180 protein-coding genes and 12 pseudogenes are annotated in these 211,620 nt (G+C 59.3%); 112 read left to right on the top strand and 80 right to left on the bottom strand.

Annotated elements, in window-relative coordinates:
• Window positions 1-504 precede the first annotated feature (504 nt).
• From TU75_RS15335 to TU75_RS15320, 4 genes are all read left to right on the top strand, one after another.
• Window positions 505-891 carry a hypothetical protein gene (locus TU75_RS15335; protein WP_060549406.1) on the top strand — a complete coding sequence of 129 codons (387 nt, stop codon included), beginning with the start codon at window positions 505-507 and terminating at the stop codon, window positions 889-891.
• A gap of 198 nt (window positions 892-1,089) precedes the next feature.
• The gene (locus TU75_RS15330; RefSeq protein WP_060549405.1) at window positions 1,090-1,458 is read left to right on the top strand and encodes a hypothetical protein; all 369 of its coding nucleotides are present in this window, start codon (window positions 1,090-1,092) and stop codon (window positions 1,456-1,458) included.
• 323 nt (window positions 1,459-1,781) lie between these two features.
• Window positions 1,782-2,081: a hypothetical protein gene (locus tag TU75_RS15325; protein ID WP_060549404.1), complete on the top strand. Its 300-nt coding sequence runs from the start codon at window positions 1,782-1,784 to the stop codon at window positions 2,079-2,081.
• Between the two features lie 435 nt (window positions 2,082-2,516).
• Window positions 2,517-2,816, top strand: coding sequence for a hypothetical protein (locus TU75_RS15320; protein WP_060549403.1), 300 nt, complete (start codon window positions 2,517-2,519; stop codon window positions 2,814-2,816).
• A 102-nt stretch (window positions 2,817-2,918) separates the two neighbouring features.
• Here the strand turns inward: TU75_RS15320 and TU75_RS15315 are convergent, their stop codons facing one another.
• Window positions 2,919-3,323, bottom strand: coding sequence for a hypothetical protein (locus TU75_RS15315; protein ID WP_060549402.1), 405 nt, complete (start codon window positions 3,321-3,323; stop codon window positions 2,919-2,921).
• Between the two features lie 142 nt (window positions 3,324-3,465).
• A pseudogene (locus TU75_RS15310) lies at window positions 3,466-3,701 on the bottom strand (hypothetical protein).
• Between the two features lie 213 nt (window positions 3,702-3,914).
• Between TU75_RS15310 and TU75_RS15305 the strand changes: the two are divergent.
• From TU75_RS15305 to TU75_RS15295, 4 genes are all read left to right on the top strand, one after another.
• On the top strand, window positions 3,915-4,697 hold the full coding sequence (locus TU75_RS15305) for a DUF4253 domain-containing protein (RefSeq protein WP_060549400.1): 783 nt from the start codon (window positions 3,915-3,917) through the stop codon (window positions 4,695-4,697).
• Between the two features lie 138 nt (window positions 4,698-4,835).
• On the top strand, window positions 4,836-5,345 hold the full coding sequence (locus TU75_RS15300) for an SLATT domain-containing protein (RefSeq protein WP_060549399.1): 510 nt from the start codon (window positions 4,836-4,838) through the stop codon (window positions 5,343-5,345).
• Window positions 5,346-5,430: 85 nt separating this feature from the next.
• Complete coding sequence (locus TU75_RS28615; protein WP_371914204.1) at window positions 5,431-5,724, top strand: hypothetical protein; 294 nt, start codon at window positions 5,431-5,433, stop codon at window positions 5,722-5,724.
• A 153-nt stretch (window positions 5,725-5,877) separates the two neighbouring features.
• Window positions 5,878-7,167: a DUF4200 domain-containing protein gene (locus TU75_RS15295; protein ID WP_060549398.1), complete on the top strand. Its 1,290-nt coding sequence runs from the start codon at window positions 5,878-5,880 to the stop codon at window positions 7,165-7,167.
• Window positions 7,168-7,449: 282 nt separating this feature from the next.
• Here the strand turns inward: TU75_RS15295 and TU75_RS15290 are convergent, their stop codons facing one another.
• Window positions 7,450-8,271 carry a DUF6602 domain-containing protein gene (locus TU75_RS15290; protein WP_060549397.1) on the bottom strand — a complete coding sequence of 274 codons (822 nt, stop codon included), beginning with the start codon at window positions 8,269-8,271 and terminating at the stop codon, window positions 7,450-7,452.
• A gap of 230 nt (window positions 8,272-8,501) precedes the next feature.
• Between TU75_RS15290 and TU75_RS15285 the strand changes: the two genes are divergently transcribed.
• On the top strand, window positions 8,502-11,048 hold the full coding sequence (locus tag TU75_RS15285) for a UvrD-helicase domain-containing protein (RefSeq protein ID WP_141719223.1): 2,547 nt from the start codon (window positions 8,502-8,504) through the stop codon (window positions 11,046-11,048).
• A 202-nt stretch (window positions 11,049-11,250) separates the two neighbouring features.
• The gene (locus tag TU75_RS15280) at window positions 11,251-11,694 is read left to right on the top strand and encodes a DUF4365 domain-containing protein (RefSeq protein WP_060549395.1); all 444 of its coding nucleotides are present in this window, start codon (window positions 11,251-11,253) and stop codon (window positions 11,692-11,694) included.
• A gap of 583 nt (window positions 11,695-12,277) precedes the next feature.
• Here TU75_RS15280 and TU75_RS28095 read toward each other — a convergent pair.
• Complete coding sequence (locus tag TU75_RS28095; protein WP_141719224.1) at window positions 12,278-14,251, bottom strand: hypothetical protein; 1,974 nt, start codon at window positions 14,249-14,251, stop codon at window positions 12,278-12,280.
• 383 nt (window positions 14,252-14,634) lie between these two features.
• Here TU75_RS28095 and TU75_RS15265 point away from each other — a divergent pair, with 383 nt between their 5' ends.
• Window positions 14,635-15,000: a histone-like nucleoid-structuring protein, MvaT/MvaU family gene (locus TU75_RS15265; RefSeq protein ID WP_060549392.1), complete on the top strand. Its 366-nt coding sequence runs from the start codon at window positions 14,635-14,637 to the stop codon at window positions 14,998-15,000.
• Here TU75_RS15265 and TU75_RS28610 read toward each other — a convergent pair.
• A complete protein-coding gene (locus TU75_RS28610; RefSeq protein WP_414860456.1) occupies window positions 14,931-15,185 on the bottom strand; it encodes a DUF2256 domain-containing protein in 255 nt (84 codons plus the stop codon). The two genes, TU75_RS15265 and TU75_RS28610, sit on opposite strands and share 70 nt — an antisense overlap.
• Window positions 15,186-15,470: 285 nt before the next feature.
• On the opposite strand from TU75_RS28610, the gene TU75_RS15260 reads away from it, so the two are divergent.
• Both TU75_RS15260 and TU75_RS27355 read left to right on the top strand, forming a co-directional pair.
• On the top strand, window positions 15,471-16,925 hold the full coding sequence (locus TU75_RS15260; RefSeq protein ID WP_060549391.1) for a toxin-antitoxin system YwqK family antitoxin: 1,455 nt from the start codon (window positions 15,471-15,473) through the stop codon (window positions 16,923-16,925).
• A 31-nt stretch (window positions 16,926-16,956) separates the two neighbouring features.
• Window positions 16,957-17,775, top strand: coding sequence for a hypothetical protein (locus TU75_RS27355; protein WP_141719225.1), 819 nt, complete (start codon window positions 16,957-16,959; stop codon window positions 17,773-17,775).
• An 11-nt stretch (window positions 17,776-17,786) separates the two neighbouring features.
• Here the strand turns inward: TU75_RS27355 and TU75_RS28090 are convergent.
• The 6 genes and pseudogenes from TU75_RS28090 to TU75_RS15240 form a co-directional block, all read right to left on the bottom strand.
• A pseudogene (locus tag TU75_RS28090) lies at window positions 17,787-17,974 on the bottom strand (hypothetical protein); the annotation flags it as partial.
• Window positions 17,971-18,180, bottom strand: a complete 210-nt coding sequence (locus TU75_RS15255; protein WP_060549390.1) for a hypothetical protein — start codon at window positions 18,178-18,180, stop codon at window positions 17,971-17,973. The pseudogene TU75_RS28090 and the gene TU75_RS15255, both read right to left, overlap by 4 nt.
• A 168-nt stretch (window positions 18,181-18,348) precedes the next feature.
• Window positions 18,349-19,044 (bottom strand): hypothetical protein, encoded by a 696-nt coding sequence (locus TU75_RS15250; RefSeq protein ID WP_197676834.1) that lies wholly within the window; start codon window positions 19,042-19,044, stop codon window positions 18,349-18,351.
• 342 nt (window positions 19,045-19,386) lie between these two features.
• Window positions 19,387-19,686 (bottom strand): annotated as a pseudogene (locus TU75_RS28605) (DUF7693 family protein); the annotation flags it as partial.
• 234 nt (window positions 19,687-19,920) lie between these two features.
• Window positions 19,921-20,529, bottom strand: a pseudogene (locus TU75_RS28080) (histidine phosphatase family protein); the annotation flags it as partial.
• Window positions 20,530-20,717: 188 nt separating this feature from the next.
• Window positions 20,718-21,188, bottom strand: a complete 471-nt coding sequence (locus tag TU75_RS15240) for a helix-turn-helix domain-containing protein (RefSeq protein WP_060549388.1) — start codon at window positions 21,186-21,188, stop codon at window positions 20,718-20,720.
• 244 nt (window positions 21,189-21,432) lie between these two features.
• Here TU75_RS15240 and TU75_RS15235 point away from each other — a divergent pair, with 244 nt between their 5' ends.
• Together TU75_RS15235 and TU75_RS28070 are read left to right on the top strand one after the other, a co-directional pair.
• Window positions 21,433-21,990 (top strand): hypothetical protein, encoded by a 558-nt coding sequence (locus TU75_RS15235; protein ID WP_060549387.1) that lies wholly within the window; start codon window positions 21,433-21,435, stop codon window positions 21,988-21,990.
• Window positions 21,991-22,635: 645 nt separating this feature from the next.
• The gene (locus TU75_RS28070) at window positions 22,636-22,848 is read left to right on the top strand and encodes a hypothetical protein (RefSeq protein ID WP_060549386.1); all 213 of its coding nucleotides are present in this window, start codon (window positions 22,636-22,638) and stop codon (window positions 22,846-22,848) included.
• Between the two features lie 33 nt (window positions 22,849-22,881).
• Here TU75_RS28070 and TU75_RS15220 read toward each other — a convergent pair whose 3' ends face one another.
• From TU75_RS15220 to TU75_RS15205, 4 genes are all read right to left on the bottom strand, one after another.
• Window positions 22,882-23,574: an ImmA/IrrE family metallo-endopeptidase gene (locus tag TU75_RS15220; protein WP_060549418.1), complete on the bottom strand. Its 693-nt coding sequence runs from the start codon at window positions 23,572-23,574 to the stop codon at window positions 22,882-22,884.
• A 189-nt stretch (window positions 23,575-23,763) separates the two neighbouring features.
• Window positions 23,764-24,249 carry a hypothetical protein gene (locus tag TU75_RS15215; RefSeq protein ID WP_060549385.1) on the bottom strand — a complete coding sequence of 162 codons (486 nt, stop codon included), beginning with the start codon at window positions 24,247-24,249 and terminating at the stop codon, window positions 23,764-23,766.
• Window positions 24,250-24,308: 59 nt separating this feature from the next.
• On the bottom strand, window positions 24,309-24,917 hold the full coding sequence (locus TU75_RS15210; RefSeq protein ID WP_060549384.1) for a hypothetical protein: 609 nt from the start codon (window positions 24,915-24,917) through the stop codon (window positions 24,309-24,311).
• Entirely contained in the window at window positions 24,907-26,037 is a 1,131-nt protein-coding gene (locus TU75_RS15205) for an XRE family transcriptional regulator (RefSeq protein ID WP_060549383.1), read from the bottom strand. The genes TU75_RS15210 and TU75_RS15205 overlap by 11 nt, the downstream gene beginning before the upstream one ends.
• A 299-nt stretch (window positions 26,038-26,336) precedes the next feature.
• Between TU75_RS15205 and TU75_RS26660 the strand changes: the two genes are divergently transcribed.
• Window positions 26,337-27,164 carry a pentapeptide repeat-containing protein gene (locus TU75_RS26660; RefSeq protein WP_082630424.1) on the top strand — a complete coding sequence of 276 codons (828 nt, stop codon included), beginning with the start codon at window positions 26,337-26,339 and terminating at the stop codon, window positions 27,162-27,164.
• 77 nt (window positions 27,165-27,241) lie between these two features.
• On the opposite strand, the gene TU75_RS15195 is transcribed toward TU75_RS26660, so the two are convergent.
• The 6 genes from TU75_RS15195 to TU75_RS15170 all read right to left on the bottom strand — a co-directional run bounded on the left by TU75_RS15195 (window position 27,242) and on the right by TU75_RS15170 (window position 32,933).
• Window positions 27,242-29,020 (bottom strand): coiled-coil domain-containing protein, encoded by a 1,779-nt coding sequence (locus TU75_RS15195; RefSeq protein WP_231981943.1) that lies wholly within the window; start codon window positions 29,018-29,020, stop codon window positions 27,242-27,244.
• Window positions 29,021-29,144: 124 nt separating this feature from the next.
• Complete coding sequence (locus tag TU75_RS15190; RefSeq protein WP_060549380.1) at window positions 29,145-29,651, bottom strand: ABC-three component system middle component 5; 507 nt, start codon at window positions 29,649-29,651, stop codon at window positions 29,145-29,147.
• A complete protein-coding gene (locus TU75_RS15185; RefSeq protein ID WP_060549379.1) occupies window positions 29,645-30,217 on the bottom strand; it encodes an ABC-three component system protein in 573 nt (190 codons plus the stop codon). Before TU75_RS15185 ends, TU75_RS15190 begins: the two co-directional genes overlap by 7 nt.
• Entirely contained in the window at window positions 30,214-30,507 is a 294-nt protein-coding gene (locus TU75_RS15180; protein WP_060549378.1) for a hypothetical protein, read from the bottom strand. The genes TU75_RS15185 and TU75_RS15180 overlap by 4 nt, the downstream gene beginning before the upstream one ends.
• A gap of 335 nt (window positions 30,508-30,842) precedes the next feature.
• The gene (gene mauJ, locus TU75_RS15175; RefSeq protein ID WP_060549377.1) at window positions 30,843-32,168 is read right to left on the bottom strand and encodes a methylamine utilization protein MauJ; all 1,326 of its coding nucleotides are present in this window, start codon (window positions 32,166-32,168) and stop codon (window positions 30,843-30,845) included.
• 174 nt (window positions 32,169-32,342) lie between these two features.
• Window positions 32,343-32,933: a hypothetical protein gene (locus tag TU75_RS15170; RefSeq protein ID WP_069665467.1), complete on the bottom strand. Its 591-nt coding sequence runs from the start codon at window positions 32,931-32,933 to the stop codon at window positions 32,343-32,345.
• Between the two features lie 117 nt (window positions 32,934-33,050).
• Here TU75_RS15170 and TU75_RS15165 point away from each other — a divergent pair, with 117 nt between their 5' ends.
• Entirely contained in the window at window positions 33,051-33,788 is a 738-nt protein-coding gene (locus TU75_RS15165) for a hypothetical protein (RefSeq protein ID WP_060549376.1), read from the top strand.
• A 528-nt stretch (window positions 33,789-34,316) separates the two neighbouring features.
• On the opposite strand, the gene TU75_RS27350 is transcribed toward TU75_RS15165, so the two are convergent.
• The 3 genes from TU75_RS27350 to TU75_RS15150 form a co-directional block, all read right to left on the bottom strand.
• Complete coding sequence (locus TU75_RS27350) at window positions 34,317-34,997, bottom strand: HNH endonuclease family protein (protein ID WP_141719227.1); 681 nt, start codon at window positions 34,995-34,997, stop codon at window positions 34,317-34,319.
• A complete protein-coding gene (locus TU75_RS26655; RefSeq protein ID WP_082630423.1) occupies window positions 34,994-36,523 on the bottom strand; it encodes an AAA family ATPase in 1,530 nt (509 codons plus the stop codon). The genes TU75_RS27350 and TU75_RS26655 overlap by 4 nt, the downstream gene beginning before the upstream one ends.
• 249 nt (window positions 36,524-36,772) lie before the next feature.
• Window positions 36,773-37,267 (bottom strand): hypothetical protein, encoded by a 495-nt coding sequence (locus TU75_RS15150; protein ID WP_060549373.1) that lies wholly within the window; start codon window positions 37,265-37,267, stop codon window positions 36,773-36,775.
• 101 nt (window positions 37,268-37,368) lie between these two features.
• On the opposite strand from TU75_RS15150, the gene TU75_RS15145 reads away from it, so the two are divergent.
• The 3 genes from TU75_RS15145 to TU75_RS26650 all read left to right on the top strand — a co-directional run bounded on the left by TU75_RS15145 (window position 37,369) and on the right by TU75_RS26650 (window position 40,018).
• Window positions 37,369-38,472, top strand: a complete 1,104-nt coding sequence (locus TU75_RS15145) for a CHAT domain-containing protein (protein WP_060549416.1) — start codon at window positions 37,369-37,371, stop codon at window positions 38,470-38,472.
• A 612-nt stretch (window positions 38,473-39,084) separates the two neighbouring features.
• Window positions 39,085-39,618 carry a 3'-5' exoribonuclease gene (locus tag TU75_RS15140; protein ID WP_060549372.1) on the top strand — a complete coding sequence of 178 codons (534 nt, stop codon included), beginning with the start codon at window positions 39,085-39,087 and terminating at the stop codon, window positions 39,616-39,618.
• Window positions 39,611-40,018, top strand: a complete 408-nt coding sequence (locus TU75_RS26650) for a hypothetical protein (protein WP_082630422.1) — start codon at window positions 39,611-39,613, stop codon at window positions 40,016-40,018. The genes TU75_RS15140 and TU75_RS26650 overlap by 8 nt, the downstream gene beginning before the upstream one ends.
• Here the strand turns inward: TU75_RS26650 and TU75_RS15130 are convergent.
• The 10 genes and pseudogenes from TU75_RS15130 to TU75_RS28595 form a co-directional block, all read right to left on the bottom strand.
• Window positions 39,990-40,916: a DUF6685 family protein gene (locus tag TU75_RS15130; RefSeq protein ID WP_231981945.1), complete on the bottom strand. Its 927-nt coding sequence runs from the start codon at window positions 40,914-40,916 to the stop codon at window positions 39,990-39,992. The two genes, TU75_RS26650 and TU75_RS15130, sit on opposite strands and share 29 nt — an antisense overlap.
• A 307-nt stretch (window positions 40,917-41,223) precedes the next feature.
• A complete protein-coding gene (locus tag TU75_RS15125; RefSeq protein WP_060549370.1) occupies window positions 41,224-41,415 on the bottom strand; it encodes a hypothetical protein in 192 nt (63 codons plus the stop codon).
• A gap of 221 nt (window positions 41,416-41,636) precedes the next feature.
• Window positions 41,637-42,239 (bottom strand): DUF262 domain-containing protein, encoded by a 603-nt coding sequence (locus TU75_RS15120; protein ID WP_060549369.1) that lies wholly within the window; start codon window positions 42,237-42,239, stop codon window positions 41,637-41,639.
• A 513-nt stretch (window positions 42,240-42,752) separates the two neighbouring features.
• Window positions 42,753-43,211: a thiol-disulfide oxidoreductase DCC family protein gene (locus TU75_RS15115; protein ID WP_060549368.1), complete on the bottom strand. Its 459-nt coding sequence runs from the start codon at window positions 43,209-43,211 to the stop codon at window positions 42,753-42,755.
• Between the two features lie 13 nt (window positions 43,212-43,224).
• A pseudogene (locus TU75_RS26640) lies at window positions 43,225-43,700 on the bottom strand (endonuclease); the annotation flags it as partial.
• Window positions 43,687-44,142 carry a hypothetical protein gene (locus TU75_RS15110; RefSeq protein WP_231981947.1) on the bottom strand — a complete coding sequence of 152 codons (456 nt, stop codon included), beginning with the start codon at window positions 44,140-44,142 and terminating at the stop codon, window positions 43,687-43,689. The gene TU75_RS15110 and the pseudogene TU75_RS26640, both read right to left, overlap by 14 nt.
• A gap of 461 nt (window positions 44,143-44,603) precedes the next feature.
• Window positions 44,604-45,074: a hypothetical protein gene (locus TU75_RS27345; protein ID WP_141719228.1), complete on the bottom strand. Its 471-nt coding sequence runs from the start codon at window positions 45,072-45,074 to the stop codon at window positions 44,604-44,606.
• Between the two features lie 189 nt (window positions 45,075-45,263).
• A complete protein-coding gene (locus tag TU75_RS15105; RefSeq protein ID WP_046485307.1) occupies window positions 45,264-45,809 on the bottom strand; it encodes a tyrosine-type recombinase/integrase in 546 nt (181 codons plus the stop codon).
• Between the two features lie 961 nt (window positions 45,810-46,770).
• Window positions 46,771-47,475 (bottom strand): methyl-accepting chemotaxis protein, encoded by a 705-nt coding sequence (locus tag TU75_RS28600; RefSeq protein ID WP_420875634.1) that lies wholly within the window; start codon window positions 47,473-47,475, stop codon window positions 46,771-46,773.
• 201 nt (window positions 47,476-47,676) lie between these two features.
• Window positions 47,677-48,699, bottom strand: a pseudogene (locus tag TU75_RS28595) (methyl-accepting chemotaxis protein); the annotation flags it as partial.
• 355 nt (window positions 48,700-49,054) lie between these two features.
• On the opposite strand from TU75_RS28595, the gene TU75_RS15095 reads away from it, so the two are divergent.
• On the top strand, window positions 49,055-49,513 hold the full coding sequence (locus TU75_RS15095; RefSeq protein WP_003232172.1) for an Hsp20 family protein: 459 nt from the start codon (window positions 49,055-49,057) through the stop codon (window positions 49,511-49,513).
• A 117-nt stretch (window positions 49,514-49,630) separates the two neighbouring features.
• On the opposite strand, the gene TU75_RS28320 is transcribed toward TU75_RS15095, so the two are convergent.
• Complete coding sequence (locus TU75_RS28320; RefSeq protein WP_256094241.1) at window positions 49,631-49,765, bottom strand: hypothetical protein; 135 nt, start codon at window positions 49,763-49,765, stop codon at window positions 49,631-49,633.
• A 191-nt stretch (window positions 49,766-49,956) separates the two neighbouring features.
• On the opposite strand from TU75_RS28320, the gene TU75_RS15090 reads away from it, so the two are divergent.
• The gene (locus TU75_RS15090; RefSeq protein WP_003232173.1) at window positions 49,957-50,286 is read left to right on the top strand and encodes a helix-turn-helix domain-containing protein; all 330 of its coding nucleotides are present in this window, start codon (window positions 49,957-49,959) and stop codon (window positions 50,284-50,286) included.
• Window positions 50,287-50,382: 96 nt separating this feature from the next.
• Window positions 50,383-50,568: a hypothetical protein gene (locus TU75_RS15085; RefSeq protein ID WP_003232175.1), complete on the top strand. Its 186-nt coding sequence runs from the start codon at window positions 50,383-50,385 to the stop codon at window positions 50,566-50,568.
• 180 nt (window positions 50,569-50,748) lie between these two features.
• Here the strand turns inward: TU75_RS15085 and TU75_RS15080 are convergent, their stop codons facing one another.
• Entirely contained in the window at window positions 50,749-51,720 is a 972-nt protein-coding gene (locus TU75_RS15080) for a LysR family transcriptional regulator (protein WP_060549367.1), read from the bottom strand.
• Window positions 51,721-51,830: 110 nt separating this feature from the next.
• Here TU75_RS15080 and TU75_RS15075 point away from each other — a divergent pair, with 110 nt between their 5' ends.
• The 5 genes and pseudogenes from TU75_RS15075 (at window position 51,831) to TU75_RS15060 (ending at window position 57,972) form a co-directional block, all read left to right on the top strand.
• A complete protein-coding gene (locus tag TU75_RS15075) occupies window positions 51,831-53,330 on the top strand; it encodes a CoA-acylating methylmalonate-semialdehyde dehydrogenase (protein WP_003232179.1) in 1,500 nt (499 codons plus the stop codon).
• Window positions 53,331-53,598: 268 nt separating this feature from the next.
• Window positions 53,599-54,849 carry a glycoside hydrolase family 68 protein gene (locus TU75_RS15070; RefSeq protein ID WP_060549366.1) on the top strand — a complete coding sequence of 417 codons (1,251 nt, stop codon included), beginning with the start codon at window positions 53,599-53,601 and terminating at the stop codon, window positions 54,847-54,849.
• A gap of 199 nt (window positions 54,850-55,048) precedes the next feature.
• A pseudogene (locus tag TU75_RS28590) lies at window positions 55,049-56,176 on the top strand (HAMP domain-containing protein); the annotation flags it as partial.
• A gap of 144 nt (window positions 56,177-56,320) precedes the next feature.
• On the top strand, window positions 56,321-57,034 hold the full coding sequence (locus tag TU75_RS28585) for a methyl-accepting chemotaxis protein (RefSeq protein ID WP_413469481.1): 714 nt from the start codon (window positions 56,321-56,323) through the stop codon (window positions 57,032-57,034).
• A gap of 17 nt (window positions 57,035-57,051) precedes the next feature.
• Window positions 57,052-57,972 (top strand): substrate-binding domain-containing protein, encoded by a 921-nt coding sequence (locus TU75_RS15060; protein WP_060549365.1) that lies wholly within the window; start codon window positions 57,052-57,054, stop codon window positions 57,970-57,972.
• A 93-nt stretch (window positions 57,973-58,065) separates the two neighbouring features.
• On the opposite strand, the gene TU75_RS15055 is transcribed toward TU75_RS15060, so the two are convergent.
• From TU75_RS15055 to xylA, 4 genes are all read right to left on the bottom strand, one after another.
• Window positions 58,066-59,202: a sugar ABC transporter permease gene (locus tag TU75_RS15055; protein WP_003232185.1), complete on the bottom strand. Its 1,137-nt coding sequence runs from the start codon at window positions 59,200-59,202 to the stop codon at window positions 58,066-58,068.
• Entirely contained in the window at window positions 59,203-60,756 is a 1,554-nt protein-coding gene (xylG, locus tag TU75_RS15050; RefSeq protein ID WP_060549364.1) for a D-xylose ABC transporter ATP-binding protein, read from the bottom strand.
• Complete coding sequence (gene xylF, locus TU75_RS15045) at window positions 60,753-61,754, bottom strand: D-xylose ABC transporter substrate-binding protein (RefSeq protein WP_003232188.1); 1,002 nt, start codon at window positions 61,752-61,754, stop codon at window positions 60,753-60,755. Before xylF ends, xylG begins: the two co-directional genes overlap by 4 nt.
• Window positions 61,755-62,056: 302 nt before the next feature.
• A complete protein-coding gene (xylA, locus tag TU75_RS15040; protein ID WP_060549363.1) occupies window positions 62,057-63,373 on the bottom strand; it encodes a xylose isomerase in 1,317 nt (438 codons plus the stop codon).
• Window positions 63,374-63,512: 139 nt separating this feature from the next.
• On the opposite strand from xylA, the gene TU75_RS15035 reads away from it, so the two are divergent.
• From TU75_RS15035 to TU75_RS15025, 3 genes are all read left to right on the top strand, one after another.
• The gene (locus TU75_RS15035; protein WP_060549362.1) at window positions 63,513-64,733 is read left to right on the top strand and encodes a XylR family transcriptional regulator; all 1,221 of its coding nucleotides are present in this window, start codon (window positions 63,513-63,515) and stop codon (window positions 64,731-64,733) included.
• Window positions 64,734-64,861: 128 nt separating this feature from the next.
• Window positions 64,862-65,989: a type III secretion protein gene (locus TU75_RS15030; RefSeq protein WP_231981948.1), complete on the top strand. Its 1,128-nt coding sequence runs from the start codon at window positions 64,862-64,864 to the stop codon at window positions 65,987-65,989.
• Window positions 65,990-66,018: 29 nt separating this feature from the next.
• Entirely contained in the window at window positions 66,019-66,861 is an 843-nt protein-coding gene (locus TU75_RS15025) for a hypothetical protein (protein ID WP_082630418.1), read from the top strand.
• Here TU75_RS15025 and adeC read toward each other — a convergent pair.
• Together adeC and TU75_RS15015 are read right to left on the bottom strand one after the other, a co-directional pair.
• Window positions 66,858-68,294 (bottom strand): AdeC/AdeK/OprM family multidrug efflux complex outer membrane factor, encoded by a 1,437-nt coding sequence (adeC, locus tag TU75_RS15020; protein WP_060549361.1) that lies wholly within the window; start codon window positions 68,292-68,294, stop codon window positions 66,858-66,860. The two genes, TU75_RS15025 and adeC, sit on opposite strands and share 4 nt — an antisense overlap.
• Complete coding sequence (locus TU75_RS15015) at window positions 68,294-69,088, bottom strand: helix-turn-helix transcriptional regulator (protein ID WP_060549412.1); 795 nt, start codon at window positions 69,086-69,088, stop codon at window positions 68,294-68,296. Before TU75_RS15015 ends, adeC begins: the two co-directional genes overlap by 1 nt.
• Window positions 69,089-69,566: 478 nt before the next feature.
• On the opposite strand from TU75_RS15015, the gene TU75_RS15010 reads away from it, so the two are divergent.
• Window positions 69,567-75,836 carry a non-ribosomal peptide synthetase gene (locus TU75_RS15010; RefSeq protein WP_060549360.1) on the top strand — a complete coding sequence of 2,090 codons (6,270 nt, stop codon included), beginning with the start codon at window positions 69,567-69,569 and terminating at the stop codon, window positions 75,834-75,836.
• 140 nt (window positions 75,837-75,976) lie between these two features.
• On the opposite strand, the gene TU75_RS15005 is transcribed toward TU75_RS15010, so the two are convergent.
• A complete protein-coding gene (locus TU75_RS15005; RefSeq protein ID WP_060549359.1) occupies window positions 75,977-76,273 on the bottom strand; it encodes a DUF6124 family protein in 297 nt (98 codons plus the stop codon).
• 397 nt (window positions 76,274-76,670) lie between these two features.
• Between TU75_RS15005 and TU75_RS28315 the strand changes: the two genes are divergently transcribed.
• From TU75_RS28315 to TU75_RS14995, 3 genes are all read left to right on the top strand, one after another.
• Window positions 76,671-76,799 (top strand): hypothetical protein, encoded by a 129-nt coding sequence (locus TU75_RS28315; protein ID WP_256097826.1) that lies wholly within the window; start codon window positions 76,671-76,673, stop codon window positions 76,797-76,799.
• A gap of 378 nt (window positions 76,800-77,177) precedes the next feature.
• Window positions 77,178-77,918: a hypothetical protein gene (locus TU75_RS15000; RefSeq protein WP_060549358.1), complete on the top strand. Its 741-nt coding sequence runs from the start codon at window positions 77,178-77,180 to the stop codon at window positions 77,916-77,918.
• Entirely contained in the window at window positions 77,918-78,637 is a 720-nt protein-coding gene (locus tag TU75_RS14995) for an AAA family ATPase (protein ID WP_060549357.1), read from the top strand. Before TU75_RS15000 ends, TU75_RS14995 begins: the two co-directional genes overlap by 1 nt.
• 15 nt (window positions 78,638-78,652) lie before the next feature.
• Here TU75_RS14995 and TU75_RS14990 read toward each other — a convergent pair whose 3' ends face one another.
• From TU75_RS14990 to pmrG, 3 genes are all read right to left on the bottom strand, one after another.
• On the bottom strand, window positions 78,653-80,170 hold the full coding sequence (locus tag TU75_RS14990; protein ID WP_060549356.1) for an ArnT family glycosyltransferase: 1,518 nt from the start codon (window positions 80,168-80,170) through the stop codon (window positions 78,653-78,655).
• 8 nt (window positions 80,171-80,178) lie between these two features.
• On the bottom strand, window positions 80,179-81,834 hold the full coding sequence (gene arnT / locus TU75_RS14985; RefSeq protein ID WP_003232205.1) for a lipid IV(A) 4-amino-4-deoxy-L-arabinosyltransferase: 1,656 nt from the start codon (window positions 81,832-81,834) through the stop codon (window positions 80,179-80,181).
• Between the two features lie 186 nt (window positions 81,835-82,020).
• Complete coding sequence (gene pmrG, locus TU75_RS14980) at window positions 82,021-82,695, bottom strand: lipopolysaccharide core heptose(II)-phosphate phosphatase PmrG (protein ID WP_003232207.1); 675 nt, start codon at window positions 82,693-82,695, stop codon at window positions 82,021-82,023.
• A 273-nt stretch (window positions 82,696-82,968) separates the two neighbouring features.
• Between pmrG and TU75_RS14975 the strand changes: the two genes are divergently transcribed.
• From TU75_RS14975 to uvrA, 13 genes are all read left to right on the top strand, one after another.
• Window positions 82,969-83,637, top strand: coding sequence for an ABC transporter ATP-binding protein (locus TU75_RS14975; RefSeq protein ID WP_015372374.1), 669 nt, complete (start codon window positions 82,969-82,971; stop codon window positions 83,635-83,637).
• A 1-nt stretch (window position 83,638) separates the two neighbouring features.
• Window positions 83,639-86,101, top strand: a complete 2,463-nt coding sequence (locus tag TU75_RS14970) for an ABC transporter permease (RefSeq protein ID WP_060549355.1) — start codon at window positions 83,639-83,641, stop codon at window positions 86,099-86,101.
• The gene (locus tag TU75_RS14965; RefSeq protein WP_060549354.1) at window positions 86,091-87,155 is read left to right on the top strand and encodes a lipocalin-like domain-containing protein; all 1,065 of its coding nucleotides are present in this window, start codon (window positions 86,091-86,093) and stop codon (window positions 87,153-87,155) included. The genes TU75_RS14970 and TU75_RS14965 overlap by 11 nt, the downstream gene beginning before the upstream one ends.
• 362 nt (window positions 87,156-87,517) lie before the next feature.
• Window positions 87,518-88,513 carry a hypothetical protein gene (locus TU75_RS14960; RefSeq protein ID WP_060549353.1) on the top strand — a complete coding sequence of 332 codons (996 nt, stop codon included), beginning with the start codon at window positions 87,518-87,520 and terminating at the stop codon, window positions 88,511-88,513.
• Window positions 88,514-88,516: 3 nt separating this feature from the next.
• On the top strand, window positions 88,517-88,894 hold the full coding sequence (locus TU75_RS14955; protein WP_003232218.1) for a hypothetical protein: 378 nt from the start codon (window positions 88,517-88,519) through the stop codon (window positions 88,892-88,894).
• Window positions 88,895-89,230: 336 nt separating this feature from the next.
• Window positions 89,231-90,226, top strand: coding sequence for a hypothetical protein (locus TU75_RS14950; RefSeq protein WP_060549352.1), 996 nt, complete (start codon window positions 89,231-89,233; stop codon window positions 90,224-90,226).
• 2 nt (window positions 90,227-90,228) lie between these two features.
• The gene (locus TU75_RS14945) at window positions 90,229-90,606 is read left to right on the top strand and encodes a hypothetical protein (RefSeq protein ID WP_003232222.1); all 378 of its coding nucleotides are present in this window, start codon (window positions 90,229-90,231) and stop codon (window positions 90,604-90,606) included.
• A 259-nt stretch (window positions 90,607-90,865) separates the two neighbouring features.
• Window positions 90,866-91,483, top strand: coding sequence for a transcriptional repressor LexA (gene lexA, locus TU75_RS14940; protein ID WP_032870096.1), 618 nt, complete (start codon window positions 90,866-90,868; stop codon window positions 91,481-91,483).
• Window positions 91,483-92,097: a translesion DNA synthesis-associated protein ImuA gene (gene imuA, locus TU75_RS14935; protein ID WP_060549351.1), complete on the top strand. Its 615-nt coding sequence runs from the start codon at window positions 91,483-91,485 to the stop codon at window positions 92,095-92,097. Before lexA ends, imuA begins: the two co-directional genes overlap by 1 nt.
• Window positions 92,098-92,104: 7 nt before the next feature.
• Complete coding sequence (locus TU75_RS14930; RefSeq protein WP_060549350.1) at window positions 92,105-93,520, top strand: Y-family DNA polymerase; 1,416 nt, start codon at window positions 92,105-92,107, stop codon at window positions 93,518-93,520.
• Window positions 93,496-96,588, top strand: coding sequence for an error-prone DNA polymerase (locus TU75_RS14925; RefSeq protein WP_197676835.1), 3,093 nt, complete (start codon window positions 93,496-93,498; stop codon window positions 96,586-96,588). The genes TU75_RS14930 and TU75_RS14925 overlap by 25 nt, the downstream gene beginning before the upstream one ends.
• Before the next feature lie 106 nt (window positions 96,589-96,694).
• Complete coding sequence (locus tag TU75_RS14920; protein WP_060549348.1) at window positions 96,695-98,407, top strand: ATP-binding protein; 1,713 nt, start codon at window positions 96,695-96,697, stop codon at window positions 98,405-98,407.
• Entirely contained in the window at window positions 98,404-100,923 is a 2,520-nt protein-coding gene (uvrA, locus tag TU75_RS14915; protein ID WP_060549347.1) for an excinuclease ABC subunit UvrA, read from the top strand. The genes TU75_RS14920 and uvrA overlap by 4 nt, the downstream gene beginning before the upstream one ends.
• Window positions 100,924-101,197: 274 nt before the next feature.
• Here uvrA and tkt read toward each other — a convergent pair whose 3' ends face one another.
• Window positions 101,198-103,252 carry a transketolase gene (gene tkt / locus TU75_RS14910; protein WP_060549346.1) on the bottom strand — a complete coding sequence of 685 codons (2,055 nt, stop codon included), beginning with the start codon at window positions 103,250-103,252 and terminating at the stop codon, window positions 101,198-101,200.
• A gap of 175 nt (window positions 103,253-103,427) precedes the next feature.
• Between tkt and TU75_RS14905 the strand changes: the two genes are divergently transcribed.
• Window positions 103,428-103,652 (top strand): HP1242/YdcH family protein, encoded by a 225-nt coding sequence (locus TU75_RS14905; protein ID WP_015372361.1) that lies wholly within the window; start codon window positions 103,428-103,430, stop codon window positions 103,650-103,652.
• A 30-nt stretch (window positions 103,653-103,682) separates the two neighbouring features.
• Here TU75_RS14905 and hglS read toward each other — a convergent pair whose 3' ends face one another.
• Window positions 103,683-105,056: a 2-oxoadipate dioxygenase/decarboxylase HglS gene (hglS, locus tag TU75_RS14900; RefSeq protein WP_060549345.1), complete on the bottom strand. Its 1,374-nt coding sequence runs from the start codon at window positions 105,054-105,056 to the stop codon at window positions 103,683-103,685.
• 195 nt (window positions 105,057-105,251) lie between these two features.
• Here hglS and TU75_RS14895 point away from each other — a divergent pair, with 195 nt between their 5' ends.
• Window positions 105,252-107,888, top strand: a complete 2,637-nt coding sequence (locus TU75_RS14895) for an MGH1-like glycoside hydrolase domain-containing protein (protein ID WP_060549344.1) — start codon at window positions 105,252-105,254, stop codon at window positions 107,886-107,888.
• 31 nt (window positions 107,889-107,919) lie between these two features.
• Here the strand turns inward: TU75_RS14895 and TU75_RS14890 are convergent, their stop codons facing one another.
• Both TU75_RS14890 and TU75_RS14885 read right to left on the bottom strand, forming a co-directional pair.
• The gene (locus TU75_RS14890; RefSeq protein ID WP_003232246.1) at window positions 107,920-108,234 is read right to left on the bottom strand and encodes an SCP2 sterol-binding domain-containing protein; all 315 of its coding nucleotides are present in this window, start codon (window positions 108,232-108,234) and stop codon (window positions 107,920-107,922) included.
• Between the two features lie 55 nt (window positions 108,235-108,289).
• On the bottom strand, window positions 108,290-109,000 hold the full coding sequence (locus TU75_RS14885; RefSeq protein ID WP_003232247.1) for a histidine phosphatase family protein: 711 nt from the start codon (window positions 108,998-109,000) through the stop codon (window positions 108,290-108,292).
• Window positions 109,001-109,195: 195 nt separating this feature from the next.
• Here TU75_RS14885 and sohB point away from each other — a divergent pair, with 195 nt between their 5' ends.
• Window positions 109,196-110,224: a protease SohB gene (sohB, locus tag TU75_RS14880; protein ID WP_003232249.1), complete on the top strand. Its 1,029-nt coding sequence runs from the start codon at window positions 109,196-109,198 to the stop codon at window positions 110,222-110,224.
• A gap of 503 nt (window positions 110,225-110,727) precedes the next feature.
• On the opposite strand, the gene TU75_RS14875 is transcribed toward sohB, so the two are convergent.
• Window positions 110,728-112,899, bottom strand: coding sequence for a TonB-dependent siderophore receptor (locus tag TU75_RS14875; RefSeq protein WP_060549411.1), 2,172 nt, complete (start codon window positions 112,897-112,899; stop codon window positions 110,728-110,730).
• 144 nt (window positions 112,900-113,043) lie between these two features.
• Here TU75_RS14875 and TU75_RS14870 point away from each other — a divergent pair, with 144 nt between their 5' ends.
• Window positions 113,044-113,460 carry an SRPBCC family protein gene (locus TU75_RS14870; RefSeq protein ID WP_003232253.1) on the top strand — a complete coding sequence of 139 codons (417 nt, stop codon included), beginning with the start codon at window positions 113,044-113,046 and terminating at the stop codon, window positions 113,458-113,460.
• 265 nt (window positions 113,461-113,725) lie between these two features.
• On the opposite strand, the gene TU75_RS14865 is transcribed toward TU75_RS14870, so the two are convergent.
• Both TU75_RS14865 and TU75_RS14860 read right to left on the bottom strand, forming a co-directional pair.
• Complete coding sequence (locus TU75_RS14865) at window positions 113,726-115,117, bottom strand: sensor histidine kinase (RefSeq protein WP_060549343.1); 1,392 nt, start codon at window positions 115,115-115,117, stop codon at window positions 113,726-113,728.
• Entirely contained in the window at window positions 115,095-115,778 is a 684-nt protein-coding gene (locus TU75_RS14860) for a response regulator transcription factor (RefSeq protein WP_003232258.1), read from the bottom strand. Before TU75_RS14860 ends, TU75_RS14865 begins: the two co-directional genes overlap by 23 nt.
• A gap of 352 nt (window positions 115,779-116,130) precedes the next feature.
• Here TU75_RS14860 and TU75_RS14855 point away from each other — a divergent pair, with 352 nt between their 5' ends.
• Entirely contained in the window at window positions 116,131-117,036 is a 906-nt protein-coding gene (locus TU75_RS14855; RefSeq protein WP_060549342.1) for a hypothetical protein, read from the top strand.
• A gap of 185 nt (window positions 117,037-117,221) precedes the next feature.
• Here the strand turns inward: TU75_RS14855 and TU75_RS14850 are convergent, their stop codons facing one another.
• On the bottom strand, window positions 117,222-118,118 hold the full coding sequence (locus tag TU75_RS14850; RefSeq protein ID WP_003232262.1) for a MurR/RpiR family transcriptional regulator: 897 nt from the start codon (window positions 118,116-118,118) through the stop codon (window positions 117,222-117,224).
• On the opposite strand from TU75_RS14850, the gene TU75_RS27340 reads away from it, so the two are divergent.
• The 13 genes from TU75_RS27340 to TU75_RS14795 all read left to right on the top strand — a co-directional run bounded on the left by TU75_RS27340 (window position 118,117) and on the right by TU75_RS14795 (window position 132,416).
• Window positions 118,117-118,326 (top strand): hypothetical protein, encoded by a 210-nt coding sequence (locus tag TU75_RS27340; protein WP_141719195.1) that lies wholly within the window; start codon window positions 118,117-118,119, stop codon window positions 118,324-118,326. The two genes, TU75_RS14850 and TU75_RS27340, sit on opposite strands and share 2 nt — an antisense overlap.
• 74 nt (window positions 118,327-118,400) lie before the next feature.
• Window positions 118,401-120,338 carry a bifunctional 5-dehydro-2-deoxygluconokinase/5-dehydro-2-deoxyphosphogluconate aldolase gene (locus tag TU75_RS14845; protein ID WP_060549341.1) on the top strand — a complete coding sequence of 646 codons (1,938 nt, stop codon included), beginning with the start codon at window positions 118,401-118,403 and terminating at the stop codon, window positions 120,336-120,338.
• A 55-nt stretch (window positions 120,339-120,393) separates the two neighbouring features.
• Window positions 120,394-121,287 carry a myo-inosose-2 dehydratase gene (gene iolE, locus TU75_RS14840; protein WP_003232267.1) on the top strand — a complete coding sequence of 298 codons (894 nt, stop codon included), beginning with the start codon at window positions 120,394-120,396 and terminating at the stop codon, window positions 121,285-121,287.
• Window positions 121,284-122,072 (top strand): 5-deoxy-glucuronate isomerase, encoded by a 789-nt coding sequence (iolB, locus tag TU75_RS14835; RefSeq protein WP_003232268.1) that lies wholly within the window; start codon window positions 121,284-121,286, stop codon window positions 122,070-122,072. Before iolE ends, iolB begins: the two co-directional genes overlap by 4 nt.
• A 26-nt stretch (window positions 122,073-122,098) precedes the next feature.
• Window positions 122,099-122,920, top strand: coding sequence for a TIM barrel protein (locus TU75_RS14830; RefSeq protein ID WP_060549340.1), 822 nt, complete (start codon window positions 122,099-122,101; stop codon window positions 122,918-122,920).
• Between the two features lie 40 nt (window positions 122,921-122,960).
• Complete coding sequence (gene iolD / locus TU75_RS14825) at window positions 122,961-124,892, top strand: 3D-(3,5/4)-trihydroxycyclohexane-1,2-dione acylhydrolase (decyclizing) (protein ID WP_060549339.1); 1,932 nt, start codon at window positions 122,961-122,963, stop codon at window positions 124,890-124,892.
• A 19-nt stretch (window positions 124,893-124,911) separates the two neighbouring features.
• The gene (iolG, locus tag TU75_RS14820; protein ID WP_015372353.1) at window positions 124,912-125,922 is read left to right on the top strand and encodes a bifunctional inositol 2-dehydrogenase/D-chiro-inositol 1-dehydrogenase; all 1,011 of its coding nucleotides are present in this window, start codon (window positions 124,912-124,914) and stop codon (window positions 125,920-125,922) included.
• A gap of 165 nt (window positions 125,923-126,087) precedes the next feature.
• On the top strand, window positions 126,088-126,264 hold the full coding sequence (locus tag TU75_RS27655) for a hypothetical protein (RefSeq protein WP_003232275.1): 177 nt from the start codon (window positions 126,088-126,090) through the stop codon (window positions 126,262-126,264).
• Window positions 126,265-126,312: 48 nt separating this feature from the next.
• Window positions 126,313-127,248, top strand: coding sequence for a sugar ABC transporter substrate-binding protein (locus TU75_RS14815; protein WP_003232276.1), 936 nt, complete (start codon window positions 126,313-126,315; stop codon window positions 127,246-127,248).
• A 66-nt stretch (window positions 127,249-127,314) separates the two neighbouring features.
• The gene (locus tag TU75_RS14810; RefSeq protein ID WP_060549338.1) at window positions 127,315-128,868 is read left to right on the top strand and encodes a sugar ABC transporter ATP-binding protein; all 1,554 of its coding nucleotides are present in this window, start codon (window positions 127,315-127,317) and stop codon (window positions 128,866-128,868) included.
• Window positions 128,869-128,893: 25 nt separating this feature from the next.
• The gene (locus TU75_RS14805; RefSeq protein ID WP_003232279.1) at window positions 128,894-129,916 is read left to right on the top strand and encodes an ABC transporter permease; all 1,023 of its coding nucleotides are present in this window, start codon (window positions 128,894-128,896) and stop codon (window positions 129,914-129,916) included.
• 327 nt (window positions 129,917-130,243) lie between these two features.
• Window positions 130,244-130,648, top strand: coding sequence for a TraR/DksA family transcriptional regulator (locus TU75_RS14800; protein ID WP_003191666.1), 405 nt, complete (start codon window positions 130,244-130,246; stop codon window positions 130,646-130,648).
• A gap of 94 nt (window positions 130,649-130,742) precedes the next feature.
• Window positions 130,743-132,416, top strand: a complete 1,674-nt coding sequence (locus TU75_RS14795) for a methyl-accepting chemotaxis protein (RefSeq protein ID WP_428838907.1) — start codon at window positions 130,743-130,745, stop codon at window positions 132,414-132,416.
• A gap of 32 nt (window positions 132,417-132,448) precedes the next feature.
• On the opposite strand, the gene TU75_RS14790 is transcribed toward TU75_RS14795, so the two are convergent.
• From TU75_RS14790 to TU75_RS26615, 3 genes are all read right to left on the bottom strand, one after another.
• Complete coding sequence (locus TU75_RS14790; protein ID WP_060549336.1) at window positions 132,449-132,691, bottom strand: DUF2789 domain-containing protein; 243 nt, start codon at window positions 132,689-132,691, stop codon at window positions 132,449-132,451.
• A 71-nt stretch (window positions 132,692-132,762) separates the two neighbouring features.
• Window positions 132,763-132,993, bottom strand: coding sequence for a hypothetical protein (locus TU75_RS14785; RefSeq protein WP_003232286.1), 231 nt, complete (start codon window positions 132,991-132,993; stop codon window positions 132,763-132,765).
• A gap of 109 nt (window positions 132,994-133,102) precedes the next feature.
• Entirely contained in the window at window positions 133,103-133,378 is a 276-nt protein-coding gene (locus tag TU75_RS26615) for a hypothetical protein (RefSeq protein ID WP_080627511.1), read from the bottom strand.
• A gap of 404 nt (window positions 133,379-133,782) precedes the next feature.
• On the opposite strand from TU75_RS26615, the gene TU75_RS14780 reads away from it, so the two are divergent.
• The 5 genes from TU75_RS14780 (at window position 133,783) to TU75_RS14760 (ending at window position 139,644) form a co-directional block, all read left to right on the top strand.
• Complete coding sequence (locus TU75_RS14780) at window positions 133,783-134,232, top strand: hypothetical protein (RefSeq protein WP_003232289.1); 450 nt, start codon at window positions 133,783-133,785, stop codon at window positions 134,230-134,232.
• Window positions 134,233-134,366: 134 nt separating this feature from the next.
• A complete protein-coding gene (locus TU75_RS14775; RefSeq protein ID WP_060549335.1) occupies window positions 134,367-135,374 on the top strand; it encodes an ABC transporter substrate-binding protein in 1,008 nt (335 codons plus the stop codon).
• A 981-nt stretch (window positions 135,375-136,355) separates the two neighbouring features.
• Window positions 136,356-138,848 carry a TonB-dependent siderophore receptor gene (locus TU75_RS14770; RefSeq protein ID WP_060549334.1) on the top strand — a complete coding sequence of 831 codons (2,493 nt, stop codon included), beginning with the start codon at window positions 136,356-136,358 and terminating at the stop codon, window positions 138,846-138,848.
• Window positions 138,849-138,929: 81 nt separating this feature from the next.
• Window positions 138,930-139,259, top strand: a complete 330-nt coding sequence (locus TU75_RS14765) for a hypothetical protein (protein WP_060549333.1) — start codon at window positions 138,930-138,932, stop codon at window positions 139,257-139,259.
• Window positions 139,260-139,362: 103 nt separating this feature from the next.
• Window positions 139,363-139,644, top strand: a complete 282-nt coding sequence (locus TU75_RS14760; protein ID WP_169794352.1) for a hypothetical protein — start codon at window positions 139,363-139,365, stop codon at window positions 139,642-139,644.
• Window positions 139,645-139,669: 25 nt separating this feature from the next.
• Here the strand turns inward: TU75_RS14760 and TU75_RS14755 are convergent, their stop codons facing one another.
• On the bottom strand, window positions 139,670-140,032 hold the full coding sequence (locus TU75_RS14755; protein ID WP_003232302.1) for an NUDIX hydrolase: 363 nt from the start codon (window positions 140,030-140,032) through the stop codon (window positions 139,670-139,672).
• 126 nt (window positions 140,033-140,158) lie between these two features.
• Here TU75_RS14755 and TU75_RS14750 point away from each other — a divergent pair, with 126 nt between their 5' ends.
• From TU75_RS14750 to TU75_RS26600, 4 genes and pseudogenes are all read left to right on the top strand, one after another.
• Window positions 140,159-141,139: a Gfo/Idh/MocA family protein gene (locus TU75_RS14750; protein ID WP_060549332.1), complete on the top strand. Its 981-nt coding sequence runs from the start codon at window positions 140,159-140,161 to the stop codon at window positions 141,137-141,139.
• 35 nt (window positions 141,140-141,174) lie between these two features.
• Window positions 141,175-141,804 carry a ribonuclease T2 family protein gene (locus tag TU75_RS14745; RefSeq protein ID WP_060549331.1) on the top strand — a complete coding sequence of 210 codons (630 nt, stop codon included), beginning with the start codon at window positions 141,175-141,177 and terminating at the stop codon, window positions 141,802-141,804.
• A 90-nt stretch (window positions 141,805-141,894) separates the two neighbouring features.
• Window positions 141,895-142,803 carry a glutaminase B gene (glsB, locus tag TU75_RS14740; protein WP_003232308.1) on the top strand — a complete coding sequence of 303 codons (909 nt, stop codon included), beginning with the start codon at window positions 141,895-141,897 and terminating at the stop codon, window positions 142,801-142,803.
• A 195-nt stretch (window positions 142,804-142,998) separates the two neighbouring features.
• Window positions 142,999-143,169 (top strand): annotated as a pseudogene (locus TU75_RS26600) (IclR family transcriptional regulator domain-containing protein); the annotation flags it as partial.
• Window positions 143,170-143,370: 201 nt separating this feature from the next.
• Here the strand turns inward: TU75_RS26600 and TU75_RS14735 are convergent.
• Window positions 143,371-144,615 (bottom strand): saccharopine dehydrogenase family protein, encoded by a 1,245-nt coding sequence (locus TU75_RS14735; protein WP_060549330.1) that lies wholly within the window; start codon window positions 144,613-144,615, stop codon window positions 143,371-143,373.
• A gap of 28 nt (window positions 144,616-144,643) precedes the next feature.
• On the bottom strand, window positions 144,644-145,741 hold the full coding sequence (locus TU75_RS14730; protein ID WP_003232314.1) for a carboxynorspermidine decarboxylase: 1,098 nt from the start codon (window positions 145,739-145,741) through the stop codon (window positions 144,644-144,646).
• 354 nt (window positions 145,742-146,095) lie between these two features.
• Between TU75_RS14730 and TU75_RS14725 the strand changes: the two genes are divergently transcribed.
• Genes TU75_RS14725 through TU75_RS14700 form a run of 6 tightly spaced genes read left to right on the top strand, consistent with a single transcriptional unit; the run spans window position 146,096 to window position 151,582 of the window.
• Window positions 146,096-147,115 (top strand): LacI family DNA-binding transcriptional regulator, encoded by a 1,020-nt coding sequence (locus TU75_RS14725; RefSeq protein WP_003232316.1) that lies wholly within the window; start codon window positions 146,096-146,098, stop codon window positions 147,113-147,115.
• Window positions 147,099-148,103 (top strand): ABC transporter substrate-binding protein, encoded by a 1,005-nt coding sequence (locus TU75_RS14720; protein WP_060549329.1) that lies wholly within the window; start codon window positions 147,099-147,101, stop codon window positions 148,101-148,103. Before TU75_RS14725 ends, TU75_RS14720 begins: the two co-directional genes overlap by 17 nt.
• Complete coding sequence (locus tag TU75_RS14715) at window positions 148,104-148,919, top strand: ABC transporter permease (RefSeq protein WP_060549328.1); 816 nt, start codon at window positions 148,104-148,106, stop codon at window positions 148,917-148,919.
• Complete coding sequence (locus TU75_RS14710) at window positions 148,916-149,710, top strand: ABC transporter permease (RefSeq protein WP_060549327.1); 795 nt, start codon at window positions 148,916-148,918, stop codon at window positions 149,708-149,710. Before TU75_RS14715 ends, TU75_RS14710 begins: the two co-directional genes overlap by 4 nt.
• A complete protein-coding gene (locus TU75_RS14705; RefSeq protein ID WP_060549326.1) occupies window positions 149,707-150,738 on the top strand; it encodes an ABC transporter ATP-binding protein in 1,032 nt (343 codons plus the stop codon). The genes TU75_RS14710 and TU75_RS14705 overlap by 4 nt, the downstream gene beginning before the upstream one ends.
• A gap of 10 nt (window positions 150,739-150,748) precedes the next feature.
• The gene (locus TU75_RS14700) at window positions 150,749-151,582 is read left to right on the top strand and encodes a phosphodiesterase (protein WP_015372342.1); all 834 of its coding nucleotides are present in this window, start codon (window positions 150,749-150,751) and stop codon (window positions 151,580-151,582) included.
• 562 nt (window positions 151,583-152,144) lie between these two features.
• Here TU75_RS14700 and TU75_RS14695 read toward each other — a convergent pair.
• Window positions 152,145-153,797, bottom strand: coding sequence for a sensor domain-containing diguanylate cyclase (locus TU75_RS14695; RefSeq protein ID WP_003232327.1), 1,653 nt, complete (start codon window positions 153,795-153,797; stop codon window positions 152,145-152,147).
• Window positions 153,798-153,928: 131 nt separating this feature from the next.
• On the opposite strand from TU75_RS14695, the gene TU75_RS14690 reads away from it, so the two are divergent.
• Window positions 153,929-154,534, top strand: a complete 606-nt coding sequence (locus TU75_RS14690; RefSeq protein ID WP_060549325.1) for a LysE family translocator — start codon at window positions 153,929-153,931, stop codon at window positions 154,532-154,534.
• A gap of 97 nt (window positions 154,535-154,631) precedes the next feature.
• A pseudogene (locus tag TU75_RS14685) lies at window positions 154,632-155,681 on the top strand (5-methyltetrahydropteroyltriglutamate--homocysteine S-methyltransferase); the annotation flags it as partial.
• 45 nt (window positions 155,682-155,726) lie between these two features.
• Here TU75_RS14685 and TU75_RS14680 read toward each other — a convergent pair.
• A complete protein-coding gene (locus tag TU75_RS14680; protein ID WP_060549409.1) occupies window positions 155,727-156,881 on the bottom strand; it encodes an acetyltransferase domain-containing protein in 1,155 nt (384 codons plus the stop codon).
• A 160-nt stretch (window positions 156,882-157,041) separates the two neighbouring features.
• On the opposite strand from TU75_RS14680, the gene yfcF reads away from it, so the two are divergent.
• Entirely contained in the window at window positions 157,042-157,686 is a 645-nt protein-coding gene (gene yfcF, locus TU75_RS14675; protein WP_060549324.1) for a glutathione transferase, read from the top strand.
• Here yfcF and TU75_RS14670 read toward each other — a convergent pair.
• A complete protein-coding gene (locus tag TU75_RS14670) occupies window positions 157,649-157,921 on the bottom strand; it encodes a hypothetical protein (protein ID WP_060549323.1) in 273 nt (90 codons plus the stop codon). The genes yfcF and TU75_RS14670 overlap by 38 nt on opposite strands.
• A gap of 222 nt (window positions 157,922-158,143) precedes the next feature.
• Between TU75_RS14670 and TU75_RS14665 the strand changes: the two genes are divergently transcribed.
• Complete coding sequence (locus TU75_RS14665) at window positions 158,144-158,476, top strand: hypothetical protein (protein WP_003232338.1); 333 nt, start codon at window positions 158,144-158,146, stop codon at window positions 158,474-158,476.
• Between the two features lie 234 nt (window positions 158,477-158,710).
• Here the strand turns inward: TU75_RS14665 and TU75_RS14660 are convergent, their stop codons facing one another.
• Both TU75_RS14660 and TU75_RS14655 read right to left on the bottom strand, forming a co-directional pair.
• A complete protein-coding gene (locus tag TU75_RS14660) occupies window positions 158,711-159,457 on the bottom strand; it encodes a creatininase family protein (RefSeq protein ID WP_003232340.1) in 747 nt (248 codons plus the stop codon).
• Between the two features lie 30 nt (window positions 159,458-159,487).
• Complete coding sequence (locus TU75_RS14655; protein ID WP_003232343.1) at window positions 159,488-160,201, bottom strand: murein L,D-transpeptidase catalytic domain family protein; 714 nt, start codon at window positions 160,199-160,201, stop codon at window positions 159,488-159,490.
• Window positions 160,202-160,242: 41 nt separating this feature from the next.
• On the opposite strand from TU75_RS14655, the gene TU75_RS14650 reads away from it, so the two are divergent.
• The 3 genes from TU75_RS14650 (at window position 160,243) to TU75_RS14640 (ending at window position 163,570) form a co-directional block, all read left to right on the top strand.
• Window positions 160,243-161,844 (top strand): L,D-transpeptidase family protein, encoded by a 1,602-nt coding sequence (locus TU75_RS14650; RefSeq protein ID WP_060549322.1) that lies wholly within the window; start codon window positions 160,243-160,245, stop codon window positions 161,842-161,844.
• Between the two features lie 254 nt (window positions 161,845-162,098).
• On the top strand, window positions 162,099-162,641 hold the full coding sequence (locus TU75_RS14645) for a sigma-70 family RNA polymerase sigma factor (protein ID WP_003232347.1): 543 nt from the start codon (window positions 162,099-162,101) through the stop codon (window positions 162,639-162,641).
• A complete protein-coding gene (locus tag TU75_RS14640; RefSeq protein ID WP_003232349.1) occupies window positions 162,638-163,570 on the top strand; it encodes a FecR family protein in 933 nt (310 codons plus the stop codon). The genes TU75_RS14645 and TU75_RS14640 overlap by 4 nt, the downstream gene beginning before the upstream one ends.
• A gap of 1 nt (window position 163,571) precedes the next feature.
• Here TU75_RS14640 and TU75_RS14635 read toward each other — a convergent pair whose 3' ends face one another.
• Window positions 163,572-165,389 (bottom strand): sigma-54-dependent Fis family transcriptional regulator, encoded by a 1,818-nt coding sequence (locus tag TU75_RS14635; RefSeq protein ID WP_060549321.1) that lies wholly within the window; start codon window positions 165,387-165,389, stop codon window positions 163,572-163,574.
• Between the two features lie 349 nt (window positions 165,390-165,738).
• On the opposite strand from TU75_RS14635, the gene TU75_RS14630 reads away from it, so the two are divergent.
• The 9 genes from TU75_RS14630 to TU75_RS14590 all read left to right on the top strand — a co-directional run bounded on the left by TU75_RS14630 (window position 165,739) and on the right by TU75_RS14590 (window position 175,560).
• A complete protein-coding gene (locus TU75_RS14630) occupies window positions 165,739-166,833 on the top strand; it encodes an ABC transporter ATP-binding protein (protein WP_003232355.1) in 1,095 nt (364 codons plus the stop codon).
• Window positions 166,833-167,930: an ABC transporter ATP-binding protein gene (locus tag TU75_RS14625; protein ID WP_015372334.1), complete on the top strand. Its 1,098-nt coding sequence runs from the start codon at window positions 166,833-166,835 to the stop codon at window positions 167,928-167,930. The genes TU75_RS14630 and TU75_RS14625 overlap by 1 nt, the downstream gene beginning before the upstream one ends.
• Window positions 167,927-168,793: a carbohydrate ABC transporter permease gene (locus TU75_RS14620; protein WP_003232359.1), complete on the top strand. Its 867-nt coding sequence runs from the start codon at window positions 167,927-167,929 to the stop codon at window positions 168,791-168,793. Before TU75_RS14625 ends, TU75_RS14620 begins: the two co-directional genes overlap by 4 nt.
• 10 nt (window positions 168,794-168,803) lie before the next feature.
• Window positions 168,804-169,604, top strand: a complete 801-nt coding sequence (locus TU75_RS14615) for a carbohydrate ABC transporter permease (protein ID WP_060549320.1) — start codon at window positions 168,804-168,806, stop codon at window positions 169,602-169,604.
• A gap of 11 nt (window positions 169,605-169,615) precedes the next feature.
• Window positions 169,616-169,888, top strand: a complete 273-nt coding sequence (locus tag TU75_RS14610; protein ID WP_003232363.1) for a DUF2160 domain-containing protein — start codon at window positions 169,616-169,618, stop codon at window positions 169,886-169,888.
• 32 nt (window positions 169,889-169,920) lie between these two features.
• Entirely contained in the window at window positions 169,921-171,663 is a 1,743-nt protein-coding gene (locus TU75_RS14605) for an ABC transporter substrate-binding protein (protein WP_003232365.1), read from the top strand.
• A 254-nt stretch (window positions 171,664-171,917) separates the two neighbouring features.
• The gene (locus tag TU75_RS14600) at window positions 171,918-173,297 is read left to right on the top strand and encodes an iron-containing redox enzyme family protein (protein ID WP_060549408.1); all 1,380 of its coding nucleotides are present in this window, start codon (window positions 171,918-171,920) and stop codon (window positions 173,295-173,297) included.
• Between the two features lie 12 nt (window positions 173,298-173,309).
• A complete protein-coding gene (locus TU75_RS14595; RefSeq protein ID WP_060549319.1) occupies window positions 173,310-174,254 on the top strand; it encodes a methyltransferase in 945 nt (314 codons plus the stop codon).
• Between the two features lie 58 nt (window positions 174,255-174,312).
• Window positions 174,313-175,560 carry a zinc-dependent alcohol dehydrogenase gene (locus TU75_RS14590; protein ID WP_003232371.1) on the top strand — a complete coding sequence of 416 codons (1,248 nt, stop codon included), beginning with the start codon at window positions 174,313-174,315 and terminating at the stop codon, window positions 175,558-175,560.
• A 55-nt stretch (window positions 175,561-175,615) separates the two neighbouring features.
• On the opposite strand, the gene TU75_RS14585 is transcribed toward TU75_RS14590, so the two are convergent.
• Window positions 175,616-176,044, bottom strand: coding sequence for a hypothetical protein (locus tag TU75_RS14585; protein ID WP_060549318.1), 429 nt, complete (start codon window positions 176,042-176,044; stop codon window positions 175,616-175,618).
• 166 nt (window positions 176,045-176,210) lie between these two features.
• On the opposite strand from TU75_RS14585, the gene TU75_RS14580 reads away from it, so the two are divergent.
• Window positions 176,211-177,212 carry an ABC transporter substrate-binding protein gene (locus TU75_RS14580; protein WP_003232374.1) on the top strand — a complete coding sequence of 334 codons (1,002 nt, stop codon included), beginning with the start codon at window positions 176,211-176,213 and terminating at the stop codon, window positions 177,210-177,212.
• A gap of 817 nt (window positions 177,213-178,029) precedes the next feature.
• Here TU75_RS14580 and TU75_RS14575 read toward each other — a convergent pair.
• On the bottom strand, window positions 178,030-178,818 hold the full coding sequence (locus tag TU75_RS14575; protein ID WP_060549317.1) for an AraC family transcriptional regulator: 789 nt from the start codon (window positions 178,816-178,818) through the stop codon (window positions 178,030-178,032).
• An 85-nt stretch (window positions 178,819-178,903) separates the two neighbouring features.
• Between TU75_RS14575 and TU75_RS14570 the strand changes: the two genes are divergently transcribed.
• The gene (locus TU75_RS14570; protein ID WP_003237570.1) at window positions 178,904-179,902 is read left to right on the top strand and encodes a bile acid:sodium symporter family protein; all 999 of its coding nucleotides are present in this window, start codon (window positions 178,904-178,906) and stop codon (window positions 179,900-179,902) included.
• Between the two features lie 135 nt (window positions 179,903-180,037).
• Window positions 180,038-181,213: a sugar transporter gene (locus tag TU75_RS14565; protein WP_003237572.1), complete on the top strand. Its 1,176-nt coding sequence runs from the start codon at window positions 180,038-180,040 to the stop codon at window positions 181,211-181,213.
• A 181-nt stretch (window positions 181,214-181,394) separates the two neighbouring features.
• Here TU75_RS14565 and TU75_RS14560 read toward each other — a convergent pair whose 3' ends face one another.
• Window positions 181,395-182,117 carry a pirin family protein gene (locus TU75_RS14560; protein ID WP_060549316.1) on the bottom strand — a complete coding sequence of 241 codons (723 nt, stop codon included), beginning with the start codon at window positions 182,115-182,117 and terminating at the stop codon, window positions 181,395-181,397.
• 179 nt (window positions 182,118-182,296) lie between these two features.
• Here TU75_RS14560 and TU75_RS14555 point away from each other — a divergent pair, with 179 nt between their 5' ends.
• A complete protein-coding gene (locus TU75_RS14555; RefSeq protein ID WP_060549315.1) occupies window positions 182,297-183,247 on the top strand; it encodes a GlxA family transcriptional regulator in 951 nt (316 codons plus the stop codon).
• 148 nt (window positions 183,248-183,395) lie between these two features.
• The gene (locus TU75_RS14550; RefSeq protein ID WP_060549407.1) at window positions 183,396-184,841 is read left to right on the top strand and encodes an ATP-binding protein; all 1,446 of its coding nucleotides are present in this window, start codon (window positions 183,396-183,398) and stop codon (window positions 184,839-184,841) included.
• Here the strand turns inward: TU75_RS14550 and TU75_RS14545 are convergent.
• Window positions 184,788-187,544: an ATP-binding protein gene (locus TU75_RS14545; protein WP_060549314.1), complete on the bottom strand. Its 2,757-nt coding sequence runs from the start codon at window positions 187,542-187,544 to the stop codon at window positions 184,788-184,790. The two genes, TU75_RS14550 and TU75_RS14545, sit on opposite strands and share 54 nt — an antisense overlap.
• A 58-nt stretch (window positions 187,545-187,602) precedes the next feature.
• Complete coding sequence (locus TU75_RS14540; RefSeq protein WP_003239297.1) at window positions 187,603-187,992, bottom strand: helix-turn-helix domain-containing protein; 390 nt, start codon at window positions 187,990-187,992, stop codon at window positions 187,603-187,605.
• 205 nt (window positions 187,993-188,197) lie between these two features.
• Between TU75_RS14540 and TU75_RS14535 the strand changes: the two genes are divergently transcribed.
• Entirely contained in the window at window positions 188,198-189,106 is a 909-nt protein-coding gene (locus TU75_RS14535; protein WP_060549313.1) for a LysR substrate-binding domain-containing protein, read from the top strand.
• A gap of 67 nt (window positions 189,107-189,173) precedes the next feature.
• Here TU75_RS14535 and TU75_RS14530 read toward each other — a convergent pair whose 3' ends face one another.
• The 6 genes and pseudogenes from TU75_RS14530 to TU75_RS14510 form a co-directional block, all read right to left on the bottom strand.
• The gene (locus tag TU75_RS14530; RefSeq protein ID WP_231981952.1) at window positions 189,174-190,313 is read right to left on the bottom strand and encodes a hypothetical protein; all 1,140 of its coding nucleotides are present in this window, start codon (window positions 190,311-190,313) and stop codon (window positions 189,174-189,176) included.
• Between the two features lie 177 nt (window positions 190,314-190,490).
• Complete coding sequence (locus TU75_RS14525; RefSeq protein WP_060549311.1) at window positions 190,491-191,567, bottom strand: aldo/keto reductase; 1,077 nt, start codon at window positions 191,565-191,567, stop codon at window positions 190,491-190,493.
• A gap of 109 nt (window positions 191,568-191,676) precedes the next feature.
• On the bottom strand, window positions 191,677-194,085 hold the full coding sequence (locus tag TU75_RS14520; protein WP_015372320.1) for a glucose/quinate/shikimate family membrane-bound PQQ-dependent dehydrogenase: 2,409 nt from the start codon (window positions 194,083-194,085) through the stop codon (window positions 191,677-191,679).
• Between the two features lie 480 nt (window positions 194,086-194,565).
• A pseudogene (locus TU75_RS28580) lies at window positions 194,566-195,081 on the bottom strand (methyl-accepting chemotaxis protein); the annotation flags it as partial.
• Between the two features lie 345 nt (window positions 195,082-195,426).
• Window positions 195,427-196,509, bottom strand: a pseudogene (locus tag TU75_RS28575) (cache domain-containing protein); the annotation flags it as partial.
• Between the two features lie 141 nt (window positions 196,510-196,650).
• Window positions 196,651-197,541, bottom strand: a complete 891-nt coding sequence (locus TU75_RS14510; RefSeq protein WP_060549309.1) for a bestrophin family protein — start codon at window positions 197,539-197,541, stop codon at window positions 196,651-196,653.
• A gap of 261 nt (window positions 197,542-197,802) precedes the next feature.
• On the opposite strand from TU75_RS14510, the gene TU75_RS14505 reads away from it, so the two are divergent.
• Together TU75_RS14505 and TU75_RS14500 are read left to right on the top strand one after the other, a co-directional pair.
• On the top strand, window positions 197,803-198,639 hold the full coding sequence (locus TU75_RS14505; protein WP_060549308.1) for a hypothetical protein: 837 nt from the start codon (window positions 197,803-197,805) through the stop codon (window positions 198,637-198,639).
• Window positions 198,640-198,664: 25 nt separating this feature from the next.
• Entirely contained in the window at window positions 198,665-199,723 is a 1,059-nt protein-coding gene (locus TU75_RS14500; RefSeq protein ID WP_060549307.1) for a GGDEF domain-containing protein, read from the top strand.
• Between the two features lies 1 nt (window position 199,724).
• On the opposite strand, the gene TU75_RS14495 is transcribed toward TU75_RS14500, so the two are convergent.
• Entirely contained in the window at window positions 199,725-200,024 is a 300-nt protein-coding gene (locus TU75_RS14495) for an ArsR/SmtB family transcription factor (RefSeq protein WP_015372315.1), read from the bottom strand.
• A 93-nt stretch (window positions 200,025-200,117) separates the two neighbouring features.
• Here TU75_RS14495 and TU75_RS14490 point away from each other — a divergent pair, with 93 nt between their 5' ends.
• Entirely contained in the window at window positions 200,118-201,209 is a 1,092-nt protein-coding gene (locus tag TU75_RS14490) for an NADH:flavin oxidoreductase/NADH oxidase (RefSeq protein WP_060549306.1), read from the top strand.
• A 203-nt stretch (window positions 201,210-201,412) separates the two neighbouring features.
• Window positions 201,413-203,545 (top strand): TonB-dependent siderophore receptor, encoded by a 2,133-nt coding sequence (locus TU75_RS14485; RefSeq protein ID WP_060549305.1) that lies wholly within the window; start codon window positions 201,413-201,415, stop codon window positions 203,543-203,545.
• A gap of 213 nt (window positions 203,546-203,758) precedes the next feature.
• Here the strand turns inward: TU75_RS14485 and TU75_RS14480 are convergent, their stop codons facing one another.
• Both TU75_RS14480 and TU75_RS14475 read right to left on the bottom strand, forming a co-directional pair.
• Window positions 203,759-204,481 (bottom strand): FadR/GntR family transcriptional regulator, encoded by a 723-nt coding sequence (locus TU75_RS14480; RefSeq protein WP_060549304.1) that lies wholly within the window; start codon window positions 204,479-204,481, stop codon window positions 203,759-203,761.
• A 48-nt stretch (window positions 204,482-204,529) separates the two neighbouring features.
• Window positions 204,530-206,266 (bottom strand): IlvD/Edd family dehydratase, encoded by a 1,737-nt coding sequence (locus TU75_RS14475; protein WP_060549303.1) that lies wholly within the window; start codon window positions 206,264-206,266, stop codon window positions 204,530-204,532.
• Window positions 206,267-206,458: 192 nt separating this feature from the next.
• On the opposite strand from TU75_RS14475, the gene TU75_RS14470 reads away from it, so the two are divergent.
• The 5 genes and pseudogenes from TU75_RS14470 to TU75_RS14450 form a co-directional block, all read left to right on the top strand.
• Window positions 206,459-207,781, top strand: coding sequence for an MFS transporter (locus tag TU75_RS14470; RefSeq protein WP_060549302.1), 1,323 nt, complete (start codon window positions 206,459-206,461; stop codon window positions 207,779-207,781).
• Between the two features lie 15 nt (window positions 207,782-207,796).
• On the top strand, window positions 207,797-208,789 hold the full coding sequence (gene araD1, locus TU75_RS14465; protein ID WP_060549301.1) for an AraD1 family protein: 993 nt from the start codon (window positions 207,797-207,799) through the stop codon (window positions 208,787-208,789).
• A gap of 13 nt (window positions 208,790-208,802) precedes the next feature.
• The gene (locus TU75_RS14460; RefSeq protein WP_060549300.1) at window positions 208,803-210,383 is read left to right on the top strand and encodes an aldehyde dehydrogenase (NADP(+)); all 1,581 of its coding nucleotides are present in this window, start codon (window positions 208,803-208,805) and stop codon (window positions 210,381-210,383) included.
• Between the two features lie 22 nt (window positions 210,384-210,405).
• A complete protein-coding gene (locus tag TU75_RS14455; RefSeq protein ID WP_060549299.1) occupies window positions 210,406-211,269 on the top strand; it encodes an SMP-30/gluconolactonase/LRE family protein in 864 nt (287 codons plus the stop codon).
• 44 nt (window positions 211,270-211,313) lie between these two features.
• A pseudogene (locus TU75_RS14450) lies at window positions 211,314-211,620 on the top strand (arabinose ABC transporter substrate-binding protein); the annotation flags it as partial.

Below are 211,620 nucleotides of genomic sequence, written 5' to 3'. Positions count from 1 at the left end.
CGCGAACCATGGCCAGTTTTTGCTCCGGGCTCCAGCGGCGCCGCCGCTCCTGGCCCAAAAGCTCCCCACTCTTGTCGTTGCTATTAGTCATAAACATAACCGTTTGCCTATCCCTTATCGTAAGGGGGAAACGGTGTCCTGTCTTTCATGGGGCTCGTTCAGAATCGTTGCTCGGGCTCACGCCGATGGTTGGTTCCTAGAAGGGATGTATTACTTAGATAGCAATGACCAGATTTCTTGCCTTCGATAGGTGAAAGGTAAGGGCAATAGCTACGCTAATCTGGCTTACACCAGAGCCAGAATGCGGCAAAAAAGCCAGCGCATGTCGACCGGCTCTGGCCGTTTCAGCCAATCACCTCAGGCAGAAAACGGCCAAAAGCTGACATTGCGTGTTGCTGAAGTTGACCGACGATGAACCCGTATTGCAGCATGGAATTGACCTGTGGCAGCGCTGTGCGGCCAATCTGTAAGCGCTACCTTCGCACTTAACCGGGGAAGAGGCTCATGATCATGGTCTTGCCGAAGATCGAACTCAAGGAACTGTCGGTGAAAGCGGAATCAGACGGTTTGACGCTGAGTGATCTTGTTCCCATTTGCGAAAGGTTCGACGTTGCACTGCATGATGTGCTGAACGAACTGTCCGTCGCGGTTGCGGAAGGCTATCTACAAGGATCTCTGCTCTATGACTATTGCGACGGCGTTATGAACGGGATCATAAATGCCGTGGTTGAATTAGGCATGACTAACGACATGCCTCAGCCCGCTTTCTCGCTTTACCAAGCATTCGATCAAGGTGAATGGTTCCGCAGTAACGACCCACCGGAGACTGACACCAGTGAGAAATACACGAAGCCGGTGGTCGAGGAAATAATGCGTACCCTTGCAGGCTAGCTTTCACAGAACGAGAGGTTTTCGCTTTTGTGCTGGACGGTAGTGGATCGAATTCCGCTTTTGGCCGATTGCAGCCAGTAGCGAGACGTTGCTTTCGACCTGAAGAGATTTCAACGAAGTTTCACCGACGTACTACGGCGTTCTTTTAGGTGGCAATTCAGGTGTCATCGGCAAGCTCGCTCTGAGGATTTAAGCCCCATGACTGACCGCTTGGTGTCAAGCTATCCTGACGTACACCGTGCTTTCGATGCTCTAGAACCAGACGAGAAAACGCGGGTGGCTAATTGTATAGTTCTCTGGGCGGTTGATGAAGTAGGGGGTGACTCTAACGAGGTCGCTGAACTGTTGTCGTGTGGAGGTCGGGCCCGACTTGAGACTATATGCGCTCAAATGGAGGAACAATACTTCTATCTGCTGGAGCGCGACGACGACGGATCTTTTGCTTGGTTTTGCAAGGCCCGCGCATATAGTGCTAGCGTGTTCCTTGCCCGTAATGAACTTGACGACGCGGTCTATGAATCGATTTTCGCGATTGATAAACCGTTCCAGGTTAGTGATTTCTTGTGAAAGCGTTGTGCGGTGTGAGCAACGAAAAGCTGTCGACGACCACTTTCGACCCATTGCAGCGCTTCGCATCCGGCAGAGGTCGGCCAAAAGTAATTGCCGGTCAGCAACGATGAAATAGAGTCTACCGTATGACGAAAGTGTTGGAGACGAGCCTTCAACCCTCTCCCATCGACACGTTTCGTGCGAATCGAGTAATGTAGCTGCGAATTTTTTTGCGCATTTGTTCGAGTCAGCGAGGCTACCTATACAGTGGCTTAAAGTTATTCGATTAGCTCATCCAGGTCGGCCAAAACTGTCCCCTGAATAGACCATTAGGAACGTTTATGAATAATCTCGCGGACATAGCTTTGAACTATCTTTGGACGCTGAATTTTTCAAGCGATGATTTAGGGTTTGACGAAGATTGGGTAGTAAAAGAAATTGAGTCTATGTCTCATGAGATGGAACATAATTTCACTGACGCAGAGCGTCAAGCTGTCAAGGAGTCTGCGAGCCGAGCTTTGACGAGGTGGCTAAGGGAGCCTGATGAGCACGGCTATACGCCACGCAAACTTCTTAAACCAGAACAAAGAATTTTTCTAGAGTGTATTGCATCAGGAAAATTCAGCGGCCCAGAACTCTGATTACTTCAAGCGGGCAACTCGGCCGTTTGAAAAAAGAAATAGTGTTATTCAGCCTCACCGTTCGACATCGTGATGTCGGGTCGCAAAGTCAGTCAACAGCCGGTTCTTGCCAACTGCCGCTGATCGCGATGTGCTGCAATGGGACGATAGCTGGGGGTCGTCCCGTAGTCTGCACGCCGTCTGTTGAGCAGGCAGTATCGGCCGGAGGAGGGGAGATCAAGGTTGATCTAGGCGCGGCCATTTGCGTGTGAAACAGCAGGATCGGCAATGTGATTGCCCTTGTCGGCTCGTATTGTCCGCCTTCAATCGTCAATTGTCCCAGTTCTGACCGGGACGTGCTTAACCACCATTAGCCCGGTTGAACTGCCAACGCGTGGAACGACCCGCTATGCCGGTAAGTCTACCTGTATCTACTCATGGTTAAGGTGCAGCGCAATGGATAAGACAATCACCGTCGATCAACTGGCTACCACCGACCTTAGATCAATCAATGAGATATGGTTGGGCGGGACGCATATCCAGCTATGCCTATGGCGTGGCGAACACGTCTTCACACACGAAATGATGAGCGAGGGCACCCACGATCAGAATGTCCGACGCCTTTGCGTGAAAGTGGTTAATCCTGACGATCAAGCTGCAGTGGCCAACGTTGAGTTGATGGTACGCGAACGGCTGATAAAGATGGGGAAGGAGGGTGAGTTTTATCCGGCTGAGGAGGCGGACACTCATCGATAGCACCTATCAGCTCTGGTAAAAAACAGGGTATAGGCTAGTCGTGAGTACCTCAGTACGCCAGGTGAGGATGTGTTGCGATTTCGTCTTTATGGGATAATTGTCCTAGTTCTGTGCTTTGGCGCTCCTGTACTGTTCGTTCCACCAGATCACAAGCTCAGCATGTTGCTCGTGAGTGATCCATGCGAGATTTGTTTTGTCCGCTGGGTCGCCGCCAAAGACTAAGGGCTTCCTATACCACTTGATCTTGCCAGCGAAACGCTCGTCCGGCTCAAGGGAAATCTGCTGGGGAAGGGCAAACGGCGCGGCATAGGACGCATCGAGTGGCAGCGTCGGAATGGTAAACATTACTCCGGAAGAGTTGATGACGATAAAGTCGTCCCATCCTCTTAGACCCAATAGCGTGTACCCCGGAAGATGACGATCAAATCCGTAGGCCTTCATGGCAGCTAAGCTCTCATCCTCCGTGAAGATGATGAAATAGTCGTCGTTTTGCCAACCTTCGTTCATAAGGGGATGACTCACTTTTGGCAGATAGGGAGGTACACTCGGTGTGCTACCAGCATCTCGTGGCCGAAAGAGAGCAACGGTTGCTTACAGTCGGATGATTGTCTGATCACAGAAGACTGCGTTGTTTTGGTACAGGCGCAAATCACTGAGAGCGTAGACGTTGCCATTCATTCCAGCAGTCCTCAGCGATGAGGTCTGGATAACCACGATCTTCTTCCATAGCCAGCGCCGCGCTGAATGGTAAAGCGACGCAGGTGGATCTGTCTCGGATTTCACAAACCTCAGCCTCAGTAAGCGGCGTGCCCTTTTATCCTCGGCGGCTTGCAGCACTGCCGCCAGAGCCGGCACAAAGACTAGACATAACGAATCTGTAGTCATCAGTTTCTTCCCTGAGACGATTAGAAATTGCATGGTAGGCCAGTTTCGGACATCAACATTACCTCGAAGTGCGAACGTCAAAGTTAGCGTAGCGCGCTACTATGTGGTGGCAGGAAGACTTATTGTCGCTTGGCGGCAGACCTTCAATGATGATCCTGGAATGCTTAGGATTACTCACTCAATTCAGTACCAACATGGAGCGGGCCACGGTTTATGGATATCGAATTTCGCGGTAATGGCATGCGTGATAATCCGTCTGTAGGTACATGCGATGAGTACGGCGTGAGCGGGATTACCAGCTTTGACGATCTGACCGAAGCTCGTCGTAACATTGCTGAGGCGCACCCAGGCTTTAAACCCCTGTTCTCGCTCGATGATCTGCACCAAGCCCGCTACACCTCGGGACATGTGCGCAATAATTTAGGGATGGACGATGCATCGGAGCAGGACATAGCGGGCTTGCCTCCAGAGTGCTTTGAGAATGGTGAATACATAGGCTATCCGACTACGAAAGCGGAGTTCGCAATCTGTCTTCGCAATTTCATGACCCTGGTTGCAGCCACGTCTTTCGAGGATGCTTGCACTCATGGTTTGACGCTAGATCAGCAGGCCCTCCAGGAGTGGATCGGTTACCAGAACAACCCTATCTCTCTTCTAGAGCAGCCTCTTTCAGCGCTCCTGGTACCCGTTCAGCAGTCCTGCCAGGCACTCGCGGCTTTTCCGAATGGCTATTTCACTTCGGATCTGGATCCCGCGAAAAACTTTGCCGTTGCGCGTCATTTTTCAGAAGCGCATGGCTATGAGTTGATGGGCGTAGGTGCTTCTTACATCGGCTTCATTCGTGCTGAACCGCCTGATACATCACTTGCTAACGTCGTAGCCAAAGATTTCTGTGCGCTCTATAACACTAGCGATGAAGACCTACAGACACGTATTTCTGCAGTCGCACAGGCGATCTCTGGTCGGACTTATCTGTGGCTTCGTTACGTGGAATGAGCTCCGTGAATAGCCAAGTCTCGCCAGTCGATTTATACATCAAAGTCAACCTATAGCCGGGTTAGGGGGGGCACTAATTTTAATTGGCTAGATTAATGATGAAGAAATTCTAATGCGTTATTATCTCTTGGGGTGTGTATGAGTTTTGAGTCTGAGTCCGAAGTTGGAAAACTGGCATATAAGTGGTATACGCGGTTGGCGTCGATTGGAATGGGTCATTATCGTGCCGCTATGCGATATTCATTTATCCATAAAATGATCTCAATCCCGGCAATTGTTTTTTCAGCAGCTGTTGGAACTACGGTGTTCGCCAGTATGCAGCAACAAATAGATATTTTTTGGCAGGTGGTGGTTGGGTTTATGAGTGTATTGGCTGCAGTAATGACTGCCCTCCAGAGTACACTGGGCTATCAAGAACTTGCTGAAAAACATCGCGCTGCCGGTGCCAATTACAATGCGTTGGGAAGAGAGATGGAGTTTATGTTTGAAGCGGGTAGGGAAAATAATTTTGAAGGCTTGGATAATATGCGTCAGCGTATAGATTCGCTCGCTAAAGAGTCGCCTCATATTCCGAAGTCGGTACATAGTTATATGCATAAGCACGGCGTGTCAGATGAGTGGGTTCTACAGGACAAATCTGAAGTGTGATGATAAGTAGAGTAATGGCTTGTAGATTTAGCGCCCGCCAGTAATGGCTAAAGCCTTAAGGAGGTAATTAACCCGCTAGATTCCCATGCATGGTCACCATGCTTCGTTGCGTACGCCTAAAGCAGGCTCACGGAAAGCTCGTCAGCTGAAGGTTTACACCAAACCCCACAGCGGCGAGGTTATTGTGACAGAAGGTGGCAATCACGCAGGCTTGAAGAGGAAGGCAGAGCACGCAGTGAAACTGTTGAGTCTTGGTTGGCCAAGTGATTTTGATTTGACTACCCAAGGGGCCCTTTTTGAGGGCCTTCTTTATTTTTTAGTCCGATCAGGAGTCCTGTTTGCACCGCTTGTTTTTTCGTCAATCAAAATCGCCTCATGACGGTGCAATTCGCCCTCAAACGCCTGGATTCGCGAAGCAAAGTAGGGAAGAAAATGCTTCTTGGCTGGTGAGCGAGCCATTGCCCTGAATCGTCATAATGCATGGGCTATGATCATCCAGTCGACACCCATCAAATGACTAAAGCTCCCGCCCATGGAAGACACATCTGAGGTTCTCACTCCAGCCGATGACTTGTCGGAAGATGTCGTGACAAGAGAGTCGCTTTATGAACAGGTTTGGTCGGCTCCTATGACCAAAATCGGCGAACGATATGGGGTGTCTTCAAGCTATTTGGCTCGAGTTTTCACCAGCTTAAATATTCCTCGTCCACCGGTGGGGTATTGGGCTCAAGTCGCAGTGGGCAAAGCTAAAGCGCGTCCATTGTTGCCCGAATCTCGGCCTGGCGATTTGACTGCGTGGAGTCGAAATGGATCGCCTCTCCAGGTTTCGAGATCTTTGCCAAAAGAACGTCAAAAAACGAGCCGGAAAATATCTCCAGTCCCTGCTGCACTGCCTCGCAGGCACCCAATTTTACTAGATATTGAAGAGCACTTTAAGAAGGTTCTGGAAAGCGATAACGGTTATTTACGGCCCACAAAACGTTCCATGGCGGATTTAATTGTGAGTCGTACCGGGATAGCCGATGCGGTAGGTTTTGCCAACCAGTTTTACTTGGCTCTGATGAAAGAAGGTCTTGCAGTAGCGCTCAGCGATCCTGCTAAGCATATGAATCGTGAGTCAGTTGATCATAGGGAAAAGGCCTCAACGAGGTACATACATCCTTCGCTGTGGCAGCCGCAACGTCCTACCGTGGTTTACATCGGAGCCATAGTTTTTGGTTTGACCATCTACGAAATCAGTGAGTACGTCGAGGTCAAGTACGTAGACAAGGAGTATGTTCGATTGAGTTCACTTCCAGCCAATCAACGTCGCTCTCCTTATCGCAATGATTGGGTAATGAGTACCGACATGCCTACCGGTCGCCTCTGCCTCCAGGTTTATTCCCCTTACTACCGAGTAGATTGGATTCATCGCTGGATCGAGGACAGACCTGGTGATTTGGTCAGCAAAATCCCAAGCATCGTCAAATTCTTGATTGCTGAAGCCCCAGGGCTTGCCAAAAAAGTAGAGGTTGAGCGAGAAAGGGCTGAGCTCGAACGGCAGAAGCACCAATTGCAGATGGCTGAGTGGCAAAGAAAAGAAGAGGAAAAACGCCGACTCGAGGCGATCCAGGATAGCCTTGAGCAGCTAGAAGCTGTGATTCAGACTTGGGCAAAGGTAAACAGCATTCAGGCATTCTTTGACGATATTGAGAGATCTGCGCATAGGCTCGAAGATGATGAGCGGAAAGTGGTTATCGAGCGGCTGGCTAAAGCGAAAGAACTGATCGGGAATTTGGACGCGTTGAAACACTTCAATGGATGGGAGCCTCCAGCGTTTTGAGTCTATTCGGGCGTCTTGTCGTTCTGTAAGCCCTGCGGAGATGTTGTGCCTGCTAAGACTCGCAAGTCTAGGCTTTCAAAAAGGCCTACTGCTTTCACTGTCTGTAGCATAACAATGGTGTTTGCAGTATTAGCGCTGGTCTTCGTCCAGCTCGTTATCTTTCAGCATTGGTTGTTGGCCTGCAACTCAGGCTTACATGGACAGATGGTAGATTTCGCAGAGAAGCGCTCATTGTCGTGCCAGACGAAGATCCCGGCGGTAGGGGAGGTATAAGGGCTTAGGTTAGGTTTTGCGGTTGAGCAGGTTGTCGAAGAACGTGGTGCTCAGCGCCTCAGTCCAATCAATCGGCAGCAGTTCAACCCAGCTCAACGCCTGAAGAAGGATCACCAGACCCAAGCCGTAGGCGTTGCCAGGGGCAGCTTCCACGTACAGCGGCGCCCCGAACTTGGTGTCGTAAAAGAGCGACGATTTGACACCGTCCGGCCCCATGTACACCGTATGTGTCGCGATGTGGTCATTTCCAAGAATCATGAGGTCGGGGGCGTGGTCTCCCTGGACATTGCGAACAGAAACGTCCGGTGAGTATTTGCGTGCAAAGACTGCACAGAAGGGCTGGTTCTTGAGTGGAGGGTAAGTACGGGGCCAGTCCCTGGCCCTGCCGTTGTAGATAGGCCCATCTACTTGATACTCAGGGTTGGTGCGACCTCGGCGTGTGAGCAGCAATTTCTTTACCGCTTCGGCTTGGCTGACCGCCTTTGCCAATACCGCTGAATCCGAGATCGAGTGCTTGCATTCGATGTAGGCGTACACCGCGTCAACCGGGATTTGTTCTTTTACCGGAAACTGGCGGCTCAAGCCGGAGCGCAGGGTAGGGCTGGACATCTTGTCGTAGATAATGAGGTCATCCCCGGCCTTTTCGCCATTTTCAGCGATGATAAAACCCCGGCACACTCCGTACTTGGCTGGCAGAATATCCTCCAGCAAAGCGCATATGGCGACCTCGAATTCATCCCCAAGGTCAAAGTTGTAGATCGCCTCGATGTCCTGCAACCTCGCTTCGACTTTCCTGGCCAACCTTTCGATGTATCCACCGTATAAGCTCATTGATCCTCCTCCAGTTGCTCGATGTCTGTCTGCATCCATGACGCCAATCCTGCTGACTAACACAGGGTCTGGCAAGTCAGGACATGCTGCGGGATTAGGCGGCTCGGGCTGCCGTGACCTCTGCTTTAGAAGCTTCACGTTGCAATTGTGGTGGTAATCTACGCCCTTATATCGAAGAGGCGGCGCCCGGATTCCTGGCACGCTCTAAGCCTGCAGGGAGCTCTTAGCTAGTGGATTCGCGACCAACCAACCCTCATTCTCAACCACCACAGATTGATTCATCAGATGAAAACGATACCTTGGCGTGTGGCCATAGCCCACAGTCCGCCAAGCGTGGCTTTTTCAACTGGCTCACCAATGCAATCCTCGACGTCGTCGGATTTCAACAAACATCTGCTTGGAATGCGGGTCGGCTTGTCGGTACCAAAGAGGGGAAAAGCAAAGGCTTGGAGGAGGGTTTCTCTCAGGGGCATACCCAAGGACTGGACGACGGAAAGCTAATTGTTGAGTTACGTCCTGGTGCACCTACGACTCCAGCTTCACCGGGCATCAAGGAAACTGCACTGTTCAAGGACTGGAGATTTGCGATCACTCCAGAAATGGCTGCTGAGATCCGGCAGGATGTGAAGCACTATCTTCCTGATCAACCTCCTTCTGAAGATCAGTGGAAGATGATCTTGTCCACCACTCCGACCACCTCTGTAGTGGCGGGTGCTGGTAGCGGTAAATCGACCACCATGGTGTTGCGGCTGATTGTTCTATACCACTACCTCAAAATTGATTTGGCGGGTCTGACGGTTGTCACTTTCACAAAAGAATCCAAGCTGGATTTCGCGAAGAAAGTCCGCGAGGTGTTTGACCTTTGGGGTTATGAAGTCAGCGAGAAGAAGTCCCTTGAGATTGTCCGCACGTTCCATTCCCGCATTCTGTCCTTCGCAAAAAGCATCGATGGTCTAAGTGATGTAAAGGCTTTTGAGTTTCTAGACAACAAGCCAGGTGAGGACGAAAAGGACGGTTCGATGCTGAACGTCAAGCTGGGTGAAACCCAGCTTGACCTGATGAACGCGACATACCAAGAGCTCTATGAAACCAACACGGAGTTTCGCTCACTGATCGGAGAACTCTATCAACGCTCACTATTGCTAGCTGAGATGAATAAAGACCATCCAGACGTTCTGGAGCGCCAGGATAAGGCCTGGCAAATGGCGAATATCGATGATGCGTTGTGCGCTCAACTTGAAGGTCTTTGGGAAGCTGCCGGTTATTGGCCAATTGATGGGATAGAGCCTGCACATAAGACTGTCCGACTGCTTGGGAAAAACTTCCGGGTGAACGGATATATTCCCGAGTTCGATACCTACGTGATTCTAGGGGTCGACGATACCGAACCAAATGAAATTAAGCTTGATCACCAATATGGATGGTTCATGCGCAAGCACGTGCGCGACAAGCGGACGCTGTTTCAGGCGTTTTGCAGCCCACGGGTTGTCTATCTGAACAGTTATGTCGATGCATCGCGGTCGGTTGACGCGCTCAAAGGTCGGATAAATGGATGCCCGAAATTCCAGTACAAGGTCAGGGGAGAGATAAGCTCCAGTTATATTTTGGAGGCATTTTTTTCCAATGCTTCCTTCATCGAAAACCTGGGCCTGGACGCCATTGAGGCGGTCAAAAATATGACCTTGTACAAGGATGAGCCCGACACGCCATTTTTCCATGCGATGAGCATTTACTGGGCCGCGTTCAACGATGGACTGCTGCAGATGAGCCCGCCGGTAATGACGTTTAACAGTATGTTTGCGATGTTCAGCGAACGTGGTCAGCAAAATTTTAGGGCAGTACCGGACAGCGTACTTCGCCCCATGACGACGCTGCTCATCGACGAATTCCAAGATGTGGGGGCGAACACAATCTCCTGGGTCAGGGCGACCTTTAAGGAAATCGAACTGCGCGGGTTGGCCGCTAAAACTTTGGGCGCGCCAGCTTATGCTTCGGTGATGGCAGTGGGGGACGATTGGCAAAGCATCTATGGATGGCGTGGCAGCTCTCCACGTTTTCTGATGGAGTTCGGCAAGGAGTTTAGGTCGCCGAAACAGACACAGGTTTTCATGCAGGAAAACCATCGATCACACCAAATGGTGGTTGATGCGGCGGAAGCAATCGTCAACCAGACACCAGGTTTTGAAAACAAGCACGGTGTTGCCGTTAACAAGCGTGTGATCGGCAACCAGATACCGGTAGAAGTTCGAGAGCTTGACTGGGAACACCTAGTGCAGATGACCGAACACCATTACGACGCTGGCCACTCGATCCTTATTCTTTACCGTAAACGCGACACCAAAAAAGATGCCAAAGCAAAACTTAGCGACGTCATTGAGAGAGCTCGTGAAGATAAGCGAGACAAGGCCATCAAGTTTCTGACCTACCACTCCTCGAAGGGCTTGCAGGCCGACGCCGTCTTTTTGCTGGGGGATTGCGAGGTCACCACATCATCGCCTTCGAGAAACGATTTCTATGCCCAGGCTGGTATGGCGAATGCGGGCGAGCCCTGCGGTTACGACAGAGCACAGCAGCAGGAGGCGCTGCGAACAGCCTACGTCGCCATCACTCGGGCCGTCACCTACTGCTACTGGTATATTTCCTGGGACGAAAAGGTACCCGCGTCGGAGAAGGCAAGCCGTTATATCAAGGGGGATCAGGCCTATTGGAACGTTGTGACTCCACGTCCTGCGCCCCCTTCTGATGGGATCAAACGTAAAGTAGTTAAAGGACGCTAGCTAGGGCCTTCGCTCGTCACAATCTAATATCTGCAGGCGACGTGCGGGAATGCAGAAAAGCGCAGCGGCTGGGCGGACAAGGAGGTTGAGCGATATCCTATTATTCCTTCCGCCCTTCATTTCAAATTAATGCTCCACCTCCGTATCACTCAGGTTTGGCGGTGAGAGCGTTCATTTCCACTGGATAGGTGCGGTAAACAACATGACGTTGAAAATAGAAATAAAAAACAAGCTCGCAATCGGTAAACGAAATGAATTCGCCATCTGGGGATACTTGCTCGGCGAAGGGTTTGATGTGTTCCCCTCGCTGGTCGACGACAAGGGGATTGACGGAATCGTTGGACACCAAGGTCGCTACTTCGAAGTTCAGATCAAGAGTGGCGAAAACTGGAACAATCCGCGAGGTCTTAGCCGATCTGCTGTGAGTAAAAATCTTGACCGTATTTTTTTGATCTACAACACCACCGAGGACGAGGTTCGATATTTCACAGGGCGGCAGATTCTTGATGAGCCTGAATGGCGAGAGTGCATTGACTGGACGATTTCTCAAATTAAGCTTCCTAAACAAATGCTGGAGAAATATGAGGCTCATAACTGGGCCGGATTCGTCGCGTACCTGAGGTCTTCGATACAGGGACGCCCTTAAGCCAATCGGGTGGCCAGTCTGCTATCTGGCTTTCACTACCCAGATATGATCGAACTTCTCGTGTAGGTCTAATTCATCGATTCTCGCCGCATTGCCTAACTAGGCGATGCGGGCACGCTGGCTACTCGGAGGACTCCCTTTCCCTAGGAGCCATGATCTCATCCAGCACGCCTATCGACTCGTCCTCCATTACGGGCTGCGAATGCGCAAACAGGTCATCAGTGAATTCCCCGGGCTGTCGGAGACCCATCGGCGACACTGCCGCGCTGCTGTGCTTGTAGCCGGTACGGAAAAGGCTATTAACCGATTCAGTTGCTGCCTTCGTCATGAGCCGCCCGTCGTCGGTCGGGTATCCCAAGTCCACCAGAGCTGAGTAGGAAACTTTTTCCAATGTATCCCGTCCTATATTTGTATTCTCCACCTTCAATCGACTTTCCCAGCTCGATCCAAGTCGAGTTTGACCAGGATTGGACGTGAATGAACTGCCGACGCTTGGAACACCCCCTGTGCTGGAGGATCTGTCAAAATTCGAAGCGCCACCTCACTAAACGTCGAATAAGAAATAATTTTGAGGATTAGTTGTCTAAAGATTTTCGACGAATGTATCGCACTCATCTATCACATATTGAGGTACGAGCTGAAACTGGGAGGGATTAAGCTGGTATATGTAATTGTTTTCAATGTGGAACGCTTCATTGATAAATTTGCGAATCACGTCGGATTCTATATCCTTTGCTTTGCCATCGAAAAGCATTCTGTAAAGATGAAGCTTTTCATAGTTGTTTTTTGAGTCGAAATACAATTTCTTCAGTTCGTTGTCGTTTTGTACAAGTTGAATAAGTCTTTTGTACTCAAAGCTCTCTACGAATTTGCAAATGTGCTGAGTTCCCTCCTCCAATTCGCTTTCCGTTAGCTCGATAAACCCGCCATTTGGATCTTTTTTAGATGGCTTGGATCTTTTGTGGAAAAGGCTGGAAAGAATATCAAAGCTGTATTGTTTATTCTCCGTGATTTCGTAGTAGCGTCGCAGATAAACTAGGCGATTTATTTCGTGGCAGTCCGTACGCGAATTAGTCATCGCAATCTCTATGAAAGTCTGAATATCCGTCTTTTCAATTGTGTTCTCGCTTAGTAGGCCTTGGTTATTTTCGAGGAAGTAAACGGCTGGCTTTATGAAGCGGTCAGGGTGATGCAGCATCATGTCTACTACGGGTTCGAAATCGTGAGTGAGGAAAAGAACTGTCTTACCCCTGAATGAATTTTCCTTGCGGAATAGAGCGTCAACTATTGCGTATTTCTTGTTTTTATCGAACGACGAAATTGGGTCGTCAAGTATTATCAAATCGGCTTCGCTTTTTAGGCAGTCATACATGAATAAAACTAACGAAAATGCGTTGCGCTCTCCATAGCTCAAGTGAGAGCGTACATTTGCTATCTCACCTTCTATTGAGTTGTGAACCAATTTTAGTTTGTAGCTCTCACCGTCAGCAACGAGCATAACTGAATAGCTATACCCGGCATTTTGCAAAAATTCATTGATTCCAATGCCGTTGTTTTTTATGAGTTTTTCTATAAGTTTTTTTTGCTTCGCGACACTGCCTTGAAGCTTCCCAGCCTTCTCAAGCAACGCATCAATGCCCTTGTTAACTATTTCAATTTTTTCTGCTGTGCTTTCTGAGTTTAGATGAACGTATAGCTCTAGTTGAATTTTATGGTTTTTGAGTTCTTCAATTATGACGTCAACATTTCTAAGTGTTGAAAATCCTAAGTTTTTAGCTTTTGTCAAGCTGCCAGATAGACGATCAATTTGACCCCAAACTTCTCGGATAAAAGCAGCCTGATCGTCCGTGTACCCTTCGATATTTTTTATAAAGCTATCGATACTTTGGCTAGTCTCAGTTGAAAAGTATTTGTTGAGTTTAGAGAATGTGGCAATGGTTTTTGCTAGGCTTTCAATGGATTTGGAGTCATACGATTCTGTAACCTTAGTTATTACTTCCAGCGTGTCCTTTACATCATGTGTGCAATACGGACAATCTGATGAAATGTCTAGAAAGGGCTTGCCTTCTTGTTGCCACTTTATCCACTTGTAATTCTGTTCGTGTTGAATCAAAGTCGTAAATTTCTCCAGGCCCGCCGGAATGGATTCTACCTTGTTACCATTTTTTAGTGCTTTAGCCACATTGCTCGAAGCATGGAATCCTGTTTTTACAGGTTTTCCAAAAGCGCTAGAGAGTTCAAGTAAGTCTGTTATTAGTGTTTCGATTTCTGGATCCGCCCCTAGCATGTCCTTCATTTCGCTAGTTAAATTTCTTATTTCTTCCATCCCCGCATCATAATCCTTATCTCTTACAAAAATATCGAAACTACCCTTCACCAACTCATCAGCCTGGAAGACAAAGTCATTGATGTATGATTCGTCAAACACTCTGAGTTTAGTGATCTCTTCAGATCCTTCTATCTTGGGTGATAGCTCTGGGTTTTCTGCGTTTTTGAAAGACGTAAGTTCGGCTAGCTTGCTTGTACCAGCTAATTTGTCGTGTATAGAAAGCGACAACGCTCTAGCTACGGTACTTTTTCATGTTCCGTTTGTTGCATATTTTATATTGAGCTTGCCCAGAGATATATGAATGGCGCCACTATCGATGTTGTTACAATTGAAAATTTTAATGTCCATATGCAAATCCGCAGGCCTGAGGTGAACCCGAATAATAGCTGAGAATATTATTTTTGCAGGGAAAGGGCTTTATGTGGGCAGGCGAAATTTTTCTCGTACGATTTTTATGTCCCGTGACATTTGCAATGCTGGTGGAGGACAGACGCCGTTTTCTTTAAGGGTGAGCACCACTGATTCTTTATGGTTTAGCGCGAATGCGACCCACAATATCCAAATTTTATTTTTGGTGTATTGTTAGCAGACTAACCACACAGAGACCTGCCATGTCCAAACTCGCCGAATTCCGTCAACTCGAAAAACACCTTGCCGAGCAACTCCAGGCGCTCGAAGCCCTCAAGGGTGACGCTGGCCTAAAGAAAGAAATAGAGTTCGAAACAAAGCTGCGCGATTTGCTCGCAAAATACAGCTACGGCTTGAAGGACGTGATCAATCTGCTTGATCTGCAAGCCGGTCGACGTGCTCCTGTAGCCGCGCCAAAAGCCGGCACGCGCAAAGCCCGCCAAGTGAAAGTCTACAAGAACCCGCACACCGGCGAGATTATCGAAACGAAAGGCGGCAATCACAAAGGTTTGAAAGAGTGGAAAAGTGAGTACGGAGCGGCGACTGTAGAGACTTGGCTCGCCAAGTAATCTCTGGTCAGTACAAAGGGCTCCTTGATGGCCCTTTTTGGCTCAACTTTTGGTGCGCCAGCAGTGCCCCGAGCAATAACGAACCTCCCCCAGCATCGCACCCATTTCTTCCTCCAAGTGAAAAGAAGGCCGCACGTAAGGCAGGTTTTTACTGGAAGCTCGTTCTTTTTCACAGCCGCACCCATGTTGATGGTGGTCAGCAGGTTGCTTCTATAAAAAGTATCCGGTGGTACGCAGTTGAAGGCTGTAAACCCAGATCCCGAAAACCAAAGCGTATTCCTTGAACATCGGAAGCGTGAGCAGGTGGACGATAGAATGGCTACCCTCGCTCATTCTTCCTCAAGGTTTCGCCCTCGCTGACGTTAAGGAATGGTACGCATCGCGTTCTACGGGACGCTAAGCTGCGCAACCTCAGGACTTAAAAGCCCATCACGGCCAGAGGGCCGTCGCTTACCAAACAGGAGTTTCAGGTGAGATTTATCGCAGGTCGAGCTTTCGCGATTGGTGCCATTGGATTGGCCACCCTCAGCCTTACTGGCTGCAACGAAGAAATTGACGCCCGTCAAACTAAAGAAATACAAGGCCTTCTGTATAAGATCCACGCGGAAGATCCGTTTACTGGTCGTGTCACGAATTACCCAATTTCAGTTCTCGGGCTTTTTAACGTCGGCACATGCATTGTTGACTTCAAAAAAGGGCTTCCCGATGGTGACATGAAGTGTGCGGACAATGCAGGCACCGTGGTTGGTACCGGTGAATTCAAAGCAGGTAAGAAGGACGGTAAAGCCGAGCGCTTCGATCCCAAGACCAGCAAAAAGGTGGTTGTTGAGCACTGGAGAAACGGTCGGCAAGATGGCGTTCAGGAACTGTACGACGCCCAGACCGGAGAGAAAATTCTAGAGGTAAGCTACACCGAAGGCCGTAAGGACGGTCGTGAACGTGCTTGGGATAGCGCAGGTAAGGAAAAAATTGCAGACCTCGAATGGAAGAACGGGTTGCAAAGCGGCTTCGACAACAGAGGCACCCAGCATCGCAATTACGCCAATGGTAAGAAACAAGGCCTTCAGCAGGATTACAGCATCGATAGCAACCGGTGGTATCTGGCCAGCGAGAACAACTACGACAACGATTTAATGGATGGTGTCCAGAAGCAAATGGACGCTCAGGGCAATGTCACAGAGCTTAGTGTCTTCGACCACGACAAGATTCGTTCTCGCACCGTGGATAAGTACAGCTACACCGGAGCGCACGTGCATCACTACACTGGTCTCGCAATCATTCAAGATGCAAATCGCTACATGGCAAGCGACCTTAGCAAAGATGGCATTGAGCAGTATTGGGACGATCAAGGTCACCTGATCCGTGAGCTCCAGTGGAGCAAGGGCATCCTACAGAGCGCGGTGGCGACGGTATGGTCGGGTAACAAGCAGGACAGCCAGTTCCAAGGTATTGGCGTTCGCACAACGTTACCAACCCAGAGCGTGGTTAAGCATGGGCAGGAGAGGGTGATCAGCGATAAGGGTGAGCTGCAGACCGTTATCTTTTGGAACAACGGTAAACCTACTCAGATCCTTGCTGCCTTAGCTCCGAGCTTGAGCGCTCAGTATCCGGGGAAAATGGCTCTAGTCGATAATGACCGTTATGGAAGCGGTGTTACCAGCATCCCTGACTTTGAAGAAGCTAGTCGCTTTTCAGGAGCGGGAATACGGGGAGAAAACCTGCAACTGGTTAACATCCCCGCTGCTAGTCAGGAATCCGCCGCCGGGACAACACTAATATCTTCGGAACCTACGGTTGCAACACCAGGTATCGGTGGAGATTCCGACAGTTGCGTTCAGCAAAGACTTGACGCGGTTCACGCAGAAGACCCCGACGCGTTGATCCGTGCGGATATGCTCGAAGAGTTTGAGCAGGACTGTAAGTAACCTAGTGTCTCGGCTTTGCGGCACTTGGTAAATGTGTCGCTATCGCCGTGCTATGGAACTTAAAACGCATGTCAATATACGAGAAGATGATTACAGAATGCTGAATTATTTAATGAAAAATAAAGCGCCGATAGATTCTAGGTTGTTTCATTCATCCGTGAATCCCAATGCTCTTCTGCCTGGAGATATGGTTTTATATACGCCAAACGAAGAGGTGTTTAAGGGGGATATTGCTGATTCTACGAAAGGAAATTTTTTTCACGTGGGGCTCATTTTGAAAAGTTTGGGTTCATCAGTGTATGAAACACTTCATACTGGTGGAGGTGGTGCCTATATAAGAAATGAAAATTTTTCAATTGGCATTGTTTCTGACGGGGTTTTTATAGTTCGCGTCAAGACTAAAATAAGCGCCTCAGTTATCTATGCACAGGCGCAAACATTGGCCGGCACACCTTATGATAGTGCAAGCTTGTTTGGTGTTGGTTTGGCGGCTTGGGATAGAAGATGCCTACAAAACAAAAGTTTAATTTTTAGGCTGTTTGGTCAAAAATTATCAAAAAAGATCATAAGTTTTGTTAATAGAAAGGGGTCATTAAAGATTTGTTCAGGTCTTACCTTGGACGTTTTATCTAAGAGCATAGTTGGAGGTCAGAAGCTTTTTAAGGAATCTCCTGTAGCATTAAGTCAAATGAGTCCGAATTGCATTTATTTCGAGGCTGTCTTAGATGTGGATGATTTCGAGATATTTTGTTTGAGTCCCATGTCGTCTATACAGCTTGATCGGCGAAAGAAATACTTCATTCGAGCGGGACTTTGTCTGTTAAATAAAGTCAGCCCTAAAGCGCCCTAAAGCGCCCTAACTGTGTTCTCAAGATAGTGAATACCTGCGAGGGACACCTTCGCTACTCTGATTTCCGATCAAACTATAATAAGAAATGCCGGCCACCAGTAGTGCTTTCAGTGCGCGGAAAATTGATCGCAGTTTTCGCGATTATGTAGTGCTGGCGTGAAACGCGTTTGAGATCAAAATCAAATAGTGGCCGGGTCATGGGAGATTTTTGAGTCGGGCTAGACCTTGCTTGATGTGTCCGGCGTTCTCGCCGATTGTCTCCAGAGCACCGCGAACGTTATTTCCTACATCCGCATGTCCGTGGGCTTCTACGTGGAGGGTCAGCTCCATCAGGGCTGCCTCTAGAGCAAGCTGGTTTTGGTACATCCTTTCCAGCACGTCTGAAAACGAGTATTCACTGGGCATTTATATTGTCTCCTAATAGTAGTTCCTGCATCCTGCGCTGCTAGAACACTGTCAGCTTACTTGCTGGGAATTTAAAAGAGCTTTACTAGATTCATAGTCGGGACTTTATACGGTACGTATTGGCAAATACAGGCCGAAGGTAACTTATAAATATCGCATTCGTTACTTTTAATCAGTTACCTGTTCGTACCCTGTATCTGTCTTTTTAAAGCTTCGTCGCTTTATGGTTATCGGATTATCGATCATTGCTTGGACAGGGCAGATGTGACTAATGTCCGAAATATCACCAATTTGAAATTCGTAAGCGCCCCTACTATTAAAACCGGTATTTTCAACACCAAACGATATGCGAAACTCTCTTTGCCAAGAATATTTAATATCCTTTGTAAACAGTCCTAAAGCTCCGGAATAATTATCAAGCTCCCTATAGTTGATTAACCCAAACCCCTCATGTATGAATGGAGAGCTAAACGCATTTTGCTCCTTCGCAAGAGCGATATTTATTCTACGCCCAAATTCTGTTGCGCTGGTTATAAAGAGCACATGCGTCCCGAATTCCAAAAAACGCGGATCGAATGTAAGCATCCCATCCACCTCCCCTGTAATTACTGCATCCTCGTTTTCTGATAGTGCCCCCATGCAGAAAAGCATGATGTTTTTAGGTTGAGGAAAGTCAGCTCGCAAAATCGCTGCCGGCCCCAGATCTGTCTCCACATCACTCTCACCGATCTTGATTGAAAGTGTCGCGTAACCTTCAGTATTTTTCCCCGCTCTCAAGATACCGTAGACCTTTTCGAGTTCATCCACTCGAAGGGCAATTGACTCTTCATCCTTAAGATTGGAAAAATAGTCGAGACTGTTCATATACAGACATCCTGCCTGCATCTGGCGGAGTCGTTCGTAAGATGAGACTTTGAATAGCAGCCAGAAGTCTTGACGAGGTGGCGGATCTTGAAAGAATTGCTGAGTCCCGAGCTCCATTTTTTGCTCTCACAGCATGTAGATACGTTAGCTATAGCAGGTTCTGCAAAATATTTCTATCTGGTTAGGCCTGACTCAGCATGGGTGGCAAGTGGAGCTTGTAGGCTACAGCCGAAGACGTGAAGATGGACGCCCGCAGGGGCCGAGATGCTGGCGTCTAAGCCTAGGCTTGGTTCACAACAGCCCGCACCTGAAAGGGTACGCACCGAAACGGTAATTTTCACTTCACAATGTCTTTAGTAGTTGCTCAAGTGTCTGATGTTCCCATGTGCTGAGCAGTGCAACTGGATCAGTGCCAAAGCGATCCCCGGAGTCAAACGACCAGTGTCGCCCATCTGGACTGACGCATTGTTCGCAGTAGTCGAGCTGATCACAGTCGTTGTGAATCGATATCTCCCAACCGTCTACATTGATCTGGAAGTGGCCGGCATAAATCTCGTCCCACGATTCACGACCCACCTTACTCATGGCGCGTCGACCGAAAATCACCTCCCTCAGTACCTGGGATACCTCTCTCGCGGAGAGCTCAGCCGCAGTGCTTACGCTGCCGCTACCAACCTGATATGAACGAGCTGCCGCTCTGGCCTCTTTCAGTCTTTCCTCAGCATACATAGCCGGATCATCATCTGGCAGCGGATAGCCTGCCGCTGAGAGAGCTTCGGCGCGCTCTTCAATGAGCAAACGCTCGAGATCGCGAACTGCTTGGTAGGCTCTGCCTGGCACGCATTGAGTTACGTCAATTCGCGGCTCCCCAGGACTCACTTTCCAGCCAGCGTCGTCTGGGTATTTGGTTAGCTTGTAGCCACAGCAGTTAGGCACCTGGTTGGTGATCTCGTACTCGCGCCACTCGGTCATTGCCTGGCCATCGATTGTCTGCGGGTTGCGCTCGATCAGCCACGCGACGGCATTGATAAGTTGCCCATGCGAAAACACTACGATGTCATGAGCAGGATGCTCCGCAAGTCGATCCAGGAAAGACTGAGCTCGAGATATAAAGTCTAAAAATGACTCTGCGCCTTCCCCGTCCGTGAACTCGGGGTCTGCCTTGGCCCAATATGCCTCGACCCAGTCTCGTCTCTGAGCAACGGTCGTGTTAGTACACCGCTCAGGCTCAAGGTATGTGAATTCGTGGATAGGCCATATTTCAAACGGCACTGAAGGGAAAGCAGCCACTGTCTGCATTGCAGTTGCTTGAGCTCTGGAAAACGGAGAAGCAACAATCAGGTCTGGGGACTTGGTGAATGACCCGGCGACTAGGCGCGCTTGTTCTACACCTTTTGGCGTAAGAGGGATGCTCGCGTGATCCAGGCTGGCTTTGCCGGCGTTGGCCGCGCTTTCACCGTGCCTGATTAGCCTGACATGCTTCATCGAAAACTCTCACAGGCTGGCACGCAGCGCGTTCCATCCATTTCTGATATTGGCGGCTTATGACGTAGAGCCAATGGATTGTTGCCCCAACAATATCAGAACGCTTTGGTCAGTGGTCTGGATGGACAGGTCAGGAATGATGGGCGTGCAGAGCCTCTGAGTATCCCGACAGCACTGTAGTGAGAAAACTATTCCTTGTGCCAGTAACGCTGCACAGTGGAGGCAGGTAAACCGAGCTTGATCACTGTCTCACGCTGAGTCATGCCCGCAACCTTGCACTCTCGTACAGCAGCCAATTTTTTCTGGGAAACCTGAGCTCCCGACGGTCTGCGTACCAACTCGCCATTTTCTATTTGGCTTGCGAAATCGGCCAAAAAACGTGGCGAAGAAAACTCGCGTACTTCCGTTTTTACTTCGGCCAGTAACTCATGAGGCGATATTTTTTCGCGAAGACTTGTTGCGAGCACCAGCAACGAGACGGTTCGGAGGTCAAGGATCTTTGCTACGGACTCGAGCGTTTCAAGCGATACGCTGACTTTACCGTTTTCAAGGTTGTTCACGTGAGTGGGGTCGATGCCAGTAGAAAAATCCTCTGCTTTCAGATCACGGGCACGTCTGAGAACGCGTAGGACAGCGGCAAGTGAGTCCCTAGCAAGCATTGGAGTCTCCAAATGCGAGGATAAGGCCACATTGCTAAAACCCATTCCATCTAATATATTCAGCATCGGGCATGGCTGGTTGATATCACCTCCGTATCGCCTACCAGCAGGGAAACGCCAGAGCTCCTCGCAGCAGGGTCTTCCGCGCGCACCTCCCTGCTACCGGAACATGGTTACATTTGGGGAAGCTGTAGATTTCAACTGCTCCAGAACTCTATTACGTGAATAAAAGGTAAATGTTGTAATGAAGTTTGATTGCGTAAAAGTTTCCGGAACGCTCGACTATGTACGATCTGTGATGCCCATGAACGGTGGGTATAAAGCCAAGATCAGTATTGATGGATCTATCATTCCTAATTTGACATTGACCAATAAAATTTACGAAGAATTAGAGGTTGGCCAAAGTGTGACACTTTATGGGATGTTCAAGAACAGTAGTAAAAAAGAAAAAAATATTGGTGTGATTTATGGTGTTCAAAAAGAAAGTGGCGAGAAAATGTTCGCTACTTCCTTTAGGCTCATGGTACCAATGATTTTGGCGGGCGCCGCCGCTCTCGCGTTCTGCATGGTATTTCTCATCGGCTGGTTTCCTTCTTTATTCGCATTGATCTTCTTATTCGGACAAGATCAAAGCTATATGTATAACGCTACAGTGGTTACCATATTTGAAGCAGGGCTGGTTGCGCTGTTTTTCCTTTGGCGCGCCTGGGTAATTTTCAGTGCCACCTCAAGGCCGGAATCGTGGGAAATTATTGCCCCTTCCACGCTGTCGAGTCGCTTCAGCAAGTTTCATAAGGAGTAATGTTCGCGGCTGGCGGTAAAAGCTAAATGTTTGCGCCGCAATTTCGCTGAAAATTGAACTCAGTCAGAATTCCGGCGCACTACACATTAGGCAAGCGGAGCGCGCAGGCGTGCAGGATGAGCGCCCGAAGGGCCGAGACGCGGTTTGCCGTGGCTCGGTTCACGCCAGCCATCCGCCGAAGGTGGCACGCCATAACCACCGCCCAGCTTTGTGAAAAGGAGGCTGAAATGACCTGCGATTTACTCCGCGAGCGTGAGAGAACTAGGCGAAGAGCTCTGTGGGCGCTTGCAAGCCTCCGTCCTGGTGATTCTGCAGCATCCGAGCTCCTTACCATACTTGATGAGCTCGACGAACAAGAACGAAGTGGTACGTCCTATAGCGATAACCCACTCGAGCTCATTGAGGTTCGTAATTCAGTCTCAGCGAAGCGTCACAACTCCGGCATCGACATCATTTTGGAGCAGAGTATTCCGCAGCCCTGGAGGGAGCGGTTCTATCAGGCAAGCATCGGATCGACCAGGTTGGTTGATGGGCCATACGCCGCAGACTGGGATAAATTCCTGGCGAGTTGGGAAGCAGAGATGCGGTACCTGGAGCAGCATAGGGCCGCAAGATATCAATGAAAAAGACTGAGCGGGTGAGGGCATGAGACAAGACGATGACACGGTGTACTGCGATATCCAGATGCCGCTAGCCCAGGGTCGAGTGCTTCTGGAATTAGTAAATGCACTGCGAGAATCGAAAGCTCATCCGCGTCTCGAAAAAGTCTTCGAGCACATGCAAGACGAACTCAGTACGTCCATCGATTTCGTCGAAAACCCACCAACCAGGGACTCGTTTGGGCCGACGCGCCACTGAGCATCGGCACTAGAGCATCAAGGAGGATAGAGGCTAAGGCCAGCGTACTAGCTGAAGCTCCTTGATTCGTATCGCCATCGCAATATCCGAAACCCCAAATTGAACCGAAAGTGGAATCAAATTACGGTTGTTGAACCGGGCACACCTTGCCAACGAAATCTCTCGATCAAGCGAATCCCTTTCTGCGTTCAGAAGCGACCATGGATCTGAAGGGTTGAGGTGGTAACAGGTGGTATCAGTGAAGGGGAGGGGGCCCTTCATTTGAAATTGAGCAGCAAAAGCATCTAGTAGAAGTCGGGCTGGTATCAAAAAACACGCCGCAAAGTAATCAGCCTCCCTTTCCTTGGGAGGGCGACTTTGTCCTCGTGCAGATCCGTCTAAAGGCTTATCACGATGCATCACCTCATCGTCATGAAGCACAAAGTGACCGACCTCGTGAGCGCCGGTGAACCGGATCACATTTAGTGGGAATTCGGTGGAAACTGCTATGCGTCGAATCGAGCGATTCATTAAACCAGCAGCCTTGAAGCGCTCTCCCTCTCGCCCGAACAGTGGAGAGCCCAGGTCTGGAAGGAGCTGGTAATCAAGTCCTAAAATATGGGCCGCGACCTCAGGTGCCAGCATCTGAAATGGCGTCAGGTGTCGGTTTGGCCATAAGCGTTCTTGGTTGTCCCAAATTTCTTTATGAAGACGATGGGCTGCTTGCTGGATGCTTTCACGATTCATAGCTTTGTACACCATATGATGTGCTATTTTTGTAGACTAATCACCATATGTAGTGTTGTCAATGACCTGTAATGCCAAGGTTATGTCGGGCTAAAGACATGAGTGGGCTCCCGCTGCTCGTGCGCTGGATACTCCAGCCCAGAACCCATCTCGGTGCTTGTTCTGTTGCGATCCAGACTAGCGACTACCCTAGCTCAAGGTTTGCGTACGGAGCCACGCTTCCACTTTTTGCCATCGGCCAATCTTGGAAAGCTGTGACCTTGCTGTATCTAGAATCTCAAGCAGTCGCTGTCTTTCCGCACGAGAGGGGAACCAGTCATCAATCTCGACGCTGCAGTGGTTGGACTCGCTCAGTGCCCATCTCACAATCATGTCCGCAGCAGCTCTGCGGTGATCCGCCATGTACAGCCGCCGTCCTTCAACAGACCATCCACGCTTTGCTAGCTCATCGGTCACGTCGATGATGCCAAGGTCACCAAAGTAGGCTGTGGTGTCAGGGTAATGAATGCCTGCTAACGACACCTTGGCCTCCCCGGATTCCCGATCAAAATAGGAAAGGAAATGCCACCCACCCGTGGTGCTTTCAGGATGGGGGAAATTGATGGCGGCTTTCCCTGTTACGTAGTGCTGATGCGAGACGCGTTTGAGGTCAAAATCGAACAGAGGCTGCTTCATGGGGGCGAGTCCTAGACGAGCGTTCGCGGTGCGTCCATCACTGCGGCCTGCGTGCCTTCTCAATGCCCCGCGTCAGCGTCAGTAGCCCTGTTGGCGGCATGCAGATTTAGCCGACACTGTAGCGCCATGCCATAGGCTGTCACTAGATGGGTAGCTAGAGAACCTCCCATCTCTATGTGTTGAGATAGAACCACATCGTGATCTGCATCTGTCAGAACATTGGTGAAAATGAGCCAAGAATGCATGTGAGGAGTTGTCTGTGTTATCGCTTGAGCAACGCTTTCTGAGAGTGCTCTGGCTTTGCGATCATCGGTGATGAACGCTTGACGAATTCTGCTTGCGAATGCGATTGACGAGAGCTCGCCCTTACCCAGTTTTTTTCGGCTTTCAAGGTTTGCAATGGCCTGGAGATCGTCAATGCTGCAGGAGTGGGACGCGAATTTACCCCTGGATTGCTCTTGCTTGAGGCGCTTCCTCAATTCTAGGTCGGCTACAGTAGGGGAGGTGCGAGGCTTGACCAAGCATTCGTATAGGACAAACCCCGTCATGCAAAATTCACAGCTTGCCTCTTGAGTCGCAGCATACAGCCGGCGCGAAGACAAAATGTTCCAAACCGAACAGGTGTCGGCAACATTGATCTTGTGGAATTTCGATGGATCAATAGCCATGTATTGTCCTTCCATATAGAGAAGCAAGTGCCGCCAGTTCGCCGTAGCTGCAAAGGAGAGCTTCGGCTAGCCTGCCGAGGCTTATGATGCCTTGGCTTTGCGCATCTAGACATAGCCTCACGTAGTGATCGGACAGTCCTCGTTCGAGTAACGCCGCTTTCCTGGATCGCTGTTGGGCGGTGAGGCTCTCTGGAAGTTCGGGGTCTATCTTGGCTTGCCGAGTGACCCGGTATCCCCGGATACGTCGACTGGTTTCAAGGTCAGCGCGCTTTGCAGCCTTCAAAGCGATTCCCAACGCGTCACAACTCACTCGGAACTTGTTTGCCCAATCTTGGGCATCTCCTTCAGACCAGGTAGCTGGGGCGGGAAGCAAGCGAATCGTTTCGGGAGGCATCAGGTAGCAGGAGGCGAACCTGTTTGCCCGTACCTCCCTCATATCTTTGTCTCCCGGGATAGTCACGCTTGCCCCTTGGTCGCTATCAAAAATACAGTGGGCCATCTCGTGTGCTGCACTGAACCGCTGTCGGTAAACGTCCTCGGTGTAGTTCACCAAAATGCATTTACCCGCGACAGGGTGCATCACGAATAGGCCTGAGATTTTGGAGTTGGACAGCCTTCGCCTGAAAACATGCACGCCTACTGAGCGAAACTCGGAGTAGATGTCTCGGGGAACCTCTCTGTCGGTATGACCCATCTGCTGGCGAAAAGCCCTTGCCGCGCCTTCTGCGTGACCAATGAAATAGCTGCCTTGCGGAGTGTATGCAAAGGTGCTGGCAGCACCACGGAGCTCTTGGGTTAAAAACTCTTCGGTTTCGCAGAGGTACAGAAACTCTTGAATGGCAGAGCGATCCTCTTTCGAGAACTCCCGGCCATGCGCCCGGTAGAGCGTTTCAGTTTGTTCGAACGGAGCGACTTGTTCGTTCGAGATGAAGAATTTGAAATCGCATCGATAGTAGTCTGCGAGGATGAGCACCTCGTCTCCAGTAGGCTCCAACTCACCTTTCTCGATACTACTCAGGCGTTCAACGTTGATGGCAGTGAAGGCTGCGACTTCGTCAACAGATCGCTGAAGCTGAATACGGTAACGTTCAAGCTTGTTGCCAAGGGCCTGGAGATTCATTGCTTTTTTGACGTCCTGTTAGGCAATGCACCGAGACATCATAGTCGTTTTTGTTGCAAAAACGTCCGTGGGATTCTGGCTACGCAAGGGAGGCCGCCTTGTATCTAGCCCAAATTTTTTGAGGAGGATGCGAGGCTTGACGGTCACTCGCTTTTTTTCCAATATGCGTTTGCGCCATTGACGGTGGCGTTCAGCCCTAGCTTGGTGAAGCCTCTGCACCGTCGTTTCAACCTCCTCTCCTGCCACCTTGAATGGTCAGCTGATACTAGGGCTTAGCGTTGACCGTGAGAGGCTAGGCTATGAACTTCCCTGATACTCCTTCGCTTGCTGCTTTCAAGTCAGATGCTACTGTCCTGCTTCATGAGCTACGCAGTGGCAGTCGCTCTGCATTAGACAGAGCAATTCGCGCTCAGTTAATCAGTTCGGGCCCTGCCAACAGAGACATCTGTCTTCGCATTCTTGCTAAAGAATACGGTGTGACATACAAAAAAATTGTCGCTAGAGATCGGATGATTTCGCGATATGCCGCTCATTGTTTTTCTCAAGGTTTTTGGCGGCAGCCCTATGAAGGCGAATTTCGTAGAGCCCGATTTTTACTGCAGTTTGAAGCGCTTGTTGAATGCCTTCGTGACCAGGTTCCTCTTGCAATAGCTGCGGACAAACGGGGAGTGGATTTCAGTGGATTCCATTTCAGCTCGTTGCTATTCAGCAGAATTGGGCTCGTTCTCAAGCGCAAGAAAGTCCCTGATTTCAGCTATCTTCAGGCGCCCGGGAGCCTAGTGCACTATCACTGGTTTCAAGATGTTCAGAAGGCGAGTCACTCGAATTTCAGCAATGCGAAGTTTTACTCTATTTCCGCAGATCCTGTAGTTCAACCAGGAGCCTACGGCTGGGAGACTGACTTCAGCCAAGCAGATTTGAGAGGTGTTGATCTTCGGGGTGCATATCTTCGAGGTGCCTGCTTTTTGGGGGCTAAACTCGACGGGGCTGATCTACGCAATGCAAATATCAACCAGTGCATATTTACCGGGGCCAAGGGGGCGTTCGTGAGCGGCGAAATTCTTTACCACAATTGGGACGTTGGCCCGAAGGGTGTTATCCCATGGCTGCCAGACGATGAGGTCTAAATCGTAACTTCTGGTTTCTGGTGCCCCGCTCACGCGCCCAGATTGAACACTGGGCGTCGTAGGGCGCAGCAGGTTGGCTAAAGATTTAGCGTGTGCATCCCTTTTGCATAATGCGGCCCTACGCAAAGTGCAGTTTTATCTAGCACTGGGTCAACCATGGAGGTAGTCATGATGACCTGAAAAGGCGTGGAATTATGATGCGATAGGGACTCTACCAAGACTCGCTGAAAATTTTGACTGCGGTCGGAGTTCATTCCCTTGTCTTCTGTGTTGTCCAGCAACAAAAGCCTAGGGTAACGCATCGTCTGATCTTCCAACGACTCCAGTAGGATCGCAAGATGAAAGCTATTCTTAAGGATCGTTTCCGAACTTGCGGAGAATTTTGAACGGCCATCAACAAGCATAAAATCTTTGCCGAAATCGAACATCACCACTTCGGCGTCATTGAAGGCCGGCTCGAAACCACCATCTTGCTTCAGCAATTCGACTGTCTTTTCAGAAATGCGGCTTTCAACAGTTTCTCTGCGCGTGCTAGTTTGACCCCTCTTAATCTTGATGTCTTCTGCCAGATTTAGAATGGACTCATTAAGAACCCGTTTCTTCTCGATGAGACCCTCTATCGCAGCAACCAGCTTGGCTTTCGTTTCGTAATTTTTAATCCGCTCCTCTACGCTTCCGATTTTTGCAGAGACCTCGTTAAGTTGCAGAGTCCGGTCGGAGCTTATACGTAAAGTCGTGACATGCTTGGCCCTTAAAGCTTGAAGTGCAAGCTGGTTAGATTCCAGATAATGGGAATGCTCACTAAACTTCGTCCTCATTTCAAGTAATACTTGAGTGCTTTCCTTTTTTTGAAAAATCAGCTCATTCAAGGCTGCTAAATAAGAAGCCTCTCTAGAGTTTGTATCGATCTCGGTTTTGCACAGGTGGCACTGATCTCTCTCATGATTGGTAATGGCGGAAAGACAGCTTGGACAAAACTTAAATCTTACTTCGCCAAAAAAGTCATAGGCAGTCTTCGACTCTTTAAGGGATTTGATTCTTGAGTCTATTGCCGAAATAAAAAGTTCGGATTCTACAATTTCATTCACCATCTCCGCCTGCTTAGCAGTTCGAATGTCGATCTCCTTAGAGAGCTCACCAATGGCTTTGGCTGCCTTCTCCGCCTCTACATTAAGCGCCGCGTCAGAGGTCTCTTCAGGTTGGACAATCAGGCGCTCGCGTTCCGCAAGAAGCTCCTGTAGTTCGATATTGGAATTCTTGATGGCAGTATTGAGTGAGGTCTCACGCAAGGTGCCTTCGGATGGCGATACGTATCTGTAGATTGAGTCTAATTGCCCATCAATTTTGGCGAATTCTGATTCGGCTTTTGCGAGCTTTTGCTTCAGCGAGTAAATCCCGAGATCATCAAGGCCGAGCAGGAAGTCACCTATCGCCTGGCGCATGCTAGGCTTGTCGAAGGTAGTGTGCTCAGCTCTCAAGATCTTGTTTACTGCGGTGCCTTGGTCGACATAAATCAGTCGCAAGACTTGATGAATAGTCAAGTTGGCAAAGTCATCAGTTTGGTCGTGAGGCCAATCTAGTAACTCAAAAATTTGTTGAGAAAAGCTCAATTTTTCGTCGGTTCGAATCAAACCATATTTTTGCCACACGGCTGACGTGCCTGCTTCGCGGAGTTCATTGTATGACCCTCCGAAAAAGCTCATGGGTGGCTTCTTTCCAGGCTCTACCGTCCTGTGTATGGTCATCACGTGACCGTTAATCTCAATTTCAGCAAAAACTCCATCACAGGTTTGTGCTTCTTCATTCCACCGATCTTCGGCTATATCCCCACCGAGGCAGCTAAATAGAAAGTCCATGATTGTTGACTTTCCGACACTGTTAGCACCTCGGATTATATTGACGCCTTTGTGGAACACTGCGTCATACACCGCCTTCCCCGACCTGGTAATTATAAATCGGTTCACAAATAATGTTGAAGGCTTAGATGTCATAAATAAATTCCATTAGGCCGGAGCGAGATTTGAGTCCGTTCGATCCGTAAAAAGGTGCTTCTGGCAGACCTTTTGTAATGACTATGAATGCGTCGCTCCTCAAAAACTCATCGGTTTCAAGGAGTGCAATATAAACGGGCGGCAAAGCGTCTGGTTCTAACTGCATGATGCCTTTATCGAATTCGGATTTCGATAAACAACCTTTCGCAATAAGCTCGAGTGTTGCTGCCTTTTGGAAGCTTTGGAGGTCAAAGAATGTGCGAGCGGGATTTGTCAAATTTTCAAACTGATCTTGAATGTTAGCGGTTTTTGATTTGTACTTGCCGATTTCCCTGGGCCACGGTTTTATCGCCTTAAGCTGGCTAGGGAACAAATAATAAAAATCAAGCATGCGAAACAGGGGCCAACTAATTGGCGTGCTACCAGTCGCATTGAGAATTGATACTATTCTGTAAAGACAGTGGTTTGCATCGAAGGCTGGGTGATACATTAGCATTTTGGCTTCTCCCAGATCAAATGGCACTTCCCTGTGAGAAAATATAACATCCCTGAAATCATGTACTGATCTATTGTGAAGTCTTCCGCCATAACCTCCCGGTAAATGGTATCGACAATTCCGTTGAGGATTACCCCATCGATAACATCATTCGGGACACCTTGTTTTATTAGCGGTCGAATGGATTCTTCGAAGCCAAAACTAATTTTTTGGAGAATGTAGAGAAAGATAGCCTGTCGTCTTCGATTGAGCTGGGACTTCATTGATCTCTTCGCAAAGGCATCTTTGCGCTCGATTGCTACCTCTAGCAAATCCTCACGCCCCCCGTTTTTGAGTTTTTGCTCCAGACCGATCATCGGAGACTGAGTTTTCTGGTTGGTAAAAAAATCCAGACGTTCGATGAAGTACATGAAATCTTCATCGTGCTCACTCAACTCTTGGATTCTTGCAAGTGCGCGAGTAATCGCAGTCGGATCTGCAGGGGGTAGGTTGATGACATAGTTGGTGTCATCACCCACACGCACGCCGCCCTGGATGTTTGAGCCCCAAATGCTTGCTTTATTCATTTGGGCGAGTTGTTTGTGTCGTTGCCCGCCCGCACTGAACCATGAACTGTGGAACCCTTGATGTTCACGGTATTGCTTCCAGTGCGTCCTTTTGTACCGGCATTAATCAATGCCACGCATAATGCGAAGGTCACAACCACCAGAAGGCACATCAGAGCGAACAGTTCGGTATGCGTCAGATTCTTGAGGTAAGGCGAGGAGATGATTTGCGGATAAACCGTGTACCCCAACAGGCCGGCTAGCGCCGCACTGCCGCAATACTTGACAGCGTTTTTCCAAAATTCGTCCATGATGAACCCAAGCTGGTAGTCAAAACGCTATCATCATGTATCCGAGGGCCTTCGTAAAGCCACGGAACCGCGAACTCCCGCAATCGGATGCTAACCGACGGCGTTAGCCTTTCTTTTGACGTGGAGCCGCCTGCATACGTAGGCTGGTGTCGGTTTAGATCGACGGATCTGAGGTTTTTCACGCAGTCCCGGTATCAGACTAGGGGGCCGTGAGGGATCCAGCGAGACGCCTGTTTTTGAAGGGCGACTTCTGCGGTCGGGGGTACCAAGAACGTGCTGAGGCAAGCGTGATCATGTGAAGGGGCTTCACCACCCTGGGTGGCGGCAATGTGCGTTCAACCATCTTCAGGGGGCCTCCCCTCCAATGACGCTTTGAGCCCGTCAATGATCTGACGATGCCCGGTCAGATCAGGCATTGCGTTGAAGAGCACGAAAGGCTCTGATTTACCTAAACGCTGCTGCAGGTTTGAAGACCAGATTTCCACCGACGCATTGCAGTACAAGGCGAATTTAAACTCTTGTAGAGACAGCTCCGACTCGATGTCACTTCTACTATCACGCCGCTCGTTTAGTAAACCACAACCCGCTAGGGGATCAACTAGGAGACGCTCATTTCTGAAATCCATCCAGAAAATAAACGCCACTCGACCGTTGGCCGACTCCAGGCGAACACCTACCTTTCCGTCATCCATACCGGTGGATGTAAGGCGCATGTTTCCTAACGGAGTGCATGATTTTCCTTTGCGTGCGAGTACGTAAAACTCATCAGGAATTTCGTATTGCCGATTAGGGACGAGCTCACCCCGCTTTAGCCCGTCCAACTGCTCCTGGTCAAACAGGGTGCGAAATCCTTCGAGCTCATAGAGGTGCTCCCGGTCATATGCCCACCGTGCTGGCACCCCAAGACGCTCCTCCATAGCGAGCTCAGCAAGATGCCTCATCAGTGGCTTGTCCATGTGAATCCGCTGGTGGTCATCCGGATCATCTGGATCTACGATATCGTCGCGTTCGGCATGGGCGATAGCATGGCGGCCTTGTGTTGCTAGGTAGTCGGAAATGTCGGTGCCAAGAGCCTGCAACTCATCACGACGGGCAATTGAGTCTCTGTCCGTTAATACCGGGAGGGCCTGCTGGATCCACGGCCCTCGTTCTCGGCCAACAGGCAAAGAGCGGGCAAACGCTTTGTAGAATCCGAGAAACGAGTAGAAGGGATTGCTGAGTGACAGCCCTTCGCGATAGTAGGCCATTGCTTTGCGGGCTTCATCGCTTTGAGGGGAGTGGAGGTTCTCGTCAGAAAAAAATTCGGTAAAGGCATTGTTGCGAAGCATGCCTACTCGATGTGGATGGCTACCACCACCCCACATGACGATCTCTACTTTCGCACCCTCACGCCAGGCAATTGCAGTTGCCAGGCGCATCACTGCAGCTCGCCCTTCATTGGCAGTCATGCCTTGACCATTAACTCGAAGCGCAATTGCAGGAAGGCTCCGATGCTCCCCTTCGGATATGGCCGGTTGCAGCAAAAACTCTAGCCCCTCAAAGGTTATCAGCTGAGCCCTATTCGGCCAGAAAACCTGGGTTTCCAGCCCGCCAACCACCCATTCACCTCGCTGGGCTTGATATTGCTCTGCGCGTTTGAATGGATCAACGGTTGCGAGCATTGTGAAGCTCCTAGGGTTCGGCGGTTAGGTGACCACCAACTTTCTCACGTGTCAGTAGAATGCGATTCGATTTATGCAGTCACCCATCCTGTAGCTTGGCCTGCACCAGTTCGCCTGCGCCACGTTGAACTCTAGGTGAATAGTAAAAGCATAAAGGTTGTTTATCCGTCCCAGCTAGCACTCAGTGGGCGCATAGTACCCATCGGGGTACGGTAATCGACCGTTTATGAATCTTACAAACTCGAGAAGAGTCCTCAATGCTGCATGTAGCTCTTCTGCAGAACCTATAGAGTTTTCCTTAAACGCATGGATAGCGTTTCTCCGGCGCTGCACCGTACGTACCCAAGGCTCCCAGTCTTCCTGCTGCGACCAAATTCTCTTCTTGAAAAATACGATCAAAGGTTCAAGAGTCACCCCATCTGGATCCACGGTATTTCCGGTTCTTCCGTTCTTGATAGCCAGAGTGTCTACTAAATATTCTTGGTAGTAGACAGACAGCAGCAACTTCATCTGGCCCTCAACCAAGGCGCCAAGGTTTGTCCAGGCAAGAATTAGTTGACCATCGCTCAATGGGCCGCACCACCCACTCAGTTGTTCCGCAAGCGAGCTCTGCCACTCAAGCATTGATTTGCTCAACAACTCTGCTGCATCAATTGGCGCCCACCCATGAGCGTCCTTCCAGAACGCCATCATGCCTCGGATCAACGTGCCGATGCGTTCGACTGTTTCCGGGAGGGGCAAAGCGCTGGCTTTCATATAGATCATATCAACGATAATCCTGAGGGCAGGATGAGTGGCCTGAACCTGCGATGGTCTTCTTGACCAATTCGGCTCCATTGACCTACTGCGAGCTTAGCCAATCCTGTTGTTCGGAACAATTACATGCCCTTTGTAGGATTCAACCAGTTGGATTGGACGGATCCAGCAGTTGCGATGACGCTAGTGACGAACCTATCACAGGGCAATCCGTTTACAGGAGGGGTAATCAAGTGCAGCGACGCGTTTTTAGTCGGACGCGTGCTTGGGGATCTCCTAGGCGCAGCCTTCAACACTGCTCCTGATAAGGAGGTAGCGGCGAAATTTGAGCCCCTGGTGGAGTGGGCTCAGTTGGAGGCGCTGCGGTTCGCGATAGAGATGAAGCAAATGTACGACATCACGGAAGAAATAATTACACCAATGCCCGTGCTTTCTAGAGATCCAGCTAAGCGCGTGCAGGCAATGGTGGAGCTAGCCCAATGGATTAGCACGGATCTCATCAGTAATCGGCATACGTTCCACCAAGCATGCTTCGATCTAGGTTACCGACACGCCTGGCTATTTAACCTGCTGGCGGCGCAACACGCTGATCAGGCTGATCCGAACGAGTATGAGGCAGCAGCATCAATCGCCCGCAATATTGTCAAGGCGCTGCTTTCTCGTGCGGAGTATAGCCAAGAGCAAATGTTCCAATCCTTCGGGTTCGTAGATTTTATGGCTTTTCTTGATCCTTATTTTGACGATGGGATCAACCTCAGCGATGCACAAGAAATGAATGAGGTGATTGAGGCTATCCCGACCGATGAGCTACTGGCTAGGTTCCCAATTAGTGTCGTAAAAGGCGCAGACTCCATATCCCCGTAGTCCTACACAGGACTCGTGCGTCTTTCCCCGTGCTGGTTGACTGGGAATGGCTGAAGGGCGGCATCAGGGCGTTGTTTGAAAGCGGGGATCGTTGCCCAGCTTTCGTTTTTAGCCAAGATGGAATGGTAGGCAGTTGTCGCCTGGTAGAGCCTTTTAGGCTTCTTCCTCCTATCAGTGATCCTGAAATCGAGGTTTATGTACTAGATGAATCCTCAGCAATGAACATCGCGATCAAGATGACATGAAATGAGGTGAAAGAATTTCATGCCAAGCGAAGCTAGGGGTACGACGCGCCAGCTTGATTGGACTTCATCAATAACTATCTCAAAAAGAAATAGTCGCCTGTTTAATGAAGCGCCATAGGGGATTTCACCGTAGCAAACACGTCCGGATCATGCACGCAGGCTGATGACACTCATGAGCGCATCCGGCATCACGCTACGTAGCTAACCGCAGGTAACTAGGTAGAACGTCTTGGTGCCCATAGATCGATCTGAGTTCAACATGTTTATGATGTTTAGGTGCACGCTAAATATGCTTCCAACCTTCTTTGGTTAAGATCTGCGCATACTCCAGTAGTTTTTTTGAACGGGATCGATTGCTTTCAAAACACTTCAGCGCTAGGAGCTGTGCCTTGCCAATGCGGTCGAGCACAATTTTTTTTCCCGCCTCAATCGTCTGGATTTGATCAAGCTTACAGTCTATGATCATGTTTTTCGCTCGGTTGGCTTTAGGAGCGTTGGCTTTGATTATGTAAATCCACGACTCAATAATTTCGATATTTTCGAAGTAGTCATCAAAATATGGGTGAATCCATCGAAACTCACCGGCCCCAGCAGTTAAGCCTAGTGCCAAAGAAATTGTTTCATCACCCATATCTTTTGTAGATTTTTGCATGTTGCATGGGTGGCATGCTATGGCCAGGTTAACAGGGGAAAAAGCCCATTTTCGATACTTTTCCTTGGATTTGTCTAAGTAATGTTCAATATCTTCTGCGGTATTTCGTCTTTCTATAGATATTTTTCTCCTGCAATATACGCATCTTCCCTGTTGCTGCGTTCTAAGTAATATTCTGAGAGAATGCTTTAGAGGTGCAAGCTGCGTATTGTTCCATTCAATCTGTCCCTCAAGATATTTTGTTATACCGGTAGAGTGTCTCTTTATAATATGTCGATGATTTGGGTATAGCTTCCCAGGGCCAAAGCTCATGAAAATCTCTCCCGAAGTTCATGAATACGACTCATTGTGCTGAAAAGAGGATCGTCCTGGTCGAGTTTTATATTTTGGTTTAGAAGGGTGTCTGCTGCTTTGATAAACCGTGCAGGGTTTTCGTTTGCTTCCATCAACGTGCTCAAGCATTCTTGTATCAACATTGCGACGGATAAAGATCTAGGTGAGTTAAGTCCGAACTGTTCGGAAAGAACAGTGTCAGTATTTCGGCCGTAAAGCTCAGATTTAATCCACGGGGCTTCGGAAGGTAAGTTGCATATTAGGCTGATATCATTTGGTGCGCTGGAGACAATCAGTGGAGAGTGGGTGGCGATAACGGTGGTACATTCATCAGCCATCTTGCCAATAATTTTCACCATGTCCTGTATTATTTTGGCCTGCCAGTGTGGGTGAAGTGAGTTCTCAGGCTCATCGAACAAGATAAGTGTTCCGTCCCGCACGCAAAAACAAAGTGCGAGAGTAGTAAGTAGATATAATCGCTCGCCAGAGCTCAAGTTTGATAAGGTGAGCTCTTCACCATTTTTTTGGAAAACTAAATCAAGTAACGATGCCTCGCCATTGGATATACTTACAAGCCGATCTTCGGTCTCGTAGGTTTGTTCTAATGTGCTGGATAGCTCTATTATGATATCTAATTCGGAAGCGCGGGCATTATACTTTATTCGTAAGCCTTTCTTGTAGGCAGTCCGGGAAAAGCGGAGCCCTAGCTTTCTACTAAAGCCAATTTCTTCTAGGACATTTCCGGCCATTTCACCTGATATGCCGTTACAGCCCTCGCCTAGCATGTAGTGTGCTAGTAATCTAAATGGGGCTTTTTCCGATAGGATGTTACCTTTTGCTTTATTGCCAAAATATAGATAGTTAATCTTAGCGTTTTCAGCGTCTCCTTGGAGTGGGAATCGGTCATAAGCAGTTCCAGATAGGCAGATTATCCGCTTGTAGTATTCTTCGGGTGCTCCGTGTTTGATCAATGATCTAAGGTATCTTGATTTACCTGTGCCATTAACCCCAGTTATTATATGGAAGCTTCCTCGGTGTGGAGGGTAGGGATAATTTTTTTTGCTATTTTTTTCTCCTGAAGATAACAGCTCGTCTTCATTTTTTGAGGAGGCGTATAAAAAATCATCGAGTGCGGGGAGGAAGGGAACTATCTTGTGTATGAGCCGATTTCTCTCAGACTGAATCTCTTTGTAACGCTCCTGAGTCAATGCAGTATTTAGGTTTTTGCTAGCTTTTTGATATTCTGATTGCGCGCGCGCTATCTTTGAAGCGAGCTTTGCTGCGTTGCCATTTATTTTGGCGTGCAGCAGTGAATAGCGGTTTGCTTCTCTCTGTCCCGCTGCAATAGCTGATGGCGTGACGGCTCGAGATGCATTCGCCATCAAAACCAATCTTTTCTGCTCTGCTTCGGCTGCTTCATATACCAGTTTTGTTCTTTGTACTTCGAGGCCAGCGATCTCTGCTTGACGCCTAACCACCTCATCACGGTAATGCTCTGAGTTCATCTTTTAATATCCCCTCTACACGCCGTCCAGTTTCATATAGAAAAGCTAGGCTTTGACTTTCTGCTGAAGCTTTGGGTTTTAGATGTCGTTAAATTCGTCATGGCTGATCCCCAAACCATCTTGATTGTTATCGACGTTTATATCGCTCCTGCTGATTCAACGGCGTCTCCTTGTCGCGTCGTTGGTACTCGGTGGTTGGTGGAGGTGGCGGTATTTTCTGCTCGCTACTTTGTGGCTTTTTTTCATTAGTCATGCGATTAACTCCCTGATGATAGTAAGCACGGCGAGTAGAGCAAATGCGCTCGCTCCGATTGTGATTTCCTGGTAGGCCAAATCTAGCGGTTTCGACTTTTCGTCGATAGCTGTCTTGAGGATCTCGAGGGTATCGACATAGCAGTTATAGAGATGCGCTTTTTGCGCTTCTCCATCTACCGCCTTCAGATATTCTGCCGTCTCACGACTGGAGGGCAGACTTGGGTAGGACTTGATACTAAGCGCACTGAGCGCGTGCCCCCAGGCACAGGCTATAGAGAACGCTGCCACGGCAAATGCTACGAATGCACACACGGCTAGTGGGGTTTGGATCTGGAAAAGAATCCCATTTTTCAATGCTGCTAAGGCACTGAGCCCAGCCACCAAAACTGACACAGCGGTAAAGAATTTAGCACTTTTATTCTCTACCTGATCGAAGCGACCTTGCTCTTCTTTGAACCTGTCTTTCAGGTACGAAATCGTTTCATCCATCGAAGCGCTAACTCCATGCTAGACAGCTCATAGGCGCAATCCCCTTGAGCCTGATCGCGGTATAGTAGCGATATGGAGGCATGGACAGAAGGGAATTTGTTATGAACACCGATCAGTACCGTACGCAGGTAGCCAATATTCAAAAAGGCATTGCCAAGCTTCAGGGCGAAAAAGCCAGGAAAGTCGATGCCGCTGCGAAATCAGGTAAAAAAAATCACGACGCCTTGGCCGCAGCAGCACGCGCATCTTCGGCGTCGACCGCCACGTCTAAACTCCGAGAGGCGACTAGGTACGCCAGTGATCAGGCCAAAGCCGAAACAGAGGTTGGCAGAATTGAAAAGAAAATTGCCGATGAGCATACAAAACTCGTTACCGCACAGAAGCGTCTCGAGGATGAACTGAAGCGAGAGCGCAAACGGCAAGACACTGCTCAAGCTAAGCGAGTTACGGAAGAGAAGAAAGTCATGGCTGAGCAGAAGCGCGCCGCCCTCCAGCAAGGTCGTGTACTCCGTGACCTGAGCCAAGGCTTTTCGAGGCACGAAAATCTGCACGTTCAAACCGCTCTGGAAATTGAGCGTCTGAAGGCTCTCCCAGGGAATATTACCGTCGTCTTCTTCGCTGCTGACCCTGGCAACGACTCAACAACTAAGCTTGGGCTCGATGAAGAAGCTCGCTTAATCGGTGAGCGCATCCGGGCCTCGGAATATAGAGATGTTCTGGTTTTTCACACACGGTGGGCGGTACGACCGCGAGATGTGCTTCAAGCCATTAATGAATTGCAGCCGACCGTGGTTCATTTCAGTGGCCATGGGACAAGCGCCGATACGCTTGTGCTACAGGACGATCAAGGTAATGAAAAACACGTCACCAAAGAGGCCATCGTCAGTGCCATGGCGCTTGGTGCCGAGAGCGTGAAACTGGTGTTCTTCAATACCTGCTTCTCCTTCAATCAAGCTCAAGGTTGCTTGCACCACGTGCCAGCGACCATTGGCATGAATAGAGATGTAGGGGATTTACCTGCACGAATTTTCTCTGCGCAGTTTTATTCTGCAATCGGCTTTGGACTTTCCATCACCAAGGCGTTCGAGCAGGCTAAAGCATTGGTTGCAATGGAGACGCCTGGTGAGGAATCGATACCAGAACTATACGTCCAAGAAGGTTTGACTGAAGAAATGCTGACGCTCGTTAGGCCGCCTTCACTTTAAACACTGGTTCAGCTGTTCTGGGGCCACGGCACGAGTGTTGCTCACATCAATCCTATTCGATTCGATATCAGCAGTTGAGAGCACTTTCCAAGGCCCTGCTTCAGTGACGATGCAGAGCCTGCTTCATAAAACGTTCGGCGACCATCCTGCCTCCTAGTCCATCGGTAATCCTCATCGCTTCTTTTTGAACTTGACCATTCGGGCTCGGCTGGCGTGAACCAAGCCTTCGCTGCACCAGGTTTTGGCCCTCCGGGCGGTCATCCTCAAGTTTTCGGCCCGTGCGGGCTGAAGCGCTTCGGTTGCATGGCAGGCCATCACTGCGTGATTGAGTCCTGCGCGTGCTCACGTGAACCGCTTTAGCTATTGGGTAGGTTTGATCAATTCGAGCTATTTGCGCACAAGCACTTTGATCTGATCATGCGCTTCGATGATCTGATCGCTAATTTCTTTTGAAGTCGATAAATATCACGCGCCGCCCGAAGATGGTATCGCGCAGCACCCGGCAAACCTCCCTTGCTGTGAGTGCAGGCATAGACTCGTCAGGGCAATCGGTTAAAGTCATAAAAGAAACCAGCTGGTTTTGATCGTTTTACCAAAGCTACACGGGCAGACATGAACCAGGTACTCACAGGGGAGGAGGGGATGAAGCTATTTTTGGATTGCGAGTTCACCCAGCTCAACCGGGACACGAAGTTGATTTCGCTGGCACTCGTGTCCGAGGCCGGCCACGAATACTACGTTGAACTCACAGACACCTACCAAGTGGGAGACTGCAGCGACTTCGTGATCCACAACGTCCTACCCCTGCTCGACCTGGCTGAGCACGGGAAAACCTTGGTCGAAGCCCAATCCTCACTACTTGCTTTCCTGAGCAACCTGGAAGGCCCCCTTGAGGTTTGCTCGGACGCTCCGGACTGGGACTGGGATCTGTTCTGCCAGTTGGCGTACGTAAATCATCGTTGGCCAGCAAATGTGGTAAATCGCGCAACCAACCTGATCCTGATATTCAGGCATCTCCAAGCGGATGATATTGGCAACATAACGCTCCCAGAACTTCCACATCACGCGCTGCTGGATGCTCGCCTCTTAGCCGACCTTTACCGTCGACTGACTGCCGGTTCATATCGAGGCACTGAACATGAATGATGATCTTCGTACGCGTGAGTCTGCCAGGCGCAAAGCACTATGGACACTGTCGCACCTGATCCCAGGTGATCCGAAGGCAGCCGCGATTCTGGATGTTCTAGACGGCATTGAAGACCAAGAGCGCGTCGACTTAAACCGTAGTCATCCAGGCCTCGATATCGATGCTGTCCGCAAAGCAGTTCTGATTGAACGCCACAGTTCCGGTATCAGCATTGTGCGCGAGGCAGGTATTCCCCAGCCATGGCGTGAGCGCTTTCTGCAAGCGAGCACCGGCTCGACGCGCCTGGTCGATGGCCCGTACGCCTATGACTGGGACAAATTTCTGACTCAATGGCAGGCTGAAATGCGGCATTTATATGCACATAGGGCTGCTAGACGACCGGGACATGATGACCCGTAGCATTAGCCAGCTTCTGGAGGTAAAGGCCTAAATCCTGAAACCCAGCCTCACGCAGTACCTCAGATACCTTCCCAGCGCGCTTCTCCGCTTTAGGCAGGAATATCGCCGCCTGGTCAGTGTATGGACGTGGGAGATCCTTCCAGTAGTATGTCGCCTCAAACCTCTGCATGGCTCGGTGAAAGTCCATTTGCTGTTTGCAGTGCCATGACAACACAAACATGTCGAAATCGCGTCTTAGGCTCGCCAAGGCGACCTGATTAATTCCGTAAACCTTATACCGCCCTGTGAGTGGGACGTTGACCCCGATCCGTTTCGCGATGTACTTGGCCGCTGCGAAGTGGTGGGAGCCTCCGCTGTTGATCAAGAACACTCGTCCGTCCCATTCCCAAGTGGAGAAGTAATCGTGATCTTCTCTTGAGATGATCCGGATCTCGTCCCATCGGAGATTCTCTTCAAGCTTTTCTTGGGTAACAGGTGTGATCATTGGCTGGGAGTTGCGCTCAACCAAGGCGTCCATGCTTTTGAACCTGCGCAGCTCTGACTTCGATGCGGAAAAGCCGTCGACCTGCTGAATATCACAGTTCCATCGCTTGATCTCCCTAACTGTACCCAAGCTGAGAAGATCCTCTCGGACTAGGCTGGTCGAGGCGTAGTTTTGATAGGATCCAGGGGAGCGTGTCCATCCATTGAGCCTCCGCCGGTACATCCGACTTGTCTCGTACCCCAAGTCGCCAAAGTCGTTCCAACGCACCACTTCGCTTGCGCTGATACCCTTTCGATGCTCGACCAAGTGCCTGTTCAGGCCGACGTCTGCACGAAGCAAGTTTATCAGGGTCGCCGGCTGGCCGAAGTCCTCCAGTAGAGAGTCGCGGAGAAATTTGATCGCTTTCTTAAGCATTGGCGCTTCCTATATGTCTACCCCGGCGCGATGCACGAGATGTCTCAGCACAGAATGTAGCACTGCGATATGGAAGGCTAACCGAAACATAGCTGCGGATTCCGGATGAGGTTGCTACGACCTAGAGCACGAAAGGCTGATCTAGGCGACAGGATCAAATCTCTGTGTAAGCAGGCGGGGGAGGCAGACCAGTTTTCGGAAAGCCGCCGAGCTGTTCCTGCCGTGGTATGGCTTTAGGTCGTGGACGTTTTGTAGCTGAATCGCGGGCCTTTATCTGCACCGATTGGTGGTTGATCCTTAGCGAAAGCTATTTCTTAACCAAGCCTTTATACAGCTCACGGGCGGCAACAATCTGGTCTCGAATCTCTTCAGGGTCAATCCTCATGCCACCACGAGGCGTGACCTGAAGCGTCTTTAAGCGGTTCGCAGCCTTGATGAATTCCCGTTCTTCCGCCTGAACCCACGCGGGGCGCTTGTCTTTCCAAAATAGCCAACCCATTTGCCCGGCCTCATCTTTAATCGGATGCTCAGCAGTATGTGGGAGCGGTAGCCGATGTCCAAGTAAGAAGGTGAGTCGGATCGCTCTGCAAGCGGAGCGCGCGGGCCAGGATGGTCGAAGAGCGTAAGGATGGAAGCCCGAAGGGCCGAGACCCAGCGCAGCGGTGCTCGGTTTACGACAGCCGATCCCGAAGGGATACGCCCGACCGCCTTGATTAAAAGTTACCGAACAGCTCGTTGATCAAATGACCGAGGCACTACGCCCAGTGCGCAAAGATCGTATGTCCTGCGCAATGCCACCTCGTCACCAGACGACACCCTGACATGGGTAAAGATCGTCGACAGAAAGCGTTTCCTTTCGCCGTTGCCAAGCTCAGACCAAATCCTTGGTTGTCCCTGTGCATCAGGAATTGCCAAACGGTCGAGGAGATACTCTTCCAGGCTGTGCAGACGTTGCTGGCCATCAATCAAAATTTCACTGTTTACGGCCAATGCCCTGCTACCGATCACTGGCTCGTACCAGTCATTTGTGAGGTAGCTTCCCAGATCCCCGCCTGACCATACTGCGGAGATGAAGCGAGACTTCTGACCGAGGTTCCACTCCAGTCCACGCGCCCAGTTTGGAACGGGCATGCCCATAACGAACCGCGCAGCCCATGGAAAATGTTCACGAGCGGAGGAGGGGTCTAAGAGATACTTTTCCAAATGGCCCACTAAGACCTCGAGGGGACAATGACTGACGGTCGTGGGCAGAAGACGCTGAGGCATCTTGATGTGCATGTCTGATGTTCCGCCGTCGGCGTAGCGTTTAAAAATGGAAGTCATGGTTTTCCTGGGGCGTTCAGATAAGGCGAAGTTTTCGATTCAATACGGGTGCATCGCCAAGCGTCGACCGTTTCGATGATCAACAGATCTCGTTCGATAGAAACGTGGATCTGGTCGCTGTCGACAAGCGCGTGCACATAGCCTTCGATGTAGGATGCTGCTTTATCGAATGCGGAAGGTGAGTCGGATGACTCAATGTAACTTATCAGTCGTTCCCAGGTTCTCCGCTGACGGTTGCCCAGGATCGTCTCGGGAAACGATATCGCTCCCCGCAGAATCTGAATGGATGAAGACATTGATTGGGTCAAGGCTGATTTCTCACCGTGTATATACAATTGAAAACGGTGTGTTTTGGTGAAACTTGAGCTGGAGCGAGGATTTTTTGTTCAGATGCTGCAGGGACGCGAATGCCCCCTTCAGCAATAGAAGGCATTCGTGTTGTGTGTAAAGCGGATAACGAAAAGACCATGCGTTCGATCATATATCACCGACCCTGACGCCTGAATCTGAGGTCTAGTGAACCACTGCGACGTTTGCTTTCAAAAAGCGCTTATCGTGATCTGCCGCTGGAAGGTGGGTGGAGTCGTACTGACCAAACAACCGATAGCGATTTACCGCGATTTTGTCGTACATCCAATCTCGCATGGCTGCTGGTACAACACGTGCAGCAGTGAGCCAGCGCCACGGGGCATTTAGGCGACCTAAAATTTCGAACATCGCCTCAGAACGTATGGACACCTTGTTGTTTGAGATGAGAACAATGGTGTTGAATTTGTCCTGCGGCAGTCCGGCCCACCTCAAAAGCTCTTGGCCCTCAGGCGACTGAACCGCAGCGAGCTGAATTCGGTGAGCCTTGTCATAGTGGATGATGAACCTAGCCCACCCGTTGCAGAGCTTGCATGTGCCGTCGAAGAGAACTGCCGTGTCGCCGGATTGTAAGAACGGGGCAGTGGATTCTTTTGTCGTGGTCATTCAGTCTGCTGTTTCATTTACAGTTCCCTGCCTTTCGGTAGCCCGCAGATTTAGCAGCGGATTCTGAGTCGAAGGTTACCTGGTTCTTCGAGGACACCTTGTCGTAGCTTGGGCAACCTTCAGGTAGATGGTAAACGTGGCTTTTACTATTGCCAATGATGTACCCGGCTGACTCAGAGCGTGATGCGGTTGTTGTTTTTGGTGATTGCGCCGACTTTGCCGTAATGCCGATGAACACTCCGTCACCCACCGGCTTATAGCCTTGAGTCCAACTCCGTTCTTTAGTCACGAAAGGATTGGGATGCCCCGTGATCGCGGTGACACGTTTATTTCGCTCCTGATCCCAGGGCGTAACGGGAAACTGCTTGTTCCATGCCATCAGTAGCTGTTGCTGTTGGCGAGACATATTAAGGTTTTACCGCTCGAACATTTAGAACGTCGTCCTTGCTACCGATCCTTCACCTTGTCTCGCGGTTCAGTCGCACGCCTTGGCCGACTGGCGCCACGAATCCAAGTCATCGTCGAACAGGTCTGGCTCATGTCTCTGCTGCTCTGAGGAGGCGTCCGCTTCCACGGCAGGAGACGGCCCGTAGATATTTTCAGGCGACCAGTCATCTTTGAAAAGGAACATATCACGCGTAAATTCAGCGATTCCGACTTTGCTGTTGTCTAGGATGTCACGAGCAAAATGTCTGAAAATCCTGCCTCCATCAACGCCACGTCCGACATCCTTATCTTTGACTAGAAGGACAGTCCAATTCTCATACAACGCGCCGGCAGCAATTTTCGCCCAGGCGAGGTGAAACAACTTATAAGTCACACCGACAAACATGGAGTCATACACCACGACAAGCGTCCCTTTGGACGCATGCAAAAGCTTCACGGGGGAGAGAACTGCCAAGGTAATAGACTGCTCGATCAAATCGATCACCCTTGTGTCAGGTTGTCCTTCCCAGAGCACTACGAATCTCTGAATGCACACGACCTCGAGTGGCATGCAGTCAACAGCCGAATAACTGCTTTGTAGAAAAAATCGTGTACGCGCCCTCACCATCATCGTTGTGAGGCTGCTCATGTTCGGTATAAAGCCAGCGGGAATAAATCATGTCGGATACCGTTTTGGCGAAGGATTTTCAATTTATATGTGGGGCGTCACTGTGGCGCGCCGAGACATCGATTGGTAATGGCTGGAAGTTAGCGGCAGAATTTGCTGTGGTATTTTGATGCTTTATCATTGGTATAGCGTCTAAAGAAACGAGGGAATGGTTTTCCCAGAAGCTACCGATAGTTCGAGGTGCTTGAGTCAAGAAGAGTGCGGCTAGGAACGTCTGCCGTGTCGACGATCCGCAAGATTTCGTTTTATGAAAATATCGATCTAGCCTTCTACAATTCTCAGTCCAAAGCTTTTTCAAATTTAAGGCTTTGAAGTCTCATTGGTAGAACTTCAGTAGGGCACCAATCAAGCGCAGCAGAGATGCATAAATGCCAGATCACCATTTGGATGCGGAGAACATCTTCCGTGGGGTGCCGCCACATCAGCTTGCGTGGTTTCAGAATTGATTTGAGAGTATTGACAACCCCTCTGGGGTAGCGCCCGCGACCGTCTCTGTCCGCAACTACAGCGAATGCGAAACAACCGCAATCTTGGTAGCTGTCCGAAATCTTTCTTAAACGATTTCTAAGCTCTTTCTTGCTAATTCTAGAGGCAACAATCCACCAGATTAACTCAACGTCTTCAAGATCGATCCATTCGGGCGGTATATCACAGTTGTTTTCATATTGCTCAAATGGAAGCAGGTTGGTTGGATTCAGTCTCCCTCGTGACGGCTGTCCGAAAGTTAAATCAGCTTGTTGGTTGTTCATTCATTTCTTCTTAGTTAAGGCGTAGGCGTAACAGGGCTATGAGGTGCGAAAGACGCCATTTTTTGGGGTGTGGGCAATTGACTAACTTGTCAGGTGTCTTTCGGCAAGAATTTCGGGTAGGTAAGCCCCACTAAAGACTATTCCTTAAGCTTAAAAGCTTGACCCGGTCTAGCCCTTTCACTGTTCGTATTAGTTTTGCGGCGGGCGCTTGTTGATAGCGTAGTGATGGGTCATGTTCCGGCTGATTGTGCCCATGGCAGGATTGAAACGCTTGAATACCTGCATCGCCGCTTCTGCCTTAGCTATAATTACCGAACGACGTACGACGTGTGGCGAGCGTCCACCATGGCTTACGTTCGCAGCCTTCAGCCAGCTCACAAGCTTCTTACGAAGTTCTTCAGGCTTCATCGGAGAGTTTGAAACTGAGCCGCTGGGAAAAATGTAGTCGTTCTTTGAGCTGTTCCTCAGGTTCAGTATCTCTACTGCAAGATCTATGTCTTGCTTTGGCAGTGAAACTGCTCTGAAGTTTACTGTTTTCTCGACTCCAAGCACTAAGTCTCGCGATTTGATCGGCAAATATTCGCTGGGCCTCATGCCTGTGAGCATTAGGGAGAAAAGTAACCGGTCTGTAAGCGAGCCTTTCTGTTCGAGAGTTTCTTTTATTTGCATCAGCTCACCTCGACTAAAAGGCCTGGTCGCTTTGCTTTGCATATCTTCTTTTGTTTGACTCATCATCAATAACCGTCATGAGAGGGCTGCCATTTAAGAGGAGTGGCTGCGCTGACGTCAAGGTATTTTTGCACTTTTCTCGGCGTATGGTAATCTTTTAACAGTATATTAAAAGTAGACTCTTAATTTGATTTTGTAGTTTTTAGAAAGTTTCTGGCACGGCTTTTTTTATTGGCTTTTCGGTATAGTTCTAGTGGCGGGGACTTTATTTTTTGCTTAAGTTTTAAGTGTTGTTGCTGCTCAGCGATTACCTCGAATGCAATTGATTAAAAGTTTGTTGATGGCTTTTGCTTTTGAATTGAGTGGCGGTCAACAATTTATATTTATAGCGGAGGCCGGTTATCCATTGTGCGAGTTTCCGTAAAAGACCGACGCCGAAATTACAAAATGTGGAGTTAGCGATTGCAGAGCATGAGTGGTGACTTGAGTAGTGTTTCGGTAGATCAAGTCCTTGGTGAGGTTACGATGCGGTGGGCAGCCGGTGAGCATAGAGTTTCACAATGCTGATCCTCCAACTCTGGGAGCCGCCTCCTCATGCGAGCACGCTCTGAGACTGCAAAGTACCGCAAGTGATCGTCAGACCGAACCGGGTGGCGGGCTTGGCTCAGGTATTTTGTCCTGAGTTTCTCCCCTCGTTAAGGTGCAACGCTTAACATGCAACGAGTTGCACCTTTGCAAACTTTGGGGCGACGACGGGCTACGGTAATATTTCATTGGCAGAGAGCCCGGATTCATTGATGTTGACTAAGGTGCAGCTTAAAGCTATCGTAATGGCTTTTGAGGAGGTATTGGGTTGAACCTTATATAAGAGTTCGAATCCCTGGTTTCCCGCCAAGATTTACACAGAAGCCTCGCGAAAGCGGGGCTTTTGCGTTTCTGGGGCTCCGTCGGAGTGTGCAGCGTCGTGCAGGCGCGAGAGCGGTGGATCGCCTCGTGACCGCGTCACGAGGCGCCTGGCTCCGGATATTCAAATCTTGAAACGCGTCACCATGTTCTGCAAATCGCCGCCCAGGCGTGCCAGCTCTGCAGTCGATGCTGCGCTTTGCTCGGTTGCGCAGGCAGACTGTTCGGCAATGTCACGCACGCTTAGTACGCTGCGGTTGATTTCATCGGCCACTGCGCTCTGTTGTTCGGCAGCGGCTGAAATCTGTTGGCTCATCTGTTCAATCGTGCCGATGGACTGATTGATTTCAACCAATGCCTGTTCAGCCTGACGCGCCAGCACCACGGTGCCCTCGGTGCGTTGCAGGCTTGCATCCATCAAACCTGACGCGGCGCCTGTGCCCTGTTGCAGGCTCTGGATCAGCGCTTCGATTTCAGTTGTGGAGTGCTGGGTGCGCTGTGCCAGCGAGCGTACTTCGTCGGCGACTACGGCGAAACCGCGACCTTGCTCACCGGCGCGCGCGGCCTCAATGGCGGCGTTGAGCGCGAGCAGGTTAGTCTGTTCGGCGACGGCCTTGATCACGTCAATCACGCTGCCGATCTTGCTGCTGTCTTCGGTCAGGCGCTGCATGGCTTCGCCCAACTGCTTCACTTCACCGGCCAACTGACCAATTTCCCGCGTGGCGTGCTGCACCACACTGCTGCCATGGGCCGCACGTTCGCTGGCCTGTTTGGCAGCCCGCGAAGCGTCTTCGGTGTTACGCGCTACTTCCTGTACCGTGGAGGCCATTTCGTTCATGGCGGTGGCGACCTGGTCGACTTCGTTTTTTTGCAGGGTGACGCCCGCACTGGTTTGCTCGCTGACAGCAGACAATTGGTCGGCCGCCGTAGCGATCTGCGTGACACCGTTGCCGATGCCACCGATCAGGCCGCGCAGGGAGACGGTCATGTGCTGCATGGTGTTCTGCAACAAGCCGAGTTCGTCCTGACGGGTGGTGAGGGTGTCCTGCGTCAGGTCACCGTCAGCAATCCGGCGCGCGGCAATGACCGTATCATTCAATGGAAGGGTTATCTGGCGGGTGATCAGAAACGCAGCAAAGATACCCATCAGCAAGACCACCAGCGCGACACTCAGCAACTGAACGACGGCGGTGTTCTTTTCTTTTTGAGCGCCAACAATCTGCTGTGCCGCCAAATCATCGGCCACCACCGCTGTTGCGATGGATTGCTTTTGCAGGTTGCCGCGAACCTGATCGGCCTGCTGAAGCATTTCCGAGATCGACGACATCAGCACCTTATACTGTTTGAGCGCGTTCAGCGCGGTATCTACAGCGGCGTTCGCCTGGCTTGGCAATTCGCTGCGGGCCGCCGCCACCTGGGCGATCAGTGCGTCGGCAGAGTTATAGGTCGCTTGACGGTTATCGGCTGAGGGGATACTCAGATAGCGGCGAAACACCAGCCGGAAGTTGGTCATGCCGTTACGCAAGTCACCCGCGATCTTGACCTGCTTTATGCCGGTCTCATCCGGAGCACGCATGGTGTCGTCAATGGTCTTTTGCAGCAGGTTTTCGAACGTGGCACTGACCTCGTCCGAGACCTTGATCAAGGGTTTCAAGGCATCATCGATTTTCTGATTGATGCCGACCAATTGATCAAACGTTTGCTTCAGGCCGCCAACCTGCTCCTTGATGTCACGCAGCCTGGCCAGATTGCTCGACAAGTCGAACACCTCAATGCCCTCATCGACACTGCGGCTCAGCTTGTCCAGCGCACCGCTGTAGGCTTGCACGCCGGCAGCACTCGGCCCGGTGGCGTAGGCCTGTGCGGCGATGCGGGCGTTGAGGACATCAGCCTTGATCTCGGCGACCTTGCCACTCTTGCCAAGGCGCTCGATCAGCAGGTTGGTGCTGGAGTAACCGATTGCGGCGACGGTCAGCACGCCCAGCAAAATAGCGGCGAAGCCCAACCCGAGCTTCTTGCTGACTTTCAGGTTATCCAACCATGTTGCGCTCATCAGGTGTGTGCCTTTGATTTATTTCGAGATGCCCGTGAGTCGGCGCCAAGTCGGGTAACTTGATAGTCGGCATGACGACATTCAGCTCGCCAACTAATTGAAAAACCACACACCCCTTGCTTTACAGGGCGTTCAGCCCTTTATGAAGATTTATTTAATTTTGCTTAACGGGCCTTTCCCCCGATGGCCGGTGAGCCGACGAGCGCTACGGGATTTTCAGCGCAGGGCCACGTGCCCTTAAAAAAATTTCAAATCCGGCCCTTGAAATCTTCCACCCCGCACATAAATTCCCTTCACGCGACGCCGAATCAGGGTCGCGCATTAAATCACTTGGATCTAATCAGGAGATTTTAAAATGGCTACTACTCTTTCTCTGGCCCCTCTGTTCCGTCAGTCGGTGGGCTTTGATCGTTTCAACGACCTGTTTGAGTCTGCGCTGCGCAGCGAGGCTCCGAATACCTATCCGCCTCATAATGTAGAAAAGCACGGTGATGACGAATATCGCATTGTCATTGCAGTCGCCGGGCTCACTGAAGCGGATCTGGATATCCAGGTCGAGAAGGGCGTTTTGACGGTTGTCGGTGACAAACGTGAAAGCGAGAAAGAGGTGACTTACCTGCACCAGGGCATCGCTCAACGAGCCTTCCGGTTGTCGTTCCGCCTGGCCGATCACATTGAGGTGCGCGGGGCTTCGCTGAACAACGGGTTGCTGAGCATCAATCTGCTGCGCGTGGTGCCTGAAGAGGCCAAGCCCAAACGCATCACGATCGGCAGTGACAGCGATCCGCAACTGCGTCAGGTGAGTTTGCAGTAAGTGAAAAAACGCTGGGCGGGCGGTGTGAAAACACGGTCTACACCGGCTCACAGCAAATGCCCCGATTCGTCGGGGCATTTGTTTTTGTATGACGCTGCTGCACGTCCGACCTGACCTTCATTCCACCGAGCATATCCAGCGGTGATTGTGCCGATAAGGCGCACGGGTAAAGTGCACATCCGACACCAGATTCAAGCCGCGTTCGCGCAGCGCTTCGGTCAGTTGTACGAGTGTCTCTGCCTGGATAGTCATTGCGCTCACCTCGTCAGATTGACTGCGTTCATAATTCTTGACCGGGAGGACAACCCGCTAATTCAAATTTTCTACAGCGCCGATTGATAAAGCCGTTAACGCCAGAGCCTGACGATTAAACTGAATTTTTGGCACGCATCTTTTTCTACCAAAAATAGTCATCAGGCGAATCAGCCAGGCAGAGGTGTGTGATGAAAGAGATCGGCCGGAGGTTGAAACAGGAGCGGCGGCGCATGGGCCTGACCCTCCGGAAGCTGGCTGAAATGGGAGGCGTCACGACGGCAGAACAGCGTCATTACGAGCTCAGCGAGGCGATGCCTGAGGCCGATTACCTGGCGGCGCTGGCTAACCATGGCATGGACGTGGTCTATGTCGTCACCGGAAAAAAACAGGCAGTGGTCAAGATGTCCTGGGAGGACGCGCAGGCATTGCTGGACAGTCGGGCCATTTCCGATGACCTGTTCCAGAATGACCCGGACGAAGAGATCTATTTCAAGGTCTCCCGACCGAGCAAGGTCTGAACAGGCCACCGTTCGTCTATCAAGCGGCACTTGTCAGCCCACATTGCTTCTCATGTTCGAGCGCGGATATCCCGGACGCCCAATCGGAGAGCCAGCATGGAAATCGACGAGAACGCCCCAGGCAACATTTCACAGCAGCCCGTGACCAGGGGCACCGACAGTGAAACTGGCCATGATCCCAAGCGGGACGCCCCGGAGCAGTCGTTGCCGGCTGATGACGAGGAAGACATGTCTGACGTGGACGCGGCCGACTCGGTGGCGAGTGAGCACCCGGACAATTGAGTACCGCTCCCTAACAAGAAGCCCGGCCATTGAGCCGGGCTTTTTGCGCCACACAAAGAAAAGCCCACGATGGGGGCGCGGGCTTAAAAGGTGTTCACTTAGGAGCTGAGTGGAGCTTAAGTGTCCGCCTGTGAAAACTGTGTGAAATATCCTACGCATCGCAGCATTTTCAAAAAATATTCAATCGGATTTCTTCGCAACCTGCCGCTCAGCGTCACCACCAGGACCAAAGCCTGCCGACAGCTGCTCTTTCAAAAAAAGCACCAATGCACTCACCGCCTTCGGCACATGGGGCGAATACGGCCGTATCAAGTGGATTTCATCGGCGAATGCGCCTTTCAATCGCCATCCCTTGAGCACTTGCGTCAGCGTACCGCTGGCCAGCGCCGCGTGGGCGCTGAAATCCGGAAGCAGGGCGATGCCCAGGTGATTGAGCGCCGAGTCACGCAGTGCCTCGCTGTTATTGGTGGAGAAACTGCCGGCAATGGGCACGGTGACGCGTTCTGTCTTTTTAACGCCGCGCTCGAAGGTCCACGCGGGCTGGTCGGCGCCGCGCGGATAGTAGAGGCAGTTGTGGGCAATGAGGTCGGCGGGTTCGCGGGGTTCGCCGTGGCGGTGCAGATAGTCCTGGGTGGCGACCAGCACCGAGGTGGTGTCGCAGAGTTTCCAGGCGACATGGGTTTCCGGCACCTGGAAGCCGTGGCGCACGGCCAGGTCATAGCCTTCGGCGGCGAGTGAGCTCAAGGCATCGGACACGTCCAGCTGAATGCGAACCTGTGGGTGCTGACGCAGGAATTCGGGCAGGTGCGGCACCAGTTGCTGGCGCGCGAATGCGACCGGCGCGGTGAGGCGCACCAGGCCGCGAATTTCTCCTGCCCAATCGCGCACCGAGGAAAAACTGCGGGCGATGTGCTCGTAGGCGCTGCGCACTTCACGGGTCAGTGACCGCCCCGCGTCGGTGAGCCGCACGCTGCGTGTGGTGCGGGTGACCAGGCGGGTGCCGGTGGCGGCTTCCAGCTCGGAAATGCGTTGGCTCACCGCCGATTTGCTTACGCCCAGGCGCGCAGCGGCGGCGGTGTAGGTGCCATGCTCTTCCAGCACGGAGAGCCAGCGGATATGGGTCCACAGGCCTTCGATTTCGGTTTTTTCCATGGGGCAATTGTTCGCCTGTGTGCACAATCAGTTCTGGATTCTGCTCTGGTTTGGAACAAAGCGGAAGCCTATGGTAGGTGCCGACGCTAACCGACCCGGGATCCGCTGCCATGATTACCACCCTTGAGCATTACATCAACGACCAGCGCGTCAGCCGCGATGATCGCTATCAGGACGTCTATAACCCGGCCACCGGCGAAGTGACCGGCCGCGTCGCCCTGGCCAGTCGCGACACCGTGGGCGAAGCCGTTGCCGCCGCCCAGGCCGCCTTTGCCGACTGGGCCGACACGCCGCCGATCCGCCGCGCCCGCGTGTTGTTTCAGTACCTGCACCTGCTGCGTGAGCGCAAGGACGAGCTGGCCAGCATCATCGTTGCCGAGCACGGCAAGGTGTTCACCGATGCCCAGGGCGAAGTCGACCGTGGTATCGACATTCTCGAATTCGCCTGTGGCATTCCGAATCTGCTCAAGGGTGAACACTCCGACCAAGTGTCCCGCGGCATGGACAACTGGACCCTGCGCCAGCCCCTGGGCGTGGTGGCGGGCGTGACGCCGTTCAATTTTCCGGTGATGGTGCCAATGTGGATGTACCCGATCGCCATTGCCGCCGGCAACACCTTCATCCTCAAACCCAGCCCCACCGACCCGAGCGCCTCGCTGTTCATGGCCGAGCTGCTGCGCGAAGCCGGCTTGCCCCAGGGCGTGTTCAACGTGGTGCAGGGCGACAAGGAAGCGGTGGACGCGCTGCTTGAACACCCGGACGTCAAGGCCGTGAGCTTTGTCGGCTCAACGCCGATTGCCCACTACATCTACGAGACCGGCGCGCGCAACGGCAAGCGCGTGCAGGGCCTGGGCGGTGCGAAAAACCACATGGTGGTGATGCCCGACGCCGATATTGAAAAAACCGTCGACGCATTGATGGGCGCCGCCTACGGCAGTGCCGGCGAGCGGTGCATGGCCATCTCCGTGGCGGTGCTGGTGGGCGATGTGGGCGATAAAGTGGTCACCGCGCTGACCGAACGTGCCAGGCAGTTACGCATCACCGATGGCCGCGACCTCAAGGCCGAAATGGGCCCGATTGTTTCCCGTGCGGCGCTGGAACGCATCAGTGGCTACATCGAACAGGGCGTGCAGGCCGGCGCCCGGTTGCTGCTCGACGGCCGTGACTACGTGCCCTCCGAACCCGGCCTGGAAAACGGTTTCTGGCTCGGCGCGACGCTGTTCGATCACGTGACCAAAGAGATGAGCATCTACCGCGAAGAAATCTTCGGCCCGGTGCTGGCCTGCGTGCGGGTCAATGACTTCGCCGAAGCCGTGCAACTGGTCAACGACCACGAATTCGGCAACGGCGTGAGCTGCTTCACCCGCGACGGCAACATCGCCCGTGAGTTCGCGCGGCGCATCGAAGTGGGCATGGTCGGCATCAATGTGCCGATCCCGGTGCCGATGGCGTGGCACGGGTTCGGCGGCTGGAAGAAAAGCCTGTTTGGCGACATGCATGCCTACGGCACTGAGGGCGTGCGCTTCTACACCAAACAGAAGTCGATCATGCAGCGCTGGTCAGAGAGCATCGAGCAGGGCGCGGAGTTTGCGATGCCGGTCTCTAAATAGGATTCAACAGGCACTCCAGGACCCATGTGGGAGGAGGCTTGCTCCCGATAGCGGTAAATCAGTCGACATCGGCATGACTGACAGACCGCCATCGGGAGCAAGCGCCCTCCCACATTTTTTTGGCGCAAGGGTTGACGGCGTGGCGAACGCCGAATACTGTATATAAGCACAGTATTTAAGTGCTGATCACCCAGGAAGGGTCACGTCAGCCACGCCAGGCACTGTGTGCAGTAATGGATTAATTCACCACGATTAAAAGGACTTAACGATGAAACACACAACGATCATCCCCACTCGCTGGACGCGCGCCGATGCGCTCAAAGTCAACGAAAACGACCCGACCACCACCCAGCCGTTGGTGCCTGCCGACTTTCCAGTGATGAGCGACAAGGTCTTTATTTGGGACACCATGCCGTTGCGCACGCTGGATGGCACGGTGGTTTCGGTCAACGGCTGGTCCGTCATTTTCACCCTGACGGCTGACCGTCGTCCCCACGATCCACAGTTCATCAATGCCGACGGCCGTTACGACATCAAGCGCGATTGGGAAGATCGCCATGGCCATGCGCGCATCTGCTACTGGTACTCGCGCACCGGCAAGGACTGGATCTTCGGTGGCCGGGTCATGGGCGAAGGGGTATCACCGACCACGCGTGAATGGGCCGGCACCCCGATCCTGCTCAATAACAACGGCGACATCGACCTGTATTACACCTGCGTCACCCCAGGTGCGACCATCGCCAAGGTCAGAGGCCAAATCGTCACGTCCGATAACGGTGTGGAGCTACGCGGCTTCACCCAGGTCAAGGCGCTATTCGAGGCAGACGGCACTTATTACCAGACCGAAGCGCAGAACTCGACCTGGAACTTTCGCGACCCCAGCCCGTTTATCGACCCGGTGGATGGCAAGTTGTATATGGTGTTTGAAGGCAACGTCGCCGGCGAACGCGGCACCCACGACGTGGGCCCGAATGAGCTGGGCCTGGTGCCGCCTGGGCACGAGGGCGTGGGGGGTGCGCGCTATCAGGTCGGCTGCATCGGCCTCGCCGTCGCCAAGGACCTTGCCGGCGACGAATGGGAAATCCTGCCGCCGCTGGTCACTGCCGTGGGGGTGAACGATCAAACCGAGCGGCCGCATTATGTGTTCCAGGACGGCAAATACTACCTGTTCACCATCAGTCATAAATTCACCTACGCGGATGGGGTGACCGGCCCTGATGGCGTCTACGGTTTTGTCGGCGACCGCCTGTTTGGCCCTTACACGCCGATGAACGCCTCCGGGCTGGTGCTAGGCAATCCACCGTCGCAGCCGTTCCAGACCTATTCTCATTGCGTGATGCCCAATGGCCTGGTGACGTCCTTTATCGAAAGCGTGCCCACCACCGGTGACGACTTCCGCATCGGCGGCACCGAAGCGCCCACGGTGAGGATTGTATTGAAGGGCGATCGCTCGTTTGTGCAGGAGGCTTACGACTACGGTTACATCCCCGCGATGCGCGATGTGGTGTTGAACCCGTGACCGCCGTGTAAAAATCGGCCTGACTCATCAGGTGTAAACCGATCCAACGGTGGGAGGGGGCTTGCTCCTTCCCACTTTTTTTTACCGCTTTTCAATCCGTCTTCAGCGCTCAAGTCCCCGCCCGCCGGGCCGATACAGCCACTAGGTGCACGCCTGGTCGTCGTTCAGGCCAACGAATAAAAATCAAAAAGGGGTAGCCATGACCATATTGCAGCGCGTGATCGGTGGATTTGCGGTGTTGGTGCTGTTGCTGCTGATCATGGCAGGGATCAGCTATCAGAACACGCAGTCCATCAGCAGTCGCTTGTCCACCATCACCGGCCAATCGGCACCCTTGAGCCGGGCCGCCAGTGAGTTGTACGTGCACATCCTGCGCGCCAACCAGGCGTTGCTGGCCATTCAGATCAGCACCGACCCCAAGCAGATCGAGGACGGCAAGCGCCCGTTTACCGAGAGCATCACCCTGTTCAACCAATTACTCGACAGCACCCTGGCCTATACCGGCGAGCATGAGGCGTTGCGGGCGAATCTGGCGCAGCAGCGTCAACAGGTAGGGGCCTACGCCGAACAGGCGCAGGCGTTGATGACGTCTCACTTGCAGCATGTGCAGCAGTGGGTACTGACCCGCAAACTGCAAGGCTACAGCAGTGCGCAGGCGATGCAGTTGACCAGCTATCTGCGTGATTACATCGCGCAGGCGCGCAGTGCCGGCGAGCCGCAGCAGGTGGCGGCCGCAGAAAAACTGCTGTTGGAAGTCAACAAATCCTACGATGGCTTCGCGGCTCATTCCGTCACGCCCGCCATTGATAAATTACAGCGCGTGCTCAACCTGCAGGACGAAGTGATCAGCACGCGCGCCCAGGCCCTGACGGCGATTGATCCGAGAGTCGGCCGGATTGCCGGCGTCATGGTCAATCGCCTGCTCACGGACCTGACCGCCCCTGACGGTCTGTTCCAGGCCTATCAGGTGGAGGCGAAACTGGCAGCGCAAGTGCAGCAGCAACGCGATGCCGTGGACGCGGCGCTCAAGGCCACCCTGGAGCGAATTGGCGAGTTTGGCAGCCAGTCCCTGGAGGTCGCCAACCAGGCCAGTCACTCGGCCAATGCCACGATTGGCACCAGCCGCAGCTTGCTGTTGATCGCGTGCGTGCTGGCGGTGCTGGCAGCGTTGGCGATTGGTACGTGGGTCGCTTTCAGCTTGCGGCGTCCGTTGGCGGCCTTTCGCGATGTACTCAAGACACTTACCGCCGGGGACATGCGGGTCAGTTTCGATGTCAGCCGTAAGGATGAGTTCGGTGAGTTGGGCGGTTATCTGAACGAATTGACCAAAGCCCTGCAGAAGACCTTCCGTGAATTGATCAGCTCTGCCGATGCGCTGGCCGTCACCGCTGGAAGCAACGCCTTGAACAGCGAGCAGACCACCCGCGTGGTGGATGAGCAGAAGGACCGCTTGCAATCGGCCGCTTCGGCCATGACACAGATGGAAAGCACGGTCGAAGAGGTTGCGCGGCGCGCGCAGGACACGCGCCAGGCGGTGGACGACACGAGTGATCTCACGCACCGGGTGCAGGAGCGCGTGGCGGAGACCATCGTCAATATCCGCCAGCAGGCCGAGCAGGTGAACAAAGCCACGCAGGTGACCGATGAGTTGCAGAAGTACGGGCAGAACATCGAGGGCATTGTGGTGGCCATTCGCACCATCGCCGAACAGACCAATCTGCTGGCCCTGAATGCGGCGATTGAAGCGGCCCGTGCCGGCGAGCAAGGGCGTGGGTTTGCGGTTGTGGCCGATGAAGTGCGCTCCCTGGCCAGCCGTACGCAGACCTCGACCAGCGAAATTCAGGACATGATCGGGCTCATGCAGGAAAAAATTCATTCGGTGGTGCACGTCATGAATGAAAGTCAGGTGCAGTCCAGTCAATGCGTGTCGCTGGCCTCGGGCGCCGGTGACCTGTTGCTCTCCATGAGCGGCGCGGTCGACAGCATCCGCGACATGAATATTCAGATTGCCGCCGCCACCGAGCAGCAAAGTGCCACGGTGCAGGAAACCAGTCGGATGGTCATTCAGATCAACGATTCGGCCCAACAGACCGCCAGCGGTGCGGAGCAGTCCGCCATCAGCAGCCAGGAACTGTCGGACATGGCTAAAGTGCAGCGCGAGCTGCTCCATCATTTCAGCGTTTGAGCCGCAGGAGTCAGAACATGAAAGCATGGTTAATGCTCGCGCTGGGCGCGACGCTGTTCGTCCCGGGCCTCACCCAGGCCGCCACGCCCTTGCTGGGCGTGGGGATGGCAAAATACGACGATAACTTCCAGACCCTGCTGCGCAATGGTGTGCAGCAACAGGCCAGCGTCATGAATGCCGATATCTTTATGGAAAATGGCAAAGACAGTATTGATTTGCAGATGCGCCAATTTCGCAATCTGGTCAATTCCAAGGTGGATGCGATCATCATCGCGATGGTTGACGGCAAAAGTGCAGCGCAAATGATGCAGTTGGCTTCAGAGGCCAAGATCCCGCTGGTATTCGTCAACCGCAACCCGAACCCGGAAAAGTGGCCGGCGCAGACCGCGTTCGTCGGCTCCAACGAACTGGAGTCGGGCACTTTGCAGATGGAAGAGTTGGCGCGCCGTGCCGGTTATAAAGGCAACGTAGTGATTCTGGTGGGCGACCCAGCCAACGCGTCTTCCCTGATGCGCACCGAGGATGTGGAAAAAGTCGTCGCCAAGTACCCGGATATGAAAGTGGTACAGAAAAAGGTCGGTAACTGGGAACGTAGCCAGGCCGCCACGATTGTCATCGATTGGCTCAAGCAGGGTGTTGATTTTTCGATCATTGCGGCCAATAACGACGAAATGGCGATCGGCGCGATCATGGGGCTGGAAAAGGCCGGCAAGCAGGCCAGGGACTATTGGGTTGGCGGCATCGACGGCACACCGGACGGGTTGAAATTGATGGCCGAGGGCAAGATGGCGGTCAGCGTGTTCCAGGATGCCGCCGGCCAGGCCAGTGGCGCCGTGGACACCGCGCTGCGCCTGGTGCGCGGCGAAGTGCTGGAGTCGACGGTGGTGTGGGTGCCGTTCAAGTTGATCACCCCGGAGAATCGCCAGGCGTTTGAATAGGGAGACCACTCGGAACACGCCTTGAAATGCAGTCAAATGTGGGAGGGGCAAGCCCCCTCCCACAGGGTTATGTGGTAGTAGTGAGACTGGGGTTCAGCGCCGCCCCGTGCGTGTGCTCACATCCACCCACACCGCCAACACCAATATGCTGCCCTTGACGATCATCTGCCAGTAACTGTCCACGTCCAGCATCGACATGCCGTTATCCAGGCTGGTAATCACCAGCGCTCCCAGCAGCGCGCCGTACACCGTGCCCGAACCGCCGCGCATCGACGTCCCGCCGATAAAGCACGCGGCAATCGCATCCAGCTCTCCCATATTCCCCGCCGACGGCGAGCCGGCCGCCAGGCGCGCGGTATTGACCAGGCCGGCGAGGGCGCACATCACCCCCATGATGCCGAAGATCCACAGCTTCACCGCCTGCACATTGATGCCCGACAACCGCGTGGCCTCCATGTTGCTGCCCACTGCATACACCCGGCGGCCGAACACGGTCTGGCTGGTGACGTAGCTGAACACCCCGAGCAGCGCCAGCAACAGCAGCACCGGCACCGGGATGCCGTCGTAGCTGTTGAGGGTGGTGACGAACCCGGCCAGCACCGCGCCGATCAGCACCACACGCAGCCCGTCACGCACCCGCGAATGCGCGGCCAGGCCGTGCAGCGCGCGATTGCGCCGTTGCTTCCAGGTGAGAAACACGGTGAGTGCAAACAGCAAAATCCCCAGCCCGACTCCCACCGCATGCGGCAGATAACCCTGGCCCACATACACCAGCGACGGCGACACCGGCGCAATGGTGGTGCCGCCGGTGATCCCCAGCAAAATCCCGCGAAACGCCAGCATGCCGCCCAGACCGACGATGAACGAAGGGATGCGTAGATACGCCGTCATGTAGCCGTTAGCCAGGCCGATCATCAACCCGCACAACGCCACCAGGCTCAGGTTGGCCAGCAGCGGGACGTGGTACACCACGTCGAGAATCGCCGCCAGCCCGCCCAGCAACCCGAGCAACGAGCCCACCGACAAATCGATCTCGCCGCTGATGATCACCAGCACCATGCCGCACGCCAGAATCCCGGTGATCGACATCTGCCGCAGCAGGTTGGACAGGTTGCGCGGCGTGAGAAAACCGCCCTCGGTCTGCCAACTGAAAAACAGCCAGATGAACGCCACGGCGATCACCAGCGCGAGCATTTTGTAGCGGGTAAAAAGCTGTTTGACCTGATTCATCTAAGCGGTCTTCCGATCATTATTGTGTTGGCTGAGCGCAGCGGCGAGCACCTGTTCCTGGGTGAGGCCTTGGTTGACGAAGTCGCCGCGCAGCTGGCCGTCGCCGATCACCAGCACGCGGTTCGACACCCCCAGCACTTCGGCCAGTTCCGACGACACCATGATGATTGCCACGCCCTCGGCCGCGAGGGCGACCATCAGTTTGTAGATCTCATATTTGGCGCCCACGTCCACCCCGCGTGTGGGCTCGTCGAGGATCAGCACCTTGGGTTTGGCCATCAGCATTTTCGCCAGCACCGCCTTTTGCTGGTTGCCGCCGGAGAGGCTGGTGATCGGCAAGAACGGGCTGGCGGTTTTCAGGTGCATGCGCGCGATCTGCTGGTCGATGCTGCCCAGTTCGGCCTCGGCATCGATGCGCGTCAGGTGCGCGTAGGTGTCGAGCACCGCCAGGGTGATGTTCTGACCCACGCCCAGGTCGGGAATGATGCCCTGGCGCTTGCGGTCTTCGGGCACCATGCACAGCCCGGCGCGAATCGATTTGAGCGGCGTGCGCGTGTCGATCACGTTCCCGTCCAGCCACACCTCGGCGCTGTAGCGGCCGGGGTAGGCGCCGAACAGCGCCGACACCAGCTCCGTGCGCCCGGCGCCCACAAGACCTGCGATGCCGAGGATTTCACCCCGCTTGAGCACGAAGGAAATATCATCGACGCGCTTGCGCCTGGGGTTGTCCACGTCGTAGCAGGTGACGTGGCGCGCCTCGAAGATCACTTCGCCCACCCCGTCAGGTCTGGCGGGGTAGAGGTTGCTCATTTCGCGCCCGACCATCTGCGTGATGATCTGCGGGATATCCATGTCGGCCATGGCCGTGGTTGCGATGTGCTTGCCGTCGCGGATCACCGCAATGGTGTCGCACACGGCCGCCACTTCATCGAGCTTGTGGGAGATGTACACGCAGGCCACGCCCTTGGCCTTGAGCCCCTTGATGATGTCGAGCAGCACTTCGATTTCCGAGCGGGTCAAGGCCGAGGAGGGCTCGTCGAGAATCAACAGACGCGCCTGTTTGTTGAGGGCCTTGGCGATCTCCACCAGTTGCTGATAGCCGCCGCCATACTGCGACACCGGCAGCGCCACGTTCATGTCCGGCACTTTCAGTTCACGCATCAGCGCTTCGGCGCGGTGCAGCATCGCCGGGTAGTTCATGCGCCCGCCGGGCAGGGTCAGTTCGTGGCCCATGAAGATGTTCTCGGCCACCGAAAGGTCCGGCACCAGCGTCAGTTCCTGGTGGATGATGACGATGCCGGCGGCTTCCGTCTCGCGGATGGATTGGGCCTGCAGCGGCTGCCCGTCCCAGAGGATTTCGCCCTCCCAGGTGCCGTGCGGATAGACCGCCGACAGCACCTTCATCAGCGTGGATTTGCCGGCACCGTTCTCGCCGCACAGGCCCACGCACTCGCCGGGGCGTACCTTGAGATCAATGCCGTTCAGCGCATTGACACCGCCAAAGCGTTTGACGATGCCGTTCATTTGCAGCAGGTAGTCGGGCATGACGGTCATTGCCCGCCGATCTGCTCTTTGGTGTAAAAGCCGTCCTTCTCCAGCAGGTCCACGTTGGCCTTGGTCAGCGGGGTCGGTGTCAGCAAAATGGTGTCGACCTTTTTACTGCCATTGTCGTACTGCGAGCTGTAGGCCGGTTTTTCGCTGCGGGCCAGTTGCACCGAGAGTTTGGCGGCTTCGGTGGCGATCAGTTTGAGCGGCTTGTACACCGTCATGGTCTGGGTGCCGTCGATCACACGCTTGATTGCGGCGAGGTCGGCGTCCTGCCCGGAGATCGGCACCTTGCCCGCCAGCTTCTGTGCGGCCAGGGCCTGGATGGCGCCGCCAGCGGTGGCGTCGTTGGAGGCGACGATGGCGTCGATCTTGTTGTCGTTCCGGGTCAGGGCATTCTCGACGATGCTCAGGGCTTCGGTAGGGTTCCACTCCTTGACCCACTGCTGGCCGACAATCTTGATATCGCCTTTGTCGATGGCCGGTTGCAGTACCTTCATCTGGCCTTCGCGAAGCACCTTGGCGTTGTTGTCGGTGGGGGCGCCGCCGAGCAGGAAGTAATTGCCCTTGGGCGCCGCCTGCAGCACGCCGCTGGCCTGCATCTCGCCGACTTTTTCGTTATCGAAGGAGATGTAGGCGTCAATGTCCGCGTTAAGAATCAGACGGTCATAGGAAACCACCTTGATCCCGGCCTTCTTGGCCTCGGCGACCGCGTTGGTCAGCACCGTGGCGTTGAACGGCACGATCACGATCACATCGACGCCCCGGGAGATCAGGTTTTCGATCTGCGAAATCTGCTTTTGCTCATTGGCATCGGCCGATTGCACAAACACCTTGGCATCGAGTTTTTCCGCCGCCGCCACGAAATAATCACGGTCGCGAGACCAGCGCTCCAGGCGCAGGTCGTCAATGGAAAAGCCGATTTTCGGGTGGGCGGGGTCTGCCATCACCGGCAGGGCGAGCACCGCCAGGGTGGCGGCAAGCAAAGTACGTTTGAATGACTTCATGATGGTGCGTCCTTTTATTGTTGTTGGAAGACTCTAGGCAAACACAGTACTGATTGTGGCGAGCGGGCCTCTGTGGCGAGCGGGCAAGCCCTAATGCCGTTCAGTTAAGCGCAGATTCCCCTGTGGCGAGCAGGCTTGTCCTGCGTTGGGCTGCGCAGCAGCCCCAAAACCAGGCGCTGAGCCGTATCAGGTACACCGCGTTTTGCTGGATTGGGGGCGCTTCGCACCCCAACGCGGGGCAAGCCCGCTCGCCACAATGAACCTGCTTGCCACAGAAGCAGGCTCACCACAGAAGCCAAACTTCACCGATAGATAAACCGGTTGACCACACCCTCCAGCATCTCCTGCCGCCCACTTACCGCCTGCGGGTTGAGCTCATGGGTGAACGCGTGCTCGGCCAGCGACTCAAGGCTGAATTCACCGGCCAGCACTGCCTGGCCAAGCGGCTGTTGCCAGCCGGCATAACGCTGATCCTTGAACTGCTGCAGCGTGTCGTTCTGCACCATCGCCGCCGCCCGTTCGAGCGACAGGGCCAGCACGTCCATGGCCGCGACATGCCCGTGGAACAGGTCCACTTCATCCAGGCTCTGACGGCGCACCTTGGAATCAAAGTTATAGCCGCCGTTACGGAATCCGCCAGCCTTGAGGATTTCGTAGGTGGCCAGGGTCATTTCCTCGACGCTGTTGGGAAACTGGTCGGTGTCCCAGCCGTTCTGCGGGTCGCCACGGTTGGCGTCGATACTGCCGAAAATGCCCAGTGACACGGCCGTCGCGATTTCATGATGAAAACTGTGCCCGGCCAGCGTTGCGTGGTTGGCCTCGATATTGACCTTGATCTCATGCTCCAGGCCGTACTCGTGCAGGAAGCCGAACACCGTGGCGCTGTCGTAATCGTACTGATGCTTGGTCGGCTCCTGGGGCTTGGGCTCGATCAACAGGTCGCCCTTGAAGCCGATCTTGTGCTTGTGCTCCACCACCATGCGCATGAAACGGCCGAGCTGTTCACGCTCGCGTTTTAGGTCGGTGTTGAGCAGGGTTTCATAGCCTTCACGGCCGCCCCACAGCACATAGTTGGAGCCCTTGAGGCGCAGCGTGGCGTTCATCGCACTGAACACCTGGGCGGCGGCCCAGGCAAACACCTCGGGGTCCGGGTTGCTCGCGGCGCCAGCGGCGAAGCGCGGATTGCTGAAGCAATTGGCGGTGCCCCACAGCAGCTTTATGCCGCTCTGCTCCTGATGGCGCTCCAGATGGTCGACCATCTGCGCAAAGTGGTTGCGGTATTCCTTGAGCGAGCTGCCCTCGGGTGCCACATCGGTGTCGTGAAAACTGTAGTAATCGACGCCCAGCTTGGCGAAGAACTCGAAGGCCGCATCAGCCTTGCCAATGGCGACCTCCATCGGATCACCGCTGCGCTGCCACGGCCGCTTGAACGTGCCTGAGCCAAACACATCCGCGCCCGGCCATACAAAGGTGTGCCAATAACAGACGGCCATGCGCAGGTGTTCGCGCATGGGTTTGCCGAGGATCAGCTTGTTGGCATCGTAATGGCGAAAGGCGAGGGGATTGTCGCTGTCTGGGCCTTCGAAGCGAACCTTCTCGATACCGGGGAAGTACGGCATGGCGTTTTCCTTATTGTTCTTGGCGGTGTCTGGATACTAGCAACGGCCTGTGGCCTGGCGATTATGAAAATCACCAAGGTGTAGTGCGATTTTGAGTGGCGCGGTCTAGTCTGTCCGGACCGGCCCCAGGATAACAACAATGAAAACCCTACCGCCCGTCCACCGCATCGCTTTGCTCTTCAACGGCAGTAAAATCTACGACCGCGGCATCATCGCGGGGATCGGCAATTACCTGAGCAGCACTCGCGCGTCCTGGGATCTGTTTCTGGAAGAGGACTTCCTGTGCCGACTCAAGGGCATCGAGCGCTGGCAGGGCGACGGCATCATTGCCGATTTCGATGACCCGCTGATCGGCGAGGCGCTGGCCGGGAGCGCGTTGCCGGTGGTGGCGGTGGGGGGCTCTTACGAGGATGTGCGCGCCTATCCCAAGGGCATTCCCTACGTGGCCACCGACAACCACGCCTTGATGAAGCTTGCCTACGAACACCTGATCGAGGCCGGACTGACGCGGTTTGCCTGTTTCAGCCTGCCCGAAGCCCAAGCCAACCGCTGGGCCCAGGAGCGGGAGAAGGCCTTTCGCGGGCTGATGCAGCGTGACGGTTTGGCGGTGCAGATCTACCGCGGCCTGGGCACCAGCGCGCCGCTGTGGGACAGCGCGGTGGAACAGCAGATCGCCTGGCTGCACAGCCTGCCCAAGCCCATCGGCATTATCGCCGTCACCGATGCCCGCGCCCGGCAGCTCTTGCAAGCCTGCCTTACGGCGGGCATTGCGGTGCCCGAGCAGGTCGCCCTGATCGGCATCGACAACGACCCGCTGACCCGCACCCTTACGCGGGTGCCGCTCAGTTCGGTGATCCAGGGCACCGAGACCATGGGCCGTACCGCCGCCGCGTTGCTGCACCAGATGCTGCATGGCAAACCCTGCACGGGCACCCAGGTGCTGGTGCCGCCGGACGCGATCAACGTGCAAGCCTCCAGCCTGCATCAACCGCTGGGCAATCCCTATGTGATGCAGGCCCTGCTGTTTATTCGCCAGTACGCCTGCCAGGGCATCAAGACCGCGCAGGTCGCGGCCTATGTCGGCGTGTCGCGTTCCTCCCTGGAAGCGCACTTTCGCAAGGTGCGTGGCTGCAGCGTGCATGACGAAATCCTGCGCTTCAAACTCGCCGCAGCCGCCAGGGAATTGGGCAACCAGGCGCTGGCGATTGCCGATATTGCCGCTAGCTGCGGGTTCACCTCGGCGCAGTATCTGCACACGGTGTTTCGGCGTGAGTTTGGCTGTACGCCGCGCGAGTTCCAGCAGGGCAGCGCGCCTCGGATAAACACGCCGAGGCAGCGGATTTCCCCGGCAATTGGTTGAGATCGAAGGTCGTTGTTACGTATCAGCCCGCTGAAGGCCGGAACGATCGAACTCGATCCGCCACGCAGAAGTACCCACATCGACGGGTCGACCTTTATTTCAATTACCGAGACTTGAATGTCATGTTCATGAGTGCTGCGTACAACCATCGTCCAATGATGTTGGGCGGTGAAACTTCCGTGCCCACCCGCCAAACGCCTGAATCAATCAATCACCCACAAACAACGAGCGACAGCGTTGATCCTCTTCGGCAGTTCTCGGCGCTCAGTGAGATTGGCCAACAGTTAACGGCACAGGAAAAAGACCCCGAACTGGCGGCCTTGTTGAAGATGTACGACGCATTGGTCAGTGCATTGAATCAATGGATGGCCAAGGATAAACCGCTGCCAAGTCCACTGCCCGCGGTGACTGTCGCGCCCCCACCACGCGCGGAACCTGCACCGGCTCCACGTGCCTCGTCTCCCATGGACAATGTCTGGCGCGACAGGCTGGCAGCGTTCATGGAACGGCCGAACCTGGCAAGTACCCGCACCCGTTTCGATAGCGAACTGACTGAGATGTTTGCGGATGAACATTACGAACCACTCACGAGTTTCCTGTCGACTGCACCTCAAGGACGCAAGCCGGACGACATCGTCAACGGATTGCGTGCGTCTTACGAAAACTACCCTTACCTGGGCAGCTCTGGCAGAGAGGAACATGTAGGCGCCATCAAAGTTGCAATGATGAAATTCGGGCAGAGCCCGGCCAGCGTGTTCAAGGAAGTGCTGAGTGCAAAGGACGGCTACACCATCACCCTGAGAGATGGTTTCAAACTGAATATCTCGTTCGAAGAACTGAACCTGGCGTTCAGGGCCGCAAAGTTCAGCGGCGGCGATGAAGACATGATCAAGGATGCCAGCTTCCTGTTTGCCGTGATGAACAAGCGCCAGAGCCTCGAGCTGGATGTTCAGAAAGCCTCGGACCCGTTCATGAAGCTCTATGGCGAGGACAGTGCCTACCATGCGCACCGCACTTATCCGGGCGTGCTGGCGTCGGCGGGTGAGGGCATCGATGGGTACTCGGCACTCTCTTTGCTGGGCTTGAAAGAGCAGATCAGGGTGGTCGATGCGCAAACCCTGGGCTCGCAGGTGGGTGTACCGGTGAAGTCAGGCGGCAGCTACAAGAACGGCGTCATCATTGACGGGGTGATGGAGGGGCAGTTGTATAACAGGCCCGTCTCGCCTTCCCTGAAAGTCGCCATGCTTGCTGATTGACTGCACCGGCCACCGATTGGAGTTGGAAAATGCTGAATCTGAATGTGCATGTTGGAAGGGCGGATCATGGCGCGGCGCGTACGTCGATCGAGCCTGCATCGAGGCAGAACGCAGAGCACCTGATCAGTGCGATGGACGTGTTGGGCAAACGGCTAAGGCAACTGTCTGCACGCCAGAGCGTCCGGTATGACACCCACGAAGTGAATCGCCTGCGCATCACGCAGGCTGAAAACCAGGCGCCGGGTGCGGTCGAGACTGGGCGATTTATCCGCGGCACGGCGGCGAATATCGGCATAAAACCGGCCGATGTATTCACGGATTTTTATCAGAACGATGAAAGGAACTGCGTCACCGTTTCCGCAATCAAGGCGGCAATGATGAGGTTCGGTCACAACCCTCACGGCGTCTTCAAGCGGGTACGGGCGACCGCCACGGGTTTTGAGGTAGTCATGCGCGATGCCTACAGGCTGCACATCAGTCACGCAGAGTTGGAGCAAGCCCGCAAAGCCTCGGATTTCAAGGCAAACAGGCCCAATGACGTGCTGGTCAATGCACAGTTCCTGTATGCCGTCAGTGGCAAGCGAGCCCAGATGGAAGGCAATGATGGTGTTGATAAAAAGGACTACACCGCTGCCCTGACCAGCTTGAACGATGGCGAGTACCCAGGGCAGGCCCTGCGCCGCCTGGGCCTGAAGAACTACGTGGCCCCGGCCACCCTTGAAGACTTCAGGCGGGGGGCCATCGGCACGGTCGCTGACTCAGTGCACTCAATGGCAGTCATCAACGGCAAGCTGGATGACTACGGAAAGGCAGCCGAGCTGAATGAATCACAATGGCGCAACCGCTCGGCGATCGGGCTCAAATTGCTCTAGGGTGCAACCGCCAGGCGCGGGGCCTCGGCCCACGCGCCCCCCAGCGCGGTATACAGGTTCACCTGCGCCACTAACTGCGCCAGTCGATCCACGATCAATGCCTGCTGCGCGCTGAACAGCGAACGCTGTGCGTCGAGGAACGTCAGGTTGCTGTCCATACCGCTGCGGTAGCGGTGCTGGGCAAGGTCGTAATAGGTCTGGCTGGCGGCCACGAAATCCCGTTGCGCGTTGAGCTGGTCGACGAACGTCTGACGTGCGGCGAGGCCATCGGCTACTTCCTGGAAGGCGGTCTGGATCGATTTTTCGTATTGGGCCACCGTGATGTCTTTTTGCAGCTTGGCGTAGTCAAGGCTGGCGCGCAGGCTGCCGGCGTTGAAGATCGGCAGGTTGATCTGCGGCTGAAACGTCCAGGTGCCCGAGCCCCCCTTGAACAGCCCCGACAGCTCGGTGCTGGCGCTGCCGGCATTGGCCGTGAGGCTCACCGAGGGGAAAAACGCTGCGCGGGCGGCGCCGATATTGGCGTTGGCGGCCTGCAACTGGTATTCGGCCTGGAGGATATCCGGGCGGCGCTGCAGCAGGTCTGAGGGCAAGCCGGCGGGCACCCGTGCAACCAGGTCGTCGGCCAGCGGGCGCGACGGCAGGCTTGGGTCTACCGGGCCGCCGATCAGCAAGGCGAGGCTGTTGAGGTCCTGGGCCACCTGGCGCTGGTAACGGGCCACGCTGGCGCGGGTGCTTTCGACGCTGGTGCGCGCCTGCACCACCTCCACTGCAGAGGCCTTGCCCGCGCGTTTGCTGCGGTCGGTGAGGTGCAGACTGCGTTCGTTGGCGGTCAGGGTTTGTTGTGCCAGGTCCAGCAGCTCCTGATCGGCACGCCATGTGAGGTAGGCGTTGGCCACATTCGCCACCAGGCTCAACTGCGCGCTGCGACGGGCCTCTGCGGTGCCCAGGTAGGTGAGCATCGCCTGTTCGCTGAGGCTGCGAACACGGCCGAACAGGTCCAGTTCATAAGCGCTGATGCCCAGGGTGGCCGAATAGCTGGAGGTGATCGCCGACTTTCCGGTGCCCGTCACGTCCGCCGGCACTTTCTGGCGCTTGCCGGCACCGGCGGCGGACACCGCCGGAAACAGGTCGGCACGCTGGATACGGTACTGGGCCTGGAATGCCTCGACGTTCAGCGTCGCCACCCGCAGGTCGCGGTTGTTGACCAGTGCTTCACCAATCAGCTGTTGCAGCGCGGGGTCATGGAACAGGTGCTGCCAGTCCGAGGTGGTTTGCGTGCCCGCTTGCGCCTGGCGGTATACCCCGTCCTGTGGGTAGTGCTGCGGCACGGGTGCCTGGGGCCGCTGGTACTCGGGAATCAGCGAGCAGCCGCCGAGCAGGCAGGCCATGCCGACGGCTGTGACGGTGACGCTATTAATCAAGGGCCTGCTCATCACGTGCCCACCATCCATTTGGCCAGGCCATGGCGGCCACTCACGCCCAGTTTGGCGGCGGCGCGCTTGAGGTAGGTTTCAACCGAGCTGTTTTTTACGCTGAGTTTTTCCGCCATCTGCGGCACGGTGCCGCCGGTCAACAGGCCCAGGCACACTTCCTGCTCCCGCGCCGACAACGTGATATCGCTCAGCGACAGGCGCTTGTAGAACTCACGCTGCAATTGCGATTGCTCCAGCGGGTTATGCACCGGTTCCAGACTGCTCTGCGGCGCCTGGTGAAGCAATTGGGCATGGCGCTCCAGCAACGGCAGCAGCGTATCCGACAGGCACTTGAGGAAGGACAGTTGCGCCAGGGAAAACCCACGCTGGGCCGGCGGGCGGTAAAACGAAATCACCTGGCGCCGGTTGCCCTGGCGAGCCACGAGGTTGCACTGGTGCGAGGTGCCGCGCGGGTGTGCGCTGTTGGGTTGGGCGCGCATCTGAATCAGCAGCGGGTCCTGCATGCGCAGCATCTCCCGCAGCAGCGGATGGTCGTTGAGCGGGTGCAGGGTCTGGGGTGCAGACAGCTCGCTTTTGAGGCCCGCGCTGCCGAGCAGCTTGATATCGAGCACGCGATCACGCAGCTCGTCCAGGGTCCATTCGCTGAGGTCCACCATGTGGATCGGCACCCATTTGTCCACCAGGTGCAGCATGTGTGCGGCGAAGTCTTCCTGGCCGCTGCTTGAAATCAGTTCACCCATTTCGGCATAGAAATGCGGGCTGGTTGTGTTGCTCAGGGTACGCGTCAGACTCATGGCCATCTTATCCTTGATGTCGAAAACCGTCATCGGGCGCCCTGGGTCTGTGCGGGACGCGCCGTACTGCTTGAACGTAACTCGGCGTTCGAGATTTCATTTAGCCATATGGATTTGTCCTACGTATGTAGCGGAAACGAGGGACACAACCTGCCACAAAAGCGCCGCCAATAATTCGACGGTTCTGTCAGGTATTTCCATATACGCATAACCTTCGCAGATTTTTATTGATTTTTAATCCATTGATTTAAAAGGGAAATACCCATTTAAAGCTGAGATGTCTAATTGCCATCCTCGGGCAGATATAGCCAATCTCCTACAACGCTTTAATCGTTTCAGCGGTGAACCTTCAGCCAGGCCGGATCCATTCATTTGAATGTCCGGGTTTGGGGTGTCAGGCAGCCCCGTACCCCCATGCTCCAATCCGGCAATTTCGCCGTGATGGACCTCCCCGGCGACCCCCCATGAGAAGGATCTTATGCCGCACATTTTCAGCCCTTCGCCCAGCTTCCCACTCACCGCCGCCCAGCAGGACATCTGGCTCGACCAACAGCGCGCGGGTGACTCGCCGCTCTACAACATCGGTGGTTTTCTCGACATTGACGGCCCGGTCGAGCCGGCGCTGATCCAGCAGGCCATCGAGCACCTGGTAGCCCTGCACGATGGGTTGCGCACTCAGTTGTTCAGCGACGCCGACGGCTTGCCACGCCAGTACTTCGCTGCGGCACTGACGGTAGAGGTGCCGCAGCACGATTTTTCGGCTTTGCCCGCGCCGCAAGTCGCCGCCCAGGCCTTGATGCAGGCGCAGATGGCCCGGCCCTATGCGTTGCAGGGCGAGCCGTTGTTCCGCTTTTTCCTGGTCAAGCTCGACGCTGACCACTATTGGCTCGGCACCCAGGCCCATCACCTGATCCTCGATGGCTGGGGCTTCGGCCAGATGCTGCATTCCCTGGCGCAGCTCTATACGGATCTGGCCCAAGGCCGGCGGCCACAGATACTGGCGCCGTCGTATATCGACTTCATCGACGCCGACCAGCACTACCGGCAGTCGCCGCGTTGCACCCGCGACCGCGTGTATTGGCTGGACAAATACCAGACCCTGCCCGAGCCGCTGCTGACGCCACGGCACTCCGCGCCAGCGCCGAGCAGCACGCTGGTGCAAGGGTTTCCCGTGGCGTTGCTGCACCGCATGGAAGAGGTGGCCAGCCGTTACCAGGCCTCGGCGTTCCATGTATGGCTGGCGGCGCTATATGTGTCTTTCACCCGCGCCCATCAGCGCGATGAGTGGGTGGTGGGGCTGCCGATGCTCAACCGCGCCAATGCGCAATTTCGCGCGACCGTGGGGATGTTTGCCCAGGTCAGCGCGGTACGTTTTCAATTCAGCGAGCAGCTGTCTTTCGGCGAGCTGGTGCGCGGCGTGCGCGACCAACTCAAGCAGGACATGCGCCACCAGCGCTTCCCCTTGAGCGAGATGAACCGTGAGCTGGGCCTGCGCCGTACGGATCGCGGTCAGCTGTTCGAGGTGTCGGTGTCCTACGAGCAGGACGACCATGAGCTGCGCTACGGCGAGTTTCAGGCCCGCGCCGTCAAGGTCTCCAACCACCATGAGGCGCTGCCGATTGCCATTCACCTGCGCAGCAACCGCGTGCAGGACACCGCCTGCCTGCATTGCGTGTACAACGAGGCGTATTTCAGTCACCACGAGGTCCAGGCACTGGCCCAGCGCGTTATCGGGTTGCTGGAACAGGGCCTGCAAGACACGGCGCTCACCCTCGCCGAAATGTCCCTGATCACCCCGGCCGAGCAGGCGCAGTTGCAACAGTTCAACGCCACCGCACAGCCCGACACCCAGCCGAGTACCCTGCACGCGCGTATCGAAGCCCAGGCTGCGCGCACGCCGCAGGCTGTGGCGGCGGTGTACCAGGACCGGCAACTGAGCTATGCCCAGCTCAATCAACAGGCCAATGCCCTGGCCCATCAGCTCATCGAACAGGGTGTACAGCCGGACGACCGCGTGGTGATCCTGGCCCGGCGCGGGCTGGACACCCTGGTGGGGCTGCTGGCGATCCTCAAGTCTGGCGCCTGCTATGTGCCGGTAGATCCGGCTCATCCCGCCGAACGTCTCAACTACCTGCTGCACGACAGCGCCCCGGTCGCCGTGCTGACCCAACATGACCTGCGCCAGCGCCTGCCTGCGCTGGATGTGCCAGTGATCGAGCTGGACCGTCCTGCCTTGCACCTGGGCACCAATCCCGACGTGGCGGTGCAGCCCACGCACCTCGCTTATGTGATCTACACCTCCGGCTCCACCGGCCTGCCCAAAGGCGTGATGGTCGAGCACCACAGTGTGTCGAACCTGGTGGACTGGCACTGCCGGACCTTCAACCTGCACGCGGGTAGCCACACCGCCAGCGTCGCCGGGTTCGGCTTTGATGCGATGGCCTGGGAGGTCTGGCCGGCGCTGTGCGTGGGCGCCACGCTGCACCTGCCGCCGGCTCGCGACGGCGCCGAAGACATCGATGCGCTGCTCGACTGGTGGCGTGCCCAGCCGCTGGACGTGTGCTTCCTGCCCACGCCAGTGGCCGAGTACGCCTTCAGCCAGCGCCTGGAACATCCGACCCTGCACACCTTGCTCATCGGTGGCGACCGCCTGCGCGCGTTCAGCCGTGGGCAAACCTTCGACGTGATCAACAACTACGGGCCCACCGAAGCCACGGTGGTCGCCACGTCCGCACGGGTCGAAGCGGGGCGGTTGCTGCATATCGGCAAGCCTGTGGCCAATGCCCGGGTCTACGTATTGGATGCCCGGCAACGCCTGCTGCCGATTGGCGTTGCGGGTGAGTTGTATGTCGGCGGTAACGGCGTGGCGCGCGGTTACCTCAACCGCCCGGACCTCAGCGCCGAACGCTTTCTGGATGACCCTTTCAACCCCGGCCGCATGTACCGCACCGGCGACCTGGCGCGCTGGCTGCCCGATGGCAACCTTGAATACCTGGGGCGCAATGACGACCAGGTGAAAATTCGCGGCGTGCGCATTGAGCTCGGTGAAATCGAAACTGCCCTGGCCGGCCATCCCGCCGTCAAGGAGGCCGTGGTGCAGTTCCGCGAGGGGCAACTGCTGGCCTGGTTCATCGAGCATGGCCCTGTCGATATCGATGCCCTGCGCGCGCACCTGCAGACGACGCTGCCCGACTACATGCTGCCCGCCGCCTACGTGAAGCTGACCAGTCTGCCCCTCACCGCCAATGGCAAACTCGACCGCAAGGCGTTACCGTCACCGACCCAGGACGCCTTTGTCACCCGGCGCTACGAAGCACCGTACGACGGCGCGGAAACCACCCTGGCACAGATCTGGGCCGAGCTGCTGCAGGTGCAGCATGTGGGCCGGCATGATCATTTCTTCGAGCTGGGCGGGCACTCGTTGCTGGCGGTGCAACTGGTGCAGCGCATGCGCGAGGCGGGGCTGCATGCCGACGTACAGGTGCTGTTCGGCCAGCCCACCCTGGCGGCGCTGGCGGCCGTCAGCCAAGGCCGTGAAGCGGCGGTGCCGGCCAACCGCATTGCGCCAGATTGCACCCACATCACCTCGGACCTGCTGGTCCTTGCCGAACTCGACCAGCCGAGCATCGACCGCATCGTCGCGGGCATTCCCGGCGGCGCGGCGAATGTGCAGGACCTCTACCCGCTGGCGCCGTTGCAGGAAGGCTTGCTCTACCACCACCTCACCGACGAGCGCGACCCGTACCAGCAGCACGCGATGTTCAGCTTTGCCCGGCGCGAGCAGCTCGATGCTTTTGCCCTGGCCTTGCAACAGGTGATCAACCGCCATGACATCCTGCGTACCAGCCTGGTCTGGGATGCGCTGGAACAACCGATGCAGGTGGTGTGGCGCAAGGCGCACTTGCGCGTCGCGCCGCTGGGCGACACCCATGAACCGCTGGACTTGCGCCAGGCGCCGCTGATGGCCCTGGACTATGCCGAACAGCCGCAGCAGCAGCGCTGGATTGCGCGATTGCGCTTCCACCATCTGGTCAACGACGCCACCTCGACCACCGTGCTGGTGGACGAGATTCGCGCGCACCTGCTCGGTCAGCAGGCGCAACTGCCGGCGCCGGTGCCGTATCGCAATGTGGTCGCGCAGAGCCGCTTGCCAGCGCGCCAGGCCGCCCATGAGGCGTTTTTTCGCGAGCGTCTGGCGGATGTCGACGAACCGACATTGGCGTTCGGCTTGCAGGAGCGCCAGGCCAATCGCGCTGACACTGAAGAGGCCGAACAGGCCCTCGGCGAACACCTCAATCAACGCATACGCGAACAGGCCCGTGCCGTGGGCGTGAGTGCCGCGAGCCTGTTTCACCTGGCCTGGGCCCAGGTACTCAGCCGTGTGTCGGGCCGCGATGACGTGGTGTTCGGCACCGTATTGCTCGGCCGCCTGCAGGCGGGCGAGGGCGCCGACCGCGCCCTGGGCATGTTCATCAATACGCTGCCGCTGCGGGTGCGGCTGGCCGGGCAACGTGTGGTGGATGCGCTGAGTGACACCCACGCCCAACTGAGTGCCTTGCTCATTCACGAGCAGGCGTCGCTGGCGCTGGCCCAGCGTTGCAGCAACGCATCGCCGTTGTTCAACAGCCTGCTCAATTACCGGCATACCTCGGCTGATCCCGAGCTGAAGCTGGTGCCCGGGATTGCCCTGCTCAGCAGTGAAGACATCCTCAGCTACCCGCTGATGCTCACGGTGGATGACACCGCCGACGGGTTCCGCCTCAAGGCCAAGGCGCCAGGCAAGATCGGCGCCGCGCGGCTGCTGGCCTACCTCGACACGGCGGTGTGTGGCCTGGTGCGGGCATTGGAGCAGGCGCCGACGTCGGCGCTGCGCGACGTGCCGGTGCTGCCCGCCAGCGAACTGCGCACCTTGCTGGTGGCCTTCAACGCCACCGACACCGTCTACCCCGACACTTTCAGCGTGCAGGCACTGTTCGAGACGCATGCGCGGCATACGCCTCACGCCATCGCGGTGCAGGCCGGCGAGCAGCAGCTGAGCTACCAACAGCTCAACGAGCGCGCCAACCAGCTGGCTTACCACCTGCGTGAGCGCGGGGTGCGGCCCGATTCGCGGGTGGCGCTGTGCGTCGAGCGCGGGCTGGATCTGGTCGTGGGCTTGCTGGCGATTCTCAAGGCCGGCGGCGCTTACGTGCCACTGGACCCTGGTTACCCGCGCGAGCGCCTGGCCTACATGCTGCACGACAGCCAGCCAGTGGCGCTGCTGGTGCATGCCGCAACGCGCGACCTGCCGGGCGACGTGTCGATTCCGCTGATCGACTTCGACTGCTGCGCCTGGCGCCACGCGCCGACCGGCAATCCGTTGGTGCCGGGCCTGAGTGCCGCCAGCCTGGCCTACGTGATGTACACGTCCGGCTCCACCGGCACGCCCAAAGGTGTGATGATCGAGCATCGCGGCCTGAGCAACCTGATGCACTGGGGTTCCACACTGTGCCCGAACGCTGAAGGCGGCGCGCTGCTGCAACGCGCGCCGTTCAGCTTCGACGGTTCGGTGTGGGAGCTGTTCTGGCCGCTGACCAACGGCATGCGCCTGGTGCTGGCGCGACCTGACGGGCATCGGGAGCCGGCGTACCTGGCGCAGGTAATTCGCGAGCAGCGCATCAGCGTGATCAAGTTCGTGCCGGCGATGTTGCAGCAGTTCCTCGAACTGGACGAGTCCGCGCTGTGCACCAGCCTCACCGACGTGCTGTGCGGCGGCGGCGAACTCACCGAAACCCTGGCCCGTGGCGTGCAGGCGCGCTTGCCCCATGTGCGGCTGCACAACGTCTACGGCCCCACCGAAGCCACCGTCGACAGCAGCGCCTGGACCCTCGAACCCGGCGCACCGGTTCCAGCGCTGCAACTGCCGATCGGCCGCGCGATCAGCAACACGCGCCTGTATGTGCTGGATGACCACGACACGCCGGTGCCGCTGGGGGTCAGCGGCCAGTTGCATATCGGTGGGGTTGGCGTGGCGCGCGGATACCTGGGTCTGACGCAGATGACCGCCGAGCGCTTTATCGACAGCCCGTTCGTGGCCGGCGACCGCCTGTATCGCACCGGCGACCTGGTGCGTTACCTGCCGGACGGCAATCTGGAGTTTCTGGGGCGCAATGACTTCCAGGTCAAGCTGCGCGGCGTGCGCCTGGAGTTGGGCGAGATCGAGTCACGCCTGCTGGCGCATCCGGCGTTGCGTGAAGTGGCAGTGCTGATCCGCGAAGATCGTCTGGTGGCCTATTTCACCGTACGTGAAACGGCGCCGAGCCTTGAAACGCTGCGCGCCCATGTGCTGGAGCAACTGCCCGAGTACATGGTGCCGGCCGCCTTCGTGCAGCTCGAGGCGTTGCCACTGAACCCGGCGGGCAAACTCGACCGCAAGGCCTTGCCGGAGCCGGGCCTCGAGGCAGTGATCAGCCGCGCCTACGAGGCGCCGCAAGGCGAGGTGGAAACCACCATGGCCGGGATCTGGGCCGATGTGCTGAAACTGGAGAGAGTGGGGCGCCATGACCACTTTTTCGAGCTGGGCGGCCATTCCCTGCTGGCGGTAAACCTGGTGGCACGCCTGCGCAAGGCCGGGCTGGAAGTGGATGCACGCACCCTGTTCAGCCAGCCGACCGTGGCGCAACTGGCCGCGCGCACCCAGGTGCAGGTGCAGCGGGTGGAAGTGGCGCAAACCAGCATTCCGCAGCTCAATCGTCGTCGCAGGATTTGAGGGTGTATTAACGCTGAACCCGAGTTTGAAATGCGCTCCCAGTGGGAGGGAGCTTGCTCCCGATGGCAGAGGGTCAGTCGATGATGGGTTGACTGATTCACCGCTATCGGGAGTAAGCCCCACCCACATTTTTTGCGCGTTCAGGCGGTGGTTTTTGGGTTGTTCAGGCAGTGGATAGAGCGATCCACCGTGGTCCTGGCAATCTCCAGTAAATGCCACACCGCCAGAATCTTCGCCCGCTCGGGGCTCTCCAGGTGCTCACTGCAATCGAGTGCCGTCACCGAGGCGCTGTCCAGCAAGCTGGCGGTGTAGAGCAGGGCATCTTCGAAGCTCAGGTCTTCATTGACGCAATGGAAGTCTTTTGTGGGTGAGTGACGGTCAATGGCGCGGTGGAAGGCGCTGTGATCGTGGGGTGGATCGGGTAGGGCTTTGTTCATGGTGTAACTCCGAGTTTTGACTAAGGAGCCGTACCTGTCGCGACTAAACGAAAGGTGGCGGCTGTACGCAGGTTAGTCGACCGGCCAAAATCGGAAAATCCGGCGCACCCGAGGGTGCCCTGCGCACAGCCACCATGAAACTGCATGGACCATGCGCCGATTTAGAGTAGCGGGCGACTAAACCCGATCACTGAATTGGCAGTGACGGGCCGCAGACTAGCCACCGACTCCAACAGGCGCAAGGCGGCAGAGATTGTCTAGGAAATGTCCTGCAATTAAAAGGGACGCGCCTTGCTGGCCCTTAACAAACCATGACCAAATGCCATTAACCAAGGCCCCTGTGAAACGCGTAAGAAATGTGGGAGGGGGCTTGCTCCCGATGGCAGGGAGGCAGTCGATGATTGACTGGCTGATCCAACACTATCGGGAACAGGCCCCTCCCGCATTTTTTACGGCGTTCAGGCGGAAAAATCAGGCCGTTGGTCGGAATATCCGCTCACTTTTGATGCGTACGCTGTTTGCTTAAATAGATGCCGGATAGTCGAAGTTCTTTGATTGCTCAGTTTGCCGATATATAACTCTATAGTTTTTAAAGAATTTTTATAAGTCTCTCGAAGTTGTTTTGATTTTCGTAAAAAATACAATTGATAAGGGTCTTGTCATGTTGAGTGAAATTTCCCAAAAGGCATCGGTGTTTTTTCTGCGTAAAAAAGCTAGAAAGGTTTGCAAGTTTTGAATGGGAGGCTAAATTGTTGTTGTTAAACTTTTGAGTGTGTGTTTTGCAAATGTTTATCGTCTGTTTTTGTATGTAAATGGCTTGAAGTTGTTGCATGTGTTTAATAGTTGATGGCGATGTCGTAACGTCGTGCTTTGAGTTGGCATCATTATTGTAGTGAGGTGAGTCATGAATGACGTTTTATTCTTCAGATCGTTTTTTCTCGCAATGCTTTTTATCAAGGAGCATTTAAAGGAGCCTGCTGCGCTTTTGTGGAACGTTCTATCACCCGTCGTGATTTTTTATTTAATGTCGTACGCCAGGGAACCACAAGTTACAGCATTGGACTATCTATCAAGTACTTCATGGTTTTATGCATTTGTCGCTTCGAGCGTGGCCTTGTTTGGTCTTGCTTTCTATATTGTAGGGCGCAGAGAAAGTGGGTTTTTGCGATCTTTTGTTTATACGAAGCAGGCGAAAGCTATCTTTCTTGTTGGGCAGTTCCTGGCCTATTCACTTATGGCGGTCATGTATTGCTCCGTTTTTTATATGCTGACTCGGAATTATTCGGGTGTTATGGAGTTTTCAGAGTTCATTGTAGTGGTGACTAGGTTTTACATCTGTTTCCTGCTGTTTTCCACCTTTTCACTTTTGCTGACTTTGATTCCGGTAGGCTTCCAAAACTCCAGTACGGTATTTTCCATATTTTCGTTCGCGATGCTGGCATTTGGAATTGTCAGTATCAATTCATCTCATCCTGCTGTCGAAAATTTCAGGGCTTTTAACCCCATGTGGTGGGCCAATAAAATTATGCTGGACGGTGTTTTGGAATGCCTGGCTATCGTTATTGTTGTTTTTACACTTTTTGTCATTTCAATTTTTGTGACGTCTCGTTTTATGATCATCAATCCGGTTTGGAGTCGATACTGATGAAGCGTCTTATGGTCAAATCACTCAGTCTTAAGTTTTCACAGAATGTCTTGTTTGACAACGCTTCATTGTCGGTAGAGGCGGGTGCGATTTCCGGTTTGCTTGGGCCGAATGGCTCCGGGAAAACCACGTTATTCGACGTGCTTTGCAATTTAAGGAAGGTGGACGCTGGTGAAATCCATAATCCATTTTCCAAGCTCCTTTATCTTTCCCAGATAATATCGACTTCTCCAGTACTTCGGATGTTTGATGTTTTTAATATGATGATGATTTTTTGCTCCGATTCGAAAGTGACACAACAGCATGCGTTAAGGAAAATCGAGAAATGGAGTCCGGGGATAGTCGACCGTTATTGTGAAATCTGGAGAAAAAAGTCCTCGTTGTGCAGCTATGGTGAAAAACGATGGTTCTTCACGTTGTCGCTTCTCTCTGCCAACGCAGATCTTGTGATACTGGATGAGCCTACTGCGGGTGTTGATCCCGAGTTTCGTCATCATATTTGGAAATGTCTGGCGGGGGCTGCTTCGGAGGGGGTTGCGGTGCTGGTTTCATCGCATAGCGTCGATGAAATCGTGACGCAATGCGATGATTTTTACATGCTGAGTCAGCGGCGTTTCAGTCGATTTACCAACGCCGAGGATTACCTGCGTACCTATGGAGGTAAAAATTTGGATGAAGCATTTATCCACGCAGCGAGCATGCCGGAAATTAAAGGTTAGTTTGCGCCTGGCTTGTTATTTACTCACTGGCATAAACCCCACACTCCCACCTTCACGCTTGTGGAACAACCGCTCTCCATTATCCGGCTGGGTAACAATCACTTGGTGATCCACCCCCAGATAGGCCAGCGGCGTCGGGTCGTCTTTGGAGAACTGCGCGATGATGATGGTGTGCTGTGGATCAAACCGCTGGCCGCTGGTTTTCTCCAGCCAGGCCATGAGCGTGGCGCTGTCGCCCTGGCGCGGGAAGTTTTGGGTTTCACTGACGTAGTAGAAGGGTTTGCCGCCATTGTTCAGGTACATCGGCAGCTTGTTGTCGACTTCCACCAATACCATCTGCCACTGATCCCACGGCGCTGTTTTCACCGCCTGTGCTTTCACGTCCTCGACAAACTGTGTCACGCCGCCATTGCCGTTGGTCCAGGGATACACCCCGCCGATCACCAGCAGCATCAAGCCCGCAGCGAAGCCAAAGCCCTTTTGCCAGCGCGGCCGGCTGGCGGGGTTTTTCGCCAGGCGCTCGCTCAACCACCATGCCGCCAGCAGTTGGGCAAAAGGTACCAGGGGCAGTACGTAGTAGCTGCGTCGGCTGCCGCTGGCGGTGAAGAACACGAACAACAGGCCCAGCCCCCACACCAGCCAGCGCACATTGGGCGGCGTGTCGCGCCAGTGGCGTAGCGCCAGCCACAGGCCGAGCATCCAGCAGGGTGCCCATGGCAGGGTGTACGCCGGCAGATAGATCAGGTAGGTGTAGATCGGCCCCATATGGTCGAAGGGGTCGAAGAAGCGCACCACGTTTTCCTTGAACACCAGTTCCAGGCCGCTTTCGCCATAGGTGGGTGCGCCATAGAGATGGGACAGCACGAAGGGAACCGCATAGAACGCACCGGCGATCAGCACGGCCAGCAGCAGGCGAAGGTTGAAGTGGCGTTTGTAGCGCTGTTCGCTGAGCAGGTGCGGTAACAGCACCAGGCCCGGCAGTACGAAACCGATCAAGCCCTTGAACAATGACGTCGCCGCCAGCAGCAGGAAAAACACCGTATAGCGCCCCAGCCGCGTGTCGTCCGGCCCGCGCCAGTACCACCATACGGCGGCCAGCACGCCGCACACGGTGAGCACATCCGCCGTGGCCACCCGCGCCCAGAACAGAAAGTAGAACGTGGTGGCCAGCATCCAGCCGGCAATCAGCCCGGTGCCCTTGCGAAACAGGCGCTCGCCGATCAGGTACACCAGCCAGATGCTCAACCACGCGGCGATCACTGACGACAGGCGCAGCGACCACGGGCCCAGGCCGCCCATCAGGTTGGCAAAGCCAGTGATCAGCCAGTAGGAGGGCAGGGGTTTGTCATAGTAGGACGCGCCCTTGAGATAAGGGTCGAAGTAGTCGCCGCTTTGCAGCATCTGCAGGGCGATATTCGCCCAACGTGTTTCCGGTCCCCACAGGTCGCGGCTGCCCAGGCCAAGCAGCAGGAGCAGGGCTGATACGCCCAGCAGCAACAGCAGGGCGCCGCGTTCGGTTTTCCAGAAGCTCATGGGTAGTCCTAAGGGGTTGGCGGGTAGAGGGTAATGACCAGGTCGCCCTTGCGGTAGCGCTTGCCACCGGGTGGCAGTTGCCCCTCTTCACGGTGTTCGCTGGTGCTTCTGACGCGCAGCAGCACGCCGACCGAACCGTGTTTGCGCGCCTCGGCGAGCCAGGCCTGGACGTTCTCCAGGTTGACCTTGCGGTGCGCCGCATCGGCATACTGCAGGCCGTAGCGCAGTTCGCCTTCGGTGTTGTAAAGCGTGACGTCCGCGCGGTTCAGGCGCCAGGCCAGTGCGGACGCCGATTCCAGTTGATTGCTCAACAGCGCCTGGGTCTGCTGCAGTTCGTCCAGGTGTTCGAGCACGAACTGATCGGGCATTTCGTTATTGGCTATCTGCGCCGGCATCCCCACCGGCAGTAACACCACCAGCAGGCCGATGCCCAGTACTGGTGTCGCCCACAGTGTCAGCGGGCGAAAGGCCTGCAGCAGGTTGGCAAGGATCCAGCCCAGCAGCACGATAAATGCCAGCGACAGGCTGAACATCTCGGCATGGCTGTTGCCGTACAGCGGGCGGTCGATTTGCAGGTAGATCAAGGCCGCCATCGCGAGCAGGCCGACGACCAGGTTTATCACGCCGTTGAGGCGGATCGCGCGTGGTTTGTGCTGGTGGACCAGGTCGATCAGCGCATGCCCCATCAACAGGGCCAGCGGCAGCAGGCACGGCATGATGTAGGTTGGCAGCTTGCCCCGGCTGAGGCTGAAAAACGCCAGCGGCAGCCACAGCCAGAGGGAAAGGAACACGATGGCCGGTTGACGTTTTTCCCGCCAGCTTTTGAGCAGTGTGCTGGGTAGCAGCCCGGCCCAGGGCAGGCACGCCACTACCAGGATCGGCAGGAAGAACCACCACGCCCGTGCATGTTGTGCATCATCGGCGGCAAATCGACGGATGTGTTCGTGCCAGAAAAAGAAGCGCCAGTAGTCCGGTTCCTGCACATGAATCGCCCAGGCCCAGGGCAGGCACAGCAGCAGGGCAATGCCGACAGCCAATGGGCCATGGCGCAGCAGCTCACCCAACCGGCGCTGCCACAGCAGGTAGGGCACGGCGATCAGCACCGGCAGCAGCCAGGCGAGGAACCCCTTGGTCATGAAACCCATGGCGCAGGCCACCCCGAGCAGCGCCCAGGCGCCGAGTCGGGCGCGTGGCGTGCGGCTGTCGAGAGCGAACCACAGCGCGACCAGGCTGAGATTGACCCAGAACGTGAATTGCGGATCGAGGTTGGAATACCCGGCTTGCCCGGCCACCAGGCCGAAGCTCAGGTAGAGCAGGGCGCAGGCGTAGCTTTTGCGTGGGTCGTTCCACAGGCGGCGGGCGATCAGGTAGGCCAGCAGCACGCTCAGGCCCGTGGTGAGTGCCGAGGCAATCCGCACGCCGAACAGGTTCTGGCCGAACACCGCCTGGCCCAGGGCAATCAACCAGTAGCCGCCGGCGGGTTTCTCGAAGTAGCGCAAGCCCATGAAATGCGGAGACACCCAGTTGCCACTGGTGAGCATTTCCTGGCTGATCTGGGCGTAGCGGGTTTCGTCGGGCACCCACAGGCCGTGCAGGCCAAGGGGCAGCAGGTAAAACGCGGCGATTGCCAGCAACAGTAGGGGAAAAGGTTTTAATCGGGTCATGAGCGCACGGCTCCTTGACACTTATTGACGGAGTGGGGGGCTATATAAGTAATAAGAGCAGGACTCAAAATGTTCACTAACTGGTCGAGTTATGGTGGGCTGCGTTAATTAACGCGCGGCTCAACATGCCAGAGCAGGCCTGTCATTTTGCTGAATAGGCAGGGCTGGATATGTAAAAGAGTGTGTTTACAGGTTTTTCAAAACAGCCGGCCATGCCGGACCATTGACCAGGCCCAGGGTGTCGAACCTGCCGTCGGCCCTTGCGCGTATGAACAGCGCACTGCCGTACTGGGGAAACGCCGCGTGGGGATAGCCCAGGGCTTTTTCGAAGTCGGCGATGCAGCCACTGTGAGTGACGAAGATCAGGTTGCGTCCAGGGTGTTTGTGTTGCAGCAACTCTTCGCCGATCGCCTCGCCGCAGATGGCCTGCGGATCGGCTGTCAATTGAACCTTGCCAAACATCGCCTGAGCGGTCTGGACCGTGCGAGTGGCGGGGCTGGCAAGCACATCGGTATGCGTCATGCCCAATACCCTGAAGGCTTTTCCCAGCGCCTCGGCGTGTTGGTTGCCGACGGCGGTGAGGCCGTCAAGTGGACCGAGACAGGGGTTTTTCGAGCGATCACAGCGCTCTTCATGGCGCACCAGCACGATCAGTTCACCTTCCCGCCAGGCAGGCAGCAGGTGCGCAGTCATCAGCCGCTTGCCCACACCCAGGTCGCGGGGTGTTGCAGGCCACAACAGCCAGCCCGCAAGCATCAGGCTTACGACGGCAAGGCTCATCCGCCACGTTTGCCAGCGCTTGATAAAGCGTCGGCGCGTGCGCGGTTTGGTCAGCGTGAGGTCAACCACATCATTCACCATGGCCCGTATTTATTAATATTCAAGTAGGCGCAATGCATTAACGGATACCCGCAGTGGGATAAGGAGGCTGTCACAGGACGGCTGTCTTTTGGCTGAACATTCGACGGTTAAAAGTTGTCGCATTGGATAACTAACAAGTTGCAGGCGCATCCGTAACAGGCCCGCAATTTAAAGTGGCAGTGGTGGGCGGGCAGTGAAATCCATGTGAAAAATTTGCTTACGTTGCGCCATCAGCCGTTATTCTCGTTTTCGGTTATTCAAGTGAGCATGTTTATGTTGCAGGTGCACGGTGTGCGCAAAAGCTACACCACCCCTCAGGGGCCGCTGGCGGTGCTGGCTGGCGTCGACCTGCATCTGGGCGAGCGCAGCAGCCTGGCGCTGATGGGGGAGTCGGGCAGCGGCAAGAGCACGTTGCTGCACCTGGTGGCCGGGCTCGACCGTGTGGACGCCGGCAGTATCCAGGTGGGCGAGCAGCGCCTGGACCAATTGGGCGAGGCGCAACTGGCGCAGTGGCGGCGCAGCGAAATCGGCCTGGTGTTCCAGCAGTTCAACCTGATCGGCAGTTTGCGCGTCGACGATAACCTGGCGTTCCAGGCGCGCCTGGCTGGGCGTTTTGATCCGCAGTGGCAGGCGCAACTGGTCGAGCGCCTCGGCTTGGGCGACTTGCTCAAGCGTTATCCCGAGCAACTCTCGGGCGGTCAGCAGCAGCGGGTAGCGGTGGGCCGCGCCCTGGCGTCACGGCCGGGCCTGCTGTTGGCGGATGAACCCACTGGCAATCTCGACGAAGCTACCAGCGACGACGTACTGCAACTGCTGCTGGACCTGCTGCGCGACAGCCCCACCAGTCTGTTGATGGTCACCCATAGCCCGCGCATCGCGGCGCGGCTCGACCGCCAGGTGGTGCTGCATCGCGGGCAGGTCGTGCCTGCTGTTGCGCCTTGAAATGAGGGTATTTTATTGGGCCTTGCGCGCGCTGCTCAGCCACTGGCGGCGTCACCCCGTGCAGTTTTTCAGTGTGCTCACCGGCTTGTGGCTCGCCACGGCGTTGCTCACGGGTGTGCAAGCCCTCAACAGCCAGGCGCGAGACAGTTACGCGCGCGCCGGCCAGTTGATTGGCGGTGAGCCGCAAGCCAGCCTGAGTGCGCCGGATAGCGCCGCTTTCCCCCAGGCGTTGTTCGCGCAGTTGCGTCGCGCCGGCTGGCCGGTATCGCCCGTGGTGCAGGGGCGCGTGCTGCTCAAGGGGCATGAAGACCAACGCCTGCAGTTGATGGGCATCGAGCCGCTGTCCCTGCCTGGCAGTGGCGCGGTAGCAGGGCAGCGCTTGAGCCAGGCGCAGATGCTCGCGTTTTTTGCAGCGCCGGGGCGCACCTGGATTTCGCCGCAGACCCTGCACGCGCTCGGCCTGCGCGAGGGCGAGCAACCGCACACCGTCGGCGGGCAAACCCTGCCGCCCTTGCAGGCCCAGCCGGACATGGCTCCCGGCCTGCTGCTGATGGACATCGGCTTTGCCCAACCTTTGCTGGGCATGCCGGGGCAATTGTCGCGCCTGCTGCTGGACAAGACCTTCGCCGCCTCCCATCCAACGCCACCGGCCGGCTTGCAACTCAAGCAGGGCGAAGACAACAACCTCGCGCGCCTCACCGAAAGCTTTCACCTGAACCTGGATGCCCTGGGGTTTCTGTCCTTTGTGGTCGGCTTGTTTATCGTCCACGCAGCCATCGGTCTGGCCCTGGAGCAACGACGCAGCCTGCTGCGCACCTTGCGCGCATGCGGGGTCAGTGCGCGGCTGCTGATCCTCAGCCTGGGTGTGGAACTGGGCGTGCTGGCGTTGCTCGGCGGCGTACTGGGCGTGGCCAGCGGTTACCTGCTGGCCAGCCTGTTGCTGCCGGATGTCGCTGCCAGCCTGCGCGGCCTTTACGGCGCCGAAGTGCCAGGCCAGCTGAGCCTCAGCCCGGGCTGGTGGTTGGCCGGGCTCGGCTTGAGCCTGCTCGGTGCGCTGCTGGCCGGCGCCGGCAGCCTGTGGCGCGCGGCGCGCTTGCCGCTGCTGGCGCTGGCCAACGCCCAGGCCTGGCATGAGGCCCATGGCCGCTGGTTGCGACGTCAGGGTTGGGTGGCGGGGGCGGCGCTGCTGGTTGCGCTGCTGGCGCTGTGGCTGGGCAACAGCCTGGCCGCCGGGTTCGTGCTGATGGCCGCTCTGTTGCTGGGCGCGGCGCTTGGCTTGCCGGTGTTGCTCAATGCGCTGCTCAAGGGCGTGCTGGGGCGCAGCCGTTCGGTGTTGGGGCAGTGGTTCCTCGCCGACTGTCGCCAGCAACTGCCGGCGCTGAGCCTGGCGCTGATGGCTCTGCTATTGGCGCTGGCGGCCAATATCGGCGCGGGCTCCATGACCTCGGGCTTTCGCCACACTTTCGATAACTGGCTGGAACAGCGCCTCACCGCCGAGCTTTACCTCAACCCGCAAAACCCGGCGCAGGCCGAGCAGATGCACACCTGGCTGGCGCGCCAACCGCAGGTGCAGGCGGTGCTGCCCGCCTGGCAGGTCAGCGTGCAGTTGCAGGGCTTGCCCGCGGACGTGTTCGGTGTGGTCGACGACCCGACTTACCGTCAGCACTGGCCGTTGCTGGAAGCCGTCGGCCAACCCTGGGACCGCCTGCATCAAGGCGATACGGTGATGCTCAGCGAACAATTGGCGCGGCGCTTGAAGGTGGGACTGGGCGATACGCTCAGCGTGCCCACCCCGCAGGGCAACTGGTCGCCCTCGGTGGTCGGGATCTACGCCGACTACGGCAACCCCAAGGGCCATCTGCTGGTCGATTCACAGCACCTGCTGGCGCACTGGCCGGGGCTGTCGCCGGTGCGCTTCAACCTGCGCGTACTGCCGCAAAATGTACCGTCGTTGATCCAGGCCGTGCAGCGCACGTTTGCCCTGGAAGACAGCCGTATCATCGATCAACAGCAGCTCAAAGGTTGGTCGAGCCAGGTGTTCGAACGCACGTTTGCCGCCACGGCCGCGCTCAACAGCCTCACCCTCGGCGTCGCTGGCGTGGCGCTGTTCATCAGCCTGTTGACCCAGAGCCAAAGCCGCCTAGGCCAACTCGCGCCGTTGTGGGCGCTGGGGGTGACGCGCCGCCAACTGATGCTGCTCAACCTGGGCCAGACCTGGCTGCTGGCGGTGTTGACCCTGGTGCTGGGCTTGCCCCTGGGCCTGCTGCTGGCCTGGTGCCTGGATGCGGTGATCAACGTGCAGGCCTTTGGCTGGCGCCTGCCGTTGCAGGTGTTCCCGTGGCAGTTGGCGCAGTTGCTGGGCCTGGCAATGCTCGCCACGCTGCTGGCCTCGGCCTGGCCGCTGTGGCAGCTGTACCGTAGCCGCCCGGCGGATCTGCTGAGGACCTTCGCCCATGAAAATTAAAGCCTGGCTGTGGTGCGCGTTGCTGCTGTTGAGCGCGTGCGACAAAGTCCCCGCCCCCGAAGAAAGCTTCGCCGGCCTTGGCAGCGATGCGGCGGACTTTGCGCAAGTGGTGCCGGGCAAGGTGTTCACGTTTCCCGAAGACCACGGCGCTCATCCAGGTTTTCGGATCGAATGGTGGTACGTGACCGCCAACGTGAAGGACGCCCAAGGCAATGTGTTTGGCGTGCAGTGGACGCTGTTTCGCAATGCCTTGCAGGCCGGTCCCATGCAGGCTGGTTGGCGCGATTCCAGCGTCTGGCTGGGCCATGCCGCCGTTACTTCCGCCACTCGCCATTATGCTGCCGAGCGTTATGCCCGTGGCGGCGTCGGCCAGGCCGGTGCTCAGGCGGCGCCGTTTGCTGCCTGGATCGACGATTGGAATTTTGCCAGCCGTGCCGACGCGACAAGCCCGTTGGCGGACATGCAACTCAAGGCCGGCGGCGCGCAGTTTGCCTACGATTTGCGCCTGACCTCCAGCCGCCCGCTGGTGCTGCAAGGTGACCGTGGCTACAGCCGTAAATCGGATCAGGGCCAGGCGTCGTACTACTACAGTCAGCCGTTTTTCACGGCCAGCGGCAGTGTCAGCATCGATGGCAAGGTGTATCAAGTGACCGGGCCGGCCTGGCTGGATCGGGAGTGGAGCAGCCAACCATTGGCCGCCAGCCAGACGGGCTGGGACTGGTTTTCGCTGCACCTGGACGGGGGCGAGCAGTTGATGCTGTTTCGTGTGCGGCAAAAGGACGGTTCGGGTTACCTGACGGGTACCTGGATTGATCCGCAAGGGGTGACGCAGACCTTGCATAACGCCGATATCCAGCTCACGCCATTGGCCACCACCGAGATTGACGAGCGCCGTATTCCCACGCGATGGTCGCTGAAGATTCCCGGCAAGGGGTTGGATATTACGACGCAGGCCGTCAATCCCAAGGCCTGGATGGATTTGAATATTCCGTACTGGGAAGGTCCGGTGAAGTTTGAGGGCGGGGTGGGGTATCTGGAGATGACCGGTTACTAGGCGTGGTTGTGGATGTACACCTGTTCAAATGTGGGAGGGGGTCTGTTGTGGCGAGCGGGCTTGCCCCGCGTTGGGGGTGCGAAGCGCCCCCCAATCAAGAAAAACGCGGTTTACCTGACACTACTCAGAGCCTGGTTCAAGGGCTGCTTCGCACCCCAACGCGGGCAAATCCGCTCGCCACGACAGGCCCGCTCGCCAAAGTGGTAAAGGTTTGACGGTAGGTCGGGTCGCTTCTGTAAGCGCAAATTCTCTGCCGTGTAGGCAGCTTCCCAAATGTGATGGACCCCTCCCGGACTTGTGTCCAGGCCGTGCTCCCCTGCTTATATTTCGACGCCAGTTTCATTGCATCCCGGATGTAAGGCATGGCGCAGAGCTATATCAATGACCGCACAACGGACTACGAGAGTTTGAAATCGCGCTTGATGGGCGGCGGCCTGAATCGACAGCGCTCTGATCATTTCGACGTACTGAACCGACACCTGCGCCCTGGTCTGGTGGCACCGGGGCAATTGGTGATTATTCCCGATGTCGGCAGCGTGAGCTGTTCCGGCGAGGAGGCCTGGTTGATGCGGCATGCTGAACAGGTTCGTCGCAGCCTGGAGCTGAATACGTCGGCCGGCGCGGTGGTGATCGGCAATTATGATTTGCTGCAGAGTTTTCTTGCGTATGGCTCGATTGGTGTGGGAAGTGCAGCGTCTGGCTGGGGGAGACATCTGGATGAAGTAGGGCGAACACTGGGAGAAATCGAACGTTTGCACCAACGGTTGAAGAGTGGCGGGTTGGACAGGGATGGATTTGTTCGGCAGCGGCAGATGCTGTTTGGTCGACTGGATGCGCAGTTGCAAGGAGCGGCGCGTTTCGGGACGGGATTGCAAGGCAATCAATCGTTGAAGAAGGTACTCGGATTGTCGACGAAAAGTTATCTGCATAAGAATGAAATTGCAGGGTATGCGCAAAGAGTCAAGGCGATAACGCAGACGTCGAAGTGGTTGGGCAAAGGGACATATGCAGGATTGCTGTTGGATGTTGGCGTCACAGGTTTGGAGATCAAGGAAGCCTGTGTGACGGGTAAGGAAGCGCAGTGCAGACGAGCGAAATATGTGGAAATGGGCAGGTTTGTGGGCGGAGTGACGGGAGCTGCCATTGGGGCAAAATTAGCTGCTGATGTAGCTCGTAGTGCTTGTCGCTTGTATCTGGGCGTTTATTTGAAAGGAAATGGATTACTTGCGTGTGGAGTCATTGGAGGTGCAGCGGGAGGCAGCGCAGGCGGAAATGCAGGTGGTGCCGGAGGTGCTTTTTTGGGCGGGGAGATCATTGAAGTTAATGGAGACTTGATATTCGAACCTGAAGGGGCCTGATAAGTGTCATTCTTTCTCGTCTACACCGTCGTCTGGTTTGTTGGAGGCCTTGTTACCCTGGGGCTGCGACTATTTGCCGAATACGTAAAACTCGACAGTCTGGAAAGCTGCTTCAGCCAAAATGAAAAGGTTCGCGACACTAAACGCTTTTGGGGAAGAAACCAGCCAATCGACAGGTTTTATCGCATGTTGCAGATTTATGAGTTTTTGTCCGATTCAAAACGCCATGTGGAAGCAGGAATCGTGACGGAGGCCGAACTGCAATCCATTTCCTTGTCACTCAGGCGTTGGGTGCTGTGGCCCTTTTACCTTACTTATATTTGGGGAGGCGCAACCATCGTTTGGTGCCTCTGGTTTTGGTGGTTCGACATTCAAATCTGATGTGATCCAACGGACGCCGTGAAAAAAAGGTTTATGACTGAGGCAGAGTTATCCGCCGTTCCGCTATCACTCAAACGCTGGACCGGATGGCCCTATCGACTTGCGATGATTTGGGCTGTCAGTTGGGGCTATTGGTGCGCCTGGCTTCAGTGAGCGCTCCCGACTACCGGCTATTGCCGAAGGTTTGACGGTAGGTCGGGCCGCTTTCTGTAAGCGCAAAGTCTCTGCCGTGTAGGCAGCTTCCCAAATGTGATGGACCCCTCCCGGACTTGTGTCCAGGCCGTGCTCCCCTGCTTATATTTCGACGCCAGTTTCATTGCATCCCGGATGTAAGGCATGGCGCAGAGCTATATCAATGACCGCACAATGGACTACGAGAGTTTGAAATCGCGCTTGATGGGCGGCGGCCTGAATCGACAGCGCTCTGATCATTTCGACGTACTGAACCGACACCTGCGCCCTGGTCTGGTGGCACCGGGGCAATTGGTGATTATTCCCGATGTCGGCAGCGTGAGCTGTTCCGGCGAGGAGGCCTGGTTGATGCGGCATGCTGAACAGGTTCGTCGCAGCCTGGAGTTGAATACGTCGGCCGGCGCGGTGGTGATCGGCAATTATGATTTGCTGCAGAGTTTTCTTGCGTATGGCTCGATTGGTATTGGCAGTGCTACATCCGCCTGGGCGCGGCATCTGGATGAAGTGGCGCAAACTTTGGAGGAAATCGAACAAGTGCATCAGAGGTTGAGAAGTGGGGATCTGAGCAGGGAGAACTTTATCCGCCAGCGCCAAACGTTGTTCAGCCGGTTGGAATTGCAACTGCAAGGTGCTGCGAGGTTCGGTACAGGTTTACGCGGCAATGAGTCGTTGAGGAAAGTGCTGGGAATTTCGACCAGAAGCTATCTGCATAAAGGTGAGATAGCGGGATATGCGAAGCGGATTCGGGAGATTGCGCAGATGTCGAAATGGCTGGGCAAAGGGACTTACATTGGGTTGGCGCTGGATGTAGGCGTTACTGGGTTGGAGGTCAGGGAGGCGTGTGTGACGGGGAGAGAGGCGCAATGTCGAAGGGCGAAGTATGTGGAGACAGGCAGATTTGTGGGTGGGGTAATGGGATCGGTTTTTGGTGGACATGTAGGTGCGAAGTTATCTCGTAGTGTTTGCCATATGGTGTTGGGTATTTCTATGAAAGGGCAGGGTGCGCTTGCTTGCGCAGTTATTGGCGGCGCTGCAGGTGGCTATGAGGCAGGTTCGGTTCTTGGTGATGAAAGTGCATTTCTGGGTGGAAAGATACTTGAGCTCAACGGTGACTTGATCTTCGAGCCAGAGGGTGCCTGACCGTGTCGTTTTTTCTTGCCTTAATCATCGTGCATCTCGCGGGTATTTTTGTACTCCTGAGCCTGATGCTTTTTGCCGAGTATGCAAAACTCGACGAGCTGGAAAGTTACTTTGACAATAACGAAAAAGTTCGTAGACATAAGCGCTTTTGGAAGAAAAACAGTCGAATCGACCGGTTTCATCGTATGGGGTTGATGATTGACATCCTCTCGATGCCCAAGCGCTTTCTGAAAGCAGGCCTTGTCACTGAAGAGGAATTGGCATCTGTTCCTCCGGTGCTCAAGCGTTGGGCATTGTGGCCATATCGTGTTTCTTATATTTGGATTATCGCAACAGGCGCTTGGTACGCGTGGTTCAAATGGTGGCCAGAGGGGACTTAACGATGTCCTGGTTTGTCGCCTACACCCTCGTGATGTTCATCGACACATTCGTCGCTTTTGGCCTTCTGTAGGGCTCAGTGAAAAAAGTTTTATGACTGAGGCAGAGTTATCCGCCGTTCCGCTATCACTCAAACGCTGGACCGGATGGTCCTATCGACTTGCGATGATTTGGGCTGTCAGTTGGGACTATTGGTGCGCCTGGCTTCAGTGAACACTCCCGACTACCGGCTATTGTCAGAAATTTCCCGCAGGAGTACAAATGTACTCCATGACGACTCTAACCCCCCGCCGCACCGCCATCCTGACCTTTATCCGCGATCGCATCGCGCAGCAAGGGCAGTCTCCCAGCCTCGCCGAGATCGCCGAGGCGTTCGGTTTTGCCTCGCGCAGCGTGGCACGCAAGCATGTGCTGGCCCTGACCGAGGCCGGTTTTATCGAGGTCAACCCCAACCAGGCTCGCGGTATTCGGCTGCTCAACCAGCCGTCGCGGCCCGACTGGCTGGATGTGCCGGTGCTCGGTCGCGTTGCCGCCGGGCTGCCCATTGGTGCCGATGCCGAGGTGCACAGCCGCCTGCAACTGGACCCGGCCACGTTCGCCAAAACTCCGGATTACCTGCTGCGGGTGCAGGGCGATTCGATGATCGAAGACGGCATTCTCGACGGTGACCTCGTGGGTGTGCGCCGCAGTGCAGAGGCCGTAAACGGGCAGATCGTGGTGGCGCGCCTGGATGGCGAAGTCACCATCAAGCGGTTCGAGCGCCATGGCGACAGCGTGCGTCTGCTGCCGCGCAACCCGGCGTATCAGCCCATCGTGGTGGGGCCCGACCAGGACCTGGCCATCGAAGGCGTATTCTGCGGCCTGGTGAGGCAGGGTTGATGGGCGCCGTCATTGCGCTGGACACGCTGTTCAATGGCGGCCGCGTGTGGAAAGGCCGGCCCGCCGCGCCACCGGCCAGCGTGCACCCCACGGGGCTGGCGGCGCTGGATGCGGTGTTGCCCAGCGGTGGCTGGCCGGAGTCAGCCCTCAGCGAAATCCTGATGGCCAAGGAGGGCGTGGGCGAATTGCAACTGGTGCTGCCGACCCTGGCGCGTCTGTCGGCGGCGGGGGAGCGCATCGTGCTGGTGGCGCCGCCCTACACGCCGTATGCCCATGCCTGGCACAACGCCGGGGTGGACCTGCGCCAGCTCGCCGTCATCCAGGCCGAGGAGCGCGACGCGCTGTGGGCGGCGGAACAGTGCCTGCGTTCTGGCAGTTGCGGTGCTGTGCTGTGCTGGCCGCGCAAGGCCGATGACCGCGCCTTGCGTCGCCTGCAGGTGGCGGCGGAAACCGGGCAGACCCTGGCATTCGCCTGGCGCGCATTGGGCGAGGCGGTCAATGCGTCGCCGGCGGCCCTGCGCCTGGCGATCGAGACGCGGCCTGCGCAGGTGCGTGTGCTCAAGTGTCGGGGCGGGCTGGCCCACCCGGCGCCGATCGCGCTGGCCGGGCACTGAGGTTGCCATGCGCTGGGTGTGTATTGTCTTCCCGCAATTGGCGCTGGACGGGGTGCAGCGTCTGCATCCCGAGCCGGACCAACCCCTGGTGCTGCTGGCGGGCACGCCGCAGCGACGCGTCGTGCAAACGGCCAATGCCGCCGCGCGCGCCTTGGGCTTGCGCCCCGGCCAGTCGCTGACGGCCGCCCATGCGCTCAGCAAAACCTTTGCCAGCGCCGAGTATGACCCAGCCCAAATTGAACACTGGCAACAGTTTCTCGCGGCCTGGGCCTACCGCTTCAGCTCCCAGGTCAGTGTGTTTTACCCGCGCGCGCTGTTGTTCGAGATCGAGTCGAGCCTGGGGCTGTTTGGGCCCTGGCCGCAGTTCGAGGCGCGCCTGCGCAAAGAGCTCACCGAACTGGGGTTTCGCCACCGCATCGTCGCCGCCCCCAACCCGGCGGCGGCGCGGGTGCTGGCGAACCTCTACGATGGCCTGGCCGTGGCCGACGACAGCGCCTTGCTGCACGCCCTGGCGCCGCTGCCCGTCGACCGCGCAGGCCTCAACCCGCAGGTCGCCACCGCCTTGGCGCGCATGGGCCTGCGCACGCTGGCCCAGGTACAGGCGCTGCCCCGGCATACCCTGGCGCGGCGGTTTGAAGCCGGGCTGCTGCAGCACCTGGATACCTTGAGCGGGCAACGGCCACTGGCCCTGGCTTTCTATCAGCCGCCGGACCAGTTCGATGCGCGCATCGAGTTGAATTTTGACGTGCACTCCCACCAGGCGCTGCTGTTTCCCTTGCGCCGTTTAACCGGCGATCTATCGGCCTTCCTCTGCGGCCGCGACAGCGGTGTGCAACGGTTCGACCTGCACCTGGAACACGCCCAGGCGCCGGACAGCGTGATCAAGGTCGGCCTGCTCAGCGCCGAGCGCGAACCGGCGATGCTGTTCGAACTGGCCCGCGGGCGGCTTGAGCAGGTGCAGGTCACCGCGCCGGTACGCGGCTTTCGCCTGGTGGCCGAGGACCTGCCGTTGTTCGTACCGCAACGCCAGGACCTGTTTGACGACCGCCCGCAACAAACCCTGCCGTGGGAGCAACTGCGCGAACGCCTGCGCGCGCGCCTGGGGGATGAGGCGGTGCAGGGCCTGCGTTTTCATGCCGATCACCGCCCCGAATGTGCCTGGCAGGCGGCGGTCGACAAACACCCTTGCCCAACCCTGAACAAGGTGCAACGCCCTGGCTGGCTGCTGCGCGAGCCGACCCTGCTGGCCGAGCAGGGGGTGCAGATCCTGATGGGCCCGGAACGCATCGAATCCGGCTGGTGGGACGGCGCCGATATTCGCCGCGACTACTATCTGATCCAGACCCGTGCCGGTCAGCAAGGTTGGGCCTATCGCAGCGTGGGGCAAAGCGACGGACTATGGCTGCAAGGCTGGTTTTCATGAACTACGCCGAACTGCACTGCCTGTCCAACTTCAGCTTCCAGCGCGGCGCCTCCAGTGCGCTGGAGTTGTTCGAGCGCGCCAAACAGCAGGGCTACCGCGCGCTGGCGATCACCGATGAATGCACCTTGTCGGGTATCGTGCGGGCGTGGCAGGCGGCGAAGGCGGTGGAAGTGCCGCTGATCATCGGCAGCGAGATGCGCATCGAAAACGGCCCGAAACTGGTGTTGCTGGTGCAGGACCTCAACGGTTACCAGCACCTGTGCCGCCTGATCACCCTGGCCCGGCGACGCGCCGAAAAGGGCCGCTATCGGCTGCTGCGGGAGGACTTCGACACACCGTTTTCCGGCCTGCTGGCGCTGTGGGTGGCCGAAGATGGCAATACCCAAACCGATATCCAATGGCTGCGCCGCACCTTCGCCGACTGTCTGTGGCTGGCGGTGCACCTGCACTGCGGCCAGGACGATGCGCGCCATCTGGAGCAGCGCCTGCAGCTGGCCGCCCGCCTGCACCTCCCGGCGGTGGCCTGCGGCGATGTGCACATGCATGCACGCGGTCGCCGCGCCCTGCAAGACACCATGACCGCCATCCGCCATCACGTGCCGGTGGCCGAAGCCGGCACGCGCCTGCACCCCAATGGCGAACGCCACCTGCGCAGCCTCGACGCACTCGCCGCGCTGTACCCCCAGGCCTTGCTCGATGAAACCCTGGCCATCGCCCGGCGCTGCACCTTCGACCTCGACCAGTTGCGCTACCACTACCCGCGCGAGCTGGTGCCCGACGGCCACAGCGCCAAAAGCTGGCTGCGTACCCTCACCGAAGAAGGCATCGCCCGGCGCTGGCCCCTGGGTGTCGCTCCCAACACCTTGCAGCAGATCCACACGGAGCTGGAGCTGATCAGCGAGTTGGGCTACGAAAGTTACTTCCTCACGGTGCACGACATCGTGCGGTTCGCCCGCAGCCGTTCGATCCTGTGCCAGGGGCGCGGTTCGGCGGCCAATTCGGCGGTGTGTTTTGCCCTGGGCATCACCGAGATCGACCCGAGCCTGACCCGCCTGCTGTTCGAGCGCTTCCTGTCCAGGGAGCGCAACGAACCGCCGGACATTGACGTCGACTTCGAACACGAACGCCGCGAAGAGGTATTGCAGTATGTGTTCCAGCGCTATGGGCGTACCCGCGCGGCGTTGACGGCGGTGGTCAGCAGTTACCACGCGGCCGGCGCGGTGCGCGACGTGGCCAAGGCCCTGGGCTTGCCAGCCGATCAGATCAACGCGCTGGCCGAATGCTGCGGGCGCTGGAGTGATGATGCGCCACCGCTGGCGCGCCTGCGTGAAAGCGGCTTCGACCCGGACAGCCCGATCCTGCGCCGGGTGCTCACGCTGACCCAACAGTTGATCGGCTTCCCCCGGCACCTGTCCCAGCACCCCGGCGGCTTCGTGATTTCCGAACACCCGCTGGACACCCTGGTGCCGGTGGAAAACGCGGCGATGGCCGAGCGCACCATCATCCAGTGGGACAAGGACGACCTCGACGCCGTGGGCCTGCTCAAGGTGGATATCCTCGCCCTGGGCATGCTCAGCGCGATCCGCCGCTGCTTCGACCTGCTGCGCCGCCACCGCAACCTGGACCTGACGCTGGCGTCGATCCCCAAGGAAGACCCGGCCACCTACGCGATGATCAGCAAGGCCGACACCATTGGCGTGTTCCAAATCGAGTCGCGGGCGCAGATGTCGATGTTGCCCAGGCTCAAGCCGCAGGCGTTTTACGACCTGGTGATCGAAGTCGCCATTGTGCGGCCCGGGCCGATTCAGGGCGGCATGGTGCATCCGTATCTGCGTCGGCGTAATAAAGAAGAGCCCACCACCTATCCATCGCCTGCATTAAAAGAGGTACTGGAGCGCACCCTGGGCATCCCGCTGTTTCAGGAACAGGTGATGCAGATCGCCATGGTCGCCGCCGACTACAGCCCCGGCGAGGCCGACCAGTTGCGCCGATCCATGGCCGCCTGGAAACGCCATGGCGGGCTGGAGCCCCATCAGGCGCGCCTGCGCACCGGCATGATGAAGAACGGCTACACCGAAGCCTTTGCCGCGCAGATCTTCGAGCAGATCAAGGGTTTTGGCAGCTATGGTTTTCCCGAGTCTCACGCCGCCAGCTTTGCCTTGCTGACCTACGCCAGTTGCTGGCTCAAGTGCCATGAACCGGCGGCGTTCGCCTGTGCGCTGATCAACAGCTGGCCCATGGGTTTCTACAGCCCGGACCAGATCCTGCAGGACGCACGCCGTCATCGCCTGCAGATCCGGCCGGTGGACGTGCTGGCCAGTGACTGGGATTGCAGCCTGGAGCCCATCGACGGCCAGCAACCGGCGATTCGCCTGGGGCTGCGCATGATCGCGGGGTTTCGCGAAGACGACGCGCGGCGCATCGAGGCCGCGCGTGGGCGCCGGGTGTTCGGCGACATTGCCGATCTCGATGAGCGGGCCGGGCTGGATACGCGCGCTCAGGCCCTGCTGGCCGATGCCGGTGCCTTGCGCGCGCTGGCCGGCAACCGGCACCAGGCACGCTGGGACGTGGCCGGGGTGCATAAACAGCTGGGGCTGTTTGCCGGCCTGCCCAGCGCCGACGAAACCCCGGTGGCGTTGCCCGCGCCCACGTTGGGCGAAGACCTGCACGCCGACTACGCCACCCTCGGCACCACGCTCGGCCCGCACCCGCTGGCCTTGTTGCGCGGGGAGCTGCGCAAGCGGCGTTGTCGCAGTTCCCGGGAGCTGGCGACGGTGGAGCATGGGCGCAATGTCAGCGTGGCGGGGCTGGTCACGGGTCGGCAACGGCCCGGTACTGCCAGCGGCGTGACCTTCGTCACCCTGGAAGATGAATTCGGTAACCTCAACGTGGTGGTCTGGCGCGACCTGGCCGAACGCCAACGCCAGGCCCTGGTGGGTTCGCGACTGCTCAAGGTGGACGGGCGCTGGGAGACGGTGGGCGAGGTGCGCCACCTTATCGCCGGCCGTCTTACCGACCTGACGCCATTGCTGGACGGCATCCATGTGCGCAGCCGGGATTTCCATTAAAGCCGTTGATTGCACGGTGTTTGCGCCCTAAATAAGTCCGGATGAAACCATCTACACCTGGCATGCTCCAAACGTTGCGAACGTTCTCTTTGTGCAGAGCCCCATCATGCAATTTTTATCCAATCCACATGACTGTGAAGGCTGGGCCGGTGAAATGGCCCAACGCATTCGCGCGTTCGACTGGTCGAACACCGACCTGGGGCCGCTAGACGAATGGTCCACCAGCCTGGCCTGCACGGTGCAGATGATGCTCGCATCCCCGGTGCCGATGGTGATGCTGTGGGGGCGGGCGGGTTACATGATCTATAACGACAGCTATTCGGTGTTCGCCGGCGGGCGCCATCCCTACCTGCTGGGCACACCGGTGGAGCAGGGCTGGCCGGAAGTGGCCGAGTTCAACCGGCATGTGGTGGACACCTGCCTGGCCGGCGGCACGCTGTCGTTCAACAACAAGGAACTGGTGCTGTCGCGTAACGGCCAGCCTGAAACCCTGTGGCTGGACCTTTACTACAGCCCGGTCGCCGGCGACAACCAGCAACCGGCCGGGGTGCTGGCGATTGTGGTGGAGACCACCGAACTGGTGAAGTCCGAGCGAGTGCGGCAGGAACTCACCCACAACCTGGAGCAGCGCGTTGCCGCCGAAGTGCAGGCGCGTTCTGCTGCCGAGGAGCAGTTGCGCCAGTCGCAGAAGCTCGAAGCCATCGGCGGCCTGACCGGCGGCGTGGCCCACGACTTCAATAACCTTTTGCAAGTGATCGCCGGCAACCTGCACCTGCTGGCCCGGCATGAGCCGGATAACCCCCAGGTGCAGCGCCGCGTCAATGCGGCCATTGCCGCTGTGGACCGGGGCGCCAAGCTGTCTTCGCAATTGCTCGCGTTTGCCCGGCGCCAGCCGCTGTCACCGGCGGTGTACAACCCTTTGCGCATTTATGAAAACCTCGGCGAGCTGTTACAGCGTGCGCTGGGTGAAACCATCCATATCGATGTGCAGCTGCCGCGCGACCCGTGGCGCATTCACGTCGACCGCAATCAGCTGGAAAATGCCCTGCTCAACCTGGCGATCAACGCGCGGGACGCCATGAAAGGCGAGGGCGTGATTCGCATCAGCGGCGAAAATATCATCCTCAACCCCAATGATTGCGTGGGCAAAAGCATCTGCCCCGGTGAATACGTGCGCCTGTCGGTGAGTGACAACGGGGTGGGCATGTCACCGGCGATCCAGGCCAAGGTGTTCGAACCGTTCTTCACCACCAAGCGCGACGGCCACGGCACCGGCCTGGGTTTGAGCATGGTGTTCGGCTTTGTGCGCCAAAGCGGCGGGCATGTCGACGTGTGCAGCGCCGAAGGCCAGGGCACCGTGGTGCAGCTGTATTTCCCGCGCAGCCTTGGCGAGGAATGCCAGGAGTCGTCGGACGAACCCGTGGAGCCCATCGGCGGCCAGGAAACCATCCTGGTGGTCGAGGATAACGAAGGCGTGCGCCTCACCGTGGTGGAAGTGCTCGAACAGTCAGGCTACACGGTGCTCACCGCCGACGACGGTGACCAGGCCATGCAAAAACTGCAAACCGGCCTGCAACCGGAGCTGATCTTTACCGACGTGGTGATGCCAGGCCGGGTCAGAAGTACCGACCTGGCCGACTGGGCGCGCCGGCAACAGCCGCCCGTGCCGGTGCTGTTTACCTCCGGCCACACCCGCGACATCCTCTCCAGCAACCACCTGCTGAGCCCCGACATTCATCTGCTGAGCAAGCCCTACAGCCCCGAAGCCCTGACGCTACGGGTGCGCAGCATGCTTACTGCACGACAAGGTTGCCAATGACTTCACAGCGCACCATCCCTCCGATTTCCGCCCAACGCCCAGGTTTTGTCCGGGTGCGCGGCGCCCGTGAACACAACCTGCGCAATGTCGATGTGGATATTCCACGGGATGCCCTGGTGGTGTTTACCGGCGTGTCGGGTTCCGGCAAATCGTCGCTGGCGTTTTCCACGGTGTATGCCGAGGCCCAGCGCCGTTATTTCGAGTCGGTGGCGCCTTATGCGCGGCGCCTGATCGATCAGGTCGGCGTGCCGGACGTGGATTCCATCGAGGGTCTGCCGCCGGCGGTGGCTCTGCAACAGCAGCGCGGCACGCCGAGCGCGCGTTCCTCGGTGGGCAGTGTGACCACCTTGTCGAGCCTGATCCGCATGCTGTATTCGCGCGCCGGCAGCTACCCGCCGGGCCAGGCGATGCTGTATGCCGAGGACTTTTCGCCGAACCTGCCTCAGGGCGCCTGCCCGGAGTGCCATGGGCTGGGTCGCGTGTATGAGGTGACCGAGGCGTTGATGGTGCCCGATCCTTCATTGACGATCCGTCAGCGTGCGGTGGCTGCCTGGCCGCTGGCGTGGCAGGGCCAGAACCTGCGCGACATCCTCGTGACCCTGGGTTATGACGTCGACATCCCCTGGCGCGACCTGCCGAAAAAGCAGCGCGACTGGATCCTCTTCACCGAAGAAACCCCGACGGTGCCGGTGTACGCCGGCTTCACCCCGGCGCAGGCGCGTGATGCGTTGAAGCGCAAGCTCGAGCCGAGCTATCAGGGCACTTTCAGCGGTGCGCGGCGCTACATCCTGCACACCTTCAGTCACACCCAAAGCGCGCTGATGAAAAAGCGCGTGTCGCAGTTCATGCAGGGCAGCGCCTGCCCGGTGTGCGAGGGCAAGCGCCTGACCCAGGCGGCGCTGTCGGTGAAGTTTGCCGGCGTGGATATTGGCGAGTTGTCGCAGCTGTCTCTTTCACAACTGGCCGAGCTGTTGCGCCAGGTGGCGGCGGGGCAGGACCGCATGCAGCTGTCGGTGGAGAAACGCCTCGCCGCGCAACGCATCGCCCAGGACCTGCTCGAACGCGTCAGCACCTTGATCGACCTGGGCCTGGGCTACCTGTCTCTGGAGCGCAGTACGCCGACCCTGTCGTCCGGCGAGTTGCAGCGCTTGCGCCTGGCCACGCAATTGGGTTCGCAGCTGTTCGGCGTGATCTATGTGCTGGACGAGCCCTCGGCGGGTTTGCACCCGGCTGATGGCGAGGCGCTGTTCACTGCCCTTGAGCGCCTCAAAGCCGCCGGCAATTCGCTGTTTGTGGTGGAGCACGACCTGGAAACCATGCGCCGCGCCGACTGGCTGATCGATGTGGGCCCGGCCGCCGGTGAGCATGGCGGGCAAGTGCTGTACAGCGGCCCGCCGGCCGGGTTGGCGGACGTGCAGGCCTCGCAGACCCGCGCCTACCTGTTTGCTGAAGGGCAGGCGTTGAATCCTGCGCGGCGCGAACCCGCCGGGTGGTTGAAACTGGAAGGCGTGACGCGCAACAACCTCAATGACTTGAAGGTGGATTTCCCGCTGGGGTGTTTCACGGCGGTGACCGGTATTTCCGGCTCGGGCAAATCCAGCCTGGTCAGCCAGGCGCTGCTGGACCTGGTAGGCAGCGGCCTCGGCAGCCGGGTGGTCAATGACGAAGAACCCAGCCTGGAGGACGACGCCCCGCAAACCAGCGGCGGACACATCCGCTCCGGGCTCGAACATATCCGTCGGCTGGTGCAGGTGGACCAGAAACCCATCGGCCGCACCCCGCGTTCCAATCTGGCGACGTACACCGGGCTGTTCGACAACGTGCGCAAACTGTTTGCCGCCACGCCGGCAGCCATCAAGCGCGGCTATGATGCCGGGCAGTTCTCGTTCAACGTCGCCAAGGGCCGTTGCCCGCAGTGCGAGGGTGAAGGTTTTGTCAGCGTTGAGTTGCTGTTCATGCCCAGCGTGTACGCGCCATGCCCGACCTGCCATGGCGCGCGCTACAACCCCGAGACCCTGGCGATCAAATGGCAAGGCCTGAGCATCGCCCAGGTGCTGGGGCTGACGGTGGAACAGGCGGTTGAGGTGTTCGCCGAGCAGCCCGCCGTGCTGCGTTCATTGCAGGTGCTGCGCGATATCGGTTTGGGCTATCTGCGCCTGGGTCAGCCGGCGACCGAGCTGTCCGGCGGCGAAGCGCAGCGCATCAAGCTCGCCACCGAGCTGCAACGCAATGCCAGGGGCGCGACCCTGTATGTGCTCGACGAGCCGACCACCGGCTTGCATCCACGGGACGTCGACCGCCTGCTCAGCCAGCTCAATCAACTGGTGGACGCCGGGCACACGGTGGTTGTGGTGGAGCATGAAATGCGCGTGGTGGCCCAGAGCGACTGGGTGATCGACATCGGGCCGGGGGCAGGGGACGAGGGCGGCAACGTGGTTGCCTGCGGCACGCCGCAAAAGGTCGCCAAGAGCAAGAAAAGCCGCACCGCGCCGTTTCTGGCGCGCGAGCGGGTCTAACCCTCAACCAGAATGAACGGTGGGAGGCTCCAGACTGGACCTCTGTGGCGAGCGGGCTTGCCCCGCGTTGGGGTGCGAAGCGCCCCCACTCCAGCAAAACGCGGAGTACCTGATACGGCTCAGCGCCTGGTTTTGGGGCTGCTGCGCAGCCCAACGCAGTACAAGCCTGCTCGCCACAGGGAACCTGCGCTTAACTGAACGGCATTGGGCGCAAGCCTGCTCGCCACTACTACAACAAGCCCGCTCCCACAGGGTCTCCCGTCTCACAGTTGAGTCAGTGTTGATTCAGCTGGATTTGCTGTTTGGCCTGCTTGACCACGTTTTCCACGGTGAAGCCGAACTTTTCCTGCAGTTTGGCCAGCGGTGCCGAGGCGCCGAAGCTGTTCATCACCACTTTGGCGCCGGTCTGCCCGACATAGCGGTCCCAGCCGAGCGGGCCGGCTTGTTCCACTACCACGCGGGCCTTTACCACCGGCGGCAAGACGCTGTCGCGGTAGGCCTGGTCCTGATCTTCGAACAGTTCCCAGCTGGGCATCGAGACGACCTGCGCGGCAATCCCTTCACCCTTGAGCTGTTCATACGCCGCCACCGCCAGGCTCACTTCACTGCCTGTCGCCAACAGCAGCACTTGAGGCTGCTCGGCGCCCGCCAGCACATAAGCTCCCTTGGCCGCGCCGCTGGCCGCTGCGTACTTCGTGCGGTCCAGGGTCGGCAGCGGCTGGCGCGAGAGCACCACGCAACTGGGCCGATGGGTTTGCGCCAGGGCCACCTTCCACACTTCAAGGGTTTCATTCGCATCGCCCGGGCGCAGCGTCAGCAGCCCCGGTGTGGCGCGCAGTTGGGTCAGGTGCTCGATGGGCTGGTGGGTCGGGCCGTCTTCGCCCACGCCAATAGAGTCGTGGGTAAACACGAACACCACCGGCAACTCCATGATCGCCGCCAGACGGATTGGCGGTTTCATGTAGTCGCTGAACACCAGGAACGTCGAGGTGTACGGCCGCAGGTAGGACAGCGCCATGCCGTTGGCAATCGCACCCATGGCGTGCTCGCGGATGCCGAAGTGCAGGTTGCGCCCGCTGTAGTCATCGGCGCTGAAACGCCCGGCGCCGTCGAAGGTGAGGTTGGTCTTGGTCGAGGGCGATAAATCCGCCGAACCGCCGAGTAACCAAGGAATCTGTTGGGCAAAGGCGTTCAGCACTTCGCCGCCGGCGGCGCGGCTGGCGACGCCCTTGGCGTCGGCTGCATAGTCGGGCAGTTGCGCCTGCCACTGCGCGGGCATTTCGCCGGCGCGCATGCGCTGCAGTTCATCGGCCAGGTGCGAGTCGAGGCGCGACAGGGTCTGGTTCCACTGCGCAAACAACGGCTCGGCACGTTCATGCAGCGCATCACGCAACACCGTGCGCGCTTCTTCGGGCACCAGGAAGCTGGAATCTTCCGGCCAGCCATACGCCGCCTTGGTCAGGCGAATTTCGTCGTCGCCCAGCGGCTCGCCGTGAGCTGCCGCCGTGTTGTGTTTGTGCGGCGAGCCGTAGCCGATCACGCTGTCCACCACGATCAGGGTCGGCGCGCCGGTGTTGCTCTGGAAGGCCGTCAATGCGTCGCTCAAGGCCTGCAAGTCATTGGCATCGGTGACGTGCAGCGTGTGCCAGCCGTAAGCCTGGAAGCGCTTGATCACGTCTTCGCTGAACGCCAGTTCGGTGTGGCCTTCGATGCTGATGGTGTTGTTGTCGTAGATCCAGCACAGGTTATCCAGCTTCAAGTGGCCGGCCATCGACGCGGCCTCGCTGCTGATGCCTTCCATCATGTCGCCGTCACCGCACAGGGTGTAGACGTTGTAATCGAACAGCACCTGACCGTCGCGGTTGAAGCGCTTGGCCAGCCAGCGCTCGGCCATCGCCATGCCGACGCTGTTGGCGCAGCCCTGGCCGAGCGGGCCGGTGGTGGTCTCCACGCCGGTGGTCATGCGGTACTCGGGGTGACCGGGGGTCTTGGAACTCATCTGCCGGAATTGCTTGATGTCGTCCAGGCTGATTGCCGGCTGGCCGCTGCGCTTGCCGTGGGCGTCGATCTCGACCACACCCGCCAGGTGCAACAGCGAATACAGCAGCATCGACGCATGGCCCACAGACAGTACAAAGCGGTCACGGTTGGGCCAATCCGGGTGCTCGGGGTGATAGCGCAGAAAGCGACTCCACAGCGTATACCCCACCGGCGCCAGGCCCATGGGCGTGCCCGGATGGCCGGAATTGGCCTTCTGCACGGCGTCCATGGCCAGGGTGCGGATCGTGTTGATGCATTGGGTGTCGACAGCGGTGGCAGCGTGATTCATGAACCGGTCTCCCTTGGGTGGCGATCTACAGTGGAGGGCAGGGCGCCGCAAAGGTTTGATCCCATCCCTCGCGCCGCGACGAACGGAACCGATGGGCTTGAAACATGACAAGAACGTCAGGAATGGGCTAGTTTCAAGGGCGTAAGCCATTGATCAAACTGTGAGGAGGTACGTCATGCCAGTTAAACACGACCTGTATCAGGACCTGGGAATGAGCAAGGATGATGTTCACAAACACAGGGCGCACGATAAACGGCTGGACGCGCTGCTCACTCAGTATGACGACCTCGACAAGGAGGTGCTGGAGGCCGAAAAAGCCAGTGCCAGCGATGAGGATGTAGAAAGGCTCAAGAAGAAACGCCTGTTGATCAAGGACAAGATCAGCGGCCGCCTGAGCTGAATGCCAACGGCTGTAGGAGCACGCTTGCTCCTACAGCAATGCCTGGGTGCAGGCGTCGATGGAACGCTGCTGCGTCTGTGCATACAACTGCAATTCATCGATTGTCCTGCACCCCAGCGCCTGCTCGAGCTCGGCCTGGTTCGAGTTCGCCGCGTAGTGACCCTGCGCCCCATCCCCCAGGTTCGACTGGAAAATCCCCGCCGCACTCACCGGCAGAAAGTCTTCATACACCAATGGCTCGATCGCCACGTGGCCGGCGCGCAGCAGTGCTTCCAGCGTGCGCGGCCGGTCGGCCTGGTCGCGTGCCGCCAGGCCCTGCTCGGTGACGAAATAGCGAAAGTAGGCCAGGCCCTGCTCACGCATCTGCCCATGATCGTCGGGGAAGGCCTGGAAGTGCTGCTCCATCAGCTGCGTGTAGCGCCCGGCGTTGGCCTCGTTGGGAAATGCACCGAGTTCATCGCGCGCGGCATTCAGCAGTTGGTCGTACAGCGCGCGGCCCTTGGGGGTGAGGGCGACGCCCCGTTGTTCGATTTCGCCGAAGCGCGCGCTGTGACTGCCGTGGGCATCGGTAAAGGCGATGGGTTCTTCCAGCGCCTTGAAACTGGTCTGGCGCAGCAGGATCGGACAGCGGCGGCGCGGCGGTCCCTCGATCACCGCCTTGGGTGTGATGCCTTTGCCGGGCATGGCGGCCTGCACCTGGTCGATGTCCAGGGTGCGTGGCGTTAGGTGGTTGATGTGCGGGCCCTTGAAGGCCACCACATCGGCGATCAGGCGGTGCTGGTCGCTCAATTGCCGGTACTGCGCGCCGGTGACGGTGGCGGTGGGGTGCCAGCGAAAAGTCTCCAGGGCCTGTCGGATAAACTCATCGGCCTGCGCGGCTTCGAGGCCACCGTGTTGCTCGGCGTGTTCGATCAGCGCGAGGGCGCCAGCGGTGAAGATCGAGCGCTTGGCCAGGGCGGTTTCGGCGAAGGCGCGCAGCTCGGTGCTTTCGATCAGTTCCAGGCGCAGCAGTGAGGTGAATACGCGGAACGGGCTGGTGTGCAAAGCGCTTTCATGCACCGCGCGAAACGCCGTGGAATGCACCGGCACGCCGGCTGGGGTCAGGTCGTAGTAGCCCACCGGCTGCATGCCCATCACCGCGAACAACCGGCGTAGGGTTGCCAGTTCCGCAGCCGTGCCCACGCGAATGGCGCCGTGGCGTTCCCTGTCCAGGCGCTGGATTTCGCCGGTGCGCTGCAGCTGTTGCGCCAGGCCCGTATCGCTGTCCAGCACGCGGCGGTTGGTCTCGGCCACCAGCTCCAGCAGCGTGCCGTAAAGCGGGACCTCATCGCGGTACATGTCGGACATGGCCTTGGAGAAACCTTTGCGAATGTCGTCAGGGCTGACATGGGCGGTGCTGGACATGGAAAAATTCCTGATGGCAGGGGCAGTGAGCGTGGCCGTTCACGGGATTTTGTTGGGCGCGAGGTGCGTGTGCAAACGAAGAATCCTCAGGACTTCATTCTGCAAATGAATGAAAGGCCTCTTCCAAGTCTTCATGTGCATCCGCGCGCGGTTGGGCTCTACACTGCGTCTATCAGGCAGGCGACGGAGGACTCCATGACGGCCACACCCAATACCCGGCTACGTGAAACGGTTGAAGGCCAGCGCCTCGCTACCGAGGGGGCCGAGGATTGGCGCGCGTGGGGGCCGTATTTGAGTGAGCGCCAATGGGGCACGGTACGCGAAGACTACAGCGCCGACGGCGATGCCTGGTGCTATTTTCCCCATGAGCACGCGCGCAGCCGCGCCTACCGCTGGGGCGAGGATGGTCTGGCCGGGTTCAGTGACAAGGCGCAGCGCTGGTGCCTGGGCCTGGCGCTGTGGAATGAGCGCGACGTGATCCTCAAGGAGCGCCTGTTCGGCCTGAACAACGCCGAGGGCAACCACGGTGAGGACGTCAAGGAACTGTACTTTTTCGTCGACGGCGTGCCGAGCCATGCCTATATGCGCATGCTCTACAAATACCCCCATGCAGCATTTCCCTATGCCGACCTGATCAGCGAGAACGCGCGACGCGGCCTGGGCGATGCCGAGTATGAAATCCTCGACACCGGCGTGTTCGCAGACAACCGCTACTGCGATATCAGCGTCGAGTATGCCAAGAATCAACCGGACGACATCTGCATGCGCGTCACCGTGCACAACCGCGCCGAGCAGCCGACGCGCCTGCAGGTGTTGCCCCAGGTGTGGGCGCGCAACGACTGGAGCTGGACCGCTGACGCCCCCAAGCCACAGTTGCAGCGCGACGGTGAGCACGTGCTGGCGCGTCACCACGAATTGCCCGATTACCGTCTCGACGCCTGGGGCCAGGACGGCGTGGAATGGCTGTTCTGCGAGAACGAAACCAACTACCCGAGGCTCGACGGGCAAGCCGCGCCCGGACCGTTCAAGGATGGCATCAACGATTACGTGGTGGACGGTGTGCAGACCGCAATCGGGCGTGACGCGGGCACCAAGGTCGCCGCGCGGTTCATCCTTGAGTTGGCGGGGCTGGAAAGCAAAACGCTGTATCTGCGATTTGCGCCGGTGGGCGCGTCAGAGCTCAATGCGCGCAAGCTGTTCGAACAGCGTCGTCAGGAAACCGATGATTTCTACGCCGCCCTGCAACAGGGCATCGCCGACGAGGACGCGCGCAATGTGCAGCGTCAGGCCTTGGCCGGCTTGCTGTGGTCCAAGCAGCTCTATTATTTCGACGTAAACCAGTGGCTCGACGGCGATCCCGCCCAGCCGGCGCCGCCGCCCGAGCGCTTGCACATTCGCAATACCCATTGGCGGCACCTGTCCAACTTCGACATCCTCTCAATGCCCGACACCTGGGAATATCCGTGGTACGCGTCCTGGGACCAGGGCTTCCAGGCGGTGGCGTTTGCCCTGATCGACCCGGGCTATGCCAAGCAACAGCTGTTGCTGCTGGTGAAGGACCGTTTCATGCACCCCAACGGCCAACTGCCAGCCTATGAATGGCGCTTCGACGATGCCAACCCGCCGGTGCATGCCTGGGCCAGCTGGCGTGTGTATCAGCAGGACAAGGCGCTCACGGGCGTGGGCGATATGGATTTTCTCGAGCGGATCTTCCACAAGCTGCTGCTGAATTTTTCCTGGTGGGTCAACCGCAAGGACGCCGAGGGGCGCAACCTGTTTCAGGGCGGGTTCCTGGGCCTGGACAACATCGCCTTGTTCGACCGCTCGGCGCCGTTGCCGCCGGGTTATCAACTGGATCAGGCCGATGGCACCGCGTGGGTGGCGGCCTATGCGCTGGACCTGATGCGCATCGGCCTGGAACTGGCCAGACGCAATGCGGTGTACGTCGATATTGCGGTGAAATTCTTCGAACACTTCCTGTATATCGCCGGCGCCATCAACCGCGTCGACGACAGCGCCGAAGGTTTGTGGGATGAGCAGGACCTGTTTTTCTACGACGTGCTGCACCGTCCCGATGGCCACAGCGAGCCGGTGCGCCTGCGCTCCATCGTTGGTCTGATGCCGCTGTTCGCCGTGCTGGTGCTGGAGCAGCGTGAGCATGAAGGCCTGGAAGGTTTGCGCGAACGGCTGCTGGGGTTCATGCATCACCGGCCAGACCTGGCCAAACTGGTGTCGCGCTGGAATGAACCGGGGCAGGGCAATCGCCTGTTGCTGGCATTGCTGCGCGGCGAGCGCACCAAGGACCTGTTGCGGCGCATGCTGGATGACGATGAATTTCTCTCGGCATTTGGCGTGCGCTCCTTGTCCAAAGCCTTCGCCGAACAGCCGCTGGCGCTGCAGATGAATGGCGACAGCCTGAGCGCGCGCTATCAACCCGGCGAATCCGATTCACGGCTGTACGGCGGCAATTCCAATTGGCGCGGGCCGGTGTGGATGCCGGTGAACTACATGCTGATCGAGTCGCTGCGCGAGTTTCATCGCTACTACGCGGATAATTTTTCGGTGGAGTACCCCACGGGAAGCGGTTATCTGGCCTCCCTTGAAGACGTCGCCGACAGCCTGAGCCAGCGCCTGACGCGCTTGTTTCTCAGGGATGAAAACGGCTTGCGGCCTTCGATGGCGGGGTATGCGCAACTGGAGGCGGACCCGGCGAGTCGCGATCTGGTGTTGTTCCATGAATATTTTCATGGAGAAACCGGGCGGGGGTTGGGGGCGTCGCATCAGACGGGGTGGAGTGCGTTGGTGGCGTTGTTACTGCAACCGAAAAACTGAAGAGGGAGGGGCAAGCCCCTCCCACCGGTACTCAGGACGGGAACAGTTCGCTCAGCTTCATGGCCAGCATCATGTCGCCTTCGGTGCGCAGCTTGCCGCCCATGAACGCCTGCATACCGTCGGTGGAACCGTCGACGATACCTTCCAGGGTTTCGCTGTCCATCACCAGCGTGACCTGGGCGTCCGGGTTTTCGCCCTCGTGTAGTTCGCAGGTCTTGTCCTTGACCACCAGCGAGAAGTTCTTGGTGTCGTCGATACGGAAACCGAACACCAGGTCCAGACCTTCGGCGGCGCTTGGGTTGAATTTGGCTTTCATTGCTTCTACGGCTTTGGCTACGTCAGTCATGGTTTCGATCCTTTAGGGTAGAGTCCAGTGACCTTTGGGTCACGGTTGGCCGCAGTCATCGGAACGTGATGAGCTGCGGCGCCTTCAACAGTTGCAAGTGTGCATGGCTGTTGAAGGAAGCCAGGGCCACCTCGCGACCGCGGAATTTCAGCTGGTTGAGCGAGGTGTTAACAATTTGCCAGTTCAGCTCGAAGGCCTGGGCGGCAGGCATTCGGGTGATCAGGTGGAGCAGGGCGGTGATGGTGCCGCCGGAGGTGAACACGGCGATCTTGTCGGCGTCGTCGGCAGCCTCCAGCAGACGCTGCAAACCTGCCTGTACGCGCTCGACGAACCCCAGCCAGCTTTCCAGTCCCGGCGGGTCATAGGTGCCGGCCAGCCAGCGGTCGATGATCAGCGCGAAGATGCGCTGGAATTCGCGGCGGTTTTGCGCGGCGTTGCGCAAGATGTCGAGGGCTTCAGGCTCTTCGCTCAACAGTTCGGGGAGCAGCGCGCGGATCACGGCTTCGGCGTCGAATTCGTTGAATGCGCTGTCGGTTTCCACCGGGGGAACCGGCAAGCCGAGGGCGCTGAAAGATTCGAATGTAGCGGTGGCGGTGTGCTGTTGGCGGCGCAGGTCGCCGGCGATGCAGCGGTCGAAGGCAATACCCAGATCGGCGAGGTGACGACCGAGCACCTGCGCCTGTTCCACACCGATGGGCGACAGGACGTCATAGTCGTCTGCCCCGAAAGAGGCTTGGCCATGCCGAATCAGATAGATACTGCCCACGTCCGTTTTCCTGGGTACGTTGAAACGTCCGACGAGGTTATGGGGATGCCAGGAAGCTGTCAATGGAAAAACATACGCTTGTTTTAAAAGGGAGTTGGAGGGCGGCTACTGGCGGTTTGGGCACTGGTTTGCAGGCAGTGCCGCCGGTATGCTGGGCCATCCGCGCCTGGCGCACTGCACTTTGTAAGGGGAACTATGGATTTTCTGGTTGAATACGCGAGCTTTCTGGCCAAGACCGTCACCCTGGTGGTCGCCATACTGGCCGTGCTGATCAGCTTTGCGGCGCTGCGCAGTAAGGGGCGGCGCAAGTCGTCCGGCCAGTTGCAGGTCAGCAAGCTCAATGACTTCTATAAGGGCCTGCGTGAGCGCCTGGAGTCCAGCCTGCTCGACAAGGATCAGCTCAAGGCCCTGCGCAAGTCCGAAAGCAAGGCCGAAAAGAAGAAGCAGAGCAAGCCCAAGCCAGAAGCTCGGCCACGGGTGTTCGTGCTGGATTTTGATGGTGATATCAAGGCCTCGGCCACCGAGAGCCTGCGCCATGAAATTACCGCGCTGCTGAGCCTGGCCACGCCCGAGGATGAGGTGGTGCTGCGCCTGGAAAGCGGCGGCGGGATGGTGCACAGCTATGGCCTGGCGTCGTCGCAACTGGCGCGCATTCGCCAGGCAGGCGTGCCGTTGACCGTGTGCATCGACAAGATCGCGGCCAGCGGCGGCTACATGATGGCGTGCATTGGCGAGAAGATCATCAGCGCGCCGTTTGCCATTCTCGGCTCCATTGGTGTGGTGGCGCAGTTGCCCAACGTCAACCGCCTGCTGAAAAAGCACGACATCGACTTTGAAGTGCTGACCGCCGGTGAATACAAGCGCACCCTGACGGTGTTCGGCGAAAACACCGAGAAAGGCCGGGAGAAGTTCCAGGAAGACCTGGATATCACTCACCAGCTGTTCAAGAACTTCGTCTCGCGTTATCGCCCGCAGCTGTCAATCGATGACGTTGCCACCGGAGAGGTATGGCTGGGCGTGGCGGCGCTGGACAAGCAACTGGTCGATGCGCTGCAGACCAGCGACGAATACCTGGCCACCAAGGCCAAGACGGCCGAGGTGTTCCACCTGCACTACGCCGAGCGCAAGAGCCTGCAGGAGCGCGTGGGCCTGGCGGCCAGCGGTTCAGTGGACCGGGTGCTGCTGACCTGGTGGAGCCGTCTGACCCAGCAGCGGTTCTGGTAGGCGCAATGTGCGAGGCTTAGCGCTTTCGCGAGGCCAGCTGTAGCGTCTGTGGCGAGCGGGCAAGCCCCAAGGCCTGCGTTCGGCCAGCGTGTTTGACGGGGCGCCTCAGATCAAGATCAAGATCAAGATCAAGAGCGCGGCGGCCTGAGAGCCGACCGAGATTGTCGGCCGAACCCTGTACACATTGTGGGAGGGGGCTTGCTCCCGATGGCGTCGTCCCAGCAAACATTGATGTCGACTGACCCACCGCTCCCACAGTTAAGCGCAGATACCCTGTGGCGAGCAGGCTTGTCCTGCGTTGGGCTGCGCAGCAGCCCCAAAACCAGGCGCTGAACCGTGTCAGGTACACCGCGTTTTGCTGGATTGGGGGCGCTTCGCACCCCAACGCGGGGCAAGCCCGCTCGCCACAACAAGCCTGCTCGTCACAGTGATGTGGTTGTCTGAACTTTCAGGCTTTAAAAGCAGGGTTTCTCCTACAGTAAAATCTGCATTCATACAGCGGATCAGAAGTTGACCGAAGCACTCAAGCGCGCCGTCAATGGTGCGCCCTGGAACAGGTAGTCATCGCCCATGTACTCGCCCGCGTCGCGCCAGTAACGTTTGTCGAACAGGTTGTCGACGCTCAGACGAAACACCGTTTCATAGCCGTCAAGCCGCGTGGTGTAGCGACTGCCCACATTGACCACCGCGTAATCCCCCACCTCTGCATTGCCGGTGCGGTTGGCGTACTTTTTGGCGCTGTATTGCACGCCGCCCAGCACCGCCAGACCGTTCACCCACGGCAACGCATAATCGGCATACACACTGGCGCGCAGCGTGGGCACGTTGATTGCCTGATGATCTTCATAAGCCGGCGTGCCGCTGCCGCTTACCCGTGCGCGAATGGCCGCCACGCTGGTTGCGATCTGCAGGCGGTCCGTGGCCCAGCCATTGGCCGAGAGTTCCAGCCCCGTGTTTTTCTGTTCGCCCTGTTGCACATACGTGAAGTTGCCAGCGCCGTCGGGCATGGCGTACTGATAAGCCTGGCGCGTCTGGAACACGGCAGCGGCGAAGCTGATACGGCGCCAGTCGTATTTCACCCCGGCTTCGATCTGCCGTGACGGGGTCGGCGCCAGGGTGGTATCGGGATTGCTCGCGAACCATGGCGCCGTGCCGCCCAGGGACAGGCCCTTGCTGTAGCTGGTGTACAGCGAAACAGCCTCCACCGGCTTGTAGATCAACGCCGCCTGGGGCAGGAATACGTACTGTTGGGTATGCCGTGACCGATTGCCGTCGCTGTCGAAGGCGCGCTCGTCCAGGCGCACTTCGCGACCGCCCAGAATGGTTTGCCAGTGCTCGCTCAGGCGCATGCGATCGGTGATGAACACGCCGTACTGGCGGCTGTCGAGTGCGCGGTGGCTGTCATTGAGCGGCTTGTCGGCGGGTGTGAAGGTCGGCACATACTCGTCGATATTGGCCGTGCCGATCAGCTCGTTGACCGGCGCGCGCTTGTCGACTACCCGACGAAAAACGCTGCTGCCCAAGGTCAGCTCATGACCGATGCCGGCGGTGTCGAACAGCCCGGTCATGGCCGCCTGCACTTCGTCGTCGCGGCGCGTGTCATCCGGGCTGCGGAAGTCGTAGACGTCGTAATTGCCTTCGGGGCTGAAAAAGTTGGGCGTACTCGATCCGCTGCAACTGGCCGACCCGTAGCAGCCCCAGGCAAACGCGCTGTAGTCGTCGATCACCACCTTGCTGCGGGCTGCGCTGAGGCGGCCTGTCCACTGGTCGCTGAAGCGGTACTCGAACATGCCGTTGAGGTTCAGCGAGTCGATGCCCACCTGCCTGGAACCGCTCTGGTGGCCCAGCAGTTTCTTTGGCGACGCGCCGTGGGGCACTTGCGTCCCATCCAGCAATTGATAGCCGGGGACCGAGCGTTGTTGCTTGTTCTGGTATTCCGCGTCCAGTTGCAGCACGGCGTCGGGGCTGAGATTCCAGTCGAAAGCCAGGGACACGAAATCGCGCTGACCATTGGCGTGTTCCACATAGGAATTGAGGTCTTCATGGGCCACATTGGCACGCAGGCCGAACTGTTGTTCGCTGCCGAACCAGCCACCCACATCCGTGGCCACATAACCGCTGCCGCGATCATCGGTGGAGACGGTGACCGAACGCACCTCTTCCGGGCGCTTGGTCACGTAGTTGATGACGCCGCCGGGTTCGGAAATCCCGCTTTGCAGCCCGGCCAAGCCCTTGAGCACTTCCACCTGCTGCTTGTTCTCCAGCGCGACGTTCTGCTCGCCGGTGATGGTGCGCCCGTTGATCTTGTAGCTGCTCGCCGCATTCAGCGAGAAGCCGCGCACCACGAAGTTTTCGTAGTAGCCGATCGGCGCATAGCTGTCGCCCACCGAGGCATCGTTGCGCAGCACTTCACTGAGCAGGCGCGCCTGCTGGTCCTTGATCAGCGTGGCGTTGATCACCGTGATCGAGGCTGGCGTGTCGAGCAACAGCGCGTCGTTGAAGCCGCCGACCGAAGCGCTCTCGGTGCGATAGCCGGACGCCTCCTGGCCCTGGACCTGTAACGTCGGCAACTCGATGTCTGCCGCCTGGCTGCTGCCCATGCCGCTACCGAGCAACAGACCGAGGGCAAAAGGTGAAGTGGCCAGAGAGGGAAAAGGGCGAAAACGCAAAACCATGGACGGGGCCTTAAAGCGTTGGGCGAGGGGGCGCATAAGCTAGGCATTACGGCACGGTTTTACAAGTCATTGGGAGAGCTGCATGCAAGGGTGGCGTACACTGCCTGCGAGCTGAGTTTTTATTGACCTTCTGGAGTTACTGCCATGGCAACCGCATCTTGCGTCATTGAAATCCCTGCTTCGGCCAATCAGGTCTGGCAATTGGTGGGCGGCTTCAACAGCCTGCCGGACTGGCTGGCATTCATCGCCAGCAGCGAGCCGGGTGAGGGCGGACGCGTGCGTCACCTGCAAACCACCGATGGCGCCGTGATCGTGGAGCGCCTGCAAACCTTTGACAATGTAGCGCGTACCTACAGCTACACCATCGAGCAATCGTCGTTTCCGGTGACTGCTTATCTGGCGACATTGCAGGTTGAGGCGTTGACCGAGACGTCGGCAAAGGTGACCTGGTCCGGCGTGTTCACGCCAGCGGCGGGCACCACCGAAGCGGCCGTCGAGGAATTGTTCATTGGCGTGTACAGCGGTGGACTTGCGGCGCTGCGCGCCAACTACCCGGCCTGATCAGATCCGAAACTTGAGCCTGTGCCGAGCGGGCTCGCCCCAAGGCCTTTCAGTTAAGCGCAGATTCCCTGTGGCGAGCAGGCTTGTCCTGCGTTGGGCTGCGCAGCAGCCCCAAAACCAGGCGCTGAGCCGTATCAGGCACACCGCGTTTTGCTGGATTGGGGCTGCTTCGCAGCCCAACGCGGGGCAAGCCCGCTCGCCACAGGAATAGCCCGCACCACAGGGATGCGGTTGCCCCCTCCCACATTTTTTGGCGGTGGCTGGGCTATTTGGGCAGCAGCTGCTGTCGGCACTCCAGCGCCAATCTGGCGCCGCCGCGCTGGCTGCTGCCCACGTCCAGCTTGAACCCATGCAGGTTGATGATCGCCGCCACAATCGACAATCCCAGCCCGAATCCGCCTTGCTGGTCGCCTTCGTCCACCCGGTAAAAACGCTGGAACACCGCATCGCGCTCGGCCAGTGGAATGCCCGGCCCGGAGTCGTGCACTTCAATGCGGGTGCTGCCGGCGTTATTCACACCACGCAAAATCACTTCACCGCCTGGCGGGGTGAACTTGATCGAGTTGCTCAACAGGTTGGACAGGGCCTCGAACAGCAGCGCGCGGTCGCCACTGATCGGCGGCAAAGACGCTGGCACCTGCAACAGCAGTTGCAATTCGCCTTCCTCGGCCAGGGGCAGGTAGAAGTCATGCAGCTCGCGCAGCAGCGGCAGCGGGTCCATGACCAGAAAGCCCGAGCGGCGTTGATGGTCCTCCAGTTCCGAGATGCGCAACAGCCCGCGAAACCGGGCCATCAGCGTGTCGGTTTCGGCAATCGCATCGTCGAGTTTCACCGCGTGCACCGAGTCTTCTTCGGCTTGCTGCTTGATGCGGTACAACTGCGCGCGCAGACGGGTGAGCGGGGTGCGCAGGTCGTGGGCGATGTTGTCGCACACGCCCTTGACCTCGTTCATGAGCTTCTCGATGCGGTCGAGCATGGCGTTGACGATGGCCGCGAGCATGTCCAGCTCATCACGCCGGTCGGACAGCGGCAGGCGGTGAGTGAGGTCGCCAGCGACGATGGCTTCGGCGCTTGCCTGGATCCCGCGAATGCGCCGCAACGGGCGGCGGCGCAGCAGATGCCAGCCGGCGATGCCGGGGATGATGGTCAGCGACAGCGCCCATAACAGCGCGTGCCAGATGATCCGCGTCACGCCGAACAGCGAACCGTTGGCGCGCACCAGCACCAGCCAGCGGCCGTCGTCGGTATGGGTCGCGACGGCGTCGCAGCTGTCCTTGGGCAGCTTGGGGTCATCGGATTCGACGCAATTGACCAGGGTATGGATCTTGCCGTCCAGGGGCAGGTCCGGTGGCACCCCGCGGATCGGTCCGCTCAGGGGGCGGAAGGCCTCGTCGAACAGACCGTAGGCGTCCACACCTTTCATGTCGAAGGTCATGCTGGTGGTCAGCGCTTCCACCAGCTCTTGGCCGTCGAAGCGCTGGAACAGGTGCTGGCGTTGCAGCAGCGAATGGCGCGACAAGTCGCTCAGGTAACCGGACACCTCGTAATACAGCACCCCCATGAGGATGCAGCTCCAGGCCACGAACAGCGAACTGTACAACGCCAGCAGGCGGCTGCTGGAGGAGCGCCAGCCCTTAGAGGGGTTCAGCAATGACATAACCCGAGCCCCGTACCGTGCGAATCAGCGGCGTGAGGCCCGGGGGATCGATCTTCTTGCGCAGGCGCCCGATGTGCACGTCGATCAGGTTGGTGCCGGGGTCGAAGTGATAGCCCCAGACTTCCTCGAAGATCATCATGCGCGAGAGGATTTGCCCGGTGTTGCGCATCAGGAATTCGAGCAGTTTGTATTCGGTGGGCAGCAGGGTCAGTGGCTGCTCGGCGCGACTGGCTTCGCGGCTGATCAGGTTCAGTTCCAGGTCCGCCACGCGCAGCGCGGTTTCGAACTCCTTGACCGTGCTTTTGCGGCGCAGCAGCACTTCGACGCGGGCGGCCATTTCATCGGAGGCAAAGGGTTTGGTCAGATAATCGTCACCGCCGGCACGCAGACCACGCACACGCTCGTCGACGTCGGAGAGGGCGCTGATCATCAGGATCGGCGTGGAAACGCCGATGGTGCGCAGGGTGGTGACGATGGCCAGGCCATCCAGTTCCGGCAGCATTCGGTCGAGGGTGATCAGATCGTAATCACCACTCACGGCGCGGACCAGGCCTTCACGGCCATTGTCCACCCAGTCTACCTCCAGTCCATGGCTACTCAGCTCGGCGACGATCTCGCGGGCCGTTACGGCGTCATCCTCGATGGTCAAAATACGGGTCATAGGAGTACCTGGTGAGCGATTCACACTAGAAGTACGCATATTTTGCCAATAAGTAACTGAACGTTTCCTAAATAAAACTTCATCTCCCTGAAATGCCGGCAGATAAAGGGCGGCCGTCTGACCTGGCGCTATCGGGAGCAAGCCCCTTGCGCAGGGAATCTTTTGTGAATGGAGGATTGCATTACGCCCGCTCAAAACCGGGTTTTATTGCAACTTGCATGGATGGAAGAAGTTCGATTTATCTAACTAATTGAAATGTAAGGGTTTTATTTTTGTCGTGCGCTGGCACGCGGCCTGCACTGTCCTTTTTGAGACTTGTAACACCTTTTTTCCTGCCGGGAGCACAACAACAATGATCACATCATCCACCACGCTTCAAGAATCGAGCGCGCGCTCCGGGGTTTCCTGGGGGGCGATTTTTGCCGGGGCGGCCGCAGCCGCCGCACTCTCGTTGATCCTCGTAATGCTGGGCTTCGGCCTGGGTTTCTCGGCGGTATCGCCGTGGGCCGACAGCGGCATGAGTGCCAAGGGGCTTGGCATTTCCACGATTATCTGGCTGGCCTTTACCCAGATTGTCGCGTCAGGGCTGGGCGGTTACATCGCCGGTCGCTTGCGTGTGAAGTGGGCCAACATGCATGGCGATGAAGTGTACTTTCGCGACACCGCCCACGGCTTCCTGGCCTGGGCTGTGGCGACCCTGATCACGGCCATGCTGGTCGTCGGCTCGGTGAGCAGCGTCGTCGGCGGTGGCGTCAAAGCCGGTGCCAGTGTGGCCTCCGGTGCGGCAAGCGGCATGACCCAGGCAGCTGGCAGCATGGCCAATGGCGCCCACAGCGGCGACTTCGGCTACTACGTCGACAGCCTGTTCCGTGACGATCGTCCTGCAGCGGTCAGCGATGACGCTGCCCATGCCGTAGTCGGTCGCATCTTCGCCCGTACCCTGGGCAACGACGGCCAGTTGGCTCCGGAAGACCGTACCTACCTGGCTCAGTTGATCAGCCAGCGCACCAACCTCAGCCAGGCGGATGCCGAAGCGCGTATCGACAAAGTGTATGGCGACGCCCGCAAAGCCATCGAAGATGCCAAGCTCAAAGCCAAGCAAGCCGCCGACACTGCCGCAAAAGTGGCTGCGTACGCTTCGCTGTGGACCTTCGTGTCGCTGTTGATCGGTGCGTTCTTCGCCAGCTTCGCTGCCACCTTCGGCGGTCGCCGTCGTGACGCGGTGGTGTATGTCGAAACTGAAAACTACGTTCGTTAAATAAGGAAGAACATCATGCGCTCATTACTTCTGTGGTTCCTCGGCGTGCCAATCCCGTTGATCATTCTGATCGCGATCTTCATGCACTGATCCGAACCAGGCTCCATCCCGATGTGTGAGGGGGCTTGCTCCCGATAGCGGTGACGCACCGCTATCGGGAGCAAGCCCCCTCACACATTTTTTCGTCAGTCGTCGAAACCCAGCTGCTCGTGAATCTCGTCCACCTTCAATTCCAGGCGGTAAGCCACGGCGATGAACAATGCCTGGCACAGGCACAGCGTGGCGCTCAACGAGCGAAACGCAAAAGATGACCCCTCGTTGACCAGCAGCACCGCATTCGCGCGCTTGGCCAGGGGCGAGAGGTTGCTGTCGGTGATGATCAGCGTCCTGGCCTGATGATGCTGGGCGATGCGCAGGCAGTGCTGGGTCTCTTTGCCGTAGGGCGTGAAGCTGATGGCGATGACCAGGTCATCGGCCCGCACGCTGCGCATCTGCTCGCGATAACTGCCGCCCAGGCCCGAGACCAGATGGATGCGCTTGTTGGTGTGCTGCAGGTTGTAGACCAGGTAGTCGGCCACCGCAAACGAACGGCGCACGCCCACCACATAAATGTTTTCGGCGTTGACCACCAGGTCTACCGCCTTGTCGAACGCCACGTCATCCAGTTCCAGGCCCAGTCGCTCGATGCCTGACAAGGTGGCGTTGACGCACTCGCGCGCCAGGTCGCCGCCGCTGGCCTTCTGCGACTTGTTGGCGATCATGCTGCGGATACGCTGCTGGTAGTTCTGCACCGGCGTGGTCTTGTGCGTATACGCCTCGCGAAACAGCGCCTGCATCTCACTGAAGCCACTGAAGCCGAAACGCTGGGAAAAGCGCACGATGGCTGACGGGTGTACTTCGCATTCACGGGCGATGTCGCTGATGCGGTCGACCATGATCCGGTCGCTCTGCTGGCTGATGTAGCTGGCAATGCGTTTGAGCTGGCGCGGCAGGCTTTCGTATTCGTCGGTGATCAGCTGCAACAGGCGTTCGGCATTGAGCGGGGGGCTGGCGAGAGCATCTTGTGAAGGGGTCTCGGGCATGGGCAATCCTTCTGGCGTGTTCGTCTGGTGCGCTGGGGTGGCGCAAGTCTACAGGGTAGGCGCAAAAAAATACCTCGGCATCACGGAACACGGGGCTGGCTGGAACGATGCACGGTGGCTGGCGCGAGCCTATGATGGCTTATTGGAAAAAATATTCCACAAAAATAATTATGGAATAAATATTGATCGTGCTCGCCGGACGTTCTAGTCTGCTTCCCACCAAGAGCGTTTGCCGTGTTCATGGCGGCACGACGCAGGCTGATAAAAATAACAGGAGCCAGCATGGGCCAGACTCGTTTTGCCAGTGGGCGTCAATTGGATCTGATTTGCCTCGGACGCCTGGGCGTCGACCTCTACGCGCAGCAAGTGGGCGCGCGGCTTGAGGACGTGACCAGCTTTGCCAAGTACCTCGGCGGGTCCTCCGCCAATATCGCGTTCGGCACCGCGCGGCTGGGGCTCAAGTCGGCGATGCTCAGCCGCGTCGGCGACGATCACATGGGTCGCTTTCTGCTGGAGTCCCTGGCCCGCGAGGGCTGCGACGTGAGCGCCGTCAAGGTCGACCCGGAACGTCTCACCGCGCTGGTGCTGCTGGGCCTCAAGGACCGCGAAACCTTCCCGCTGGTGTTCTACCGCGAAAACTGCGCCGACATGGCCCTGCGCGCCGAAGACATTGACGAGACCTTTATTGCTTCGAGCAAGGCGCTGCTGATCACCGGCACGCATTTCTCCAGCGACGGCGTGTACAAGGCGAGCATTCAGGCGCTCGATTACGCCGCCAGGCACCACGTCAAGTGCGTGCTGGATATCGACTACCGCCCGGTGCTGTGGGGGCTGGCGGGCAAGGCCGACGGCGAAACGCGCTTCGTGGCCGATCAGAGCGTCAGCCAGCACGTACAGAAAATCCTGCCGCGATTCGACCTGATTGTCGGCACTGAAGAAGAATTCCTGATCGCCGGCGGCAGCGAAGATCTGCTGAGCGCATTGCGCACGGTCCGTCAGCTGACCCCGGCAACGCTGGTGGTCAAGCTTGGGCCGCAAGGCTGCACGGTGATCCACGGCGCGATTCCGGCCCGGCTGGAAGATGGCGCGATTTACCCCGGCGTGCGGGTGGAAGTGCTCAACGTGCTGGGGGCCGGCGATGCATTCATGTCGGGCTTTTTAAGCGGCTGGCTCAATGACGCCAGTGATGAGCGTTGCAGCCAGTTGGCCAATGCCTGCGGTGGTCTTGTGGTGTCGCGGCATGCCTGCGCGCCCGCCATGCCCACCCCGGCTGAACTGGAATACCTGTTCAGCAGCCCGGTGCCCATCACCCGGCCGGATCAGGACGAAACCCTGCAACGCCTGCACCGGGTCACGGTGCCGCGCAAAACCTGGAAGCAGCTGTTTGTATTTGCCTTCGACCACCGCTGGCAACTGGTGGAACTGGCGCAAAAAGGCGGCCAGGAGCTGACCCGCATCAGCGCCATCAAACAGCTGTTTATCCAGGCCATCGAGCGCGTCGAAACCCGGCTGCGCGAGCAGGGCGTCGAGGCCGATGTGGGCCTGCTGGCCGACCAGCGTTTCGGCCAGGACGCGCTCAATGCCGCCAGCGGTCGCGGCTGGTGGATCGCGCGTCCGGTGGAAGTGCAGAACTCACGGCCGCTGGCGTTTGAACACGGGCGTTCGGTGGGAAGCAACCTGATCGCCTGGCCCCAGGAACAGATCATCAAATGCCTGGTGCAGTTTCACCCTGATGACGAGCCGCTGCTGCGCCTGGAACAGGAGGCGCAACTCAAGGCGGTGTACGAGGCGTCCCTGGTCAGCGGTCACGAATTGCTGCTGGAAGTCATACCGCCCAAGGATCATCCTTCCACCTGCCCGGATGCGCTCTACCGTAGCGTCAAGCGCCTGTACAACCTGGGCATTTACCCGGCGTGGTGGAAGATCGAGGCGCAGTCGGCCGATGAGTGGAGCAGGCTCGATGAGCTGATCGAGGCGCGCGACCCGTATTGCCGGGGCGTGGTGTTGCTGGGGCTGAATGCCTCGGCCGAGTGTCTGGCCGAGGGTTTCCGCCAGGCCAGCCGCAGCCGCAGCTGTCGCGGGTTCGCCGTGGGCCGCACGATCTTCCAGGAACCGAGCCGCGCGTGGATGGCGGGGGAGATCGATGACGAGCGCTTGATCCAGCAGGTGCAGGCTATGTTCGAACAGCTCATCAACGCCTGGCGCAGCGCTCGCAATTAAACGCTCCCACATAAGCAGAACTCAGTGGTATCTGAAAACAATAAAAGGTGCAGCCATGCCCGCAATCCGAATTGGCATCAACCCGATCTCCTGGAGCAACGATGACCTGCCGGCCCTGGGCGGTGAAACGCCGCTAAGCACCGCGCTGAGCGAAGGCCGGGAGATCGGCTACGAAGGCTTTGAACTCAACGGCAAGTTCCCCAAGGACGCCAAGGGCGTCGCCGACGTCTTGCGGCCCTACGAACTGGCGCTGGTCTCCGGGTGGTACTCCAGCCGCCTGGCGCGCCGCTCGGTTGCCGAAGAAATCGCAGCGATTGCCGGCCATGTCGACCTGTTGAAACACAACGGCGCCACGGTGCTGGTATACGGCGAAGTCGCCGACTCGATCCAGGGTTCGCGCATCCGTTTGATCGAACGCCCGCGTTTTCACAGCGAACAGGCCTGGCAGGACTACGCCGACAAGCTCACGGAGCTGGCGCGCTTTACCCTGTCCCAAGGCGTGCGCCTGGCCTACCACCACCATATGGGCGCCTACGTCGAGTCCCCGCAGGACATCGACCAGTTGATGCAGCGCACCGGCCCCGAAGTCGGCCTGCTGTTCGATTCGGGCCATTGCTACATGGGCGGCGGCGAACCGCTTGACGTGCTGCGCAAACACATCGACCGCGTTTGCCACGTGCATTTCAAGGACGTGCGCAAACCGGTGGTGCAACTGGCGCGCAATCAGATGTGGAGCTTTCCCGACTGCATCGTCAACGGCACCTTCACCGTGCCCGGCGATGGCGACATCAACTTTGCCGAACTGCTCGATGTATTACTGGCGGCCCGATACGAGGGCTGGCTGGTGGTGGAAGCCGAGCAGGACCCTGCCGTGGCGCCCAGCTATGTCTATGCGAAAAAAGGCTATGACACCTTGCGCGCGCTGCTCAATGAGAGGACTCAGCCATGAGCCTGTTGGTCAAAAGCAGCAAGCGCGGACAAACCATGGTCGCCCTGGAAGCCGGGCGCCTGGAGTACGTGGGCTTCAGTGCTTACCGCCTGAGCCTGGGCGAAACCCTGCCGGTCAGCGCCGGCGACAAAGAGCTGTGCCTGGTGCTGCTCAGTGGCCGGGTGACGATTCAAGGCGAAGGTTTCGACTGGCAGAACCTTGGTGATCGCCACTCGGTGTTCGAGGACAAATCGCCGTTTGCCGCCTACCTGCCGCCGGGCACCGATGCCCAGGTGACCGCCTTGAGCGATGTACAAATCGCCGTGTGCGCCGCCCCCGGCGCCGCAGGTTTCGAGCCGCGCCTGATCCGCCCCGAACACTGCAAGCGCAGCGTGCGCGGCAAGGGCGCCAACACCCGCTATGTGTGCGACATCCTGCCCGACAGCGAGCCGGCGCATTCACTGCTGGTGGTGGAAGTGCGCACGCCGTCCGGGCACTCGTCGAGCTACCCGCCGCACAAGCACGACACCGACGACCTGCCGCACCAGAGCTTTCTGGAAGAGACCTATTACCACCAGATCAACCCGCCCCAGGGCTACGTGTTCCAGCGCGTCTACACCGATGATCGCAGCATCGACCAGGCCATGGCCGTGGAAAACAGCGACCTGGTGGTGGTGCCCAAGGGGTATCACCCGGTCAGCGTGCCGTACGGCTACGAGTCCTATTACCTGAACGTGATGGCCGGGCCCAAGCGCGCCTGGCATTTCCACAATGATCCGCAGCACAGCTGGCTGCTGGACCTTTAAGCTGTTTTGGACGGGGAACAACAACAATGAAATCGCCGTTACGTTTCGCGCTTAACCGCATGGTTGCGCCGCACCTGTCTCTGCCGGAGTTCATCCAGCTGGCGGTCGCGCTTGAATGCGATGCCATCGAAATCCGCAATGACCTCGCCGACCGGCAAATTGAATTCGGTGCGCCGGCCAGCCGCGTGCGTGAATTGTGTGCCGCGCAGGGCATCACCGTGCTGTCGATCAACGCGCTGTACCCCTTTGATGTGTGGAATGACGAGCGCCGTGCCCAGGCAATCAACCTCGCCAACTACGCCCGTGAATGCGGCGCTCAGGGCTTGGTGATGTGCCCGTTCAATGAACCGGGCGACACGCGCAACGAAGCCCAGCGCGCCGCCGGACTGCGCACCGCCCTGAGCGAACTGGCGCCGATCCTGCGCGAGTACGGGATTCTCGGTTTTATCGAGCCGCTGGGCTTTGAAGAATGCGCCATGCGCCGCAAGCGTGTGGCGGTGGACGCCATCCAGGCGACCGGTGGCCTGGACGTGTTTCGCCTGGTGCATGACACCTTCCACCATCACCTGGCCGGCGAGCAGGAGTTCTTCGCGCCACTCACCGGGCTGGTGCATATCTCCGGCGTGGAAGACACCGATGCGCCGCTCAATTCGATCCGCGACGGCCACCGCGTACTGGTGGGCGAGGGCGATATGCTCGGCAATGCGGCGCAGATCGACCGCTTGCTCGGCAGCGGCTACAGGGGCTATCTGTCGTTCGAACCGTTTGCCGAAAGCGTGCATTCGATGGCCGATATTCAGCAGGCTTTGGGGGCGAGCATGACCCTGTTGCAAAAGTCCCTGGCATAACCGAGACCCAATGGACCTGAATTGACACAAGGTGCAAGTGATGACCACAACCCGATTGACCATGGCTCAGGCCCTGGTGAAGTTTCTGGATAACCAGTACATCGAAGTCGATGGCGTGCAGAGCAAATTCGTCGCCGGGGTGTTCACTATTTTTGGCCACGGCAATGTGCTGGGCCTGGGCCAGGCGCTGGAGCAGGACAGCGGCGACCTGGTGGTGCACCAAGGCCGCAACGAGCAGGGCATGGCCCATGCAGCCATCGGGTTCGCCAAGCAGCACCTGCGCCGCAAAATCTATGCGTGCACCGCGTCCGTCGGCCCGGGTGCGGCGAATATGCTCACCGCGGCGGCGACCGCCACCGCCAACCGTATTCCATTGCTGTTGTTGCCCGGCGATGTCTACGCCAGCCGCCAACCCGACCCGGTGTTGCAGCAGATCGAGCAGTTCCACGACCTGAGCATCAGCACCAACGATGCGTTCCGTTCGGTGAGCAAATACTGGGACCGCATCAACCGTCCCGAGCAGTTGATGAGTGCTGCGATCCACGCCATGCGCGTGCTCACCGACCCCGCTGAAACCGGCGCCGTGACCCTGGCGTTGCCGCAGGACGTGCAGGCCGAAGCCTGGGATTATCCGGATTATTTTCTGCAAAAACGCGTGCACCGCATCGACCGGCGTGCGCCCACTGCCGCAATGATCGGCGATGCATTGGCCGCGTTCCGGGGCAAACGCAAGCCGTTGATCATCTGCGGCGGTGGGGTGAAGTACGCTGGCGCGAATGCGGCGTTGCAGGCCTTCGCCGAGCGGTTTGACATTCCCTTCGCCGAGACCCAGGCGGGCAAGAGCGCGGTGCTGTCCAGCCATGCGCTCAATGTGGGCGGTATCGGTGAAACCGGCTGCCTGGCCGCCAACCTGCTGGCGCCGGAGGCGGACCTGATCATCGGCGTCGGCACCCGTTATACCGACTTCACTACCTCGTCCAAGTCACTGTTCAAACACCCCGAGGTGAGGTTTCTGAACCTCAATATCAGCCCGTGCGACGCGTTGAAGCTGGACGGTGTGCAGGTGCTGGCGGACGCCAGGATGGCCCTCGAAGCGCTGGCCGATGCCCTCGGCGACTACCGCGCGGGCTGGGGCGAACAGGTGAGCGATGCGAAGGCGCAACTGGAGGCTGAGCTGGATCGCGTGCACAGCGTGCAGTACCACGGCGATGATTTCGTGCCCGAGGTCGACGACGCGCTGGACCGCGCGGTACTGCGCGAATTCATCGAACTCACCGGCTCCTGCCTCACCCAGAGCCGCGTTCTGGGCGTGCTCAATGAAAGCCTGGCCGACGACGCCATTATCGTGGCCGCCGCCGGCAGCCTGCCAGGGGATTTGCAGCGTGCCTGGCGCAGTAAGGGCGTCAACACCTACCACGTCGAATACGGCTATTCGTGCATGGGCTACGAGATCAATGCGGCCCTTGGCGTGAAGCTCGCCGAACCACAGAAGGAGGTGTATGCGCTGGTTGGCGACGGCTCCTACATGATGCTGCATTCGGAGCTGGCCACCTCGATCCAGGAGCGGCGCAAGATCAACGTGGTGCTGCTGGACAACATGGCCTTCGGTTGCATCAACAACCTGCAGATCGGCAACGGCATGGACAGCTTCGGCACCGAATTCCGTTACCGCAACCCCGAGAGCGGCAAGCTCGACGGCGGCCTGGTGCCGGTGGATTTCGCCATGAGCGCGGCGGCCTATGGCTGCAAGACCTACAAGGTCAGCAACGTGGAACAGCTGCAAGCGGCACTGGCTGATGCGCGCACGCAAAGCGTCTCGACCCTGATCGATATCAAGGTGCTGCCCAAGACCATGGTTCACGGCTACCTGTCGTGGTGGCGGGTGGGTGTGGCGCAGGTGTCCACCAGCGAACGCACCCGTGCAGCCGCCGCAAAACTCAATGAACAGTTGGCCAAGGCCAGGCAGTACTAACAACAAGAGGAGTGTTTGCATGTCTTTGAAGCTTGGAGTGATCGGCACGGGCGCCATTGGTCGAGACCATATTCGTCGGTGCAGCCAGACGTTGCTCAACAGCCAGGTCGTGGCGGTGACGGACATTAACCTTGAGCAGGCCGCCCGGGTGGTTGCCGAGTTACAGCTGGATGCCGAGGTGTACCCGGACGGCCATGCGCTGATCAATTCGCCGCAGGTCGAGGCGATTCTGGTGACGTCCTGGGGGCCGAGCCACCAGGAGTTTGTGCTCGCCGCCATCGCCGCCGGCAAGCCGGTGTTCTGCGAAAAACCCCTGGCCGTGACGGCCGAAGGCTGCCGGGCGATCGTCGATGCCGAAGTGGCCCACGGCAAACGTCTGGTGCAAGTGGGCTTCATGCGCCCCTACGACCCTGGTTATAGAGCTCTCAAGGCAGTGATCGACAGCGGCCAGATCGGCGAGCCCTTGATGCTGCACTGCGCACACCGCAACCCGACGGTGGGCGACAACTACAAGACCGACATGGCAATTACCGACACGCTGATCCACGAGCTGGATGTGCTGCGTTGGCTGCTCGACGACGACTACGTCTCGGTGCAAGTGGTGTTCCCGCGCAAGAGCAGCAAGGCCCTGGCCCATCTGCGCGACCCACAGATCGTGCTGCTGGAGACCGCCAAAGGCACGCGCATTGACGTGGAGGTGTTTGTGAACTGCCAGTACGGCTACGACATCCAGTGCGAAGTGGTGGGGGAGACCGGTATTGCCAAATTGCCGGAGCCTTCGCAGGTGCAATTGCGCAGTGGCGCCAAGCTGTCCAATGCGATCCTGATGGATTGGAAGGACCGCTTCATCGGTGCCTATGACGTGGAGTTGCAGGCCTTTATCGACAGCGTGCGCGCCGGGTACGTCGGCGGGCCGTCGGCGTGGGACGGCTTCGCCGCGGCGGTGGCGGCGGATGCGTGCATCGAGGCGCAGGGCAGTGAGCAGATCGTCAAGGTCAGCTTGCCGGATCGGCCGAGTTTCTACGGCTGATCACCGTCAGTGTGGGAGAGCGTAAAAAATGGAATTAAATTCTAAAAGATATTGATATGGAAATTATTTTCCAATAAAGTCTTTTCCAGGTTGCATAAAGGTCGTCGCGGATTCGATTCGCGCGACTCGACAAAAACAAAATCAAAAACAACCAGGTACCGTCAGATGAAAATCTTCAACGCTGTACTGCGCGTTTTACGCCCTGCCCATGCGCCCCGCGATCTGCCCCGTGCGCGGCCGTTCTACTTCTCCTTCCTGAATATGCTGTGCGTCGAAAACCACGGCGCGCTGCTGTGCTGCATTCCCGGCGCGCCGGTGGTTCGACTGCCTGCCGAGTCCTGACCAACGCAACGTCCAGAAAACCAACAATAAAGTGGAGACAGACCGTTCATGAAGACCCCGATCCGTTTTACCGCGCTGGCCTTGTCCCTCTGGCTGGCCAGCGGCATTGCCGCAGCCGCCGACATCAAGGTGGGCGTGAGCATGTCCGCCTTCGATGACACCTTCCTCACCTATCTGCGCGAAGACATGGACAAGCAGGCCAAGTCCTATCCCAAGGGCGACGGCGTGCAGCTGCAATTCGAAGACGCCCGCGCCGACGTGGTGAAGCAACTGAGCCAGGTCGAGAATTTCATCAGCCAGAAGGTCGATGCGATCATCGTCAACCCGGTGGACACCGCATCCACCAAAAACATCATCAGCGCAGCCACCAAGGCGGGCATCCCGCTGGTGTTCGTCAACCGCCGCCCGGACCAGAAAGACCTGCCCAAGGGCGTGGTGGCCGTGACCTCCGATGACGTCGAGGCCGGCAAGCTGCAAATGCAATACATCGCCGAGAAACTCGGTGGCAAGGGCAAGATCGTGATCCTGCTGGGGGATCTGGCGAACAACTCCACGACCAACCGCACCAAGGGCGTGAAAGAGGTGCTGGCCAAGTACCCCGATATCAAGATCGAGCAGGAACAGACCGGTATCTGGCTGCGTGACAAGGGCATGACCCTGGTCAATGACTGGCTGACCCAGGGCCGCGAGTTCAACGCGGTGCTGGCCAACAACGATGAGATGGCCATCGGCGCGTCCATGGCGTTGAAATCGGCAGGCACCAAACCCGGCACGGTGCTGATCGCCGGCGTCGACGGAACCCCGGACGGGCTGAACGCGATCACCAAGGGCGACATGGCGGCCTCGGCGTTCCAGGACGCCAAGGGTCAGGCGGTGGGCTCGGTGGAAGCGGCGCGCAAGATGGCGAAGAAGGAGCCCGTCGAGCAGAACGTGATTATCCCGTTCAAGCTGATCACCCCGGACAACGTCAACGACTTCAAATAAGCAGTGACATAACGACAATAAGCCGGCAGGGCGGTCACCACCGCCCTGCAGATGGAGTGCCTCCCCATGCTCGCTCAAGCGACTGCCTCGCAGCCCCCTGACACCCGGCCAGTGGCGCTGGACGAACCCTACCTGCTGGAAATCGTCAACATCAGCAAAGGCTTTCCCGGTGTCGTGGCCCTGGACGATGTGCAACTGCGCGTACGCCCGGGTTCGGTGCTGGCGCTGATGGGCGAGAACGGCGCCGGCAAGTCGACATTGATGAAAATCATCGCCGGTATCTACCAGCCCGACGCCGGCGAAATCCGTCTGCGGGGCCAGCCTGTCGTGTTTGAAACGCCGCTGGCCGCGCAGAAGGCGGGCATCGCGATGATCCATCAGGAACTCAACCTGATGCCGCACATGAGTATCGCCGAGAACATCTGGATCGGCCGTGAACAGCTCAACAGCCTGCACCTGGTCAACCACCGCGAAATGCACCGCTGCACCGCCGAGTTAATGGCGCGCCTGCGCATCAACCTGGACCCGGAGGAACAGGTGGGCAACCTGAGCATCGCCGAGCGGCAGATGGTCGAGATTGCCAAGGCAGTGTCTTATGACTCCGACATCCTGATCATGGATGAACCGACCTCGGCGATTACCGAGAAGGAAGTCGCCCACCTGTTTTCGATCATTGCCGACCTCAAGTCCCAGGGCAAAGGGATCGTCTACATCACCCACAAGATGAACGAAGTGTTCGCCATCGCCGATGAAGTGGCGGTGTTCCGCGACGGCCGCTACATCGGCCTGCAGCGTGCCGACAGCATGAACAGCGACAGCCTGATCTCGATGATGGTCGGCCGTGAGCTGAGCCAGTTGTTCCCCGTTCGCGAGACACCTGTCGGCGATTTGCTGTTGTCGGTGCGCAACCTGAGTCTGGCTGGCGTGTTCAAGGACGTGTCCTTCGACCTGCATGCCGGCGAGATCCTCGGCATCGCCGGGCTGATGGGGTCGGGCCGCACCAACGTGGCGGAAACCCTTTTCGGCATCACCCCAAGCTCCAGCGGGCAGATCACCCTCGACGGCCAGCCGGTGCGCATCAGCGACCCGCACATGGCCATCGAGAAAGGGTTTGCGCTGTTGACCGAGGACCGCAAGCTCAGCGGACTGTTTCCCTGCCTGTCAGTGCTGGAAAACATGGAAATGGCCGTGCTGCCGCACTATTCGGACAACGGTTTTATCCAGCAGAAAGCCCTGCGCGCGCTGTGCGAAGACATGTGCAAAAAACTGCGGGTCAAGACCCCGTCGCTGGAGCAGTGCATCGACACCTTGTCTGGCGGCAATCAGCAGAAGGCTTTGCTGGCGCGCTGGCTGATGACCCATCCTCGCTTGCTGATCCTCGATGAACCGACCCGCGGTATCGACGTGGGCGCCAAGGCCGAGATCTATCGCTTGATCTCGTTCCTGGCCAGCGAAGGCATGGCGGTGATCATGATTTCGTCGGAGCTGCCTGAAGTGCTGGGCATGAGTGACCGAGTGATGGTGATGCACGAAGGCGAACTGATGGGCACGCTGGATCGCAGCGAGGCGACTCAGGAAAACGTCATGCAGCTGGCTTCCGGCATGACCGCCGTCCACTGACTACAGAACAGGAAGGTAATGGGCTATGAACGCGATAACAGACAACAAGCCGGCCACGGCGCCGGTCAAGCAGCGTCGGCGCTTGCCCACCGAGCTGAGCATCTTTTTGGTGTTGATCGGTATCGGACTGGTATTTGAGCTGTTCGGCTGGATCGTGCGGGACCAGAGCTTTTTGATGAACTCCCAGCGGCTGGTGCTGATGATCTTGCAGGTGTCGATCATCGGTTTGCTGGCCATCGGGGTGACTCAGGTGATCATCACCACCGGCATCGACCTGTCTTCGGGCTCGGTGCTGGCGCTGTCGGCGATGATTGCCGCGAGCCTGGCGCAGACCTCGGACTTTTCCCGCGCGGTGTTTCCGTCGCTCACCGATCTGCCGGTGTGGATTCCGGTGGCGATGGGGCTGGGTGTGGGGCTGCTGGCCGGCGCGATCAACGGCAGCATCATTGCAGTGACTGGCATCCCGCCGTTCATTGCGACGCTGGGCATGATGGTCTCGGCCCGTGGCCTGGCACGCTACTACACCGAAGGGCAACCGGTGAGCATGCTGTCGGACGCCTACACCGCCATCGGCCATGGCGCCATGCCGGTGATCATCTTTCTGGTGGTGGCAGTGATCTTCCACATCGCCCTGCGCTACACCAAGTACGGCAAGTACACCTACGCCATCGGCGGCAACATGCAGGCGGCACGCACCTCGGGGATTAACGTCAAGCGCCACCTGATTATCGTCTACAGCATCGCCGGCCTGCTTGCCGGGCTGGCCGGTGTGGTGGCTTCGGCACGGGCCGCCACTGGCCAGGCCGGCATGGGCATGTCTTATGAGCTGGACGCGATTGCCGCTGCGGTGATCGGCGGCACCAGCCTGGCGGGCGGGGTAGGGCGCATCACCGGCACGGTGATTGGCGCGCTGATCCTCGGGGTGATGGCCAGCGGGTTCACCTTCGTGGGGGTGGATGCCTATATTCAGGACATCATCAAGGGGCTGATCATTGTGGTGGCGGTGGTGATTGACCAATACCGCAACAAACGCAAGCTCAAGCGCTGAGCGGCAAGCGGCAAGCGGCAAGCGGCAGGGAACGTCTTGCAGCTTGTCGCTTGCAGCGTGCGGCTTATAGCCGCTTTACGAACTTTCCTGCTATAAACGCACTCCGATAACCATTCGCCAAGCCCGTCCTGGTGCCTTTGGGGGTTAATCGGGAAAAATGCCTGTCATTTCAGTTGCTGCGCCCTCAAGTCGGCCTTAGACTGCCGCCCCTCTTAAATTGAGTGCCGGGTGGCGCTTGGAATGGATGGCGCCCTTCCGAGACCTGCAGAGGTCGGCCGGAACGCTCCCTTATTCGCCTTAATGCACGTATTTTTTATAGAGAAATCAATGACAAAGGAAAAGTTGCTGGCCATGCCGGCGGATGACTACATGAATGCCGAACAGCACGCTTTTTTCGAGAAGTTGCTGCAGGACATGAAAGTCGAACACCACGAGCGCATTGAGCAGAACCGTATCGCCATTGAAAGCCTGGACACCCCGGCCGACCCGGCCGACGCCGCCTCCGTTGAAGAAGAGCGCACCTGGCTGGTCAATGCCATCGACCGCGACCAGCGCATGCTGCCGCAGTTGGAGCGCGCCCTGGAGCGCATCAAGGAAGATTCCTTTGGCTGGTGTGACGACAGCGGCGAGCCTATCGGCCTCAAGCGCCTGCTGATCAGCCCGACCACCAAATACTGCATCGAAGCCCAAGAGCGTCACGAGCAGATCGACAAGCATCAGCGCCAGGCCTGATGCGTTGAAGCTGGGGCGCCGTGCAAACGGCTCCCCAGGGCAATGTCCGTTACACCCCATCTGTTGATGTGCTGCAAGCCCCCACTAAAGGCCCATGGATAATGGCCCGATAGTGGCGTTTAATGCAGGCACAACAACGACAAGCAGTGGGGTAACGACGATGGCTGGAGATGGATCTCTGATGGGCACGGCAATGCCACCGCAAGCGGTGAGCAGGCTGCCCGTCTGGCTGACGCCGCTTGTGCAGAGCGCCGCCATGGTGCTGGTGCTGCTGGGTCTGGCATTTGCCGGCCTGCCGCTGTACCTGGGCCTGCCACTGGCCTTGCTGGTGATCTGGCTGCCGCGCTTGAAACCCCGTACGCCTGCCATTGCATCGCTCAACACCGTTGACGCAATCAGTGAACTGACGCGCGACCTCTCCCATACCACCAGCCATAACGCACTGTCAGCCGCAGGCGTGGCCTATTCGGTCAAGCAACTGGCGGCGCGCCTGCAATCCCAGTTGAGTGCGGCCAAACAGATCGTCAGCAGCGCTGAAGTGATGATCGGCACCGAGCAGGCCACCGCCCAGCTCAGCCGCCAGGCCCTTGGCGCGGCCAGCCAGGCCCATCAGCGCAGCAGTGAAGGGCGCGAGGTGCTGGCCCAGTCCATTACGCGCATGCACCAGCTCAGCCAGCGTGCCAGCGCCAGCCGTGAGCTGATCGAAGCCTTGAGCCAGCGCAGCGAAGAAATCCAACGCGTGACCCTGGTGATCCAGTCCATTGCCAGCCAGACCAACCTGCTGGCGTTGAACGCCGCCATTGAAGCCGCACGGGCCGGCGAGCACGGACGCGGGTTTGCGGTGGTGGCCGATGAAGTGCGGGGGCTGGCCGGGCGTACGGCCAAGGCCACCGATGAAGTCGGGGTGATGGTGGCGGATATCCAGCAACGCACAGCCCAGGTGGTGGAGCAGATTCGCCAACTGTCGGCGGACCTGAACACCGGTGTCGCACAGGTGGAAGAGGCGGGCGAACAGCTGGAGACCATCGCCAGCCTAGCGGCGGATGTGGAAGGGCAGGTCAACGAAATCGCCCAGGGCAGCGACACCAATCGCGCGCAACTCGACAGCCTGTTCCATGCGGTGGAGCAGATGCGCAGTGACCTCACGGTGAGCGACCAGCAGACGCGGCAATTGGCCGACGCCGCCGTGCAGATGGAAGGGCAGGCGGAAACCATCAGCGAGCGCTTGGCCGAGGTTGGGCTGGATGACTATCACCAGCGTGTCTACGACCTCGCCCGCGAGGGCGCCAACCGCATCGCCGAACAGTTCGAGGCGGATGTGCAGGAGGGCCGAATCAGTCTGGATGATCTGTTCGATCGCAGCTACACATTGATCCCCAATACCCGCCCGAGTAAATATCACACACGTTTTGACGGCTACACCGACAAGGTGCTGCCGGCGATACAGGAAGCCCTGCTGCCTCGTCATGAGGGGCTGGTGTTTGCGATTGCCTGCACGCCGCAGGGCTACGTGCCGACGCATAACCAGGCGTTTTCACAGGCGTTGACGGGGGATGCTCAGGTGGATGCGGTGCAAAATCGCACCAAGCGCAAGTTCGAGGACCGAACGGGGATTCGCTGCGGCAGTCACCAGCAGGCGGTGTTATTGCAAACCTATACCCGCGATACGGGGGAGTTGATGCATGATCTGTCGGTGCCGATCATGGTGAAAGGGCGCCATTGGGGCGGCCTGCGCCTGGGCTATAAACCCGAGGCGGCCAAGGTTTAGCGCGCCGCCACGGTGATAGGGCTATGGATGAATCAAACCTCTGGGGACTCATGCAGCAATGCGTTCAGATCATCCACGGCCGGCGCCCATTCAGCATCAACGTGCAATTGCTCCTTGAGGAAGTTCGCCTGTTGCTCGGTCCAGAACGGCGCATCGATCAGCTTTACATCATCAGGCAGGCGGTGCTCTGCGGTGAAGCGCTCGATGCCTTCCTGGCTTGAATCCAGGCCCAGTTGATCGAACAGGGTTTCCAGCGTCGGGGTAGTGGTGTCCATCGGGTTCTCCATGCGGGTTGACCATCGTTATGCATGGGAGACCTGTGGCGCGCCAGAGTTCGATCCGATTCTCAGGAGGTCAGTGCGCCGGAATCCACCGCCGCCTTGAGCGCCTGGGCTTGCTCCCGGCCTGCGACCGCAGCCGTCTCGAATGTCTTGAACCAACGGTCTTTTTCCACCTGGTGCGTGGTGACGGTGGTCAGCGGCGGCTTGGCGCGCATGACGATCACCGCTTGAAACTCTCCTTCCACTTCCCGGGCATCGCCGTGGATGAAAAACTCGCCAATATCAAATTCCGTCACGTATTGCCTTCCCTTCAAGGTAACTGCACTGCTGAAACCGCACCCACATGGGCAAACTTCAATGGACGCGGCAGTATGGCAGTTGTTGAAGGGCGATGGCGCAGTAAAGTCATCGGTGTGACGAACCGCTCGTCCCGTGAATGGTGTTCAGGCTGGCTTCCATTTGCCTGGCCAGTTCGCAGGCCTTGCCATGGTGGCTACGAAAGCCGCGAATCCTGCCGCTGGTCACTTCCAGAATATGGAAGAAATTGCGTCCGGCCGGTACAACTCGGTAAAGAACGGAATTGGAGTACCCCTCCGGGTCAGGCAGGCAGTAGTATTGGCGCCCGTCCTGCGCAGATGAACAGGTACGGGAAGACGTAGCATCGTGTAGGCGTGGTTGCATGGTCAGCTCCTTTTGATTGATCCTGTGTGCTCATCGGCAGCGTTTCGAGTGGTTTTGAACGGCGGTGCTGTTTTAGTATTGTCGCCGGCAACCCGTCTGGTTCCACGCTCAAGTGTTTTGTTTTGTAGGGTGCGTGGGAATTGTGCGCGCCGGGCCGGGTTATTCTCTGAAGTAGCACGGCCCGTATTCTCTGGCCGTTGAACCTGTGATCTGCTGTGACGCCGGATGACCTTGCACAAGGTTCATCGTGCATGCCTGTACTAGTCTTGTAGGCGCAGCAGGGTTTTCTTCAGTTTTTTAACGAATATGTGATCGTGCCTGAGGGCCGTTTTTTGTGCTGCCTGCTTCGGCGGGCGGCACTCTTTCAATGTGGGGGCGTTTCCTTGGCAGTCAGTAATCTGGATATGCACGCGTTGTTCGTGCTGGGCGATTTGCGCGCAAAATTAGTCAAGCAGTTTCAATCACGTTTTGTTTACGTCACTGAACAGACGCCGGAAGGCATCTACATTGCTGAAATAGACACCGAAGCGGCCCTGGTCGTCGACGACAAGCCGCGTCTGGAGCTGAAGGTAGGTGATCATTTCCGCGCCGCTGTGTTGCCCAGTCGTGAAGGCGGCAAGTTCGAACTGAAATTTCGCGAGATCAAGTTGACGGTGTACGGCCTGGGCGACTACGCCTTTGTTTCGTCGGCCGAAGGCCAGGGCATTGTGTTCAAGGAAGGCCATAGCGTGATGCTGGTATTCGCCGCCCATGAACAACTGCAGGAAGGCCTGACCAAGACCCTCAAAGCCGTGACCGGCAAAGCCGCCAAGTGGCGCAAGGGTGAGCTGGTGACCTTCAAGGCCAGCGAGTAGTCGCAGCAGGTTTTTTTGATTCCTTTCTCTTTGCGGAACCTCTACTACAGTTGAGCTGACTTAACTATTCAGAGGCTTCGCGCATAGGCAGCAAGCCGTCCGTCAGTTGCTGCACAGATGCGAGGTGGGAAGGCATGAAAGGATTGAGAACCCTGTTGGCTGCGGCGGTGACGACGTTGAGTCTATCGTTGCCCGTGTCCGCGGCGCAGGCGCCCGTGCATTTTGCCGACCTGAACTGGGAAAGCGGCAGCCTGATCACCGAAGTGCTGCGTTTTATTGTCGAAAAGGGCTATGACCTGCCCACCGACACCTTGCCCGGCACCACCATCACCCTGGAAACCGCACTGGCGAAAAATGATATCCAGGTGATCGGCGAAGAATGGGCTGGTCGCAGCCCGGTGTGGATCAAGGCTGAAGCCGAAGGCAAAGTGGTGGGTCTGGGCGATACGGTCAAGGGCGCTACCGAAGGCTGGTGGGTGCCGGAGTACGTGGTCAAGGGGGACCCGGCCAAAGGCCTCAAGCCGCTGGCGCCGGACCTGAAGACCGTGCAGGACCTGGCGCGCTACAAGGACGTGTTCAAGGACCCAGAGTCGCCCGGCAAGGGCCGCTTTCTCAACAGTCCCATCGGCTGGACGTCCGAAGTGGTCAACAAGCAGAAGCTCAAGGCCTATGGCCTGGACGACAGCTACGTGAACTTCCGCAGCGGTTCGGGCGCGGCACTGGATGCCGAAATTGCCTCATCGATCCGCCGAGGCAAGCCGGTACTGTTCTACTACTGGTCGCCGACACCGTTGATGGGCCGCTACAAATTGATTCAACTGGAAGAACCGCCGTTTGACGCCGACGCCTGGAAGACCCTCACCGACGCCGACAACCCCAACCCTCGTCCAACCCGGTCACTGGCGTCCAAGCTGAGCATCGGCGTATCCACGCCATTCCAGCAGCAACATCCGCAGATCGCCGAGTTCTTCACCAAAGTCCAGTTCCCCATCGACCCACTGAACAAAGCCCTGGCCACCATGAGCGAAAACCACACGGCACCACGGCAAGTGGCCCAGGCGTTTCTCAAGGAACATCCTGAGGTGTGGAAAGCCTGGTTGACGGCGGATGTGGCGCAGAAGGTTGAGGCTGGTTTGAAGTAGTCACTGTTCTGCTGTCCAGGGGGCATGGGCTTTGCCAGGCAACTGCACAATCATGGAAAGCGAGCTTGTGTGGCGAGCGGGCTTGTCCTGCGCTGGGCTGCGCAGCAGCCCCAAAACCATCCGCTGAGCCGTATCAGGTACACCGCGTTTTGCTGGATTGGGGGCGCTTCGCACCCCAACGCGGGGCAAGCCCCAATGCCGTTCAGTTAAGCCAGCGTGATGCTCAGAGCAACGAGCGGTGCGACTTTTCGGTGTACATATCCGTTGCTGCGGTGATGGCGACTTAGGGTTCCGCCCTTACGGCGGCTCACTTTTGGAAAGACCCAAAAGTAAGCAAAAGGTCATTGCCCCAACACTCGGCACCTCGCTGAGGCCCGGCCAGCGTGTTTGACGGGGCGCCTCAGATCAAAAGCAAAAGCGCGGCGGCCTTAGAGCCGACCGGTATGGGTGAGTGTGAACGCGATCAAATGTGGGAGCGGGCTTGCCCGCGAAGGCGTCGGCCCAGCAAACATTGAGGCCGACTGACCCACCGCTTCCGCGGGCAAGTCGCACCGCCGCTCTTAACTGAACGGCATTGGGGCTTGCCCCGCGTTGGGCTGCGAAGCAGCCCTGGTGCAATAACGGTGCACCGCACAGCTCAGCCGCGAAAATCATGGTGATATTGCAAGGACGATTTGAGTTTTGGAGTTAACCTCCTGGTGAGTTGGAATGTGGGCAGCGTGAGTCATCCGTGACATCTCGGCAGGGGTCAAAGCGTTGGATTCTGCCCCAGCAAAAATCCCCCGCATGAACGGTTATACAAAACAGAAAAGGCCGACACACCGCGCAGAAAACCCGCTGAAAACCAGGCTAACTAGCCACACAAAATCACAACCCGTCTGCTTGCAAAATACCCGCCCAAATAAAAATCGCTCTCATCCTTGCCCGATTTCGCGACCTGGCCGTCATGGTTAGTAGAACCTTCATTACGCAGGATTTTCCATGTCGCGCCTTGCCCGTCCCTTGCATCCACTGGCCCTGTCAGTGGCGATCGCCTTTGCCGCCGTGCCGTTGCTGGCGGCTCAGCCAGTTTTTGCCGAAGACAGCGACAGCGCCGTGCGCCGCTTCGAGGTTGCGGCCGGTGATCTGAGTCAGGCACTCAACAGCCTGGCCGAACAGGCAGGGCTGGTACTTGCCTTTGATGCGAGCCTGACCCGAGGCAAGCGCAGCAATGGCCTCAACGGGCAGTACGGGACGGATACGGCGCTGGCCCAGTTGCTTGCAGGCAGTGGCTTGCAGGCGCTGAAGATTGCCGCCGACCGTTACCGGCTCGAAGCCGTCCCGGATAGCGGCGGTGCCATGGAGTTGCAGGCCACCACCATCAGCGCTGCCTACCAGACCGAAAGTCCCACCGGGCCGGTGGTCGGTTATGTCGCCAGCCGCAGCCTGTCGGGCACCAAAACCGATACGGCGTTGATCGAAACCCCGCAGTCTATTTCTGTGGTCACCAAGGACCAGATGCGCGCGCAGAATGCCGAAAGCCTCAATCAGATCCTGCGCTACAGCGCCGCCGTGGTCCCGGAAACCCGGGGCGCCACGGCCTCGCGTCTCGACCAGTTGACCATTCGCGGCTTCGCCCCGGCCACGTACCTGGACGGCCTGCGCGTGCCGTCAAGCCGCGACGCCTTGCCGCAAAAGGACGCATTCGATCTGGAGCGCGTCGAAGTGCTGCGCGGCCCGGCTTCGGTGCTGTACGGCCAGGGCACGCCGAGCGGGGTGATCAATATGGTCACCAAGCGTCCGCTGGACACGCCGTTCCATGAGGTGGGCGTGGAGTACGGCACGTTCAACAAAAAACGCACCACCTTCGACCTGAGCGGACCGATTGACGATCAGGGGGTATATGCCTACCGCGTTGCCGGACTTTTCGATGACGCCGACGGCCAAGTGGAACACACCGAAACCCGCCGCCAATCGCTGTCCAGCGCGTTCACCTGGCGCCCGGATGACGCCACGTCGCTGACCTTGCTGGGGCATTTTCAGAAGGACCCGAAGGGCGCTTCCTACGGTTCGGTGCCGGCCTGGGGCTCGGTGCTGCACAGCCCGACCGGGCGCAAAATCGATGTGGACTTCTACGATGGCGAGAAGAATTTCGAGAAGAGTGACCGCGAGCACTACTCCCTCGGCTATGCGTTCGAACATCACTTCAACGATGTCTGGACCGTGCGCCAGAACGCCCGTTACCTGCGTGCCGAAGGTGTCTACCGCAGTATCTACAACAGCTACCTGCAGGCCGATTACCGCACGGCCACGCGCTCGACCATCGCCACCGATGTGGACATGGACGCCTACACCCTCGATAACCAGCTGCAGGCCCGATTCGACACCGGGCCGCTTCAGCACACGTTGCTGACGGGCCTGGATTACCAGAACACCAGCACCGACACCAAGGCGGGCTACGGCAAGGGACCAAGCCTGGATATCTTCGACCCGGTCTACGGCGCACCGGTGTCCACACCGGCCTTTGGCACCGACGCCACGTCGCGCAGTGAACAGACCGGGGTGTACCTGCAAGAGCAAATGAAGTGGGACAAATGGGTGCTGCTGCTTGGCGGTCGCTATGACTGGGCCAGCACCGACAGCACCACCAAGTCGCTGAGCAACGGCGCCAAGAGCAAGTCCTCCCTGGACAGCCATGCATTTACCGGCCGCGTTGGCCTGGTGTATCTGTTCGATAACGGCCTGGCGCCGTATGCCAGTTATGCGGAGTCATTCAACCCGCAGTCGGGCACCGGCTACGGCGGTTCGGTGTTCAAGCCGACCGAAGGCAAGCAGTATGAAATCGGCATCAAGTACCAGCCGCCGGGCAGCAACAGCTTTATCACCGCCGCCATTTTCGACCTGCGCCAGCGTAACGTTCCGACCCTTGATCCGGACCCGTCCCATATGTGCGGCAACGGTCGCTGTTCGATCCAGGACGGCGAGCAGCAATCCCGCGGCTTTGAACTGGAAGGCAAGGCCAGCCTCAACGACAACCTGGATCTAACCGCTGCCTATGCCTACCTGGATAACCGCGCCAGCCAGTCCAACAGCACCGCGCAGTATGCGCCGATCAGCGATGTCGGCATCGGCCCGGCTGTTCCGGTCAAAGGCACCACGACTTACGGTCTGCCGCGTCACACGGCATCGGCGTGGGCGGACTACACCTTTCACGACGGCCAGTTGAAAGGCTTTGGTGTGGGGGCCGGTGCGCGCTATGTCGGCTCTTCATGGGGCGATACCGCCAACACCCTGAAGGTGCAGGGTTACACCTTGTTCGATGCGGCGGTGCACTACGACATCCCGAACATTGCCAACCCCAAAGACAACCTGCGCCTGGCCGTGAACGCCTCCAACCTTGCGAACAAAGAGTACGTGGCGTCGTGCCTGTCGTATTCGTGGTGCTGGTATGGCTCACAGCGCACCGTGCAGGCGAGCGCCACTTATCAGTGGTAAATAAGGCAATCTGATGGCCCCCATGTAACAAAATCCTCGCCAGAATCGCTTTTATTTTCAGGTGGTTAGGTGAGGAAGCAAATGCGCACTGTTGGAATCATGCTGTTCGCCTGCTCCCTGGCCTGCGGCGCGGCTACCGTGCAGGCACGGGAGCTGCGCGAAGGTGACAAGTACATGTGCAGTTGGGGCGCCGGTACGGCGGCCAGAGCCCAGGAACTCAAGCTGTCGGGCGTGTCGTTATACGCCGCTCGACAGAAGATCCAGACTATCAAGTTCAACAAACCGTGGATGCACATGATGGCCATGGGCATCACCGAACAAACCTACGACAGTCGCTCACGGCTCAAACCCGAGGCGATTCGCCAAAGCTTCTATCAGGAATGCCTGCGCTACCGGGTCGCGCGCAAGTGAGGGGCTGAGGCAAGCCGGTTTATCCGCCGGAGCGCTTACAAATCCACGACAGATGCTGTGTCTCTATTTGCATACAATCGCGCACTTCACCCTGGAGGCCTGTATGCACACCCCGGAAAGAGCAGGGCGCCCGTCACTCATGAATGCGCCAGAACCTTCATCGTCCGATAGTTTCGGTTACTTCGTTGCCGCCGTGCTGGGCGTGGCGGTGCTGCTGGGCATTTGCTTCGTGGAGTACAACGCCAAGGTGGATCAGCAGCGGCAAGCGGCCGTCGAGCGTTGGTTGCTGTGCTCACAGATGGAAAGGGTCGCCAGTGTGGCCTCTGTCCGGGGCGTGAGACTGAGTGCAAACTGCCGCACACTGAGTGAGCAGGATCACAAGTAAGGGGCAAGCCAACGTACCCTGCACGTTACAGGCGTCGTACAAACGATTTGACGATATGCCGAGTGACGTCGGTGGTATCGAGTTGATCGACGTTCTCATAGGCATGCCAGCAACAGTCGACAATCTCGTTACGCGGTCGCGCCTCGTCGATATTGACCACCGAGGCCTCGAACACATGGTGCAGCGTGTCGCGTGCCTTGAGTTCCTGCAGGTACAGCAGGCCATCCACGTTCAACCCGGTTTCTTCTTCCAGCTCGCGTTCTGCCGCGCCCACCGGACGCTCGTCGCGCTCGACCTTGCCACCCGGCAAGGCCCATTTCGATCTGGCCTTGCGCACGAAAAGGATATGTCCTTCGTGTTCGCAAATGACCGTGGCCCTGATTTTCATTGTCTGTGCCCCCGCAGCAAATGAGTGTCACAAAAGTGTAATGCAATTGTCATGCTAAGTGGTTATGGCGTGCCGGGGTATGTATGTGGATACTGCCCGATTGAAAGAAACGGACGAGGAAAACCGATGAACACCGTACGTTGGGGCATGATCGGCTGTGGCAGTGTCACTGAGTTAAAGAGTGGACCCGCTTTCTATAAAGCGCCAGGTTCTGCCCTGGTGGCCGTGATGGGGCGTCGCGAGGAGGCCGTGCGCGATTATGCGACGCGCCATGGCATTGCACGTTATTACACTGACGCCCAGGCGCTGATCGACGACCCCGAAGTGGACGCGGTCTACATCGCCACGCCCCCCGACAGCCACCTCGACTACAGCCTGATGGTGGCCGCAGCCGGCAAGCACTGCTGCGTCGAGAAACCCATGTCGCTGAATGCCGAGCAAAGTGCCCTGATGCAGCGCACCTTCGAGCGCGCCGGGCTGCACTTGTTCGTATCCTATTACCGGCGCTCGCTGCCGCGCTTTCAGCAGGTACGCGACTGGTTGCAGCAGGGCCGCATTGGCGAACTGCGCCACCTGACCTGGACCCTGTGCAAGCCGCCGGCCGCCAATGACGCCAGCGCCACCAACTGGCGCACCGACCCCGCCATCGCTGGCGGCGGCTATTTTGCCGACCTGGCCAGTCATGGCTTCGACCTGTTCCAGTACCTGGCCGGGGATATTGTCGAGGTGTCGGGCTTTACCGCACGGCAGGCCGGACACTATGCGGCTGAAGACGCGGTGACGGCGTGCTGGACCTTCGCCAACGGCGCTCTGGGCATGGGCTGCTGGAATTTCGTCGCGGATCGCCGTGAAGACAAGGTCGAGCTGATCGGCAGCCTGGGTCGCATTACCTTCTCCGTGTTCGAAGACCAGCCCCTGCGCCTTGAAGGACAGACCCACCAGGTGCTGGAAGTGCCATGCCACGCACATATCCAATGGCATCACGTGCTGGCAATGAACGCGCACATCCGTGGTGAGGCCGAGCATCCATCCCAGGCCATCGAAGCGCTGAAGACTGATCGTATCCTCGACAAGGTGCTACAACGTAACCCCAACCATCCCGGCTAAGCGTGCCAGGATCAGTCTTTTCAAGGAATTGACCCATGAAATACTGGATGGCCGTGTGGCTGGTCCTGGCCGCAACCGTGACCGCAGCGCCCCGGGAGCAGCGGCCGGCCGGGGATTTTGATTTTTATGTGTTGTCGTTGTCGTGGTCACCGACGTTCTGCCTCACCCATCCGCACAACGAGCAGTGTTCGGGCAAGGGCTATGGTTTTGTGCTGCACGGGCTTTGGCCGCAGTATGCGAAGGGTGGCTGGCCGTTGGCGTGTGATTCACGGTCACGGCTGTCGGACGCCGAGCTGGCCAAGGGCGCGTTGATCTTCCCCACGCGGGCGCTGCTCAAGCACGAGTGGAGCAAGCACGGTACATGCAGCGGCCTGGACGCCACGCGCTACCTCGACGCGACGGACGCCGCACTGGCCTCCGTGCAGATTCCGCAACAGCTGCAACCGTTCAACGTGCCCAATTATCTGGAGGCCGCTGAAATCGAAGCGCTTTTTCGCCAAAGCAACCCTGCCATGGGCAACCACAGCGTGGCGGTCATCTGCAAGGGCAAGGTATTGTCCGAAGTGCGCGTATGCCTGAGCAAGGAACTGCGCTTTGCCGGTTGCCCCAGAAGTGTGAAGACGCAGTGCCGGGGCGGCGATATCCGCATTCCGGTGCAGCGTTAATGTGAGCGCGACACCTGCCTGATCCGCCCCTTTGCGGTATCCTCCGCGCCCCGCTTATCCATGATGCAAGGCACGATGACAGGACAAGACATGCAGGCACTGCTGGACGCGATTCTCGACGAAGTTCGTCCACTGATCGGCCAGGGCAAAGTCGCCGACTACATCCCCGCGCTGGCCGATGTGCCCGCCAATCAGCTTGGTATCGCCGTGTATGGCAACGACGGCGCGGCCTACTGCGCGGGGGATGCCGATACGCTGTTCTCGGTGCAGAGCATCTCCAAGGTCTTTAGCCTGGTACAGGCCATCGACCACGGCGGCGAAACCATTTGGGAGCGCCTGGGCCATGAGCCTTCCGGGCAACCGTTCAACTCCATGGTGCAGCTGGAGTTCGAGCGTGGCCGCCCGCGCAACCCGTTTATCAACGCCGGCGCCCTGGTGATCTGCGACATCAACCAGTCGCGCTTCGCCGTGCCGATCCTGTCGATGCGCGACTTCGTCCGGCGCCTGTCAGGCAACCCGCAGATCCTGGTCAACAGCATCGTCGCCGACTCCGAAGCCCAGCACGGCGCGCGCAACGCGGCCATGGCTTACCTGATGAAAGCCTTCGGCAACTTCCACAACGACGTCGACGCAGTGTTGCACAGCTACTTCAACTACTGCGCCTTGCAGATGAGCTGCCTGGACCTGGCCAAGGCTTTCAGCTTTCTGGCCAACGAAGGCGTAAGCGCCCACAGCGGCGAACAGATCCTTACCGCGCGCCAGACCAAACAAGTCAACTCCATCATGGCCACCAGCGGGCTGTATGACGAAGCGGGCAATTTTGCCTATCGCGTGGGGTTGCCGGGCAAGAGCGGGGTAGGGGGTGGTATTGTCGCGGTAGTGCCGGGGCAGTTCACGGTGTGCGTGTGGTCACCAGAGTTGAACGCGGCGGGGAACTCGCTGGCGGGGATGAAGGCGCTGGAGTTGTTGAGTGAGCGGATTGGGTGGTCGGTGTTTTGATTACTTCGACTTGGCACTGTCGCGCAGCAAACCGGAGTCTCTGTGGCGAGCGGGCTTGCCCCGCGTTGGGGTGCGAAGCGCCCCCAATCCAGTAAAACGCGGTGTACCTGATACGGCTCAGCGCCTGGTTTTGGGGCTGCTGCGCAGCCCAGCGCAGGACAAGCCTGCTCGCCACAGGAATGGCCAGGAGCTGTTGACATGACCATTGGCGCGCCGGTACTGGGGGCGAATGGCCGCCCGGTGGCGGCGGTGCATGTGGTGGCGCCGACCAGCCGGTGGAGCAGGGCGGATGCGGAGAAGCAGCTGGCGTCGGTGTTGTTGCAGTGTTCAAGGGCATTGAGTAATTCGGCCAGGCATCTGGAATAACAGCCACTGCAGATTCAAGTGTGGGAGGGGGACTTGCCCCCGATAGCGGTGGGTCAGATGGAAATGTGTTAACTGACACATTGCCATCGGGGGCCAGCCCCTCCCACATTTGGATCTCCGGTGTTTTGGGAATCGTTACTCACCCCCAACAAAAAATGCGCCCCTGAGGGCGCATTTTTTTGTTCGGTCAGCTATCGCCTATCAGGCAATCGCATCCCAGGCCCGATCACCTTTCTCATCCTTGATCCGGGTCGGCAAGCCCATCACGTCCAGCGCTTTCAGGAACGGCTCAGCCGGCAGTTCCTCGACGTTGGCCATGTGTTTCACGTCCCACTCGCCACGGGCAACCAGCAGCGCTGCTGCAACCGGTGGCACGCCTGCGGTGTAGGAGATGCCCTGGCTGTCGGTCTCGGCGAAGGCTTCTTCATGGCAGGCCACGTTGTAGATGAACATCTCACGTGGTTGGCCGCCCTTGGTGCCTTTGACCAGGTCACCGATGCAGGTCTTGCCGGTGTAGCCAGGTGCGAGCGAAGACGGGTCGGGCAGCACGGCCTTGACCACTTTCAACGGCACCACTTCCAGGCCTTCGGCGGTCTTGACCGGCTTTTCGGACAGCAAGCCGAGGTTTTTCAGCACATTGAACACGTTGATGTAGTGTTCGCCGAAGCTCATCCAGAACCGCACGTTGGGCACGTCGAGGTTTTTCGACAGCGAGTGCACTTCATCGTGGCCGGTGAGGTAGAGGTTCTGCGAACCGACTACCGGCAGGTCGTCGGTTCGTTTGACTTCGAACATGGTGTTGCTGGTCCACTGGCTGTTCTGCCAGCTCCACACCTGCCCGGTGAACTCGCGGAAGTTGATTTCCGGGTCGAAGTTGGTGGCAAAGTATTTGCCATGGCTGCCAGCATTGACGTCGAGAATGTCGATCGAATCAATGCGGTCGAAATGCTGTTGCTGCGCCAGCGCGGCATACGCGTTGACGACACCCGGGTCGAAGCCCACGCCAAGGATGGCGGTGATGTTCTTCTGTTTGCACTCTTCCAGGTGGTTCCATTCGTAGTTGCCGTACCACGGCGGGGTCTCGCAGACCTTGCCCGGCTCTTCGTGAATGGCGGTGTCAAGGTAGGCAACGCCCGTGTCGATGCAGGCACGCAGTACCGACATGTTGAGGAACGCGGAACCCACGTTGATGACGATCTGCGATTCGGTCTCGCGGATCAGGGCCTTGGTCGCTTCCACGTCCAGAGCGTTCAGCGCGAAGGCCTGGATGTCGGCGGGTACCTTGAGGCTACCCTTGGCCTTGACGCTGTCGATGATGGCCTGGCATTTGGAGATGTTGCGCGACGCGATAGCAATACGACCGAGTTCGTCGTTGTGCTGCGCGCACTTGTGGGCCACCACCTTGGCGACACCTCCTGCACCAATGATAAGAACGTTCTTTTTCAATTGCTTTATTTCTCCTATATCCGCCAGCTTACGAAAGGCTGGACAGGTAGTCGTCGTAACCAAATTCACGAACCACTTCGACTGTACCGTCGAGTTGTTTCACTACGATGGACGGCATTTTCAGGCCGTTGAACCAGTTTTTCTTGACCATGGTGTAGCCTGCGGTGTCGATGAACGACAGCCGATCGCCGATGGCCAACGGACGATCAAATTGATACTCGCCGAAGATGTCCCCGGCCAGGCAGGATTTGCCGCACACCATATAGGTGTGCTCACCCTCGCTCGGCGCCAGCTTGGCGTTGAGACGGTAGATCAGCAGGTCCAGCAGGTGGGCTTCGATGGAGCTGTCGACCACGGCCAGGTGCTTGCCGTTGTAGAGGGTGTCGAGCACCGTCACTTCCAGGGACGCACTGTTGGTGATCGCCGCTTCGCCCGGTTCCAGGTAGACCTGCACGCCGTACTTCTCGGAGAACGCCTTGAGCCGCGCGCAGAACGCATCCAGCGCATAGCCTTCACCGGTGAAGTGGATGCCGCCGCCGAGGCTGACCCACTTGACCTTGTGCAGCAGCGCGCCAAAGCGTTCTTCGATGGTGCCGAGCATTTTGTCGAACAGGCTGAAGTCGCCGTTCTCGCAGTTGTTGTGAAACATGAAACCGGAGATCTGCTCGATCACGCCGTCGATCTTCACCGGGTCCCACTCGCCCAGGCGGCTGAACGGGCGCGCCGGGTCGGCCAGCAGGTAGTCGGAGCTGCTCACCTGCGGGTTCACGCGCAGGCCACGGGTCTTGCCTTCGCTGCGTTCGGCGAAGCGCTGCAACTGGCTGATGGAGTTGAAGATGATCTTGTCGCAGTTTTCCAGCATCTCTTCGATTTCATCGTCGGCCCAGGCCACGCTGTAGGCGTGCGCTTCGCCCTCGAACTTCTGGCGGCCGAGCTTGAGCTCATACAGCGACGACGACGTGGTGCCGTCCATGTATTGCTGCATCAGGTCGAACACCGACCAGGTGGCAAAGCACTTCAGTGCCAGCAGAGCCTTGGCGCCGGACTGCTCGCGCACGTAGGCAATCTTCTGCATGTTGACCAGAAGCTTCTGTTTGTCGATGAGGTAATACGGCGTTTTGATCATTTTTGAGAGCCTGCGGCGGTGCCTGCCAAAAAAGGACACGCATTGTGCCCGCACTTGGACAGGATCGAAAGGTTAGCGAGCGGATTTTGCCGCGCCGGTTTTTGACGATACCCGGCGATTATGACCATCCATGGGCATACATCGAGCCTGTGTGGGAGCGGGCTCGCTCGCGAAGGCGCTGGGTCAGTCACAGCAACATTGACTGATGCGGCCCTTTCGCGAGCAAGCCTGCTCCCACATATGCATTTTTTGCACATGAATTCACTGACATCAAACCGTCATCTCTTCACCACCGTCCTGCCATATTCCCCCGTTACTGTCCTCGCCAATGAGATCGATCTCAAGCGAGTGACCATGCCTGATCTGAAAGACGTTGCGCGCCTGGCCGGCGTGTCCCGTGCCACCGCCGCGCGCACCTTTGCCTCTCCCGACCAGGTGCGTCCGACTACCCGTGAACAGGTGTTCGCCGCCGCCCGTGAGTTGGGGTTTCGGCCCAACCTGCTGGGCCGTCAGCTGCGCCTGCAAACCACGCAACTGATCGGCGTGGTGGTGCCCAACCTGCTCAACCCGGTGTTCGCCGAACAGTTCCAGGCCATGGAGCGCGCCGCGCGGTTGCGCGGCTACAGTCTGTTGCTGGCGACCACCGACTACAGCAGCGAGCGCGAGAGCATTGTGGTGGAAGAGTTGCTGCGCCAGCGCGTGGACGGGCTGGTACTGACCGTCACCGACGCCGAGAGCAACAATGTGCTCAACAGCCTGGCCAGCGAGCAGACGCCGTTCGTGCTGGCGTACCACCAACCCAGCAACCCCGATTACAGCGCTGTGTCAGTGGACAACCGCGCCGGCATGGCCCTGGCCACCCGTTACCTGCTGGATGCGGGACACCGGCGCATCAGCATGGTCGCCGGCCCCGCGTTGCAGTCCGACCGTGCGCGCCTGCGCCATGCCGGCTACTGCGATGCGATGAAAACCGCGGGCCTCAACAGCCGCCCGGTGATCGAAATGCCTGCGCACACCCAGGCCGAATTCGCCGCTATCGAACCGTTTCTGACCGGCCCCGACGCGCCGACAGCACTGCTGTGTTCCAACGATTTCCTCGCCATCAGCCTGATTGCCGAGCTGCGCCGCAATGGCTGGAACGTGCCCGGGCAACTCTCGGTGATGGGCTTTGACGGCATCACCCTCGGCACGCAGCTGCACCCCACGTTATGCAGCGTGGTGCAGCCCATCGCGCTGCTCGCCGGCACCGTGATTGACCAGTTGCTGGCGCAGATCGCCGGCAACGCGCCGATTTCCCATTGTCTGCCTTGCCATATCCGGCCGGGCGAAAGCACTCAACCCCATGAGGACACCCCTGATGCGCACACTCCGTAAAACCCTGGCCGCCGCGCTGCTGTGTGGCATGGCAAGCCTGGCCCAGGCCGCCGACACCGCGATCTGCTACAACTGCCCGCCGGACTGGGCCGACTGGGGCACCCAGCTCAAAGCCATCGCCGCGCAGACCGGCGTGCAGGTGCCGCTGGACAACAAGAACTCCGGCCAGTCCCTGGCGCAGTTGGTCGCCGAAAAAGCCGCGCCGGTCGCCGACGTGGTCTATTACGGCGTGACCTTCGGCCTGCAGGCGCAAAAGGCTGGCGTGGTCGAGGGCTACAAACCCAAGGGTTGGGAACAGGTTCCCGCCGGTCTCAAAGACCCGTCCGGGCAGTGGTTCGCGATCCACTCCGGCACCCTGGGCATCATGGTCAACGTCGATGCCCTCGGCGGTCTGCCCGTGCCGCAAAGCTGGGCGGACTTGCTCAAGCCTGAATACAAAGGCATGGTCGGCTACCTGGACCCGTCCAGCGCGTTTGTCGGTTACGTCTCGGCGGTCGCGATCAACCGCGCGCTGGGGGGCGATCTGGACAACTTCGCGCCGGCCATCGACTACTTCCAGAAGCTGGCGAAAAACGCCCCTATCGTGCCCAAGCAGACGGCCTATGCGCGGGTGTTGTCCGGCGAGTTGCCGATCCTGGTGGACTACGACTTCAACGCCTACCGCGCCCGCTACAAGGACAACGCCAACGTCGCCTTCGTGATCCCCAAGGAAGGCAGCATCAGCGTGCCCTATGTGATGAGCCTGGTGGCGAATGCGCCGCACCGCGCCAACGGTGAAAAGGTCCTCGACTTCGTATTGTCCGATGCAGGCCAGGCGTTGTGGGCCAAGGCCTACCTGCGGCCGGTGCGCCCGGTGCAGATGCCGGCCGACGTGGCCGCGCAGTTCCTGCCCGACAGCGACTACGCCCGTGCCGGCGTGGTGGACTATCAGAAAATGGCCGCCGTGCAGGAAGCCTTCGCCGCCCGCTACCTCAACGAGGTCAAGTAAGTGGCCTCGACCCCTCGCGCCGCCTGGGCACTGGCCCCGGCCTTTGCGCTGTTGCTGGCGTTCTGGCTATTGCCGCTGGCGCACCTGATGCTGCTCGGCGGCCAAAGCCGCGACAGTCAAGGCAGCGGTTACTGGCAGGTGCTGAGCAGTGCGCAATACCTGGGCAGCCTGGTGCAAACCTGTGCGCTGGCCGTCGTCGTGACGCTGACGGCGTTGGTGATCGGCGGCATCAGCGGTGTATTTCTGGCACGCCAGCAGTTTTCCGGACGCTCGGCGCTGGTCGCGCTGCTCACCTTTCCACTGGCATTTCCCGGCGTGGTGGTGGGGTTTCTGGTGATCCTGCTGGCCGGGCGCCAGGGCCTGTTCGCCGCGCTGGGCCTGCAACTGGCCGGTGAGCGCTGGATCTTTGCCTACTCGTTGGTGGGGCTGTTCGTCGGCTACCTGTACTTCTCGATTCCACGGGTGATTCTCACCGTGATGGCGGCGTGCGAAAGCCTCGACCGCAGCCTGGAAGAGGCCGCGCATTCGCTGGGGGCAGGGCACTGGCGCGTGGTATGCGATGTGATCATCCCTGGCCTGGCGCCGGCGCTGGCCTCGTGTGGCGCGATCTGCTTCGCCACCTCCATGGGCGCCTTCGGCACCGCCTTTACCTTGGGCACGCGCCTGAACGTCACACCGGTGGCGATCTACAACGTGTTCACCAATTACGCCAACTTTGCCGTCGCCGCCGCCTTGTCGGTGGTGCTGGGGGCGGTGACCTGGGCCGTGTTGCTGCTGACCCGGCGCCTGGTGAAAAACGCGGGGACGGTTCTGTGAAACGCTCATCGTTGTTTGTGCTGCAACTGCTGTTCACCCTGCTGGTATGCGCCTTCATGCTGGTGCCGGTGCTGCTGTCGTTGATGGCGGGGCTGACGCGCAATTTCTTCGTCGGGCTCTCCAGCGGCCTGACCTTCGACTGGCTGGTCCAGGTATGGCAGGCCTATTCGCCCACGGTGTGGTTGTCGCTGCAACTGGCCCTGGCCTGCGCGGTGTGCGTGTGCGTGGTGGGCGTGCCAGCGGCCTACGCGCTGGTACGCATGAACAACCGCTTCAGCCGCGCCTTCGAGGAGTTGATGGTGCTGCCGGTGGCAATGCCGGGCCTGGCCAGTGCGTTGGCGTTGTTGCTCACCTATGGCCAGTTCGGCGCGTTCCGCAGCAGTTGGCTGTTCATCCTCGTCGGCCATGTGCTGTTCACCCTGCCGTTTCTGGTGCGTCCGGTGATGGCGGTGATGCAGCGTCAGCAACTGCCGGTGCTGGAAGAGGCCGCCGCAAGCCTGGGGGCAGGGCCGATCAAGCGTTTTTTCAGCGTGGTGGTGCCCAACTGCCGGGCGGGGATTCTTGCCGGTGTGCTGATGGTGGTCACCCTCTCGCTGGGTGAGTTCAACCTGACCTGGATGCTGCACACGCCGATGACCAAGACCTTGCCGGTGGGCCTGGCCGACAGCTACGCCTCGGCGCGCCTGGAAATCGCCAGTGCCTACACCCTTATCTTTTTGCTGATGATCGTGCCGCTGCTGATCGCGTTGCAGGCCATCAGCGCCCGTTTGTCTCGTGGAGAGCGTCGATGACCGCTATCACTATTCGCCTCAAGGGCTGTCGCAAGGCGTTTGCCGACGGCACCGTGGCCGTGCACAACCTTGATCTGACCGTCGAAGGCGGCGAAACCCTGGCCATTCTCGGCCCCTCCGGCTGCGGTAAAACCACGACCTTGCGCTTGATGGCCGGCTTGGAACGGCCCGATGTGGGGCAGGTGTTTTTCGGCGATCAGGACGTCACCCGCCTGCCCATCGAGCGCCGCGACGTGGGCATGGTGTTCCAGAACTACGCGCTGTTTCCCAACCTGGATGTGGCCGGCAATATCGTCTACGGCCTGAAGATTCGCGGCCTGTCGGCGCTGGAGCGCAACAAGCGCTGTGACGAGTTGCTGGAGCTGGTGGGGTTGCACAATCACGGCCGGCGCAGCATTCACGAACTGTCGGGCGGGCAGCGTCAACGCGTTGCCCTCGCTCGCGCCCTGGCGCCGCGTCCCAAGGTGCTGTTGCTCGATGAGCCGCTGGCCGCCCTCGATGCCCAGCTGCGTGAGCGTCTGCGCAGCGAGCTGAATGAACTGCTGCGCGGTCTCGGTATTACCTCGGTGTTTGTCACCCACGACCAGGGCGAAGCCATGGCCCTGGGCGATCGTATTCTGGTGATGGAGCAGGGCCGCGTGGCCCAGTTGGCGAGCCCCCGGGAAATCTATCAACAGCCGGCGAATGCGTTTGTCGCAGGCTTCGTGGGCAACCTGAATGCATTTCAGGTGATCGCGCAATCGCCCAGGGGCCTGACGGTGTGCGGGGGCGAGTTGCCGTGGCAGGCGGGCGAAGTGCCCGCCACCGTGTATTGCCGCCCCGAGCACCTGCGGGTGATGGACGGCGAGGGGCACCTGCACGGGCGTCTGCTGGCGCAGTTTTTCCAGGGCGCGCAAAGCCGTCTGCTGGTGGATGTGGGCGGCCCGCAACCATTGCTGGTGGACAGCAGCGACAACCAACTGCATGCCGTCGGCGCACCGATTGCCCTGGCGATCACGCCGCACATGTTGTTTACCCTCAATGCATGAGAGTTTGCCTGTGAACAGTCCGTTTCTGGTTGCGCAAATCAGCGACCTGCACCTCAAAGCCGGCCAGCGCCTGACCTATGGGGTCGTCGATACCCTGGGCGCGCTGCGCCGTGCCGTCGACCATCTGAACGCCAGCCACCCGCGCCCCGATATCGTGGTGATCAGCGGCGACCTGGTGGACTTCGGCCGCGCCGATGAATACGCGGTGCTGCACCCTGAACTCGCACGCCTGCACATGCCTTGCTACCTGGTGCCCGGCAACCACGACGCGCGCGGGCCGTTGCTGGACGCGTTTGCCGATCACGCCTACTTGCCGCGTTCGGCGCAGGCGCCCCTGGACTGGGTGGTGGATGACCATCCGCTGCGCTTGATCGGCCTGGATTCGACGATCCCGGGCAGCCATGGCGGGCAGTTGCTCGACAGCCAGTTGCAGTGGCTCGACGCACAACTGGCGCTGCGCCCGCACGCGCCGACGCTGCTGATCCTGCACCATCCGCCGTTCATCAGCGGCATTGGCCATATGGACCGTGAGCCGTTTATCAATGCGACGGCCCTGGAGCAACTGATCGCCCGTCATCCACAGGTGGAGCGCTTGTTGTGCGGGCACCTGCACCGGCCGATGCAGCGGCGTTTCGGTGGCAGCCTCAGCTGCGTATGCCCCGGCACCTCCCACCAGATCGTGCTGGATCTGCAGGACGCGGCCCCGGCGCATTTCAACCTGGAGCCGGCCGGGTATCTGTTGCATCGCTGGGAGGCGCAGCAGGGGTTGGTCAGCCATAACGGTGTGTTCGGGGAGTACCCCGGGCCGTATCCGTTTTATGACGCCCAGGGATTGATTGACTGAGGGTTTAAAAACCGTTTGCGAGCAAGCCTGTTGTGGTGAGCGGGCAAGCCCCAATGCCGTTCAGTTAAGCCAGCGTGATGCTCAAAGCAACGAACGGTGCGACTTTTCGGTGTACATATCCGTTGCTGCGGTGATGGCGACTTAGGGTTCCGCCCTTACGGCGGCTCACTTCTCGGCACCTTGCTCAGGCTCGGCCAGCGTGTTTGACGGGGCGCCTAAGATCAAAAGCAAAAGCGTGGCGGCCATAGAGCTGACCGGTATGGGTGAGTGTGAACGCGATCAAATGTGGGAGCGGGCTTGCCCGCGAAGGCGTCGGCCCAGCAAACATTGAGTCGACTGACCCACCGCTTCCGCGGGCAAGTCGCACCGCCGCTCCCACAGGGGATTTACGCTTAACTGTGGCGAGCAGGCTTGTCCTGCGTTGGCGTGCGAAGCGCCCCCATCAAGGCGCACGCGTTCGACCTGACAGTGCTCAGAGCATGGTCTTGGGGCTGCTGCGCAGCCCAACGCGGGGCAAGCCCGCTCGCCACGGGGGATTGTCTGAAATGGCTTGCGGGGCAGATTATTTGACGGGGGCTACCCGATTGCGGCCTTTCGCCTTTGCTTCATATAGCTGCAGATCGGCGCGGGTCAGCAGGGCGCGGGTGTCGCGGTCTGATGGTTCGGCGATGCTCACGCCGATGCTTACGGTCACCTGCCCAACCCCCTCGAACATCGCTTCGGCAATCGCCGCGCGGATATTCTCGGCCACCACGTCGGGGCTGTCCGGGGCTTCTACGGTGGGCAGCAGCACCGCAAATTCCTCGCCGCCGTAACGGGCAACAAAGTCGGTAATGCGGGTGGTGCTCTTGATCAGTTGCGCGAGTTGGCGCAGCACGTCATCGCCCACGGCATGGCCGTAAGTGTCGTTGATCTGCTTGAAGTGGTCGGCATCGATCAGCAGCAGGGCAAAGGTGCGCCCGGTGCGCTGAAAGAGCAGGCTGCTTTCGGCCAGTTTTTCATCGAAGCGGCGACGGTTGTACACGCCGGTCAGCGCATCGTGGGTGGCCAGGTTGAGCAGGTCGGCATTGGCTTGGGTGAGGTCGGCGGTGCGTTGCGCGACGGTCGCTTCGAGGAAGGCATTGGCATCCTGCAACTGACGCTCCTTGGCCAGCAGCGATTGGGTCATGCCGGTGAGTGAGCGGCCCAGTTGAGCGATCTCCAGTACCGCGTGATCCTGCGGGAATACGGCGCCGGGCTGCTGGTCCTGCACGCGTTTGGCGGACCTGGCCAGGCGCTCGATGGGGCGGCTGAGGGAGGAGGCCAGGTAATAGGCCGCCAGCACAAACACCAGGGCGGCGAGCACGCCGAGCAGCAGCAATTTGTAGAGCAGGGTGCGCGCCGGTTGCAGCGCGACGTCCAGGGGTTGGCGCAGCATGATGTACCAGGTCACTTTGGCGTTGGACGGGCTGGGCACCGCGACCGATGCAGTGACATAGCCTTTGCCCGTGGACCAGCCAGACGCGGTGTTCAGTTTGTCCGTTGCCATCTGTTCACCAGCAAGCAGTTCGGGGTACAGCACCTTGCCGTCGAAGTCGACGATCAGCGCTTCGATCTCGGGAAACGCATCTTTTTGCATCACGGCCGAATCGACGATCTGCGTGATCCAGCGCCAGTGCGCGTGGGCGCCCAGCACACCAATGGTCTGGCCCTGGGCATTGAGCAGCGGTGCGGCAAAATCGATAAAGCGCAGCGGCTCGCCGTTGTCCGGGCCCGGCAGCAGTTTGGCCAGCAGCACGGCCTCGTGGGGATCACCGGTGTATTCACCGCGCATGCCTGCCTGAAACCAGGGGCGCTGGCCGACCGACTGGCCCACCAGCAGCCCGTTCGCCGCCTGGTGCACGCGGCCGTCTGCGTCGGCCACGCCCATCCACGCGTACTCGGCGCGCGAGCGCGTGCGCAGTTCCATCAGAGTAAGGATGTCCGGCTGATCCAGATCGCCGCGGCGAAACAACGGTGCCTGGCTCAGCAGCGAGACTTCCAGCTGACGTTCGCGCAACTGCACGGCCAGCAGCGCCGCCGTGGAGCGCGCCGTGCTCAGCAGCGCATTGCCGCTGGCCTGCTTCATCTGCTCGGTGGCGATATGGCCCACGTAAAAGCCCACGCTCAACAAGGTGAGCAATGACAGCCCGGCAAACCAAAGGGTCAGGTGACTACGCAGGCTGGCTTTGATCATGGCGGCTCATTTGAGTATTTGTTTGGCAGCATAGTACCCGTAATGAATCACCGATCACCTACCACAAACGTACAAGATCGAGCGATACACGCCTGGATAGACTCGCCGCATCACTTCTCACGAGGTCTGCCATGGACATTTTTCTCTACGCCTTCAGCGTCATGTACAGCCCGGGGCCCGTCAACCTGATGGGCCTGAATGCCGGGCTCACCGGAAAGTTGCGTCGTTCCAGCGGTTTCTACCTGGGTGTGGGCTGCGCCATGCTGCTGATGTTCGTGCTGTTTGGCTACACCGGTGAAGCGATCGTTTCGCAGGCGGCGCTGCCCTATATCTCGTTGATCGGCGGTGCCTACACGCTGTACCTCGCGTATCAGGTGTTCACCGCGCGCACGGTGGTTGAAGAGGACTCGGCCGCGCCGATCAAGGCACTTACCTTCTGGAACGGCCTGGTGATCCAGTTGCTCAACCCCAAGGGCATTGTGGCGGTGTTACCGATCACCAGTGTGATGTTGCCGGCGGCGCATATCACCGGCGCCTCCATCTTTGGCGTTTCGGCCCTGCTGGCGTTGGGCGCGGTGGGTGCGCCCTGGGTCTATGCGTTGCTCGGCGCGCTGCTGGGGCGGCGGATCAGCGGCGCGGCGGCGTTCACCTGGTTCAATCGCTGCATGGGGCTGGCGCTGGCGGCCTGCGCCGGGTTCATGTTCCACGGGTTTTATCTGCACCTGAGCGCAACATGAGTAAAACTTGTGATGATCTGGAATTTAACGAGTTTGTCTCATCATTCAAATCTGTCGACAATGGTTGCCATCCTTATCGACATCGGAGTTGCACGTCATGGCAGTCGCTCATTCCCTCGGGTTTTCACGCATTGGACGTGATCGCGAACTGAAAAAAGCGCGGGAAGCGTTTTGCCTGGGAGAGCTCGACGAAGCCGGCCTGCGCGCCGTTGGCCGTGACCTGCGCAAGGCCCAGTGGGCGCTGCAGAAAGGCGCCGGAATCGAACTGCTGCCGGCCGGTGATTTCGCCTGGCACGACCAGGTGCTGACCCACTCGCTGATGTTCGGCGTGATCCCCGAGCATGTGCGCCCGGCGGACGGCAAGGCGACCTTGCAGACGCTGTTCGATGTGGCCCGCGCCGTCAGTGAGCGCGGACAGTGGTTCGACACCCCCTGCCTGGCGCCGGAATTCAGCGTCGACCAGCAGTTCCAACTGGGGTGGGAGCAGTTGTTCGAAGAAGTGCAGGAAGCACAGGAACTGGGCCACAGCGTCAAACCGGTGGTGATCGGCCCGCTGACCTACCTGTGGCTGGGCAAGACCCAGGGTGCTGATTTTGACAAGCTCGACCTGCTGGATCGTCTGTTGCCGTTGTACGGCCAGATTTTCCAGCGCCTGGCGGACCTGGGCGTTGAGTGGGTGCAGATCGACGAGCCGATCCTGGTGCTCGACCTGCCGCAAGCGTGGAAGAATGCCTTTGAGCGCGCCTATAACCTGATCCAGCGCGACCCGCTGAAGAAACTGCTCGCCACCTATTTCGGTGGCCTGGAAGAAAACCTCGGCCTGGCGGCGAACCTGCCGGTCGACGGCCTGCATTTCGATTTAGTGCACGCACCGCAGCAGTTCCCGACCATCCTCGATCGGGTGCCGGGCTATAAAGTCCTGTCTTTGGGCGTGGTGAACGGCCGTGATTCTGCGCACTTCGATCTGGAAAACGCCCTGGCCACTGTTCAGCACGCTCATGAGCGTCTGGGGGATCGCTTGTGGCTGGCGCCGTCTTGCCCGTTGCTGCACGAACGGGTCGACCCGGGGGAAAACGCACTGGCGTTGGCTGCGCAGACCTGTTCGCAGGTGACGACACTGGCCCAGGCCGTCAACCAACCCCACGCGCCAAACGTACAGGCGACGCGTGCTGTGGCGTAATCCAATACCGGCTCAAAAATATTTGAGCCAGCCCAGGTCGCGCCGGCGTGCCTTGAGATTGGCAAACCAGCGCACGGGCAGGTACAGCGCCAACGGCAGCAGCAGGGCGACGAGCCAGATTGCGCCGATGCTGTCGAAACCGAAGTAGTTGCCGTGGTTGAGGCCGAACAGGGCGACGCAGGCGACATACAGCACTTTGAGTACATAAAGGTGCAGCAGGTAGAAGAACATCGGCGCCGAACCGAACACCGCCAGCACACCGATCCAGCGCTTGTGCCCGGCGCGTTCGAATGCCAGCAACAGCAGCAGGCCGATCCCCAGGGTCAAGGCCAGAAACAGCAGCGAAGGCGGGTACTTGGTCATGTTGAAAAAACTCATCAACGTCTGCACGCCAGTGTCATAGGCTTGCCACGGCTTCTCGCCATACCCGTTGAGCGACCGCAGCAGCACGAACCCCACCAACGCGCCAACGCCACCCAGCAGCAGGTAGCGCTGACGCAACGCCGCCGGCATGCCCGTGGCAAACCAGGGCCCCAGTCCGTAACCCAGGGCGATTACGCCGATCCACGGCAATACCGGATACGTCACGCGCAGGCGCAGGCTGTCGCTCACCTCGATCCAATTGCGTTCGTGCAGGATGGACCAGGCCTGTTGCAGCGCTGAACCTTGTGCGAAGTGCACGTCATCGAGCAGGTTGTGACCGCTGATGATCACCAGTGCCAACGCTATCAGCAGCGGTCGCGGCAACCACGCCAGCGCGGCGAGGGCGATCATGCTGATGCCGATCGCCCAGATCACCTGCATGTAAATCACGCTGGGTGGCAACTGGAAGGTCCACGCAAAACTGACTAGGGTGAACTCCAGCACCACCAGAAACAGCCCGCGCTTGAACAGAAACGCCGACACATCGCGAGTGCCCTGGTATTTCTGGCCGTAAAGCCAGGCCGACAAGCCGGTGAGCAGCACAAATACAGGTGCACACAAGTGGGCCAGGGTACGGCTCACAAACAGCGCAGGCTCGGTGCTGTCGATGCTCATGGGGTCGCCGACCTGGCGTTGCATCAAGAAAGTCTCGCGCACATGGTCGAGCAACATGAACAGAATCACCAGGCCGCGCAGGGCGTCGATGGAAAGCAGGCGTTGGCGTAGGGGAACAGCGTCAGTCATGGGCGGCATCGCAGGGCGGGGCGGAGAGAGGGCGTTATCCTATAACATTAAGCTGAGCGTTGGCGCGCTATTCCCGCCTGGAATGCCCCCATAAAAACCCTGCATTGTCTTTATCGCCGCACATCTCGTAGCGTGGCGACTCATCTCAAGGAGAACGCCCATGCACCAAGGCCCGCTGCGTCTGTATGTCGACTCGCTGTTCACCAGCCCTTACGCCATGTCGGTGTTCGTTACCCTGCGGGAAAAAGGCCTGGCCTTCGACACCGTCACCCTGGACCTGGACGCGGCGCAAAACCAGGCAGCTGACTTTGCCCGGCTGTCCTTGACTCAGCGTGTGCCGACACTGGTTGAGGGCGACTTTGCACTGTCGGAATCGTCGGCGATCTGCGAATACCTGGACGAGGCTTATCCTGCAATCGCCGTGTACCCGGCCGATCGGCGGCAGCGGGCGAGGGCGCGGCAGGTGCAGGCGTGGTTACGCAGCGACTTGCTGCCCATTCGCCAGGAACGGTCGACGCTGGTGGTGTTTTGCGGGCACACCATGCCGCCGTTGTCGCCGTTGGCTGCAGCGGCCGCACGCAAGCTGATCAGCGCGGCGCAGGCGTTACTGGCGGGGAATCCCGAGCACCTGTTTGGTGAGTGGTCGATTGCCGATGTGGACCTGGCCGTGATGCTCAACCGCCTGATCCTCAATGGTGACCCTGTGCCTGGCGAACTGGTGGCGTATGCGCAGCATCAGTGGCAGCGCCCCTCGGTGCAGGCGTGGGTCAATCTGCAACGCCCTGGGTCGCAGGGCGTTCAATGATGTGCGCGACCCGCCGGTCGAGGTCTTCCCAGTCAGCCATGCCCAGCACCCGCGTGGTGTTGAGGCCGCGCAGGTAGCCGCGCAACTGCTGGGCGCTGGCGTGCACTTGGCGCGCATCGGCGGCGGCATTCTGAAGCACGGTTTCATACTCGACCAGGTAGTCGGCGATCCGCTCGCGAAACTCCGGCAGTACGGCTTCGCGGATGCGGTCGAAGGTCTTCTGGTGGGGCTTCATGATGGGGTCCTTATCGTTATAGGCGGTGCACTATCGGTTCAGATAATAGTCACCATCATGCATCGCAAGTTCTGTTTTTGCAGGGAACATGGAAAATCAGCGCGTGATCCACGTCGGCAACTGCCGGTGATCAGCGTACGGGCCATTTGCTGGCACGCGTTGCTGGCGTAGACTTCGCGCCGGACTGAAGCGGATTTTTCTTTTATTGATGCAGGAAGGTGTATGCGCTCTTTTTTCGTACCCGTCATGGTGTTGGCGCTGGGCGGCTGTGTTACCGCCCCGAACGCTCCGTCGCTGACGCTGCAAACGGCCAAGTCCCCACAAGCCTATGTGCAGTGTTTGTTGCCTGAGCTTGAGAAACACGGCATCACTGCCACCGTGACGCAGAACTCGCGTCACGCCACGGTGCTGTTGAGCAGCAAGATTGCGGCCGACGATGTGCTGGAGGCGTACAAGTCCCAGGATGGCACCAAGGTCTCGTTGTATGAGCGCAAGCCGGTGGTTTCGGCGATCAAGCCATCACGGCTCGAGCTGGCGGCGAAGGCGTGCCAATAACGTTCTGATTTGCCCCTATTGCCATAGGCGAACGCTTCCTGTAACGAAGATCAAATGTGGGAGCGGGCTTGCCCGCGAAGACGTCGGCCCAGCAAACATTGACGTTGACTGACCCACCGCCTTCGCGGGCAAGCCCGCTCCCACAGGGATCTGCGTTTAACTCACTGGCATAGGGCAAGCCCGCTCGCCACAGTAAGCCCGCTCTTCACAGAAGCTCCAGTGTGCTGCGCTGCATTAAATACGTGCTTCGTTGCTGAAACTGTCCACGGCTTTGACCAGCCCAAGGGCCGCCAACGCCACCAGCTCACCGCCTTTTTCCACCGTCGCCAGGGCCGGGTCCGAGCCCATGCGGCCGTCGGGGAAGCGTGCGCGGAAGTCCAGTGCTTCGCGGATCGGCCCGGTGTTGGCGATCTGCGGCGAGTAATCGGCTGACTTGATCGACTCCGGATACGCCCATTGCGTCACGGCAATCTCCGAAGGCGTCGCATGGCTGCCGTGGCCCACTGGAAACTGACGGTGCGCCAGGTCGGTAACGCCTTCCAGGTCCCACCAGTTCACCAGTTTGAGGGCGAACCCGGCCGGGCGACGGGCGAAGCTGGCCTCGGCGTACAGTTCGGAAAACGCTGCTTCAATCGTCGCGATGTTGCCGCCGTGGCCGTTGAGAAACAGGATCTTCTCGAAACCATGCCCGGCCAGTGAGCGCACCCAGTCGCCGATGGCGGCAATAAAAGTGGAGGGGCGCAGCGAGATGGTGCCGGGGAACCCCAGGTGATGCTGGGCCATGCCGATATTGAACGTGGGACCGATCAGCATATCGGCGTGCTTTTGCGCCTCATGGGCGATGATTTCCGGGCACATCCAGTCGGTGCCCAGCAGACCGGTGGGGCCGTGCTGCTCGTTGGAGCCGATGGGGATGACCACCGTGCGGCTGCGTTCCAGAAACTGGCCAATCTCGATCCAGGTGGACGTGTGTAGAAGCATGGGACGCTCTCTTATCTCGGTGGGGACAGGCTAACCGCCACGGATTGTACGGCTGGTTGCCACCTGTTGGGGCTTGCAATTGAGGTACGTGGAGGACTTCAGCCAGCGCTGGTCGGGATACCAGGAGAACATGAACTGCCCATCCTTGAGTTTGTCGACCACTTTGCGCGCCACCTGCGGACGTACGGCGGGGCAGCCCTGGCTGCGGCCGATACGGCCTTCGCGCTTGCTCCACAGTGGGCTGACGTAGTCGGCGGCGTGGATCACCAGGGCACGGTCGCGGGCCAGGTCATTGAACCCCGGCTCCAGGCCATCCATGCGCAGCGAGTAGCCATGGGTGCCCAGGTAGCTTTCCTGGGTGCGGAACAGGCCCAGGCTGGATTGATGGCTGCCTTCGAGGTTGGAAAACTGGGTGGCGAAATTTTCCCCGGAGTTGGCGCCGTGGGCCACCAGGTCGCGCAGCACCAGGGTTTGTTTGCGCAGGTCGAAGATCCACAGCCGACGGGCGGTCGAGGGCTGTGAGTAGTCAATCACGGCCAGGCGTTCGGAGCGTTCCTCGCCATTGTTGACCGCGCATTGCACTGCGCTCAGGGCGCTTTTCAGTACCGTGGGATTGAGTTCTGGAGCCGAGCGCGCCAGGCTGCTATACAACGTCGGAGGGTGGCCATTGGCGGCGAGCGTGACAGTGCTCAGAGTGGCCAGGGTCACCGTCATGAAACCGAGGCGACACATAAAAGTCAGCATCTACAGTACATCCCCCCAGCGGTAGGATCGGAGCAACGTCATTGTTCAAAAAACACGCATGTTACTTGAGCCTTTGCCTGATCGTTGCACCACTGGTCGCGACGGCCGACGAGCTGCCGCTGGAGACATTACCGGTTGTCGCGCCCGCCCCGTTGGCACTGGCTCCGGTGCAACAAGCCCTCACGCAATTGCCCGGCGTCTGCCCAGGCTTCGCCGCGCATGTGGACGCCGGCACCCTGACGCGCCTGCAAGCGTTTTACCAGCAGCAAGGTGATACGCCACTGTGGACCGCCGACGACCGTCGGCAAGCGTTGCACACCCAGTTGCAGCTGCTGGCCGACGATGGCCTGGACCCCGATCACTACCGCCTGCCCACTGCCGATGCCACGAGCAATGTGCTGTGCAGCGATATCGACACCAGCCGTCACTACCTGCAAGCCCTGCAGGATCTGCATTACGGGCGCCTGCAGCAATCGCGTTTCGAACCGCTGTGGCATTCCCAGCCGCCGACCGTCGATCCCACGCTTGAGGTGCTGGCATTGGCCGCCACCGGCCTGCAGGACATGGCGCAGGCGTTCGACCAGGCGCGGCCCAGCGCCGACCTCTACCGCAGCCTGCGCAATGTCTATTCCAGCGCGCGCCAACAGCCATTGCCGCATTGGGACCCGGTCGCCAGCGGCGCTTTGCTGCGTCCCGGCATGGAGGACCCGCGCGTGCCCGAGCTGGCGCGGCGCTTGTACCACGGTGGCTATCTCGCCAGCGAACCCAAGGGCAGCGCGAAGCAATACCGTCCGGAGCTGGTCGATGCGGTCAAGGCGTTCCAGCTCAGTCATTCGCTGCAGTCCGATGGGGTGATCGGTGCTGGCACCGTGGCCGAGTTGAACATCAGCCCGACGATGCGCCGCGAACAGTTGCGCATCAACCTTGAGCGTTTTCGCTGGCTGGCCCAGGACCTGGAGCCCGAAGGCGTGCTGGTCAACGTCGCGGCGGCGCAGTTGAGCGTTTACCAGAGCGGCATCCCGGTGTGGCAGACGCGTCTGCAGGTCGGCCGCGCCGAACGCCAGACGCCGCTGCTCAAGTCACGTATCACGCGGCTCACCCTCAACCCCACCTGGACCATCCCGCCCACGATCATGCGCGAGGACAAGCTCCCGGCCATCCGCCTGAACCCCGAATACCTGCGTCAGCAGAACCTGCAAGTGCTCGACCCGGAAGGCCGCCCGCTGGCGCCCGAGCAGATCGACTGGGCGCGACCCGGCAACATCCTGCTGCGTCAGCAGGCCGGGCCGCATAACCCGCTGGGCAAGATCGTGATGCGTTTCCCCAACCCGTATTCGGTGTACCTGCACGACACGCCGAGTCAGCCGCTGTTCACCAAGGGCCCGCGTGCGTTCAGCTCGGGGTGTGTGCGGGTCGAGCAGCCGCTGCTGCTGCGCGATTTGCTGGTGAGCCCGGCCGAGCGTGCGCGTACCGATGAGTTGTTGGCGACGGGGGTGACCCATGAGTTCAGACTGGCGACGCCGGTGCCGGTGTTGCTGGGGTACTGGACGGTGGAGGTGGATCGTCAGGGCGGGGTGGTGTATGCGCCGGATATTTATGGGCGGGATCTGGTGTTGATGAAGGCGATGGGGAGTGTGTTGTAGGGGGTATAGGTACCTGCGTGGCGAGCGGGCTTGCCCCGCGTTGGGGTGCGAAGCGCCCCCAATCAAGGAAAGCACGGTGTGCCTGATACTGCTCAGAGCCTGAATTTGGGCCTGCTGCGCAGCCCAACGCAGGGCAAGCCTGCTCGCCACACGTTTCCTTGTGCGAATGGCCTATCGAGAGCCTTGCTCCCGCAACGTTTTGCTGGCATTGTTCGCGCAATTGGTAACATTTCCCATTTGAGAAATTTTTGCGCATGCATGAGATTCCGGCCGCGTTGGGCGACTCTGTCCGCCAGCAAACGCTCACGGCACTGTACCGCGAGCATCATGGCTGGTTGCACGGCTGGCTGCGCCGCAAACTGGGCTGTTCGCAGCATGCGGCGGACCTCGCTCACGATGCGTTCATTCGCGTCCTGATGCTGGCCGAGCCGCAGGCGATCAAGGAGCCCCGCGCCTTTCTCGCGACCACGGCGGGCCGACTGTTGATCGACGGCGCACGGCGTCGGCGTATTGAAAGAGCGTATAGGGAGGCGCTGGTCATTCAATGCGAAGACGCCGGCATGCCAGATCCGGCGGCGATTCATGTGGCCCTGCAGGCCCTCGAACGGATTGCCGAAATGCTCGCCGGGCTGCCTGCCAAGGCCCGCGAAGCCTTCTTGCTGAGCCGCCTCGACGGGCTGACCTACCAGGAGATCGCCGAGCGCCTGGGCGTGTCCGCCAGCACCGTTAAAAACTACCTCTCCACCGCACTGGTGCACTGCTACCACAGCCTGCATGGGGCGGACCCGCTGTCGTGAGTTGCGAACAGATCATCCAGCAAGCGGCCAATTGGCTGACCCGCCTGCACGACGAAGACGTCACTGACGCCGAGCGCCAGGCGTTCAACCGCTGGTGCCAGGCTGACCCACGCCATGCCGTGGCCATCGAGCGCATGCGTTCGTTGTGGGGCAGTTTCGAGCCCTTGCCCGCGCGGCCGGCGCGTGTCGCCCTCAATCGCGCCTTTGCCCCCCGACGTGTTCGCGGCGCCCAAGTCGTGGGCCTGCTGGGAATGGTGCTGTGCGGCTGGCTGGGCCTGGAGCGTGGGCCGGTGTGGATGGCCGATCAGCGCACTGCCGTTGGCGAGCGCCGGCAGATCGTGCTGGAAGACGGCAGCCAATTGCAGCTCAACAGCAACTCGGCGGTGGACGTGAAATTCGATGGTCACCAACGGGTGCTCGAACTGCTGCAGGGCGAGCTGTGGGTGGACGTGGCCAAGGATGCGCAACGGCCGTTCGTGGTGCGCACCGACCAGGGCAGCGCCACCGCCCTGGGTACTCGTTACCTGGTCAAGCGTGCGGCGGACGACACCACGGTGGTGACCGTGATCGAATCCAGCGTGGCGGTCAAAGGCGCAGCCGAGGAGGGCGTCAAAGTGATGGCCGGCCAACGTGCCATCCTCGATCACGGCCACGCCACACCCGCGCAAGCGACGCCTGGCAGCGATCCGGACGCCTGGACCCGAGGCCTGCTCAAGGTCAATGACCAGCCGCTGAGCGACGTGCTGCAAACCCTGGCCAGCTACCGGCATGGCCTGGTGCGGTTCGATCCCCAGGCCCTGCGTGACCTGCGCGTATCCGGTGTGTTCAAGCTCGATGACACGACTGCCGCCCTTGCAGCGTTGGCGGATAATCTGCCGATCCAGGTGCAGAGCTTCACCGACCTGCTGGTGGTGGTGAAGCCGCGCTAGCTCAGCGTTCGTGACGGCGCAGGCGTTTGTAGAGGGTGTTGCGGCTCACCCCCAGTTCCCGCGCCAAGTGGGAAATATTGCCGCCGGCGGCCTTCAGGCGCTGGTTCAGGTCGGCGTCGTCGCCCAGGCACTCGGCGACGGGCTGCGGCGCCTCGGCCTTCAAGTCCACAAAAAAATCATCCGGCAGGTGCTCGGGGCGAATCGGCTGTTCCTCGGCCATGGCCAATGCCACCTGCAACACACTGCTCACCTGGCGCAGGTTGCCCGGCCACGGGTGGCGCTCGAACAGCGCCAGCACCTCGGCGCTCAGCCCGGCCCACTGGCTCGGCTCGCGATGCTGCTGCCACAGTTGCTGGAATAACGCCCGCTTGTCGGTACGTTCGCGCAGCGCCGGCAGCTCCAGGGTCAGGCCGCCGATGCGGTAGTACAGATCCTCACGAAAACGCCCGCTCTGCACCCGTTCGCGCAGCGCACGGTTGGTCGCCGAGATAATGCGCAGATCCACCGGGAACAGCTCGCTGCTGCCCACCGGCTGCACGCAGCGCTCCTGCAACACGCGCAACAGGCGGGCCTGGGTCGGCAGGGGCATGTCGCCGATTTCGTCGAGAAACAGCGTGCCTTTGTCGGCCTTGCGAATCAGGCCAATGCTGCCTTTCTGGCTGGCGCCGGTGAATGCACCTTTTTCATAGCCAAACAGCTCCGACTCCACCAGCTCAGCGGGAATCGCCGCACAGTTCACTGCGATAAACGCCTGCCGGCTGCGGGAACTGGCCTGGTGCAGGGCCTTGACGAACACTTCCTTGCCCACCCCGGTCTCGCCGTGAATCAGCAGCGGGATGTCTTTCTCCAGCAGGCGCTCTGCCTGGCGTACGGCTTTTTCCACGCGTGCGTCGCCAAAGTGCAGGGTGTTAAGGCCAATCGGCGCGGGCTTTGGCGCGGTCGGCTGAGTGAACACGCGCGCCTGCACCGGTATCTGTTTGGGGCGCTTCAATAAACACTGGAAGCGATTGCGTCCCGCCGCCTGCAACGAAAAGGGCAGGCCTTCGGGCTGATTGAGCAATTCCAGCAGCGACACCTTGAACAGGCTGTCGATCATCGCCCCCGACAGGCTGATGCCCAGCAGGTTATCGGCGCGACGGTTGGCCGAGAGCACCTGGCCGCTTTCATCGAAAATCAGCAGGCCGGCCCATTGGCTGTCGAGGTTGCTCAGACCGGTGTTGAAGGTCAGTTGAAAGTGCTCGCTGCGAAACAGGTTGAGGATCAGCCGGTTTTCCACGGTCTGACTCATCATCTTGACCATGCCCAGGGTGTGGGAGGGCGGCAGGTAGCTGTCGCTCGACACATCCAGCACCGCGATGATCTCGCGCTGGGCATCGAAGATCGGCGCTGCGGAGCCGGTCATGAAGCGGTTGGCCTTGAGGAAGTGTTCATCGTGCTCGATGTGCACCGCCTGCGCACACGCCAGCGCGGTGCCGATGGCGTTGGTGCCGCTGGAGCGCTCCATCCAGCTGGCGCCGGCGCTGAAACCGCGAGCCAGGTTGGGCTCGATAAAGCGTTGGGTGCCCCACGAAGTCAGCACCTGGCCCTGGTTGTCGGCCAGCATGATCAGGCAGTTGGAATTGCTGAGGATGTTTTCGTAGTAGGGCAGCACTTCCTGATGGGTGGTCTGTACCAGGGAATGCTGGCTCTCCAGCAGCCGGCTGATGCCCTCGGCGGGCAGTTGGTCAAAGCTGGGCGCGCTCTGGTGGTCCAGGCCAAAGGCGCGGCAACGGCGCCAGGATTCCTGGATGAGAGTGTCGTGAGCCAGTGGTTCGGCCATGGTGTGACCTGCATTTTTATTGTTATTGGGCTTGCACAATCTAAGGGTTGTAACCCGGCCAATGTGGGAAGGGGGCTTGCTCCCGATGACGGTGGGTCAGTCAGCTTGTTGCCGCTGATCCACTGCAATCGGGAGCTAGCCCCTCCCACATTTGATCTTCATTGCCCGTAAAGTGTTGTTCAGCACTGTTCATTGTCAACCCCCAAACTGTTCAGTTGTTCAGCCCGATTGTTCATGTCCAGGCGGCCTGTTCACTGCATTTCCTTACGGATCAATCACCTGCCGTTATTGGCACGAAACTCGCTCTGTCGACTGGCCAGATTCATTCCAATAATAAAAAGGTCGTGTCATGTCATTGACCCTGGAACATGTCTCCCGCGTCGTCGAAGGCCAGGTCTGGATCGACGATGCCAACCTGCGTTTCGAAGCCGGTTCCTTCAACGTATTGCTCGGCCGCACCCTGTCCGGCAAGACCAGCCTGATGCGCCTGATGGCCGGGCTGGACAAGCCCGACAGCGGCCGCATCCTGATGCACGGCGTGGACGTCACCCACAAGCCGGTGCGCCTGCGCAACGTGTCGATGGTGTACCAGCAGTTCATTAACTACCCGACCATGACCGTGTTCGAAAACATCGCCTCGCCGTTGCGCCAGGCCGGCGTGGCGGACGACGTGATTCAGAGCAAGGTGCTGGAAACCGCGCGCATGCTGCGCATCGAGAAGTTCCTCAAGCGCCACCCGCTGGAGTTGTCCGGTGGCCAGCAGCAACGCACGGCCATGGCCCGCGCGCTGGTCAAGGACGCCGAGCTGATCCTGTTCGACGAGCCGCTGGTGAACCTGGACTACAAACTGCGCGAAGAGCTGCGTCAGGAAATGCGCGAGTTGTTCGCGGCGCGCCACACCATCGCGATTTATGCCACCACCGAACCCAACGAGGCCCTGGCCCTGGGCGGCACCACCACCATCCTGCACGAAGGCCGGGTGATCCAGAGCGGCAAGGCCGCCGAGGTCTACCACCAGCCGCAGAGCGTGTTGGCTGCCGAACTGTTCTCCGAACCACCGATCAACCTGATGCCCGGGCGTATCAGCGGCAATGAAGTGAGCTTTGCCAACTTCGTGCACTTCCCGCTCAACGTCGATCTGCGCCCCATTGGCGAGGGCGAATTTCGCTTCGGCGTGCGCCCCAGCCATATCAGCCTGGTGCCGAGCAACGACGACGACCTGGAGCTGGCGGTCACGGTGGAAGTCGCCGAGATCAGCGGCTCGGAAACCTTCCTGCATGTGCGCAGTGAGCACTTCCTGCTGGTGCTGCATTTGCCGGGGGTGCATGAATACGACGTCGATGCGCCGATCCGCGTGTATATCCCCACCCATAAACTGTTTGTGTTCGATGCCGAGGGCCGCCTGGTCCAGGCGCCCGGGCGCCGTGTCGCGAGGGTTGCCTGATGGCCGAGATCCATTTGCAGAACCTGGCGCACAGCTACAGCGCAGCGCCCGCCGGCCCTGAGGACTACGCGATTCGCGCCATGAACCACGTCTGGGAGCAGGGCGGTGCCTACGCCTTGCTCGGCCCCTCGGGCTGCGGCAAGTCGACCCTGCTCAATATCATCTCCGGCCTGCTCAGCCCGTCCGAAGGCCAGGTGCTGTTCGACGGCAAGGTGGTCAACGACCTCACACCGGAGAAACGCAACATCGCCCAGGTGTTCCAGTTCCCGGTGGTGTACGACACCATGACGGTGTTCGACAACCTGGCCTTCCCCCTGCGCAACCAGGGCATGGCCGAGGCGAAGGTTCACAGCAAGGTGGCGGAAATTGCCGAAGTGCTGGACCTGCAAAATCTGCTGAGCAAGAAGGCGCGCAACCTCACTGCCGACGAAAAACAGAAAGTCTCGATGGGCCGTGGCCTGGTGCGCGACGACGTGTCGGCCATCCTGTTCGACGAACCGCTGACGGTGATTGACCCGCACCTGAAGTGGAAACTGCGGCGCAAGCTCAAGCAGATCCACGAGCAGTTCAACATCACCATGGTCTACGTCACCCACGACCAGTTGGAGGCTTCGACCTTCGCCGACAAGATCGCGGTGATGTACGGCGGGCAGATCGTGCAGTTTGGTACGCCCAGGGACTTGTTCGAGCGCCCCAGCCACACCTTTGTCGGCTATTTCATCGGCAGCCCCGGGATGAACCTCATCGAGGTGCAGGCCGAGGCGGGCGGGGTGCGCTTTGCCGGTACGCACCTGCCACTGTCCGAGGCGTTGCAACAGCGCCTCGCCGCTGCGGACTATAAAAAATTGCAGGTGGGCATTCGTCCGGAATTCATCCACGTGTGGGACGAGTACAACCCTGACGCCCTGCAGGCCGATGTCACGCATCTGGAAGACCTTGGCACCTACAAGATCATCACCCTCAAGCTCGACGGCGCGGTGCTCAAGGTGCGCCTGGCCGAAGACAAACCGGTGCCCGAGGGCAGGGTGTCGATCAGTTTTCCCGCACAGTGGCTGATGCTGTATGCCGACGATTACCTGCTGGAGGTGCTGCCATGAACAAGGTGCAGAACAACAAGGCGTGGTGGCTGGTGTTGCCGGTGTTCCTGCTGGTGGCCTTCAGCGCGGTGATCCCGATGATGACCGTGGTCAACTACTCGGTGCAGGACATTTTCGATCAGTCCAGCCGCTACTTCGTCGGCGCCGACTGGTACAAACAGGTGCTGCTCGACCCGCGCCTGCACGACTCGCTGGTGCGCCAGTTCATCTATTCGGCCTGCGTGCTGCTGATCGAAATCCCCCTGGGCATCGCCATCGCCCTGACCATGCCGACAAAGGGGCGCTGGTCGTCGCTGGTGCTGATCATCCTGGCGATTCCCCTGCTGATTCCGTGGAACGTGGTGGGCACCATCTGGCAGATCTTCGGCCGCGCCGACATCGGCCTGCTCGGCTATAGCCTCAATGCCCTGGGCATCAGCTACAACTACGCAGCGAATACGGCGGACGCGTGGGTTACCGTGCTGGTGATGGACGTGTGGCACTGGACCTCGCTGGTGGCGTTGCTGTGCTACTCGGGCCTGCGTGCGATTCCGGATGTTTACTACCAGGCGGCGAGGATTGATCGTGCGTCGGCGTGGGCGGTGTTCCGCCATATCCAGCTGCCCAAGATGAAAAGCGTGCTGCTGATCGCGGTGATGCTGCGCTTCATGGACAGCTTCATGATCTACACCGAGCCCTTCGTGCTGACGGGCGGCGGGCCGGGTAACGCCACCACCTTCCTCAGCCAGACGCTGACCCAGATGGCCGTCGGCCAATTCGACCTCGGTCCGGCGGCGGCGTTTTCCCTGGTGTACTTCCTGATCATCCTGTTGGTGTCCTGGCTGTTCTACACCGCCATGACCCACTCCGACGCCAACCGCTGAGGCCGCCAACATGAGCAAACGCAAGCTAATCCCGTTGCTGATCTACATCCTGTTCCTGCTGGTGCCGATCTACTGGCTGTTGAACATGTCCTTCAAGAGCAACACCGAAATCCTCGGCGGGCTGACGTTGTTTCCGCAGGATTTCACCCTGGCCAACTATAAGGTGATCTTCACCGACCCGAGCTGGTACACCGGTTACCTCAACTCGCTGTACTACGTGAGCCTGAACACGGTGATCTCCCTGAGCGTGGCGCTGCCCGCCGCGTACGCGTTTTCGCGCTACCGCTTCCTTGGCGACAAGCACCTGTTCTTCTGGCTGCTGACCAACCGCATGGCACCCCCGGCGGTGTTTTTGCTGCCGTTTTTCCAGCTGTATTCGTCCATCGGCCTGTTCGATACGCATATTGCGGTGGCGCTGGCGCACTGCCTGTTCAACGTGCCGCTGGCGGTATGGATCCTGGAGGGCTTCATGTCCGGGGTACCCAAGGAAATCGACGAAACCGCCTACATCGACGGCTATAGTTTTCCCAAGTTCTTCGTGAAGATTTTTATCCCGCTGATCGGCTCGGGTATCGGCGTCACGGCGTTTTTCTGCTTCATGTTTTCCTGGGTCGAATTGCTGCTGGCACGCACGCTCACGTCGGTCAATGCCAAGCCTATTGCGGCAGTGATGACGCGCACGGTGTCGGCATCGGGCATTGACTGGGGTGTGCTGGCAGCGGCGGGGGTGTTGACCATCCTGCCGGGCATGCTGGTGATCTGGTTTGTTCGCAACGACGTGGCCAAGGGCTTTGCCCTGGGCCGGGTCTAGAGGAATCGATGATGGAATGGATGGCCTGGACCACCCCCACGGCGCTGTTCTTTGGCGGCATCGCGCTGATTCTGGCGGGCATGACCACCTGGGAACTGCGCTCGCCGAGCATCCCCCGGCGCGGGTTTCTGCCGATCAGCACCACGCGTGGTGATCGTTTGTTTATCGGTCTTCTCGGCAGCGCCTACCTGCATTTGCTGGTGATCGGCGTTACCGACTGGAGCATCTGGGTGGCGTCCGCGCTCTCCCTGGTATGGCTGTTGAGTGTGATGCGTTGGGGCTAGTGCCCTTGTGAATAAACAACCAGGAGGTCTCTATGTTGAATAACAACAATAAGCTGCGACATAGCATTTCATTGGCTGCCGTACTGGCCCTCAGCGGTTTGAGCGCGTCGGCCTGGGCCGATGCGTACGAAGATGCCGCGAAAAAATGGATCGGCAGCGAGTTCAAACCGTCCACCCTCACGGCCGAACAACAGTTGGAGGAATTGAAGTGGTTTATCAAGGCCGCCGAACCGTTCCGTGGGATGAAGATCAACGTGGTGTCGGAAACCCTCACCACCCACGAGTATGAGTCCAAGGTACTGGCCAAGGCCTTCAGCGAAATCACCGGCATCAAGCTGACCCATGACCTGCTGCAAGAAGGCGACGTGGTGGAGAAACTGCAGACCCAGATGCAGTCCGACAAGAATATCTATGACGGCTGGGTCAACGATTCCGATTTGATCGGTACGCACTTTCGCTATGGCAAGACCGAATCGATCACCGATCTGATGGCCAATGAAGGCAAGGACTTCACCTCGCCGACCCTGGACCTCAAGGACTTCATCGGCCTGTCGTTCACCACCGCACCGGACGGCAAGCTGTATCAGCTGCCCGACCAGCAGTTCGCCAACCTCTACTGGTTCCGCGCCGACTGGTTCGAGCGGCCTGAGCTGAAAGCCAAATTCAAGGAAAAGTACGGCTACGATCTCGGCGTGCCGGTGAACTGGTCAGCTTATGAAGACATCGCCAAGTTCTTCAGCGAAGACGTCAAGGAAATCGACGGCAAGCGCATCTACGGGCACATGGATTACGGCAAGAAAGACCCGTCCCTGGGCTGGCGCTTCACCGATGCCTGGTTCTCCATGGCCGGCGGCGGCGACAAGGGCCTGCCCAACGGTTTGCCGGTGGACGAGTGGGGCATCCGCGTGGAGGACTGCCACCCGGTGGGCTCCAGCGTCACCCGTGGCGGCGACACCAACGGCCCGGCCGCTGTGTTCGCTACCCAGAAATACGTGGACTGGATGAAAGCCTACGCGCCACCGGAAGCGGCGGGCATGACCTTCTCCGAATCCGGCCCGGTGCCGTCCCAAGGCAACATCGCCCAGCAGATCTTCTGGTACACCGCGTTCACCGCCGACATGGTCAAGCCGGGCCTGCCGGTGGTGAATGCCGACGGCACGCCGAAATGGCGCATGGCGCCGTCGCCGGTCGGACCGTACTGGGAAAAGGGCATGAAGAAGGGCTATCAGGACGTGGGCTCCTGGACCTTCCTCAAATCCACCCCGGAGAAACAGAAACTCGCGGCCTGGCTGTACGCGCAGTTCGTGACGTCAAAAACCGTATCGCTGAAAAAGACCATCGTCGGCCTGACGCCGATTCGTGAGTCCGACATCAACTCCCAGGCCATGACCGACATGGCGCCCAAGCTCGGTGGACTGGTGGAGTTCTACCGCAGCCCGGCGCGCACCGAGTGGTCGCCGACCGGCACCAACGTGCCCGACTATCCACGGTTGGCGCAATTGTGGTGGAGCAACATCGCCGCAGCGGCCAGCGGCGAGAAAACCCCGCAACAGGCGCTGGACAACCTGGCCAAGGAACAGGATGCGATCATGACGCGCCTGGAACGCTCCAAGGTGCAGCCGGTGTGCGGTCCGAAAATGAACCCCGAGCGCGACGCGCAATACTGGTTCGATCAACCGGGCGCTCCCAAGCCGAAACTGGCCAACGAGAAACCCAAAGGCGAAACCGTGAACTACAACGACCTGCTCAAGCAGTGGGAGGCGGCGCGCAAATAACGAGGCCGAACCGGCAAGCAGGCCTGTTGTAAAGCAGGTCTGTTGCGGCGAGCAGGGCAAGCCTGCTCGCCACAGGTATCTGGGTGCCCCTTGCTATTGCGCTCATAGACCACTGATCCCCACTGTCCCAACCCCGATTGAATTTTCCGCACTGCCCGACGCTCTGCACTTTAGAGGCGCCTGCTAACGCGCGCCCGTTTGGGGTCTTCATGGTTGAAGGCCAGATTGCATCGGACTTTGCGGGAACTGCCATCATGACCCTGTTAACGGCGCTGTCGGGCCAGCCGGCCTCTGTTCATCACTCAAGCCACGGCCACTATCAGCGGGTGTACCAACAGCTCTACAACGAAACCCCCAATGCCCGCGAGCTGGCGCACGAGTTTCTGCAAAGCCAGCTGGCGCAAGTGCAACACGCCGCCAGCGAGTTGCCCGATACCCCCGAGCAACTGCCCGCCTGGGTGGAGCAGCGCTGCACCGCCGTGGCCGAGCAATACGCCGAGTACCTTGAACAGCGCCAGCAGGGCCGGCCACGCCGTTACTTTCAGAACAAGGCCCATGCGCTCTACGTGCTGCAGCGCGTGGCGCCGACCAAATACGTCGACGGCGCCTGGCTCTACGGCCTGTTGCGTTACTGGCAGGATCAGCGCTTCGACGGCCTGCTCACCACCTACCTGGAAGAATTGGGCGACGGCGAAGCCGCGCAGAACCATGTGGTGATCTACCGTAAATTGCTCAGCGATCACGATGCCGACAGCGAGGCTGGGGTCGAGGATGAACATTACTTGCAAGGTGCCCTGCAACTGGCCCTGGGGCTATGTGCCGAGCAGTTTCTGCCGGAAATCATCGGCTATAACCTCGGCTATGAGCAGTTGCCCCTGCACCTGCTGATCACGTCCTACGAACTGAGCGAACTGGGCATCGACCCGTATTACTTCACCCTGCATGTCACCATCGACAACGCCGGCAGCGGCCATGCCTGCAAGGCGGCGCAGTCGGTGTTGAGCCTGTTGCCGCTGGGCGAGGGCAGAGACGAATTCTACCGACGTGTGGCCCAGGGCTATCGCCTCAACGACCTCGGCGCGGGCACCACCGCCGTCATAGAGGGCTTCAACCTGCAGGATGAGGTGGTGGCCATGTTGGAGCGCAAGCGCAGCTTCGGTCAGCACATGCATTCGGACTATTGCCGTTTCGAAGGCAAGACCGTCAACCAATGGCTGGCCAAGCCGGGCCAGATCGGCGATTTCCTCACCGCATTGCAGGACAAAGGCTGGATCAAGCGCGACCACGACCCGGCCGAAAGCCGCTTCTGGCAACTGATCGAAGGCGCTGGCGCAGCGATGTTCGGCGCTTTCAGCGGCTATGAAAAACAAGTGCTGCACGATTGGATTGCCGGCAGTTGGGTCAGCCCGCAGCGGGTGCCGCCAGTACGGCCGGGGCGCGGCAGCCGCTTTTCCCGCGAGCAGCATCGCCCGGCAGACCCGGACACCCAGGCCCTGGTGGAATCACTGTGGCAACTGCCCGACGAGCAGCAGATCAACACCCTGATCCCGTGGATGTCCGCGCGCCGCCACTGCCTGCCCGTGGGCCTGTATGCCACTCGCCGTTTTATCCAGTTACGTGCGCGTCTGCGCTGAGGAAGCCTGCTTATGTCTGCACAACAACTCGCCGATCGCGCGTTGCTCAACCTGGGCCGGGGCCTGAAGGAAAGCGGCTATCGCTTTATCACGCCGACGCCTTTGACCCACGAACGTGTCTTCAAACGCCTGGCCACGCCGCTGGCGATGAACCTGCGCGATGTGTTCGGCTGGTCGATGCCGTTCGACAGCGACCTGATGCCCGACGCCTTTCGCGACGAGCTGTGCCAGGCCGGCGTGATCGAAAAACAGGACGCCCTGTGGCGCAGCACGGTGCGCTGGTCGAGCCTGGGTGAGCTGCTGTTTGCCCATTCGCCGTATCCCACCACCCAGGCCGACGCGGTGTTCTTTGGCCCCGACAGCTACCGGTTCGCCCACGTCATCGACGCCCATCTACAGCAGCGCTTCGAGCCGTTGCGGCGAGCGGTGGACATTGGCTGTGGCGCCGGTGTCGGTGCATTGGTGGTCGCCCAGGCACGGCATGACGCCGAGGTGCTGGCAGTGGACATCAATCCCCAGGCCCTGCGCATGACGGCGGTGAATGCCGAGCTGGCCGGGCTGAACAATGTCAGCGTGTACCAGAGCGACATCCTGGCAAGCGTCGAGGGCACGTTCGACCTGATCGTCGCCAATCCGCCCTACATGAACGACGACGGCCAGCGCGCCTATCGCCATGGCGGCGGCGCGTTGGGCGAGCAGTTGTCGCTGCGCATCCTCGACCAGGCACTGCAACGCCTGTCCCTGGGCGGCAGCCTGGTGCTCTACACCGGCGTGGCGATGGTGGCCGGTACCGACCCGTTTCTGGAGGCCGCGCGGCCTTTGCTGGGCAGCGATGCGTTCGGCTGGACCTATCGCGAACTGGACCCCGATGTGTTCGGCGAAGAACTCGATAAACCCGGCTATGAGCGCGTGGAGCGGATCGCCGTGGTCGCCCTCACCGTGACCCGCTTGCGGTGACGGGCTGTAATTCAGATGCAGTCAATTCAGAGGCAGTCAACTCAAAGGAGAGCAACCGATGCGAGCCATGACCTATCAAGGCGCCCATAAGGTGCAGGTGGACACCGTCCCCGATCCCATCATTGAACAACCCGACGACATCATCCTGCGCGTCACGGCCACTGCCATCTGCGGTTCCGACCTGCACCTGTATCGGGGCAAGATCCCCACGGTGGAACACGGCGATATTTTCGGCCATGAATTCATGGGCATCGTCGAAGAAACCGGCCCGGCAGTCACGGCAGTGCAGCGCGGCGACCGGGTGGTGATCCCGTTTGTGATTGCCTGTGGTGATTGCTTCTTTTGCCAGCTGCAGCAATTTGCCGCCTGCGAAACCACCAACGACGGCCGAGGTGCGATCCTCAATAAAAAGGCGATCCCACCGGGTGCCGCGCTGTTCGGCTACAGCCGCCTGTATGGCGGTGTGCCGGGTGGCCAGGCCGAACTGGTGCGGGTGCCCAAGGCCAACACCGGACCGTTCAAGGTGCCCGGCACTCTGGCCGATGAAAAGGTGCTGTTCCTCTCGGACATCCTGCCCACCGCCTGGCAGGCCGTGACCAATGCGGGCATCGGAAAAGGCTCAAGCGTGGCAATCTATGGCGCCGGCCCGGTGGGCCTGCTCAGTGCGGCCTGCGCGCAGATGCTGGGCGCCGAGCAGATCTTCATGGTCGATGACCACCCGTATCGGCTGGCCTATGCGCAGAAAATGTACGGCGTGATCCCGATCAATTTCGAGGAAGACGACGACCCCGCCGACACCATCATCCGTCAGACCGCCGGCATGCGCGGCGTCGATGGCGTGGTGGATGCGGTGGGTTTCGAGGCCAAGGGCAGCACCACCGAAACGATCCTCACCACGCTCAAGATCGAAGGCAGTAGCGGCAAGGCGTTGCGCCAATGCATTGCGGCCGTGCGCCGTGGTGGGGTGGTCAGCGTGGCGGGGGTGTATGCCGGGTTTATCCATGGCTTCATGTTTGGCGATGCGTTCGACAAAGGCCTCACGTTCAAGATGGGCCAGACCCACGTGCAGCGCTTTTTGCCTGAGCTGCTTGAGCATATTGAGCTGGGGCACCTCAATCCCGAAGCGATCGTGACCCATCGACTGTCGCTGGAGCAGGCTGCGCGCGGGTACGAGCTGTTTGACAAGGGCGAAGAGGATTGCCGCAAGGTGATCCTGATGCCAGGGATCGATGATCGGCCGCTGGTGGAGCCGCTGGAAGAAGAGCTGACGCCGGAGTTTCGTGTGCAGGGCGTGCAGGGCTTTTGAGGCTCAATGTGAGAGAGGGGCAAGCCCCTCTCTCACATGTGCATGTGTTTTGGCTTCAGGCCGCTTGTGGCTGAAGGTGCAGTTCGCCTTCCACATCCTTGACCAGCCCGCTGGCCAGGAACAGCGGTGCCACACGCTTGTGCAGCTGCGGCTCGACAAACGCTCTCACCGTGTTCAGATCCAGCGCGCCACTGTGCGGCAATTCGGCTTTGGTGTACGACAGCCACGCCTTCTTCAACGCCATCAGCACATCACTGCCCGCCGTCGAGGCGAAGCGGCGGTGGGTGGGTTTCGCGTCAAAGGTGAAGGTGTGCTGGAACGCATAGCCGCTCTCGTCACCGCCACCGGCAACGCAGCGTACGCAGGTGCACGCGCCATCGCCGAACGCGCTCTGCAGGTAGGCGTTGAAGTCCACCACGTTCTTGAGTGACAGGCGCTTATCCACCTCGAACAGGTCTCCGGTCATTTTTTCGTCAGTGTTCAACGTCGATTTCCTCGCAGGTCGGCGGCAGTATTCTAAAGCGCGGCACAATAACAGCCGAGCGTTGGCTTGAGAATTATTTGCATAACAATAGATCCCGATATTCTTTTCCAGTCTTAAAAATCGTCGCTACGCTCAGTCACCTTTACGACAACGCGGCAGACCTTTCATGACGTTCAAACGTGCTTCCCTGACCCTGCTGGCCGTCGCGAGCGCCTTGCTCAGCGTTGGTGCCCAAGCCGAAGGCAAAATCAGCATCGCCCAGCAGTTCGGCATTGGCTACCTGATCCTCGACGTAGTGCGCGACCAGCACCTGATCGAAAAACACGGTAAGGAACAGGGACTGGATATTCAGGTGGAATGGAACAGCATTTCCGGCGCCACCGCCATGAACGAATCGCTGCTCGCCGGCGCACTGGACGTGGTCTCTGCCGGGGTACCGCCGATGCTCACCCTATGGGACCGTACCAAGGGCAAACAGAACGTCAAGGCCATCGCCTCCCTGGGCTCGATGCCCAACTACCTGCTCACCAACAACCCTGACGTGAAGGCCCTCAAGGACTTCACCGAAAAAGACCGCATCGCCGTGCCTGCCGCCGGCGTGGGTTTCCAGTCGCGCACCCTGCAAATCGAAACGGCCAGGCAGTTTGGCGATGCCAACTACAAGAAGTTCGATGATATCTCCATCAGCCTGGCCCACCCCGACGCCACGGCGGCGCTGATTGCCGGTGGGTCGGAGATTAATGCGCACTTCTCCAGCCCGCCGTTTCAGTATCAGGAATTGTTGAATCCCAAGGTGCACAAGGTGCTCAGTTCTTACGACATTCTGGGCGGGCCGGCTACGTTCAATGTGCTTTATACGACGCAGAAGTTTCACGACGAAAATCCCAGGACCTACAAGGCTTTTTACGCTGCCTTGGCTGAAGCCGAGCAGATTATCAAGGCTGACAAGCCGGCGGCGGCCAAGGCTTACATCCGGATAGAACAGTCGAAGTTGCCGCTGGAGCTGGTTGAGAAAATCGTGCAGGACCCGGAGATTGATTTCACTATCGTGCCACAGCGGACCTATATCTATGCCGAGAAATTGCAGGCGTTGGGGGTGTTGAAGAATAAGGCGGGGAGTTGGAAGGATTATTTTTTTGAAGAGGCTTATGGGGGGGAGGGGGGGTGATTCTGATGGGTGGGCTTGGGTGCATATCCTTTGCTGCGGTAACGGCCACTTAGGGTTCCGCTTTTACAGCGGGTCACTTTTGGAAAAGAGCCCCAAAAGTAACCAAAAGGGCTCTTGCCCCAACACTCGGTGCCTCGCCCAGGCTCGGCATGCCCTCACTCCGGCTTTGGAGCGTGGGCCGCCGCGATGGGCCATCCTTGGCCCAGCGCGGCTAACCCGGCGTCCTGCCGGGTTACCCACGCTCCAAAGCCTGCGTTCGGCCAGCGTGTTTGACGGGGCGCCTCAGATCAAAAGCAAAAGCGCGGCGGCCTTAGAGCCGACCGGAGTTTTTCTACCTGGCGCTGTTCAAAATGTGGGAGGGGGCTTGCTCCCGATGGCTGAATGTCAGTCAGCTTATGTGTAGCTGACCCACTGCCATCGGGAGCAAGCCCCCTCCCACATTTGGAGCTCCATTTGTCTGATGGATATCACACTGCTTTTGCTTTGCTTTGCTTTGCTTTGCTTTGCTTTGCTTTGCTTTGCTTTGCTTTGGCTTTTGATCTTGATCTCAAGCGCCCCGTCAACCACGCTGGCCGCACGCAGGCTTGAATCCGTGGGTAACCCGGCAGGACGCCGGGTTAGCCGCACTGGGCCAGGGATGGCCCATTGCGGCGGCCCACGGATTCAAGGCGGAGTGCGGGCACACCGAGCCTGGGCGAGGTGCCGAGTGGTGGGGCAAGAGCGTTTTGCTTACTTTTGCGCTGTTCAAAAGTGAGCCGCCGTAAGGGCGGAACCAATATCCGCCATAACCGCAGCAACGGATATACACTCGATCCGGCTAGCGAAAAAACTCCCCAGGCGTCCCCCCAAACTGCTGCCGAAACGCATTAATAAACGCCGAAGTCGATTCATACCCGCACCCCAACGCTACATCCGTCACCCGCTCACCTTGCTCCAGCGCAGGCAGCGCGCTGAGCAGCCGCAAGCGCTGACGCCAGGCACGAAAGGTCAGCCCGGTATCCCCCAAAAACAACCGACTGAGCGTCTTCTCACTCACTGCCAGCTTGCGGCTCCACTCACCCAGGGTCGTCTGCTGTTCAGGACGTAGGCTCAGGCTGCGGTAGATCTGGCGCAAGCGCGGGTCGTGGGGCAGGGGCAGCATCAAGTCCACCTGCGGCGCTGCCGCCAACTGATCCAGCAGCACCTGTGCCAGACGCCCTTGCGGCCCGTCCTCGGCGTAGGCTGCCGGCAACGCGCTGAAGCTGCGAATCAACTCACGCAACAAGTGGCTCACCTCCAGCACATGGCAGCGCTCGATTGCCCAGGTGGTCACGCTGCAATCCAGGTACAGGCTGCGCATCTCGGTGTGCGGCGCGCTGTAGACCCGGTGCGGCATGCCTGCCGGGATCCACACCGCGCGCTGCGGCGGGGCGACGAAGCGTCCGGCGCTGGTCTGAATTTCCAACACCCCGGAAATCGCGTAGGACAGTTGCACCCACGGGTGGCTGTGCCGGCGTGTCAGGGCGCGGTTGGGCAAGGATTCGGTGCGTCCGTACACCGGACGCGGCAGGCTGGAAAGCCCGGGCACACTGCGCCGAACGGTCTTTTCATGTCCTTTAGGCGGCATTTACTGGCTCATTGGCGTTAGTCGGTAACAGGTGGTTACGTTAGAGTCGCCAAGGTGCGCTTGGCAACCCCTGGAAGATTTGCTTATGACCCGTCCACGTTTTCTCCCCGACAATTTCACCCTGACCCTGATCGCCACGGTGATCCTTGCCTCCCTGCTGCCGGTCAACGGCCAGGCGGCGGTGGCCTTTGGCTGGGTGACCAACCTGGCGATTGCGCTGCTGTTTTTCCTGCACGGCGCCAAGCTGTCGCGCACTGCCATCGTCGCCGGTGCCGGTCACTGGCGTCTGCACCTGTTGGTGTTCAGCCTGACTTTTGTGCTGTTTCCACTGCTGGGCCTGGCGCTCAAGCCAGTGCTGTCGCCGCTGATCGGTAAAGACCTGTACATGGGCATGCTCTACCTGTGTGCGCTGCCGGCCACGGTGCAGTCGGCGATTGCTTTCACCTCCCTGGCACGCGGCAACATCCCGGCGGCGATCTGCAGCGCGGCGGCTTCCAGCCTGTTCGGTATTTTCCTCACGCCGCTGCTGGTGACGCTGCTGCTCAACGTGCACGGTGAGGGCGGCTCCACGGTGGATGCGATCCTGAAAATCAGCGTGCAGCTGTTGCTGCCATTTATTGCCGGGCAGATTGCCCGCCGCTGGATCGGCGACTGGGTCGGGCGCAATAAATCCTGGCTCAAGTTCGTCGACCAGGGTTCGATCCTGCTGGTGGTCTACGGCGCGTTCAGCGAAGCGGTCAACGAAGGGATCTGGTATCAAATTCCACTGTGGGAGCTGGGCGGGCTGGTGCTGGCCTGCTGCGTACTGCTGGCGTTGGTGCTGGTGGCATCGACGCTGCTGAGCAAGGTGTTCGGCTTTACTCAGGAAGACCGCATCACCATCTTGTTCTGCGGTTCGAAGAAGAGCCTCGCCACCGGCGTGCCGATGGCGCAGGTGCTGTTCGCCGGGGCAAGCATGGGGGTGCTGATTTTGCCGCTGATGCTGTTTCATCAGATCCAGTTGATGGTGTGCGCGGCGTTGGCGCAGCGTTATGCGAATCGGCCGGAGCGTATTCCGGAGCTGATGGCGCAGGTCGATCCCTGATCCAGGTCTGAGCCCTGGCCCGACAACCGGACAGGCTCCGCGCCCACAGCGTTGGCGAGAAACCTATAGAATGTTCGGCAGTCACGCAGGTTCTGCGTGGCCGTTTTGACCCTCTTCAGAGTACCTCGCCGTTCCATGAGCCTTTCAGCCGCTACACCCCAGCCCAACTGGCAGCCGGTCATCGCCCTCGCGCTGGCCGCTTTTGTGTTCAATACCACCGAATTCGTGCCGGTCGGCCTGCTCAGCGCCATCGGTGCCAGCTTCGACATGCCGATTGCCAACGTCGGCCTGATGCTCACCATCTATGCCTGGATCGTTTCGCTGACCTCGTTGCCGGTGATGCTGCTGACGCGCAACATCGAGCGGCGCAAATTGCTGATCGTGTTGTTCGCCATGTTCATCGCCAGCCATGTCCTCTCCAGCGTCGCCACCAGCTTCGGCCTGTTGATGGTCAGTCGTGTCGGCATTGCGTTGTCCCATGCCCTGTTCTGGTCGATCACCGCCTCGCTGGCGGTGCGCCTGGCGCCGCAAGGCAAGCAGGTGCAGGCCCTGGGCCTGCTGGCCACCGGTACTTCACTGGCGATGGTATTGGGCATTCCTCTGGGCCGCCTGCTCGGCGAAGCCATGGGCTGGCGCACCACCTTTCTGGTGATCGGCGCGTTTGCCGCCGCGCTGGTGTTCTGGCTGGCGCGCACCTTGCCGCTGCTGCCGAGCCAGAATTCCGGTTCGCTGCGCAGCCTGCCACTGCTGTTCAAGCGTCCGGCGCTGGTGGCGCTCTACGTACTCACCGCGCTGACGGTGACGGCGCAGTTCACCGCCTACAGCTACATCGAACCTTTCGTCGAAGGCGTGGCTGGCATGAGCGGCAGCGCGGTCACTTTGATCCTGTTGGTGTTCGGCGGCGCGGGCATCATCGGCTCGCTGCTGTTCAGCCTGGTGCACCGTTTCAATCCCCATCTGTTCGTGGTCGGCGCGGTGTTCATCCTCGCCGCCTGCCTGGCCCTGATGCTGCCGCTGAGCGGCGCCGAGTCCTACCTGGTGGTGCTGAGCATTTTCTGGGGCATGGCGATCATGGGCTTTGGTCTGGCCATGCAGTCCAAAGTGCTGGTGCTCGCACCGGACGCCACCGACGTGGCCATGGCGATGTTTTCCGGCATTTACAACATCGGTATCGGCGGCGGTGCCCTGATGGGCAGCTGGGTCGGCAGCCACTTCGGTTTCGCCTGGATCGGCGCGGCGGGCGGGTTGCTGGCGGCCTTGGCGTTGGTAGGGTATTGCCTGGCCATTCGGCGGTTCGGGCAGGGTATCTAACCCTCCGGTGACCGCCACCCTTGTGGCGAGCGGGCTTGCCCCGCGTTGGGGTGCGAAGCGCCCCCAATCCAGCAAAACGCGGTGTACCTGATACGGCTCAGTGCCTGGTTTTGGGGCTGCTGCGCAGCCCAACGCAGGACAAGCCTGCTCGCCACAGAGGGGCGCCTGGTGCCAGGGATGATCATGGCATCTGCGGCAGTTCATGGGGTCTCAGGTCGAACACCAGCACCTCGGCGTCCTTGCCCTGGCGCAGTTGGATCTGCCGCTCGTCACGCACCCGGGCACCGTCACCTTCGTGCAAGCGTTGGCCGTTGACCTCGACACTGCCGCGCGCCACATGGATATACAGGTGACGCTCGCTCGCCACGTCCAGGGTCGCGCTTTCGTCACCGTTGAACAGCCCCGCATACACTCGCGCGTCCTGGCGTACCTGCAGCGAGCCGTCAGCGCCGTCCGGCGAGATGATCAGTTGCAACCGTCCGCGTTTTTGCGCCTCGCTGAAGTGTTCCTGCTGGTAGCGCGGTTCGGCGCCGGACACGTTCGGCACGATCCAGATTTGCAGGAAGTGCACGCCCAGGCGCTGGCTGTGGTTGAACTCGCTGTGGGCCACGCCGCTGCCGGCGCTCATCAGTTGCACATCGCCGGGGCGGATCACCGAGCCGGTGCCCAGGGTGTCCTTGTGTTCCAGGGCGCCTTCAAGCACGTAGGAGAAAATTTCCATGTCGCGGTGCGGGTGTTGGCCAAAGCCCTTGCCGGCGGCGACGCGGTCATCGTTGATCACCAGCAGGTCGGAAAAACCCTGTTCGGCGGGGTTCCAGTAGCTGGCGAAGGAGAAGGTGTGGAACGACTTCAACCAACCGTGATTGGCGGCGCCGCGTTCGGAAGCGTTGCGAAGGGTCAGCATGGTGGTGTCCTCAAATGAGCGCGGGCTGCGACATGCAGGGCGCTGGCGTTGAGAAGAAGGTTAATGGTTACGCAGATATTCATTAAGAAGATGAAAGCTGAATAACTGTCTCGCCATAGTTGACAGTAAAAGCCATGCCATAATGGCCGTCGCTTTCCCTCGCGATGGATATTGAAACGATGAAAACCGTGGCCATGGTGCTGTTTCCGGATTTCCTGCTGCTCGACATGGCCGGTCCGCTCGAAGTGTTTTCGATTGCCAACCGCTACCTGCCGGCGGCGGACCATTATCGGATCGTCACCCTCGGCATCGATGCGGGCCAGGTGGTCGCCTCCAATGGCGTGAAGGTGCAGCCCGATCTGCTGCTGGATCAGGCCGGCGGCGCTTACGACTTGCTGCTGGTGCCCGGCGGCCCCGGCGCCTACAACGAATGCCATCCGGCGCTGTTGCCCTGGCTCAAGGCCGCCGCGCCACGTGCCGGGCGCTATGGCTCGATCTGCACCGGCGCTTTTGTGCTGGGGCATGCCGGGCTGCTCGACGGTCGTCGCGTTACAACCCATTGGCACTACACCGAGCGGCTGATCAAGGGCTTTCCCCAGGCCACTGTCGAGACCGACCACATCTACCTGCAGGACGGCCGTCTGATCACCTCGGGCGGCGTCACCGCTGGCATCGACCTGGCGCTGTCGGTGGTGGCCCAGGACCATGGCAAGCAGGTTGCGGTGGACGTGGCCAAGGTGCTGCTGGTGGTGATGAAACGCCAGGGCGGCCAGGCCCAGTTCAGTCCGATGACCGCCGCAGTGGCGCCCCACGAAACCGCGATTACCCGCGTGCAGAACCAGGTGCTGGCGCAGTTGGACCAGCCGTTTGGCATCGATTCGATGGCAGCGCTGGCCGGCATGAGCGCGCGGCATTTTGCGCGGCTGTTTGCCAAGGAAGTGCAGATGACGCCCATGGCGTTCCTGCAGGGCGCGCGCATCGATCGCGCCCGGCACCTGCTGGAAACCACCGACCTGCCGCTCAAGACCGTGGCCTTCCACGCAGGCTTTGGCAGCGTGCGGCACATGCGCTTTTTGTTCAGCGAAAAACTCGGCCTGAACCCCACCCAGTACCGTCAGCAGTTCAGTTAAGGCGCGATTGTCCGTCTCAGGCACACCAATGTCCGTCTGGTTCCCCGTGCCGGGATTGTCCTGTCCCGAGCAACTGGCAAGATAACGCCAGGCCCCTGGAAAAGGATGCGCAGACGCCCAAGGTCGGGTGTTCCAGCGCTGCGCACCGATGAATAATGCTCCGACGCTGAGTTTCGGCCCCTACACCTTTCACCGGCAACAGCGCCTGGTCAGCAAGGCCGGCTGGCCAGTGCCGTTGGGCGGTCGGGCGTTGGATATCCTGGCGGTGTTGCTGGAGGCCCCCGGCCAGTTTGTCGGCAAGGACACGCTGATCGCACGCGTGTGGCCGAGCAGCGTGGTGGAAGAAAACAACCTGCGCGTGCACATCGCGGCACTGCGCCGCGCGCTGGACGGGCAGCGCTGCATCGTCAATGACCCGCAGCGCGGCTACTGCTTTGTCGCGCCACTGCAAACCGTCGATGCTCCAGCGATCCCGCGCCATAACCTCGCGGCCCGGCTCAGCCCGCTGATCGGTCACGCCGAGCTGTTGGGTGCCCTGGGGCGACGCCTGTGCGGGCAACGCCTGATGACCCTCACCGGTTGCGCCGGCATCGGCAAGAGCACGCTGGCCCTGGCGCTGGCCGAACGCATGCTGCCGCGCTACCGCGATGGCGTGTGGTGGGTGGAGCTGGCCACAGTCGCGTCGCCGCAATCGATGCTGCGCCAGGTGTGCAGTGCATTGCAGCTGTCGCCCTGCGACACCGTCGCTCAATTGTGCCGTCAATTGGCTGTGCGCCAGCTACTGCTGGTGCTCGATGGCGCCGACCTGCTGCTCGGCGCCTGCCGTCACCTGGTGCGCTGCCTGCAGCAGCAGGCGCCCCAGGTGACGGTGCTGCTGAGCAGCCGCGAAGCCTTGCGGTTGCCGGAAGAATGGGTGCAACGCGTGCCGGGCCTGGCAATGTCCGCAGCCTGCACCTCTGTTGAACAAGCCATGGCGTGCCCGGCGGTGCAACTGTTTGTGGCCCGGGTGCAGGCCGCTCAGCAGGGCTTTGTCCTGCGTGCGCAGGACTTGCCGGCGCTGCGTGATATCTGCCGACGTCTGGACGGGATTCCCCTGGCCGTGGAACTGGCCGCCGCTCAGGTTCATGCGCTGGGCGTGCAGGGCGTGCAGGCGCAGTTGCGCCATGGCCTGCAACTATTGGCCCGTGGCCGCCGCACGGCGGTCGAACGGCATCAGTCCCTGACCGCCGCGCTGGATTGGAGCTACGCGCGCTTGAGCGTGCCCGAACGCTGGCTGTTCCTGCAGTTGGGGCTGTTTCGGATGGCGCTGACCTTGCCCGCATTGACCGAGCGAATCGCCGGCACCGAGCTTGCACACGCCGACCTGCCTTACCTGCTCGCGCGACTGGTCGACACCTCGCTGTTGCGGGTGGAACCGGGCCCTGGCACGCGGCGTTATCGCCTGCTCAACTGCGTGCGCAGCTACGCCCTGGCACAGCTGCGCGACCCGCAGCAGGTGGCGCGTTTGCAGCAGCACTATGGGCACGGCCTGGGGCCGTTTTCAGGCCAGCCGTTTGTCTTGCAACTCATCGAGCAGGCGGCCTGCGCTCATTAGGTCCTGAGTGGCAAAGCCTTCGGTAAAGCGCGCATAGACTGAACTCAGCAAGGGGTGCGCAGCCTGCCGCCGGCCCTGGCGCTGCCACAGCCGCGCCAGTGAGGTTGCGCAGCGCAACTCCCAGGCCAGGGCGCCTTGCTGATGGGCCAGGCCCAGGGCGTCAAGGAGCAACGACTCGGCGGCGGCGCTGTCGGGCAATGCCTCGGCGCGCAGGCGCAAAATCTCCGGCGCGCACCAGCCGCCATCGCCGCTGCGCACCCGCTCGAACCCGGCATCATCCACGCGCCCCACACCCAGGGTAATCAGGATGTCCTTGACCAGGTCCAGGCCCTGCACGGCGTCTATCGACAGGTGCTGGGAATACAGCTGCGCCCAGGTCTGGAACAACTGCGCCGAATGCTTGTGCGCCTGCTGCACCAGCAGCGCCTGCAATGACTGCGCTGACGCTTCATCGCCGTTGTAACGGGCAATCACCACGCCGGCCAGTGCCAGGGTGTAGCAGAGGGTGGTGCCATGGTTGATTTGCACCGCCAGCTCCAGGGCCTGGCTGGCGGTGCGCCACGCCTGCTCGGGCAAGCCCTGCAGCCATAACACCCGCGCCAGCACGGTCAGGGAGGCGACGCTCTGGTCATATTGCACGCCAAAAGCGTGGGTAAACCGATTGAGATGGCCGCTCTGGGCCATGCGCTGGATCACCTGCTCGGCATTGTGTCGGGCCAGCGCCTGGTTGCCTGCGTAATGCTGCGCGAGCACGCGCAGGCGCTGGGCGCTCAAGTCCTGCAGCGGGTCGGTGCGCGGGTCGAGGCGATCGAACTGAGTGCTCATGCTCAAGGCTTCACGGTAGCGACCCGCGCACAGGCTCACCGCCATATGGCCGGACACCGCGCGCAACTGGCCGGCGATATCCCCGCGCGTTTCGGCCAGCCGTCGGGCGCTGACGAAGGCGTCAATGGTCTGCGGGGCGCCGCCCATGGCGTGATAGGACAGGCTGCCCAGCGCCAGTTGCAGTTGCATCGCCAGTTGCGTGCACGGCACCTGGGCCCGCTGCATCAGGGCCAGTGCCTTGCCCACGTACAGTGCGTGTTCGCGCAGCAGTGACAGCTCTTGCCACAGCGGCATGGCGCTGACCGTCAGGCGAATCCCCAGCACGTGCGCGCCGCCATCGCCCAGGCCCCAGTCGAGGACGGCGCGGATGTCTTCGCGCAGCGGCGCGTAGCGGTCGATCCAGGCCTGGGTTGCGGTCAGCTCCCAATCTTCGCGGGCCTGTTCCATCAGCACCAGGCAGCGCGTGGCATGACGTTCGCGGGTGGCGTCGAGCTCAGCCGCCAGGGTGAGTTTTTCCAGCGCGTAGCTGCGGGTGATGTCCAGCAGGCGGTACACCACTTCGTCGTCGCCAGGCTCCACATTCAGCAGGGACTTGGCGACCAGTTGCGTGATTGAGCCGAGCACATCGGCCGGCGCCTGCTGCGCGTCGGCGCTCACCGCTGTCGCGCTGGCCAGGCTGAAGCCTCCGCGAAAAACGGCGAGGCGGCGCAGGCAGCTCTGTTCGCAGGCGCTGAGCAGGTCGAAGCTCCAATCCAGCGTGGCCCGCAGGGTTTGCTGGCGGGGCAGGGCGTTGCGTCGGTCAGGGGCCTGCAAGCGGAAGGTGTCTTGCATCTGCACCAGCAGGCCCGGCAGGCCGAAGCGCTCGACCTGCGCCGCGACCAGTTCGATCGCCAGGGGAATGCCGTCCATGCGCCGGCAGATCTCAATCGCCAGCGGCAGTTCGGCGTCGCTCAAGGCGAAGCTGTCCTGATGGGCCATGGCACGCTCGATCAACAGCTGCATGGCCGGGTAACCCAGGGCCTGGGCGCGGTTGCCGGTGGCGGGCGGGCAGGCCAGCGGGTCGAGGCGTTGCACCTGTTCACCGTCGGCGCGCAGGGCTTCGCGGCTGGTGGCTAGGATGTGCAGCCCGGGCGCGTGGCGCAGCAGGGTTTCGCTGATCAGGGCGATGTCATCGAGCAGGTGCTCGCAGTTGTCGATGACCAGCAGCAACTGGCGTTCGTGCAGGCTACGGGCGATGCTCGGCAGCGGCTCATCGGCGGCGGGTGTGAGGTCGAGCAGGGCGGCGAGGTTGGGCACAATCATCGACGGCGCGCTGAGCGGTGCGAGGTCCAGCAGACGAATGCCGTCGCGGTAATGCCCTATCAGCAGCTCCGCCACGCGCAGGGCCACGGTGGTCTTGCCGATGCCGCCCGCGCCGGTCAGGGTGATAAAGCGCTGTCGGGGCAGCTGCTGTACCAGCGTGTCGATCAGCGCCTGGCGCCCGATCATGCGGGTGCGGCGCAGCGGCAGGTTGTGGCCGGGGCGTGGACCGTCATGGGGCAGGGTCATGGGCTCGATGCTCAGGGGCGCGACAAAACTGTAGCCGCGCTGGGCGACCGTCACGATATAGCGCTGCCCGGCCTGGCCGTCGCCGAGGGCCTTGCGCAGCGCCGCCATGTGCACACGCAGGTTGCCGTCCTCCACCACGCTGGTGGGCCAGACCCGCGCGATCAGTGCCTGCTTGCTCACTACATCGCCTGCGTGCTCCAGCAGTACCAGCAGGATGTCCACCGCACGCCGGCCCAGGCGCAACGGGCGACCGGCCTCCAGCACCCGGCGCTGTCGCGGGTGCACCTGATAGGGGCCAAAGTGCACGGCCTGGTCGCTGAGGTCGTTCATGGACGGCCATGCTCGATAAGACGGAGGTGCCCAGCATAGTCCACACCGGCACCGACCACTAGGCGGCGATAACCGGGCGCGAGTGGTGATTTCGCCAGGTCATGGGATTGATGCCTTCACTGCGGGTGAAGATATGGCTGAAGTGCGCCTGATCGCAAAACCCGCATTCGAGGCTGATCTGCGTGAGGCTCAAGGACGACCCGGTGATCAGCTCCTTGGCGCGCTGGATGCGTTGCTGGCGGATCCATTCCTGGGGCGACAGCCCCGTGGTGCATTTGAACGCGCGGGAAAAATGGCTGCGCGACAACGCACAGGCCTGGGCCAGGTCGGCAATCGCCAGGCTTTCACCGAGGTGGGCGAGGATCAGTTGTTTGGCGATGCGTTCACGTCGCGGGCACAAACCGCCGGGGGTGGGCGCACGGGGGGCGCAATACTCAAGTCGGGCCATGACGAATATCCGTTTTCGATGGGAGCGTTCCCGGTGAATGAATGCAGTGTAGACGCGCTTGATAATGGTGCCCGGTCGTCTGGCTGGCGAGTTAATCGTTGTTAATTTTGTCAGGTGCGTGGCTGTAAAAAGACAGCACAGAGGTGCAATGCAAAACCCGCGTTGCATGGTTATCTGAGCCCTTGTCAATCGTCTGGATACCGCCATGAACCGCAACGACCTGCGCCGCGTCGACATGAACCTGCTGGTGATTTTCGAGGCGCTGATGTTCGAGAAGAACCTGACCCGGGTCGCCGAGAAACTCTTCATGGGCCAACCGGCGGTGAGCGCGGCGCTGGGACGTTTGCGCGATCTGTTCGATGAGCCGTTGCTGCTGCGCAACGGCCGCGGCATGGAACCCACGCCCCGGGCGCTGGCGATACTCAAGGAGCTGCAACCGGCCATGGACATCATCTCGGGCGCCGTCAGCCGCGCCAAAAACTTCGATCCTTCTTCCAGTTGCGCGGTGTTCCGCATCGGCTTGTCGGACGACGCAGAGTTCGGGCTGTTTCCGCCGTTGCTCAGCCAATTACGCGAAGAAGCGCCGGGGATTGTGGTCGTGGTGCGGCGCGCCAATTACCTGTTGATGTCGTCGTTGCTGAACAGTGGCGAGATCACGGTGGGGGTGAGTTACACCACTGAGTTGCCGGCCAATGCCAAACGCAAGAGGTTGCGTGACATTCCCTGCAAGGTGCTGCGGGGAGACGGCGGGACCGCGCCGTTGAGCCTGGATGAGTACTGCGCACGGCCCCATGCGATGGTGTCGTTTTCCGGGGATTTGAGCGGCAATATTGACCTGGACCTGGCACGTATCGGCCGCACGCGGCGGGTGGTATTGGCGGTGCCGCAGTTCAGTGGGTTACGGGCGTTGTTGGCGGGCACGCAGATTATTGCGACCGTGCCGGATTACGCGGCGTGTGCGTTGACCGAGGGCACGCGTTTACGGGCTGAGGATCCGCCGTTTTTGATCGAGGCGGCGCAGTTGTCGATGGTGTGGAGCGGGGTGCATGACAATGATCCGGCGGAGCGCTGGTTGAGAGGCAGGATTGCGGAGCATATGGCTTGCCTGGGGTAACGTGTCCGCCGAACACTGTAAAACTGAGGGAGGGGGCTCGCTCCCGATGCCTGAGTGTCAGGGCGCGTTATTCAGCCTTGCCATGCATCGGCCATATCCGCTCTCGCTGCGTCTGCCCCAGCCACACCATGCCGTGCATGAACGTCTCGCGCTCCTGCGGGGTGGTGAGCGGGAACTGCGCCAGATGGGTATGCGCCATCTCCCGCACGTGTTCGGACCACGCGCGTTTATCCTGCTCATTATCAAACGCCTGTCCCTGCAGGACATGGGCAGGCATCAGCTCGCTCGGCTCCAGGGGCAATGCATCGCGAGTGAAAAGGCGCGCGTTGATGTTCGCGCTGCAGATTTCCACGGTCAAACCGGTAATGCCCTTGGCCAGCAGTTTTTTTAGCGGCTTGATCTTCTTGTGGGTCTGGGCGGCAAAGTTGGTGGACTTGAGCAGCGTGTTGTACTGCGGCTTGAAATGGTTGATCAGTGCCGCTTCCGCCAGGGTGACCACCTCATCGCGATTGAGGCGCACCGAGCGCAGCCGTTCGAAGTGCGCGTGATCCTCCTGCTCGCAGGCTTCGGGATCAAGGTTGAGGTCGCCGCCGTTGCTGATCACGGTGCGTCCGTGTTCGAAGCGATACAGCAGCAGCGAAATTTCCAGCTCCGGGGTGTTGGTCGAAGCTTTGGCCAGGATGCGTTGCAGGGTGGTGTGGTTGAGCAAACGGTCGACGGCGGTCAGTGCGTTGACCTTGCCCAGGCCCTGGCCGACATACAGCACATTCATGTCCCGTTGCTCGGTGTGCAGTGCACTGCTGGCGTTGGCCACCACGATATGGGCGGCGGTGATGACCTGGCGTGTGGCGGTGGTGATCAGCAGGTGGGTGCCGTTGGGGGCGACCTGCACCTGTTTGATGGCGTCGCGATCCCCTGGCGTGATCGGCGGGATCTCGTAGCTGAAGGGGATGGGCTGCTCACCGGTCTCATCCATCACCAGGAAAAAGCTGCCGTGCACCGTGCGGCCTTGCAATTGAAGGTCGTAAGGATTGATCAGCACCCGCCGGCGCGCCGTGATCAGGTAGATATTGCTGCCGGCGATCATCTCTCTATAAAGGGCGTCGTCCTTGGCCCGGTAGAGGTCGGCGGGGGTCAATACCGAGGGCGGACTGGAGTAGAGATGGGTGGCGCCTTCAGCCGAAAACTGGCGAAGAATGGAATCCATGCTGTTCATCGTTGGGTCCTTGTGTGGCTGCGCACAGCGGCAGTGTCGAGGGAGGCAGTTTGCCAAGCTCGCAACGCTGTGGGTACTGACCGAACGGACAGGTAGACCCCCTTGCCACAGGTGGAAAGGGGGCTTGGCCAGGGTCAGCCTTCAACCTCGGCACGCTGTTCACCGTGGCTACTTGTCCTTGCGCGCATCCAGGGTCTTGCGATGCTCTGCCAGGAACGGCTGTTCGGCCGGGTCAAAGCGATCGATACCGGCGGTGAACCGATGCCAGTACGGATACAACGGCTGGCGCCGCGTCACGGCCTCGATGCGCGATGATTGTTCCTCGGTGAGTTTCAACTCGGTGGCGGCCAGGTTGTCGCGCAGGTGCTCCTCTGTGCGTGCGCCGATGATCAGCGAGGTGATCCCCGGGCGGTCCTTGAGCCAGGCCAGGCAGGTGCGTGCCACCGACACACCGTGCTCGTCGCCCACGGCGGCAAGGGTCTCGATGATGTCCAGCGCGCGTTCCGGGTCATGCACGTAGGGTTCCGGCCAGTCGCTGCCCTGGCGAGTATTGGCCGGCGGCTTCTGTCCGCGCCGCGTGGAGCCGGTCAGCAGGCCTTCGCCCATCGGGCCCCACACCAGGGTGCCAATATTCTGGTCCAGCGCCAGGGGCAGCAGTTCGTACTCGGCCTCGCGGGATTCCGGGGTGTAGTAGATCTGCTGGGTGATGGGCTTGAGCATGCCGTGCAGCTCGGCTTTGCCCAGGGCTTTCATCATTTGCCAGGCGGTGAAGTTGCTGGTGCCGAAGTAGCGGATCTTGCCCGAACCCACTAGCAGTCGCAGGGCTTCGAGGGTTTCCTCGATCGGCGTCAGGCCGTCCCAGTTGTGCAGTTGATACAGGTCGATATGGTCGGTGCCCAGGCGCTTGAGGCTGGCTTCGCAGGCGCGAATCAGGTGGTAGCGCGAGGAACCAGAGTTGTTTGGGTTGTCGTCCACGGGGCTGCGGCCCTTGGTGGCCAGCAGGATGTCGTGGCGCTTGTCGCCCAGGGCCTTGCCGACCACTTCCTCGGCCAGGCCGTGGGAGTACAGGTCGGCGGTGTCGACCATGTTCACGCCTGCCTCGAACGCGATATCAAACATGCGACTGGCCTGGGGCACATCCACGGCGCCGCATTTTTCGAACTCGGCGCGCCCGCCGAAGGGCACGGTGCCCAGGACGATTTCGGATACCAGCAAGCCCGAATGGCCCAGTTGTCGATACTGCATGTCGCCTCCTGTTTCACATTGAACGTAGGGTTGTGAACGACACAGGGCGCGATAGTTTGAATTTTTTACCTGAGACGCGATGCCACAGGGGCATCGCGCGCGGAGACGATCAGGGCAGGGCGTAGGCGATCACATAGTCGCCACGGTCGGTGGACTGGCGCGCGCCGCCGGCGGTGACCACGATGTACTGCTTGCCGGTTTTGGGCGAGACGTAGGTCATCGGGCCGCCCTGGCTGCCCACGGGCAGGCGGGCTTTCCAGACTTCGTCGCCGTTGCCGCTGTTGAAGGCGCGCAGGTAGAAGTCCTGGGTGCCGGCGATGAAGATCAGGCCGCCCTGGGTCGACAGCGTGCCACCCAGCGTAGGCAGGCCGATGTTGATCGGCAGGTGCATGCGGATGCCCAGGGGACCGGTGTCTTCAACCGTGCCGACCGGCACTTGCCAGGCGATTTTTTGCGTCTTCATGTCGATGGCCGTGAGGGTGCCGAACGGCGGCGCTTGGCACGGAATGCCGGCCACCGACAGGAAGCGGTTCTTGTTCACCGCATACGGCGTGCCCTTGAGCGGCACGGCGCCCATGCCGGTGTTCAATGCTTCACCACCGGAGGCGGCCAGGGCCTTGTTCTGCGACGGCACCATCTGGATCCACAGGCCCAGGCGCATGTCGTTGACGAAGATAAAACCGTGCACCGGGTCGGTGGAGAGGCTGCCCCAGTTCATGCCGCCGAGCGACCCCGGGAAGCTCAAGGATTTGTCGGTGCCCGGCGCGGTGTAGAGGCCGTCGTAGCGCATGCCTTTGAAGTCGATGCGGCACAGCAACTGGTCGTACGGCGTGGCGCCCCACATGTCCGATTCGCGCAGGGTTTGCGCGCCGATCTGCGGCATGCCGACGGATTTGGGCTGGGTTTTCGCATAGGGTTCGTTGGGAATGTTCGCGGCCTTGACCGGCACTTCCTGGACATCGGTGAGCGGCTTGCCGGTGGCGCGGTCAAGCACGTAGATCTGCCCGGCCTTGGTGCCGATCACCACCGCCGGCACGGCCTTGTCGCTGCCCGGCGGGGTGAAGTCGATCAGGCTTGGCTGCATGGGCAGGTCGAAATCCCAGAGGTCGTTGTGGACGGTCTGGTACACCCATTTTTCCGCGCCGGTGGAGGCGTCCAGCGCCAGCACCGATGCGCCGTACTTGTGATTGAGCGCGGTACGTTCCACGCCGTAGATGTCGGTGGACGAACTGCCCATGGGCAGGAAGACCGTGTTCATCAGCGGGTCATAGGACATCGGCGCCCAGCTGTTGGGCGTGCTGCGCACGTAGGTGCTGCCAGCGGCGGGTGCCTGTTTGTCTTCGGGGTTGCCCGGGTCGAAGGCCCAGCGCATCTGGCCGCTGATCACATCAAAACCACGGATCACGCCGCCGGGCATGTCGGTCTGCACGTTGTCCGCCACGCGGCCGCCCACTACCACGGTGGTGCCGGCGATCAATGGCGCCGAAGACAGTTGGTAGTAGCTGTCTGGCACATTGCCCAGGCCCGCCTTGAGGTCGACCTGGCCATGGCTGCCGAAGTCTTCGCAGAATTGGCCGGTGTCGGCATCCACGGCGATCAGGCGTGCGTCGATGGTGTTGGTCAGCAGACGGCGCTGGCACTGCGCGCCGGCGGGTACGCTGGCGGCGATGATCGGCGAGCTGCCCGGTTGGGTGGGCTGATTGAGCGGCGCGGTGGCGTCGAAATACGCCATGCCACGGCAACGCTGCCACACCGCCGATTGGGCGTTGACCTCGTTTTTCCACAGCTCCTTGCCGGTGTCGGCATCCAGCGCGATCAGGTTGTTGTGCGGTGTGCAGATGAACACCTTGTTGCCGATCTGCAGCGGCGTGAGCTGGTCTTCGGCGCCGTTGCCGTCGCTGATGGCCACGTCGCCGGTGCGGTAGGTCCAGGCCACCTTGAGCTTGTCGACGCTGTCGCGGTTGATCTGGTCCAGCGCGGCGAAGCGGCTGCCGCCTTCGGTGTTGCCGTAGTGGGCCCAGTCTTTCTGCGCTTCGGCCGCCACCACCGGCGTGACGCCAGGTCCCGCGCCGGTGGGGGCGACGCTTGGGTGGGCGACAAACATGTTGCCCGCTGCCACCGCCACGCCGACAGCCAACACGGCCGCCACGCCATAGGCGCCACGCGCTGGCCGGCCGGCCAGCAGCGGATACACCAGCGCCACCACCAGGCCGATCACGGCGAACATGAACAGCCGCGAGAACAGGGGCCAGAACACCAGGCCCACGTCCGCCACCGCCCAGATGGCCGTGCCGACAAGGAATGCGCCGAACAACCACGCGCCCGCCGTTTTGCGTTTGGCAACCAGCAACCCGGAAATCGCCATGGCCACGCCGCCGATCAGGAAGTACCAGGACCCACCCAGGCTGACCAGTTTGGCGCCGCCGACGGCAAGCGCAAGGCCGAGCAGGGCGATGATCACGCCCAGGCCCAGCAGGAAGAATCTAGAGACGCCAGCGGCGCGCGATGCTCGTTTCATGTCGAAAGGACTCGAGTGAGAGAGGGCAAGGCCGCGATTTTAGCAACATAAGTAACCAGTTAGTACATTATCGTCTCGCAATAGACTGTTACCGAGACTGCCACAGTCAATTGAGAGGGTTGTGGCGAGGCCTCACTGTGGCGAGCGGGTTTGCCCTAATGCCGTTCAGTTAAGGAAAATGCGTGGGCTTATTGTGGCGAGCGGGCTTGCCCCGCGTTGGGGTGCGAAGCGCCCCCCAATCCAGCAGAACGCGGTGTATCTGATACGGCTCAGCGCCTGGTTTTGGGGCTGCTGCGCAGCCCAACGCAGGACAAGCCTGCTCGCCACAGGGGAGTCTGCGCTTAACTGAACGGCATTGGGGCTCGCCACAACACAGGTGAGCCATTGCTTACACAGGTCAGATCGAACGTGCCCTGATGTTGCCGTGGAGCGTTTTTGGTGGGTTCTTGGCGTCCTCCAGTGCATCGCCACCCTGGCCGGTTAGACCTTGAAGCGTCCCACCAGCCCCTTGAGCTGCGCGGAAATATCCGTCAAGCGCCCCGAACCGGTCTGCGCCGAATGCGCAAAACCTTCGACCAACTGCGCATCGGCATGGATCTGCGCGATGTGGCGGTTGATGTCCTCGGCCACTTGGTGCTGTTCCTCTGCGGCAGTGGCGATCTGGGTGTTCTGGTCGCGGATCAAGTCCACCGAGCCACGGATCTTGTCGAAGCTGTCGCGGGCCTGCTGGATGCGTTCCACGCTGGTGTGGGACACCTGCAGGCTGCCCTGCATCTGCTGGGTCACTTCCTGGGTGCGGCGGGCGAGGTTGCCGAGCAGGCTGTCGATTTCACCGGTGGAGTCAGCCGTACGGCGCGCCAGGGCGCGGACTTCGTCGGCGACCACCGCAAAGCCACGGCCCTGGTCACCGGCGCGCGCGGCTTCGATGGCGGCGTTGAGCGCCAGCAGGTTGGTCTGTTCGGCAATCGAGCGGATGGTGTCGAGGATGGTGTTGATGTTCTGGCTGTCCTGCTCCAGCAGTTGCATGGTCTGCGTCGACTTCTGCAGGTCTTCGCTGAGCTTGAGCACGCTGCCGGTGGCTTCGCCGATATGCTGCTCGCCGGTGTGCACGTCGCGGTAGCCTTGGTCGGCGCTCGACGCTGCGGCGCTGCAGGAGCGTGCCACTTCGTTGGCAGTGGCCACCATCTCGTTGAACGCGGTGCTCACCAATTCCACCGCTTCACGCTGGCGACCGGCAGCCTGGTTGAGGTTGTTGGCCACATCGCTGGTGTCGGCGGCGGCGGTCTGCAGGTCGGCCGACGCATTGCCGATGCGCTGCACCAACTGCGCGATCATGCCCAGGAACTGGTTGAACCAACCGGCGAGACTGGCGGTTTCGTCCTTGCCCTGCACCTTGAGCTGGCGCGTGAGGTCGCCTTCACCTTCGGCGATTTCCTGCAGGCCGTCGGCGACGCCGCGAATCGGACGCACGATCACCCTGGCAAAACTGGCGCCGACGATGGCGAAGACAATCGCCAGCGCAGCAGCAATGGCGGCGATCAACCAGGTGAGACGGGTGGCATCGGCCATTACTTCGTCGCGCTTGATCAGGCCGATAAAGCGCCAGCCCAGGTCTTTGGAGCTGACCACGTTGGCCATGTAGGGCACGCCGTCGATGTCGATCTGGGTCACGCCGTCGCCGCGCTTGGACAGTTCAGCGTAGTTGGGGCCCAGCTCGGCCAGGGGCTTGAAGTTGTGCTTGGCATCGCTGGGGTCGACCAGCACGTTGCCACTGGCTTCGACCAGCATCAGGTAGCCGCTGTCGCCCAGCTTGATGTTGCGCACCAGTTCGGTGAGCTGCTTGAGCGACACGTCCAGGCCAACCACGCCAAGCACTTTGCCTGCGGCATCGGCGACGGTGCGCACGGTGCCGATCAGTACCACATCGTCCGGCGCCCAATAATAGGCGCCCGTGCGCACGGTGGTGCCGGGCGCGGCGATGGCGGCCTGGTACCAGGGACGCAGGCGCGGGTCGTAGTTGCTGATCTTGGGGTCATCCGGCCAACTGGCGTAGCCGCCGTCGCTCAGGCCCAGGGACAGATAGGCGGTGCTGGGATGGCTTTTGGCGAACTGATCGAAAATCGCCAGCAGTTCCTGATTGGTCGCGGTCAGCGGGAGTTTCGCGGCATCGGCGCCAACATAGCTCTTGAGGTCTTTGGCCGTGACCACGCGCGGGTCCTTGGCCACGTAATCGACGTTCTGGGTGATGCCGTCGAAGAACTGCTTCATGCCATTGTCGATCTGACGGATTTCCCGACCGCTGCTGTCGAGGAAATTGGCCTTGGCCCCCTCGCGCGCATTGAGAACGACCAACACCGCGACGAGGATCACCGGCACGCACGCGATAGCCGCGAACGCCCAGGTCAGCTTCTGCTTGATATTCATGACTTCACCCGCGGATATTTATAGTTTTGGCAAGGGGAAACGCTAGCGCTGAATGTCGCATGGGCTGTTTTGAGGGGGAATTGCCATGCGTACCCCCGGTTTATCGACCGAGGGGGCATTCACTTGAGGGGCAGAGGGCGATCAGCCGATGGTGGTGTCGGCGAGGGTGTCACGGCGCATCGATTGCAGGTTTTTCTCGATGGTTTCGCAGATCGCTTCCATCTGGATCTGGTGTTCGCTGGAGCGGAACGGGCTTTGCAGGTCGGTGCCGATGCGTTCGATGGCCAGCAGCATGAAGCCCACCACGGTGGAGGCCAGCGGCGTGAACCAGCCCAGGGATTCCACCAGGCCTACCGGCACGATCAGGCAGAACAGCGAGATGAACAGCCGTGGAAAGTACACGTAGGGGTAGGGCAGTGGCGTATTGGCGATGCGTTCCATGCCACCCTGGGCGTTGGAGAGATCGACCAGCGTCGATTCGATCCGCGCCAGGCGAATGCTGTCCAGATGCCCGGCCTTGTATTCGCGCGACAGGATCGCCGCAGAGCCGGTGAGAATGTCGTTGGCAAAGTTGTTGGTGGCGCCATTGCGCGCGAACTCTTCGGCGGGAATGAACGCACGGACCTCGTTTGGGCAGGGTTGGCCCCTGAGGTGCGCGGCCAGGCAGTTCACGTAGGCCACATGCCGACGCAACAAGGTGGATTTGATCGGGTTCACTTCACTGTCGGGATCGTCAAGCAGGGTCAGCACCTGACGCGCGAAGCTGCGCGAGTTGTTGACCATCGCCCCCCACAGGGTGCGTGCTTCCCACCAGCGGTTGTAGGCACTGCTGTTACGAAAGCTGATCAGCACGATCAACGCCGAACCCAGCAGCGTGAGCGGCATCAGCGGCAGGTTGACCTTGGCGTTGAGGAACAGCATGAAGTCCACCGTCACGGCGATATCCCACAACAACAGCCAGAACAGGGACCAGCCCACGTAGCCCATGGTCTTGATGATCAGGCGGTATTTTTTGAGGATGGCGGCTTTCAAATGGGGACCTCGCAGCGGGGCGGTGAACGACTATGCTCTAGCTCGGACGCCAGCTTGCCGGGAAGGTTCGGCGCGGGACTGAAACGGTTAAGCCGCCCGGCTGTTGCGGAACAATTTTGGTAACGACGCGGTCCGCTTGTTTAATCGCTATAGATTGCGCTCAAGGCAAAACGCCATTATCGGTACTGCAATTGAGATCAGTGCATCCAAGTTGTTTGATCAGGGCTTTTTCTCATGTGTGGCAGTTCTTTGAAGTTGGCGATGGAAGAATCGGTGCAAACGTTTGAGCAACATGTGAAACTTGAGGCGTGCATCCGTATTCATTACAAGATGTTGCTGGAGACCTATTCAAAAAGAGCGTTTTTCTATAAGACGGCGTTGAAGTTCAATCGTTTGATGGTGTCGTTTACCTTATTGAGTACTTATTTTTCCAAACCGGAGCCGCTTCTTTCCGAGGTGAAAGAGTTTTGTGTGGCACGCGGCTTTTCTTCCCGAAACAGCCTTGAGTCGATATTCCTGCTGTTTCGCGCATTGGGGTTCATGCAGGTGGCGGGGCATCCGGATGACAGCCGTCTGCGGGTATTCGGACCGTCGCCCCAGGCCTGTCAGGAGGTCAGGTCGCTGCTTCGGTCGGTGGTGGAACCGACGCAGATGATGTGTCCCGGGCAGGGCATTTTTGCGGGCGTGGGGCAGTTGGATGATCACGCCTACCTGTCCCGTTATTTCAAGGGGTATGCGACGCTGCTCGACAATGATCTGTCGATTGATCTATTGCTGCCCGATTGTTATTGGCTGCTCAAGCGCGATGGCGGGCATATGTTAATGCTGGCGATTTATAACGATGCCTGTGCGCAGGATAATTCGGGCGCAAGTTTCCGCGTGTCTTCGTATTTGTCGATCGCCGAGCAACTGTCGGTCTCCAAGACCCATGTCATTCGCCTGGTTCAGGAAGGTGCCGATCGGGGGTATTTCAAGGTTCATTCCAAAACCCAACTGGAAGTGTTGCCGCCCTTTATATATCTGGTCCGCCGTTTCATGGCGTATTCATTTGCCACTTGCTTGCACAGTCTTAAACTGAGTCATGCCAAACGCACGTAGACCGCCAGCGCACAGGGAGTGAAAGATGCCGAATAACGTGAAACTCAGGCCGCGCATGCAACGTCTGTTGTCGCCGGCGGTGACCCAGGCCGAACTGATCGGCATCATCGCCTGGCTGGGCGTGTTGCTGGCCGGGCCGCTGAAGGCGTCCGGCGTGCCGGAGGGACTGGTCACGCTGGGTCTGCTGCTAGTGTGCGGATGCCACCGCGTGGTCACCAACTTTTTCGCCTGGCGGGTGCTGGGCGTGGTGTACATGGTGTTGCTGTGCGTTGGTTTCTTTCACGTGATCGGCGCCAACCTGGAACTGCGGGTATTTGCCTTGCCGCTGGCGGTGACCCTGGTGGTCAGCAGTGCGCTGCTGTTTATCTCGGTACAGGACTTTTTGATCTGCGCGGCGCTGGTGTGGGCGGTGATGTGGCCAATCCTCTCAGAATCGTTTTACGAGGGCGCGCAGGTCTACCTGTTCATCTTTTGCGCCGCATCGGTGTCGATCGGTTTCATCCTGAGTTTTTCCTACCTGAAGAACCTGCGGTCCGTGCTGCTGGTGGAAAGCGAGTTTCGCGTGCTTGCGCAGACGGACTACCTCACCTCCATTCTCAACCGGCGCGCGCTGATGGAAAGTTTCGCCAAGTTGATAGCCGCAGGGGAGAGCGGCTATTTTCTGATGCTGGACATTGACAGTTTCAAGCTCAAGAACGACCAGTTCGGCCACGATGTCGGCGACAGGATTTTGTGCGCCATGGCCGATTGCCTCAAGGCCACCCCTGGGAGCCACAGTTTCGGCCGCATCGGCGGTGAGGAGTTCGGCGTGTTGCTGGTGGGGGATGACCCTTCAGTGGCCAGTGCGTTTGCGTTGCGCCTGTTGCACAACATTCGCGGCAGCGTTGCGCCGCCCCATCACTACACGTGCAGCGCAGGCATGACCGGCTTCGCGGCGGGGGATGATGTGTCGACGGTGCTCAAAAATGCAGACCGCAACCTGTATATGGCCAAGCGCAACGGCAAGGACTGCGTCTACCTGGACGGCGCCCCGGTACAGGCGCAGTGCAGCGACGCGGACAATCGCGTGATCACCAGGGCCTGACTCAGCCCTGGGCCAGAATGCTCGCCAGCAGCCCGGGAAAGCGCGTTTCCAGTTCATCGCGGCGCAGCGAGTTCATGTGGGTAGTGCCGACGCTGCGGGTGTGTACCAGGCCGGCGTCACGCAACACGCGGAAGTGGTGGGACATGCTCGACTTGGGCCGCCCGCCGTCCAGTTCGCCGCAGGAGGCCTCGGGAACCCCGGCCAGGCAGCGCACGATATCCAGGCGCACGGGGTCACTCAGGGCATACAGCAGGCGCTCGAGTGTGAGGTCTTGCACGGCGGGGTGTTTGAAGGCTCGCATGGCGGCGGATCATAACAGGGGGGTAGCGCCGAATACCATAGTTCGATTACCATCGAACTATCGAATTACCCACTTCGCTTCTGGAGTTTCCCGATGTCTGCACTGTTCGAACCGTTCACGCTCAAGGATGTGACACTGCGCAATCGCATTGCGATCCCTCCCATGTGCCAATACAGCGCCGATGACGGCATGGTTAACGATTGGCATCACGTGCACCTGGCCAGCATGGCCCGTGGCGGCGCCGGGTTGCTGGTGGTTGAAGCCACCGCAGTCTCGCCGGAAGGGCGCATCACGCCGGGCTGCGCCGGTATCTGGAGCGATGCGCACGCGCAGGCTTTCGTGCCGATGGTCAAGGCGATCAAGGCCGCTGGTGCCGTGCCGGGCATCCAGATTGCCCACGCCGGCCGCAAAGCCAGCGCCAACCGCCCGTGGGAAGGCGATGACCACATGCCGCCCTCCGACGCGCGCAGCTGGGAAACCATCGCGCCGTCGGCGATTGCCTTTGGTGCCAACTTGCCCAACGTTCCGCGCGCCATGACCCTGGACGACATCGCCCGCGTCAAGCAGGACTTTGTCGACGCCGCGCGCCGCGCCCGTGACGCCGGCTTTGAGTGGATCGAGCTGCACTTCGCCCACGGTTACCTGGGCCAGAGCTTTTTCTCCGAGCATTCCAACCAGCGTACCGACGCCTACGGCGGCAGCTTCGACAATCGCAGCCGTTTCCTTCTGGAAACCCTGGCCGCCGTGCGCGAAGTCTGGCCGGAAAACTTGCCACTGACCGCGCGTTTCGGCGTGATCGAGTACGACGGTCGCGACGAGCAGACCCTCACCGAATCCATCGAACTGGCCCGCCGCTTCAAGGCTGGTGGCCTGGATTTGCTCAGCGTCAGCGTGGGTTTCACCATTCCTGACACCCACATTCCATGGGGCCCGGCCTTTCTTGGCCCAGTGGCCGAGCGCGTACGCCGCGAAGCCGGTATTCCTGTGACCTCTGCCTGGGGCTTCGGCATGCCGCACTTGGCCGAAGCGGCCTTGCAAAATGGTCAGTTGGACCTGGTCTCGGTAGGCCGCGCGCACCTGGCCGATCCGCACTGGGCGTACTTTGCCGCCAAGGAGCTGGGTGTGGAAAACGCCTCGTGGACCTTGCCGGCGCCATACGCGCATTGGCTTGAGCGTTATCGCTGAGGCGAGCTGCACCGCTGCATGAGCCACTCGATCGAGTGGCTTTTTTTTGCGCGGATTTTCTTTGGTAGAACCTTTGATACAAAGTGGACACTCGAAAAATAACAAATGAGAATTCATATCAAACGAGAATGCGTTGATATACCATGCGCCTCGAAATTGGCAGGGATGCCGCCCCATCTGGCTCTTTTACTAGGTTCGTATTCATGCGTCGTACCCTGATTTCCATCTGTGTGCTTCAGGCGTTTTCCCCGTTCACCTGGGCAGAGGAGGCTCCCGCCGACAAGGCCAGTATCGAGCTGCAGGCCACCAATGTGACTGGCGCCGCCGACTACGAAACCGCACAGGGGCCGGTCAAGGGCTACCGCGCCACCCGCTCGGCCAGTGCGACGCGAACCGACACCTCGATTCATGAAACCCCGCAGTCCATCAGCGTGGTGCCCAAGGATGTGGTCGAAGACATCGGCGCCACGCGCCTGCAGGAAGCCCTTGACTACGCCGGCGGCGTGGGTCGGGCCAACAACTTTGGCGGTCAGGGCCTCACCAGTTTCACCGTGCGCGGCTTTACCACCGCCGAGTTCTACCGCAACGGTTTCCCGATCAACCGTGGCTACCCGGCCATGCCGGACGCCAACACCATCGAACGCCTCGAAGTGCTGCGCGGGCCAGCGACCATGCTCTACGGGCGCGGCGATCCCGGCGGCACCTTCAACGTGGTGTCCAAGCAACCCTTGCCCGAGCGTACCGTCACCTTGGGCAGCCAGCTCGATGACCAGGGCATGAAGCGCGGCACCCTCGATGCGTCTGGCCCGCTGGATGACGATGGCCGCCTGGCCTATCGACTCAACGTGGTGGGCGAGGGCGGTGATACCTTCCGCGACCATGTCTCCACCGAACGTTATGGCGTGGCCCCGGTGCTGACCTGGCAGGCCAACGACGCCACCAAGGTGATTTTCGAAGGCGACTTCATCCGCAACAACCACCCGCTGGATCGCGGCCTGACCCGCTTCGCCAACCAGCGCAGCACGCCGTCACGCGACACCTTCTGGGGCGAAAAGTACGCCGGCGACCTGCACAACGACAACAACATGGCCCAACTGCGTTTCGAGCACATGCTCAACGACAACTGGACCCTCGGCGGCGGAGTCCAGTGGCTGGACGGCACCATGAAGGGCGACGGCGTGGAGGCGAACAACCCCACCAGCCTGGGCGCCGACGGCCGCACCCTGCAACGCAACTTCAACTACCGCAAGCTGGAATGGACCGACCAGGACTACCAGCTCAACCTGACCGGGCACTTCTCCACCGGCGGTTTCGAGCACACCCTGCTGACCGGTGTGGAATACGAAGACTACGACTACAAGTCAATCATCCAGCGTTCCAGCGCGGAGGCGGGCACGTTCCCCATCGATATCTTCAACCCGGTCTACGGCCAGCCGCGTCCGGCGCTGACCCGCACCCCCACCCACGACAAGGAAAACCTCAAGACCTACGCCGCGTTCGTCCAGGACCAGGTGGCGTTGACCGAACGCCTGCGCGTGTTGGCCGGCGCACGTTTCGAGCGTTTCGAGCATCAGTACACGTCCTATGTGCCGGGCGTGAAACCCTGGGATGCGGCCGACAACGCCGTCACTCCACGGGTCGGCATCATGTACGACCTGACCGACACCGTCGCCCTTTACGCCGATGCCGCGCGTTCGTTCAAGCCCAACACCGGGGCCAGCCGCCTGGGTGGCGGGTTCGATCCGGAGCAGGGCAAGTCCTATGAGATGGGCGTCAAGTGGGAGGCGCTGGAGCAGTTGAGCGTCGACGCGGCGATCTACCAGATCGAGAAGAAAAACGTGCAGGGCACCGACCCGCTCGACTCAGCCTTCAACGTCGCGACGGGCCAGGTGCGCAGCCGCGGGTTCGACCTGAACGTGGCCGGCAACCTGACCCAGGAGTGGCGGGTGATCGGCGGCTATGCCTACGTGGATGCCGCCGTTACCAAGGACACCACGGTGCGCACCGGCACGCGCCTGGCCAACATTCCGCGCAACAGCTTCAGCCTGCTCAACGTGTATGAGTTCCAGGACGGCACGCTCAAGGGGCTGGGTCTTGGCGCAGGCGGAAAGTACGTCGCCGAACGTGCCGGGCAGACCAGCAACTCGACGTTCACCATGGGGTCCTACACCGTGGTTGACCTGCTCGGTTACTACAAGGTCAATGACAAGGTCAGGCTGAACCTGGACGTGAAGAACCTGTTCAACCGTGAGTACGAAGAGGGTTCGTTCCTGAACTTCTATGCGTATCCGGGTGAGCCACGCACCGTGCAGGTGGGAATCTCCTACACCCTCTGACCCTTATCTCCATGACGCGCGGGCTTATTGTGGCAAGTAGGCTTGCTGTGGCGAGCGGGCTTGCCCCGCGTTGGGGTGCGAAGCGCCCCCAATCAAGGAAAACGCGGTGTACCTGATACGGCTCAGCGCCTGGTTTTGGGGCTGCTGCTCAGCCCAACGCAGGACAAGCCTGCTCGCCACGAAAACCCTGTTCCCACAGGGCCGGGAGCCAGTCTAAAGCGGCGTCAACACGTTCATCACCGTATCCAGCGCCACGCGGGTGTCATCCAGTTGCACCAGCGAGGCGTGCCGCGCGCCGAGGGCGTCGCGGTTCTGGATCGCGGTGAGGATTGCCTTGTGCCGGGGCAGGCTCAGGCCCTGGATATCCGGGCGGCGGTTGGTGATGTTGATCGATTCGCGCAACGGCAGCGACAGCATGTTGCACATGTAGGCAAGCAGGTCGTTACGCGTGGCGTCGGCGATGGCGCGGTGGAAATCCAGGTCGGCCTGCAGCAGTTCGTCGTGGGTTTTCGCGGTTTCCATGCCCTGGTAGGCCTGCTCGATGCCGGCGATGTCTTCGTCGGTGGCAGTGGTCGCGGCCATCGCGGCGATTTCCGGTTCGAGGATGCGCCGCACGCCGGCCAGCGTGTTGAAAAACTCACTGTGGGGCGTGGACTGCATCAACCAGGACAACACGTCCGGGTCGAGCAGGTGCCACTTCAGCCGGGGTCGCACCACCGCGCCCACCCGTGGTTTGGAATACACCAGGCCCTTGGCACTCAGCACCCGGGTGGCCTCGCGCAGGACCGAGCGGCTGACCCTGTATTCCTCGCACAGCGTGGCTTCCATGGGCAGCCGCTCTTCGGGCTTGAAGCGACCGGAGACGATGTGCATGCCCAAGTCCTGAACGATCTGGGCATGCATGCTTTTGCGCGGCTTGGGCGGCTGGTGATCCATAACGACAGGCAGGCTCTGGCTTAGATTCGGCGCATCATAACATCCCGATTAATGGGAGTGCCGTGGGACTTCCGCACCGCGGCAACCCACCAGAAAGTCGAAGTCGCAGCCCTGGTCCGCCTGCAGCACATGGTCGATGTACAGCTGGCGATAGCCGCCGACGATCAGGTTCTGCGCAGGCTTGAGGTCGGCCATGCGCGCCGCCAGTTCGGCGTCGGAGATGTCCAGGTGCAGGCGGCCATTGGCGCAGTCCAGTTCGATCCAGTCACCTTCCTGCACCGTGGCCAGCGGCCCGCCCGCAGCGGCTTCAGGAGCCACGTGCAACACCACCGTGCCGTACGCGGTGCCGCTCATGCGTGCATCGGAAATACGCACCATGTCCGTCACACCCTGGGCCAGCAGCTTGGCCGGCAAGCCCATGTTGCCCACCTCGGCCATGCCCGGATAACCCTTGGGCCCGCAGTTCTTCATCACCAGGATCGAGTTGGCATCCACGTCCAGTTCCGGGTCGTTGATGCGCGCCTTGTACATGTCGAAGTTCTCGAACACCACCGCGCGGCCGCGATGTTGCATCAGCTCGGCACTCGCCGCCGAGGGCTTGAGCACCGCACCCAGCGGCGCCAGGTTGCCGCGCAGCACGCAAATGCCGCCGTCGGCGCGGATTGGGTTGCCGAGGGTGCGGATCACCTCGTCCTGGCCGTAGATCGGCGAGTCCTTGGTGTTCTCGCCCAGGGACTTGCCGTTGACGGTCAGCGCGTTCGGGTGCGGGATCAGATTGGCTTCACCCAGGCGGCGCAGCACCGCCGGCAGGCCGCCGGCGTAATAGAACTCTTCCATCAGGAAGCGGCCCGAGGGCTGCAGGTCGACAATGGTCGGCATGCCCCGGCCGATGCGGGTCCAGTCGTCCAGGTCGAGTTCGACACCGATGCGCCCGGCAATGGCCTTCAAGTGGATCACCGCGTTGGTCGAACCGCCGATGGCCGCGTTCACGCGGATCGCGTTCTCGAACGCCTCTTTGGTGAGGATCTTCGACAGCCGCAAGTCTTCGCGCACCATCTCCACCGCGCGCATGCCGGACATGTGCGCCAGTACATAACGTCGCGCATCCACCGCCGGGATCGCCGCGTTGTGCGGCAGCGACGTGCCCAGCGCCTCGGCCATGCAGGCCATGGTCGAAGCGGTGCCCATGGTGTTGCAGGTGCCTGCCGAACGCGACATGCCGGCTTCGGCCGCGAGGAAATCATCCAGGGTAATGGTGCCGGCCTTGACCTGTTCACTGAGCTGCCACACCACGGTGCCCGAACCGATGTCCTGACCCTTGTGCTTGCCGTTGAGCATCGGCCCGCCGGTAACCACGATGGCCGGCACGTCACAACTGGCGGCGCCCATCAGCAGCGCCGGGGTGGTCTTGTCGCAGCCGGTCAGCAGCACCACGCCGTCAATCGGGTTGCCGCGAATGGCTTCTTCCACGTCCATGCTCGCCAGGTTGCGGGTCAGCATGGCGGTGGGGCGCAGGTTGGATTCGCCGTTGGAGAACACCGGGAACTCCACCGGGAAGCCGCCGGCCTCGATCACGCCGCGCTTGACGTGCTCGGCAATCTGGCGGAAATGCGCGTTGCACGGGGTCAGCTCCGACCAGGTATTGCAGATACCGATGATCGGCTTGCCATGGAACTGATGGTCGGCGATGCCCTGATTCTTCATCCAGCTGCGGTACATGAAGCCGTTCTTGTCGGCGGTACCAAACCACTGGGCGGAGCGTAGGCCGGGCTTTTTGTCAGGCATGATCGATTCTCTTATTGTATGACTATATGTTCTATCTGCGGCTAAACATAAGCGCAAATTCACAGCTTTGGAAGTGTTGTTTTGTAAATAGTCCTACTATATAGTCAGCTTCAATTGAGGTATGACCCTGGCGTTTTTTCGCCAGAGGCGTCCCCGAGCTTCTATAAGAACAACAAACGGAGATCGACCCCCATGAGCCAGGAACTGCGGCTTATTCGGCGCATCACGCTGAAACTGATTCCCTTTCTGATCCTGCTGTACCTGATCGCTTACGTGGACCGTTCCGCCGTGGGTTTTGCCAAGCTGCACATGGGCGCCGACGTGGGCATCGGCGACGCGGCCTACGGCCTGGGCGCGGGGCTGTTCTTCATTGGCTACTTCCTGTTCGAGATTCCCAGCAACCTGATGCTCGACCGCTTCGGCGCGCGGCGCTGGTTCGCGCGCATCATGATTACCTGGGGTGCCATCACCATCGGCATGGCCTTCGTGCAAGGCCCGCACAGCTTCTACGTGATGCGCTTTCTGCTCGGCGCGGCGGAGGCGGGGTTCTTTCCCGGAGTGCTTTACTACATCACCCAGTGGTTCCCGGTGCGCCATCGCGGCAAGATCCTCGGGCTGTTCATCCTGTCCCAGCCGATTGCGATGATGATCACCGGCCCCGTGTCCGGCGGTCTGCTCGGCATGGACGGCATCCTCGGCCTGCACGGCTGGCAATGGCTGTTCATCGTGATCGGCACCCCGGCGCTCCTGCTCACCTGGCCGGTGCTGCGCTACCTGCCGGACGGCCCGCATCAGGTCAAGTGGATGAGCGAGGACGAAAAAGCCTGGCTCAGCGGCGAGCTGGCCAAAGACCTGCAAGCCTACGGCCAGACCCGTCACGGCAACCCGTTGCATGCCCTCAAGGACGCGCGCGTGCTGCTGCTGGCGCTGTTCTACCTGCCTGTGACCCTGAGCATCTACGGCCTGGGCCTGTGGCTGCCGACCCTGATCAAGCAGTTCGGCGGCAGCGACCTCACCACCGGCTTTATCTCCGCCGTGCCCTATCTATTCGGCATCATCGGCCTGCTGCTCATACCGCGCAGCTCCGACCGACTCAATGATCGCTACGGTCACCTCGCCGTGCTCTACGTGTTGGGCGCCATCGGCCTGTTCTTCAGCGCCTGGCTGAGTGCGCCCGTGTTGCAGATGGCCGCGCTGTGCCTGGCGGCGTTCGCGATGTTTTCCTGCACGGCGGTGTTCTGGACCTTGCCCGGGCGGTTCTTTGCCGGCGCCAGTGCGGCGGCGGGCATTGCGCTGATCAACTCGGTGGGCAACCTCGGTGGCTACATCGGCCCGTTCGTGATCGGCGCGCTGAAGGAATACACCGGTAATCTGGCGTCGGGCCTGTACTTTTTGTCTGCGGTGATGCTGTTCGGGCTGGTGCTGACTCTGGTGGTCTATCGTCTGCTCGAACGCCGACATGTACTGCCTGTCGACCAGTTCGCCGCCAGCGCCCGTGGCGCCACACGTACTTAACTCAGGAGAATTCACATGCGTTTAGTCCAGTTCGAATTGCACAACGGTGAGCGTCGTGTCGGCGTTGTCGACGGCGACACCTTGCGTGAAGTGCAGGGCGCCCACAGCGTGCGCGACTTGGCCCTGGCGGCCATCGACGCAGGCGTGGGCCTGGCGCAGCAGGTCGAGCGCCTGGGCCTGGGCGACAGCCACGACTACCCGGCACTGCTCGCCGACCTGAAGGTCCTGCCGCCGCTGGACCACCCGGACCCGGCGCATATGCTGATCAGCGGCACCGGCCTGACCCACCTGGGCAGTGCCTCGGCGCGCGACAAGATGCACCAGCAGGCCGGCGACGAAGGTGCGATGACCGACACCATGCGCATTTTCAAATGGGGCGTGGAGGGCGGCAAACCCGCAGCCGGTCAGGCGGGCGTGCAACCGGAGTGGTTCTACAAGGGCGACGGCAGCACCGTGGTGCGCCCGGGCGAAGCCTTCCCGGTGCCGCCGTTTGCCGAAGACGCCGGTGAAGAACCGGAGATCGGTGGCCTGTATGTCATCGGTCCCGACAGCAAGCCATATCGCCTCGGGTTTGCGGTGGGTAACGAGTTCTCCGACCACATCATGGAGCGCAAGAACTACCTTTACCTGGCCCATTCCAAACTGCGCAGTTGCAGCTACGGCCCGGAGTTGCGCGTGGGCGAACTGCCCCAGCATCTGGCCGGCACCAGCCGCATTCTGCGCAACGGTGAAGAAATCTGGCGGAACGAATTCCTCAGCGGCGAGGCCAATATGTGCCACAGCCTGGAAAATCTTGAATACCACCACTTCAAGTATCGCCAGTTCCTCAAGCCCGGCGACGTGCACATTCATTTCTTCGGCACCGCCACGCTGTCATTCGCCGACGGTATACGTACCCAGGCCGGCGATGTGTTCGAGATCAGCCAGGCCGAATTCGGCGCGCCGCTGGTCAACCGTGTCGGCAGCAGCGCTGCGGCCTTCGAACCCGGCAACGTCATCACCCTTTAAAGGAGACCTCACCATGACCCAGTACCTCGGCCACAACTACATCGGCGGCCAGCGCAGCGCCAACGGCAGCGTCAAGCTGCACAGCGTCGACGCGACCACCGGCGAGGCCTTGCCCCAGGATTTCTACCAGGCCACCCCCGAGGAGGTCGACGCCGCCGCCCAAGCCGCCGCCCAGGCTTACCCGGCTTACCGTGCCTTGAGCGCCGCACGCCGCGCGCAGTTCCTCGATGCGATCGCCGATGAGCTGGATGGGCTGAGCGACAACTTCATCGAGCTGGTAAGCCGCGAAACCGCACTGCCGGCCGCGCGTATCAAGGGTGAGCGCGGGCGTACCAGCGGCCAGATGCGCCTGTTCGCCACGGTGCTGCGCCGGGGCGACTTCTATGGTGCGCGAATCGACAAGGCACTGCCGGACCGTCAGCCCATGCCGCGCCCGGACCTGCGCCAATACCGCATCGGCCTTGGCCCGGTCGCGGTGTTCGGGGCGAGCAACTTTCCGCTGGCATTCTCCACCGCCGGCGGCGACACCGCCGCGGCGCTGGCCGCCGGTTGCCCGGTAGTATTCAAGGCCCACAGCGGCCACATGGCCACGGCCGAGCAGGTCGCCAATGCGATCATCCGTGCGGCCGAGGCCACCGAGATGCCGGCCGGTGTGTTCAATATGATCTTCGGCGGCGGTGTCGGCGAAGCGTTGGTCAAGCACCCGGCGATCCAGGCTGTGGGCTTTACCGGCTCGCTCAAGGGCGGCCGCGCACTGTGCGACATGGCGGCGGCGCGCCCGCAACCGATCCCGGTGTTTGCCGAGATGTCGAGCATCAACCCGGTGATCGTGCTGCCCCAGGCACTCGCGGCCCGCGCTGACACCGTTGCCCGCGACCTCACTGCCTCGGTGGTGCAGGGGTGCGGCCAGTTCTGCACCAACCCGGGCCTGGTGATCGGCATTGCGTCGCCGGCCTTTACCGCGTTCACCCAGCAGGTGGCGCAATTGATCGGCGAACAACCGGCGCAAACCATGCTCAATGCCGGCACCCTGGGCAGCTATGGCAAAGGCCTGGAAAAGCTCCTGGCGCATCCTGGCATCCACCACTTGGCGGGCACTGCTCAGTCCGGTAACCAGGCACAGCCGCAACTGTTCAAGGCCGACGCGAGCCTGCTGATCGATGGCGATGAAGTGCTGCAGGAAGAAGTGTTCGGCCCGACTACCGTATTCGTCGAGGTCGCTGACCAGGCGCAACTCAGCGCTGCCCTGCACGGCCTGCACGGTCAACTCACCGCGACGGTGATCGGCGAGCCGGCCGACCTGCAACAGTTCGCCGAACTCACGCCACTGCTGGAGCAGAAAGTCGGGCGCATCCTGCTCAATGGCTACCCGACCGGCGTGGAAGTCTGCGACTCGATGGTGCACGGCGGCCCGTACCCGGCGACGTCCGATGCCCGTGGCACCTCGGTGGGCACCCTGGCGATCGACCGCTTCCTGCGCCCGGTGTGTTTCCAGAACTACCCCGACAGCCTGCTGCCCGACGCGCTGAAGAATGCCAACCCGCTGCGTATCCAGCGGCTGGTGGACGGCACGCCGTCGCGCGAGGCGCTGTAAACAACCCGGATCAGGAGGCGTCATGTCGTTAATCGCCGTAACCCCGCACCGCGCGCAGTTGGGCGAGGGGCCGTTCTGGGATGCGCCCACCCAGGCGCTGTACTGGGTGAATATCGCCGGCAAACAGGCGCTGCGCCTGATGGGCGGGCAACTGCAAGTGTGGCAATTGCCCGAGCACGTTTCGGCGTTTATCCCGTGCGCAAGCGGTGACGCGCTGGTGACCTTGAGCAGTGGCGTGTATCGCCTTGACCTGGTCACCGAAGCGCTGACCCTGCTGTGCGTGGCCGACCCGCAGGCGGGCAACCGTGGCAATGAAGCGCGCTGCGATGCCCAGGGCCGGCTGTGGCTGGGCACCATGCAGAACAACATCGGCGAGCAAGGTGAAGACCTGCCCATCACCCGACGGTCCGGCGGGCTGTTTCGCATCGACGCCGATGCGACGGTCACGCCGTTGCTGAGCGGGCTGGGCATTCCCAACACCTTGCTGTGGAGCGACGACGGTCGTCAGGTGCATTTTGGCGACAGCCTGGACGCCACGCTGTATCAGCACGGTATCCAGGCGGACGGTCAGCTTGATCCGGCGCAGCTGTGGTTCGGCCCGCACGCGCGGGGCGGGCCTGACGGCTCGGCCATGGACGCCGAGGGGTATATCTGGAACGCCCGTTGGGACGGCAGTTGCCTGCTGCGTCTGACGCCTGCCGGGGAGGTCGATCGTATCGTCGAGCTGCCCGTCAGCCGCCCCACCAGTTGCGTGTTCGGCGGGCCGGATCTCACCACGCTTTACATCACCAGTGCCGCCAGCCCCTTGGGCCATCCGCTGGATGGCGCGGTGCTGGCCATGGAGGTCGACGTGCCAGGCAAACCCTGTCACCGCTTTGCCGGATAAACCTTTAAAACGAACATTCAAAAACAACAACAAGGAGTCACCCTATGAATCGTCGTCGTGGTTTGCGTTCCCTCTGCTGCGCCGCTGTCGCGGTGTCGGCCATGAGCCTGAGCGGCCTGCTGCTGGCCGCTGAAGAAGTAAAAATCGGCTTCCTGGTCAAACAGGCCGAAGAACCCTGGTTCCAGACCGAATGGGCCTTCGCCGAAAAAGCCGGCAAGGAACACGGCTTCACCGTGATCAAGATCGCCGTGCCCGATGGCGAGAAAACCCTGTCGGCCATCGACAGCCTCGCCGCCAACGGCGCCAAGGGCTTTGTGATCTGCCCGCCGGATGTATCCCTCGGCCCGGCCA

The sequence above is a fragment of the Pseudomonas poae genome (genome assembly GCF_001439785.1).
Classification (GTDB): domain Bacteria; phylum Pseudomonadota; class Gammaproteobacteria; order Pseudomonadales; family Pseudomonadaceae; genus Aquipseudomonas; species Aquipseudomonas poae.
The sequence above is the reverse complement of the archived record's forward strand: the minus strand, read 5'-3'. Positions and strand labels throughout refer to the sequence as shown.

Coding starts and splice junctions, on each gene's coding strand:
- TU75_RS14870 (WP_003232253.1), top strand. CDS start 113,044: ATGGCAACCGCATCTTGCGTCATTGAAATCCCTGCTTCGGCCAATCAG.
- TU75_RS15075 (WP_003232179.1), top strand. CDS start 51,831: ATGATTACCACCCTTGAGCATTACATCAACGACCAGCGCGTCAGCCGC.
- TU75_RS28070 (WP_060549386.1), top strand. CDS start 22,636: ATGAGACAAGACGATGACACGGTGTACTGCGATATCCAGATGCCGCTA.
- xylA (WP_060549363.1), bottom strand. CDS start 63,373: ATGCCGTACTTCCCCGGTATCGAGAAGGTTCGCTTCGAAGGCCCAGAC.
- TU75_RS15295 (WP_060549398.1), top strand. CDS start 5,878: ATGGAAGACACATCTGAGGTTCTCACTCCAGCCGATGACTTGTCGGAA.
- TU75_RS14830 (WP_060549340.1), top strand. CDS start 122,099: ATGAAATCGCCGTTACGTTTCGCGCTTAACCGCATGGTTGCGCCGCAC.
- TU75_RS14680 (WP_060549409.1), bottom strand. CDS start 156,881: ATGACTGACGCTGTTCCCCTACGCCAACGCCTGCTTTCCATCGACGCC.
- TU75_RS14485 (WP_060549305.1), top strand. CDS start 201,413: ATGCGTCGTACCCTGATTTCCATCTGTGTGCTTCAGGCGTTTTCCCCG.
- TU75_RS14530 (WP_231981952.1), bottom strand. CDS start 190,313: ATGGATTCCATTCTTCGCCAGTTTTCGGCTGAAGGCGCCACCCATCTC.
- hglS (WP_060549345.1), bottom strand. CDS start 105,056: ATGTCCAGCACCGCCCATGTCAGCCCTGACGACATTCGCAAAGGTTTC.
- TU75_RS15305 (WP_060549400.1), top strand. CDS start 3,915: ATGGATATCGAATTTCGCGGTAATGGCATGCGTGATAATCCGTCTGTA.
- TU75_RS15320 (WP_060549403.1), top strand. CDS start 2,517: ATGGATAAGACAATCACCGTCGATCAACTGGCTACCACCGACCTTAGA.
- uvrA (WP_060549347.1), top strand. CDS start 98,404: ATGACTTCACAGCGCACCATCCCTCCGATTTCCGCCCAACGCCCAGGT.
- TU75_RS15115 (WP_060549368.1), bottom strand. CDS start 43,211: ATGACCACGACAAAAGAATCCACTGCCCCGTTCTTACAATCCGGCGAC.
- TU75_RS14540 (WP_003239297.1), bottom strand. CDS start 187,992: ATGGCCCGACTTGAGTATTGCGCCCCCCGTGCGCCCACCCCCGGCGGT.
- TU75_RS27355 (WP_141719225.1), top strand. CDS start 16,957: ATGTGTCGCTATCGCCGTGCTATGGAACTTAAAACGCATGTCAATATA.
- TU75_RS14560 (WP_060549316.1), bottom strand. CDS start 182,117: ATGCTGACCCTTCGCAACGCTTCCGAACGCGGCGCCGCCAATCACGGT.
- TU75_RS15325 (WP_060549404.1), top strand. CDS start 1,782: ATGAATAATCTCGCGGACATAGCTTTGAACTATCTTTGGACGCTGAAT.
- TU75_RS14755 (WP_003232302.1), bottom strand. CDS start 140,032: ATGAAAATCAGGGCCACGGTCATTTGCGAACACGAAGGACATATCCTT.
- TU75_RS14645 (WP_003232347.1), top strand. CDS start 162,099: ATGCATGAGATTCCGGCCGCGTTGGGCGACTCTGTCCGCCAGCAAACG.
- TU75_RS15025 (WP_082630418.1), top strand. CDS start 66,019: ATGCTGAATCTGAATGTGCATGTTGGAAGGGCGGATCATGGCGCGGCG.
- araD1 (WP_060549301.1), top strand. CDS start 207,797: ATGCGTTTAGTCCAGTTCGAATTGCACAACGGTGAGCGTCGTGTCGGC.
- TU75_RS15235 (WP_060549387.1), top strand. CDS start 21,433: ATGAAGTTTGATTGCGTAAAAGTTTCCGGAACGCTCGACTATGTACGA.
- TU75_RS15265 (WP_060549392.1), top strand. CDS start 14,635: ATGTCCAAACTCGCCGAATTCCGTCAACTCGAAAAACACCTTGCCGAG.
- TU75_RS14550 (WP_060549407.1), top strand. CDS start 183,396: ATGAATAATGCTCCGACGCTGAGTTTCGGCCCCTACACCTTTCACCGG.
- TU75_RS14630 (WP_003232355.1), top strand. CDS start 165,739: ATGTCATTGACCCTGGAACATGTCTCCCGCGTCGTCGAAGGCCAGGTC.
- pmrG (WP_003232207.1), bottom strand. CDS start 82,695: ATGGTGAATGATGTGGTTGACCTCACGCTGACCAAACCGCGCACGCGC.
- TU75_RS14535 (WP_060549313.1), top strand. CDS start 188,198: ATGAACCGCAACGACCTGCGCCGCGTCGACATGAACCTGCTGGTGATT.
- TU75_RS15280 (WP_060549395.1), top strand. CDS start 11,251: ATGACGTTGAAAATAGAAATAAAAAACAAGCTCGCAATCGGTAAACGA.
- TU75_RS15030 (WP_231981948.1), top strand. CDS start 64,862: ATGAGTGCTGCGTACAACCATCGTCCAATGATGTTGGGCGGTGAAACT.
- TU75_RS15035 (WP_060549362.1), top strand. CDS start 63,513: ATGAAAACCCTACCGCCCGTCCACCGCATCGCTTTGCTCTTCAACGGC.
- TU75_RS14950 (WP_060549352.1), top strand. CDS start 89,231: ATGGCGCAGAGCTATATCAATGACCGCACAATGGACTACGAGAGTTTG.
- TU75_RS26660 (WP_082630424.1), top strand. CDS start 26,337: ATGAACTTCCCTGATACTCCTTCGCTTGCTGCTTTCAAGTCAGATGCT.
- TU75_RS14960 (WP_060549353.1), top strand. CDS start 87,518: ATGGCGCAGAGCTATATCAATGACCGCACAACGGACTACGAGAGTTTG.
- TU75_RS14800 (WP_003191666.1), top strand. CDS start 130,244: ATGACAAAGGAAAAGTTGCTGGCCATGCCGGCGGATGACTACATGAAT.
- yfcF (WP_060549324.1), top strand. CDS start 157,042: ATGCACCAAGGCCCGCTGCGTCTGTATGTCGACTCGCTGTTCACCAGC.
- TU75_RS15150 (WP_060549373.1), bottom strand. CDS start 37,267: ATGGATGAAACGATTTCGTACCTGAAAGACAGGTTCAAAGAAGAGCAA.
- TU75_RS15010 (WP_060549360.1), top strand. CDS start 69,567: ATGCCGCACATTTTCAGCCCTTCGCCCAGCTTCCCACTCACCGCCGCC.
- TU75_RS14845 (WP_060549341.1), top strand. CDS start 118,401: ATGGGCCAGACTCGTTTTGCCAGTGGGCGTCAATTGGATCTGATTTGC.
- TU75_RS14615 (WP_060549320.1), top strand. CDS start 168,804: ATGAGCAAACGCAAGCTAATCCCGTTGCTGATCTACATCCTGTTCCTG.
- TU75_RS26615 (WP_080627511.1), bottom strand. CDS start 133,378: ATGCAACCACGCCTACACGATGCTACGTCTTCCCGTACCTGTTCATCT.
- TU75_RS14595 (WP_060549319.1), top strand. CDS start 173,310: ATGTCTGCACAACAACTCGCCGATCGCGCGTTGCTCAACCTGGGCCGG.
- TU75_RS28320 (WP_256094241.1), bottom strand. CDS start 49,765: ATGACTATCCAGGCAGAGACACTCGTACAACTGACCGAAGCGCTGCGC.
- TU75_RS15000 (WP_060549358.1), top strand. CDS start 77,178: ATGAATGACGTTTTATTCTTCAGATCGTTTTTTCTCGCAATGCTTTTT.
- TU75_RS14690 (WP_060549325.1), top strand. CDS start 153,929: ATGGACATTTTTCTCTACGCCTTCAGCGTCATGTACAGCCCGGGGCCC.
- arnT (WP_003232205.1), bottom strand. CDS start 81,834: ATGACCCGATTAAAACCTTTTCCCCTACTGTTGCTGGCAATCGCCGCG.
- TU75_RS15330 (WP_060549405.1), top strand. CDS start 1,090: ATGACTGACCGCTTGGTGTCAAGCTATCCTGACGTACACCGTGCTTTC.
- TU75_RS14500 (WP_060549307.1), top strand. CDS start 198,665: ATGCCGAATAACGTGAAACTCAGGCCGCGCATGCAACGTCTGTTGTCG.
- TU75_RS14705 (WP_060549326.1), top strand. CDS start 149,707: ATGACCGCTATCACTATTCGCCTCAAGGGCTGTCGCAAGGCGTTTGCC.
- TU75_RS15070 (WP_060549366.1), top strand. CDS start 53,599: ATGAAACACACAACGATCATCCCCACTCGCTGGACGCGCGCCGATGCG.
- TU75_RS14580 (WP_003232374.1), top strand. CDS start 176,211: ATGACGTTCAAACGTGCTTCCCTGACCCTGCTGGCCGTCGCGAGCGCC.
- TU75_RS15205 (WP_060549383.1), bottom strand. CDS start 26,037: ATGAATCTCCAGGCCCTTGGCAACAAGCTTGAACGTTACCGTATTCAG.
- TU75_RS14525 (WP_060549311.1), bottom strand. CDS start 191,567: ATGCAGTATCGACAACTGGGCCATTCGGGCTTGCTGGTATCCGAAATC.
- TU75_RS28600 (WP_420875634.1), bottom strand. CDS start 47,475: ATGGCCTCCACGGTACAGGAAGTAGCGCGTAACACCGAAGACGCTTCG.
- TU75_RS14455 (WP_060549299.1), top strand. CDS start 210,406: ATGTCGTTAATCGCCGTAACCCCGCACCGCGCGCAGTTGGGCGAGGGG.
- TU75_RS15125 (WP_060549370.1), bottom strand. CDS start 41,415: ATGGGTTGGCTATTTTGGAAAGACAAGCGCCCCGCGTGGGTTCAGGCG.
- iolB (WP_003232268.1), top strand. CDS start 121,284: ATGAGCCTGTTGGTCAAAAGCAGCAAGCGCGGACAAACCATGGTCGCC.
- TU75_RS14605 (WP_003232365.1), top strand. CDS start 169,921: ATGTTGAATAACAACAATAAGCTGCGACATAGCATTTCATTGGCTGCC.
- TU75_RS15090 (WP_003232173.1), top strand. CDS start 49,957: ATGAAAGAGATCGGCCGGAGGTTGAAACAGGAGCGGCGGCGCATGGGC.
- TU75_RS14635 (WP_060549321.1), bottom strand. CDS start 165,389: ATGGCCGAACCACTGGCTCACGACACTCTCATCCAGGAATCCTGGCGC.
- TU75_RS14975 (WP_015372374.1), top strand. CDS start 82,969: ATGTTGCAGGTGCACGGTGTGCGCAAAAGCTACACCACCCCTCAGGGG.
- TU75_RS15120 (WP_060549369.1), bottom strand. CDS start 42,239: ATGACTTCCATTTTTAAACGCTACGCCGACGGCGGAACATCAGACATG.
- TU75_RS14520 (WP_015372320.1), bottom strand. CDS start 194,085: ATGAAACGAGCATCGCGCGCCGCTGGCGTCTCTAGATTCTTCCTGCTG.
- TU75_RS14670 (WP_060549323.1), bottom strand. CDS start 157,921: ATGAAGCCCCACCAGAAGACCTTCGACCGCATCCGCGAAGCCGTACTG.
- TU75_RS14760 (WP_169794352.1), top strand. CDS start 139,363: ATGCACACCCCGGAAAGAGCAGGGCGCCCGTCACTCATGAATGCGCCA.
- TU75_RS15190 (WP_060549380.1), bottom strand. CDS start 29,651: ATGCTAATGTATCACCCAGCCTTCGATGCAAACCACTGTCTTTACAGA.
- TU75_RS14695 (WP_003232327.1), bottom strand. CDS start 153,797: ATGATCAAAGCCAGCCTGCGTAGTCACCTGACCCTTTGGTTTGCCGGG.
- TU75_RS14990 (WP_060549356.1), bottom strand. CDS start 80,170: ATGAGCTTCTGGAAAACCGAACGCGGCGCCCTGCTGTTGCTGCTGGGC.
- TU75_RS14850 (WP_003232262.1), bottom strand. CDS start 118,118: ATGCCCGAGACCCCTTCACAAGATGCTCTCGCCAGCCCCCCGCTCAAT.
- TU75_RS15210 (WP_060549384.1), bottom strand. CDS start 24,917: ATGGCTATTGATCCATCGAAATTCCACAAGATCAATGTTGCCGACACC.
- iolD (WP_060549339.1), top strand. CDS start 122,961: ATGACCACAACCCGATTGACCATGGCTCAGGCCCTGGTGAAGTTTCTG.
- TU75_RS14965 (WP_060549354.1), top strand. CDS start 86,091: ATGAAAATTAAAGCCTGGCTGTGGTGCGCGTTGCTGCTGTTGAGCGCG.
- TU75_RS14480 (WP_060549304.1), bottom strand. CDS start 204,481: ATGGATCACCAGCCGCCCAAGCCGCGCAAAAGCATGCATGCCCAGATC.
- TU75_RS27350 (WP_141719227.1), bottom strand. CDS start 34,997: ATGAGCTTTGGCCCTGGGAAGCTATACCCAAATCATCGACATATTATA.
- xylF (WP_003232188.1), bottom strand. CDS start 61,754: ATGAAGTCATTCAAACGTACTTTGCTTGCCGCCACCCTGGCGGTGCTC.
- TU75_RS14730 (WP_003232314.1), bottom strand. CDS start 145,741: ATGATCAAAACGCCGTATTACCTCATCGACAAACAGAAGCTTCTGGTC.
- TU75_RS15140 (WP_060549372.1), top strand. CDS start 39,085: ATGAACCAGGTACTCACAGGGGAGGAGGGGATGAAGCTATTTTTGGAT.
- TU75_RS15180 (WP_060549378.1), bottom strand. CDS start 30,507: ATGGACGAATTTTGGAAAAACGCTGTCAAGTATTGCGGCAGTGCGGCG.
- TU75_RS14505 (WP_060549308.1), top strand. CDS start 197,803: ATGGAAGAATCGGTGCAAACGTTTGAGCAACATGTGAAACTTGAGGCG.
- TU75_RS15015 (WP_060549412.1), bottom strand. CDS start 69,088: ATGAGTCTGACGCGTACCCTGAGCAACACAACCAGCCCGCATTTCTAT.
- sohB (WP_003232249.1), top strand. CDS start 109,196: ATGGATTTTCTGGTTGAATACGCGAGCTTTCTGGCCAAGACCGTCACC.
- lexA (WP_032870096.1), top strand. CDS start 90,866: ATGTACTCCATGACGACTCTAACCCCCCGCCGCACCGCCATCCTGACC.
- imuA (WP_060549351.1), top strand. CDS start 91,483: ATGGGCGCCGTCATTGCGCTGGACACGCTGTTCAATGGCGGCCGCGTG.
- TU75_RS14545 (WP_060549314.1), bottom strand. CDS start 187,544: ATGAACGACCTCAGCGACCAGGCCGTGCACTTTGGCCCCTATCAGGTG.
- TU75_RS15335 (WP_060549406.1), top strand. CDS start 505: ATGATCATGGTCTTGCCGAAGATCGAACTCAAGGAACTGTCGGTGAAA.
- xylG (WP_060549364.1), bottom strand. CDS start 60,756: ATGACCGTCATGCCCGACTACCTGCTGCAAATGAACGGCATCGTCAAA.
- TU75_RS27340 (WP_141719195.1), top strand. CDS start 118,117: ATGGGCAATCCTTCTGGCGTGTTCGTCTGGTGCGCTGGGGTGGCGCAA.
- TU75_RS14660 (WP_003232340.1), bottom strand. CDS start 159,457: ATGCTTCTACACACGTCCACCTGGATCGAGATTGGCCAGTTTCTGGAA.
- TU75_RS14890 (WP_003232246.1), bottom strand. CDS start 108,234: ATGACTGACGTAGCCAAAGCCGTAGAAGCAATGAAAGCCAAATTCAAC.
- TU75_RS14725 (WP_003232316.1), top strand. CDS start 146,096: ATGCCTGATCTGAAAGACGTTGCGCGCCTGGCCGGCGTGTCCCGTGCC.
- TU75_RS15185 (WP_060549379.1), bottom strand. CDS start 30,217: ATGAATAAAGCAAGCATTTGGGGCTCAAACATCCAGGGCGGCGTGCGT.
- TU75_RS15005 (WP_060549359.1), bottom strand. CDS start 76,273: ATGAACAAAGCCCTACCCGATCCACCCCACGATCACAGCGCCTTCCAC.
- TU75_RS15130 (WP_231981945.1), bottom strand. CDS start 40,916: ATGCTTAAGAAAGCGATCAAATTTCTCCGCGACTCTCTACTGGAGGAC.
- TU75_RS14780 (WP_003232289.1), top strand. CDS start 133,783: ATGCACGCGTTGTTCGTGCTGGGCGATTTGCGCGCAAAATTAGTCAAG.
- TU75_RS15255 (WP_060549390.1), bottom strand. CDS start 18,180: ATGCCCAGTGAATACTCGTTTTCAGACGTGCTGGAAAGGATGTACCAA.
- TU75_RS14750 (WP_060549332.1), top strand. CDS start 140,159: ATGAACACCGTACGTTGGGGCATGATCGGCTGTGGCAGTGTCACTGAG.
- TU75_RS14490 (WP_060549306.1), top strand. CDS start 200,118: ATGTCTGCACTGTTCGAACCGTTCACGCTCAAGGATGTGACACTGCGC.
- TU75_RS15060 (WP_060549365.1), top strand. CDS start 57,052: ATGAAAGCATGGTTAATGCTCGCGCTGGGCGCGACGCTGTTCGTCCCG.
- TU75_RS14570 (WP_003237570.1), top strand. CDS start 178,904: ATGACCCGTCCACGTTTTCTCCCCGACAATTTCACCCTGACCCTGATC.
- TU75_RS14665 (WP_003232338.1), top strand. CDS start 158,144: ATGCGCTCTTTTTTCGTACCCGTCATGGTGTTGGCGCTGGGCGGCTGT.
- TU75_RS14790 (WP_060549336.1), bottom strand. CDS start 132,691: ATGGACACCACTACCCCGACGCTGGAAACCCTGTTCGATCAACTGGGC.
- TU75_RS14590 (WP_003232371.1), top strand. CDS start 174,313: ATGCGAGCCATGACCTATCAAGGCGCCCATAAGGTGCAGGTGGACACC.
- TU75_RS28615 (WP_371914204.1), top strand. CDS start 5,431: ATGCATGGTCACCATGCTTCGTTGCGTACGCCTAAAGCAGGCTCACGG.
- TU75_RS14925 (WP_197676835.1), top strand. CDS start 93,496: ATGGCTGCAAGGCTGGTTTTCATGAACTACGCCGAACTGCACTGCCTG.
- TU75_RS14865 (WP_060549343.1), bottom strand. CDS start 115,117: ATGTCATTGCTGAACCCCTCTAAGGGCTGGCGCTCCTCCAGCAGCCGC.
- TU75_RS14920 (WP_060549348.1), top strand. CDS start 96,695: ATGCAATTTTTATCCAATCCACATGACTGTGAAGGCTGGGCCGGTGAA.
- TU75_RS15215 (WP_060549385.1), bottom strand. CDS start 24,249: ATGAAGCAGCCTCTGTTCGATTTTGACCTCAAACGCGTCTCGCATCAG.
- TU75_RS14575 (WP_060549317.1), bottom strand. CDS start 178,818: ATGCCGCCTAAAGGACATGAAAAGACCGTTCGGCGCAGTGTGCCCGGG.
- TU75_RS14620 (WP_003232359.1), top strand. CDS start 167,927: ATGAACAAGGTGCAGAACAACAAGGCGTGGTGGCTGGTGTTGCCGGTG.
- TU75_RS27655 (WP_003232275.1), top strand. CDS start 126,088: ATGAAAATCTTCAACGCTGTACTGCGCGTTTTACGCCCTGCCCATGCG.
- TU75_RS26650 (WP_082630422.1), top strand. CDS start 39,611: ATGAATGATGATCTTCGTACGCGTGAGTCTGCCAGGCGCAAAGCACTA.
- TU75_RS28585 (WP_413469481.1), top strand. CDS start 56,321: ATGACACAGATGGAAAGCACGGTCGAAGAGGTTGCGCGGCGCGCGCAG.
- TU75_RS28610 (WP_414860456.1), bottom strand. CDS start 15,185: ATGGGTGCGGCTGTGAAAAAGAACGAGCTTCCAGTAAAAACCTGCCTT.
- TU75_RS26655 (WP_082630423.1), bottom strand. CDS start 36,523: ATGAACTCAGAGCATTACCGTGATGAGGTGGTTAGGCGTCAAGCAGAG.
- TU75_RS14745 (WP_060549331.1), top strand. CDS start 141,175: ATGAAATACTGGATGGCCGTGTGGCTGGTCCTGGCCGCAACCGTGACC.
- TU75_RS15300 (WP_060549399.1), top strand. CDS start 4,836: ATGAGTTTTGAGTCTGAGTCCGAAGTTGGAAAACTGGCATATAAGTGG.
- TU75_RS14970 (WP_060549355.1), top strand. CDS start 83,639: ATGAGGGTATTTTATTGGGCCTTGCGCGCGCTGCTCAGCCACTGGCGG.
- TU75_RS15240 (WP_060549388.1), bottom strand. CDS start 21,188: ATGCTTGCTAGGGACTCACTTGCCGCTGTCCTACGCGTTCTCAGACGT.
- TU75_RS15165 (WP_060549376.1), top strand. CDS start 33,051: ATGCCCTTTGTAGGATTCAACCAGTTGGATTGGACGGATCCAGCAGTT.
- iolG (WP_015372353.1), top strand. CDS start 124,912: ATGTCTTTGAAGCTTGGAGTGATCGGCACGGGCGCCATTGGTCGAGAC.
- TU75_RS14815 (WP_003232276.1), top strand. CDS start 126,313: ATGAAGACCCCGATCCGTTTTACCGCGCTGGCCTTGTCCCTCTGGCTG.
- adeC (WP_060549361.1), bottom strand. CDS start 68,294: ATGAGCAGGCCCTTGATTAATAGCGTCACCGTCACAGCCGTCGGCATG.
- TU75_RS27345 (WP_141719228.1), bottom strand. CDS start 45,074: ATGAACAACCAACAAGCTGATTTAACTTTCGGACAGCCGTCACGAGGG.
- TU75_RS14600 (WP_060549408.1), top strand. CDS start 171,918: ATGACCCTGTTAACGGCGCTGTCGGGCCAGCCGGCCTCTGTTCATCAC.
- TU75_RS14765 (WP_060549333.1), top strand. CDS start 138,930: ATGCGCACTGTTGGAATCATGCTGTTCGCCTGCTCCCTGGCCTGCGGC.
- TU75_RS14860 (WP_003232258.1), bottom strand. CDS start 115,778: ATGACCCGTATTTTGACCATCGAGGATGACGCCGTAACGGCCCGCGAG.
- TU75_RS15055 (WP_003232185.1), bottom strand. CDS start 59,202: ATGAATCAGGTCAAACAGCTTTTTACCCGCTACAAAATGCTCGCGCTG.
- TU75_RS14565 (WP_003237572.1), top strand. CDS start 180,038: ATGAGCCTTTCAGCCGCTACACCCCAGCCCAACTGGCAGCCGGTCATC.
- TU75_RS14470 (WP_060549302.1), top strand. CDS start 206,459: ATGAGCCAGGAACTGCGGCTTATTCGGCGCATCACGCTGAAACTGATT.
- TU75_RS14895 (WP_060549344.1), top strand. CDS start 105,252: ATGACGGCCACACCCAATACCCGGCTACGTGAAACGGTTGAAGGCCAG.
- TU75_RS15085 (WP_003232175.1), top strand. CDS start 50,383: ATGGAAATCGACGAGAACGCCCCAGGCAACATTTCACAGCAGCCCGTG.
- TU75_RS14805 (WP_003232279.1), top strand. CDS start 128,894: ATGAACGCGATAACAGACAACAAGCCGGCCACGGCGCCGGTCAAGCAG.
- TU75_RS14775 (WP_060549335.1), top strand. CDS start 134,367: ATGAAAGGATTGAGAACCCTGTTGGCTGCGGCGGTGACGACGTTGAGT.
- TU75_RS15105 (WP_046485307.1), bottom strand. CDS start 45,809: ATGATGAGTCAAACAAAAGAAGATATGCAAAGCAAAGCGACCAGGCCT.
- TU75_RS14555 (WP_060549315.1), top strand. CDS start 182,297: ATGAAAACCGTGGCCATGGTGCTGTTTCCGGATTTCCTGCTGCTCGAC.
- tkt (WP_060549346.1), bottom strand. CDS start 103,252: ATGAATCACGCTGCCACCGCTGTCGACACCCAATGCATCAACACGATC.
- TU75_RS14995 (WP_060549357.1), top strand. CDS start 77,918: ATGAAGCGTCTTATGGTCAAATCACTCAGTCTTAAGTTTTCACAGAAT.
- TU75_RS14625 (WP_015372334.1), top strand. CDS start 166,833: ATGGCCGAGATCCATTTGCAGAACCTGGCGCACAGCTACAGCGCAGCG.
- TU75_RS14875 (WP_060549411.1), bottom strand. CDS start 112,899: ATGGTTTTGCGTTTTCGCCCTTTTCCCTCTCTGGCCACTTCACCTTTT.
- TU75_RS15080 (WP_060549367.1), bottom strand. CDS start 51,720: ATGGAAAAAACCGAAATCGAAGGCCTGTGGACCCATATCCGCTGGCTC.
- TU75_RS14770 (WP_060549334.1), top strand. CDS start 136,356: ATGTCGCGCCTTGCCCGTCCCTTGCATCCACTGGCCCTGTCAGTGGCG.
- TU75_RS15095 (WP_003232172.1), top strand. CDS start 49,055: ATGGCTACTACTCTTTCTCTGGCCCCTCTGTTCCGTCAGTCGGTGGGC.
- TU75_RS15145 (WP_060549416.1), top strand. CDS start 37,369: ATGAACACCGATCAGTACCGTACGCAGGTAGCCAATATTCAAAAAGGC.
- TU75_RS14655 (WP_003232343.1), bottom strand. CDS start 160,201: ATGCTGACTTTTATGTGTCGCCTCGGTTTCATGACGGTGACCCTGGCC.
- TU75_RS28315 (WP_256097826.1), top strand. CDS start 76,671: ATGATTGACTGGCTGATCCAACACTATCGGGAACAGGCCCCTCCCGCA.
- TU75_RS14720 (WP_060549329.1), top strand. CDS start 147,099: ATGCGCACACTCCGTAAAACCCTGGCCGCCGCGCTGCTGTGTGGCATG.
- TU75_RS14795 (WP_428838907.1), top strand. CDS start 130,743: ATGGATAATGGCCCGATAGTGGCGTTTAATGCAGGCACAACAACGACA.
- TU75_RS15220 (WP_060549418.1), bottom strand. CDS start 23,574: ATGAATCGTGAAAGCATCCAGCAAGCAGCCCATCGTCTTCATAAAGAA.
- TU75_RS14905 (WP_015372361.1), top strand. CDS start 103,428: ATGCCAGTTAAACACGACCTGTATCAGGACCTGGGAATGAGCAAGGAT.
- TU75_RS15195 (WP_231981943.1), bottom strand. CDS start 29,020: ATGGACTTTCTATTTAGCTGCCTCGGTGGGGATATAGCCGAAGATCGG.
- TU75_RS14460 (WP_060549300.1), top strand. CDS start 208,803: ATGACCCAGTACCTCGGCCACAACTACATCGGCGGCCAGCGCAGCGCC.
- TU75_RS14855 (WP_060549342.1), top strand. CDS start 116,131: ATGATCACATCATCCACCACGCTTCAAGAATCGAGCGCGCGCTCCGGG.
- TU75_RS15250 (WP_197676834.1), bottom strand. CDS start 19,044: ATGAACAGTCTCGACTATTTTTCCAATCTTAAGGATGAAGAGTCAATT.
- TU75_RS14495 (WP_015372315.1), bottom strand. CDS start 200,024: ATGCGAGCCTTCAAACACCCCGCCGTGCAAGACCTCACACTCGAGCGC.
- iolE (WP_003232267.1), top strand. CDS start 120,394: ATGCCCGCAATCCGAATTGGCATCAACCCGATCTCCTGGAGCAACGAT.
- TU75_RS15315 (WP_060549402.1), bottom strand. CDS start 3,323: ATGAACGAAGGTTGGCAAAACGACGACTATTTCATCATCTTCACGGAG.
- mauJ (WP_060549377.1), bottom strand. CDS start 32,168: ATGCTCGCAACCGTTGATCCATTCAAACGCGCAGAGCAATATCAAGCC.
- TU75_RS14475 (WP_060549303.1), bottom strand. CDS start 206,266: ATGCCTGACAAAAAGCCCGGCCTACGCTCCGCCCAGTGGTTTGGTACC.
- TU75_RS14610 (WP_003232363.1), top strand. CDS start 169,616: ATGGAATGGATGGCCTGGACCACCCCCACGGCGCTGTTCTTTGGCGGC.
- TU75_RS15170 (WP_069665467.1), bottom strand. CDS start 32,933: ATGATCTATATGAAAGCCAGCGCTTTGCCCCTCCCGGAAACAGTCGAA.
- TU75_RS15290 (WP_060549397.1), bottom strand. CDS start 8,271: ATGAGCTTATACGGTGGATACATCGAAAGGTTGGCCAGGAAAGTCGAA.
- TU75_RS14930 (WP_060549350.1), top strand. CDS start 92,105: ATGCGCTGGGTGTGTATTGTCTTCCCGCAATTGGCGCTGGACGGGGTG.
- glsB (WP_003232308.1), top strand. CDS start 141,895: ATGCAGGCACTGCTGGACGCGATTCTCGACGAAGTTCGTCCACTGATC.
- TU75_RS14810 (WP_060549338.1), top strand. CDS start 127,315: ATGCTCGCTCAAGCGACTGCCTCGCAGCCCCCTGACACCCGGCCAGTG.